We start from the raw sequence: 230,686 nt of genomic DNA, 5'->3' as shown, positions 1-230,686 counted from the left end.
CCTTACAATCGCGCCATGGTTCATAAAGCCCCCCGCCCTGTCCGGGTCACCGTCCACGACGTCGCGCGCGCCGCCGGCGTCGCCATCGGCACCGTCTCGCGTGTCGTCAACGGCGCACCCACCGTCACGGCCGAAGTGCGCCAGCGGGTCGAGGACGCCATCGCCCGGCTGGGATGGGAACCCAGCGCCGCCGCCCAGGCCATGCGGGGCGCGCCGACGCGCATGGTGGGCTTCATCTTTTCGGACATCCGCAATCCGCTGTACTCGTCGATGATCAAGGGCGCGGAAGACGTGCTCAGCGAGCACGGCTACATGCTGGTGGTCGCCAGCAGCGACGGCCAGCCGGCGCGCGAGATCGCGCTGATGCAGCTGTTCAAGCGGCGCCGTGCCGACGGCATGCTGTTCGCCGTGGAGGAAGAAAACAACCCGGACGTCCTGCGCTGCGTGGCCGCCACCGGCTATCCCATCGTGCTGCTGGAACGCGAGATGGCGGCGGCCCTGGGGGCGGTGGGCGCCGACCACTTGTCCGGCACCCGGCACGCGACTGCGCACCTGCTAGCGCTGGGCCACCGCCGCATCGCCCTGATCAGCGGCGGCCGCCACAACCGCGTGGGGCGGGACCGGCTGGCCGGACTGGTCCAGGCCCACGAGGCCGCGGGCGTGCCGCTGGATCCCGCGCTGCTGCGGCTGGACAGCTTCAGCCCGGACTACGGACAGCGCGAGGTGCAGCTATTGCTGGACCTGCCGCATCCGCCCACCGCCATCGTGGCGGCCGGCATGCACCTGCTGCAAGGGGTGCTCCAGGGCATACGCATGAAGGGGCTGCAGGTGCCGCGCGACGTATCGCTGGTGGCGTCCAACGACAGCCAGCTGGCGCAACTGGTCACGCCGCCCGTCGACGTCATCCGCTACGACGGCTACGCGCTGGGCCGGGAAGCCGCCCTGCTGCTGTTGCGCCGCATGCATGGCGAAGCGGTGCCGCCGGGCACGCGCATCGAAGTCCCCACCGAGTTCGTCCTGCGCGCCTCCAGCGCCCCCCCGGCCAACGTCGATGCGCACGGGCCGGCCCCGCGCCGGCGCCGCGACTGAGTCGGCGCGGTCAGGCCGCCGCGTGATGGCGCTGCTGCCGGTGCAACTGGCGCAGGACGTTCAGGAACAGTTCGGCCCGGTGGCTGAGCGGCCGCGAAGCCAGCGTCACCGCGCAGCCCGTATGGGAATAGCGCACGCCGCGCGCCGCCAGCCGCAGCCCGTACCGGCCCTGTAGCAGCTCGCCATAGTGCGTGGGAAGCAGGCCCTGGTAATACCCCGTGGCGACCAGCGCGCCGACGGCATCCAGTCCCCCCGCCTCCGGCCCTTGCTCGAAGCGGCCCGTCGCCAGCGCGCGCTCGACATAGGGATGGGAGCGATATACCAGCGGCAGCCGGGCCTGGTCGCGCTCCAGGGAGACGGTGCGGGAAACATAGACGCGATGGGTCTCGACGTAGAGCGGCAGGTAATTGAAATCGCGGTCTTCGCTGTACTTGCCGCGGATGGCGATATCGATCCGCTGCGTGTGCAGGGCCTGGTTCAGCTCCTTGAAGGACATCACCACGATTTCCGGCCGCACGTTGGGCGCCTGGCGATGCAGTTCGCCCAGCGCTTCCGGCAGGCGGCAATCGGGATGCGTCAGGGTGTGCTCGCCCAGCCCGATGGACAAGGGACCGGATAGCACGCCGTGCGCGGCATCGACTTCGGGCTGGATGCGGGCCAGGGCGCGCAACGCCGTGGTCGCCAGGTTCAGCGCCACCACGCCTTCGGCCGTCAGCCGGAACCCGCCCGGACCGCGCTCGCACAGACGCACGCCCAGGCGGGCCTCCACATCGCGGATGTGGCGGCTGATCGACGCCTTGGACATCAGCAGCCGGCGCTCGGCGGCGGCGAAGCCGCCGGCTTCGGCGACGTGGCAGAACACGCGCAGCGAGCGCAGATTGCGTTCATCGAAATCGAGCTTCAGCATGGGCGTCCTGGACCGCGGGAACCTGGGGAAAACCCGTGCGCGCGGCCACGGCACGGCGCGGGAAAACCCGGTGAAAAGTTTCGTTTTTCAAGACTAGGCACGCAAAAATATCATTTTTCGGGGCCTGGGATGGGTCCGTAAAGTAGCCGCCATGCAAACCGCCGTGCCGCCGTCCGCGGCCTTCATCCCCACCATGGCTACTTCTTCCCTTACCGTCCCGCCCAAGACCGGCCACAAGACGCTGCTGTACTCCGAGCTGGTCACCGAACTGGAAGGCCTGCGCGCCGACATCGCCGTGCTAGGCATGCCGTTCGGGTCGCCCTACACGCCGCAGGCCTTCAGCAACGACCAGACGCGCGCGCCGCAGGCCATCCGCGAGGTCACCGACCGCATGGTGCGCGCCCCCGAGCACTATGACTTCGACATCGACGGCCCGCTGCTGCAGGGGCGCTCCGACATCCGCTTCGTGGACTGTGGCGACGTCATGCCCGACATCCACGTGCCGGGCGAGCATTTCCGCCGCTGCGAGCAGGCGGTACGCCATATCCTGCGCGGCGGCGGCCTGCCCATCGTCCTGGGCGGCGACCACGCCATCACCAATCCGGTCCTGCGCGGCTACGAGGAACTGGGCAAGGAGATCACGCTGGTACACGTGGACGCGCACCTGGACTGGCGCGACGAGGTCAACGGCGTGCGCGACGGCCTGTCCAGCCCGATCCGGCGGGCCTCGGAACTTCCCTACGTGGGCAAGATCATCCAGATCGGATTGCGCGCGCAGGGCAGCGGCCGTCCCGCCGACTACGAAGCCGCCAAGGCCTATGGCACCGAGCTGGTCAGCGCCTACGAGCTGCACGATATCGGCATGGACGCCGTGCTCCAGCGCATACCCGATGGCGGCAACTACTACCTGTCCATCGATGCGGACGGCATGGATCCGACCATCATGCCCGCCGTCGACGGCCCTGCCCCGGGCGGCGTCACGTTTCCCCAGGCCCGCAAGCTGATACATGGCCTGGTCCGCAAGGGCCGCGTCGTCGGCATGGACATCGTCGAGATCCAGCCGGCCAAGGACACGTCCACGCGCCTGACCTGCGTGACCGCCGGGCGCCTGATCGTCAACCTGATCGGCAGCACCATCCGGGCCGGCTATTTCGACCGTTCCTGAGACCGCCGCTTTCCTCTCCACCCACCAAGCAAGCACGACGATGGCACACACACGCATACGCAAGTTCAACACCCGCGAAACCTATCCCGAGCAGAAGATCGACAACGATCTTTGCCAGGCCGTGGTCGCGCGCGGCACCACGGTCTTCCTGCGCGGCCAGATCGGCCAGAACCTGGACACATCCGAATGCGTGTGCATCGGCGACGTGGCGGGCCAGGCCGAGCAGGCCATGCGAAATATCGATATGCTGCTGAAGGAAGCCGGCAGCAAGCTGGATCACATCTGCAAGCTGACCATCTATATCTCCGACCCGCGCTATCGCGAAGCGGTCTACAACGTGGTCGGCAAGTGGCTCAAGGGCGTGTTCCCGGTCTCCACCGGGCTGGTGATCAGCGCCTTCGCCCGCACCGAGTATCTGGTCGAGATCGACGCCACCGCCGTCATTCCCGACTGAACATCAGAGGGGCGCCAGCCCCCGCCCAGGACCCTCAAGGGGAAGCCGAGGAGTCATACGCAACGCCGCGATATCCGCATGCGCCGGGATCGCGGCCACCGGACTTTGAACGGCAGTATTGACCAAGGACGTCGACATGCGACTCAAGCAATGGATACTCGGGGCTTTAACCGCAATCTCGTGTGCGCTGGCGCTCAGCGCGCACGCCGCCGATCTGCTGGACGACATCATGCAGCGCGGGTCCATCCGCGTGGCGGTCCCCACGGACTACCCGCCGTTCGGCTTCGTCGGACCCGACATGAAGCCGCAGGGGCTGGACGTGGACATGGCCGGTCTTATCGCCCGCAAGCTGGGCGTAAAGCTGGAGCTGGTGCCCGTCACGGCGCCGAACCGCGTGCCCTACCTGCAGACCGGCAAGACCGACCTGACGATTTCCTCGCTGGGCAAGACGGCCGAGCGGGCGCAGGTGATCGACTTCAGCATCGCCTATGCCCCCTTCTTCGACGCCATCTTCGGCGCCAAGGGCAATCCGGCCAAGACGTATGACGACCTGGCCGGCAAGACCATCGCCGTCACGCGCGGCTCCATGCAGGACCAGGAGCTGCAGCAATTGGCGCCCAAGGCGGTGGTGCATCGCTACGAAGACAACAACAGCACCATCGCCGCGTTCATGTCGGGGCAGGCCGAACTGTTCGCCAGCGGCACGCCGGTGGCGGCGGCGCTCACGCAGCGCAATCCCGGCCTGGACATGGCGCTGAAGGTGGTGCTGGCCAACTCCCCTTGCTATATCGGCGTGCGCAAGGACCAGCCCAAGCTGCTCGCCAAGGTCAACGACATCATCCGCGAGGCCAAGCGCGACGGCAAGCTGGACGACATGTCCAAGCGCTGGATGGGCGCGCCGGCGGGCGACCTGCCCGAATAAGCAAGGGTCGGACGCGCCATGGAGCGCGTCGGCCACCAACACCCGGAAGGCGCCCCCGCGCGTGCCTTCCGGCAAGGGGAACCGCGTGGAAAGCAACACCTCGGCGGCCAGCCTGCGCATGGCGCAATGGGTGGGCGCGCTATCGCCTGGGCACATACCGGCCGCCGTGCGCCAGGCGGCCGTATCCTGCATCCTGGATACCGTGGGCGTGGCCGTGGCGGGCAGCCTCACTCCGCCCGCCACGGCCGCGCTGTCGCTGTGCGCGGCAGCGTCGGGCGCCGGCAGCACTGTCCTGGCCGGGCTGGTCGGGCCGAAGACGGCAGGCCGCGCCCCATCCGGGACCGCGGTACCCGCCCACGCCGCGCCGCAACAGGCCGCCTTTGCCAATGCCGTGGCCGCGCACGCGCTGGACTTCGACGACAACTGCTACGCCGGCTTCGTGCATGGCTCCGCGGTCATCGTGCCCGCGCTGCTCGCCTGTGCCCAGGCGGTGGGCGCGAATGGCGCCCAGGCGGTCACCGCCCTGGTCGCCGGGGCCGAATGCGAATATGCGGTAGGCGCCGCCACCCGCGGCCTGCTCTACGACCAAGGCTGGTGGACGACTGGGGTGCTGGGCCCCATCGGCGCGGCCATGGCGGTCTGCAAGCTGCTGGACCTGGATGCGCCGCGCATCGCCCACGCGCTGGCGCTGGCCGTCGGCATGGCCGCGGGCACCAAGTCCTGTTTCGGCTCGGACGCCAAGCCCCTGATGGCGGGCAAGGCCTCGGAAGCCGGCGTGCAGGCGGCCTTGCTGGCGCAGGCCGGCGCGTGCGGGCCCGCCGACCCGTTCGGCCACGGCCACGGCTTCGCGGCCCGCTACAACCAGGGCGTGCTGGACATCGCCGCGCTGGAGATGGGATCCGACAGATGGTACTTGCTGGACCCCGGCCTGGACGTCAAGCGCATCCCGGTATGCCTGTCCTCGCATGCGGCCGTCGACGCCCTGCGCGCGCTGATCGTCCGGCACGGATTGCGCCCGGGCGACGTGGCCTCGGTGGTCTGCGACGTACCGCCCATCGTCGCCGCCAACCTGTGCCACGACATGCCGGACACGCCGGCGCAGGCCCGCTTCAGCATGCCTTTCGCCATCGCCATGACCTTGCTCGAACCGGAATGGGGCTTGGCGGCGCTGGCGCCGGGCCAGCTGGCGCGAACCGATCTGCGCGAGGCGATGCGCCGGGTACGCATGGAGACGGGACCGTCCTGGCACGATCCGTCGCGGCGCCGCGACGCGCCGGAGGGCGCCATCGTCCGCGTGGAATGCCACGATGGCACGGTGCTGCGGGGCGAGCGCGACAAGGCGATAGGCAGTCCCGGCGATCCCTTGTCCCCGGCACAGTCGGCCCGCAAGTTCCTGGACTGCACCGCCGACGTCATCGGCGAGGCGGCCGCCACCCGCTTGCTGGCGCAGCTGCGGGACCTGGATGGCCCCATGCCGGTACAAGCGCTTTTCGACACCCTGGCCGCGGCGTCCTCCGTGCCCGCGGCCGACACGCGGCCCGACGATACGCGGCCCGAATAAAGGAGTCTCGATGCTCGATTTCTCCGGCGTGCTCGCCGCCTGGCCCGTCTTTCTGGAAGGACTGGCCATCACCGCGCTGCTTACCGCGCTCTCCTGCACGCTGGGCACGCTGCTCGGCATCGCCTGCGCATGGTGCCGCGTGCAAGCCCCACGCGGCGCGCGCGTGGCCGTCGCCTGCTACGTGGAATTCTTCCGCAATACGCCCTTCATTGTGCAGATCTTTTTCATCTACTTCGGCCTGCCCGCGATCGGCCTGCGCTTCGCCAGTTTTCCCGCCGCGATCCTGGCCCTGACCGTCAACCTGGGCGCATACGCCTGCGAGATCATCCGGGCCGGCATCGAGGCCACGCCCCGCGGCCAGCACGAAGCCGCGCAGTGCCTGGGGCTGGGCCGCTGGCATACCTTCACGCGAGTGGTGCTGCCCCCCGCGCTATCGCGCGTGTGGCCCGCCCTTACCAGCCAGCTGGTCATCATCATGCTGGCGACCGCCGTCTGCAGCCTGATCTCCACCGCGGAGCTGTCCTATGTGACCAACCGCATCGCCGCCCAGACCTTCCGCCAGTTCGAGTCGTACATCGTGGTGACCCTGCTCTATCTGCTGCTGTCCATCTGCTTCCGGCGCCTGCTGCAATGGCTGGGACCGCGATTCCTGTTCGGCTGCGCGCCGGTGGGAGCCGGCCGATGATCGCGTTCTCCACCTGGGATATCCTGCGCAACCTGCTGTTCTCGCTGCCCTGGACGCTGGCCCTGTCGGCCATCGCCTTCGTCGGCGGCGGCCTGGCCGGCCTGCTGTTGCTGATGCTGCGCGTGGGCCGGCCGCGCCTGTTCGAACGGCCCGTCGCCGCCTACGTACAGGTTTTCCAGGGCACGCCCCTGCTGATGCAGCTGTTCCTGGTGTACTTCGGCCTGGCGCTGGCCGGCATCGAGACCTCGCCCATGACGGCGGCCGTCCTGTGCTTCACCCTGTACGCCAGCGCCTACCTTACCGAGACCTGGCGCGGCTGCGTGGAGGCCATTCCCAAGGGGCAATGGGAAGCCTCGGCCAGCCTGGCCCTGACTTTCGGCCAGCAGCTGCGCCACGTCATTTTCCCGCAGGCCCTGCGCCTGTCGGTGCCGCCCACCGTGGGGCTGGTGGTACAGATCATCAAGAACACCTCGCTGGCCTCGGTGGTCGGCTTCGTGGAGCTGACCCGTACCGGCCAGATGATCGCCAACGTGACCTTCCAGCCCTTCACGGTCTATGGGCTGGTTGCCCTGTTCTACTTCGCGCTGTGTTTCCCCTGCTCCCTGCTGGGCGCGTGGGTGGAGCGACGCATGCGCATCCAGCATTGAGGACCCAGCATGCAAGCATCCGACGAGTCCGTGCCCCTGGTCGACATCCGCGGCCTGCACAAGCGCTTCGGCGATAACGAAGTCCTGAAGGGCGTGGACCTGCAGGTCGCCCGCGGCGAAGTCATCTGCATCATCGGCAAGAGCGGTTCGGGCAAGAGCACGCTGCTGCGTTGTATCAACGGACTGGAGTCCTTCGACCAGGGCCGGATCGTGGTCGGCGGACAGCCGGTGCGGACGGCCGATGCGGCGGCCCTGCGCGATCTGCGCCAGAAGGTCGGGATGATCTTCCAGCAGTTCAATCTTTTTCCGTCCATGACGGCGGGCGAGAACATCATGCTGGCGCCCCGCCTGGTGCATCGACGGCCGCGCGAGGAATGCCAGGAGCGCGCGCGCCGGCTGCTGGCGCGCGTCGGGCTGGAAGGCAAGTTCGACGCCGCGCCCCATCAACTGTCCGGCGGCCAGCAGCAGCGCGTGGCCATCGCCCGCGCGCTGGCCATGGACCCGGAGGTCCTGCTGTGCGACGAGATGACGTCCGCCCTGGACCCCGAACTGGTCGGCGAAGTGCTGCAGGTGATCGAGCAGCTGGCCCGCGACGGCGCCACGCTGATCATCGTGACGCACGAGATGGCCTTCGCGCGCAAGGTCAGCGACCGCGTGATCTTCATGCACCACGGGCGCGTGCATGAAACGGGGACGCCGGAGGCGATCTTCGAGGCCCCGCGCACGGCGGAGCTGCGCAGCTTCCTGTCGTTCCCGGCCCCGGCCGGCTGAGCGCCGGCGGGCTCCCGGTCGGCAGGCCGGCTTCCCGGGCGGGAGACCGGCTTCCCGCGGCGGCACGCCGGCGAAAAATACGGCAAAATCGCGGTCCTCTACACAGGCTTGCCATGACCGCGCCGCGCCCCCCGCTACTCCCCCTATTGTCCGTCCTCGGTTCCGTCACCTTTCTGGGGCTGGGCACTTCCTGGGCCAAGCACACGCTTTTCCCCCTGGTCGGCGCCGAGGGCACGACGGCGCTGCGGGTGGGATTCTCGGCGCTGCTGCTGCTGGCATGCTGGCGTCCGTGGCGCCGCCGCCTGCATGCCGGCGATGCCAGCCGGATCGCCTGCTACGGCGCGGCGCTGGGCGTGATGAATCTTTGCTTTTATATGGCGCTGCGCACGATACCTTTCGGCGTCGCAGTGGCGATCGAGTTTTCCGGTCCCCTGATACTGGCTTTGCTCGGCTCGCGCCGCGCCCTGGACTTCGTCTGGGTCATGTTCGCGGTCGCGGGACTCGGCCTGCTGCTGCCCCAGGTACATGGCGTCAGCACGCTGGATCCGACGGGCCTGATGTACGCCCTGGCCGCGGCCGTGTTGTGGGCCACCTACATCGTGGCCGGAAAACGGCTGGGACATCTGCACGCCGGACATTCCGTTTCGCTGGGGCTGACCGTGGCCGCGCTGGTCGTGGTGCCCGTGGGCCTGGCGCATGCCGGCAGCGCGGCATTCTCGCCCACGGTTCTGCTGGTGGGCCTGGGGGTGGCGGCGCTTTCCAGCGCGATCCCGATCTCGCTGGAAATGGTCGCGCTCAAGCGCCTGCCCAGGCATGCCTTCGGGGTCATGCTCAGCATGGAGCCGGCGATGGCGGCCCTGATCGCCCTGGCGTTGCTGGACGAGCGCCTGACGACGACGCAGTGGCTGGCCATCGCGCTGATCATGGCGGCGTCCATGGGCAGCGCCTTCACGGCGCGACGCGGCCCCGTTACCACGGCGGTGTCATTGCAAGGGTGAACGCGGGACGGCGCCGGCCCGCCGGCCTGGCCGCCGCCGCGGCCCATCGCAGCCGGCCGCGGCCGGCTACGCCTGGCGCACCACCTCCACGTGCAGGGCGTCCATCAGGACCGAGATGAAATCCCCCGCGCGATAGCGGAACCGTATGCGCAGCGTGTCGCCGGCTTGCACGCTGACGGGCGTGCGCAGCGGGAATGACATATAGCGGTTGAGCCAGTCTATCGTCGAGTTTTTCTCCATCACCAGCGCCAGAATGTTCCGGGTGATGAAGCGCAGTGCATTGACCACGCCGCCGTGCTCGATCGCCACGGTGCCGTCCCAGGCAATATCGAGCGCATTGTCCAGCGTGTAGTCGAGCACGCTATACACGGCGGGGGCCGCCAGATCCAAGGTTCTTGGGGCGTTCCCGCCCAGTTCCTCCACCTGGATGATCGGCGCCTGGAAACCCTCGAAATCGTATTCCTTCTGCAAGGGCTGCACCGCCATCACCACCGCCGTCGGGACCAGCGTCGGCAAGGTGGGTCCGAAGCGCTTGCGGTAGCGTTGCTTGAACGACTCGACCATCTCGATCTGTTTTTCGCGCAGCATGGCGACATGCACCATCTCGCAGATCATGACGTCGACCGGCTCCGGAGGCAGATACTCGAAGGCGTCCGCATGGACGACCTCGACCTTGCCGCCATTGGCGTTCATGCCCAGGAAGCGCCTGGCCTCCGTGACCAGCTCGCGGTTGAATTCCACGCACCACACTTTGTCGGCCCGGGCGGCGGCGAACCAGGAAAGCACGCCGGTGCCACCGCCCAGCTCCAGGACCCTGGCCCCTGGCGCCACCACGTGTTCGATGGCGGCCTTGAAGTTCTTCATCCGGTTCGCATCCATCAGCATCACGTGATGGTATTGAAGGGGAATGAACTGCCCCAGATACTTGCTATGCTCGTCCTGCTCGGTAACCATCGACATCGCTATCCACGCCTTTCCAATCCAGGTTCCAGGAAGACCCGTTGCAGGGTTGGGCCCATTGCGGCCGCAACAAGGGAATTCGCGCGAACCGGCGTATCGGTTACACCGGGCCCCGAAAAAAACGCGGAAAACGGGCCGACCATAACAATCGCATCATGGCGCTGAATATCAAATACCGGCCGCTCAAGGCCTTCCTGCTCGCTGTCCAGACCCGGTCTTTCACGCACGCCGCGGCCCGGCTGGGCGTCACGCAGCCTTCCTTCACGGCGCTGATCGCGGACCTGGAAGCGGTGCTCGAGGTCAAGCTGTTCGAGCGCACCACGCGCCAGATCACCCTGACGGCGGCCGGCGCGGAATTCCGCGACCGCATCGAACGGCCCATCGCCGACCTGGAGGAAGCCTACCGCAGCATGCTGGACCTGGCGTCCATGCGGCGGGGCGCCGTGGTCATCGGCGCGCTGCCCTCCACGTCGCTCACGCTCGTGCCGCCGGCCCTGGGCGCGCTGCGCCGGTTGCATCCGCAGCTGCAGATCCGCGTGGTCGAGGCCCACAACGACGAGCTGATCGACATGCTGCGCATCAACCAGATCGAGTTCGCCCTGGCCACGCTGCTCAGCGAGGCCCCCGACCTGAAGTTCATGCCCCTGGTCGCCGATGCCTTCTTCGCCGTGTATCCCTCGCGCCATGAAGTGGGCGCGCTGCCCTCGCTGCATTGGGACGACCTGATCCCCTTCGACCTCGTCCTGCTCGCCCAGGGCTCCAGCGCGCGGCACCAGTTCGATCGCGCCGTGTTCGACGACAAGGCGACGGCGGGGCTGCGCTACGACGTCACGCACATGACCACGGCGGTGCGGCTGGTGGGGCAAGGCCTGGGCGTGGCGGTCTTGCCGCGGCTGGCATTGCCTTCGCTGGGCCTGGGCGCGCTGCGCAGCCGGCCCATCGAGGATGACAGCGCCCGGCGCACGATAGGCGTGCTGCACCGCCAGGACCGCCTGCTATCGCCCGCCGCCCAAGCCCTGATCGGGACGCTGCGCCAGGTCGCCACGGAGATCGAAAGCGCCCTGCCACCGCTGGACCCCGGTCACGCATAGGAACAGGCTAATAATCCCCGAAGAATATCTATTTGTGACTATTAAAGGGCGCAGGCACACTGCGGCCCAAGCAGTCCGGCGGCAGCCGTACCGCCTGCGCGCGGGCAAGCCCGCGCCACCATCACACATCGAATACGGCCCCCACAACGGCCAGGAGACCTTTCCATGTTTGGTATGAAGACTTGGCTCGCCGGTATCGCGGCGGGAACGATGATGCTGGGCGCCAGCGCCGCCGCGGCCGAATGGCCGGAGCGCCCCGTGGAACTGATCGTCGGCTTCGCCGCCGGCGGCGGCACCGATATCACCGCCCGCACGCTGGCCGTGTTCCTGGAGAAGGAATTGGGCGGATCGGTGGTGGTGGTCAACAAGCCCGGCGCGTCCGGCGCGCTGGGCCTGGGCCTGGTCGCCCGCGCCAAGCCGGATGGCTACACCCTGGGCATGACCAACATGCCGGGCCTGCTGACGCTGCCGATCGAGCGCAACGCCGGCTTTACCGGCGCCGACTTCACCTACCTGGCCACCCTGGTTCGCGACCCCAGCGCCTTCAGCGTGAAGGCCGACTCGCCCTATCAGTCGCTCAAGCAACTCATCGACGCCGCGCGCGCCAAGCCGGGCCGCCTGAGCTACGGCTCCACCGGCGTGGGCACCGACGACCACCTGGCCCTGGTAATGTTCGAGGCCGCCACCGGCACGGACCTGAACCACGTGCCCTTCAACGGCGCCGGCCCGCTGCGCAATGCGGTGCTGGGCGGCCACGCGGACGTGGGCGGGATGAACCTGGGCGAGGCCATGCCCTATAGCGGCAGCAAGCTGCGCATCCTGGCCCAGGCCAGCGACAAGCGATCCCCCCTGGCGCCGGACGTGCCCACGTTCAAGGAACAGGGCGTGGACCTGGTCTTCGCCTCCGAGCGCGGCGTGGTCGCGCCCAAGGGCCTGCCGCCCGAAGTGGAGCAAAAGCTGGCCAAGGCGCTGGAGCGCATCGCCAACAACCCCGAATTCCAGAAGACGATGCTGCAGCAATTCACCGAAATGGATTACCTGCCCGGCGACAAGTGGCAGGCGCGCCTGCAGGCGGCCGACACGCAGTTCCGCGCGATGTGGGCCAAGCAGAAGTGGGTCGACTGAACGCGGGAAGACGGCAGAACGAAAAAAGCCTCCATTCGGAGGCTTTTTTCATGGCTTGCCGCCCCGGCCTCAGCGCGGCGCGGCGGGCACCGCGGGCTTGCCCCAGTCCGCCCACACCTTGGCGATGGCCGCGTAGTCGTCGCGGCCATACCCGGCCGCCGCGGCGATCTCATAGATGGTGTGCGAGCCCTGGATGGCGAACAGCGGCACGCCCAGCGTCTGCGCCAGCTCCAGCGCCAGCACGGAGTCCTTGCGCGCCGCGTCCAGCGGCATGCCGCCTTCGTAATTGCCCTGCACGATGCGTTCGGCGTAGCGGTGCGTCAGCGGCCGATGCAGGCCCATCTGCGGGTCGGACAGCAAGCCCACCAGCTTCTCGCAGCTGACTCCGGACGCCGTGGCCAGCGAGCCGGCCTCGGCGACCACCACCATCACCGCGTGCGCCACCGCATTGTTGATGACCTTGGCGGCCGCGCCCGCGCCGGACTCGCCGAAATAGATCTGCTTGGGCGCGATGGCGTCCAGCACCGGCTGGCTATCGGCCACGGCCCGCGGGTCGCCGCCCATCAGCAGCATGGCCGTGCCGGCCTTCATCTGGCTCACGCCCGCCATCACGGAGGCATCGACGATGCGCAGGCCGAACTTGTCCAGCAGTTTCTTGCTGGCGTGGATGTCCTTGGGGTTGACGGTGCTGGTCTCCAGCACCACGGCGTGCCGGGGCAGGCGCGAAGCGATCTGGTCCAGCACGGCCAGCGAGATGGCGGGGCTGGGCAGCGACAGCACCACCACATCGACGTCGGCGAGATCGTCCGGGCCGCTTATGGGAATGGCCCGGAAACCGTCCTGGGCGCGCCGCACCAGCGCCTGGTCCAGATCGGCGACCTTGGTCGCGAATCCGGCCGCGGCGATGCGCTCGGCCACCAGGAAACCCATATTGCCCAGGCCGTAGACGGCGACTTTCGAGATATTCATGTGAAAAAACTCCAGACAGGCCTTACTTGGCCACGGGCAGGGGGTTGGCGTGCAGGCCGAAGTACATGCTCTTGACCTGCGCGTACAGCTTCAGGCCGTCGATGCCTTTCTCGCGGCCGATGCCGCTGTTCTTGAATCCGCCGAAGGGCGTACTGGTGACCGACTGCTTGTAGGTGTTGATCCACACCGAGCCCGCCTCCAGCGCCCGGCCGATACGCCAGGCTTTCTTGAAGCTCTCCGTCCAGATACCGCAGGCCAGGCCGAATACGGTCCCGTTGGCCTGCGCGATCAGGTCGGCTTCGTCCTTGAACGGCAGGGCCACCAGCACCGGGCCGAAGGCCTCTTCCTGGCAGCTGGCCGCATCCGGGCCCAGCCCGTCGATGATGGTGGGCAGGTAGAACGCGCCCTGGTCGTACTCGCCGCCCGTGGGCGCCGCGCCCCCGCACAGGATGCGCCCGCCTTCGGCGCGCGCCCGGTCCACGAAGCGCGCCACGCGGTCGCGATGGTGGAAGGAGGCCAGCGGGCCGACCTCCACGCCGGCCGCATCGGGCAAGGCTACCTTCAGCGTCCGGGTGCGTTCCACCACGGCTTGCAGCACCTCGTCGTACACGCTCGCCTCGATGAACAGGCGGGATCCCGCCACGCAGGACTGGCCGGAGGATCCGAAGATCCCCGCCACCACCGCCGCCACGGCGTGTTCGCGGTCGGCATCCGCGAAGACCACGTGCGGCGACTTGCCGCCCAGCTCGAGCGCCGCCGGGACCAGGCGTTCGCCGGCGACCTTGCCGATGTGCGACCCGGCGACCGTGCCGCCCGTGAAGGAAATCATCCGCACGCCGGGATGGGCGACCAGGGCCGCCCCGATATCGGCGCCACGGCCCTGCACGACCTGCAGCAGGTTCTCCGGCAAGCCGGCTTCGCGGGCGATGCGCGCCAGCTCCGGCGCCAGCAAGGGCGAATCCTCGGAAGGCTTCAGGATGACGGCATTGCCGGCGGCCAGCGCCGGCGCCACCTTGGTGGCGTCATTCATGATGGGCGAATTCCACGGCGTAATGGCGGCCACGACGCCGAAGGGCTCCAGCACCGTGAACGACACGTAATCGCCGCGCGGCGGCGTGACATCCGTTTCCAGCGTCTCGCAAACGCCCGCGTAGTAGCGGAACGTGCCGATGGCCGACTCGACCATGCCGCGGCATTCCGCGATGGGCTTGCCGTTGTCGCGCATCTGCAGCTGGGCCAGGCGCTCTTTTTCCGCGAGAATACCGTCGGCGATCGCATTGAGCACGAGCGCGCGGCGGTGCGGCAGCAGCGACTTCCAGCCGGATTCGTTGTAGGCCGTCCAGGCGCGGGCGACGGCGGCGTCGAGTTCGGCCAGTGTCGTTGCCTTGACCCGGCCGACCTCCTTGCCGTTCGCGGGGTCGATACTGATGATGTCCTGGGGTGCGGTTGGGGCGTCCATGCTGTTCCTCGTTGATCAACCGAAAAAGTCTAGGTACGGACCCCACCGAAGACAACAGGCGCGTTGTCGCCAATATTTATAATAGGATTATTGATAATGCCCGCCGCGCCGCCAGGTGGCCTGCGCGCGGCGCGCGCCAGCCCCATGAGCCCCAACAGCTTTTCCTCGCTGATTTTTGCCGAAACCCCTCTTGCCCCGCAGGTCGTCACCGTCATGGAAGCGATCGAAACGGACATCATCCGCGCGCGCATCCTGCCGCGCATGCGGCTGATCGAGGACCATCTCATGGAAGACTACGCGGCCAAGCGCCACGTGGTGCGCGCGGCGCTGGTGGAGCTGCAGCGCCTGGGCGTGGTGGTGAAGCCGCCGCACCTTGGCGCGCAGATCCGCCGCTTCGACCAGCGCGGGCTGGACGATCTTTACCACATGCGCCGCGTCCTGCACCACACGGCCATCGAGATGATGGAATTCCCGGTCCCGCCCGAGCGGCTGGCCGCCGTCGAAGCCGCATGCCAGGCGCACGCGCGCGCCGCGGCCTCGGGCGAGCTCATCGCCATCCATCGCAGCAATATGGTGTTCCACCGCGAGTTCTACGGCCTGTGCGACAACATCTATCTGGCCGAGTCCATACGCCTGCACGACTGGCTCAGCTTCCCCGTACGGGCCTACGGCGTCGCCGATGCCGGCGCGCTGGAACAAGCCTGCCGCGAACACCGCGCCATGGTCGACGCCGTCCGCGCCGGCAACCGCGCGGCGCTGGAAGCGCTGTCGGTGGCGCACATGGGCCGGGCCCGCGGCATCTACGAAGAAAAATTCCTGACGCGCTGATCCGTGTATGCCCATGCGCGCCGGGGCGGGAAGACAGAGCGGGTAACATGACGGCACGGGGCGGCAAGCGCCCCGCTGTTCCGTTTGCACATCCGGGGGCCTCTTGAAATTCCAGGCGGTGTTATTCGACTGCGATGGCGTGCTGGTCGACAGCGAGCGCATCTCCACGGGCGTCCTGCGCGACATGCTGCGGGAACTGGGGCTGTCCATGACCCACGACGAAGTGCTGCGCCGCTTCGTGGGCAGGACCATGAAAGACGAGCTGCCCTGGATCGCGCAGGCCTCGGGCCGCCCCATCGGCCCGGAGTGGCTGGCGGAATTCTGGCGCCGGCGCAACGACGCCCTGCGCAAGGACGTGCAGGCCATCCCCAACGTGCGCGAAGCGCTGCGCGTCCTGTACCAGCGCCTGGACGGCCGCATCGCCTGCGCGTCGGGCGCCGACCGCCACAAGCTGGAGTTGCAGCTGACCCGGACGGGACTGATGGAGTTCTTCCAGGGCAGGACCTTCAGCGGCTACGAGATGGCGCGTTCCAAGCCGAGTCCCGACGTGTATCTGGCGGCGGCCGCGGCGCTGGGCGTGGACCCGGCCGCGTGCATCGTCATCGAGGACAGCGTGACGGGCGTTACCGCCGGCGTGGCGGCGGGGGCAACGGTATTGGGCTACAGCCCCGGCGGGCCATCGCACAGTCCCGCCGACGCCCTGCTGGCCAGCGGCGCCACCGCCGTGTTCGCGGACATGGCGCGGCTTCCCAGCTTGCTGGGCCTGGATCGCTGAGACGCCATCCGGGCCGCCGCGGCGCGGCCAGCGCTGCCGTCGACGTCGCCAACGCCAACGCCAACGCCAACGCCAACGCCAACGCCAATGCATGCGTCGGGTCGCGGCCCTGCCGGTCCAGGCCGTACAATCCGCCTTTGCCCCCTCATCGCGCCCGTCGCCACCAGGCCGCGGGCGCGCGCATTTTCATGAATCCTCCCGCCTCCGCCCGCGCCTGCGGCATCGACTTCGGCACCTCCAATTCCGCCGTGGGCTGGTACCGCCCCGATGCGCCGTCCCTATTGCCGCTGGAAGACGGCCAGCCCACGATGCCGTCGGCCATCTTCTTCCACGAGGAAGACAGCACCATCCGCTACGGCCGCGCCGCGCTGGAGGACTACCTGGCGGGCTACGAGGGCCGCCTGATGCGGGCCATGAAGAACCTGCTCGGCAGCTCGCTGATCGATGGCCACACGGAGATCCGCGGGCGCGGCGTGCCGTTCCGCGTCCTGCTGACCCATTTCATCGCCCAGTTGAAGACGCGCGCGGAGCAAGCCGCTGGACGCACCTTCGACTCCGTGGTCATGGGCCGGCCGGCATTCTTCGTCGACGGCGACGAAGCCGCCGACCGCAGCGCCCAGGACACCCTGGGCGAGATCGCCACGGCGGTCGGATTCCGACATGTCGCCTTCCAGTACGAACCGCTGGCGGCCGCCTTCGACTATGAATCGCAGATCGGCCGGGAAGAACTGGTGCTGGTCATCGACATCGGCGGCGGTACGTCGGACTTCTCGCTGATCCGCCTGGGGCCGGCACGCGCCGGCCAGGGCGACCGCAAGCAGGACATCCTGGCCCACGGCGGCGTGCATATCGGCGGCGGCGATTTCGACCGGCACCTGAACCTGGCCGCTTTCATGCCGCTGCTGGGTCTGGGCAGCAAGCTGCGCAACGGCAAAGACGTACCTTCCACGCCGTACTCCAACCTGGCGTCCTGGCACACGATCAATTTCGCCTACACCAACAAGGCGCGGGAAACGCTCTCGTACATCCGCGCGAACGCCGCGGAACGCGACAAAATCGAGCTGCTCCTACGGCTGGTGGAACGGCGCGCCGGCCATTGGCTATCGCTGCAGGTCGAACAGGCCAAGATCGCCCTCTCGGATGCGCCGGCCACGCAGGCCAGCCTGGATCGCATCGCGCCCGGGCGGACCGTGGACATCAGCCGGCCGGACCTGGACCAGGCCACCGCCCCGCTGATCGACCGCATCGAGAACACCGTCGCTGCCCTGCTGCGCGACGCCGACGTCGACCGCGCGGCGATCGACACCATCTTCTTCACCGGCGGCTCCAGCCGCGTATCCTGCCTGCGCGAGCGCGTCGCGGCGCTGTTGCCCCAAGCCCGCGGCGTGGAAGGCGACCTGTTCGGCAGCATCGGCACGGGCCTCGCGCTGGACGCCGCACGCAAGTTCGGCTTTTGATCGGACGCCATGTCGCGGCGCACACGCAAACGATCCGCGACCCTCGCGCATTCGGCACGCCCTACATCCTTGGGATATATCGCTTCGATGTATGTCCTCGCACCCCGCGCGCACGGTGCCGCGGGGGCCTCAGCAAAGCTTGCTTCGGTTCCTGACAAACTGCTTTACTCTTCCGCCGCAGCACGCGCCTAGGCCGCCATCATCCTTTGCGAGGAGCCGCGATGAGCAGGGACGCCCTTCTGAAGCGCTTCACCCAGACGCTTCCTTATGCCAGCGAAATCTTCGGTGTCTACCAGCCCCTGCTGGGCTGGAAGGCGAAAAGCGCCCTCGATCGCTTGCACAAGGGCCTCTACGGCGAGCACGGCGCCCTGCTGGAAAAACTGCGGCCCAAGTTCAAGCCGCGATACATGCTGCGGATCAACCAGGACCACTTCCTGGAAGACATCAAGCCCTTCGTGACCGCCGACCGCGAGCCCACGCCGCGTCACGACACCATACTGATGCGCGAACTGGCCAAGCGCCTGCCGGCCGCGCAGGACTATGACCCCGCCATCTGGGACGAGCTGCTGGATCGCGGCAAGCTTGACGACATTCTGCAGAATCCCGTGCGCGACTGGTATGTCGAATGGTACGAGCAGAATTGGCACGCCATCCGCGACGTCTATCGGGGCGACGCCCAGCCGGCCATCGACTGGGTCAATGCCCAGGCAACGCGGGAGTCCGCCACCGCCGGCATCCTCGATTCGCTGCGTGCCGGAGGCCTGCATTCCGTCCTGCACGATCTTTTCTACGGCAAGCAGCCCCAGCTGCTGCAGGACCTGATGGCGCCGCTGGCCTACGAGGACCCCTTCGACATCATCGACCCCAAGAAGGAGCTGGACCGCGTCGGCCTTTCCCCCATAGGCATCGTCCACCTGTTCCGCCAGTACTTCTTCGAATTCGATACCTTCCTGGGATCGCCCGTCGGGCATATCTGGATCAGCCCGGGCTCCACCGTCGAACTGGTCGAAGTCAGCACCCGGCGGGTCTACACCGAGCGCGTCACCGAGGAATTCACCGAATCCATCCTTAAGACCGAAAGCGCCGCCACCGAGCAGGACGAGCTGTCCGAGGCGGTCAAGACCGACAACCGGTCCGAAACCAAGTTCGGCGCCAACGTCAAGGGCGAACAGAAATGGGTGTGGGGAACCACCAGCCAGAGCGCCAGCTTCGACATGTCGGCCACCCAGCAGACCGCGCGCGAGCAGGCCCACAAGCGCATGCGCCAGCAATCGGAAAAGCTGTCCACGGAAATCCGCAAGAACTACAAAAGCACCTTGCGGGTCATCACCGAGACCACGGACACCTCCAGCAAGCGCTATGTGCTGACCAATAGCGGCAAGGAGCTGGTCAACTACGAACTGCGCCGCAAGATGCGCCAGGTCGGCGTGCAGGTGCAGGATATCGGCACCTATCTTTGCTGGCAGACCTACGTCGACGAACCGGGCGCCCAGCTGGGGATCGCCGAACTCGTCCACATCGCCAAGAAGCCGGACACCGAACCGCAGCATCCGGAAGCGCTGGCGCGGCCGCAGCCCCTGCCGGTGGACGTCAGCATCGAGATTCCCTTCGTCCAGACCTCCGACGACCGGGGCGACATGGACGAGGCCTACCGCGACGGCCGGGAAGTGGATTCCGATTTCAACGAAGGAGACCGGGAAACCATCCAGGCGGATTTCCGCCAAGTGGTCTCGCCACCGCAACCCGGCTACTACCTGGACTCGAACATCGTGTTCGACAAGGGCGGCGCCGATGTCGAGCTTTCCGTGCGCGACCTGGTGCAGGCCGACCCCGCCAGCGCGGTCGCCATTACCGAAGTGTCCTTCGTCGTGCACTTGAACTATGTCAACTTCAAGGGCAACTCGCCCATCCGCATCGGCGCCAAGCTGAACTGGCTGCCGCGGCCCGCGCTGATCCAGCAGGTGGAAACCGACAACGCGCAGCGCGCCAAGGAGTTCACCGAACAGAAGGCGGAACTGAACCGCAAGGAATACCTGTCCGCCGCGCGCGACCGCATCAAGCTGGCCAGCAAGATATCCGCGCGCCGGTACGAGGACCTGCGCGAGGAAGAGCGCATCGTCGTCTACCGCGCCCTGATCCAGAAGATGCTGACCAAGGGCATCCCGATCAAGGACAATGCCACGCGCCACGCGGTCTCCGAACTGCTCGACTCCATCTTCGACGTGGACAAGATGCTGTACTTCGTCGCGCCGGAATGGTGGAAACCCCGTGCGCATTACGGCCAGTACCTGGCCGCCCAGCCCGGCGCGGCCAGCGGCCTGCCCAAGGTCCAGTCGGGCTTCCATATCCTGGGCAAGGTCAAGCCGCCATCGACCACCTTGAGCCGCGACAGCCTGGTCAGCTGGGGCGGCGCGCACTCCAGCCGCCAGGACAACTACTACATCACCGAGGACTCCGCGCCCGCCCGTCTCGGGGCGTCGCTGGGCTGGCTATTGCAATTGGACGGCGACGACCTGCGCAATGCCTTCCTGAATGCCCCCTGGGTAAAGGCCGTGATCCCGATCCGGCCGGGCAAGAACAAGGCCGCGCTGAACTGGCTCAAGCAGGTCGAAGGCATGAACGGCATCGGCCCCACCGACATGTATGTCGGCAGCGAGCCCGAGCTGCAAGGCAAGACGCTGATGGAGGCGCTGGAAATCCTGGCCGGGAAAGTCAGCGACAAACAGGCGGCCGCCAACCAGGTCGGCCAGTATCCCCCGGAAGAGACCCAGGACGACAACAAGGTCAGCGCCACGCCGGTGGACAAGGTCTTCGAGCATGGCTTCTATCCCTTGCAAGGCGGCTTCCGCGCCGTCCCCGGCAGCGCGGACCCGCAGCACCCCGACGGCGCCTTCGAAGTGTTCGACCAATGGCTGGAGATCGTGCCCACGGACCAGATCGTTGCCGTGGAGGTCAAATACAACCCCAAGACCGGACAGCAGGTGGACACCTAGAAGCCGCTGTGGAAGAGCGCATGGGATTGCAAGCGCGATACGAACCAGCTGTGCCCTTCCAGCCCCGGCTCGTAATCGCCGCCCAGGGCGAATCCACGCGGATTCACGAGCTTTTCCGTGGACAGGTAGACCAGCGCATTGTGGGACGGCAGCACCACCAGGGAACGTGAGTTGTCCGTCGAGTAGATCTCGTAGCCGTCCATCAGGCCCGCATGGGTCTGCTTGCCGTCCGGCATCGGTTTGCCGTTGAAGCCGGAGAACGCCACCCCCGGGCGGTGATATCCCCCGCCATGGCGCTTCAGGCGCTCTTTCAGCTCGCCATATATCCCGTCCACCGTGTCCGGCTCGGCGCTGTACAAGCGGATCCGCTTGTCCGAGTCGTCACCCTGCCAGGTCTTCAGGCGCTTCCAGAAGGTGTCATAGCCTTCCCGCTTGCTGACAGCGGCCTTGTCCTTCCCGCCCTTCTCGTCCAGCATCACGTCGAAGGCATAGACTTCCCTCAGCAGTTTATCCATGAAGGCGCTGCCCCGCCCGGCGTGCGACAGCAGCGCCTGCAGCACCGCGCCGCTGCGGCTGTATCCCGACACCGCCACCCGGGCCAGCTTGACCGGACTGGCCGCGGGCACCTTGCCCGTGACGCCCTCGTGGCAACGCCGGGCGATCTGCTCCAGCGCGTCCTGCAGTTCCGCGGGGTCGCCCAGGCTGGCAAAGGACAGGCTGCTGGAAACCGGCACCACCACCATCATGGCCCAGGGACATTTTTTGTCGGCGAAGCCGTCGGCGCCCGGCTTCGAGCCGCCCGGCCGCACGGCGCAGAAATGCTGCGTCACCGTCTGCTTTTCCTTGCACAGGTAGCGCGCGCCCAGCTCGAGGAAGTTCGGCACCGCCAGCGGGTCGATGCCGCCTTGCCAGTACGCGGGATATTCGTGGATGTTGCCGAATGGATGGAACAGTACATGGGCCTTGATGGACAGGTCGCCCGCCGTGTGGCCCGCCATCGCCGCCACCAGGGCAGGCGACACCCACGCCCAGAACAGGCGTGTGCGGTTCTTCTCTGTCGGGTTATCGATGCGTTCCAGGATGAAGAGCCGCCCGGGCGAGGCATCGTCCAGGTTCTCGCGCATCCGGTAATCGATCAAGCCGGCCGGCGTGGCGGCCGGCGGCGCCGTGGCGGGGACGAACACGCGCGCGCCGAACACGGGGAAGCGCCGCTTGTTCTGGTGGTAGAGCTTGAGCAGCTCGACCTTCTGGCTATCGACGAATACGGCCTTGTACGACTTGAGCAAGGCGTGCTCGTTCGTGATGTCCCTGATCTGCATGGCGGATCGCCCCCGGACGCATGAGCCCCGGCGCAAGAGCCGGAACCCGCCTCGATGCGCAGGTCCGCCTCCCGGCCGGACAGGTGGGCCACGGCTACCGCCGCGGTCGGGACAGTGTAATGGCGCCCTGCCGGTACCGCGCTATCATTGCCGCGATTCTTTGTGCGCGCTACGCCACCTGCAGGGCTTGCGCGAAGGCCGGCCCGCCGATGCCGGCTCCCGGCGCCCGTCTACCCGCCATACGAAGCCCATGCCCGACCTGAAACTGCTCGAAGACCTGATCGCGCTGGCGCGCACCGGCAGCTTCGTGCGCGCGGCGGAACTGCGGCACGTCACGCATCCCGCCTTCGGCCGCCGCATCCGTACCCTGGAAGCCTGGGCGGGCGTACCGCTGGTTCGCCGCGGCCAGCAACCCGCGACGCTCACACCGGAAGGCGAGGCTTTGCTGAAGACCGCCATACAGGTGGTGGAGCAAATGAGCGTGGCGCGCCACGGCATGCGCGGTTTCAGCGGCAATGGCGACGCGGTACTGCGCATCGCGACCGGCCGCAGCCTTGCGCGCACGCTGGTCGCGGACTGGGTGGCCCGGCTGCGGCACCGCGCCCCCAAAGTCCTGACGGGTCGGACGCAGGTGGAGATCTCGACCGGAAGAATGCAGGATGTCGTCGTCAGGCTGGAACAGAACAAGGTCGACATGTTGTGCTGCTACGAGCATCCGGCCATGTCGGCGTCGCTAAGCCCGCAACGGTATCGATACATCACGCTGGCGACCGACAAGCTGGTGCCGGTCACGCAGGTCGATACGCGCGGACAACCGCGCTATGCGCTGCGCGAAGGCGGCCGCCCCACGCCCTTGATCGCCTACGCCGGCGGCCTCGCGATGGCGCGCATCCTGGGAGATCGCCTGGACACCACGCCATATGCGCTGACGCCTTTCATGCGCAGCGATTCGCTGGACGCCACGCACGGCGCGGTGGCCAACGGATTGGGCGTGGCCTGGCTGCCCTGGTCGATGGTGATCGCCGATTGCCGGCGCGGCACGCTGGCCGCATTGGGCGGACGCAGCGACGAGGTCGCCTTCGAAATCCGCCTGTACCGGCCACGGGCGCGGATGACCGAACTGGCCGAAGCGGCCTGGGCCGCCACCGCCCGCCGCATATCCTGAACCCACGCGGCCCACGCACAAATGGCACGGCTGCGTGCCGTTTCGGCACGGGGCGCCGGCCGTTGCGCCCGACAATACGCCCTGAGACCAGAGAGACGGCCCAGCCGTCCAACCAGCCCCCAGGGAGAATCCATGAACACCGTTACGTACCGGCTGCGCAAAGGCTGCGCGGCCTTGTGTGCAGCCTTGTGCGCGGCCACCGCGCTTGCCGCCGCCTCCGCCGCGTCCGCCGCCGAATATCCCACGCGCACCATTTCGCTGGTCGTGGGTTATCCCGCCGGCGGCAGCGTCGACCTTACCGCGCGCCTGTTGGGCGAGGAACTGTCCAAGCGCCTGGGCCAGGCAGTCGTCATCGAGAACCTGGGAGGCGCCGGCGGCACCATAGGCGCGCAACGCGTGGCGCGTGCCGAACCCGACGGCTACACGCTGCTGCTGGGGGCCACCAACGAGATGGTCATCGCCGGCATGATCAGCACGGCCGTCAAGTACGACGGCGCCAAGGACTTCACCGCCGTGGGGTTGGTCGGCTCCCAGCCCATGGTGCTGGCGGCCAGCCCCGGCGCGGGAGTGAAAACCGCCGCGGAGTATCTGCGAAAAGTGCGTGGCGCGGCCCCCGGGACCTATAACTTCGGCTCGTCCGGCGTGGGCACCGCGCTGCACCTGGCAGGCGAGATGATCAACCAGGCCACGCAAACCCAGGTCGGCCATGTCCCGTATCGGGGCGTCGCGCCTATGGTCACCGACCTGATGAGCGGCCAGCTGGATTTCGGCATCCTGGTGCTGTCCTCCGCCTTGCCGCAAGTACGGGGCGGCAAGATCGTCGCCCTGGGCCTGACGGAAAACAAAGCCTCCGCCACCGCGCCGGAGATCGCGCCCCTGGCCGCCACGCCGGGCTTCGAAAGCGTCGACATCAACGTCTGGTTCGCGCTGTACGGTCCCCCCGGCCTGCCCCAAGCCGTGGTGGCCAGGCTGCGCACCGCGCTGGATGGGATCCTGGCGTCCGAGCAATTCCGCGTCAAGATGCGCGACGCGGGCGCCGAGATCGCCCAGCCGGGCGTGGATCTGGCGGCGTTCCAGGCGGCGGAAACCGGCAAGTACCGGGCGCTGGTCAAGGCCGCCAGGATCGAAGCCCAATAGTCACGCCTGTGCCCCACGATGGCCGCAACCCGCAACGGACGCTTCATGAACTTCGCACTATCCACGCCGGGCCTCGACGCAGAGCGCATCGGCAACACGGGTACGCCCGGTGTATGGCACTTCGATTCCGGGCTGCCCGGCCGCTGCCTGATGATTTCCGCGCTGGTGCACGGCAACGAGCTGTGCGGCGCATGGGCGCTCAAGGACCTGCTGGCGGCCGGGCTGCGTCCGCGCCGCGGCAGCCTGACCCTGGCGTTCTGCAATCTCGAAGCCTTCGACCGCTTCGATCCGGCCCGCTGCGATGCGGCCCGGTTCGTGGACGAAGACATGAACCGCGTCTGGACCGCCGCCCGGCTCGAGCATGCCCGGACTGCGGATAGCCGCCGTGCCGCGGCGTTGCGGCCATGGGTGGAACGCGCCGACTGGCTGCTGGACCTGCACTCCATGCACGAACCCGGCGCGCCACTGCTGCTGACCGGCCTGCTGGCTCGCAACATCGCCCTGGCCCGGGAACTGAAAGCCCCGGCCCATGTCATCGTCGACGCGGGCCACGAAGACGGCGTGCGCATGCGCGACTTCGGGCGCTTCGGCGACCCCTCGCGCGACGATGCCTGCGCGCTGCTGATCGAGTGCGGCTTCCATGGCGACCCGGCGTCCCATGGCGTGGCCCGCGACATGGCCGCGCGCATGCTGGCGGCGTCCGGCGTGGTCGACCGGGACGATATTCCCGCGCGATGGCGGCTGCCCGATCCCGCCGCGCAGCAGGTGCTCCAGGTCACCGACGCGGTGGTCGCGCCGTCCATGGACCTGCGGTTTTCCCAAGCCTGGAAAGGACTGGAAACCCTGGAAAAGGCCGGCACGGTGCTGGGGTGGGCGGACGGCCAGGCCATCGTCACGCCCTACGACCGCTGCACGCTGGTCATGCCCTCGCTTCGACAGCTCAAGCCCGGCGTCACGGTAATGCGCCTGGCGCGGGCGGTGCGGCCGGCCCCCGCCTGAGTGCTCTTTGGCGGGAGAGCGCCTGCCTTCACGCGGCCCCCGCCCGGGCCGCGCTCAGTGCTCGTCCTGGCCCGCGGTCCGGCGGCTCCGGGTGCGCCGCGCCATCAGGTTCAGGCCTTCGATCAGCGCGGAAAACGCCATTGCGGCGTAGATATAGCCCTTGGGCACATGGGCACCGAAGCCCTCCGCGATCAGCGTCATGCCTATCATCAGCAAGAATCCCAGCGCCAGCATGACGACGGTGGGATTGCGCTGGATGAAGCGGGCCAGCGGATCGGCGGCCACCAGCATGGTCAGCACCGCGACAATGACCGCGATGAACATGATGGGAATATGCTCCGTCATGCCCACTGCGGTGATGATGCTGTCGATCGAGAACACCAGGTCCAGCAAAAGGATCTGGCCGATGGCCGCGGCAAAGCCGATGGTGGCCGTCTTGCCCTCGAACAGGTCGCCGGCGGGATCCGGGTCGACGTGATGATGGATTTCCTTGGTTGCCTTCCAGACCAGGAACAGGCCGCCCGCGATCAGGATCAGGTCGCGCCAGGACACACCGCGCCCGAACAGCTCGAACAGGGGCTGCGTCAGCTGCACGATGAATGCCACCGTGCCGAGCAAGGCCAGCCGCAGGACCAGGGCCAGTCCGATACCGATGCGCCGGCCGCGCGCCTGCTGGGACGCCGGCAGCTTGTTCGTCAGGATGGAGATAAAGATCAGGTTGTCGATGCCGAGCACGACTTCCATCGCGATGAGTGTCGCCAGGGCGATCCAGGCGGCAGGTTGCTGGGCAAGCGATAACAGGTAATCCATACGCGCTCTCCGGCTCGTGCGGCGCCCGCGCGCCGTGGCGACCTATCATACAGAGATACCAAGTCTGGATTGCCGCGTGCCTGGTCCACTCGCCGACTGCCCTGGCTTACCTGCCGCCTCCATGGCCCGCTTGCCGCCTGCCCTGATGCGTTACCACCCCGGGCTCACTTGCCGCCCGTTACATCCAAGAAGGTGCCGGTGACGAAGGAGGCCTCCGCGCTTGCCAGCCACAGGATGGCGCGCGCGACTTCCTCCGGTTGGCCGCCCCGCCCCATGGGGATCGAATCCTTGACGCGATCCACCCGGCCCGGCTCGCCGCCGCTGGCATGCATCTCGGTGTAGATGTGTCCCGGCCGCACGCAGTTCACGCGTATTCCCTCGCGCGCCACTTCCTTGGCGAAGCCGGTCGTGAAGGTCTCCAGGGCGCCCTTCGATGCGGCGTAGTCCACGTATTCGTTGGGACTGCCCAGCCGCGCCGCCGCCGACGAGACATTGATCACCGCGCCGCCGCGCCCCTCGTGCCGATAGGACATCCGCTTCGCCGCCTGCTGCGCGCACAGGATGGGGCCGATCGCGTTGACCGCGAAAATACGCCGCATGCGGTCGAAGCCCAGGTCCTCCAGGCGGGACTGCCGCTCCAGTATCGCGGCGTTGTTCACCAGTACGTCGATGCGGCCGAACTGGCGGTCTATCGCGGCGAACAAGCCGGCAACCTGCGCCGGGTCCGCGCTATCCGCCCGCATGGCCAGCGCGCGGCGCCCGGCGGCTTCCACATCGGCCGCCACCTCGCGCGCCGCGGCTTCGTTGGAGACGAAGCTGATCGCCACGTCATAGCCTTGCGCGGCGGCAAGCCGCGCCGTCGCCGCGCCGACGCCGCGGCTTCCTCCAGTGACAAGAATCAGGGGAGCCTGGGCAGTCGTGTTCATGATGTGGACCTTGATCGTGGTTGAGCAATGCTTTAGCTTATCTATCCCTATCACGCCCGACAACGCAGATAATCTGGCATGTCGCGTTAGAAAAACTACTCGAACGATGAAAAGAGTCCTGCCCCCGCTGAATGCCTTGCGGGCCTTCGAAGCCGCTGGCCGGCTCGGCAGCTTCAAGGAAGCGGCCGCCGAGCTGCACGTGACGCACGGCGCCATCAGCCAGCACATACGCCTGCTGGAAGCGTGGCTGGGCTCGTCCCTGTTCGAGCGGCATAACCGCCGCGTGCAGCTGACGCCAGCCGCGGCCGCTTACCTGCAAAAGATCGGCCCCTTGTTCGAACAGCTCTCGCAGGCCACCGCGCGCTACGGCGTAACCGAAACAGACGCCCGCGTACTTTCCGTGAACGCGCCGGCCACATTCACCCTGCGATGGCTGGTACCCAGGCTGGCGCGATTCCGCGCGGACCATCCCGGCGTGGAAGTCAGGATAGAGACGTCCAACGGGCCGCTGGAAAGCCTGAAGGAAGACTACGACGTCGTCATCCGGGGCGGCCCGGACACGTTCTACGGCTATTCGATGCGGCCTTTCCTTACCGAGGAAAGACTGCCGGTCTGCAGTCCGGCGCTTTTGCGCCGCATGCCGCTGCGATCGCCGGAAGACCTGCGGCACCACACTTTGCTGCACACATCGAGCCTGCCGCGATTGTGGCCGGACTGGCTGGCGGGCGCGCAGATCGCCGCGCTGCGGCCAGCCGCCACGCTGACCTTCGACCACTTCTACCTGACCTTGCAGGCCGCCATCGACGGCATCGGCGTCGCCATGGGCCCCACCGCGCTGGTCGCCGACGATCTTGCCTGTGGCCGGCTCGTCACGCCCTTCCCGGGTCCGCGCCTGCCATCGCGCAGCTATTGCACCTATGTCGCCGACGAAAAATCCGGCGATGAACGCATCGCGCTATTCCGTTCATGGCTGGAGCGCCAGGGAAGCGGCTCCTGAGCGAACCCGGCCGCCGCCATTCCATGCGCATGGGTGAAAGGCGCCCGCCCCCCGCGCGCGTCATGTCCCGCAGCAGCGGGAATTCGATGACCAGGCGCGTATTCCCGTGCCCGGGGTTGCAGGGCTCAAGCGTCGCGCCGCGCCGCCAGCATCAGGCGATCCAGCGCATTGCCGAAGGCGCGGCGATCCGCCTGGCTGAGTGCCGCGGGCCCGCCGACGTCCACGCCGGCATTGCGCAGGTCTTCCATCATGTCCCGCATGGACAGGCGCTCGCGTATGGTGTCGGCCGTGTAGCGTTCGCCGCGCGGGCTGAGCGCCAAGGCGTGCTTGTCCAATACCTGCGCGGCCAGCGGAATATCGCCGGTGATGACCAGGTCTCCGGCTTGGACGTGCCGCACGATGTAGTCATCCGCCACATCGAAGCCGCGCGGCACCTGCACGGCGCGGATCAAGGGCGACGGTGGCGTGCGCAGCATCTGGTTGGCCACCAGCGTCAGGGATCGCTGCCATCGTTGCGCCGCGCGGTACAGGATTTCCTTGATGACGGCGGGACAGGCATCGGCGTCGACCCAGATATGCATGCCGTCAGCCTTTCAGCGCATTGGCCAGCAGATCGTTGATGACATCGTTGACACTGACCCCATCGGCCTCGGCCTTGGCGCGCAAGGCGTCGATCAAGGGCTGGCGCAGCTTGACCGGAAACGGCACGAGGCCGGCCGCCTGGTCCAGGCGGCGCTGCTCGCGGCGATCGGGCGCGGGCGCGGCGCCGGCATAGCGCCCGGGCGGCGTGGCCGCGTTGAGCTTGCCCATCAGCTTCAGGGCCTTGTTTTTCTCGAGATCGGTCTTTTTCATCGGATATCCGCGGAATGGTTATCCGGGCATTCTAGGCGACGCGGCGATACGGCGGCGCAGCGCGCCGCGGAAACGCTCGTCGACCAGCGCGCCGACGTTGCAGCGCGACCAGGGCGACACCTTGTCCGCATCGACGCTGAATACCCGTCCCGGCGCGAGCAGGATTTTTTCCGGCAGCAGTTCGCGGGCCAGGGCCACCGTGTCCTCGATACCCGGGAAGGCCGGCCACAGATACAACGAACTGGCCGGACGCGCGAAGACCCGGGCGCCCAGCTCATCCAGCACGTTCAAGGCTTGCGCCGTGGCGGCCTCCAGCCGGCGGCGCAGGCGGAACAGGTGGCGCTCGTAGTGGCCCTCGCGCAGCATGACATCGACCATGCGTTCGCAGTATTCCGAACTGCTGACGTGCACCAGGGCCTTCAGGTCGGCCAGGTCGCTCGCCAGCGCCGTATCGCAGGCGATGAAGCCCACACGCAGCGCGGCCGAGAACGACTTGGAGAAGCTGCCGATATACAGGGTGCCCGCCAGCTGGTCCAGCGCCGCCAGCCGCACGGCCGACGTAGGCTTGAAGTCCGCCAGCGGATCGTTCTCCACCACCAGCGTGCCATGGGCCTGGCATAGCTGCAGCACGCGATAGGCCTTGGCCGCGGAGATGTCGGAGCCGGTGGGGTTGTGGGCCAGCGACTGCGTGAAAAAAAGCCGCGGCTTCTCCCGCGCCAATAGATCTTCCAGCACCGCCAGGTCGGGCCCGTCGGGCAGGCGCGGCACGCCCAGCATGCGGGCGCCGGCCAGCTTCAGCTTGCCGAACAGCGGGTAATAGCCCGGGTCGTCCACCAGCACGGCCGCGCCCGGCGGCAGGAAATAGCGGATCACCAGGTCCATGGCTTCATTCGCGCCGTGGGTCAGTACCAGTTGGGATGCCGAGGCATTGACGCCGATATCGCCCAGCTTGCGCACCAGGCTTTCGCGCAGGGGTGCATAGCCGTAACGGCCGCCATAGCGGAACAGGCTGCCCAGCCCCGTGCGCACCACCTTCTGGTGATAGCGGTCCATGCGCATATCGGCCAGCCACTCCACCGGTGGGAAGCCGTCGCCGACCGCGACCGCGTCCGGCTGCGTCTTGAGCTGCTCGCGCATCAGCCACACGATGTCCATGGCCCGGCTCAACTGTCCCGACTCTTCTTCCACCGGCTTGCGCGCGTCCTGCCGGTCCACCACGTAGAAGCCGGAGCCCCGCCGCGGTTCGACCACACCCTGCGCCACCAGGATTTCAAAGGCGACCACGACGGTGTTCTTCGCGTAGCGATGCAGCTGCGCCACTTCGCGCAGCGAGGGCAGTTTGTCGCCGGCGCGGTACACGCCCTTGGCGATCTGCTGGCCGATCAGCCGCGCCAGGCCTTCCGCGATGGGCGCCCCGCGCGAGCCGCGCCCGTCGCGTCGCGCGGGAAGTCTCCTGCCGTCATCCATGACCGGGATCCACGATATTGCCTTGGGAAATTGGTGCAGTGCGATGGTACTGTTGGCCCAAACTGTACCTGTCAATAGCGGTACAGTTTACCTAGGATCGACCCGTTGATTCCAGAACGGAGCATTTCATCGTGGTCGATTCGCGCCTCTCCAATTTCCGCGCCCTTTCCCCAACCGAACGACTGCAGGCCATCGTCCGCGCCGTGGGCCTGGACGAACAGGAAAGGCTGGCCCTGGCCCGCCCCGGCGCGCTGGCGCTGGATCGCGCCGACGGCATGATCGAGAACGTCGTCGGCACCTTCGAGCTGCCGATGGGCGTGGCCGCCAACTTCCAGGTGAACGGCCGCGACGTGCTGGTGCCCATGGCCGTCGAAGAGCCCTCCGTGGTCGCCGCCGCCTCGTACATGGCCAAGCTGGCCCGGGAATGCGGCGGCTTCGAGACCTCCAGCAGCGCGCCGCTGATGCGCGCGCAGATACAGATCCTGGGCCTGACCGACCCGCAGGGCGCGCGCCTGGCCCTGCTGCGGCAGAAAGACCGCATCCTGGCGCTGGCCAACAGCCGCGACAAGGTACTGCTCGAACTGGGCGGCGGCTGCCGCGACATCGAAGTCCACATCTTCGCGGACACGCCGCGCGGACCGATGGCGGTGGTGCATCTCATTGTCGACGTGCGCGATGCCATGGGCGCCAACACCGTCAACACCATGGCAGAGGCCGTGGCGCCGCTGGTGGAGGAAATCGCGGGCGGCTCCGTACGCCTGCGCATCCTGTCCAACCTGGCCGACCTGCGGCTGGCCCGCGCGCGGGTGCGGCTGACGCCCGCGGTACTGGCCACGCGCGAACGCAGCGGCGAGGAGATCATCGAAGGCATCCTGGACGCCTGGGCATTCGCCGCGGTCGACCCCTATCGCGCCGCCACGCACAACAAAGGCATCATGAACGGCATCGACCCCGTCGTCGTCGCCACGGGCAACGACTGGCGCGCCATCGAAGCCGGGGCCCATGCCTATGCCGCCCGCACGGGACGCTATACCTCGCTGACGGCGTGGGAGAAGGACGCATCGGGCGCGCTGGTGGGGTCCATCGAAATGCCGATGGCACTGGGGCTGGTGGGCGGCGCCACGAAGACGCATCCGCTGGCCCGCGTGGCCCTGAAAATCCTGGGCGTGCGCTCGGCGCAGGAACTCGCCGAGATCGCGGTCGCCGTTGGCCTGGCGCAGAACCTGGGCGCCTTGCGGGCCCTGGCGACCGAAGGCATACAGCGGGGCCACATGGCCCTGCACGCGCGCAATATTGCCCTGACGGCGGGCGCGACCGGCGCGGAAGTGGATACCATCGCACGGCGCATGGCCGAGGAAAAAGACGTGCGCACGGACCGCGCCATCGCCTTGCTGAAGGCGCTGCGGGAGCAGGCGCCGGCCCACGAATCGACTTGAACGGCGGCCGGCGCATAAATTTTCCATAGCGGCCGCGATCGGAGGAGGAGACCATCATGAACATCAATTCCAGCCCATACGGGCACCGCGCCGTACCGCGGCGCGCACCCGCCGGGCAACTCGCCGAAGTATGGAGCGACACGGTGGACCTGCGCCACCTGGCCTGGTCCATCGCCATCGGCGTCGTCGTCAGCGTGGCGGCCTTCGTCGCGGCCGGCCGCGTGCTGCGCGGCCTGGCGTCCTCGGCGGAGCTGGGCCACGCTTACGCCATGCTGGCGGGGCTGGCGGGCAGCGTCATCGCGGGCGTGGTCTGCGCCCGGCTGTTCCGGCCCAAGCGCGAAGTCGTGGAGAACACCTCGCTGGCGGACGCCGCGTGGCGCGAAGAGGTCCTGGCCGACCTCGCCAACGAACCCGGCGGACTCGGCACGCTGGCCGACCTGCCGCCAGCGGCATTGCAGGAACTTCGCGAGCTGGGCCTGGACGAGCTGTTCGCGAGCCGCGCCGATGCGGGCAGCCCGCGGCCGGCGCGGCAGGTAAAGGAGGCGCTGGCATGAGCGATCCCATCCTGTTCGACCAGATCGTGGCCGCGGCCGCGATGGGCCTGGTGGGGGCAGTCGTCTTCGCCGCCATCGGGCTGATCTCCGGCACCGACGAAACAACCACCCTCGCCCCCCTGACCTTGCTGGTGGCCTTGCTGGGCGTGCCGCCCGCCGGCGTCTTTACCTTCTTCCTGGCGGGCGCGGTGGCCAAGCACATGACGCACGCCGTGCCGACGGCCCTGCTGGGCATCCCCGGCGACACCATGGCCACGCCCCTGCTGCAGGACGCCAATATGCTGCGCAAGCTGGGCGTACCCCATATCGCCTTGCGCAAGATGATCTCCGGGGCCATCATCGCCGCCTTCGTCGCCGTTCCCCTGGCGGTGCTGTTCGCGGTGCTGCTCGCTCCCTTCGGTCCGGCGATCACGCGCTCCGCGCCCTGGATATTCCTGGCCGCCGCGGTGCTCATCGCCTATTTTTCGGCGGGACGCTGGGCATCGGTCGCGCTGCTCGTCCCCTTCGTGATGGTCATCATCGCGCTGCAAAGCCTGACCGCCCGCTACGGCGTCAAACTCAGCATCAGCTATTTCCTGGGCATCGCCATCGGCCCGCTGATCGCCGACCTGTTCGCCGTCATGTCGCCGCAAGGCCGCAAGCGCATGGCGCGCGACAAGGTCCGCACGCTGTCGCTGGCGCCCGATGTCAAGGGCTGGTCCGGCTATTTTCCCAATCCCTTCAAGGTGCTGGACCGCGCCCAGACGCGCTGGACGCTGGCCACGGCGGCCGTCTCCAGCGCCACCTTCGTGTTCAGCCCGGTCGCGATGACGGTGGTCATGGGCGAAATGGTGGGCGCGCGCGTCCGGCACGCCTACCATCGGCTGACGACGGTGCTGAGCGCACGCAACGGCGTCACCGAGGCCACCTATATCGCCGAAGCCTTGATCCCGCTGATCGCCTTCGGCCTGCCCTTGAGTCCCGTCGCGGCGGGTCCGGCCGCGCCGCTGTTCAATGCGCCGCCGCGCTTCACGGTGGACAGCGCGACCGGGCAGACCAACAACCTGCATAACCTGATGAACCACTGGGAGTTCCTGGGATACGGCATGCTCGCCGTCGTCATCGCGTCGCTGGTGTCCTATCCCTTCGCCATGAACTACGCGCGCCGCGCGGCGCTGTTCGTGTCGCGCAAGGTCAGCCACGAGGCCATCATCGCCACCTTCGTCGGCCTGATCGTGGTGATCAGCGTCTGGGAAGGCCAGCTTCTGGGCCTGTTGGTCATCCTGACCATGGGCTTGCTGGGCGGCCTGCTCTCGCGCGCCTTTGCCTTCAACACCGGCGTTCAGTTCATGGGGTATTACACGGCGGTGCTGACAGTGCCGGCGCTGGTGAAGCTGATCGCATAGCACCGGGCGTGAGGGGCCGGCGCTGCGCTGCACGCGGATGCCGCGGGGCCAGGCCCCTCTCTTACCGCCGCGCCCGCGTCGCCCACCAGCACAGCAGCGATCCCGCGCACACCATGGCCGCGCCGTTCCAGTACCCCGCCGCCAGCGGCGCGGATAGCAGCACGGCGGCGAGCGCGGACGAGAAGATCGGAATGAAATAGGACGCCACGGCCAGCACGGCGATATTCCCATGCAGGATGCCGACGTTCCAGGCGGCATAGCCGAATCCCATGGCGGCGCCGGCCAGCACGACCTGCACCGCCACGCCCAGGTCCACATGCATGACCGCATCGCCGCTGCCCAGCACCTTGATCCAGAACGCCAGCGCGGTAAGCCCGAAGAACAGGGTCACCGCGCTCCTGCCCTTCGCCATCCTGGCCGTCACCGTGCAATACGCCGCCCAGATCACGGCGCCCGCGAAAGCCAGGCCATAGCTGAGAGGATTGCTCCGGATATTGGCCACCGTGCCCGCCAGCCCGGGACCTTGCGCCCCGCCCTGCGCCCACCACACGCCGGCAAAGGCCAGCACTACCCCGGGAACGATCAGCGCCGTGGCCCTATGGCGGTTGAAAACGACGGCGAACAGGATCGTCAGGCTGGGCCACAGGTAGTTGACCAGGCTGACCTCGATGGCCTGCCGGCTGTTCGCGGCATAACCCAGCGACAAGGCCAGGCACAACTCGTAGGCGACGAACAAGGCGCCGCCCAGGTACAGATATGCGCGCGGAAACCCGCGCGGCCGCGGAACGCCCACGGTAAGGCCCAGCAGGACGGTGCCCACCGTATAGATCATCGCGGCCCCCGCCGTGGGCCCCATGGCCTCGGCCACGCCCCGTATCAACGCGACGATGGTGCTCCATAGCACCACCGCCGTCAGCCCGATCAGCGTCGCCCGGGTACTCGTCATATCGCTGCGCAAGGGATTTCCATCAAGCTCCAGGCGGTCACCGCAACATCGCTACGCGCCGCGCAGCGTCACCATCAAATAGACGATCCGCCATCCCGCGCCGATCACCAGGATGAAGGCCGCCATCGCCTGAATGCCGAAGCCGATGCGACGCTTCTCCGGCGCGATCCGATAGCCGATGAAATAGACAATGCGGCCGACGATCCAGACGGCGCCCAGCACCGAAGCCCAGACTGGATTGCCGTAGATCGCGAAGAGCCATAACGCGGGCAGGAAGACCGGCATCCATTCCAGGGTATTGGAGTGGGCCCGGATGGTGCGCTCCAGGAGCGGATCGCCCGTCATCGCGGGCGGTAATATGCCGACCGCGATGCGCGTGCGCGCGACCGCGGCGGCCATGACGAAGAGAACAATACAAGCCACGACCGTGACCAATCCGACCGGCAAATACGCTTCCATGCGACCTCCGTCTCAGGCGACGCCTTCGGCCCGCCGCCGGAGCCGGGTGTCCTGTACCCAGGCCAGGCGTCGAGATTGGCGAGATGGAGAATGTAGCAGGGCTTGCGACCACGCAGCCGGCAGCCCGGATGAGCGCCGAGCCGGACGCGATCTTGTCGTGGCGATAGATCGCGCCGCGGCTGGGATCCGGACGAGAACAGGTCAATAGTCCCAGAACACCGGTACCCAGCGGAAAGCATCGCCCTCCACCGCCACCCGCCCCACGGACGGGAACGGCACGTGGGTGGCCAGCAGCAGTTCGCCCGTCGCGGCCACATCCCGCAGCAGGCGCACACGCACGCGCACCGACTCCTCGGGATCGTGCTCGAACCCGTTGTGCCAGTCCGGATGGTCGAAACCGACCGGAAACACGGCGTCGCCGGCGAAGGTCAGCCGGTCGCTGCCCGAGTGCAGGCAAACCACGCTGTGTCCGGGCGTATGACCGCCCGTGCGGCGCACCGTCACGCCGGGCGCCACCTCGTGCTGCTCGTCGAACATCCGCAACCGGCCTCGATAGTCGTTGAAGAAGCGTGTGGCGGCCGAGCGCAGAACCGGCGGCACCGCGGCGGGCATGGAGGTCCGCGAGAAATCCGGCGCCTTCCAGAATTCCACTTCTTTGGCCGCCACATGGATGCGCACGTCCGGACGCAAGCGCTCTTTCACGCCACCGACGAGCAGGCCGCCGACATGGTCCATATGCATGTGCGTGATCACAATATCGGTCAAGGATTCCAGGGCGATGCCGGCGGCCTCCAACCGGGAGGACAGCTGTCCTGCCCGCGGGAATCCGGGGAATTCCGAGCCGACGCCCGCGTCGACCAGGATGGTCTGCTCTCCGCTGCGCACCACCAGGACATTCAATGCCCAATCGAATCCTTCCGGCGGCAGGAACATGTCCTGCAACCAGGCCGCGCGGTCGGCCGGGTCGGCATTGATGGACATGGTCGTCGCCGGGAGCGGCAGCACGCCATCGCTGATCACGAGTACATCGATGTCGCCGATGCGCACCGCATAACGCGACGGAACCAGATCCATCGATGCGGGTCGGGCGGACGGCAGGGAGGTGTCAGGACTAAGCACAGTGGGATCTCCAGGAATGGCCGCGGAATGCGCGCCTCGTGCAGTCATCCTAGAGAGTCTCGGTGCCGGGAAGTAGACCCGTGCGTGCCCACACAGTGTTGCCCGGCAGGCACCAAACCGCGGCACGCGGCCGCGCGTCAGGCAGGCGTGAAGACGTCCGGCTTGTTCGCCAGGTACCAGGCCACCGATCGTGTCACCGGCAGCCGCCGGATCTCGTCCAGTTCGAAATATGCGGCTCCCGCGCCTTCCAGGACACGGAAGTCGCCCCATTCGACCGGGCGGCGCAACAGCATCAATGGGGCCTCCTGGCCATCGCTGCCGCGGCGTCGGCCGATCTCGATGAACTCCGCCGGTCGGGCGGCGATGCGCAATTCCTCTTCCAGCTCGCGCGACGCCGTGTGCCAGGGGTCAGGGTCCTGGGCCTCGACCGCGCCGCCCCAGAAGCTCCAGGCCAGCGGGCCTATCCTGGCCGCGCTATCGCGCATTTGCAGTAGCGTGCGACCCCGGCGGTCACGGACGAGAATGCTGACGTTGGTGATCATGGCGCTTCCCGGCGCGCGGGCATCGATCGCAGCAAGGATTCCGGCATTCCCCGGCACGGCCGCGACGGCAGGTCATCCCCACGCAACTCCATGTACAGGTGGATCGCGGCAAGCACGGCCGCGTGGACGGAGCCGGCGTCGTGCCGCGCCACCGTATCCGCGAGCGCGTGGCCTTGGTCCAGCCGCAGGGCCTCCAGCCGCCGCACGCCGCGCTGGTTCAGGCCGGCCCGGCGGTACAGCATGGGCCCCAACACCTGTTCCCGAAAGAAGCCCAGCATGCCGATCGCCTCGTAGAGCTCGCCCCGCCCCAGCTTCGTGATCGCATAGTGCAGCCAGATCCAGGCACGCGCTTCAAACCATTCGGATGACAGATTGGGCCACGCTACCGCGCCAGCCTGCATGCGTTGCTCGATCTCGCGCGGATTGCGGGCGAACAGCACCGCGCGTCGCTCGATCTGGCGATCCAGATCGGACGGCAGGACGAACTTCAAGTCCACGTGGATCAGCGGCTCGCCGTATAGGCAGATCAACAGGCGCGGTTCACCGACATGCTCGCCGGTAAAGGCGGAAATCAATCCTCCGATGGCTTCGGCGAAAGCCCTGCGGCCGGCCATGACTTCGGCGTAGTGGCCTTCTTCCACCACGATGGAGAAATCCAGGTCCGAATACTCGTCGAAGCCGCCGTGGATATAGGAGCCGCCGATCAACAGGGCATGAAGACGTTCGTCGCGCGCCACCGCCGCACGGACACGCTCGAGAAGCTCCAAGTGGGATGAGGGAAGGCTGTGGTTCATATGCTCCTCATGAAGAACATGCAGGATAGGCCAATTCGCGGCCGTTGACGGCTGCGCTGATTTCCATAATACTAGACAATAATTCCAGTATTGTGGAACAGCCGTGGACATCAACCAGATCATCGCGACGCGCGTCCGGGAGCTGAGAAGCGGACGCGCCTGGTCGCTGGATGCGCTCGCCGACCGCAGCGGCGTGAGCCGCTCCACCATCTCCTTGATCGAGCGAGGCGAAAGCAGCCCGACCGCGGTGGTCCTGGACAAACTGGCCACGGCGCTTCGTGTTCCTCTCGCGTCATTGTTCGAACGGCAATCCGCGGAAGACATTCCCTCGCCGATCGCCCGGGCCGACGAGCAGGCCGTCTGGACGGACCCCGCGTCCGGGTACGTCCGCCGCCACCTGTCGGCGGCCGTCCCCTGCCCCACCCAGCTGGTGGAGATCCAGTTCCCCGCTGGCCAGCGCGTCGCCTATGAAACGGCGCTGGGCGAGCCGGATGTCGTGCAGCAAGTCTGGATGATGCACGGCACGATGGAAGTCCGTAGCGGAGAGACAGCCTGGCGATTGGAAAAAGGCGACTGCCTGACGATGAAACTGGATAGACCGACGAGCTTCCATAACCCCGGCCGAGTCATGGCGCGCTATCTGGTCGCGCTGACGACGCTCGCGCACCAAGGAATCTGAGATGACCCATCAGGCAACAATCCGCGTGGTCCCGGCCGAAGAGGCCCCCAGGCTGGTGGACCCGCTGGCCGAGGTATTGATGGACTGCGTGGCGGGTGGCGCCTCGGTCAGCTTTATCGCGCCGCTCGATATGCCGCGCGCCATGCGATTCTGGACGAAGGTCGCCGACGACGTCGTCCAGGGCGATCGCATTCTGCTGGTCGCCGAATCGCAAGGTCGCGTCATGGGCACGGTGCAGATCGTCGTCGGGCAGCCCGAGAACCAGCCCCACAGGGCCGATGTGTCCAAGCTCCTGGTCCATCGCGACTTCCGGCGCCTGGGGGTCGCAAGCCAGCTGATGGCGGCGGTCGACACCGTCGCCGCTCGCGCGGGCAAGACCTTGCTCGTCCTGGACACGGAAACGGGCAGCGATGCCGAACGCCTGTATGTACGCGCGGGCTGGACGCGCGCGGGCGTCATTCCCGATTACGCCTTGAGGGCGTATGGCGGGCTGTCCGCCACGACTTACTTCTATAAGCGCCTATCGAACGACGAAGGCCGCCCCTGAAAGCGTTACGCGGCGCGACGCCAGACCCCGACAGCCACGGCGCCACGCGCCGGGGCAGCCGCGGCCGGTGGCATCACCGCGGCAGGTCGGCATCGCGGGTCTCGGGCAGGAACCACGGCAATACCAGCCCCACCAGGTACACGCAGCCGATCAGCAGGGCGCCGTGCGCCACCCCGCCGAAAGCCTGGATCATCCGGCCCGACAGGATGGGAAAAACCCAGGCGATCAGCCGCGCGGAATTGAAGACGAAGCTCACCGCCGTGGAGCGCACCGTGGCAGTGAACAGTTCGGACGGGTAGATCGCCAGCCAGGCGAACGCGCAGCCCAACGTGAAGAAGCCATTGACCGGCGCCACCAGGATCAAGCCCTGTACGCTGCCCACCCAGCCATAGGTGGCCAGCGTTGTCACGAAGCAGCCCACGAAGGTCAGGAACAGGAACAGCCGCCGCCCCACCGCATCGATGATGAAGCCCGATACCAGATAGGCCGCCGTGGCGCCCAAGGTGTAGGAAATCGATACGCGCGAGACCCACGCCTGCGGGTCGGCGACGTGGCCCGCGGCACCCAGGGCAGCTGTGTACGCAGGCAGCCAACTGGACACCGCCCACCAACCGACAATGGCCGCGATGGACAGTACCGTGGTAAGCGCGATGCGCCGCACGGCCTCGCGCTCGCTGAACAACTGCTTGAGCGTGAAGGGCCGCTTTTCATCGCCTTGTCGCGCGGGCGCCGGCTCTCTCCCTGCACCGGCGGCATCCTGGCCCGTGGCGCTCCATTGCCTGTTGCGGACGGCCTCTATCCATTGCTCGGACTCGTCCACACCGCGCCGCAGATACAGCACGAACAGCGCTGGCACCGCGCCCAGCACGAACATGGCGCGCCAGTTGTTCACGCCGAAGGGATCGTAGGATGTCATGGCGTACCAGATGAGCGCCGCCAGCAATGTGCCCCAGCCGAAACCCGATTGCAGGAAGCCCGCCCCCTTCGCGCGGGCCTCGCGCGGCCAGGTCTCCGCGACAAGCGCGATGCCCGTGCTCCACTCGCTGCCCATGGCAAGACCGGTGAGCAGCCGCAGCAGGCTGACCTGCCAGATGTCCTGCGCGAAAGCGGTCAGGCCCGTCAACAGCCCGTACAACAGCACGGACCACATCATCATGCGCTTGCGCCCGATATAGTCGGCGAGCGTCCCGCCCACCAGGCCACCGATGCCCCAGCCCAGCAAGGTGATGCCGATGACCAATCCGCCATACACGGGCAGCTCGGCCATCTGGTCCGGCCGCAGCAGGCCGTGCAGCAAGGCGGGCAATACGACCACCAGCGCCAGCGCCTCGTAGCCATCGAAGATCCACCCCAGGAAGGCGCCGTTCAGCGTGCGCCAATGCTTGGCGGTCAGGTTCGCGCGCCAGGACGGCGGTCTTGCCCAGAGTGCTTCTGCGGGTCTCATGCGGCTTTGTCTCCTTGTGCCGGCGGCCGTACGATCGGCGCCACCTGCGTGAAGATGCTAGCCCTGGGCCGAGCCCGCGAATGTCAATTTTTCGTGAACAAGTGGCGTCACCCTACAGAAAGCTTAATGCGGAGCCCTTTATCCGATATACGTGCGCGTGACGCGCTTGACGTTGGACAGTATCTCGTAGGCGATGGTCCCGGCCGCCTTGGCCACTTGCGCAACCGGCACCTGCCTGCCCCATAGCTCCACCGTGCTGCCGATGCCGGCTTGCGGATGGTCGGTCAGGTCGACGGTCAGCATATCCATCGAAACACGGCCGATGAGTTGCCCAGGCCGCCCGTCGATCGCAACCGGCGTCCCGTCCGGCGCGTTGCGCGGATAACCATCGGCATATCCCAGCGCGACAAGCCCGACGCGGGTCGGCCGCCGCGCGACGAACCGGGCGCCGTAGCCCACCGTTTCCCCCACCGCCACGTCGCGCACGGAGAACACCTGGCTGCTCAGCGTCATGACGGGCTCGAGGGCCAGCGCCGGCGGGTCCATGGGATCGACGCCATACAACATGATGCCCGCCCGCCCCCAATCGCGCCGCGCCCGCGGCCACGCGGCCAGCCCCGCGGAATTGCATACGCTGCGCGGCGCCTCCAGGCCCTGCGTGGCGGCGTCGAAAGCGCGGATCTGCGCGTCAGTCATGTCGCTGGCGGGCTCGTCCGCGCGCGCCAGGTGCGTCATCAGTGAAATACCGCCGACATTGCGGCAGGCGCGCAATCGCTGGTACGCCGCGCGCACGTCGTCGCCGATGAAGCCGGCGCGATGCATGCCGGAATCCACCTTCAGCCATGCATGAATCGTGGCCGCCTCGACCGTCTTCCGGCCCGCGCTACGCACGTTCGGCGCCGCGGCGATCCATTCGATCTGCTCGCGGCGATGTACCGCCAGCCAGATAGCGCGCGCCGCCGCCACCCTGGTTTCCTCGGCATCGAAAGCGCCTTCCAGCACCAGGATAGGCGCTTCGATCCCAGCCTGGCGCAGGGCAAGCGCTTCATCCAGGAAGGCCACCGCATAGCCATCGACATGGCCCGCAAGCCCTTGGGCGCACGCCACGGCCCCATGGCCATAGGCATCCGCCTTCAGCACCGCGAGCACCTGGCCGCCATGGCTGCGCCGCGCGGTGGCGTAGTTGCGGCGCAAGGCGCCGAGGTCTATGCGGGCGTGGGCAGGCCTGCTCATGCGCCGTACCGGGAAAATTCCAGGCCCTCCACGGATATTTCGGGCGCGCGCCCGCACACCTGGTCGGCGACGATACGGCCCGAGCCGCAGGCCATGGTCCATCCCAAGGTGCCGTGCCCGGTGTTCAGGTACAGATCCCGGTAGCGGCTGCGGCCCACGATAGGCGTGCCGTCGGGCGTCATGGGCCGCAGGCCGGTCCAGAAATCGGCCCGCTCCACATCGCCCGCGCCGGGATACAGGTCCTGCAAGACCATGGTCAAGGTCTCGCGGCGGCGCGGGTTCAAGCGCAGGTCGTAGCCCGACAGCTCGGCCATGCCTCCCACGCGGATACGCTGCCCCAACCGGGTGACGGCGATCTTGTAGCTTTCGTCCAGCAAGGTGGACACCGGCGCCGCCGACTCGTCGACGATCGGGACGGTCAGCGAGTATCCCTTGACCGGATACACCGGCAGATCCAGCCCCAGGGGCGCGGCCAGCCCACGGGACATGGAGCCCAGCGCCAGCACCGTACGATCGGCCGGCAGCAGCTGGCCGCCGACGCGCACACCTGCCACGCGGTCTCCTTCGACGGCCAGGGCCTCGGCTTGCGCCCCGTAGCGGAACGTCACGCCCAGCCCCGCCGCCCGTATGGCCAGCTCGCGCGTGAACAAATGGCAATCGCCGGTCTCGTCATTCGGGAGCCGCAGCCCCCCGGCCAGCTCGCAGCGTGCATGCGCCAGCGCCGGTTCGGCCTTGGCCAGTTCGGCGCCGCTCAACAGCTCGTACGGGATGCCCTGCTCCCGCAGTACGGCGATATCGCGCTGCGCCGCCTCGAATTGCGCGGCATCGCGAAAGAGCTGCAGCAGCCCAAGGCTGCGGCCTTCGTATTCGACACGGGTTTCCGCGCGCAATGCATGCAGGCAATGGCGGCTGTATTCGGCCAGGCGCAGCATGCGCTCCTTGTTGACCGCATACCGCCCGGCATTGCAATTGGCCAGCAGCGCGGCCAGCCAACGCAGTTGGAACAGGCTGCCGTCGCAGCGCAAGGCCAAGGGCGCATGCCGCTGGAACATCCACTTGATGGCCTTGGACGGAATGCCGGGCGCCGCCCACGGCGTGGAGTATCCGGGCGATATCTGCCCCGCATTGGCAAAGCTGGTTTCGAGCGCGACGCCAGGCTGCCGTTCCAGCACGGTAACGCGCGCGCCGTGGCGGGCCAGGTAATACGCCGTGGTGGTGCCGATCACACCGCCACCCAGAACGACCACGTGCATGGCCGCATCCCCTTTTTATATGGTCAAATCACTATTCTATTTGGGTCCTGCTAGTGTTTTTAACCATAGTTCCACGTCATTCCAGCGTAATCCGCTATACCGAGTCCGATTTCCTATCCAAGATAGAGAAAACATGCGCCCACTAGATCGCACCGACTACAAGATCCTGGACATCCTGCAGCGCGACGGGCGGATCGCCATCACGGAACTCGCCGCCAAGGTCAACCTGTCCGCGACGCCCTGCGCGGAACGTGTCCGCCGTCTGGAACGCGATGGCGTCATCACGGGATATCACGCGCACCTGAACCCGCAGGCGCTCGGGCGCGAGCTCCTGGTGTTCCTGGAAATCAAGCTATCGGCGAAGTCCGGAGACGTCTTCGACAAGGTGCGCGCGGAACTACTCAAGGTGCCGGAGGTCCTCGAATGCCACCTGGTGTCCGGCGAGTTCGACTATCTGGTCAAGGCACGCCTGACGGCGATGAGCGCGTATCGCCGTCTGCTGGGCGACCTGCTCAAGCGGCTGCCTGCTTCGGCGTCCTCGCACAGCTACGTCGTCATGGAGGAAGTCAAAGAGACGCTTGCGCTGGTGCTGCCCTGAGACGCTAGTTCTGCGCCACGCCCGCAGGCTTCGCCTCAGTTTCCGGCTTCGGGCAGCGCCGCCTGCGCACGCAACCACCGCACAACGGCCTGCACCGGCGCCGAGGCTGGCCGGTCCGCATACGTGGCCACATGATAGGTGTGCCCGTCCATCGCCGGCCCGAAGGGCTGCACGAGGTGGCCGGCTTTCAGCTCATCGGCGACCAATGCCAGGCTGACCAGCGCGACGCCATGGCCGGCGACGGCCGCCTGTATCGCATGACCTTCGTCGGAAAACCGCAGGTGCCCCGCCGACCGCGGTTCCTTTCGCCGGGCGGCCTTGAACCAAGCTCCCCAGGTCGGGTTGTGCGGGTGCCGCCGCTTCCAATCGAAGCGGATCAAGGGAACGCGAGCCAGATCCTCGGGCGATGCCACACCCAGGCGGGGATTGGCCACGGGCGCGAAGCGATCGGTGAATAGCGGCTCGCTGGCAAGACCGGGATACGGTCCGCTGCCGTATCGGATCGCGATGTCCACCGTGGTCGATCGCAGGTCGACCACGTCATCGCTGGCCAGCAACTGCAGGTCTATGCCGGGATGCCGGCGCCGGAAGTCCGCCATGCGCGGCACCAGCCATTTCACGGTAAAGGCGTTCGTCGCGGAGATCGTCACCTGCCTGCGCAGATGTTGCCGCGTCAACCGCGCCAGCGTGGCCTCGAACGCATCGAAGCCGTCGCGCAGTACCGGATAAAGCTGTGCGCCGGCATCGGTCAGCAAGACCTTGCGAATCCGGCGATCGAACAGCGCCAGCCCGGTTTGCGCCTCCAGCGCACGGATCTGGTGGCTGACGGCGGTCGGCGTCACGGCCAGCTCGTCGGCGGCGGCCTTGAAGCTGCCCAGGCGGGCCGCGGCTTCGAATGCGCGAAGCGCCGATAGCGGCAGGGATCGACGTTGCATGGCGAACGGCTCAGGCGGATGAATTTATCTCATCTTATAGCTGACAAACCAACCTTTGTCGCGCCGGCGCCCCGCACCTACATTGACGGAACGGACCGCTCTATATGTCCCCGATCCATCAACAATCACGAATGAAGGAAACTGCACCATGCTCGAACAAGTCATTACCCGGCCGGACAACTACGCTCCTTTCCTGCTTTCACAGGGCATCCGGTTCGGGAATCTGCTCTTTATTTCCGGCCAGGCGGGCGCGGGCGACGATGGCAAGATCGTCAGCGGCGGCTTCGCGGCGCAAGGCGAGCAGGCCTTCCTGAATTTACGCCGCGCGCTGGAGGCCGGCGGCTCCAGCTTGAAGGACGTAATCAAGGTCACGATCTTCGTCACCGACATGGGCCGCTTCCAGGACGTGGTGGCGCTGCGCCGCCGCTTCTTTTCGGCCCCCTACCCGGCCGACACGATCGCGGAGGTCAAGGCGCTATACGATCCCGCCGCCATGATAGAAATCGAGGCCATCGCGGCCGTAGGCCAGGCCGAGGGACGCTGACATGGACGCACTCGTCGATCGTCAGGCAAGCGACGCCCGAACCGCCCACGCCAGATTGTTCACACCGCTACGCGTGGGCAAGGCCGTGAGCCTGTCCAACCGGCTCGCGGTCGCGCCTATGACCCGGGTCAGCGCCACGGCGGACGGCCATGCCACGCCGCGAATGGCCGAGTACTACGAAGCCTACGCCGCCGGCGGCTTCGGATTGATTATCACCGAAGGCATCTATACGGACACGTCGTATGCGCAGGGCTACCTGTTCCAGCCGGGTCTGACCGACGACGCGCAAGGGGATGCTTGGCGCGCCGTGGTCGACCGCGTCCATGCGCGCGGCGGCCGCATCGTGGCGCAACTCATGCATGCGGGCGCGCTGTCGCAAGGCAATCGGTATCGCGCATCGACGAAGGGTCCATCGGCCGTGTTGCCCAAGGGACGGCAAATGACGTTCTATCGGGGTGATGGTCCGTACCGGATGCCGGAAGCCATGTCCGATGAAGACATCGCCGTAGCGATCGAGGGTTTCGCGCAAGCGGCACGCAGGGCGCGGGAAGCCGGATTCGACGGCGTGGAAATACACGCCGCCAACGGCTACCTGCTGGACCAGTTCCTGACCGCCTACACCAATCTGCGCCAGGACCGCTACGGTGGCAGCCTGGAACACCGCCTGCGCTTGACGGTGGAAGTCATACAGGCCGTCCGCCGGTCCACGGCCGATGACTTCATCGTGGGGGTGCGCTGTTCGCAAGGCAAGGTCAACGACTTCACCCACAAATGGGAAGGCGGCGAGGCGGATGCCGCCCAGGTCTTCCTCACACTGGGCGCGCTGCCCATCGATTACGTGCACACCACCGAATTCCAGGCCTGGCAGCCGGCTTTCGGCGACCAGGGCCCCAGCCTGGCGGCCCTGGCGCGACGGCACGTTCCGGTTCCGGTGTTGGCGAACGGTTCGCTACACGATCCGATGCAGGCCACCGGGATGCTGGCACGGGGAGAGGCGGACTTCATCTCGCTCGGTCGTGGCGCGCTCACGCATGCGGACTGGCCCGCGAAGTTGCGGGCGGGCGAAAGCCATGAAGCGTTCGACCCGGGCCTGCTGTCACCCATCGCCGACCTGGCCAATGCAGCCCGCCATCGCGACGAGCGGCGCCGCGCCGACAGCGTATCGGCAAGCCGCCCGGTGAACACCTGACGTAGTATCAATGTCGACGGGTTGGCGGTTCCCCAGCGGCTACACGGAACGCGACTGCGGCTGGACGGCAGCGGTGACAACGATCTCGACAAGAATATCCTTGGCGGCCAGTTCGCATTGAGCGGTGGCGCGGGTAGGCGCCGCGTTCGGCGCGGTCCAGGCATCCCAGACCTCGTTCATGCCGGCGAAATCGCGCTCCAGGTCCTTGATCCAGATCTGGGCGGTCAGCAGGCGGCTCTTGTCCGTCCCGGCTTCCGCCAGGAATTTTTCTATCTTGGCCAGCGTCTGGGCCGTCTGGCCGCGAATGTCCTGGCTGCGGTCGTCGGCGGTCTGGCCGCCCACGAACACCATATTGTTGTAGACCACTGCGCGCGAGCGGCGGGTGTCGGTGGCGATGCGTTTGATTTCCATGTCTGAGACTCTACAGGGCAGGTTGAGAAACTATTCTTCGAGATCCGCGAGTTCGCCCAGCGTGATGGGCTTGATGGGCGGCCGGATCCGGTAGTAGCCGACGTCCTGCGGACCGACCTTGCGTTCGTCCGCGATGACTTCGGTCACGGTCAAGCCGCAGAGGCGGCCTTGGCACGGCCCCATCCCGCACCGTCCGAAAGCCTTGGCCTGGTTCGGTCCCAGGCAGCCGACCTCCACGTACTCCCTGATCTTTCCGGCGGTGACTTCCTCGCAACGACAGACGACCACGTTCTCGTCCGCCGGAATACGGTGATCGTCGCGGGGGCGATACAAGGCGTCCAGGAAGGGGCGGATGCGGACATACTTGCGAAACTGGCCCAGCACTTCTGTCTCGCGGCGCCGCATGGCCTTGGGCTCCGGGTTCCGCAGGCGGCGCGCGATATCCAGCGCGGCCAGGCGTCCTTGCGCCGCCGATGCCTTCGCGCCCACGATGCCCCGGCTATCGCCCGCGATATAGATGCGCGTGTCGTCGATCTGGCCGTATGGATCCGTCCGCGGTATCCAGCAGAGCTGCCCTTCATCCCACCGATGCTGGGCGCGCAGCGACCAGCTCAGTTGCGTATTGGGGACCACCCCTTGATGAAGCAGGATCAAGGACGACGCAATGCGCCGCTGCCGGCCTTTATGCCGGAACGTAATGGCCTCGGCCCCGCCCTCGCCTTCGATGGAAAAGCCGCTTGCGCCGGTGTACGTTTCCACGCCGTGCGCGCGTATCGTCCTGAGCATCCTCGCGCCCTTGGCAAGGTCGCTCCAACCCTGCATGGCCCGCAAGAGATGCGGGGCTGCGCGCAGGTAATCCGCGGTGCCGGTCGTCTGGACCAGCGCCTTGATCTTTACCCCGGCGTCCAGATACTGCTGGGTAAGGAGCAGCAGCAGCGGCCCGCATCCCGCAATGACGACCGGCTCGGACGGGATCGCGCCCGACGCCTTATACAGTATCTGCGCCGCGCCCGCGCCCATGACGCCAGGCAAGGTCCATCCGGGTACCGGAAACGGGCGCTCCATCGCGCCAGTGGCCAGCACCACGGCGTGTCCGCGCACCGTTCCGCCGCGACCCTCGTGCAGATAGGAAATCGTCCTGTCCCGGTCTATGTTCCACACCGCGGCGCCCGCCCGATGGACCGCGCCGCAGGCGGCAAACGACTCGGCCAGCGCCGCGCCGGCGGCATAATCCGCGCCGAGAACCTTGCGCCGGCGCGCCGGGGCATCCTCGATGGCGCGGTAGATCTGCCCGCCCACGCGCCGCTGCTCGTCCAGGAGGACGACGCTCAAACCTGCAACCCGCGCCTCTATCGCCGCGGACAGTCCCGCCGGGCCTGCACCGATGACCACCACGTCAAACTGCTCGACATTCGAATCCATATCAACCCTTCCCGCCCGGTTCATCCAGCTCGGTCGCGCCTTCCTGGCGCCGGACCACCATCCCCTCGCGAACCGGGACGAGACACGATTGCCTGCCGGGCCGGCCGTCTATCTCCACCAGGCACTCGAAGCAGACGCCCATCATGCAATAGGGCGCCCGGGGCGCTCCGGAGACCGGGGTGGACCTGAATGCCCGGACACCGGACATCAGCAAGGCCGACGCAAGGCTGACGCCTTCCGGCACCGCCAGGGACGTGCCCTCGAATCGAATCCGGACCATCTTCGCGCCGGGGCTGGCTTCCGGCACGAACAGGGAAACGGCGGTCTCGTGGTCCTTAGTGAGCATTGCTGAACTTCCTATCGGGGTCGAGGAAGCGCTCCCCGGCGAACTGCTCCAAGCCATGCGGAGCCGGCTTGACGCCGGCAATCCATGGCGCGATTTCATACGCATGCGAACCCGCCAGCGACACACCGCTATGGCTCGTCGCGACGAATGCGCCCGGGAATTTCGCCGACTCCTGGTAGATCGGCGCGCCATCGGGTGTCATGACCCGAAGCGCGCCCCATGCGCGCACCAGCTTGACCGTGGATAGCAGCGGAAACGTCGTCACCGCGCGCCGTGCTATCCATTCGATGGCGGACACCGTCGTGCCGTCGTCCAGGCCCACGTCCTCTACCGAGAACCCCAGCTGGACGGTCCCTTCGGCCGTCTGGCGTGCCTTGTTCGTCGGATACGGCAGGAATTTCTTCAGCCGCTCCGTAATCAAGACCTGGCCACGGTTCGCCACGACGGGCGCATGCAGGCCCAACCGGGACGCAAGCGTGTCGTTGCTCAGGCCGGCGGCCAGCACGATCTTGTCCGCGGTCCACGTACGCCCGTCGGCCGAGCGGGCCTGGAAACCCGGAGACTTGCAGGTGGGACCGACCTCTCGCACATCGACACCATTGCAGATGCGCCCGCCGCGCAGCTTCAGGCCGGCGTGCAGGGCGTGCAAAAGCTTCAGGGGGTTCACATGGCCATCCAGGGGACACCAGCTTCCGCCCACGACCTTGGGACCGATGGCCGGCAAGCGGGCTTTCAGGTCCGCGTGATCCAGCATCTCGAACGGTGTGCGCCCGTCAACGTTGATTTCGGCCAGCATGGCCTGGCGTTCGATCATCTCTTTTTCGCTGAACCCGATCCAGAAGCCGCCGTTCTGCCGCAGGTCGACATCGACGCCGGTAAGCTGGGCCAACTCCCTGGCCAGCGGCCCCCAGTGATCGACCGCGTCACGGCTCCATTGGGCATAGCGCGGGAAGCCGGCGCCTTTGCTTTGCAGCCACACCAGGCCGAAGTTGCCGCGCGAGGCACGATGCGCAACATCGCCCTGGTCCAGCAAGGTCACCGCGCCACCGGTCTTGGCTATCCCGTACGCGATGGCGGCGCCGACCAGGCCGCCGCCTACGACGATGGTTTCATTCGAGGACATACGGCTTTGCTACTCGAGCGTGATGTGGTTGCGCCTGATCACTTCACCCCAGCGGGCGCTGTCGGCATCGAGCATTTGCTTGAAGTCGGCGATAGAGGCCGGCGCCACCGTCGCGCCCAGGCTTGCATGTTTCTTGATGACCGCGGGGTCGGCAAGCACCGCGTTTATCTCGCGATTCAGCTTTTCCACGATGTCCGGCGGCATATGCGCGGGGCCGACGACTCCGCCCCAGGTCTCCATCTCCAGCGCCGGGTAACCGGCCTCCCGGATCGTGGGCACATCGGGGAGCATGGGAGAACGCTGCGGTCCCGTAATGGCCAATGCACGGATACGACCCGCGCGCGCCTGCGGCTCCATGGACGTGAAGTTGCTGAACATCATCTGGATCTGTCCGGTCGACAGATCGAGCTCGGCCGCGGGCGCGCTCTTGTAAGGCACATGCGTCAGTTGCGCGCCGGACAGATTCGCGAACAAGGCGCCCAGGACGTGCAGGGCCGTGCCGGTTCCCGTGGAGCCGTAGAAGACTGCGTTGGGGTGCGCCTTGGCGTAGGCCACCAGCTCGGCGACGGTCTTCACCGGCAGCTTGGGGCTGACGCCCAGCAGATTCGGCTGCGTCCACTGCTTGGCGATGGGCGTGAAGTCCGTCGCGGGCTTGTAAGGCAGCGACGTCGCGGTCAACGCGGTGACGGTGTACGTCGCCAGGTTGGCGTTGCCGATGGTGTAGCCATCGGGCGCCGCCTTGGCGACGATGTCCAGCCCGATCGCACCCGAGGCGCCCGGCCGGTTTTCAACGATGACCGGCTGCCCCAATCGCTTGCCCAGCCCCTCGGCCAGCACCCGGGCCGTGCCGTCCGCCGCGCCGCCCGCGGCGGCATTGACGACGAACCGTATGGGCCGCTCGGGCCAGTCGGCCCGCGCCGCCGGCGCGGCAAAGACCATCCCCATTGAAACGGCGGCCATCCACGGCCGGCATGCGATGCTCCAGGACATCAGGATTCCCCTTGGAATTTATTGAGGCTCCATCCTAAGAAGTCATCGGCTGCGCATCCATGGACCCCAGGTGATCAACCCATACCTGGATGTTATGTGTCAGCCATGCGCCGCGGCCACCAGCCGGATAAGCTCGCGCGCCGGCGCGGACATCCGCGTATCGCTCATCGCCGTCGCATAGACGGTGTAGGCCATGGAGGGCCGCAGCGGCAGGGTCAGGCCGCCCCGCTCCCGGTGCTTGATGCCGGTCAGGCGATCGACGACGGCGACGCCCAGCCCCTCCAGGCAGAGATCGCTGATGGACTGGAAGAGCGATGCCTCCGCCATGGCGTCGACCCGCACATCGTTGGCCCTGAGCCAGGCGTCCAGGCGAGGACGGAAGGTACCCGTCGGCGCGATGAACGGCAGCCGGCCCAGCTCCTGCACGTCCACATGCTCGGCGCGCGGGTCCAGCCACGCGGGCGTCCCGATGCAAACGCAGTCCGCGGAAAACTCCGCGACGGTCTCCAGGCCGCCCAGCGAGAAGGTATCCCCGGTCAATCCGATATCCGCCTGCCGCGTCTTGACCTGACGCGCCACGTCGACATAAGAGCTGACCTGCAGGCTGATCAACACATCGGGAAACTTCCGCCGGAGCTGCGCGACCACCCTGGGCATGATCGAGTGGCCGATGGACGGAATGGCGCAGATGCTCAGCTGGCCCAGCTTCTGCTTGCGCAACTGGGCGGAGAAATCCACGATCTGTTCCAGGCCCAGGAAGGACTGCTGCACCTTCGCCATCAAGGCATGCGCTTCATCCGTGGGCTTGACCGTGCGCCCGCTCTTGGCGAACAGCGGGAAACCTATCGATTTCTGCAGGTCGGCGATGAGCCGGCTCATGGCCGGCTGCGATATCCCCAGCGCATCGGCCCCGGCGCTGATCCCGCCGTGCAACATGGCGGCCTGGAATGCCTCGATCATCCGGTAGGTGACATTCCGCTGGTTCATTTTTCCCTTGAAAGAATGATGGACGACGCCGGGCCGCCTCTCGCGCCGGAGTTCCTGCCATTTTCTCATTCCCCGGCCGACTGCCGCACCAGCCGCTCCGGAGAGCCGGAGCCCCTACCGCGCGCGAGCGTCGCGCTTTGCCGGTCTGGAGCGATGCCCCGCGCGGGCGGATGCGGATGCGGATGCGGATGCGGCGCGAGGGTATCGATGGACTTCGCAACTCGCACCCCGGAAAATACTAGCGACGCAACGGGCGCCTGGCCCGGTCGAACCGAGAATGAACGGAGATCGTCCATGAATGTGAATGACCGTCGCAGCCGCTTGCGGCAAATCCTGGCGGGCAAGGAATGCGTGCTGGCGAGCTCGGTGGCCGATCCCTTGTCGGCGCGTATCGGCGATGAGCTGGGCGTGCAGGTCGGCGTGCTGGGGGGCTCGGTGGCTTCCCTGGCCGTGCTGGGCGCGCCCGACCTGATCGTGCTGACGCTTTCCGAACTGGCCGAACAAACCCGGCGTATCGCCCGCGTCGCCAAGCTCAGCCTGCTGGTGGATGCCGACCACGGATACGGCAATGCCTTGAACGTGATGCGCACCGTGCAAGAGCTGCAGGATGCGGGCGCGAGCGGCATCTCGATCGAAGACACGCTGCTGCCCCGCGCGCACGGCGCTCCCGGTCCATTCCAGTTGATTACGCTGGAAGAAGGCGTGGACAAGATCCGCGCCGCGGTGTGGGCGCGCGGCGATTCGGGCATGGCGATTTTCGCGCGCACCAGCGCCTTGGCGCTCGAAGGCGTAGAAGGGACGATACGCCGCCTGCGGGCGTACGAACAAGCGGGCGCCGACGCTTTGTTCATCCCCTGGCTCAAGCAGCGCACCGATCTGGACCGGATCGCACAGGAGGTACGCCTGCCAATTATCCTGGCCGGTGGCGGCCCCGAGCTGCTGCAGGATAGGCAGTACCTGGCCGACCGCGGCGTGCGCATCGGGTTTTCAGGCCACAGGCCCTACGCCGATGCGGCGCAGGCGTTCTACGACGCCGTGCGGACCGAACGGCAACGCCTGGGGTGCACCGTGCCGGAGCGTGTCGCGCCCGGGGCCCTGATGGATCGCCTGAGCCAGGTCGAGGTATATGAGCGCTACATAGCGGACTACCTTGCGCCGGGGCGCTGAGCAGAGCCTTGCGGCGTCGGCTCAGGCGCCAAGCTCCTTGTAGATCGCCCGCTTCGCCTCGATGATGCGCGCCAGGAAGCGATCGCGCCAACGGCGGCGCTCCGGCAGGGCTTGCGCCGGCGCGAGCGAGCGCATCCTGGCGTCTATGCCGGACACCAGGTCCGGCCCCCATTCACGCGGATCGGCCTGCTCCTTCGCCAGTCGGTGATACATGGGACCGAGATTCGCGCAGTATTCCGCGAGGCCGTTCGCCGCATTCAGGTCGATGGTCGCGAACGGCCCCATGAAGCACCAGCGCAGGCCGAGGCCGTCGGCCATCGCCATGTCCACTTCCTCGGGCGTGCAAATGCCGTCCCCCACCAGCCGGAAGGCTTCCCCAAGCACCGCGCTTTGCAGGCGGTTCACGACAAAACCGTTGATCTCCCGCGTCAGCGTGATGGGGCTTTGGCCGAGCTCGCGCATCAGATCATGGACGAAGCGTATGGTTTCGGGCGCCGTGCCTGGCGCCGGAACCAGCTCCACCAGGGGTATCAGGTGAGGCGGATTGATCGGATGGGCCACCAGGCAGCGCTCGGCATTTCCGATGTCCCGGGTAAAGCTCGAGGCGGGAAGCCCGGATGTCGAACTTCCGACGATAGCGGTAGCGCCCAGAAGGGGCTCCATCTCTTTGTACAGCGCCTGCTTGATGGGCAGCCGCTCCGGCGCGCTTTCCTGGACATAGTCTGCTTGCGCCAGCGCATCGGCCAGATCGGTGGCTATGCGGCATCGCTTTGCGCAGGAAGCATCGACCGAGGCGACGAAAGCAAGGGCCGCCTTGGCGGCATCGGGCGAGCGATCGTAAATCGCCACGTCGTGCCCGGCTCGGGAAAAGACCAGTGCCCACGACGAGCCGACGACACCGCATCCTACGATCGCTAGATTCATTCCTCTTGACCCTGATTGTTTGCGTCTCCATCCGGGCAGACTCAGTTCATCGTGATGTGGCTGTCCTTGATCACCTTGGCCCACTTGGCAATTTCGCTGTCCACGAATTTCTTCAAGTCCTCGGAGGTACCGCCGCCCGGCTGCGCGCCTTGCTCCAGCAGCGCCTTCTTGACCTCCTCGCTCTGCAGCACCACGTCGGCATCCTGCTGGATCTTCCTGACGATGGCTGGGGGCGTCCCGGCCGGCGCGAACAGTGCGCTCCAGGTGTAAGCGCTAAAGCCCGGCAGGCCGCTTTCCGACACGGTGGGGGTGTTCGGCCAGGACGGGTCGCGTTGCTCGGTGCCGATCGCCAACAACTTCATTTTGCCGTTCTTGACCTGCGGTCCGGACGACAGCGCGGCGTCGAACATCACGTTGCACGTGCCGGAGATGGTGTCGATAATCGCCGGGCCGCTACCCTTGTAGGGAACGTGTGTCAGGTGGCTCAGGCCGGACATCGACTTGAACAGCTCACCCGCCAAATGCGAAGGCGAGCCGGGACCGATCGAACAATAGTTGGCCGTCTGCGGGTGCTGCCGGGCCCAGGCGATGAAGGACTTGACGTCGCCATAGGGCGCGTTGGCCGGCGCCACCATCAATAGCGGGATCGTCATCCCGCGCACGACGGGTGCGAAGTCCCTGACGGGATCGTAGGGCAGCTTATCGAACAGGCTGATGTTCACGGTGTGCGGGCCGCTGCCATTCATCAGCAGCGTATAGCCGTCGGGCTCCGAGCGCGCGGCTGCCTCGGTGCCGATGATGCCCGATGCACCGCCCCGGTTCTCCACGACCACTGCCTGGCCCCAGCGCTGGGTCAGGCCTTTGCCGAGCAGCCGGGTCAGGATGTCCGTGGAGCCGCCCGCGGGGTAGGGAACGATGATGCGCACGGGACGGTCGGGGTAGTCGCCGGGCCCACCGGCAATGGCCGATTGCGGGATCGCGGTCAGCATGCCGAGTACGCAGGCAGCAGTCATGGAGCTGACTTTCATGATGTCTCCTCTCTTTTTATGCGGGCCTTTCCGGCTCCGCCGCGCGCGGCCTTCAGGCTGCTGCGCGTTGGTCCCACAGCTCGGGCAGGACGTCCCTCACGCCATGTTCTTCGGTCGCCGAGATGGTCGTGCGCACGATGGATCGCAACTGCGCGGGGCCCCATGGCTTGCCACGGTGCATGGTGGCCCGGTTGTCCCACATCACCACGTCGCCCGGCTTCCAGCTGTGCGCATAGGTATGCGCGGGCTCGGTGGCATGCGCCATCAGGTAGGCCAGCAGTTCGGCGCCTTCCCGTTCGCCCATGCCTTCGATGCCGCCGGCATGCGATGCCAGGTACAGCGAGCGCCGGCCATTCACGGGATTGCACCAGGTCAGGCGGCGGCGCACCGGCGGCAGGCTCGCGTGCTCCTCCGGCGTCATCATGGTGGGATCGATCTGGTTGCGCGACGTGGCGTAGCTATGGATCGCCACCGCGTCGCGCAGCTGCGCCTGCTCGGACGGGCGCAGTCTTTCCCATGCCGCGCGGGTAGACGTGAATTCGGTTTCACCGCCCTGTTCCGGGATAACGCGCGCCGACAGGACCGATGCCACCGCCGGTACCTTCTTGAACGAGCTGTCCGTATGCCACAGCTGGTTGGCGCGCGCGATAAGCAGCGCCTTGTCGCTAGGCGGCACGATCTTGCCATCGGGGCCGATGTTGCTCATACGGGAATAGAAGGTGCCATGCCCGGCCGAGCCTACCTTGACCAGTTCCAACGGCCCGAACCCGCGAGAGAAAACGGCTTGGACGTCGTCGGTGATGGGTTGGTCGCGCCAGACCAGTACGGAGTATTCCTCGAAGGCGGCGCGTACCTGGGCGAAGGCGCCGGCGTCGGATGCCGCATCGATCAGGCCGATGCCGTGGATTTCGGCGCCAAAGTCCGGGTGCAGACGCTGGATGCGCATGGTGAGTCTCCTACGCGAGGGGAGGCGGACGCGGCTTGGGACGCGCTTTTTTTTTTGCCTCGCGATTACTCTATCACCGTGCCTGGAAACCGCGCCGGAAAGCCGTATCGACGCTGCATTTACATATATGTGAAATTCCGGAGCCTTTGGACCGGCGGGTGCCGGCGGGTCAGGCAGACGGCGCGGGACGGTCCGCGGGACCCGGGCCGCCCGCCTCCATTTGCGAGATGCCGGCCCGCAACGACGCCACCACGTCCGCTTCCTTTTCTTCCAGCCGTTCCACCGGGCCGGAGACCGCCAGCGCGAACAGCCGGCCGAAGCGGCGCTCGGGCAGCACCATGCAGATCCCGCCCGCGCCCGGCTCCAGGGTGTGCTTGTTGAATACGTAGCCGTCGCGGCGGCCCTGTTCGACATGCGCCATCAGCTCGCCCAGCGACACCTTCCTGGCTGGATCCGGCTCATGGAAGTTGATGCGCCGCACCAGCTGGGCGATTTCCTCATTGCTGCGAACGCCCAGCATGGCCCAGCCGCTGCCCGACCTCGCGATGGGGCGGATGGTGCCGATGGGAACCGCATACCAGATCGGCAGGCGCGAGGGAATCAGGTAGACGTACTGGACGTACAGGTCGCTTTGCGCGGCCAGCGTGACCGTTTCGCCGTAGGCTTCGGACAGCCGCTGCATCAGCCGCAACACCTGTTCGTTCTGCCCGAACAACGCCCGCTGCACCCACGTACCGAGCGACGCCATACGCATGGTCGGCATATAGGTGCGCGAAAAGCGGTCGTAGTCCAGATAGCCTAGCGTCACCAGGCTTTTCAGCAGCGCCGATGCGCTGGAGGCCGGATAGCCAAAGGCCCGCGTGAAGTCCTTCAGGGCCATGGGGCGCTGTTGGGTCTCGAAGGCCTCTAGTATCTCGAATACCCGCTGGGAGGTCTTGATGGGCTTGGTCGGCATGGCGCAGAAAGCTTAGCACCGACCGGATTTCCCTAGTTGGGCTGTATCCCCGCGTCCTCCGCGACCTTCTTCCACAAGGGAATTTCCTCGGCGATGCGTTCGGCGAAGGCCTTGGATGTGCTGCTTACGGGCGTGATGGACATGCCTTCCACCCGCTTGCGCACGTCGGCATCGTCCATGACCGTCTTCAGGGTGGCTTCCAGCTTCTGTACCACGGGCGCGGGCGTGCCGGCCGGCACGAAGATCCCGCTCCACAGCTCGACGTTCATATCGATGCCCAGTTCCTTCAGCGTCGGCGTGTCGGGCAGGAAAGCGATGCGGCGCGGCGAAGTCACCGCCAGCGGCAGCACGCGGCCGCCGGATATGCCTTGCATCGCGGGGCTGGAGTCGGCCAGGGTGATGGTCGCGTCGCCCGTGCTGACGGCCATCACGGATTCGTAGCTGCTCTTGTAGGGGATGTACTCGAATTGCGTACCCGTGCGCCGCTTGAACAGCTCGGTGATCAACTGGAATGAGGCCGAGCTCGCGCTGTAGTTGGACTTTCCGGGGTGGGCCTTGGCATAGGCGATCAATCCCGGCAAAGAGCGGGTCTCTTCATTGGACTTCTGCGTCACCAGCACCAGCGGAAAAGTCCCGACCAGCGACACGGGGGTCAGGTCCTTCTGGGGGTCGTAGGGGAGCTTCTTGTAAAGCGCCGGGTTGAAGGAGATCGGGCCGCTCGCGCCCATCAGCAGCGTGTAGCCGTCCGCCTTCGCCTTGGCGACGAAGTTCGCGCCGATGATCGAGCCGGCGCCCGGCTTGTTTTCCACGATGACCGGCTGCTTCAGCAACGCGGACATCTTCTCGCCCACCAGCCGGGCCAGCAGGTCGTTGGCCCCGCCGGCGCTATAGCCGACGATGATGGAAATCGGCTTGGAAGGATATGTATCGTCGGCGTGGGCAGACGGGGCGGCCAGCGCGGCGGCGGCCAGGAACAGCGCCCCCACCGAGCGCGCGCGGCAAAGCGACAAAATCATGGGAAGTCTCCAAAGTTCTATGCGTTGTTATCGCCGGCTTCTTCGGCCGTACTTATTTCGTATTACCCCTGCGCCCGGCGGCATGCCCCGGAACCCGGATCATGGCCGAGCGTTTCCCGCCTGCTCCCGCAGCTGGACGGCACGCGCCAGCTCCAGTCCCTTGACCAGGCGATAGACTGTCCGGCACGCCGTCACGTCCACGCCCAGGCGATCGCCTTCACGCACCACGTAGCCCGTCAATTCGTCGATCTCGGTGGCGGCGCCGCGTGCGATGTCCAGGGCCATGGATCCCGCGTGCCGGGTGATGGGGCGTTCGCCCGCGCGCGTCTGCTTGACCAGCTGCATGGGATCGAAAGCCAGCCGCCCGCCCAGCGCCGCCACCACATCGGTGCACTCGCGCGCCAGGTCGTCGATCAGGTCGCGCACCTGGGGGACGTCGTAGCGCGCGCGATTTACGCCCAGCAGCAAAGCGCCGACGGGATTCATCACCGCGTTGAAGACGAACTTGGACCACACCGCGTCCATGGGATCCTCGATGGCCTGCGATGGCATGCCCGCATCGCCCAGGAGCCTCGCCAGCCACGCGCAATCCTCCACGGTGCCACGCATCGGCCCGATCCACGTTGTGTTGCCGCGGATCAGATGCTCGACCTGCCCCGGCCCCAGGAAGCGGCCGGCATCCAGCGTCACGCCACGGGCCACCGGGAAATCGCTGCCATCCTGCAGCGTCTCGCTGTTGCCCATGCCGTTCTGCAGGGTGACCAGCAGAGGGGTACCCCGCAATACCGGCCGCAGCGCCGACCACGCCGCGGCGGTCTGGCCGGACTTGGTCAGGAAGATCACCGCATCGAAGGACTCGCCCGCGACCTCGTCCGCCGACATGGCCGCGCGCAGCCGCACCGTGCGGGGCTGGGGCCCCTCGACGCGCAGGCCGTTCGCCCGTATCGCTTCGACATGGGCCGCGTTGACGTCCAGCACCGTCACGTCGGCAAGCTGCTGGAGATGGGCGGCGAAGATGCCGCCCATGGCGCCGCAACCGACGATCAATATGCGCCGCATCGCCGCACCCTACAGCGCGGCGATGCGCACGTGCATCACCGCGGCCTGTCCCGCGTCGACCGCGGCCAGGCAGCGCGCCGTGGCCGCCTCCAGTTCGCCAGGCTCCGTCACGTATTCGCCATGCGCGCCGAAGGCGGCCGCCACCTGGTCGAAGCGCCGTTCGCCATGGCCCGCGAGCCTGGCCTGGAAGTCGCCCACGCCGGCCGCCTCGCCGTCCGGATACACGCGCAGCACCGCTTCCTTGACCGCTTGCCAGCCGCCGTTGTCCAGGACCACGGTGAAGATGGGCAGGCGATATTGTTGCGCGACCGCGTAGACCGAGGTCGGGGTGGAGAAATGGAATCCGCCATCGCCCACGATCTGCACCACGCGCGCATCCGGCCGTGCGAGCTTCACACCCAAGGCCATGCCGCCGCTGTATCCCAGGCCGCCGCCCGAGCATCCCAATAGCGACAGCGGGCGGCTGCGCGGGATCTGGCCCAGCACCGCCGGCGAATTGCGGATGGCTTCGTTGACGACCACATCGTCGCCGGATATCGCCTTGCCGACGACAGCGCATACATATTGCGCGGACAGCGCCCCCGGCGTGCCGGGCTGCGACGCGGCACGCGCCAGGCTGGCCTTGCGCTGTTCGTTCTCCGCAGTCCAGCCGGCGCGACGGCCTTGCGCCTGTTCGTCGAATTCCCTGGTGGCCAGCCTGTCCACGGCGGCCAGCACCTGCTCCAGGGCACGGGCGCAATCCGCCTGCAGGCGCCGGTGCGTGGCGAATCCCCACATCGGGAAGTCCCGCTTGACCGGGTCCACGTCGATGTGCGTCCACGCCGTGCGCGGGTTCTCGCTGGCAAACGCCGGCAGCCAGGGTACGTCCACGTCCAGCAGCATGCCGAAGTCCGCGCCGGCCAGGCCGGCCTTGGGGTCGAAGCCGCCGAAGCACGCCGCGTCGCGCGGCACGTTCATATACGTCGGCATGAACTCATAGACCCGCATGCCGACACGATCCGCCAGCCGGGTCAGCGCCGGCACGGCCGCCGGATTGCGGCCCAGGTAGGCAGTGACCGCGATGGGCGATCGCGCGGCGATAAGGTCGCGCGCGATCGCCTCGGCCTGCTCCGGATCGATACCGCCCAGCGTAACCGCGCCATAGCGATCGGCGGGATAGGCGGGCATTCCGGATGCCGGCCAGGATTCGGCCAGCGTCTCGCGCGGCAAGGTCATATAGACCGGGCCCGGGGGATCGCTTTGCATCACCGTATGCGCGCGGCGCAGCGCCTCCTTGGCGACCACGCCCGACGGCAGCGTGTATTCCCATTTGACATAGGGGCGCACCAGGCTGCCGATATCGAAGGGATCCTGGACGAAGTGCACATAGTTATCGCGCGAGGCGGGCAACTCGCCGCGCAGCGTATACGGCGCCTTGCCGGCCATCAGCATCACCGGCAAACGGCTGCGGAACATGTTGTGCATGCCCATGGCCGCGTTGGCCGTGCCGGCATCCACGTGCACCATCACCGCCTGCCCGCGGCCGGTCATCGCGGCGTAGCCCGCGGCCATGTGCATGGCCACATTCTCATGCGGGCAAAGCACGGTGGCGGGCGCCCGGCGTCCCTCGCGGCGCCAGCGCGCCAGTTCCTCGATCAGCGTCACGTGGTCGGTGCCCAGGTTCGAGAAGATGTACTCGACGCCGGTGTCGGCCAGGCCTTCGAGAAAATAGTGCGCCGTCGTGCGCTCCGTCTGCGCGCCGGATGCCGCGTGCTGCGTGTCCATATCGTCTCCCATGTCGTTGTTCCTTGCCTCGATGTGCCACCGTGAAGCGTCCGTCGCGATGGGGCTTGGCTTCACGCGCCGGTCTCGAAGTAGTAATGCTTGGTTTCCAGGAAATCGTTCAGCCCTTCCGCCCCGTGCAGGCGGCCATAGCCGCTGTCGGCGTGGCCGCCCGTCTCGGCCTCGGCGAAGAGCCGGTTGTGGGTATTGGCCCACACGGTGCCGAAGCGCAGCCGGGCGGCGACCCGTTCGCCGCGCAGGCCGTCGGCCGTCCATACGCTGGAGGCCAGGCTGTAGCGCGTCGCGTTGGCGCGGCGTATGGCGTCCTCCTCGTCCTTGAAGCGTTCGACGACCAGCAGCGGGCCGAACAATTCGCGCTGCACGTATTCCGAATCCAGATCCTCGACCGCCACCAGGCTGGGCGCCAGGAAGGCGCCCTTGGCCAGCTCGCCGCCGGGAGCCCGGCCATGCACGAGAACCTCCCCGACATCGGCGGCGCGATCCACCAGCCCGGCGATACGGTCGCGGTTGGCGATATCGATCAGGCTGCCCATCTGCGAGTTGGGATCGCTGCCCAGCCCTACCCTTACCGCGCGGTAGGCCTCGGCCAGCCGCCGGGTGAAGTCGGCATAGACGCTGTCCTGGACCAGGACGCGGCTGATGGCGGTGCATTGCTGGCCCGCCAGTATCAGGCTGCCCGCGGTGATGCCCTTGACCGTCGCATCCGAGGCGCCATCCGCGAAAACCAGCGCCGGCGCCTTGCCACCCAGCTCCAGCGACAGCCGCTTCAGCGTGCCGGCCGCGGCAGCGGCGATCTTCTTGCCGACGGCGGTGGAGCCGGTGAAGCTGACCACGTCCACCTCCGGCGACGCGCACAGCGCTTCCGATACGGCGGATCCGCTTTCGATGACGGAATTGACGATGCCGGCGGGAACGCGGCCGTCGACAGTCAGGCACTCCAGCGCCAGGTTGTGCGCGAGCGCCGTCTGGAAGGCGGGCTTGATGACGGTGGCGCAGCCCGCCGCCAGCGCCGGCGCCAGGGAACGCACCAGCAGGGTGATGGGAGCGTTCCAGGGCAGGATGATGGCGGCCACGCCGGCCGGCTCGCGCCGCAAGGATGCGTGGCATCCCGGCTCGACTTCGATGATGCGGCCGAACAGATTGCGCGCCAGGCCGGCGTAGTACTTCAGCTCCGAAACGCCGGCCAGGATCTCGCCCATGGCCTCGCGGCGCAGCTTGCCGTTCAGCGTGACGAGCCAATCGGCGATTTCTTCCTTGCGGGCGTCCAGCCGCACGGCGAAGTCCCACAGCACGTCGGCGCGCAACCGCGGCGATCTGCGCCACGAGGTCCGGTCGAACGCACGGCGCGCCGCATCGATGGCCGCGCGGGCTTCCTCGACGCCGCCATCGGCGTAGCGGGCGGCCGCTTCAGAGGTCGCGGGATTGTTCGAGAGGCCATGGCGCCCCTGTCCCGCGACGGATTCGAGCCATGCTCCGTCGATATAGTGTTTGGCTAGCTGCATGCGTATCGTCCTGGGCAGTCCGGTGGGTCCAATGTGGTCCATGCAACGCCCGCGACGCGACGTCGATGGGCGCATACATGCGCCGCGCCCGGGCGGCCCGGATCGGGCACATCGATGGCGTGGCGGGTCGATATGGATATTGCGTCCGAAGCGGCGGCGTATTCGCGACAGGCCGCTACGTGGGGTTCAAGCGCTGGCCGAGATGCGGCCGTCCATGCCGGCGACGTCCAAGCCTGCCGGCCAGGCCGCATGTCGCCGCGCTTTCCATGCCAGCGATGCGGGTGCGAAGCGGCGGACGAAGCGCTGTCCGGTATCGGCGCGCGGTATCGGCGCGCGGCATCCGCGCGCGGTCAAGCATGGCCATGTCTGTCTCCATATAGCTCGCCGCATGGCGCGGCTGCTATGCCGACCGCGGGGCGGGGCCCGGCGGAGTCGGCGTCGGGCGGATTGACCGCGTGCCGTCCTGGCCGCCGCGATCATCCGTCCTTGTTCGTGGTTCGTATTACGAGGAAATTATCCCGACGGAGCCATGCAGTCTGAAATGAATTTAAATTATCAACCATAACTCCGGGGATATACCTTTCCCTCCGGCTGGACAGCGTGCCCCAGGATCGCTTGCGCCCATGCATACCTGATTTGCCGGCGGTCGCATACCTGTTTCGGGCAAGGGCATATAGCATCCCCACGGCCGGACCAACCAAAAAAGTAAGGAGACACCGTGCGCATCGCACATGCTGTTGCCGTCGTCGGCCTGTGCCTGGGCTTGGGCTGGGCGCCGGGCGCTCGAGCGGGCGACTATCCTGACCGCCCCCTCCGGCTGGTGGTCCCATTTCCCGCGGGCGGCGCGACCGACTTGATGGCACGGGCGCTGGCGCGGGACCTGGGCGAAAAACTGGGGCAATCGGTGGTCGTGGAAAACCGTGGCGGCGCGGGCGGCGCGATAGGCGCGGAGACGGTGGCGAACGCGGCGCCCGACGGCTATACCCTGCTGTATTCCACGATGGGCGTGCTTACCATCAATCCTTCGCTCTATCCGAAGCTGCGGTATGACGCCCAGAAGAGCTTCGCGCCCATCTCGCTGACCAACCTGACGACCAACCTTCTGGTGGTCAATAACGACCTGCCGGTCAAATCGGCGGCGGATCTCGCCGAACTGGCGCGCAGCCGCCCCGGGGAACTTACCTTCAGTTCATCGGGTAATGGCACAACCAGCCACCTTGCCGGCGAGATGTTCAAATCGGCGGCGCTGGTCGATATCCGGCATATCCCTTACAAGGGCACATCGGGCGCGATCAATGACTTCCTGGCCGGACGCATCTCGATGATGTTCGATACTTCGTCCAACTTCATCGAGCTGGTCAAACAAGGAAAGATCAAGGCGCTGGGCGTCACCAGTGCGCAGCGGCTGCCTGTCCTGCCGGACGTACCGTCCATCTCCGAATCTCCCGGCTTCGCGGGTTACGAAGTCACGCTGTGGTCCGGCGTGCTGGCGCCCGCCGGCACCCCGCGCGCGGTTATCGACCGCCTGAACAAGGGTATCGGCGACGTCATGCTTGCCCCGCGCATGGTGAGTCTCATGGCGGAGTACGGAATACGCACGACCCACAGCACGCCGGAAGAATTCGCCGAACGCATCCGGTCCGATACGCGGAGATGGGCGCAAGTGATCCAGCGCGCCGGCGTCCACGCGGACTGAAAAAGTCCCGCGGCGTACGCCAGCGCGCCGATCCCTGCATTATTGGATCTTGATATCCGCCCGCTGTATCAGCTCGCCCCACTTCTTGATCTCACTGGCGACCTGCCTGGCGAACTGCTCGGGCGTGCCGCCGACGGGCTGCACACCCTGCTTGGCGAAGCGCTCGCGGACTTCCGGGTCTTGCAGCATGCGGCCCAGTTCCTGGTTCAATTTGGTCACGATAGGCTTGGGTGTCCCCGCCGGGGCCTGGATGCCGAACCATACCGTGACCTCGTATCCCCGCACGCCCGATTCGTCCACCGTGGGAATGTCCGGCAACATCGGCGAGCGCTTCAGGCCGGTGGTCGCCAGGGCGCGCAGCTTGCCCGCCTGGATCTGCGGATACACGTTCGGCACGTTATCGAACAGCATATCCGTATCCCCGCCCAGCAAGGCCGTCACCGCGGGCGCGCTGCCCTTGTAGGGGATATGGGTCATCTTGATGTCGGTCATCGAATCGAAGAGCGCCATCGACAAATGGTTGGACGAACCCGAACCCGTGGAGGCATAGTTGATCTTGCCCGGATGCTTGCGGGCATCGTCGATCACGTCCTGCACCGTCTTGTATTTCGAATCGGCGCGCACCACCAATGCGTTCTGCGTACTGCCCGCCCAGATCACCGGCGTGAAGTCCTTGACGGCGTCATAGGGCATCTTGTCCTGGTACAGGCCCGGCAGCGCGGAAAACGGCAACGGCGTCACGAGCAAGGTATAGCCGTCCGGGGCCGCGCGCGCGACGATCGTGTTGCCGATCAGGGTATTGCCGCCCGGCCGGTTGTCCACCACCACCGTCGTTTTCCACCGGGTGCCCAGGTACTCCGCCGCGGTGCGGCCCAGCGTATCGTTGAAGCCCCCCGGCGGATACGGCACCACGATGCGTATCTGCTTGTCAGGATAGGACTCGGCGGGATCGGCCGCATGCGCCGATAGCGACAACAGAAGGCAGACAGCACCGGCAATACCGTGCAGCAATTTCATCCTTGTCTCCTCGGGCCTTGGCGGCCTGTATTTTTTTCAGAATTTCACGACATATCCCGGACCATCGATGATGGGGTAGCGCTTGAAAATATCCTCGTCCACTTCCACGCCAAGGCCGGGGCCCGACGGCGGTTCGACACATCCGTCGGCGCCAATCTCGAAGATGGTGCCGAACATGTCGCGGAAGGGATTGAACGCGGACACGCAGGCTTCGAAGTAGCCGGCGTTCTCGGTCGCCGCCAGGAAATGCAGGCACGCGGCATGATTGAGCCCGGTCGCCGAACAATGCACGTGGACCGGAATGCGAAAGGCCGACGCCATCGCGCCGATGCGCATGCCCTCGGTCACGCCGCCCGTCTTGGACAGGTCGGGCTGCCAGACCTGGACCGCGCCGGCCTCCAGCATCTGGGCGAACTCGAAGCGCGTGTAGTGGTTTTCACCGGCGGCGATAGGCACCAGGGGCGTGATGGCGGCGGCCTGCCGGTAAGAGGCGAAATCGTTGCAGGCAAAGGGCTCTTCCAGCCAACCCGCCTGGATGTCGGCCAGCACCGGCATGACCCGCCGCGCTTGCGCGATGGTATACGCCGTGTTTGCATCCGTCAGGATATCGATGCCGTCGCCCAGCGCCTTGCGCACGTGGCGCACCCGCGCGATGTCGTTTTCCACACTGTCGCCGATGCGCAGCTTGATCGCGCGATAGCCCCGCTCCACATAGCCCTGCGCTTCCTCGGCCAGGGACTCCGGCGGCTGGTAGCCCAGCGCGATGCCACCCGCGTAGGCCGGAATGCGTTTCCGCGCGCCGCCCATGAGTTCGTACAAGGGCATCCCGGCCGCCTTGCCGCGTATGTCCCAAAGCGCCATGTCGATACCCGAATGCGCCAGCGCCGCGCCGGCGCCCAAGCCATGGCTGGACAGCTGCATGCGATGCACCCGCTGCCACACGCCCACGACGTCCGTGGCGTCCATCCCTTCCAGCAAAGGCGCGAGCGTGTTGTGGATCAGGCTGACGATGGCGCCGGGACTGCGGCCCGGATGGGATTCGCCATAGCCGGTTATGCCTTCCGTCGTTTCGACCCGGACCACGATGGCGTCGCGTTTGAGCGTGCTGCCTATGCCCATCACGACGGTCTTGCCCTCCGGCAATCGGTACGACAGCGGAACGGCGGTAATGCGCGCGATCTTCATGTCTCCTCCGTAGGTATATGCCGATGGCGCGCCGGACGGCCGGACCGGCCACCGCCGCGGGCACATCGTTCGGACGATACGGCCACGCCTGGTCCGCGCGTCCAGATTTTTTTCGACGACTGTATCACGCTGATCCGCCCGTGTCGCTACACTGCCCTCATGAGTCCTCATAGAGAACATTCAGGCGCAACGCGGCTGGTCTCCTACTACCGGAGCGGCGACGCCATGCAAAGCCGCGGTGTCAGCGGCATCGTGCTGTCGGGCGCCATCGACGTGCCCCCGCTCCCCGCACGCGTGCTTGCCGACTGGGAAAGGGAAACGTCGTCGCGCATGGTGCTCGATCCTGGCGACGTGGAAGCCATGCCACTGGCGCGAACACAAGTGCGCTGGCCGGACTACGCCCGCTGTGTGCGAGCCATGGCGGAATGGGCCGCCGCCTGCGGACTGCCCGGCGTGCTCGCCGCCAGCGAGATCGCGCTCATGGCGTGCCGCGGCGCCAGATACCATCACGACGCCGCGCAATATGGCGGCGCGGCCTTCTGCAATCTATTCCTGAGCGAAGACAAAGGCCTGGACCTGCATTTTCCGGGCGTCGGCCACCGGATTCCCCTGCGGCGTGGAACAGCGGTGATTTTCGACACCGCGCAGCCGCACGGTGTCATCCCGCGCCATCGGGACGGCTTCCATGAAGCCGACTTTCCGCCCGATCGGGACAACACGCAGGTATTCCTGACCTGGGAGCTCCCCATCGAAGACCCGGGTGTGCGGCAGGCGCTGCGGACCGGGTTCAACGTCGCGCCGTCGACCGCCTCGAAAATCGTCGAGGATCAAGTCCGCCTGAACGACGCGCCGGTTACGGTGTGTCCCAATACCGGACATTGGCGCCGGTTGGCTTAGCAGGCCGGCCGTTCCAAGATTCAGCGTGGTAGCGGTCGGCGACCGCCCGATGCCGGATACCGCGTCCGAATCCCGCAATCGCCATCTGGCTGGAACGCCGGGAGAACGTCACACCGCGATCGCCCGCATCAGCGCCTGCACGTCCTCCGGCCGGTCCGCGCGCCCGCTGAGCACCACCCGCCCGCGTTCCAGGGCATAGAACCGGTCGCACAGAGTCAGCGCACGCGAGACGTTCTGTTCGACCAGCAGGATGGACTGCCCGCCCGCCTTGATCTGCGCCATGACGTCGAACAAATCGTTGATGATCAGGGGCGCCAGGCCTTCCGTGGGTTCATCGATCAGGAGCAGGTCGGGCTGGCCCAGCAGCACGCGGGCGATGGCCAGCATCTGCTGCTCGCCTCCGGACAGGGTGGTGCCGGGCTGGGCCCGCCGCTCGGCCAGCCGCGGGAATCGCTCATAGATGCGAGCGAGCCGGGCGCGCGCTTCGGTGCGGCCCAGCCGGGCGCACTGCATGAAGCCCATGGCAAGGTTTTCCTCGGTGGTCAGGCCAGGAAAGATACGCCGGTCTTCGGGCACCAGGCCGATGCCGCGCCGGCAGATCCTGTCGGACGGCAGGCCGGCCAGCGAGGCGCCCCGGAACCGGATGTCGCCGCCGCTGGGCGCGGTCCAGCCCGCCACCGTCTTGACCGTCGTGGTCTTGCCCACGCCGTTGCGGCCGAACAGGCCCACCACTTCGCCCGGGCCCACCTCCAGCGTCAAGCCCTGCAGGACGTGGCTAAGCCCGTAATGCACATGTACGTCGCGCAGTTCAAGCATGCGCGGCCTCCCCGAAATAAGCGGCCTGGACCGCGGGATCGGCGCGGACGTCCGACGGCCGCCCTTCGGCCAGCTTGCGGCCCTGCGCCAGCACGATGACATGGTCGGAGACGTCCATGACCAGCCCGACGTCGTGCTCGACCAGCAGAATGGTCAGGTCGCCGGCCAGGCGCTTGATCAGCGCGGCGGTTTCCTGTGTGTCGCCATGGGACATGCCCTGGGTGGGTTCGTCCAGCAGCAGCAGCCTGGGTTTGCACGCCAGGGCTACCGCGATCTCCAGGCGCCGCTGCTCGCCGTGCGACAGCGCGCCGGCGGGATCGGCGGCCTTGGCTTGCAGCCCGAATTCCTCCAGCAGCTCCTCCACCCTGGCCTGCGCGGTGCGCGAGGCCGACAGCGGACGCAGCCCGTTCCACCCGCCGTCCAGCACCTGCGCGGCGAGCCGCAGATTCTCGGCCACCGGCAACTCGAAGAACAAATTGGTGATCTGGAACGAGCGCGCGAGCCCGGCGCGCAGCAGTGCATGAGGCGTCCAGGCGGTGACGTCGCGGCCGTCGAACGCCACGGTGCCGGCCGTCGGCCGCAAGGCGCCGCTGATGAGATTGAACAAGGTGCTCTTGCCCGCGCCATTGGGGCCGATCAGCGAAGTGATACCGCCGCGCGCGACTTGCAGCGATACGTCGTCCACCGCGCGCAGCGCGCCGAAACGCACGCTCAGGCGGTCGACCTGCAGGATGGGGCCGCCGGTGGCGGCCGTTCGGTCCGTCGTGCTCACTTGCGCCTCCGCAATGCCCCCACCAATCCGGCGGGAAAGAAGATGACCGCGATCATGAACAACAGGCCGATCACGATGAGGTGATGTTCGGTATAGGTGCCGATGATGGACTTCAGGCCAAAGAGGATGACGCTGCCGTACAGCGCGCCGATCAAGCTTCCTACCCCGCCCAGGACCACGGTAATGACGGCGTTGCCGGAGGTCTGGAAGTACAGCAGTTCCGGCGAGGCGAAACCGCGCAATACGGGGTACAGCGCTCCGGCCACGGCCGCCAGCACGGCGGCGATCACGAATGCCGCCAGCTTGTAGCGCCAGGGATCGAAGCCCAGGAACGAAAGGCGCTGAGGATTCGCGCGCAGCGCCTGCATGTTGCGGCCGAAGGGGGTATTCAGCAGGTAGCTCAGCACGCCGTACATGATCATGACGATGGCCAGGACGACGAGGAAGAAGCCCAGCGGATCCGACGCCGGAATGTCCCACGGGCCCATGCCGACGGCGACCACGGGCACGCCCATCAGGCCGTCGGAAGCACCCAGCGCCTGGATGTTGTAGACGGCCTTGGCCGCTATCTGGGCCAGGCCGAAAGTGATAAGGGCGAAATACACCCCACGCGCCCGGATGGCGATGACGCCGGCCACCAGGCCCGCCAGCGCGCCACTGGCCGCCACCACGCCCAGCATGGGCCAGAAGGAAAAGGCCGCATCGCGCAGCAGCAACCCGGCCAGATAGGCGCCGAAGCCGAAGAAGAGCGCCTGGCCCAGTGACAGCAGGCCGGCGATACCCAGCAGCAGATCGACCGCCATGGCCAGGCCGCCGAAGATCAGCGCTTCGGTCGCCAGCCGCAAATAGAAAACATTGTCCGTCAGCCAGCCCGCCAGGCCGCCGGCCAGGGCCAAGGCCACGAACGCCATGGCCAGCCCGGGACGCATGCGCGTACGCTGGTTGGCCGCGCGCGGCAACGCGATCGTATCAGCCATGGCCCAGCCTCCCGAACAGACCCTGCGGACGGAACATCAGTACGAGCACCATGATTCCGAACAACAGGGGATCCGACCACACCGGCGAGATATACAGGCTGGACAGCGCCTGGACCTGGGTCAGGAGCAAGCCGGCGATGATCGCCCCCTTGATGCTGCCCAGCCCGCCGACGATGACCACCGAAAACGCCATCAGGATGAAATCCTTGCCCATGGTCGGAAACACCGAATACACCGGCGCCAGCAGCACGCCCGCCAGCCCGGCGAGCGCGACGCCGAAAGCGAACGTGGCCGCATAGACGCGCAGCACCGGAATGCCCAGCGAGGCCGCCATGTGGCGGTCGTAGGCAGCGGCCCGCACCATGGCGCCCAGGCGGGTGCGGTAGACGACCCACCAGACAGCCCCCACGATCGCCACGCCCACCGCCATCAGGAACAGGCGGTAGGTCGGGAAGATCATGCCGAACAACTCGGTCGCGCCTGCGATGGGCGCATCCGGGCGCAGCGGGTTGGGGCCGTAGGCCAGCTTGAACAGGTCCTCCAGCACGATGGCCATGCCGAAGGTCAGCAGCAAGGTCAGGATATGGCGGTCCTTGTGGTGGAACACGCGCTGGATCAGCGCGCGCTCGGTCAGGTAGCCGATAGGCAGCATCACCAGCGGCACCAGCACCAGCGCGGCCCAGAAGTCCACGCCTATCGCCAGCAGCGACATGCCAAGGTAGGCGCCCAGCGCGTAGAACTCGCCGTGCGCCATATTGATGACATCGAGCAGGCCGAAGATGATGGTCAGTCCCAGCGCCATCAATATCACGGCCACGCCCAGCGACAGGCCGTTGACGACCTGCGGGGCGTAGACGAACTGCAGGCTTTCGAACAAGGCGTTCATGGCATCCCTTACGAATCGGGCCTACCAGCGCTTGCAAACGCTGGCATCGATGGCGTCCTTGCCGTCGACCTTGCTGACTATGGTGAAATCGCCGTTCTGGATGCGCACCACGTACATGTCCTGGATCGCCTGGTGATCCGCCGCCCGCATCGTCTTGCGGCCTTGCGGGGTATCCCATTCCAGCCCCTCCATGGCCTTGCGCACCTTGGCGGTGTCGGTGCTCTGCGCCTTCTCGACGGCGGCCTTGTAGAAGTACAGGACGCCGTAGGAATCCGCGCCATACAGATCGGGCAGGACCTTGTTCGCGCTCTTGAACTTCTCGACGAACTGCTTGTTCTCGGGCGTGTCGATCTCCGGCGAGTAGCCGACGCCGGTGACGAAGCCTTCCGCGTTTTTGCCGATGGCTTTGATGTTCTGCGCCGTGACCGCGCCGGAGACGCCGACCATCGTCAGGTTCTTGTTCATGCCGTATTCGCTCATCTGGCTGAACAGGCGCACGGTATCGTTGCCCGCCGTCGACGTATAGAAAACCTGCGGCCGGGCGGCGCGAATCTGGCCGAAATAGCTCGAATAGTCCTTGCTGTCGAGCGGCGCGAACAGGTCGCCCACCGGCTTGATGCCGCGCTGTTCGGCGGCGGCCTTGAACGCCGCTACCGTGCTGCGGCCCATTTCGTAGTCCGGCCCCAGCAGGAAGAGCGAGGCGCCCGGCTTCTCCTTGGCCAGCCAAGCGGCCAGCGCCACCGATTGCTGGCCCGCCTTCGCGTTCACCCGGAACACATTGGGCGAGCACTTATCGCCCGTGATGGCGTCGGAGAAGGACACGGTGGTGGCGATCAGCTTGTTGTTGCGCTCGGCCACCTGGCCCACCGCCAGCGTCGACCCGGAATTCACCGTGCCCGTCAGGAAATCGACCTTGCTTTGCTGGAACAGCTTCTCGGCTTTCTGCACGGCCACCTGGGGATTGGCCTCTTCGTCTTCGTACAGCAATTCCACCTTGCGGCCCAGGATGCCGCCGGCCGCGTTGATCTCGGCCAAGGCCAGGTCCAGCCCCATCTTTACCTGCGCGCCGATGGGCGCGTAGGTGCCGGACAGCGGGGTGACGACGCCCAGGCGTATCGGCTGCGAGTCTTGCGCCAGCGCGCCCTGGGTACCCAGGGCCAGCAGCATGGCCGCGGCCAGATGCACGGGAAGCTTGCGTTGCGTGGTATTCATGCGGTGTCTCCTTGTCGTTATACGCAGGCCGGCGGCCTGGCGGCACGCCGGTCGGTCCTGCGCTCTGTAGTAATGCCGCCCGTACGGGGCGGCGCGCCTCAACTGCCCTTGAAAACCGGCGCCCGCTTCCCGTGGAAAGCCTGCACGCCTTCGCGGAAATCGTCGGAGCTGCGCAGGCGGCTGTAGCAATGCCCCTCCAGCTCGATGGCCACCGACAGCGTGGAATCCTCCGTGTCGTTCAACAGTTTCTTGGCCGTGCGCTGCGCGAGCGGCGAGAAACCGACCAGTTCCTCGACCAGGCGGTCGGTGGCGGCTTCCAGCTCCGCGTCGGGCACGCACTCCGTGGCGATGCCCCAGTCATAGGCCTGCTTGCCCGGGATGCGGCGCGAACGCATGACGACGTCCTTGGTGCGCGTGATGCCGACCATCTTCTGCAGGCGGGCCGAGCCGCCGGACCCGGGGATCTGGCCCAGTTTCTGCTCAGGCAAGGCATAGAGCGTGGTTTCCGAAGCGATGCGGAAATCGCAAGCCAGCGAAATCTCGAAGCCCACGCCAAAGCAGTAGCCGCGATTGGCCGCGATCACCGGCTTGCTGCAGCGGGCCGGCGCGGCGATATTCCAGGCCAGCCTGGAAACATGCTCCGGCGAGGCGGCCAGGAATCCCTTGATATCCCCTCCGCTGGAGAAATTGTCACCCTCGGCGCGCAGCACGATGACGCGCACGGCGTCGTCTTCGTCCAGCGCTTCGAACACCAGGCGCAACTGGTCGCGCTGCGGCATCGAGATGATATTGAACGGCGGGCGCGCGAGCACGATGTCGGCGCGTTGCCGGGATTCGTCGATCTCGACACGGAAGCCGTCGAGATCGGCGAGCAGGTGATGGGCCGGATGCTTCAAGGTAGACACGGATACTCTCCTGGATGATAGTTTGCGGTCCGGTTCGGGGATCAGGAAGGATCCCGCTCGAACTCCCCGGCCACCAGACAGCGGCGCAGGATCTTGCCGACCGGCGATTTGGGAATGCCTTGCACAAAGACGTAGTCGCGCGGGCGCTTGAAATTGACCAGGTCGGACTGCCGGCAATGGTCGTCCAGCGCCTGGGCGTCGACCGGCTGGCGGCGCTTGACGAAGGCGACGACCCGTTGGCCCCAGCGCTCGTCGGGCAATCCCACCACGGCCACTTCGTCGACCGCGGGGTGCAGGGACAGAAGCGATTCGATCTCCACGGGCGATATGTTCTCTCCGCCTGAAATGATCATGTCGTCGACCCGGCCCGTCACGTACAGGTCGCCGTCGGGATCGATGTAGCCGGTGTCTCCCGTGAAGTACCAGCCGCCGCGCAGCGCCTTGGCGTCCGCATCCGGGCGATTCCAATAGCCCTCGAATGCCTCGTCGCCGGCCAGGTCGGCGATAATCTGGCCTTCTTCGCCCGGTTGCGCCAGGTCGTCCGGCCCGGATGCGCGCGACGGCGCCCCATCCAGCCGCACGACGCGGATCCGCGTATTGATGCCGGCACGGCCCGCGCAGCCGGGCTTGCGTGGCGCGTCCTGGTTGATCGCGCAGGTGTAGACCTCCGACGACCCGTAGTGATTGGCGAACAAGGTGGGCCGGAAAGCGGCGTCCAGCCGTTGGAGCAGCGCATCATGCATGGGCGCCCCGGCGAAGCCGATCTTCTTCACCGACGAAATATCCGTGCGTGCAAAGTCTTCGTGCCCCAGGATGTCGTGGTACAGCGTCGGCACCAGGTACAGCGTGGAAATGGCTTCGTCCTGGATGGCGCGCAGCACCGCCGCGGGGTCGTACTTGGGAATGCAGACGAACAGGCCGTCGACCAGCGCCATGGACAGCAGCGAACGCACCCCCATGGTGTGATAGAGCGGCATGACGCCCAGCGTGCGCTCGCCGGCCCGGTAGGTGTTCTGCGCGACGTGCGCCAGCGCGGCCGCGCGCTCGTGGCGGTGCCGCCGCGGGACGCCCTTGGGTTTGCCGGTGGTCCCCGAGGTGTACAGCATGAGCGATATATCCTCGGCGCTCGCCCGGGGCGCAAGCGTACCGGGGGCCGCGGCCCCGCCACGCAACCATTCGGCGAACGCCAGGCCCGGACGCTCGCCGCCGCCGGCATCGTCGCCCACCACGATGCCGGGCAGCGCGCGCGCGGCGGGCGATAGCCCGACCGCCTCTGCGCTTACGCCTTCGTAGGCGATCGCGCGGGCGCCCGAATCGCGCACGCAGTACTCGATCTCATCGCCCTTGGCGCGCCAGTTCAGCGGCGTCGCGATCACGCCCAGGAACTGGCAAGCCCAGTGCAGGGTGGCCATTTCCCAGCGATTGCGCAGCACCATCATCAGATGATCGCCGCGCCGCAGGCCCAGGCCAGCCAATCCGGCGGCGGCGGCGCGCACGTCTTCATACCATTCTCCGTAGCTGCGACGCACGGCGCCGTCGACGATTGCCGCGGCTGCCGGGCTGCGCTCGACGCTTTGCAGGAAGGTACGTCCCAAATCAAGCATCTGCTTCGTCTCCGCCAGGGTTCTTCTTGATAAGCCGTTCGCGCGCGGTCTCCAGCACCGCGTGGACAATATTGGTGTAGCCGGTGCACCGGCACAGATGTCCCGACAAGGTTTCCCTGACCTGCTGTTCGGTCGGGTCGGGCACGCGGGACAGGAAGTCCTTGCAAGTCATCAGGATCCCGGCGGTGCAGAATCCGCATTGCAGCGCGTGGTGGCGCTTGAAGGCCGCCTGCAGGTCGCTCATGCCGGTTTCGGCTTCCTGGTCCCGCGCCAGTCCTTCCACGGTGTCCACCCGCAGGCCTTCGGCCTGCACGGCCAGCATCATGCATGACCGCACGGCCACGCCCTCGACCTGCACGGTGCAGGCGCCGCACACGCCGTGTTCGCAGCCGACGTGGGTCCCCGTCGCGCCCAGTTCGTGGCGGATGAAATCCGCCAGCAGCGTGCGGTTGTCGCATGCACCCGTGCGTCGCTTGCCGTTCAGGGAGATGACGATGTATTCGCGCTGTCCCCGGTCCAGAACTTTCATCGGGTAGCCTCCTCGATCACCCGCCGCCCCAGGTTGCGCACCAGGTGGCGGCGATACACGGCGCTGGCATGCGGATCGTCCTGGGCGTCCAGCTGCCAGGCGAAATCGTTGATGGCCGCCGCCAGCTCGCCTGACGGCAGGCGCGGCAAGGTCAACACACGGGGTCGATCCGCCACCCCGCCAACGGCCAGGCGTATCTCGCGCTCGCTGGCCACCGCGGCGCAGGCGACGATGGCGAAATCCCCGTGCCTGCGGCTGACCTCGGCAAAGGCGTAGCGGGTCCCTGGGCGGTGCAGCGGGTAGTGCACGTCCTCCACCAGTTCGTCATGGCGGCGGGCGGTGGTCAGCATGCCTTGGAAGAAGGCTTCGGCCTCCAGCTCCCGGCGCCCCTTGCGCGACCGCAGCCCGACCTTGCCACCCAAGGCCGCCAGCGCCAGGGGCAACTCCGCGCTGGGATCGGCGTGCGCCACCGAGCCGCATACGGTGCCCCGGTTGCGGATCTGGAAATGCGAGATCTTGGGAAAAGCCAGCGCCAGCAAGGGCACTTCGTCGGCCAGCGTGGCGCGCCATTCGACGGATGCCTGCGTGGCCGATGCCCCGATCGCCAGGAAGCCGTTCCCGGGACGCGCGTAGGCCAGACTCTTCACGCGCGAAATATCGACCAGTACCCGGGGCTGCGCCAGCCGCATGTTCAACACGGCCATGAGTGATTGGCCTCCCGCCAGCACGCGGGCGTCTTCGCCGTACTCGTCCAGCAGGGCAAGCGCTTCGTCGACGGTATCGCAACGGCGGTAATCGAAGACGGGAGGTTTCATTTGGAGATCCCCAGCCAACGCAGCAGGCGCCGCCAGGCCGGCACGGACGCCGGCACCGACGCCGGCTGGCCGCCCGCCTGGCTGCCCAATTTCTCGAAGAGCTGCGCCAGCACGATCCTGGCGGCGCCTTCCAGCATGCGTCCTCCCACCGCGGCCACCTTGCCGCTGACCTCCGCCTGGTAGTCGTAGCGCAAGAGCGTGCCCGAGCCCTGGGGCTCGAGCTCCACGCTGCCGCTGCCGCGCGCCGTGCCCAAGGGGGAGATCCCCGAGCCGGACAGCCGCAGGCGATGCGGCGGCTCGAGCTCCGAAAGCGCGATCTCGGCCGCGTAGCGTGCCTTCACCAGACCCACGCCGACCGTCACGTCCGCGCGGTAGCGGTTCGGTCCGGCCGGCTGCAATTCATGGCAGCCGGGAATGACGCGGGCCAAGGCCTTGGGATCCAGAAACACGTCATAGACCGCTTCCGGCGGCGCCTGCAGTCGCACCTCGCCGCGCGCGGTCAGGCCGCGGGCCTTGCCTGCGGACGCGGCAGACGAAGCCGAAGAAGCCGAAGAAGCCGAAGAAGCGGCGTCCGCCGGCCCGGCCGACCGCCCAGGGATGCCGGCGGCAGGCTCGGGATCGGCCATGCCGATCAGGGCCATGACCCGCGACGAACTCAACGGCAGGTGGACGTCGGCCACGCCCAGCGCGTCGGCGACCGCATTGGCGATGCAGACCGGCGTGCTCATATTGTTGCCCTCGCCCAGCCCCTTGGCGCCCAGCGGCGTGAAAGGCGATGGCGTTTCCATGTGCACGATCACCGGCTCGGGCACCTCACAGGCGGTCGGCACCGTGTAGTCCGCCAGCGTGCCGGAAAGGAAGCTGCCATCGGCCCCGTAGACGAATTCTTCCATCAGCGCCGCGCCCAGGCCCTGCGCGAACGCCCCGCGGATCTGCCCGTCGGCCAGCGCCGGATTCAGGATGCGGCCGGCGTCATGGCAGGTCACGTAGCGGTCGATGCGCACCTGCCCGGTATCGCGGTCGACTTCGACCGCGCAGATATCGAACACGAAGCCGTAGGCGGCCGACGTATTGATGCGGTCATCCTCGGTGGGCGCGGTCAGCTGCTCCGGCGTCCAGAACACCGTCGCCCGCAGGCTGGGGTCTTCGCCCGGCGGGAGCAGCGCGGGCGCCCAGTGCGCGCCGCTGGACAGGCGGGCGAAGGGCAACGCCCTGTCGAAGGCCCCGTCCGGAAAGACCTTTCCGCCGGCGAACCGCACTTCCTGGGGCGCGCAGCCGAACTGACCGGCCGCGATACGCGCAAGCTTGTCACGCACCTGCACCGCGGCCAGATGCAGCGTACCGGCGACCGCGCCGGCGAAACGGCTGGAGTAGTTGCCCGCCGCCACCGACCAGGCATCCTTTTGGGTATCCAACTCGGCGTTGACGGTGATCTCCGACGGATCCAGGCCCAGCACGTCCGCCACGATCTGGGCGGCCACCGTGCGGTGCCCCTGCCCTTGCGGCGTCGAATCGATGATGGCGGTCACCCCGCCCAGCAGATCGATGGCCACCGTCGCGGCGGCCAGCGCGCCATTCTTCGGCCCGGCCTTGGCCCGCTGTTCGGGCGTCAAGGCCGTGGTGATATAGCCCATGTTGGAGATGGACGGCTCGACGATGGCCGCGTAGCCGATGCCATACAGGCGGCCTTCGCGGCGGGCCGCCTCGCGCCGGGCCCGCAATTCGTCCAGGCCGCCGTGCCCCGCCGCCAGCGCCAATGCCTTGGGATAGTCGCCGGAATCCAGCAGGGCGCCGGCAGTCGCGCGGTAGGGGAATGCGTCCGGCTGCACGAAGTTGCGGCGGTACACGTCCAGCGGATCCATGCCCAGCTCGACGGCGATGCGCTGGATCAGCCGCTCCAGCGCGAAGTAGACCTGCGGCCCGCCGAAGCCGCGCACCAGGCCGGCGGGCGTCTTGTTGGTCAGCACCACGCGGTTGCGCACGCTCAGGTTGGGAATATCGTAGGCGCCGGTCAGGCAACCATGCATGCGGTAGAAGGTGGCGGGCTCCGGCGCGCGCAGATAGCCGCCGACGTCGTCGAACTGGTCATAGTCCAGGGCCGTGATGCGGCCATCGGCCTCCACCGCGGCACGCAAGGTCGTCAGGCGGCCGGTCGCGGAGGTCGCGGCCACCAGGTGCTCAAGCCGGTCCTCCACCCACTTGACGGGCGCGCCGGCCTTGCGCGCGGCGAGGCACATCAACACGATGTACGGAAACACCGCCTGCTTGACGCCGTAGCTGCCGCCGGAATCGGGAGGCGTCTTCAGCCGCAGCCGCGCCGCGGGAACCTGCAGCGCCAGCGCCATGACGGCATGCAGCGAGAACGGCCCCTGGAAATTGGACAGGACTTCATAGCCGTCGTCGGCGGACACATGCTCGGCAGACACCACGAAGCATTCGATGGGCGTGCCCGAATTGCGCGGATAGCGCACCGTCAGTTGCACACAGTGGGGGGCCCGCGCGAAAGCGGCTTCCGGATCTCCGTAGCGGAAAACGCGGTCGCTGGGTATGTTGCTGCCCACCTTGGGATGCAGCACGGGCGCATCCTGTGCAATGGCGGCTTCTATCTCGACAACCGGATCGAGCGGGTCGTACTCGACCTGGATGTGCTCCAGGGCATCTTCGGCCAGCGCGCGGCTTTCGGCGACCGCCACGGCCACCGGCTCGCCCACATAGCGCACCGTGTCGACGGCCAGACACCAGTGTTCCATGGGTTGCTTGACGCCGACCACGAAGGGCCGTGTCCAGCGCCGGACGTCTTCGCCGACGAGTATGGCGTGCACGCCGGGCAGCGCCAGCGCGTTGGCGCCATCCACGCGAAGCAGGCGCGCATGGGCGTGCGGCGAGCGCAGCACGGCCGCGTACAGCGTGCCGGGTTTTGCGCCCAGATCGTCGGCATAGCGTCCTTTGCCTGTCAGCAGCGTGTCGTCCTCGATCCGCTGCCTGGCGTCGCCCACGTGCCGTGCGGCGCGTTGCTGGCCTGTGTCCAAGTCTCTTCCCATCAGACGCCGGTCGTTGCCGCCGCGCCCCTTGTAATGAATCGTGTGATGGGGGCAGCTTAGACAGGAGCGGGACCGGTTGTCTTACCGGGAAATCCGGCAACTTACCCTAGAGTCTGATTTTCATAGCTTTGGACGACCCGGCGGTAATCGATGGGCGCCGAGCCGATGTGCTGACGGAAGAAACGGGTGAAATGGCCGGGCGCCGAAAAACCCAGCCGGTAGGAAAGATCGGTCAGCGTGATGTCCTGCCGGCTCAGCGCCTGCAGCGCCGCCTCCATGCGCAACACATTGCTGTAGACGTTCGGCGTCAGGCTGGTGCTGCGCCGGAAGAGCTCGAAGAAATGCGCGCGCGACAGCCCGCTGCGGGTCGCCAGCGCCGCCATATCCACGGGCGCGCCGACGTTTTCACGCATATACGCCATGGCGCGCCGGATGCGCGGGTCGATGGCGCTGGTGCCGTGCTTATAAGGGATTCCCCGCAGATTGCGCCATTCCGAGAACGGGTCGATGACGGCGATCATCAGATCGAACAGGATCGCCTCCAGCCGCTGCGGCGGTATCTGGTCGGCGAAGTACATCTCCATGGCCAGGTCATCGGCCAGTTTGCGGATGCGGGGGGCGATCTCCACGCAAGGCCGCGGAAAGAACTGGGGATGGGCGGAAACCCAAAGCTGGCGCTGGATATCGGCCAGCCAGGAAGGCTCTATGTACAGCGCCAGGATGACGGTGCGGGGCGCCATGGGGCCGGGATGCTCGTAGGAGTGCAGCTCCCAGGCATTGACCAGCACCGCCGTATCGTCGGTCAAAGGGTTGAGACGATCCCGTACGGAAAAAAACGTGTCGGCCCCGCTGGCCTTGATCAACACATGGCAATGGTGATGCGCATGCGGGATCAGCGGCTTGTCCATGTCGAGCAGCGCGACCCGCCCGAACCGGCCGTGGAAGATTTTGATGGCCGTTGACAAATCGTTCTCCTCATCAGCACCCTGTCGCTTTCTCGTAGCTCTTCTGTGTTCCCATTATATGAAGGGTCGCCCCCCCGGCGGCGTCTTGTGCACCGCACCCATAATATGGCGGATCCAAAGTCCACTTGACTCAATTCGACCCCAGCAGCACCGATCTGCCGAAGTTCGCTGATTGTCTGGCGGCACATCAGCGAAATCAAAGGCTTAAGCAGGTTTTGCCATCCATTCCCGACCGGCATTCCATCGGAGCGCGAATTCGCGGACAGCCGCCTCCAGTCCAAGCTGCGGTCCACCCCACGCGGCCCCAGGCGCCGGAGGGGCGGTCTCAAGTTCAAGGTCGGTCGCGGTCCTCGTGACCTGCTCATCGCGCCCTTGTATGATTTGCATCCGCCCGTTTCTACCAGGCTCCACAGCGGCAGCCAGCTTGTACGATCCCGGCATAGACCCGGTGGAAGTCCCATACGAGGGGCGCACCCTGCCGGGCTACTTCCATCGAGCGGGCGATGGCGTGCGACCGCTCCTGATCATGCACACCGGGTTCGACGGTTCCGCGGAAGAAAAGCATTGGAGCGGTGCGCGCGCGGCGGTGGAACGCGGCTATCACGTGCTCTGCTTCGACGGCCCGGGCCAGTTCCAGGCGGCAATGGAGCGATCTCCGGTCGCGCGTTGGTCGATCACGCACGGCATGTGGTGCTTCGGCGCCTCGAGTCCAAGCGACTATCTGCGCAAGACGCTGGATTACACGCTGGCCGGCGGCATTGCGGAACGCATCCGCTGTCCGACGCTGGTCTGCGACGCCGAAGACGACGTGTTCTTCCAAGGCCAGGCACGATCGCTTTTCGACCACCTGCGATGCAAGAAAACCTTGCTGAGTTTCACGGCTTCAGAAGGCGCGGGTGCCCATTGCGAGGTCGGCGCGGCGCGCCTGGCGAATGCACGCATGTTCGATTGGCTGGACGAAACGCTAGGCTGGGAAGGCGAGCCATAGATGGCCTGGCATAAGCAAACTTGGGCGTACGCCTGTTGCACCCACCCGCGCCGCCCCGCGACCGCCCCCCGGAGGCTCCATGTTGACCCTGTATTCCTACCCCCACCTGTTTGGCGTCGCCGATAATAACCCATTCGGGCTGAAGGTTTACACCTTCATGCGGCTATGCGGAATGGCATTCAAGCATTGCCACATTCTGGATACGAAAAACGCGCCACGCGGTCAACTGCCTTATCTGACGGACGGCGAGCACAGCATCGGGGACAGCGATGAAATCATTGCGTACCTGACCGATAAATTCGGCCTGACACTCGACGCCGGGCTAACGGCTGAGGACCGCAGGACGGATCTCATGCTGCGGCGGACGCTCGATGACCTGTACTGGTCCATGAGCTATTCACGATGGCGCGATGACCGTTACTGGCCGGTCTTTCGGGATGCGATCATGTCGACGCACCCGGACATAAGCCTCGATGCGCTGGATGCCGCGCGCGAATACAACCGTCTCAGATATCACTACCAGGGTGTTGGCCGTTACGAACCCGGCCAGGTCTATGCCCGCGGCGTGGCCGACCTTCGGGCAGCTGCCGATGTGTTGGGTGATAAGCGCTTCGTTTTCGGGGATACCCCCAGCACGGCAGATGCCGCACTGTTCGGGTTCGTCGCCAATATCTATTTCTACGATATCGATACGCCGCTCAAGCGCTACGTGCTGTCGCGACCGGAGCTCGTCGGGCACTGCACGCGGATGCGCGAGCAGCTTGCATTGCGCCCGGCACCGGTGTGATCACGGTCGTCTTTCCGCATCAGGCGGCGGAGCATAGGGCCGACGCCCCTGCTCCACCACGTTCGCGGCGGCGGCCGCTTCCGCAAGCCGCATGCCGCGGGATCCGGTGGGCGCCCGGCCACTACGCGGCTTTCGGCTGCGGGACGGGATCTTCGCGAATGACCACCGTATCCGCGACGGGCACGATCTCGTCCGCGCCCATGCCGACGCGTCGCGCGTGCTCGCGCAGCGCCTCGGCGTCGGTCGCCTCGTAGATGCACACGGTGCCGAGGCGGCCGTCCGCCTCCCGCACCACGTAAGAGCGGATCCAGCGTACCTGCTGAGGCATCTCCTCGTTGCCCACGCGGGCGGATACGCCGGCGGCGATGCCAAGCTCGGCGGCATCTTTCCAGTTGCTTTGACGACGGATGACGAATGTTTCCATGATTGGACTCCAGGACGGTATGGGTGAAGGATGACGCCCGGGGGCGTCTAGTCCGGCACCGATACAGCGAGGGTCACCGGACGCCTGCAGGATGCGCCGGACGCCGCCATCCTGTCCTTTCCGCGCGCTGATCAAGGCCTTATCATTTGCTGCGGCCGTTCCGGCCGGCGGGAGGCCATCGCCATGGCAGCAGGCATCCACCGTTTCGCGGACTTCGAACTGGACAAGGATTGCCGGGCGCTTCGGCTCAGGGGCCGCGAGATAGCCCTCCAGCCCCGCGTCCTGGACCTGCTACTGTATCTGGTCGAGAACCGCGAACGCGTGGTAGGCAAGGAAGAGCTGCTGGAAACGCTGTGGCCCGGGATGGTCGTCACCGATAGTTCGCTGCAGCGGGCCGTCAGCCTGGCCCGCGCGGCCTTGCAGCAAGGCGGGCTCGGCGAAGCCATCCGCAATTACGCGCGGCACGGGTACCGCTTCCTGGTCGATGAACCGCCGCGCCCCGCTCCGGCAGCCGGGGCCGTTGCGGGCGAGCTTATGGAGGCGCACCGATGTTATGGCGCGTCGCGCTGGCAGGCCGCCATGGCGGCCTATGCGCGCGCCGATGCGGATTCCCCGCTGGATGCGGAATCGCTGGAGCATTGGGGAACCGCCGCGCAGTGCGCCGGGGATCTGGCCGCGGCGATGCTACCGCTGGAACGGGCCGCGGCAGCCTACGCCAGCCGCGGCGAACATGCGGCGGCCGCGCGGGCGACCATCAGTCTGGCGCGCGTCAAGATCGAGGCCCTGGACGTGTCGGTCACCCAGGGTTGCCTGCGCATGGCCGCGCGGCTGCTCAGCGCCGTACCGCACTGCGCGGAACACGGTTTCCTGGCTTGGATGACCGCCCGCCTGCACCTGTATCAAGGCAATCTTGCCGAGGCGGTGCGTTGCGCCAGCGAAGCGCGGGACATCGGCCGTGCGCTGGGCAATCCGGATATCGAATCCATGGGCCTGCTGATGTGGGGCATCGGCTTGCAGGCCACTGGCGATACGGCGGCCGGCATGGCATTGCAGGACGAGGCGGCGGCGATGGTGATGGCCGGAAACGTCTCGCCGCTGATGGGCGGCATCGTGTACTGCGGCTTCATCGCGAGTTGCTGCAATGGCGGCGATTGGCTGCGCGCGGCGCAATGGGGCGAGAGCTTCAGTGGCTGGTGCGCGCGCAGCAACATCGATACCTTCGCGGGCGCCTGCCTGATCCATCGGGCCGAGGTCTTCGCCATGTCGGGCAAGCTGGCGCTCGCCGAGGACGCCATCGTGCGCGCCGATCCGATCATACGCGTGGGAGCGCGCTGGGCGCTGGGCGACGCGCATCGCCTGATGGGCGACGTGTACCTGGCGCGCGGCGACGAGGATGCCGCGGAACGGAGCTATGCGCACGCCTACCAGCACGGGTGGGATCCCTATCCCGGCTACGCCCTGCTGCTGCAGCGGCGCGGGCGCGGCGACGAAGCGGTCCGGGGCCTGAAACGCGCGGCCGCGCTGACGAATTGGGTCGCAGGCGAACGCAGGAGCCGCTATCTGGCTTACGCGGCGCAAATCGCCAGCATGGGCGGGCAGGTCGATGAAGGCCGGGCCTTGCTGGATACGCTGGACGCCGGCGCGCGCACCTGGGAAGGCGGCGCCGTCGCCGGTCAGGTGGAGCGGGCGCGCGCCGAGCTGTCGTGGGCCTTGGGCCAACAGCACCAGGCCCTGACGCATTTCGCCGCGGCGGTCGACATCCTGCGCAGCAAGAACGCCGTCATGGAAGCGGCGCTGGCGGGCGTGCGGCTGGCCGACGCCATGGCGGAAGTCGGGGACCGCGCCACCGCGCTGATGGAATTGGCCGCGGCCGAAGCCGTGGTCGCCGACGCCGGCGCCACGGGATACCTGACCCAGTGCCAGGCGCTTCGGCGCCGCATCGCCGGGCCGCCGGGCGGGTAGCACGGGCGGCGCTGGGCCCCAGGTCCAGCCCCTTAGGGGCATACAAGCCTTTTCGAGGGACCGGAGCGGTACCACCGGACGGAGGCGCCAAGGCGCGGTTGCCTGACGGCCCGATTCACCTTGCTTGCGGCCCTGCCGGCGCTCGCATCGACCGGCCATTGACTTATGACCATACTTCTATATTATGACCGTAATTCAAAGACGCTCCTGGCTCTCTCGGCGCGAAGCCAGCCAGGAGTTTTTCGATAGCGAGGCTATGTCATGCAGGAAAAAACTGAAGCGACCAGCGGAGCCAAGACCGATACGCTTGCGTCGCTGGGCGTCGCCGCAGCGGCTGAGGCCATCCGTAGGGGCGAGATCTCTTCCGAGTCTTACACGAGCGCGTTGCTGCGGCGGGCTCGCGATCATGCCGATCTGAACTCGTTCATTACGATCGACGATGGGGCGGTGCTGGAAGCCGCCAGGAAAGCCGACGAAGCGGTCGCCTGCGGAACGGCTGCGCCGCTTCTTGGTGTGCCCGTTGCGATCAAAGACAGTTACCTTACGGAGGGACTACGTTCGACCATAGGCCTGTCCGCGCTGGCTAGCTTCGTGCCGGAGCACGACGCTGACGCGGTGCAGGCGATCAAAGACGGTGGCGGGATTGTTTTCGGCAAGAACAATCTTGTCGAAATGTCGTTTGGACTGACCGGTCACAACGAAGCCTACGGTCAAGCGAAGAACCCCCACGACACGAACCACGTCTCCGGCGGCTCTTCAGGAGGCGGCGGTGTCTCTGTTGCTGCCCGCCTTGTGCCGGCGGCGTTGGGGGGCGACACCATCGGCTCGATTCGTGTGCCGGCATCGCTGTGTGGCGTGGTCGGCTTCAAGCCCACCACTGGCCGTTGGCCCAGAAGTGGCGTGGCGCCCATCTCCCACACCCTCGATACCACCGGGGTATTTGCCCGGAATGTGGAAGACTGCATTCTGATGGACCGCGTCGTCACCCGAGACGAAACGCCTGACGGCAGTACCGATTCAGTCCTGAAAGGGGTCACGCTGGCCTACGCGCCGCGTCAGTTCCTGGAACTGGCGGCGCCCGACGTCGCGGCGCGATTCAAGGAAACCATTCGTCAACTGCGCGACGCCGGCGCGAATGTGGTGGAAGTCGATCTCGGACAGGATTTCTCCAGCCGCGCGCTAACCGCCACATGGAACATCTTTTTTCGTGAGACCAAGGCAGCGGTCGAGAAATTCATCCGCCAGAACAATGTTCCCGCTACGTTCGATACGATCGTGGATGGCCTGAAGCCGGGACTGAAAGATGTATGGACCCGGTTCGTGCTGCCTACCGGGCAAGGCTACATCTCCGACGAGGTCTATCGCCATGCGCTGTGGAACGAACGCGCAGAAATCAAGCGCCGGTATGCGGAGGCATTCTCGAGTACCGGCGCCACGGCACTGATTCTGCCCACCACCCCCTCCGTCGCACCGATGATCGGACAGGAAGACAAGATCGTGTTAGGTGGCCAGGAGATGAGCCAGCTGGTGCTCGCCAATAACACGATTCCCGCCAGCGCGGCGGGGCTTCCGAGTATCAGTCTTCCGATGGGGAAGTCTGATAAGGGGCTCCCGATCGGTCTCGAACTGGACGGCCCTTTCGGCCGGGATCGCGCGCTTCTGTATGTCGCTCGCCGGGTGGAAGCAGTGCTAGGCACGTTGTCAGGGCCTATCTGATCGCGGCAAAACAAACAACGTTCACACGTTCTGCGGCCTTGGCCGGCTGCGCTACCTGAAGGAATAGAAATGTCCAAGCCCGTTCATGAAACAAAGACGATCGCCGTGCAGCACGTCACCATTCGGTCCGATCATTCGTTCGCTGCCGTCAAGACCAAACTGGAGCGCTTGGTGAGTCGCATCGACGATGGAATCTTTACCTTGCTGCGCTACGGCGAAACAGGTCGTGCGCTGAAAGAGCTGGAAGCGCTGCCCACGCTATCCATCTTCGGATTCCGGGATCATGGGGCCTTGCTCGGAATCGCGGGTCCACGCCGTCACGCGATTCAATACGATATCGGCAGTCCGCTTACCGCGTCCAAAATGACGAGACACGACATCGCGGCGGCCCTCTATGCCCCGATTCGTGTCCTGCTTCGTGAAGACCAGGATGGCGCGGTGTCCTTTGAGTACGACCGCCCTGTATCGGTGTTTGGGCAGTTCAATATTCCGGAGATCGACGCGGTTGCCGTGCAACTGGACAAAGACCTTCGCGCCGTGCTGGAACAGGCTGTGTCGTGAACCGGCGTAGTGACATGTCATCCAACCAGGCGTGAAGAAGGATGTCCATCCGCTCTCGCAACAGCAGCGTGCTGCGGGGCTTCAAGGTTCTTCATGGAGCGTCCTTAGAACGGGATGGAAAACCAGGGTAGGGTGGCCTAGGTGTGAACATTCAATAGGTTGTATTCATGGTTCACCCGAACCGGGTTTGAGAAACTGGTAATCGCCAAACCACCAGAAAGCTCAAGGAGCCCGGCCGGATGAACACCCATAAGCATGCCCGATTGACCTTCGTACGTCGATTCGAAATGGTTGAGCAATTGCGCAATAAACAGTTGACGATCTCTCAAGCGGCTGGCGCCTACGGGGTGACGGCGCCGACTGTGCGCAAATGGCTAGGTCGGTTTCTGGCGCAGGGCCAGGACGGGCTTGCAGATGCCTCATCGCGCCCGGTGCGCTCGCCCAAGGCGATTGCGCCGGCCAAGGCAATGGCTATCGTCGAACTTCGCCGCAAGCGACTGACTCAGGCACGCATTGCCCAGGCGCTGGGCGTATCGGCCAGTACCGTCAGCCGCGTCCTGGCCCGTGCCGGTCTGTCCCGCCTGGCCGACCTGGAGCCGGCCGAGCCGGTGGTGCGCTACGAACATGAGGCGCCAGGCCAATTGCTACACATCGACATCAAGAAGCTCGGGCGCATCGTGCGGCCCAGCCACCGCGTTACAGGTAACCGGCGCGATGGCGTGGACGGTGCCGGCTGGGACTTCGTCTTCGTGGCCATCGATGACCACGCTCGCGTGGCCTTTACCGACATCCACCCCGACGAACGCGCCCCCAGTGCGGTCCAGTTCCTCAAGGACGCCGTGGCTTACTACAAGCGCTTAGGCGTGACCATCCAGCGGTTGCTTACCGATAATGGCTCGGCCTTCCGCAGCCGCGCCTTCGCCGCGCTATGCCGTGAAATGGGCATCAAGCATTGCTTCACCCGGCCCTACCGGCCACAGACCAATGGCAAGGCCGAACGATTCATCCAGTCAGCCCTGCGTGAATGGGCCTACGCCTACACCTACCAAAACTCACAACACCGAGCCGATGCCATGAAATCCTGGCTACACCACTACAACTGGCATCGCCCTCACCAAGGCATCGGCCGCGCTGTACCTATCTCCAGGCTTAATCTGGGCGGATACAACCTCTTGACAGTTCACACCTAGGCCTTGCCCGAAGTTCTGCGAACGATCGCCACGATGGTTTCATACAGTTCGTTCTTGGCCTGTGCTTCCGAAAGCTCTCCCAACGCAGCTGCCTGAGACAAGGCCTCGGCGGCGCCAAGCATGGCCCATAAACTCGCTGCAGGGATGCCGTCAACGGGCGCGAATGGCGTCAGGGCGATGCGACACTTTTCCATATAAGTCGCCTGACAGGACCGCTTGATTTTTTCCAGTTCCGGCGAACTTGCGAGCGCCGCAATGATGCCTGGTATTTCACGCCCCTGAACGAGCACGCAATCGACATACGAGGACGAAATGGCCGCCGCCCTGCCAGCCAGGGTAGGCTCGCTTGCCTCGAGCGTCATATCCATGATCGACGTCTGGCGGTTGTCGAATTCCTTGTACAGCGCGATCAGCAATGTATGAAGATTTGGGAAGTGGTCGTACACGACCGGTTTCGCAACCATGGATTGCTCGGCGAGTCGCCCCAGTGTCAGGGCCGCAGTTCCATCCTCCCTTACGATTTGCCAGGCAGTGGCAATGAGCTGGCGATAACGCTCTTCCCGCGTCATGCGTTTGCGTACCGCCTGACCGGGCCTTTTCTTTTTGTCTTTCGGACTTGACTTATCCATGTGCCAAGCATAACCTACAAACGGTATATACGAATCGTATATAGCGCTCTGGGAGGTGCCGGCGACCCTCCTGCGCCAACCATCGACAGGAGGATCTGCCATGCACGCACTTATCGTTGTTGCCCACCCCAATCCTCGCTCGCTCACCCTGAGCATCGCTCAATCCATCGCTGCGGGCGTGACCCGGGCCGACGGCGGCCACACCGCCGAAATCGCCGACCTTGCCGCCGAAGGTTTCGATCCGCGATTTACCACTGCCGACCATGCGGTCCATGATAGAGCCGGCCCGCCTCCCCCCGATGTACTCGCGGAGCAGGCCAGGCTTGACGACGCCGACGCGCTTGTACTGGTCTACCCCATCTATTGGTGGTCGATGCCCGCGCTGCTCAAGGGGTGGATCGACCGGGTGTTCTCCAATGGCTGGGCTTACGACTCCAGTCCCGACACCGGGCTGGTCAAGAAGTTGCACAGGCTGAACGTTCACCTTGTCGGGATAGGCGGCGCCGACAGGGGAACCTATATCCGGCACGGCTATTTCGACGCCATGAATACGCAGATCGCACACGGCATATTCGATTTCTGCGGCGCACACGTCGTCCAATCACATTTCATGCTTGAGGCACAAACAAAAGACGCCATGGACAATCACGCATTTGCACAGGCCATCGGCCGTCGCCTCTTTGATTCGTCCATTCCGGTCCAAGCCGATAAGGACAGCGACCTTGCGAGGTGCTAACGGAAGACCGCCGGTCCAGACGATATGACGCGCCAATCTCGTTTTAGCCTTTCGGGTACGCTTTCAATCTGGAAATCGACCCCGACGCCCAGGAGCGCTGCTCGTCTCGGCGTCATCCGTCATGAGCAAGCCGCGCCCGACTATCTGCATCGACCTCGCAACGATCGAACAGGCTTAACTGTTGGGCATCTTGCTGCACGATTGCCTCAGCGAACTCGGCGCGAGCACTGAATACCCCTATCTGCCGTTGTACTGGGAAGAAGCAGGCCGCAAGCCATACCTCTTCCTTATAGAGGGCAGCGTCGCGGGCTGTGCGGTGGCTGTTCGCTTATGAAAGTAAGCGTACGGGCGATGTGGCATTGACCAAGCGCATGAAAGAAATGGCAGCGCTCAAACGGCGCTACGGCTATGGGCGCATCCATGTTGTGCTGCGCCGTAAAGGCTGGCAGACAAATCACAAGCGGGTCTGGCGGCGTTATAGCCAAGCAGGCTTGAGGCCTTCGTAAGCGTCGCCGCAAGCGCATCGCGCCCGCAGAACGGGTAGTTCGTCCCGTTGCGACGGCGCCGAATCAGAGCGTGTCGATGGACTTCCTGGCTGACGGCCTGGCCTAACACGCGCCTCGGCTACGGCGCTGGTGCTGACCCATATGCATGGGCAAGCGTAGCGCGGCGGCGGCTGCATTACCGTATCGCCGCACCGGCGCACCACCGCCTTGCCGTGTGCGCGCCACGCGCCGGTCAGACCTGCGCCATGCCGCCGTCGACAAACAGTTCAACGCCATTGACGAAGCTGGATGCGTCGGAAGCCAGGAAGGCCACGGCCTTGCCGACTTCTTCCGGCTCGCCCAGCCGGCCCAGCGGTATCTGGGAGGCCAGGTAGTCGAATAGGCCCTGGCGTCCCTCATCGGGGACCAGACCACCCAGGCCCGGCGTGCGGATAGGGCCGGGGCTCACGACGTTGACGCGGATGCCACGGCCCTTCAGGTCCAGGACCCACGAGCGGACGAAGTTGCGCACCGCCGCCTTGCTGGCGCTGTAGACGCTGAAATTGGCGGTGCCCATGACGGAAGCAGTGGAAGAGGTCAGGATCACGGACGCCCCGTCGACCAGCAAAGGCAGCGCCTTCTGCACCGTAAAGAGCACGCCCCGCACGTTGGTGCCGAAGATCCGGTCGAAGTGTTCTTCGGTGATCGCGCCTAGCGGCATCATGTCGCCGCCGCCGGCGTTGGCGAACAGGATGTCGAGCCGGCCGGCGGCGTTGGCGATCTGCGCGTAGACGCATCCAGGTCGGAGAGGACGGATGCATCGGCGCGGATAGCGGTGGCGGCCGGGCCGATGGCCGCCACGGCGGCGTCCAGCTCGGGCTGGCGGCGACCGGTAATGAAAACGCGGGCGCCCTGCGCCGCCAGTTCCTGCGCCGCGGCCACGCCGATGCCCGTACTGCCGCCGGTCACCAAGGCGATCTTGCCGTTCAATTGCTTGCTCATGACTTGCTCCATTTCGAGGGGTGTGGGGCGCCGGACCCCGTTCGCTTTCGCGGCTGTAGCCGTCGTTCGCGACCGGCTCGTCGTCCAGGCCATGGCGTCACTTTAGGCGCGCCCAATTTATGGAACAATGGAGAACAATGAAATTACTATCCATTGTCATGGATAATCCATGAATCAACTTCTAGCCATACGTGCATTCGCGCGCGTCGTGGAAGCCGGCAGTTTTACGCGCGCCGCCGACTCGATCGACATGCCCAATGCCACCCTCAGCAAACTGATCCAGGATCTGGAAGCACATCTGGGCGTCAAGCTGCTGCAGCGGACCACCCGCCGAGTCACCGTCACGCCGGAAGGCCAGGACTATTACGCCAAGACCGCGCGTCTGATCCATGATCTCGAGGACATCGATGCCTCGTTCAACATCGCCCACGGCAAACCGCGCGGCCGCCTGCGCGTCGACGTGGGCGGGTCCACCGCCCGCGACGTACTGATTCCGCTGCTGCCTGATTTCATGGGCCGATTTCCAGAAATCCGCATCGACCTGGGTGTATCCGACCGGTCGGTGGATTTGGTCGGCGACAACGTCGACTGCGTCATCCGCGGCGGCCGGATGAACAGCGCATCCCTGGTGGCGCGCCCCGTGGGCGACGCCATGATGATCACCTGCGCGGCGCCGGCATACCTGAAACAGTACGGCGTGCCTGCCTATCCGGAAGAACTGAAAAACGGACACCGGGTGGTCAGCTACATCTCAACGCAGGACAACCGCGCCGTACCCCTGCGTTTCCTGCGCGATGGCGAAAAGACGGAAGTCAAAGTGGAGCACCACGTTGGCGTCAATGAGAGCAACGCCCACCTGGCCGCCTGCCTGGCGGGCCTGGGCATTATCCAGACGTTCACCTACGCCGCCGGCCCGGCGCTACGCGGCGGCGCCCTCGTGGAAATACTGAAAAAATGGCGCCCGCCCCCTTACCCCTTCCATGTCCTCTACCCCCAGAACCGCTACGTCGCGCGGCGCTTGCGGGTGTTCATCGAATGGCTGGTGGAAGTGTTTCCTGCCAGGCTTGCGGGATATTGAAGGTCCATAGACCTAGTCCAGTCCCAGCGCGCGCAGCCACGCATCTACTTGGCCATACGCGTCGCGCTGCCACTGCCCGGCGGTCCGGTTCTTATACCGAGCGTGATTTTGCTCCGTAGATAGTCCGCTACCCTCAGACCTCGTTTTCCGGGCGCAGCCAAATCGAGGTAAGTCCGGACCGGACCAGGACATATGATTCCTGTCGCCGGCTCTGCCGTATCCATAAAAATGCCGGGTCTTCGACGACGGTAATAGTTACGTTGAATCCAAACCCGAGTACCAAATTCCAAGTTGGATGAACTTGGACAACTTGCACGGTAAGGCGGCGCCACCCAGGCGGAATTTGTAACAGCCCCGGCCATCCCCCTTGAACCCGTGCCAACCGCCCCTATAATTAGCACTCGCCGCCGATGAGTGCTAACACCGCCCCCGGCCGGTCCCTAGAGACAACCCTACATCGTATCGAACTACAGGAGTTCTTCATGGCCCTGCGTCCTTTGAATGATCGCGTGATCGTCAAACGCCTGGACAACGAGCGCAAAACCGCCTCGGGCATCGTCATCCCCGACAGCGCGGCCGAAAAACCTGACCAGGGCGAAGTGATCGCCGTGGGCCCCGGCAAGCGCACGGAAGACGGCAAGGTTCTGCCGGTTGACCTGAAGGCCGGTGACAAGGTGCTCTTCGGTAAGTATTCCGGCCAGACCGTCAAGGTCGATGGCGAAGAGCTGCTCGTCATCCGCGAGGAAGAAATCCTCGCCGTGATCCAGTAATTCCCCGTATCCCGAATACCGAATTCATCGAATTCCCGTAAGGAACCACTATGGCTGCCAAGCAAGTCCTGTTCAGCGATGACGCCCGCGTCCGTATCGTCCGCGGCGTGAACGTCCTCGCCAACGCTGTGAAAACCACCCTGGGCCCCAAGGGCCGCAACGTCGTGCTGGAGCGCTCCTTCGGCGCCCCGACGGTGACCAAGGACGGCGTGTCCGTTGCCAAGGAAATCGAACTGAAGGACAAGTTCGAGAACATCGGCGCCCAGCTGGTCAAGGATGTCGCCTCCAAGACCTCCGACAACGCCGGTGACGGCACCACCACCGCCACCGTGCTGGCCCAGGCCATCGTCCAGGAAGGCCTGAAGTACGTGGCCGCCGGTTTCAACCCCATCGACCTGAAGCGCGGCATCGACAAGGCGGTCTCCGCCGCCGTCGAAGAGCTGAAGAAGCTGAGCAAGCCCGTCACGACCAGCAAGGAAATCGCCCAGGTCGGCTCGATCTCGGCCAACAGCGATTCCTCGATCGGCCAGATCATCGCCGACGCGATGGACAAGGTCGGCAAGGAAGGCGTCATCACCGTCGAAGACGGCAAGTCGCTGGAAAACGAACTGGACGTGGTCGAAGGCATGCAATTCGACCGCGGCTACCTGTCGCCCTACTTCATCAACAACCCCGACAAGCAAGTCGCGGCGCTGGACGACCCCTTCGTCCTGATCTACGACAAGAAGATCAGCAACATCCGTGACCTGCTGCCCGTGCTGGAGCAAGTCGCCAAGTCGAGCCGTCCGCTGCTGATCATCGCGGAAGACGTCGAAGGCGAAGCGCTGGCCACCCTGGTGGTGAACAACATCCGTGGCATCCTGAAGACCACCGCCGTCAAGGCGCCCGGCTTCGGCGACCGCCGCAAGGCCATGCTGGAAGACATCGCCATCCTGACGGGCGGCGTGGTCATCTCCGAAGAAACCGGCATGTCGCTGGAAAAGGCTTCGCTGCAGGACCTGGGCCAGGCCAAGCGCATCGAAGTGGGCAAGGAAAACACCACCATCATCGACGGCGCTGGCGACAGCAAGTCCATCGAAGCCCGCGTCAAGCAAATCCGCGTCCAGATCGAGGAAGCCACCTCGGACTACGACCGTGAAAAGCTGCAAGAGCGCGTGGCCAAGCTGGCCGGCGGTGTCGCGGTGATCCGCGTCGGTGCCGCGACCGAAGTCGAAATGAAGGAAAAGAAGGCTCGCGTCGAAGACGCCCTGCACGCCACGCGTGCCGCGGTGGAAGAAGGCGTGGTGGCCGGTGGCGGCGTGGCCCTGCTGCGTGCCAAGCAAGCCATCGCCCAGCTGAAGGGCGACACGCCTGACCAGAACGCCGGTATCAAGCTGATCCTGCGCGCCGTCGAAGAGCCGCTGCGCACGATCGTCGCCAACGCCGGCGAAGAGTCCAGCGTGGTCGTCAACGCCGTGCTGAACGGCAAGGGCAACTACGGCTACAACGCCGCGACCGGCGAGTACGCCGACCTGGTCGAGCAAGGCGTGCTGGATCCCACCAAGGTCACCCGCACCGCCCTGCAGAACGCCGCGTCCGTCGCCAGCCTGCTGCTGACGGCCGAGGCCGCCGTGGTCGAGCTGGTCGAAGACAAGCCCGCCGCGCCGGCTGGCATGCCCGGTGGCATGGGCGGCATGGGCGGCATGGACTTCTAAGCAAGTCCTGCCCAACGGGCCCGGCCAGTTCCGGGTCCGCGCCGCAAGAGAAAAAGGCCAGGTCCCCGGACCTGGCCTTTTTTTATTGCGTGCGGATCGTGGCGCCGCGGCGGCGCCCTATCGGCCGGGATTCACACGCTGGTACTCATTAGGGATCGCGGGGGCGCGCATGGCGGGCAGCAGGTCGCCGTAGGCCGAAGCCGCGGCGCCCGACGCGGACGTGCTGCTGTCCGTCAAGCCCAGGCGCGAGGGCACGGTGCGGATCAGCTCGCCAACACGGCGCAGGGCGCCCCGCAGGAAAGAGGAACCCTCCATGGCACCGCCCCGCGTGCCCGCGCGCCGCCGCTGGGCATCGCGGCGGCGCATAACGCTGGCCTGATAGACCGCGTCGGCGTCATACGTCTGCCGCACGCCGGATCTCTCCGCGCTGGACGGCCCGGCGTCCGAGGGATAGTGCGCCGGCTCGCGGTCGGACTTGATCTCGTTGTAGATGCCGTCCATCGCCGAGCGGCCGCTTATCCAGTTGTCCTCCATCCACGCCTCTGTATGGCCCAGGCGCCTGCCGAATACGTCCTGGGCGGCGGTCAGGTCGAAAAACGCGGTGTACAGGAATCGATGCCGCTCGTACATCCCGTGCCGCGCGCAACGCCGAGACAGGTCCGCGCGGTCGAACAGCCACACCAGTGCGCCGTCCTGCGTCGTGGTCAGGCCGGACTTACCGTTGCCTTCCGCCACGATCAGCGTCTCGCCCTGCTTGGCGCAGGAGGCGAGCGCCTGGAACAGCAGGTAGCCATACAGGGTGCCGCCAAGAGTCCGCAAGGTCTCGCGCACCTCGTTCATCCGCTCCGCCAATTGCTTGCTGACGCGGACCCGCAGCTTCGTCCTTCCGGGTACCGTCAGCGACGTGGTCCTGCCCTCCCAAAGAGGCAGGGCGTTCCGTGTTTCCGGGCCCCTGTCGCCGGCGAATGCCGGGCGAGCGGCGCCAGGCATGCCCGGCGAGGCGGCCGGCGATGCATCGGCCGCGGCAACGCGCATGTCGAGCACCGGCGCGAAGCGCAGCGGAACGTACCCGGGCGGAGGCGCACTTGGTTCAGGCGGCACGGACGGATCGGGAAGCACGTCCCGGAAGCCGGTGGCCGAGTTCTCTGTATGGTCCGCGGCAAGCTGCTGGCATAGCGCGATCAGGTAGCTTTCTACCTGGCGGTACTGGCTGGCATAGTGCGGGCTGCCCGGCTCCAAGGGCTGCAGGAGCGGATCCCAGACGCAGCGCCCGTTCTCCATATGGACCGTGGGCCTGGCCTGGCGGACCAGCGCATCCCAGTCGGCGGGCGGCGCGCCGCTGGCCGCATCGCAGGGCGGGACGATGAGATCCAGCACCGGAAAGACGCCAAGGCGCGTGCCGATCTCGGCCAGCCTGTTGAACAGCACGCGGCCGGAGGGCTCCTTGTCGATGAGACGGATACGTTCCATGAACTGATATCGAAAAGGCATATAGTCCTTGGCGACCAGGACGGTGCAAATGCCGTCGAGATCGTCCATGACATAGCCGTCATGCCCGGGGCCGACAGTCGGCGTCCCCGTCGTCAAGGGGATAGGCAGGTGGAGCAGTGAGCCGGAAGATGCCGCCGGCGATGTGGTTTGCATGCTGCGCTCCTGTAAAGCGGATGGGAGAAGGATGGCTGCGACACGGGCTAGAGGCCCGGGCCCCGCGACGGACTCCGGGCGGGAGCGCGCGTGTAGACGTTAGGCACGCCGGATCGTCCGGGCAGGCTGCGCGCCGGCGACGCCGCGCGGTCGCCAAAGGAGCGGGCAAACGCCCGGGCGGACTCCTGCAGCCAGTGCGCAATGCGGCTGTCCCGGCTGGCAGGAGCCTGCGCACCCGGACTGCGCGTAATGTCTTCCTGGCCCGCGGCCCAGCCTTGCTGCGGGGCTGGGGTCTCGACCTGCGCGGTGGGCTGGTCCGGAACCGGCATGCCCAGGGTCCGTGGCCGCTGCGGCGGCATCTCCGGCACGGTCCTGGCGGCCGGATCCGCCGGGGCGCGCATCGCGGCAGGCGTCCGGGGACGTTGGCGTGCATCGATCAACTCGGCCTCGAACTGCTTTTGCGCCTCCAGTACATCAGCCCCCTGCTGCAGTACGCCGACCTTGGCGGCCAGGCCGCATCGCGCGACCAACAGTTCCGCGAAGGCGCCGCTGGCCCGGGCCTCGCGATCGGTCAGGTCCTTGGACTGCGCCTGCCCGGCGAGCGCGGTCTTGTTGAAGCACCACACGGGCGTGTTGCCGCCCACCTTGTGCACGCCATCCTTGCCGCTGGCGCTGTGGTGGATCAGCAGCATCACGCGAGAGCGGCCGTATACCCAGAGATCCGTCAGCAGGCGCTTGCCCAGCACGGTCTCCTGGAGCTGCCGGAGAACGACAATCACGTCCTCCCGCACCGCCTGGCCACCATCCGTCAGCCAGGCGGGCATGAGCATATCGAGCGTGTCGAAATAGGTGGCCCCTCGTTTCCATTCCGGCAGATAGGAGGAATTGGCGTCGGTGCGCCAGACGGGAAACGCCGGGCAGAACCGGGATGCCGCGAAGGCCGGCGCGGTCTCGATGGCCAATTCGGCCATGAAAGCGGGTTCGACATCCTTGGATCGCAGCGGCGGAATACCTGGCCAGGCGCGCTCGGCCGCCAGATTGCGCAGTTGGGCCAGTTCCCAGATCAGGCTTTTATAAGCGTCTGGCTCCGGATGCGATGTCCCCAGGCCCTGCTCAGCCAGCTTGCAGTCCCAAAGGACCGCGCCGTCGACAGTCGCCGATACGCCAAGAGCGGGCACATGGGTACTGGCCACATCGAAATCGTCGCGCGGGCCGATCGCGATGCGCACGCCCTGGTTGGACAAGGCGCGGAGATCCGCCAATATGGCGCGTCCCGTGCCGGTGGTGGCGACCAGTTTGAAGATCTCGATCAGGCGTATCTGCCTGTCGCTCTGGCTGTATGCCTGCGCCAAATAGATATCGCCGATCTCGTCGAAATGGGCGCGGCCGTAATGCTGCGCATTGCGCGTATCCAGGCGCTGCGCCGCGCCGGGCAGCGCGCGGCTTTCCGTACGGGGTGACGGGGGAAGCGGGGTTGAAAGCGTGATGTGCATGGCTGCCTCTTCCTAGGCGCGATAGCCGCTGGCGCCATCGCGTGCGATGGGGGCGGCGTACACGGCCGGCTCGGGGCGTGCCGGCGACGGGCTGCGCGACGACGGTATAACGAGCTGGCCCAGCGAAGTCGCGAGCGCGCGCGCGTTGCGCAGCCAACGGCTGGGCCGGCTGAACTGGCCCGGGCGTGGCGGGCTGGCGTCTGCCGGCCCGGCGTCCGAATCGGCACTGCCGTGCGTACGGCTGGCCATGCCCGCGTCCAGGACGGGCGCCGCATCGTCCGGCACGACCAGCGCGCCGGCGAAAGCCGCGGGCGCGGGAAAGGCCGGCGAAGGCGCCGGCGACAACGGTACGGGCGACGAAGCGGCTGCCGGCGAGAGCGAAGGCGAAAGCGGAGGCGAGCCGTGGGCCGGCGCGGGCATCCGGTTCGCGCGCGGCGGCAAGGGCGGCGCGGGGATGGAGGCCTGTGCCGCCCCGCCTTGATCCCGCGAAACCGGCATGCTGCCGACAGCAGGGGTATCGGGTGGCTGCCGTATTGCCGGCGGCATCTCTTCCAGCTTGCCCGGGACGCGCTGCCGGCGGCTTTCCAGGAGCTCCCGTTCGAACAACTGTTGGGCCGCGGGCATGGTCGCTTCCGTACCCAGAAACCCCAGCTGGGTCTGCAACAGGGTGCGGGCCCGCAGCAGCTCCACCACCGCGCCGCTGGCTTGCCGCTCGATGCGCGTCAACGCGGGAGACGAGGCGCGCAGGCTCAGCGACGACGCATTGAAGCCCCAGAACCCCGTGCCGTCGCGGCGCCGCACGCCGTGATTGCCGTTGCGGCTGCAATGCACCACCAGCACCGCCGAGGCACGGCCATACACCTGCAGCTCGTGCAGCAGCCGCTGGCCCATGTCGGTGCGGCGAACGGTCTGGAGCACTTCGGTCAGGTCGTCCCGGACGTGGATGGCCTGCTCCGTCAGCCACGCCGGCATCAAGCCGTCCAGCCCGTCAAATGTCAGCGCGCCGGGCCACCGCGGCAAGCGCTGGGGATCGTACGAAGCGGCAGGCGTGTCGAACGGCGCACCGCCATGGGCAGGATCGACGGCCGGCGCGGCACGCACGGCGAGCTCCGCCATGAAGGCACGCTGGACATCGTCGGGCTCCGGCAGCGGCAGATCGGCGGCCAGGCGATGGATCGCGAAGTTGCGGACCACCGCGGCGTTGTGGATCAGGCACGTGTACGCGTCATGATCGCGGTTCCCTGCCAGCAAGGGGCCGGCGTAACGCAGCAATTCCCAGCGGATGCCGTCGTCCCAGGTTATGAGCGTCCGCCCCCCGCACCGGTCGGCGGCGTCGGGATCGACGGCGCCACCGACGCCCAGCGAGATCCGCTCGCCTTTTTGTGTGCAGGCCTTGATATCCGCCAGCAACATGCGCCCGGTGCCGGTGGCCGCCAAGAGATCGAACACCGCCTGGATTTCGGTGTACCGGGCCGCCCAGTCGAGGCTCAGCAGAACGGGCCCGATGGCATCGAAGTGGACAAGTTGATGGGCGTCGCGGAATTCGCGGCGGTATCGGGCGAGCTGCTCGCCCGTGGGAACGGAGGGATCAGCCGGAGCAACCGTCGGAAGAAAGCTCTGGGTATTGATGGAGAGATCCATGGACGCCTTCGTGATTGATCGAGATCGGACGCATGCCAAAAAGCGGCGTGATTGCGTACGAACCGGGCACGCGCTGTTCCCTGCCCGCCCTGCCATTCGGATCAAGTCACGCCCGGGCTGGGATAATCCCGAATATTTTTGGCGCCAATTTGGGATAGAATTTTCCGGCCTCCTCCCCGCCCCTCGCGCCGCGCCGGGCGGCTCCTTCCCCTTACGCGGATACGCCATGGCCGCCACTCCCGAGCAATTCCCCTTTATCTCGGTCGCAGGTAAACCCTATGAACGCGGCCTGCAATACGGCCGCGCGGCGGTGGACCGGGTGCGCAAGAGCGCCGCGATGTACGGCCAGACCCTGGTGTCGCTGGGCTACGACAGCGCGGCGCGCGGCCGGCTGATCGAGTCCTTCGCCAAGGAAATCGAAGCCTATGGCCCGCACTACATCGAGGAGATGCGCGGCATCGCCGACGGCGCCGGCGTGCCTCTGGAAGACATCGTCATGATCAACGCCCGCACGGAAGTGGTCGCCAAGGCGCGCGCCGAGAAAAAGAAAGCGGCCGAACTGGAGCCCGGCGACGGCTGCACCGGCGCGCTGGTGCTGCCGGAGCGGTCCGCCACGGGCAAGCTGTTGCACGGCCAGAACTGGGACTGGCGCGCGGAATGCGCCGAGACGTCCATCGTGCTGCGCATCCGCCAGGACGACGGGCCCGACATGCTTACCTTCGTCGAGGCCGGCGGGCTGGCGCGCAGCGGCCTGAACAGCAAGGGGATCTCCATCACCGCCAACTATCTGGAGTCGGATCGCGACTTCAAGCAATTGGGGGTGCCGCTGTCGCTCATCCGCCGCAAGGTGCTGGAGCAGCAGCATTTCGCGCTGGCCATCAAGGCGGTGGCGACGACGCCCAAGTCCTGCTCGAACAACATCATGCTGGGCATGGCGGAGGGCTTCGGCATCGACTTCGAATGCACGACGGACGAAGCCTTTCCGATCTACCCCGGCGCCGACGACCTGATCGTGCATGCCAATCACTGGGTCAGCGAGGTCGCGCTGTGCAAGCTGCGCGACACGGGGCGCGCCAGCACGCCGGAAAGCCAGTACCGCGACTGGCGCGTGCGCCGGCTGCTGAACCAGCGCAAGGCGCTGACGCGCGACGACCTGCGCACGGCGTTTTTCGACGACTTCGGCACGCCCTATTCGGTATGCCGCCCGCCACGTCCCGGCAGCCATGACAACTTGTCGGCTTCCGTGGCGATGGTCGTGATGGAACCCGCCGTGGGCGAGATGGACGTCGTTCCCCTGCCTGCACTGAACCGCGTCTATACCCGCTATAGCCTGACAGCCGAACCCACGGTGCACACCCACGGCCAGACAGCCGGGCGCTGAACGCGCAAGGAGCACGCATGAAAACGAACGACCGGATCCCGCGCCCCGACCTTGGCGTGCTCGTCGCTTCCCTGGCGCTGGCCCTGGCGGCCGCCACCGGCATCGCGCGCGCGGCCGACGCCACGCCCTTGCGCATCGCCATGACCGCCGATATCCGTTCCACCGAGCCGGGCGTGAACCGCGACGCCAACAGCGATATGGTGGTGATGCATATCGTCGAGGGGCTGGTCGCCTTCGGCGAACATGCCGAGATCAAGCCCTTGCTGGCCAAGTCCTACCGCATCGGCGAGGACGGCAAGACCTACACCTTTACCCTGCGCGACGGCGTCAGCTTCCAGAACGGCGCGCCGCTGACCGCGCAGGACGTCGTATGGAGCTGGGATTACTTCATGGATCCCAAGACCGCGTGGCGCTGCCACGGCGACTTCGACGGCAGCGGCGGCGCCAAGGTGATCGCCGTGGAGGCGCCCGACCCGCATACCGTGGTGTACCGCCTGGACCGGCCCTACGGCCTGTTCCTGGCATCGCTGGCGCGTCCGGATTGCGCCGGCAGCGGCGTGGTCCACCGCGATTCGCTCAACGCCGACGGCACGTGGAACAAGCCCATCGGCACCGGTCCGTTCATGCTGCGGGACTGGAAGCGCGGCCAGTACATCAGCCTGGTGAAGAACCCGCGCTACGCCAACCAGGAGGGCAAGCCGGACGGCTTCACCGGCTCCAAGCGGCCGCTGGTGGACGAAGTGCGCTTCATGATCGTGCCGGACGATGCGACCGCGAAGGCCGCCTTGCAGCGCGGCGACATCGACATCATCCAGGACCTGTCGTACAGCGACGTCAAGCCCATGCAGGAGGTGCGCGGCGTCAAGGTGGCATCGTCGCCGGTCATGAGCCTGACGGCCTTGCTGATGCAAACGCGCGATCCGCTGCTCTCCAGCGTCAAACTGCGGCAAGCCATCGTGCACGCCATCGACAACGCCCAACTGGTGGCGGCAGTGGGCGACGGGCTCATGCAGCCCAGTACGTCCATGGTGCCCTTGATCTCTTCCTATTACGACACGGCGCAGCAGCAGACCTGGAAGTACGACCCGGCGCTGTCCCGCAAGCTGGTGTCGGAATCGGGCTACAAGGGGCAGGAGATCGTCATCCTGGCCACCAAGCGCTACCCCGAGACCTATACATCCGCCGTGATCATCCAGGCGATGCTGCAGGCGGTGGGCATCAATACGCGGCTGGAGGTCATGGAATGGGCCTCGCAGCTGGACCGCTACAACAGCGGCAAATACCAGATGATGACCTTCCCGTATTCGGCGCGGCTGGACCCCAGCCTGAACTACGAGATGATGGCCGGCGACAAGAACAAACAGCCGCGCAAGGTATGGGATGACCCCAAGGCGCTGGCGCTGATCGAAGCCTCGTCAAGGACGACCGACATCGCGCGGCGCCAGGCGCATTTCGACGAGCTGCACCGGCTTTTCCTGGCCGATGCGCCCATGATGCCCCTGTTCAACGGACTGGATGTGGGGGCCTTTCGGGAGACGGTGAAGGGCTACACGCCCTGGGCCTTGAAGCGCGCGCGAGCCTGGGAAGTCGCGAAGACACCCTGACCGACCGGCATTACAGCGACAGCCCGAAGCCGCGGGCGTAGCGGACCGGGCCCACGCCGCCGCTGCCGTCCGGCATGGGGATGTCGACGGGCAGCCTGCCCGTGGCCGGGCTGGCGCCGACCATGACGTCCACCAGCAGGGGCAGCGATGGATAGCGCAAGCCCGATTCGTCGCCATCGCAGGAATAGGCGGCCAGGGTGGCGTCGGCGATGTCGTCGTAATCGACCGCGTCATAGGGTGCGCGCAGCGCCACGTGGATGACCGACTTGCCCTGCTCCTTGGCGTATTCCATCGCATTGCGAGCCTGTTGGGCCTGGTCCGGCGTGGCGGGCGGGATGCCGGTGAATTTTTTCACCGGCGGCGCCGCGTCGGCCATTGTGCCGATGACGACCACGTCGGCCTTGTCCATGGCTTGTTTGCGTGCCTCCCAGGACATCGCGCCCAATGCCGCGGCGCTTGTGGCCGCGTGGCCTTGCTGCACGAAGCGGCGGCGCATGGCCTCGGCCTGCTCTGCCCGGGGCGCCAGGATGAAGACCCGCTGCGCGGGCGCCTTCAAGGGCAAGACTTGCCCCTCGTTGTGCAACAGGGTGATGGACGCGCGGGCGATACGGGTTTCCACTTCCCGATGGGCCGGGCTGCCGATGACGGACAGGTCCGGCAGCGCGTCGCGTTCCCCGTTGGCGGTGATACGGTGGCGCAGCTTCATTTGCACGATGCGGCTGACCGAACGGTCGAGCTCGGCCCGATCGATCTTGCCGCTGTCGACGGCGGCCACGAGTTCGTCCATCAATCGGGAGAGCGCTTGCACCTGGGCGGGGGTGTGGATGTCCAGGGGCATCAGGACGATGTCCACGTCGGCCTGGAAGGCCTTGATGACGGCGTCGGCCGGCTCGAAATGTTCGCCGATGCCGCTCATGTAAAAGGCATCCGTGATCGAGACACCGCGATAGCCGAGTTCTTCGCGCAACAGGTCGTGCTGGATCCTGCGCGACAGCGTGGCCGGGACCATGATGGGTTCCCCGGTACGCGAGGCGATCTCGCTTGAATCGAGCGACGGATACGGGATGTGGGCGGTCATGATCATGTCCGGGGCGTGTCCGGACTCGATGGCATGCCGGTACGGCGCCAGGTCCGCGGCATAGGCGTCGGCCCGGGGTTTCTCCACCCTGGGCGAGCCATGATGCGCGCCGGAGACCGTGCCGCCATGGCCCGGGAAGTGCTTGAACGCGCTGATGACGCCGGCCTGGCGCGCGCCCTGAGCGGCCAGGCCGCTCAATAGCCCCACGGTGTCGGCGTCATCGCCATACGCATGGACGTTGACGACCGGGTTGCGCGGATCGCGGTTCGTATCCACCACCGGCGCAAAATTGACGTTGAATCCGACCGCGCGGATTTCGGTCGCCCGCACCCGCCCGGCCGCCACGGCCAGGCTGCTGTCACGGCTGCCCTGGAAGGCGGCGCCCAGCGCCATATTGCCGGGGAAGGCCGCCATGGTACGCGGCAGGTGCACCGCGTTGCCGCCCTGCGCATCGATGCCGATCAACATGCCGAGCGGGTTGTCCGGCGCCCTGGCCTGGCGGATCTGCCCGGTAAACCGGCGCGTTTGCTCCAGGTCCACGATGTTCCCGCCCAGCAGGACCACCCCGCCGATGGCGTTGTCGCGCAATGTCGCGGCAAGCGCGGGAGGCAGCGCCACCATGTCGTCGCGACACGTGGGTTCGCTGTCGGGACACCAATGGCGCAGCCCCATCATGATCTTCTGGCCGATCTTCTGGCGCGTGTCCATGCCGTCGACGATGCGGTCCGCCCGCCGCTGGACATCCGGATTGCCCAGGCAGGCGCAGAGTAGAGCAACAAACAGCAAAGCGATCGGCAGGCGCGGGCGCGGCATTCTTCAAACCTGTGTGTGGGGGGCCACGAAAAAAAACAGGCAGGAGAGTATGCCGCCGCGCCAGGCGGCAAGCGGCCGCAATCGTATTTAAGACAAAGCGACGCCGGCGAGACCCGGCGGGCGACCTCCCCCGCCGCCCGGGCCTGGGCCGGCGCGCTATTCGCTGACCTTCGCGCCCCAGGCGAAGGGCTTGCCTTCCCATACGGTGAAGCCGGTCAGGCGCTTGCTGACGCCCCAGGGCTGGTTGCCATTGGACAGCAGGATCAACGGCGCCTGCGCGAGCATCAGGGGATGCAGTTTGTCGAAGATGGCCTGGCGCCTGGCGGGATCGAGCTCGGAAAAACTTTCGTCGATCAGCGCCTGCGCCTGGGGATCGTCCCAGACCTTGCGCGGCTGCTTGTCCTTGTTGCCGGAGAACTGCTCATAACTCAAGGCGGGATCCAGGCGCGACGAATAGCTGAACGAGCTGATCTGGTAATTGCCCTTGTTGTAGCGGTCCAGCTGCGTGGCCCATTCCAGTACTTCGATCTGGGCATTGATGCCCACCGCCTGCATCATGGCCTGCGCCATGACGGCCACCTGGTAGCTGGGCACATGCGCCCGCTTGTTGGCGTAGATGACGATCTTCTCCCCCTTGTACCCGGCTTCCTTGAGCAGCTTCTGGGCCAGGGCGGGGTCGTAGCGGTAGGCCTGTTCCTGGACTTTGTCGTAGAAGGCGGAATCGCGCGACACCGCCGACGCGTTGGGCGTGCCCAGGCCTTCGGTGGCCGCCTGCACGATCTGCGGAATGTCCAGCGACGCGGCGATGGCCTGGCGCAGCTTGACGTTCTTCAGCAAGGGATCGCGGGTCTGGAACAGCAGCGTGTGCTTGGCCGAATCCGAGGCAACCTGTATGCGCACCTGCTTCTGCGACTTCAGCTCCGGGACATCGGTATAGGGAATCTGGCCCGCGTCGATGGCGCCGGACAGCAGGCCCGCCTTTACGGTGGACGCGTCGGGCACCACCAGGAACTTGACCTCGTCCACCAGCGGCTTCTTGTTGCCGAGATAGCCGTCGGCCTTGTCGCCCGGGGGCGAGACGTAGTCCTTGAACGCCTTGAGCACGATGTATTCGCCACGCTTCCATTCGCCGAACATGAACGGGCCGGTGCCCACCGGCTTGTCCCAGCTGCCGTCCGCCTTGACCGAGGCCTTGCTCAGGATGGCCGTCATGCCGCAGTCCGTACGAGCCAGGGTATCCAGGAACACGGCGGACTTCCGGTTGAGCTTCATCACGAAAGTCCTGCCGTCCGGCGCGGAGACTTCTTCCACCTTCAGGCCATTGCGGCCGTCGAACTCGCTGCGGCAGCGCCAGTCGGTGGCCGGATCCATGTAGCGCTGCCAGCTCCACATGACATCCGCGGAAGTCAGCGTGTCGCCGTTATGGAATCTGACGCCGTCGCGCAGGGTGAAGGTATAGGTCAGGCCGTCGGCGGATACATCGACGGATCTTGCCACCAGCGGTCCCACGGAGCCGTTGGCGCGATAACCGACCAGCCCCTCCACCATATTCAGCACTACGCCGTCCGTCGTGTCGTCGCGGTTGACGCCCGGATTGGTGGAACGGATATCGGCCGGCTCGGAAATGACGTAGGACGACGCCTGCGCCACCCCCGCGGCCGTCAGGAAAAGGGCGGCCAGGGCGACTTGCGCTGAGGGAAGGGATTTCACCGGGGACTCCTGGAAATGACAATATTGGCGCCAAATTTGTGCATTATGGGGAGCGGCCGGCGGACGCGTAACCCGGGATTTTCCCCAGGCATCGGCGCCGCGGGTAAGGAGCCGTGCCCGTCAGGGCATGGTCTGCATGACGTGTTCGCGGATGATCTTCTGCAGGCGCTTGACGTCGCGCGCCTGCAGCGCCGCGACGATGTCGAAGTGTTCGCGCACGGATTTCTCGATGCGGGCGCGCGTCATCCATTGCGTAGCCGGCGCGGCGACGGCGCGGCTGCGCATATCCTGGATCAGCGCCACCAGCTCGCGGTTGACGCACATGTCGTACAGCGTTTCGTGGAATTGCAGGTTGACTTCGTACTGCTGCAGCAGCGTGCCGGTCAGGACCAGCTGTTCGAAGCGTTCGGCCATGGCGCGCAGCTGGGCGACCTTGGCATCGGTGACCTGGGGCATCAGGTCGGCGGCAGCGCCCACTTCCAGCATGGCGCGGATATCGCGGATGTGGTTCTGGCGCCGCTCGTCGATGGCGTGGACGTGATAGCCCCGATTGGGCACATGCTCGATGACGCGCTTCTGCGTCAGGTGGTCCAGCGCCCGCCGCACGTCCAGGCGCTTGGCGCCATAGCGTTCCTGCAAGTCGATCTGCTTGAGCCAGGCGCCGGCGCCGAATACGCCGGACTGGATGTCCCGCGCCAGTTGGTCGGCCAGTGACGCCGGTGCGGTGGAGGCTGCCGTCTTCGGCATGATGGGATTCCGTGATTGAGGTCTGGCGGAATTTTATGAAATTTGCCCGGGGCTTCACAGGCGCGAGCAAGGGAAGGCGCCGGCACGCGGCCCGCGCGCACGGCACAGCCCGGTCCGCCGGGGATCACGCGGCCGCGGTCGCCGGCGGCGCATCGGCGAAGCGCCATTTCAGGCGCACGCCGCCGCTGTCGCTGGAGACCAGCATGGGAATGGCCGCCAGCAGGCGCCGCGTATAGTCCTGCGTGGGCGAGTCGAAGATGTGGTCGCGGCTGCCCTGCTCCACGATGGCGCCATCCTGCATGACGATCACGCGATCGGCGACCTGCTCCACCACGCCCAGGTCGTGGCTGATGAACAGGCAACTGAAGCCGTGCTTGCGCTGCAGGTCGGCGAACAGGTCCAGGACCTGGGCGCGCACCGTTACGTCCAGCGCGGAAACCGGTTCGTCGGCGATGACGAAGGATGGCCGGCGCACCAGGGCGCGGGCGATGGCGACCCGCTGGCGCTGGCCGCCGGACAGCTCATGCGGATAGCGCACGCCATATTCCCCCGACAGGCCCACTTCGTCCAGGGCCTCGCGCACGCGGCGGTCCTTGTCGGCGGCGGTCAGGCCGGGCACCAGGCGCAGCGCCTCGCCCACCAATTGCGCGATGGTCATGCGCGGGTCCAGCGACGAATACGGGTCCTGGAACACCATCTGGCAGTTCAGCCGGTAATCGTTCCAGCTGGCGTGGCCGCGCGCGACGGGCTGGCCGCGGAACAGGATCTGCCCTTCGGACGGCGCGACCAGTCCCGCGATGGCGCGCCCCAGCGTGGTCTTGCCGGAACCCGAACCGCCGACCACGGCCACGACCTCGCGCGGATGCACCGCCAGCGAGATGCCGTGCAGGGCGCGCTTGGCCGCGGTGCGCTTGAACAGGCGCTGGCGCCCGGCGTAATCCACCACCAGCTGGCGCACTTCCACCAGGGGCGGTTCGCGCGGCGGCAGGCGGGCCGGCATGCGGCGCGGCATGGCCTGCAGCAGCTTGCGGGTGTAGGGATGCCGCGGGCGGGCCAGCAGGTCCGCGGTGGCGCCGCTTTCGACGATTTCGCCTTGCGACATGACGATCACGCGTTCGGTGTAGCGCGCCACCATGGGCAGGTCGTGGCTGATCATGAGAACGGCGGTGCCATGCTCGCGCGTCAGGCCCACCATCAATTCCAGTACGTCGCGCTGCACCACGGCGTCCAGCGCGGTGGTGGGCTCGTCGGCCACCAGCAGCGCGGGCGCCAGCAGCATGACCGAGGCCAGCATCATGCGCTGCCGCATGCCGCCGGAAAACTCATGCGGCCATGCGCTGAGCGCGGCCTCCGGGTCGCGCAGGCCCACCCGCGCCAGCATGTCCAGGATGCGCCGGCGGCGCTCGGCGGCACCCAGGTCGCGGCGATGCAGGGCCAGGCCCTCTTCCAGCTGGCGGCCTATCGTCATGGAGGGGTTGAGCGAGGTCATGGGTTCCTGGAACACCATGCCGATGCGGGCGCCGCGCAGGCGCCGCAGCGCGGCCGGCGTGGCGCGCGCGATATCGGTTCCCTCTACCGCGATACGGCCGCCGACGCGCACCAGGGGCGGCGGCGTCAGGCCCAGGATGGCGCGGGCCGCCTGCGTCTTGCCGCTGCCCGATTCGCCGACGATGCCCACCATCTCGCCGGGCGCGATGTCGAAGGACACGTCGCGCACGATTTCGCGGCCGCCCTGCCCCACGGCCAGCGTCAGCCCTTGCACGCTGACCAGGGCTGGATTGCCGGCGCTCATTGCATGCCCCGCATGCGCGGATCCAGGCGGTCGCGCACCGCATCGCCCAGCAGGTTGATGCCGAGCAGCGTCAGCGCGATGCACAGCCCGGGCAGGATGGACAGATACGGGGCCTGCGACAGGAAGGGCCGCGCCGCCGACAGCATATTGCCCCAGGTCGGCGCTGGCGGCGGAACCCCCAGGCCCAGGAAGGACAAGGCGCTTTCCGCCAGTACGACCCAGCCGAACATCGACGTGGCCAGCACCGTCAATGGCGCCACGCAGTTGGGCAATACATGGCGCGCCATGGTGTAGAGCTCGGAATTGCCCAGCACCCGGGACGCCTCGATGAACTCCCGTTCGCGCAACGACAGCACGGTGCCGCGCACGATACGGGTAACCGAGGGCGTATAGGCCAGGCCCAGGGCCAGGATGATGCCGTACTTGTTCGCGCCCACCACGGCCAGCAGGCCCAGCGCCAGCAGCAGGCCGGGGAACGCCAGCAATGCATTGTTGAAAGCCATGACGATGCGGTCGGTCCACCCCCGCACGAAACCGGTAAGCAGCCCTACGCAGGTGCCCGCGGCCAGCGCGAAGGCCACCGTCAGCAGGCTGATCCACACGCTGGCCGAGGCCCCGGCCATCAGGCGCGACAGCTCGTCGCGGCCGAACTCGTCGGTGCCCAGCAGGAAGGCTCCGCCCGGCGCCCGCAGCCGCGCCAGGAAGTTGATCTTGAGGGGATCGTGGGGCGTCCATGCGACGCCGACGATGGCCGCGACGACGACGATGCCCACCAGAACGCCGCCCACCAGCGCATTGGCTGCCATGCGTTTTTTCATTCGACGGTCACCCTGGGATCGAAGAAGGGATAGCACAGGTCGACAATCAGATTGACGACCACGTAGATCGCCGCCACGAACAGCAGGCAGCCCTGGATCACCGGGTAATCCCGGCCGAAGATGGAATCCACCAGCAGCCGGCCCAGGCCGGGGATGGTAAAGACGGTTTCCACCACGGCGATACCACCCAGCAGATTGCCCAGCACCAGGCCGATCAGGGTCCAGGTCGGGCCGAAGGCATTCTTGAAGGCATGCCGCATCAGCACCGTGCGCTCGGACAGTCCCTTGGCGCGCGCGTGGGTGATGTAGTCGAGCCGCAGTACTTCGAGCGTACTGGCGCGCGCCATGCGCATGATGACGCCGATCTCGTGCAGGAACAGCGTCAGCACCGGCAGGACCAGGTAAAGCAAGCCCGCCTGCCAATCGCTGGAAATGGACACATAGCCGACCACCGGCAGCCACTGCAGCTTGACGCCGAACAGCAGCAGCAGGAGCAGTCCGCCCCAGAACGTCGGGATGGAAACCAGCAGCGTCGCGCCGCCGACCAGCATCACATCCGGCAGCGCATTCTGCTTCCAGGCGGCGATCATGCCGGCCGGCACCGCCACCAGGCTGGCGAACAGCACCGCGGCCAGCACGACCTGGGCGCTGACCAGGAAGCGTTCCCACACCAGTCCCAGGACGTGCTGCCCGGTCGTAATGGAGACGCCCAGGTCGCCATGCAGCATGTTGCGGAACCAGATGCCGAACTGGACCAGCCAGGGCTGATCCAAGCCCAGGCGGGCGCGCAGATCCGCCAGGCTGGCGGGGTCGGCCAGGTCCCCCAGCATCAGTTGCGCGGGATCGCCGGGTATCAGGCGGATCATCACGAATACCGCGACCGCCACGATCAGCAGCGTGGGCAAGGTCATCGCGATACGGGTCAGCGCGAAACGCAGCATGGTATCCGTCCTTGGCCATCAGGGCAGGCGCCGCCGCGGCCGGCGCGGCCCGGCGCCGCCGCGCACCGTCCGGCACGTCCGTCGCACGCGCGCGGCCTGGCGATCATCATGACTCGCCGCGGTCCCGCCGCAGCACCTTGGCGAAAAAGTCCTGGACCACGCCCACCACTTTCATGCCGTCGTGCGGCACGTTGTCGACCACATCCATTTCCACCGCCACGCCGGCGGCCTCGAAAGACCGCTTCAGCGCCGCCAGGCGCTCCGGCCGCGTGCGGCCGGCGTCGTTGCAGCCCGGCATGTAGTACTTGCCGCCGGGCTGGTGCGTGATTTCCCAGGTCTCCAGGTCGGCCTTGCCCACCACCATGTGCACGGCGACGCGCCGCAAGGCATCCAGGTCCAGCGCCTTGCCATAGCGGGCAGCCATGTCGCGCGTCCCCACCCACCAGTCCTTGTCGGCGTCCAGCAGCGTCACGGAGCCCGGGGCGCCGATGGAGACGGCGCGCAGGCGTTCCGGATGCAAAAGGGCGAAGCGGTTGACGAACTGCCCGCCGCCCGAATAACCGAACAGCATGAAGCGGCCGAAGTCGCAGCCGTATTTGTCCGCTACCTCGCCCACCATGTCGAGCAGCACGTCGTCGTAGCGGATCTCGCCTTCGCGCAGGTGCTTGAAGCCATCGCGGTTGCCATCGCCCAGCACGCCGGCGGGAAAGAGCGGGCACAGCACGATGCAGTCATTCCAGCGGGCGAACTCCGCGAAGGCATCGCGGTACTCGACGAAGGCGCGGCCCGTGCCGTGCACGATGACGACCAGTTGCATGGCCCGCCGCGCCTGGGCGATATGCGGGGGAACGTAGGTGCAATAGGAGAAGCGCGGATCGCGCCGCGAGGCGTAGACGATGCCGGGCCCCAGGTCATACAGGGCGCGCGCCAGGCTGGCGCTGTCGGTGGGAGAGGAGTCTTGGGGCATGAGGCGCTCGGGGGTGAAACATGCAATCTAAATTGGCGCCAATATTATTGACCACGGACGGAATGCGGCAAGGCGGGTATTCCCCTATCGGTGCCGACGGGACGACGGAGCGGGCGATTTGTAGGGCGGCGAGGCAGCTGGTAAGGTCTGCTGCGGTCCGCCCCGCGAGCCCCCGGGCACGGGAACAACGATTGCTGCGGCTCGCCCACGCGGACATCGCGCGGCGCACGGGGTTATCCAGGGCGCACACGGTTATCAATATTCAAGATGGCGGGTTCGCATATGTCCTATCTGTCACGTCTCCGGACCCGGCCGTCCGTACTGCTGCGGCTGCTGGTCGCATCCGGCAAGCAGTGGTCCGAGCACCGCGCGTCCAGCAAGGGCGCGGCGCTGGCGCTGTACACCATCTTTTCGCTGGCCCCCATGCTGATCCTGGTGATCGCGGTGGCGGGCGCCTTCTTCGGCGAACAGGCGGTGCGCTCGGAGCTGGTCGGCCAACTGCGCGACCTGATGGGCGACCGCGGCGCGGAAGTCATCCAGATCGTCCTGGCCAGCGCGCACGAGTCCGGCAGCGGGCTGGTGGCCACCGTGATGTCCATCGCCGTGCTGATATTCAGCGCGACCACCGCCTTCGCCGAACTCAAGGAAAGCCTGGACGAGTTGTGGGACGTGCGCGGCAAGCGCCGCAGCGGCGTGCATGGCATGGTGCGCAGCCGCCTGCTGTCCTTCGGGCTGGTGCTGGTGCTGGCCTTGTTCCTGCTGGTCTCGCTGACCGTGAACGCCGCCCTGAGCGCGGCGCACGATTACTACGGCGAGCTATGGACCAACTCCGCCTTCGCCATGTTCGCCGAGGTACTGTCCGGGGTGTTTTCCTTCGCGGTGGTGGCGGCGCTGTTCGCGGTGATCTACAAGCTGCTGCCCAATGCGGTGATCCCCTGGAAGCACGTGCTGCCCGGCGCGATCGTGACGGCGGCCCTGTTCCTCCTGGGCAAGTGGGGCATCGGCCTGTACCTGGGGCGCGGCGCCGTGGCGTCGGCCTACGGCGCGGCGGGATCGGTCGTGGCGCTGCTGCTGTGGATCTATTACTCGGCGCAGATATTCTTCTTCGGTGCGATCTTCACGCGCCAATACGCCTTGTACTTGAACGGCGCGCTACCCGGGGATACGGGCGAGCCCGAAGGCCCGGCTGCCGCCGAACGCGCACGCGCCGGCCAACCGGACCGGGAGCCGGGCGCGGCGGTCGGTGATGGCCACCGGAACGGCGAGTACGACAGCGAATACGGCTATGACCGCGACCACGGCAAGGAATCGAGCCAGGGGCCGCGCGCGAGCTAGCGCGACGACGGCCGCGCGATGCCAGCCGCGCCCGGGCCGGCGATCCGCACGATCGGGCGGCACGCCGGCGCCGGCCGGGTCCCGCCGCCCGCGCACGGCGGCGGTTTTCGCGCTAACCTGTGCGCCCCGCCACCGCTGGAGTCCGTCCGCCGATGGATACGGAAACGTCCGCCGCCCCCCGCCATTCAACGGTAGCCGCCGCGCTTTTCCATGTGCGCGATCCCCTGCGCCGCGTGGTCATCGGGCTGCGCCATCTGCGCTCGCCCTACCAGCGCTACCGGCATGCGCGGGCCCTGCACGGCGTACGGGTCGCGCTGGCGCTGCTGACCACCCTGGTACTGTCCCAGGGGCTGGACCTGCCGCATGGCGTATGGGCCAGCGTTTCCCTGTTGGCGGTGATCGGCGGCCTGCAGCACCACGGCAACATACGCAAGAAGGCGATGGAGCGCGGCCTGGGCACACTGCTGGGCGCGGTGGCCGGGTTGTTGCTGATCGTGCTGGACGAATGGGTGGGGTCGCGGCCGCTGACCTTCGGCGTCATGGCGCTGATCGCTGGCCTGTGCGCCTATCACGCCATCGGCCGCGGCGGCTACCTGGCGCTGCTGACCGCCATCACGATGATCATCGTGGGCGGCCAGGGCGACGATTCCGTGACCACCGGGCTGTGGCGCACGCTGCAGGTGTGTATCGGCATTGCCGTTGCGCTGGCGTTTTCGTTCGCGCTGCCCCTGAATGCCAGCTATTCGTGGCGCTACAACCTGGCGCTGAACCTGCGGCGCGCGCAACGCCTGATCCGCCGGCTGCAGCGCGAGACGCCACTGACGGCGGAAGCGCGCAGCGCCACCTTCGCCGATCTCAGCAAGCGGTCCATCGCCATCCGCGGCCTGATGCCGTCGGCCGCCAAGGAAATGAACGTCACCATGGCGCTGCTGGAAGACATCCAGCACCATCACCGCGCCATCGTGGCATCGTTGGAGATGATCTCCAGCGCCCGGCTGAACGCCACGCAGGAAGACCAGCTGGCGATGTCGCGCGCGTTCCGCGACAGCCAGGGCCAGGCCATGCGGCGGGCGCTGCTGACGATCGCGCGCGCCTTGCGGGCCGGCGATACCTCGGTGCTGGATACCCCGGTGCCGGATACCGAAGTGCCGCCCGCACCGACGGAACCGCCCTCTCCCGCCATGCAGGGCCCGGATTGGGTCATGCGGCAGACGACCACGCAGATCGGCCAATTGCGGCATGCGCTGGCCGCGTTGCCGCGGCAGCGCAACTACTGAGCCGCCTGGGCCTGGTCGCCCCGGCGGGCCGCCGGCATGGGCACGCGCAGGCGCTCGCTCCATGCGCTCATCTCGGCCCATAGCCCGGGCTCCAGCGGGATCCCCTGCACACGCCGCCGCGCGGCGGCCTCGCGTTCCGGGTCGCCCGGCATGCGCGGCTGGCCCGGCTGTTGCGCGAGCTCCCGCGCCATCTGTTCCACCGTCGCCGCCAGCGTCGGCCCGCCCGGAAAACGCGCGGGGTCGATGACGACGAAGAAGGCGCCCAGGCGGCGGGGCAGCTCCAATTTCTCGTACATCGGCGAGATATGCGGTCCGTAGGGATTGCCGTTCAGCGGTCCGCACAGCAGCTCGATCATCAGCGCCAGCGCGTAGCCCTTGTGGCCGTAATCCGGCCCGCCCAGCGGCCGCAGCGCGCGCGCCGCGCCGGCATCGCGGGCGTCGGCGCCGCGATCGTCCACGGCCACGCCGGCGGGCAGGGGCGTGCCCTCGCGCCGGGCGTTCATCACGCGATTCCACGGGATCGAGGTCGTGGCCATATCCAGGCAGACCGGCTCGCCGTCCGCGCGCGGAAAGGCGATGGAGATGGGATTGGTCCCCAGGAAAGGCGCGTGCCCGCCGAACGGCGCGGCGATTGAATCGGAATGGGTAAAGGCGATGCCCACCATGCCTTCCCGCGCCACGTCGCGCGTGTACAGGCCGATGGCGCCGCAGTGGGATGAATTGTGGACACCGACGGCGCCCACGCCGCATTCCGCGGCGATGTCCATGGCCGCGCGGTTGGCGCGATGCGACACGACGATGCCCAGCCCCTGGCCGCCGTCCACCTGCGCGGTGGCGACGCCCGAGCGGGAGACGGTCACGACGGGGCGGGCCAGGATGGATCCATGCGCCAGCCGGTTCAAATAGTGCGGCAGCCGCGCGATGCCGTGCGAATCGATGCCCCACAGACTGGTCTGCACCAGGCTGCGCGCGACGCGCGCCGCGTCTTCTTCCGGTACGTCATGCGCGCGCAGGCAGGCGGCGCCCCAATCGGCCAGCGCATCGGCGTCGCAATAGCGCATGGCGGGTTCTACCAATTCCATAGCGTTCCGTCGTGGGCAAGCCGGTTCACCGGCAGATAGGCGCGCTGGTAGGGGTACTTTCCGGCCAGGGCTTCGTCGATGTCCACGCCATGGCCGGGCACGTCGCCCGGCATCATCATGCCGTCCTCGAAGGAATAGGCATGCGGGAAGACAGCGTCGGTTTCTTCCGTATGGCGCATGTATTCCTGCACGCCGAAGTTGGGCACCGAGATATCGAAGTGCAGCGCGGCGCCCATGCACACGGGCGACAGGTCGGTGGCGCCATGGCAGCCGGTGCGCACCTGGTACAGCGCGGCCAGATCGGCGATGCGCCGCAAGTGCGTGATGCCGCCGGCGTGGACGACGGTGGCGCGGATATAGTCGATCAGCTGGTTCTGGATCAGGTCCTTGCAGTCCCACACCGTGTTGAAGATCTCGCCCACGGCCAGCGGGGTCACCGTATGCTGGCGGATCAGGCGAAAGGCCTCCTGGTTCTCCGCGGGAGTGGGATCCTCGATCCAGAACATGCGGTAGGGCTCCAGCGACTTGCCCAGGCGGGCGGCCTCGATGGGGGTCAGCCGATGGTGCACGTCATGCAGCAGGTGCACATCCCAGCCGACGGCCTCGCGTATCTTTTCGAACAGCCTGGGCGTGTGGTCCAGGTATTTCTCGGTGGACCAGTCATGCTCGGAAGGCAGCGTGGCATCGGCCGGCTCGTAGAACATGCGGCCCCGCCCCACGCCGTAGACGGATTGCAGGCCCGGCACGCCGCTCTGGGCGCGGATGGCCCGGTAGCCCATCTCGCGATAGCGCAGGACCTCGTCGGCGGTTTCCTCGATGTCGCGGCCGTTGGCATGGCCGTAGACCATGACCCCGGTGCGGCTCTTGCCGCCCAGCAATTGGTACAACGGCAGATTGGCGGCCTTGGCCTTGATGTCCCACAAGGCGGTATCGACGGCGGCGATGGCCGTCATGGTGACCGGCCCCTTGCGCCAATAGGCGCCGCGGTACAGGAACTGCCAGATATCCTCGATCTGGTGCGCGTCGCGGCCGATCAGGCAAGGAATGACGTGATCGGCCAGGTAGCTGGCGACGGCCAGTTCGCGGCCGTTCAGGGTGGCGTCGCCGATACCGGCCAGGCCTTCGTCCGTCTCGATCTTCAGGGTGACGAAGTTGCGGCCCGGGCTGCAGACGATGACGCGGGCGGATGTGATTTTCATGGGAGCGTCCTTCTCCTCGTGGCTACATCACGGCGCCCAATTGCCAGGGCACGAACTCGTTCTGGCCATAGCCGTGGGCCTCGCTCTTGGTGGTGCGGCCCGACGCGGTCTCCAGCATCAACTCGAAAATACGCTGCCCCATTTCCTGCACGGTGGCGCGGCCCTCGACGATGGCGCCGCAATCGATGTCGATGTCGTCTTCCTGGCGCTCCCACAGGGCCGTGTTGGTCGACAGCTTCAACGAGGGCGCCGGCGCGCAGCCATAGGCCGAGCCCCGCCCCGTGGTGAAACAGATCAGGTTGGCGCCGCCGGCGACCTGCCCCGTGGCCGAGACCGGGTCGTAGCCCGGCGTGTCCATGAAGACCAGGCCGCGCGCGGTAACCGGCTCGGCATATTCATAGACGTCGACCAGGTTGGTGGTGCCGCTCTTGGCGATGGCGCCCAGGGATTTTTCCAGGATGGTGGTCAGGCCGCCCGCCTTGTTGCCGGCCGAGGGGTTGTTGTCCATCTCGGCATGATTGCGGCGGCAATAGTCTTCCCACCAGCGCAGGCGCGCGACCAGCTTTTCCGCCACCGCCGGCGACACCGCGCGCCGCGTCAGCAGGTGCTCGCCCCCGTAGATTTCCGGCGTCTCGGAAAGAATCGCCGTGCCGCCATGGCGCACCAGCAGGTCGACCGCGGCACCCAGCGCGGGATTGGCGCTGATGCCGGAGTAGCCGTCGGAGCCGCCGCACTGCAGGCCCACGGTAATGTGGCTGGCGGGCACGGGCGTACGCGCGGCACGATTGGCCTCTTCCAGCATCCACTCGACCAGCTCGATGCCGCGCGCGACGGTCTTGCGCGTGCCACCGGTGTCCTGGATGTTGAAGGTCTGCAACTGGCGGCTTTGCTGCAGGCCTTCCTGCTCCATCAGGCCGCCGATCTGGTTGGTTTCGCAACCCAGGCCGACCAGCATCAGGCCGGCGAAGTTGGGGTGCCGCGCATAGCCGCCCAGCGTGCGGCGCAGGACTTTGAGCGGCTCGCCTTCGCTGCTGGTGGCACAGCCGGCACCGTGGGTCAGGGCCACCACGCCGTCCACATTGGGATAGGCTTCCAGCGCGCGGGGATTGATGTCGCGGCGGAAATGGTCCGCGATGGCGCGCGCGACCGTGGCCGAGCAGTTCACCGAGGTCAGCACGCCGATGTAGTTGCGCGTGGCCACCCGGCCGTCCGGGCGCACGATGCCCTGGAAGGTGGCCGGGGACGCGACATAGTCCGTGGGATGGGCATCGCGGCCGGCCGCATAGTCGCGCTGGAATTCGCTGAATTCCATATTGTGCGTGTGGACGTGCTGGCCGGCGGCGATGTCCTGCCGCGCCACGCCGATGATCTGGTTGTAGCGGCGCACGGGCGAGCCGGCCGGAATGTCTCGCACGGCGATCTTGTGGCCGGGCGGGATCAGGCCGACGACGGTGACGTCCTCCGCCGGCAGGCGGGTGCCGCCCAGCAGCTGCCGCCGCGCGATGACGACATTGTCGGCCGCATGGATGCGGATGACGGGATTATCGATGGCGCTCACTTGCTTCTCCCACCCGGCGCGGCCGGCTCAGCCGTCGATCAGTTCCGGATTCCAGGCATGGACGGCCTGACGCTGCTCGCCCAGCCCATCGACACCCAGGCGCATCTCGTCGCCGTCCTTCAGGTAGACGGGCGGCTTCATGCCCAGGCCCACGCCCGGCGGCGTGCCGGTACTGATGAGGTCGCCCGGGTACAGTGTCATGAAGCGGCTGACATAGCTGACTACCTGCGCCACATTGAAGATCATGGTGCGCGTGCTGCCGGTCTGCATGCGCTTGCCGTTGACGTCCAGCCACATCCCCAGGTTCTGCGGATCGGCGATTTCGTCGGTGGTGACCAGCCAGGGACCTACGGGCCCGAAGGTGTCGCAGCCCTTGCCCTTGTCCCAGGTGCCGCCGCGCTCGATCTGGTATTCGCGTTCGGACACATCGTTGACGATGCAGTACCCCGCCACATGCTTCAGCGCGTCCGCCTCGGAAACATAGCGGGCGCGCGCGCCGATCACCACGCCCAGCTCCACTTCCCAATCGCTCTTCACGGAACCCTGCGGCAGCACGACGGGATCGTTGCAGCCGATGACGCAGCTGGTCGGCTTCATGAAGATCACGGGCTCGGCCGGAATCGGCAGCCCCGACTCGGCCGCATGGTCCGCATAGTTCAGCCCGATGCAGATGAACTTGCCCATGCCGCGCCAGGGCGGCGCGATACGGCCGGGCTCCGCGACCACCGGCAGGCTGGCCGCATCCACCTTGGCCAACGGCGCCAGCCCCTGCGGCGTAAGCAGGTCCGCCGTAATGTCGGGCACCACGCCCGACAAATCGCGCACCTTGCCATCGCGGTCCAGGATCGCGGGTTTCTCGGCGCCCTTGGCACCGTAACGCATCAGCTTCATCGCATTTCCTCGTCTATGAATCCAGTAAGTCCATCGCCTACAACAGCTGCCCCCGATCCGGGACCCCCTTGAGGGAGAAGCGCGCAGCGCTTCGGGATAGCCTCTGCCTCCGCAAAAAACAGGTGCCCCCCATCCGGGACGCCGCGGATCCGGCTCCGCCGGTCCGCAGGCGTCGCCCCCCTTGAGGGGGGAAGCGCGCAGCGCTTCGGGGGGTGGGCTCTTCAATTAGACCATCCGCCGTCGATCACCTGCGTCGTGCCCGTGGTGAACGCCGACTCATCGCTTGCCAGATAGACCGCCAGCGCCGCGATTTCCTCGGCGCGACCCAGCCGGCCCATGGGTTGCCGCGCCACGAAGGACGCTTCGACTTCTTGCGGCGATAGCCCGTTCTGGCGGGCCTGCGCCGCGATGCGGTCGCGCAGCGACGGCGACTCCACGGTACCCGGGCAAATGGCGTTGCAGCGGATGCCTTTGCCGACGAAGTCCAGGGCGACGGATTTGGTCAGGCCCACCACGGCGGCCTTGGTGGTGCTGTAGACGAAACGGTTGGGGACGGCCTTGACGCTGCCCGCCACCGACGCCATGTTGATGATGGAGCCGCCGCCGCGGGCCAGCATGCCGGGCAGGAAGCCCTGGATCAGCCGCATCATGGCGCGCACGTTCAGCTCGAAGGCAAAGCTCAGGTCCTCGTCCTTCGCTTCCAGGATGCCGCCGGCATGCACATAGCCCGCGCCGTTGAACAGGATGTCGACGGCGCCCGCATCCGCCACCGCCCGGGCGACCGCCGCCGCATCGGTCACATCCAGTTCCACCACCGTGCAGTTGGGCAGTTCGGCCAGCGCGCTCAGGCCTGTGGGATTGATATCGGCGGCGATGACGCGCGCGCCCTCGCGCAGGAAGGCTTCCGCCGTTGCCCTGCCTATGCCCTGCCCCGCCGCCGTCACGAATGCCGACTTACCCGCCAAACGCTGGCCCATATTGCTACCGCCTCCGATCGAGAATCAGTTGCCCATGCCCACTGCACGCGGCAACCACAAGGTTATCTGGGGCACGTAGGTAATCGCGATCAGCGCCAGGAACAGCGGCACCAGCCACGGCAGGATCGCCATGGTGGTCCGCTCCACCGACAGCCGCGCCACGCGCGCCAGCACGAACAGCACCATGCCCAGGGGCGGGTGCAACAGGCCGATCATCAGGTTCAGGGTCATGATCAGGCCGAAATGGATGGGGTCGATGCCCAGCTTCAACACGATGGGCAGCAGGATGGGGACCAGGATGGTAATGGCCGCGATGGTGTCGATGAAGCAGCCCACCACCAGGATCAGCACATTGGCCAGCATCAGGAAGACCCACTTGCTTTGCGTCACGCTCAGGATGGCGTCGGTCAGCGCCTGCGCCGCCTGCGTGGTGGTCAGCAGCCAGGCGAATACCGAGGCCGCGGTCACGATGAACAGCACGGATGCGGTGGTCTCGATGGTGTCGAACGTGGCCTTGGCCAGCAGCCGCAGGGTCATGCTGCGGTAGCGCACCAGGCCCAGGAACAGGGCCCACACCACCGCGGCCACGGCCGCCTCGGTAGGCGTGAACCAGCCCAGCGTCATGCCGCCGATCAGGATCACCGGCGCCATCAGCGCCATGACGGCGGAGAAATTGAAGCGCCAGTCCAGCGCCAGCAGCACGACAAAGGCGATGATCGCCGCCCAGTTGGTCGATACCCCGTAGCGCGTCATCAGCCAGATCGAGAACGGGAACGCCAGCACGATGAGAACTTCCAGCGTGGCGCCGCCCAGCCGCTTGAGGTCGAAGCCCACGTCGCCGCCCCAGTTGTTCTTGCGGGCGTAGTAGGCCACGGTGAACATCATCATGATCGTCAGGACGGCGCCCGGCACCACGCCGGCCAGGAACAGGGACCCGATGGACACATTGGCCATCATCCCGTAGATCACGAAGGGCAGCGAGGGCGGAATGATGGGCCCCAGCGTCGCCGACGCGGCCGTGACGCCCACCGCGAATTCCGTCTTGTAGCCGTGGTCCTTCATCGCCTTGATTTCGATGGTGCCCAGGCCCGCGGCGTCGGCGATGGCCGTGCCGGACATGCCGGCAAATACCACGGACCCGACGATGTTCACATGGCCCAGCCCGCCGCGCATCCATCCCACCAGCGCCACGGCGAAGTTATAGATGCGCCCCGTGATGCCGGCGATGTTCATCAGGTTGCCGGCCAGGATGAAGAAAGGAACGGCCAGCAAAGGAAAGGACTCCACGCCGGCGATCATGCGCTGCGCCACCACCACGTCGGGCACGTCGCCCGAGACCAGCAGGTAGAGCAGCGAGGCGCCCGCCATGGAGACGGCCACGGGCATGCCGACGATCATCATCAGCAGGAATGCACAGATCAATATCCACATTGTCCAGCCCCTAGTCTTGTCCGGTCGTCAATCCAGTTTGTCGTAGGCCTCGGGCCGTTCCAGATTGGAATAGCCCTGCCGCCAGTTCACCACCGTGACCTGCACCGAACGCGCGGCCATCAGCACGAAGCCGAACAGCGCCAGCCAGTAGACATAGGACTTGTTCCATTCGATGGTCGTCATGGGTTCGTCGCCCACCAGCTGGATGTAGCGCCACACCAGCCAGGCGACATAAGCGAAGAACGCGGTGCGCACCAGGTCGATCAGCGTGGCCAGCACCCGGCCCGCGGCATGCGGCAGGAAGCGGTACAGCAGGTCGACCTGGATATGCCGGCAGGTGCGCACGCACATGGCGGCACCGATGAACACCACGCCGATCAGGCTGTAGGTGGCCAGTTCCTCGGTCCATGCGAAGGAGTCGTTCAGCACATAGCGCGTGAAGAACTGCAGGAAGACCAGCAGCGCCATGATCCAGAACAGGCCCAGGCAGAGCCAGTCCTCGAAGGTATGGCCCGACAGGTCCACCTGCTGGTGATCGGCTTCCTCGAAGCTGGAGACGATGGACTCCACGGACGACGCATGCTGCGTCGGCTCCGTGGACGGGACGCGAACGGGCGAAACGTGTGCATCGGTGGCCATGGGGCGTTCCTCCGTTACTTCACGGCCTGGATCTTTTCCCAGTCGGATTTTTCATAGCCGTATTGCTTGAAGGGGACTTTCTCCAGCACCGTCTCGCGGAAGTCCGCGACATTGACGGTATCCACGGTGATGCCCTTCTTCTTGAACTCCTCCACCAGTTCCTGCTCGCGGGCGATGATCTGCCTGGACGCGCGTTCGGCGGCCTGCTGGGCGACTTCGCTGAAGATCTTGCGGTCCTCCGGCGACAGCTTCTTCCACAACTGGCCGGAAATAATGGTGTTCAGGTGGTCGACGATATGGCCGGTCAGGGCGATGTACTTCTGCACTTCGTAGAACTTTTTCGCCTCGATGGTGGTCAGGGGGTTCTCCTGCGCTTCCACCGTGCCGTTCTGCAGGGCCAGGTAGACCTCCGCGAAGGCGATGGGCGAGGTATTGGCCCCGCAGGCGCGTGGCATGGCCAGATAGGCCGGCACGTCCGGCACGCGCATCTTCAGGCCCTGCATGTCCGAGCACTTCTGCACGCGGCGGTTGGACGTCGTCTGGCGGGTGCCGTAGTAGGTGGTGGCGACGATGTGGTTGCCGCTCTTTTTCTCGTAGCCGTCCGACAGTTCCCGGTAGATATCGCTCTTGGTATAGGCCAGCAGGTGCTGCGGGTCGCGGAAGGTATAGGGGTAATAGGTGACCCCGATGCGTGGGAAGGACTTGGCCGCGAAGCTGGAGCCGGAGATGATCATGTCGACGGTGCCCAGGGTCAGGCCCTGGTTGATGTCGTTTTCCTTGCCCAGTTGCGAAGCCGGATAGACATCGATGTGATAGCGGCCGTTGGTGCGCTTTTCGATTTCCTGGGCCGCCCATACGGATTCCGTATGGAAGGGCTCGGACGTCTCGTAGACGTGCGCCCACTTCAGCTTGGTCTGCGCCATCGCGCCCGCCGATACGGCGAACGCCAGGGCGGCGAACAGTAGTTTGACTGCCTGGCCTTGCTTCATGTCGTGTCTCCTCTCTCTTTTCAGGACATCGATGCGCTCTCCGGCGCCGCCTGTCGGGTCAATGGAACGTCATTCACATACGAGTTGCACCTTGGTACTGCGGGTCCGGTCGGCCGCCAGCTCGAAGGCCTCGACGGCCTGGTCCAGCGGCAATTGCGCGCTCATCAAGGGGCGGACATCCACCTTGCGGGCGCGCAGGTAGGCCACGGCCCAATCGAATTCGGGGCCCGCGCGGAACGCCCCGACATAGTCGAGCTCGCGGGCCATGATGCTGTTGGCGGGGAAATGCAGGCCTTCGCCGGGCAAGGTGCCCACCTGCACGATGCGGCCGCCACGCCGCGTCGCCGCCAGGCAGGTGGCCAGCGCCGCGGGGCTGCCCGCGGCCTCGATGGAAATATCGGCGATGTCGGCCAGCTCGCGGGCGTCCACGGCATCGCCGCGCACCGTGGCGTCCGCGCCCACGGTGCGCGCCATCTCCAGCGGACGGTCGGCAATATCGCAGACGACGATGCGGGCGGCGCCCGCCAGCCGGGCGGCGATCACCGTCATGCAGCCTATGGTGCCGCCGCCGGTAACGAGCACCGTGCGGCCCATCATTTCGCCGGCGCGGCGAACGCCGTGCAGGCCGATGGACAGCGGCTCCGCACAGGCGAGTTCGCCCAGCGAGATATCCTCGGGCACCGGCGTCAGCTGGCGCTCGCCCATCACGAAGCGCTCGCGGAACATGCCCTGCACGTGCGGATAGACGCTGGCACTGCCCAGGAAGCGCATATTGCTGCACAGGTTGTCGCGGCCCGCGCGGCAGTAATCGCAGCGCCCGCAAGGGTGCGAGGGGTTGATCGCCACCTTCATGCCGGGCGCCACGCGCGTGACGGCATCGCCCACGCGCGTCACGACGCCGGAGGCCTCATGGCCCGGGATGAGCGGCTCGCGGATGACGAAGGCGCCGACACGGCCATGCAGGAAGTAATGCAGGTCCGAGCCGCAGATGCCGGCCGCCCCGAGGCGCAGTTCGACCTCGTGCGCCGCCAGCGGCGCGGGTTCGTCGGCCTCCAGGCGCAGGTCGCGGGCGCCGTGTATGCGGCAGGCCAGGCTCATCGCGCGCCTCGGCCACGCATGGGTTTCGCTCCATCCATCGGCATGTGTTTTCCGCCGTTCATTGCTGTCTCCTCCGGGGCGGATCCGCTATGGCGGACTCCGGTCCATGGTCCTTGTGGCCACCCTGCGCCGGCCCGGCGACGCCGCGTCGGCCGGCGACCAGTGCGCGGTGAAACGGTCGTGCGACCGCGCCATGTGGTCGCGCATCGCGGCGCGCGCCGCCGATGGATCGCCGGCCTGGATCGCGTCGATGACGCGCTCGTGCTCCGCGATGGCGGCTTCCCAGCTTTCCGCGTTCTCGAAATGACTGCCCAACTGCACCGCCAGCGGGTTGTGGCGTTCGTCGTACAGCTCGCCCACCAGGCGCAACAGCACGGAGTTTTCCGTGGCCTCGGCGATGCGCACGTGGAACAGGCGGTCGCCGCGCGCCGGGATGTTGCCCGACGCGGCCTCTTCCCGCATGACCGCCACCGCCTCGCGCAGGCCACCGATACCGGCGGCCGTCATGACGCGCGCGGCCTGCGCCGCGAGTTCGCCTTCGATAAGCTGCCGCGCCAGGATGGTATCCAAGGGGCTTTCCGCCACCACGCTGCCCGCCGCGGCGTCCTCGCCACGCGCCCGCACGTAGATGCCGGAGCCCATGCGGACTTCCACCAGGCCTTCGACCTCCAGCGCGATCAGCGCCTCTCGCACCGACGGGCGCGACACGCCCATTTTCAGCGCCAGGTCGCGCTCGGGCGGCAAGCGGGTCCCGACGGGGAATTCCCCCCGTTCGATCAAGGCCCGCAACTGATCGGCGATCTGGCGATACAGGCGGCGCGGTTCGATGGCTTGAAACGGCATGAGGCGGACAGCGATACGGATCGGTCAAGTGGCCTTACCAATTGACTGCATACTGCGCGCCGCGACCACATGAAACAATTAGGGTTTCTGCTTATCATTGCGGCGGGCCGCGCCACGGCCCGCCGCGGTACCGTCCCGGATCGCGCGGCCTTGCCTGTCTGGCGGGCGCGCGGCTCCATCATCGCCTTTTCCAGTGGTCCATCCTATCCGCCATGACCCCTACACCGCAGCACTCGCCTTATAAGAGCACCGGCGGCTTCCGCCGCATTTTCAATGCGCTGCGCTATTCGATGCAGGGCTTCCGTGCCGCCATCCGCTATGAGGCGGCCTTCCGCCAGGAGCTGGTGCTGGCCATCCTGCTGATCCCGGCCGCCTTCTGGCTGGGGCGCTCGGTGCTGGAAGTCTTCATCCTGATCATGTCGGTGATCATGGTGCTGGTGACGGAACTGCTGAACTCCGCCGTGGAGGCGCTGGCCGATGCGCTCTCGGTGGAAATGCATCCCCTGCTGGGCCGCGCCAAGGACCTGGGCAGCGCGGCCGTGCTGCTGTGTTTGATTTTCACCGTGGCGATCTGGATCGCCGTGGCGGTGGGCCGCTTCCTGCTCTAGCGCGCGGCGGCGCCGCCCGACCATGGGATAGCTAGAAGGCGATGTTCAAGCCGCCCAATACGCCCTGGTTGTTCACGCGCGACGCGAACTGCCCGTTGTACGACAGGCTGATGGTGGCGTTGCGCGTGATATGCACGCCCACACCCAGGTCCACCACCGCCTGGTTGCGCGCGATGGGCACCCCGGAAATGTCGAAGGACGAACCGCCCTGGAACGACTCGGTGGCAACCGGCCGGACGTCGCCCACGGCATAGCGCCAGCCCACCATCGCCTTCAGCAGGTAGTCCGTGCCGTTGAAGGTGAAGTGCGTCGTGCCTCGCAGCCCCAGCGTGCTGAATCCCGTATCCATGTCCTGGCTGCGCACGCGCAGCGCATCGGCGCCGCCGCGCTCCGTGAAGCCCTGGGCATGCTGGTTCACGTACGCCAGGTTCAGGAAAGGCTCCACACTGGCACGCTCGCCCAGTCCCAGCTTGTAGCCCAGTTCACCGAACGCCTGCGCCGTGCCGGCGTGGTAGTTCGAGCTGAGCCGGTCGGAGAAGCCCGGCACCGCCAGGCTGCGATCGGCATCGATGTCATGCCAGGTATAGGTCGCGCCCGAACGAAAACCCAGGGCGCCCCACTGCGCGCCGCCATACACGCCCAGGTGGTAGTCGTCGCTCTCGGCGGAGGCATTCCCGCCGCTGACGCGATAGCTTCCATGGCTGTAGCCGGCCAGCACGCCCGCCCGCCAATTGCCGGCGACCGGCATGTCCACGCCAATGAAGAATCCGCCCAGGGACGTACCGAGGCGGCTGGCGTTGCCGTCGCCGTCCGTATGCCCCCAGTTGCCGTAGAAGCGCGCCCAGCCGGCGGGACGGCCCGGCGCCGCGCCGCATGCCGTGGCGCTGCCCGGGCCCGCGGTACCCGGCGCCGTCCCGCCGGCCCCTGCCTCCGCCGATTTGCCCGCCGCCCCCGCGGCGCAGGTGAAGGTGCCGGTCAAACGGTCGGTGACCGCGTCGCGCGTGAAACGGCTGCTCTCCAGCATCGCCGATTGCACGGACGCGTGGATTTCGCCCGACAACTGGTCCAGCGCCATGCGCGCCGCGTCGTCGCTCTGCTGGTTGACCACCGGCACGGCCGCGGCCGCGCCCGCCGGCAGGGAATCCAGGCCCGATGCGACCGCCGCCTGGTTGGGCGTGGTCGCCACGTCGCCGATCGCCCGCGTTTGCTTCACTTCCAGATAGGCATTGCCGGGGTCGTAGGTCCCCACCAGGTTCAGGAAGGGGCTCAAGCTGGTATCGCCCGTCACGTTGAAGGTGCCGGCCACCCCGCCGGCGGCGCTCAGTACCGTGTACCGCGTCCCGGCCACGAAGGGCGCCGGCGTGGTCTTGATGACATCGATCGAGGCGCCGTTCTGGATCGTTGCCGTGCCGGCGACGGCGATGCGGTCGGACGCCGCGGAGGTCGGGTCGACCTCCGCCTGATACACCGAGCCCGCTTCCTGCACATAGGGACCGTTGACGGTCAGGGTGCCGATGCTGTTGCCCGGTGCGATCACGCCCCCGCTCCGGACGGTCGTCGCCCCCACGGTGCCGCTGCCGCGCAACGTCCCGCCGCTATTGACGACGACCGCCGAAGTGCCGGCCGAGCCGTTGGCCACCAACAGCCCGCCGCCGTTGACGGCGAAGGGCGAATTGATCGCCGATCCACCAGCGGCCAGGTTCACCGTTCCGCCGGCGATCGTGACGGCCGAGCCGGCGATGGTGCCATCGATATTCAAGGTGCCGCCGGCATTCAGCGCGAACGGCGTGTTCGTGACCGACCCGGATGCCGCGATCGTCACCGTGCCGCCGTTGGCCGTGATCGTCGAATCCGCGACGGTGCCATCCACGGCCAGCGCACCGGGCGCATTCACCAGGAAAGAGGAATTCGCCACGGAACCGGCGACGGCCAGCGTGCCCTGCCCCACGGTCCACGGCATCGCCTGGGTCGACGTGCCGTTCAACGTCCAGGTGCTGCCGCCGGTCTTCTCGAAAAGGCCGAAGCCTTGATACTGCGCGCCCGCACCGATCGCGGACAGATCGAAGCTGGCGTCCGCGTTGCCCCCCAGCTTCAGGGTATCGGCCGCGCTGAAAGCGACGACATTGCCGTTGATGGTCGACCCGGCCTGCAATTCCAGGGAGTTGACGCCGCCGATGAAGCGGATCGCATCGGCACGGACACCCGCCGTGATAGTGCCCGCGTTGATGACCGTGGCATTGGTCCCGACGACGCCCGCGCCACCGTCCGGCGGGGCGAACTGCGGATCGCCCGAGGTGACGGACGCAGCCGCGCCGCCGGCAATCTTGCCCGTGGATGCGTTCATCAAGGTGCCGCCGTCCGATATCCAGACGCCTTCCCCGCCCGATCCGCCCTGGCCCGCGGACATGGCGCCGGACACGGCATTGCCGCCCGCACCGCCGGTCAGCGTACCCGCATTGCCGAGCGTACCGGTCCCGCCAAGCACCACGCCGACGCCACCGCCGCCACCGCCGCCGAACTGGCGGGCGGCACCGCCCGCGCCCCCCGTAATGGACGCCCCGGACTGCACGGTGACGTTCGCCGTGGAGAACAGACCCGCGCCTCCGCCGCCGCCGCCACCGCTGGAGTTGGGGCCTATGGGTACGCCGCCACCCACGCCCCCGGTGACCGAGCCCCCGCCGGTCACGACGACATCCTTCGACGTGGTTACGCCGACGCCCCCGCCGCCCCCGCCGCCGCCGTTGGCGGACGCCATCCCGCTGGCCGCGGGAGTGCCCGCCTGGCCGGCGATTGCACCCGTTACGACAGAGATATCGACCGCGCCTGCACTGCCCGTGGCGCCCGGAGGGAAAGCGACGGGATTATTGTTGAAGACCGACATGCCGCCGGTACCGCCGAATCCGGTCGTGATATTCGTGGCGCCCCCACCTCCGCCTCGCCTGGATGTGTCGCCAACCACGAACGGCGCATCGTGCCCGTTGGCCTGGCTTGCATCACCGTTCGTCCCTCCCGCGCCTCCGAAAGGGCGGCTTGACACGGTGAACGAACCGCCAGCGCCGCCATTCCCCGCGAATGAAGGGGCCGACACCGCCATCGCCAGCGCGGCCACGCAGGTCCGTACTCGATGAGGCGGCACGGCGCGGCGATTAAACGGTGCGGGAATTTCGACAGGCGACGCAAGAAAACCGGACTTCGCGAGACTGCTGGGCATTGCGGGTTCTCCACGTTGGAAACGCGATTCAGGGAAGCCGGGCGATGGCCGTCGGGGATATGGCTTCGTTGCCTTTATGCATGGCGCAGGGCCATCGGCGGCCGCCGCCAGCCGCCGATGACACGGGAGCGGCGGGGACGGACGCGCAGCGGATTATTGGTCCACTTTCCTATATTGACAAATAATTTCGTTTTGACACGTCAAACGTAAGACTATGTCACGGCAGAACGGTAAAAAAGCGCGCGGCGGCTCCGATGGCGCGTGGTCCGGCTCGTTCAATGACTTCGCCGCGAATGGCGGCGGAATCCCGCGGACCGCTGTGTGGTGGACGCCTGTGCCCGGCCGCGGCCCATCTCAAGCGGTAAACTGCGCGGTCATGTCCATGAGCCGGCACCGCATGCGCCATCGCCCCCCCGGGGCGCCCGGTGCACGTTCTTGCCTGCCACTTGGCGCACCCAGCCGCGACCACCGCGGCGCCGCGTAAAACTTCACTGACGATGAACTTCAAGGAAAAACTCGACGCCGCCTGGGGCGCCTCCGGATCGCTGCTGACCGTGGGACTGGATCCGGACGTGCAACGCCTGCCCCGCGAACTGGACGGCCAGCCCGACGCCATCTTCCGGTTCTGCCGCGATATCGTCGACGCCACCGCACCCTATGCCTGCAGCTTCAAGCCGCAGATCGCGTATTTCGCGGCGGCTCGCGCGGAGGACCAGCTGGAAGCGCTGTGCGAGCACATCCGCACGCGCCATCCGGAGCGGACCATCGTCCTGGATGCCAAGCGCGGCGACATCGGCTCGACGGCCGAACAGTACGCGCGCGAAGCCTTCGAACGCTACAACGCCGACTGCGTAACGGTCAGCCCCTATATGGGCCTGGACTCCATCGAGCCCTATCTGCGCTGGACGGACCGCGGCGTATTCATCCTGTGCCGCACCTCCAACCCCGGCGGTTCGGATCTGCAATTCCTGAAGACGGACAGCGGCGAGCCGGTCTACCTGCACATCGCGGGGCTGGTGGCGGATAAATGGAACAGCCAGGGCCAGTGCGGCCTGGTGGTGGGCGCGACCTATCCGGCCGAACTGGCGGCCGTGCGCAAGCGGGTGGGAGACGACGTGCCCCTTCTGATCCCCGGCATCGGGGCACAAGGGGGCGACGTGACGGCAACCGTGACCAATGCGCGCAATGCGGCCGGCACGGGCATGTTGATCAGTTCGTCGCGCGCCATCCTGTACGCGTCCAGCGGCAAGGATTGGCGCGACGCCGCCGGGCAGGCGGCGAAGGACATGCGCGACGCGATCAACGCGGTGCGCTAGGGGTCAGGCCAGGGTGGGAAGGGGTTCGCCGACCTTGGCGCCCAGGGTTTCGAGCAAGCCGTAGAGCGCGAACGCCACCGCCTGCTCCCTGATCTGGGCGCGGTCGCCGGTGAACACATGGGTGGCCGCGCGGGTCGTGATCCCGCTGCCGGCGCGCACGGCGAAGCCGAAACACACCATGCCGACGGGCTTGCCGGGCGTGCCGCCCTCCGGGCCGGCGATACCGGTGGTGGAGACCGCCACATGCGAGGCCAGGGATTCCAGCAGCACGCCGTTGGCCATTTCCTGCGCGACAGGTTCGCTGACCGCGCCATAGAGATTGAGCGTGTCGGGCGAGACTTGAAGGTCCACGACCTTGGCCTCGTTGCTGTACGTGACGAAGCCGCGGTCGAACCAGGCGCTGGAGCCGGCCACCGCGGTGATGGCGCCGGCCACCAGCCCGCCGGTGCAGGATTCGGCGGTGCCCATCATCCAGTTGCGGCGGCTCAGTTCCTTGCCCAGCGCGGCGGCAAGCGCGATTGTGTGGCTGTCGAACGTCGTCATTGAAAAGCTCCCAAACGCACTGCGATTGCCATGACCAGCAGCGTGTATCCCGCCGCCAGCAAGTCGTCCCACATCACCCCGATACCGTTCTTCATGCGCGCATCAAAGTAGCGAATCGGCGGCGGCTTGACGATGTCGAAAATCCGGAACAGGACGAAAGCGCAGACCTGCGCCAGCCATCCCGCGGGCACCAGCCACAACACCAGCCAGAAGGCGACCATCTCGTCCCACACCATACCGACGTGATCGGGCGCGTTTAGTTCCTGGCCGGCGCGGTGGCAAGCCCAGCATCCGTACACGAGCGCCAAAGCAAGTAACAGGCCCAGGACCGCATCGCCCAGCCAGTAGGCGGCGGGCTGCCACAACAGCCATGCCAGGACCGTGCCCCAGGTGCCGGACGCCGGCCGGATCAGGCCGGAGCCCAGGCCGAATGCCACGAAGCGGCTGGGACGCTGGCTGATCCAGGCGAAGGCGGGATACGCGACACGCGTGCGCGCCCGCATGGAAACGGATTCGGGATCCGGCGTGGTGTGATTCATGAGGAGCGGAAATGGTCGAAGCCGCGCGGAAGATCGGGCAAGGGGGAACCGTTCGCGTCCAGCACCGAGATTCCTGTCCCGGCTTCGATGGCGCCGACACGGGTGACGGCGATGCCGGTCTGGGCGCCGAGCGCGCGGATGGTGTCGGCGCGGTCGGCCGGCGCCGTAAAGCAAAGTTCATAGGCATCGCCGCCCGCCAGCACGGCGTGGCGCACGCGCGCCGCCGCCACGCCGGCCAAAGCCGCGGAGACGGGAAGATCGTCCAGGTACAGGCGGGCGCCGACGCCGCTGGCCCGCAGGATATGGCCAAGGTCCTGCAGCAGGCCGTCGGAGATATCGATGGCCGAGCGGGCGATGCCGGCCAGGGCCTGCCCCAGCGCGAAGCGCGGCTGCGGCCATTCCAGGGCGGTCCGCGTACGCGCCAGCAAGGCATCGTCGGCCGGCATCTGTCCGCTCAGCAGGCGATAGGCAATGTCGGCATCCCCCAGCGCGCCGGATATCCAGATATCGTCGCCCGGCCGCGCGCCGTCACGGCGCAAGGCGGCATCGGGACGAACCGCCCCGAACACCGTGACGCTGATGGCCAGCCCGCCGGGATTGCCGGTGGTGTCGCCGCCGATCAGCGGGCAGCCGGCCGTGTGCGCCATAGCATGGAAGCCTTCGGCGAAGGCCGCCAGCCACGGCTCGCGTACCTCCGGCAGGGCCAGGCCCAGCAGGCAGCCGATGGGCTTCGCGCCCATCGCCGCCAGGTCCGATACATTGACGGCCAGGGATTTGTGTCCCAGCGCGCGCGGATCCGCATCCGGGAAGAAGTGGCGGCCTTCGATCAGCAGGTCCGTACTGGTGGCCACCTGCATGCCGGCGGGTACGCTGAACAGCGCGCAGTCGTCGCCCACGCCCAGCATGCCTCGCGGCGCGGCGCGCTTGAAATACCGGTCTATCAGGTCGAATTCCGAAAGCACGCGCGTTCCTGGGATGTCGCCGCTGGGGCCGGCCGCCGCCGATCAGCGGCGGGGTGCCGCGGCGACTTCCTTGGCCCGCACCACCGCGGCCAGTTTGTCCAGTACGCCGTTGACGAACTTGAAGCCGTCCGTGCCGCCAAAGGACTTGGCCAGTTCGACGGCCTCGTTGATGGCGACCTTGTACGGCACTTCCAGGTGGTGCACCAGCTCGTAGCTGCCTATCAGCAGGATGCCATGCTCCACCGGCGACAGCTCGTTCAGCGGCCGGTCGATGTAGGGCGTGAACTTTTCGCGCAGCGCGGGGGCTTCCTGCAGCACGCCATGCAGCAGCGTCTTGAACCACTGCGCGTCGGCTTCGGAGAAGTCTTCGGCATCGCGCAGATGGGCGTCGATTTCGCCGGCATCCTGGGTGCCTTCGCCGCCGCGCAGCAGCCACGCATAGACGCCCTGCAGGGCAAACTCGCGGGCCCGGCGCCGCGCGCTGCGCGCGTTGGCGCGCACCTGGGCGGCTTGATCAGCGGCGGTCGTCATCGTCTTCTTCGTCGTAGTCTTCGTCATCCTCTTCTTCCTCGTCCTCGTCGTCGGACTCGGGTTCGAGGGCGGCGATCAGGTTGGCCATTTCCACCGCGACCTGGGCGCAATCGCGGCCCTTTACCGGGGCGCGCGCCTCGGCCTGTTCATCGGTGTCCACGGTGAGCACGCCGTTGGCGATGGGGATGCCGGTTTCCACCGAAATGCGCGTGATCGCGGCGGCCATCTCGTTGCTGACGATCTCGAAATGGTAGGTCTCGCCGCGGATGACCGCGCCCAGCGCGATCAGGGCGTCGAATTCATAGGTTTCCGCCATGCGGGCCAGCGTGACGCCGAGCTCCAGCGCGCCGGGCACGGTAACCAGCATGACGTCGCGCTCGTCGACACCCAGCTTGGCGAGCTCTTCAAGGCAGGCGTCCTGTTCGGCCTGGCCGATCTCCTCGTTGAAACGGGCGCGGACGATGCCGATGTGCAGCCCCTCGCCGTTCAAATCAGGGGATAAGGTGTAGGGATTCATCGATGACTGCCTTATAGGTTGCGGGCGGTTGAGTGCGAAGGACTGGCGCCGCGACGGGCCAGCATGGACGCCCGCGGGAAAAAGCCGGGGTTCCTAGCGTACCGGGGACGCCGGAGGGTCGCAATCGTAACCTGTAATGGAAAGGGCGAATCCCGCCATGCTGGGCATTTTGCGGGGACGCGCCAGCAGTTTCATCTGGCCGACGTTGAGATCCCGCAAAATCTGCGCGCCGATGCCGTAGGTGCGCAGCCCCATGCGGTCGCCGCGCGACTCGGTCCGGGCGGACTCCGGGCTGTCGTTCCAGCCGGCGATCTGGTCGGCCAGGTGCTCGCCGCCCGCCTGGCAATTCATCAGGACGACCACGCCGGCCGGCGCGGCGGCGATGGCCTCGAGCGCTTGCGCCACGCCCCAGCTATGCTGGCTGGCGCCGGTGTCCAGGACGTCCAGCACGGAGGCCGGCTCATGCACCCGCACCAGGGTTTCGCGCTGGGGATCGATGTCGCCGTGCACCAGCGCCAGGTGGATGGACTGGGTGGCGGTGTCTCGATACGCCACCGAGCGGAAGCGCCCCCAAGCCGTCTGCATGGCGCGCTCGCCCAGGCGCTGCACGATGGATTCGTGTTCGCTGCGGTACTGGATCAGGTCGGCGATAGTGCCGATCTTCAGGTTATGGGCCTGGGCGAAGGCGACCAGGTCCGGCAGGCGTGCCATGGTGCCGTCGGGCCGCAGGATTTCGCAGATGACGGCCGCCGGCGTCAGGCCGGCCATGGCGGTCAGGTCGCAGCCGGCCTCGGTATGGCCGGCACGCACCAGCACGCCGCCTGGCACCGCGCGCACCGGGAAGATATGGCCCGGCTGCACCAGATCCGACGGTTTGGCGTCGCGCGCCACCGCCGTGCGTATGGTGCGGGCGCGGTCGGCGGCGGAAATGCCGGTTTCCACGCCCTGCGCCGCTTCGATCGAGACCGTGAAATTGGTGCCGAACCGCGTGCCGTTGCGCGACGCCATCAGGGGCAGGTCCAGCTGGCGGCAGCGTTCCTCGGTCAGGGTCAGGCAGACCAGGCCGCGTCCGTGGGTCACCATGAAGTTGATGGCTTCCGGGGTGACGAATTCGGCGGCCATGACCAGGTCGCCTTCGTTTTCGCGGTCCTCTTCGTCGACCAGGATGACGATGCGGCCGGCGCGCAGCTCGGCGATGATTTCGGTCACCGAGGCGATGCCGAAGGATTCGGCGTCGGGAGCAAGAGCGACGGGGGTCGGCTGGGCGGACATCACGGCGGGAAGGTCAGGCGGAAAACCGCCATTTTAGCGCCCGCCGGCCGGGGCGGACGGTGTGCCGCGCCGGGAAGGCGGCGACCCGCCGGGCACATCCGGCCGGCGTGATCCCATCCAGCCCTGCCGGATGTGGATCCACGGCGTAGAAAGTCGGCGCCGAACCATCTAACGCAATAAAAGAATCCGACCATTGCATGCCGTTCGCGGCATCATGGCGGCAGATGACCGATTTATGACAAGTCATCATGCCCTGCCGTACGGCTGGGTAACATCGCCCGTCTCACTTGTTTTGCGGAACGTCATGTCGGAACAGGAACTGAAGCTGCACGTGCCCCATGCCTCCCGGGCGGCCGTCGAACGCGAACTCAAGCAAGCCGGCGCCGAGCGCGTCCCCTTGCATGCGATGTACTTCGACACCCCCGAGCGCGAGCTGGCCCGGGCCCGGATCGCCATCCGCCTGCGGCGCGAGGGCCGCAACTGGGTGCAGACACTGAAGACGCCCGGCGGAAATGCGATCACCCGCGTGGAGATGAACCACCCCCGTCCGGGTCCCATCCTGGATCTTTCCGTGTACGCCGGGACCGAAGTCCACGCCGCGCTGGCGGCGCTGAAAGGCGAACTGGGCCTGCGCTACGAGACGGACGTCACGCGTCTGGTGCGCAAGACCCGCACGCGGCAGGGCACGGTGGAAATCGCCTACGACGTGGGGGTGTTGCGGGCCGGAGACCTGGAACTGCCGATCCGCGAGGTCGAATTCGAACTGATGTCCGGGCGCCCCGGCGCGATATTCGCCACGGCCCGCACCTGGCTGTCCCGCTACGGGCTGGTGCTGGACCCGCGCAGCAAGTCCGAGCGTGGCGACGCCCTGGCGCAGCTCGCGCATACGCTTGCGCAGCCCGGCCTGGAAGAAGAACCCCGCAAGGCCGCCATCGCGCGTTTCTGGGGCCCGCGCTTCGCCAAGGCCGTGTCGCTCTATCCGGAAATGACGCCGCCGCAGGGCCTGGCGGCGGTGGCGGCGGAATGCCTGGACCAGATCATGCGCAATGCCGCCATGCTGTCCGAGGTCGATACCCTGGGAATCTATGGCGCGGGCCAGCCGGAGCACGTCCACCAGCTGCGGGTCGGCATACGGCGCCTGCGGTCGGCGTGGCGGCTGTTCCGCGGCTGGGCCGAGCTGCCGCCACGGGAAGCGGAAGCGGCGCTGCGCGGGTACTTTTCCGCCTTCGGCGCCAACCGCGACCAGGACGTCCTGCAGGAGTCCATCATCCCCGCGCTCGTGAAGGCGGGCATGCCGACCTTTCCGATACCGGAAGACGATACGCCGCCCGTGGCCGCGCAGGAGACCGCCGCCGGCAAGGCCTTCCAGGGCTGGCTGCTGGACATGCTGGAATGGACGCTGGACGTGCGTCCCGGACCGGAAGCGCAGGATGCGGAAAGCCGGGGGCGTGCCGCGTATGCGGAAGGGCAGCCAGGGGGCGGGTCCGGCCATGCCGCCGATGGCGACGGCAATGCCGGCGGCCACGGCAAGGCGAGCGGCAACGGGATTGCCAGGGCGGACAGGAGCAACCCGGGCGATGATGCCGGCGGCGGGGTTCGAAGCCTGCCGGGCCACGGGCAGGCAACGCACCAGGGCGCCAGCAGTGGAAACGGCGCGGCCAAGGACCAGGACCTGGCCAGGGGTGCCGAAGATGCTGCCGATGCCGGCGGCAGCCGCAACGGCGAAGGCGACGGCCGCGCAAAACACCGCGCCCAGCCCGCCGCGGCCATGCACCACGCCGCATCCCTGGCGGTGGAGATCTTCCATCCGACCATCATCCCCCTTACGCCGCGCACGCCGCGCGATCTCCGGACCTTGCTCGCCCGCCGCCTGCGCAAATGGCATAAGCAGGTACTGGCCGAGGGAGAGCGATTCGCCGCCCTCGATATCCCGTCGCGGCACGCGCTGCGCAAGCGCGCCAAGCGCCTGCGCTATGGACTGAGCTTCGCGGAGTCCTTGTTGCCCGCGCAAAAGATGCGCGACTATCGGCGCAAGCTGGCGGACGTGCAGGACGTATTGGGGGAGATGAACGACCTTTCCGTCGCCCACGACCTGTATCGGCAATGGAGCACCCGGCACCCGCAAGCCTGGTTCGCCCTGGGCTGGATCAGCGCCCGGCAGGAAAAACTGCTGGGCGAGGCGCAACGCGCCTTTACCAAGCTGGGTCACGCGAAACGGTTCTGGAAGTAACGGACCGGCGCGGCCGGCCGGGCAGGCCTTAGTTGGACATGCCCAGCAGCGCGGACGCGAATTCGTCGGCCACGAAGGGCTGCAGGTCTTCCAGGCCTTCGCCCACGCCGATCCAGTACACCGGCACGGGGCGCACGCCCTGGCTGCCGGCGGCGACCGCGGCCAGGGTCCCGCCCTTGGCGGTGCCGTCCAGCTTGGTCACCACCAGGCCCGTCAGATTGATCGCGGCGTCGAAGGCGCGGATTTGCGCCAGGGCGTTCTGGCCGGTATTGCCGTCGACGACCAAGAGCACTTCGTGCGGCGCGGCGGGATCCGCCTTGCCGATCACGCGGCGGATCTTCTTCAGTTCTTCCATCAGGTGCAGTTGCGTGGGCAACCGTCCGGCGGTGTCGACCATCACCACGCCGGCCCCACGGGCACGCCCCGCGTTGACCGCGTCGAACGCCACGGCGGCCGGATCGCCGCCTTCCTGTGCGATCACCGATACGTTGTTACGCGCGCCCCACTCCATCAACTGCTGCCGGGCGGCCGCGCGGAAGGTGTCGCCCGCGGCCAGCAACACGCTGGCACCCTGGCGCTGGAAGGTATTGGCGAGCTTGCCGATGGACGTGGTTTTGCCCGCGCCGTTCACGCCGGCGATCATCACCACCAGCGGCTTGGCGCGACCCAGCTCGAAGCGGCGCTCCAGCGGGCGCAAGTGGTCGGCCAGGATCTGGCGCAGCGCGTCGCGCACCCTGCCGGCATCCTCGATGCGTTCTTTCTTGACCCGGGCCCGCAACGCGGTCAACAGGGCCTCGGTCGCCTCGACGCCGGCATCGGCCATAATGAGCGCCGTTTCCAGTTCCTCGAACAGGTTTTCGTCGACCTTGACGCCGACAAACAGCCCGCCGATGCTCTGGCCGGTACGGGACAGGCCTTGCCGCAGGCGCTGCAACCAGGATTTTTTCGCGGCCGGTTCGGCCGTGGCGGAACCGGTGTCCGCCGTGGCGTCCGGAACGCCGGACGAGGCGGAAGCACCGCCCAGGTCCAGGGGAGCCTCTACCGTGGCCGAGGGCCAGCGCCCTTGCTCATCCGCGGGCGGCGGCGACGCGGGCGCGCGTTCGTCCGCGCGCGGCGCCAACGGTGGCGCGGGCGGAGCGGATGGGGACGCGTCGCGTGCGGCGGGCTCGGCAGCCGGGGTGGACGGGGCGGGCTCAGGCGCGGGAGCGGGGGATTTTTTCTTGAAGAAATTCAGCATGACGAACAAGTATATTCGCATCGTCGCGGGCCAATACCGGCGCACGCCCATCGCGGTCATCGACTCGCCCGGGCTGCGCCCCACGCCCGACCGCGTCAGGGAAACGCTCTTCAACTGGCTGCACTATTTCTGGGACGGCGATTTCTCCGGCAAGCAGGTGCTGGACCTGTTCGCTGGCAGCGGCGCGCTGGGTTTCGAGGCCGCCTCGCGCGGCGTCGCCCACGTGCAAATGGTGGAACGGGACAAGGCCGCGCTGGCCGCGCTGCGCACCTTGCGCGACAAGCTGGGCGCCGGACAGATACGCATCCATGCCGGCGACGCCATGGAAGTGCTACGCCGCATGGACGCATCGCGCTACGATCTGGTTATGCTGGACCCGCCTTTCGGCCAGGGATGGCTGGAACGGCTGTGGCCGCTGCTGCCGGGTGTGCTGAGCGAGGACGCCTTGGTCTATGTGGAAAGCGAAGAGGAATTGACCGCCCCGCCGGGGCCACAATTCGAAATATTGCGTAAGGATCGCGCCGGTGCTGTCCACTATGCGCTACTGCGGTTTGCTGCAATGCGGAAATAGATCAATAATCCCCGGTTCGGAGAGGTGACACACCTATAAATCAAGGGAGGGCGCATGATCATCGCTGTTTACCCCGGCACATTCGACCCGTTGACACGCGGTCACGAGGACTTGGTGCGGCGCGCCGCGGCGCTGTTCGACCAGGTGGTGGTCGGCGTGGCGCATAGCCGCAATAAAAAGCCCTTCTTCAACATCGACGAGCGCGTCGCCATCGCACGCGAAGTCCTCGGCCACTATCCCAACGTGCGCGTGGAAAGCTTCGGCGGCCTGCTGAAGGACTTCGTGCGCGAGCAGAACGGCCGCGTCATCGTGCGAGGCCTGCGCGCCGTGTCCGACTTCGAATACGAATTCCAGATGGCCGGCATGAACCGGCATCTGCTGCCCGATGTCGAGACCTTGTTCATGACGCCGTCCGATCAATACCAGTTCATTTCGGGCACCATCGTGCGCGAAATCGCGCAGCTGGGCGGCGACGTCAGCAAGTTCGTCTTTCCCTCGGTGGAACGCTGGCTGCAGGAAAAGGCCAAGGAACATCGCGAACAGAGCTGGCCGGGCTGAACACGCCGCCCGCTCCGCCGCGTCAACACGGCCCCCGGCGATATTCCGATACGCCGATATGGCCATAGCGTCCGCCGCCAAGGCGCCGGGCTCTTCGGCCCCGCCACGGACCTGCCGCTGCCCTTTCGGTGGCGGCATTACAATGCACCGGTTGGCGCGCGCCGCGCGCAGCCCGACCGGCGCCCGCCGCCGCTGTCCGCCATGGCCCTGAAGATCACCGAAGAATGCATCAACTGCGACGTTTGCGAGCCGCAGTGTCCCAACGAAGCGATTTCGATGGGCGAGGACTATTACGTCATCGACCCGGACAAATGCACGGAATGCGTGGGCCATTACGATGAGCCGCAGTGCAAGGTGGTGTGCCCGGTGGAATGCATCGAGATCCACCCCCAGTGGCAGGAAGGCCAGGAAGCCCTGATGGCGAAATACCGACGCCTGACGGGACACGCTTGAGCGCCACGCCCCGGCCACCGATGCAAGAGCCCCCCATACAGACCGACGCCGTTGCCCGCGCCCGGGACGCCGGCACGACCGGCCTCGCGGCGGAAGCGCTGGCGCCCGCCGGGCCTGCCGATACCGCGCATGCGCGCGATCGGCGCGCCACGCTGAGCCGCGATTTCTCCGTATCCGCCTTCGTCGCCGGACTGGTGGCCGTGGTCGTCAGTTTCGGTGGGACGGCGGTGTTGATGGTGCAGGCCGGCCATACCGTCGGCCTGGATGCGGCCCGCATCGGCTCCTGGCTGGGCTCGATCTGCCTGGCATTGGGCGTGGGCGGCGTCTGGCTCAGCCTGCGTACGCGGCTTCCCATTGTGCTGGCCTGGTCCACACCAGGCGCGGCGCTGTTGATCACCGCGCTGGCCGGCGTGCCCTTTCCCGAAGCGGTGGGCGCCTTCGTGGTGGCGGCGGCGCTGGCCCTGGGCTGCGGCCTGCTCGGCTGGGTCGATCCGATCGCGCGCCGCATTCCGCCGCAGATTGCCTCCGCCATGCTCGCCGGCGTGTTGCTGAATTTCGGCATCGGGGTGTTCGGCGCAATGGGACGGCAGGCCGCGCTGGTCCTGCCCATGGCGCTGGTGTACCTGGCCTGCAAGCGCTACGCGCCCCGCTACGCCATCCTAGCCGTGCTGGCCGTCGGCCTGGCGGCCGCCGCCGCGCAGGGACTGCTGAGCTTCGGGAGCGCGGACTGGCATCTGACGGAATTCATCTGGACGACGCCGGTCTTCACCTGGCGTGGCGTCGTCAGCCTGGCCCTTCCGCTGTTCGTAGTGGCGATGGCCTCGCAGAACCTGCCCGGGCTGGCGGTCCTGCAGGCCGCGGGCTACCGCGATGTACCGGCGTCGCGCGTCATTGCCGTCAGCGGCGGCGTGGGCCTGCTCGCGGCGCCCTTCGGGGCGCACAGCATCACGCTGGCGGCCATCATCGCGGCGATCTGCGCGGGCCGGGAAGCGCACCCCGATCCGGCCCGGCGCTACGTGGCGGCCGTAGTCTACGGCGCGGCGTACGTGGCGCTGAGCATCGCGGCGGGCGCGGTGGCGGTGTTCTTCCAGGCCTTGCCGCCCACGCTGATCGCGGCGCTGGCCGGCCTGGCGCTGCTGGCGCCCATCATGGGCGGCATGGCGGCCGCCATGCGCGAAGAACATGGACGGGAAGCCGCCCTGGTCACGCTCCTGGCGACGGCCTCGGGCATGAGCTTCTGGGGCGTGGGATCGGCATTCTGGGGGCTGGTGGCGGGCCTGGCCGCGCACGCCGCGATGAGCGTCGCGCGCCGCCCGGCCTGAGGCCATCGCCGGCTCAGGACGGCCAGCGCACCGGCCCCATGTCGGGGTGGACTTTCATCAGGCGGCAGGGAATGCCGGTGTAGTTCGACACCCAGGCCGCGGCGAGCTCGCCTTCGTCCACGACGTCCACGGTCTGGTCGCCCACCAGCACGGCGGTGCGCACGCTGTCGTCGTCCTCGATGACATCCAGCGGGATATCGATGCGCAACATGCCCGGCGCCCGCAGCACCAGGTAGCCGAAGCGCAGTTCCACGCCGATGCCGGCCAGCGCCGGGCAGGCCTCGCGGGTCATCCACTGGCCGCCCGAGTTGACCAGCAGCCAGCGGCGGTCGTAGTCGGCGCCACGCGGATCGTCCACGCCGCCGCAATGCGCGACGGGATGGTATTGGTTGCTCATTTTCCGGTTATCCCCTTCAACATTCTGCCCAGGTCCCTGAGGCGTTCCTGGCGCGATTCGTCATTCTGCTTGTTGCCGCCCAGGGCGCGCTCCAGGGCCCGCGTGACGGCATCCCCGGCCACCGCGCGCCATTCCACGCGATAACGCAGGGCGTCGTATGGGCCGGCGACGCGCACCGGCACCGCCAGGCCGCGCAACTCGCGCAGGTCCCCCGGGGGCGGATCGGCCAGCTTGACATTGGCCACGACGTCCAGCGTCCCCTTGGGCAGGTCGATGACGGCCGGCGATCCCTCGCTGACGCGCAACACGGGCGAGACGACATCCAGGCGCTTGATGGTGGCGACGCCCGCCGCCAGCGCCAGGTCGGCATCCATGCGGGTGAAGGTGGTCTCCCGCGCCGTATCGGCGGGCACGTCTTCCGGACCGCCCTTGCCGCCCAGTATGGCCTGCTTCAAGTCGCGCAATGCGCGCGCCACGTCGAAGCCCTTGATCGCGCCGTCGCGCACGCGCAGTTGGACCGTGCCGGCCAGGTTGTCGCGCAACGCAAGGGCCTGCCGGCCCCGCGTGGTCAGGTTGGCCGCGACACTGCCCACTCCGGTCACCGACGACCGCTTGGTCAGGTCCGCCAGCAGCGGGCCCATCGCCACGCCGTCCAGGGTGAAGCGCGTCGCCACGGCGTTGTCGTGTGCCGCGTCCAGGCTCAGCGTGCCGGCCAGCTTGCCGTTGTACAGCGTGGCCGCCAGCGGCGCGATGTCCAGCTTGCCTTGCGCCAGCTTCAGCGTCGCGGAAAGGTTTTGCATCGTGACGCCGCGAGCCACCAGGCGGCCCGCCTTGATCGTCCCTTGCGCCGTCGGCCCGACCAACGCGGACAGATCGATATCGCCGGGCTGCCCTGCCCCGCCCTGGACCGGCCGCGCGGCGGGTGGCGCCGCGCCAGGCGCGCCCGCGGTGCCGGCCGTGCCATTGGACGGCGCGGGCGATGCGGCAGCCCCCGCTGGCGCGCCGCCGGCGGGCGCCGCTTGAGCCGGTCCGGTGGCCGTCCCGGCGGGACCGGCGGCCGCGTTGTCGCCACCCGATGCGGCCGCGGGGCCGCGCGCCGGCTCGGAACCGGGGGGCAGCAGCTTGTCGATATCCAGCGTATCGGCGCTGATCGCGAAGCGCAGCGCCGGCTTGGCGCCCAGCTGCGTGGCATCCGCCGTCACGGCCAGCTTGCCGCCTTCCAGCTGCGCGTCCAGCACCAGGCCGGCGGTCCCGGCCGACCGGTCCGCCTGCAAGGAACCCGTATAAGGGATCCGCAGGATGCCGCCAGGCAGGCCCGGGGCGCTGATGGCGACTTCGCCCGTCATGGCGGACAGCGCGCCGGCCGGCTTGCGCAAGTCCAGCGTCATGGGCGTGGCGGCGCTGACGTTCCAGCCGCGGTCCCCTTGTTTGATTTCCGCCGCGACCTTGGCCTGGGCAATGGCAAGATTGCCGCTATTGCCGCCAATGCCGCTCAAGGAAAGCCGCGCGTCCACCGCATTGCCGCCGGCGACGCGCAGTCGGGCAGTGACCGGCTCGCCGGAGGCGGCATTGGCCGAAACATCCAGCGCGGGCGCATCGGCCGCAAATTCGAACGGCCCGCGCGGCAGCGTCCCCTTGGCGCGCAGTGCCAGCTTGGCCGCCTGGATGGCGCCGCTGCGCGGGTCGGCGCGCAGTGTCTCGGCCGCCAGGCTGGCATCGACGGCGGCCGTCCCGCCTTCGACGTCGTCCACATCGCCCTGGAAGACGAGTTCCAGCGCGCTGGCGTCCACGGCGCCGCTCTGGCCGTCGTAGGCCAGGTCGCCGCGTGCCGTCAGGTTCCTGGCGTGCGCGCCGGGCAGGTCGCCGGACGCCTTCAGGTCCAGCTTGCGCGCCTCGTAGCGCCGTGCCTGCGGATTCATCCGCACGACGGCCTTGCCCGCGATATCGGTATTGAAGCGCGGCGTGCTGCCTTCGATATGCGCGGACACGCTGGCATCGAAGGGCTCGTCGATGCGTACGCGTCCGGTGCTGGCGTTGAGCTGCGATATCGCCAGGGCACGGCCCGTGGCGTCGTCCTGCAGCTGGATCTCGCCATCCTTGATGTCCAGTCCGGCGATGTCGATGCGCGGCGCGGACGCCGGCCGGCCCGGTTCCTGCGGTTCCGCCGGCGTTGACGGTTCGGCCGAAGCCGGCTCGCCGCCCAGCAAATCCTGGAAGTTCAGCCGTCCTTGCTTGTCGCGGACCACGCGTGCCTTTACACCGCTGAAGCTTGCGTGGTCGACCACCACGTTGCGCGACAGCAGCGGCCAGATCGCCACCGACATGCGCGCCGTCTCCATGGCGGCGAAGGTCTCCTTGCTATCCGGTTCGGACAGCGAGACGCCCTGCAGGGTCAGTCCCAGGCGGGGAAACAGCGTGGCCTCGATGTCGCCATCGATGGTCAGCGTGCGGTGATAGCGCTCCTGGACCCAGGCCTGCAGGCGGTCCTTATAGGCGTTGGGGTCGAAGGTAAGCAGAAAGACGGCAAGTCCCGCGACCGCAAGCGCGAGCACCACCGCCACGCCTATCGATATGCGCTTGATCCACGTCTTCATGGGTGTTCAGCGAACGGGAACCGGGCTCCCGCTACGTCCTGTGCTGGCTGGTTCTACAAACGCCAATGGTAACAAAGGGCGGCCTCGCGAAGCAGCCTAGCGGCCCGGTCCGCCGCGGCGGACCGCCCATAGCCCGTCCAGGGCCAGCACCCGCATCTGCGCGGCGATTTCGGCGGCCGGCCGGTCGAACAGTTGCCGCAGCGGCGTCTCCACGCCGCGATCGAGCACCAGCAGGACCAGGCAGGGCGCCAGCACGCTGAGCACGCAACAGGTCAGCGCGGGCGTGCCGGGACGCAGGCCGGTGATCTCGCCGACGATGCCGGACAGCACCTGGAACTTGGGCATGGCTTCTTCACGCATCACCTGCGAAAGCAGGGGCGAGGGCGTCAGGATTTCCCGCGCCCACAGCCGGGTATGCCAGTTGCTTGCGTCGACGACCGCACTGACCAGGCCGTGCAGGAAAACGCCCAGTTTGTCCTCCGCAGGCAGCGGGCTGGCGGCGATCTCCCGTAGAAAGCCGACGCTCATCAGGCGTCTGTGCACTTCCCGCAGCAGTTCCAGGTATAGCCCGTCCCGGCTGCCGAAGTAGTAGTTCACCGCCGCGATATTGGTGCGCGCGCGCTGGCAGATGGCCTTGCTGGTCGTGTCCGCATAACCGCGCTCGGCGAACAGCTGTCCGGCCGCCTCGATGATATTGGCGCGCGTGGCTTCGCCATCCGCGCGGACGGGCGCTGCCGGCGGAAGGACGGCTGGAATTCTATGCGGCATGGGGTCGGAATCCGGAAACAGGGACGTGCATGATCGATAAAAGCGCGGTATGGTATATCTTAAATCAAAATTTGAGTTAGAAACGCTCCCGCTCGCCACTTTCCTCACGCCGTCTATCCGCGCCGACCATGAAGAAGATGATCGCCGTTCTTGCCGCCGTGGCCCTGGCCGCCATCGCCGCCGTGTTCTGGGTCCTGAACCGCCATCCGCAGGATCCCGATCGCCTGACGCTCTACGGCAACGTCGATATCCGCCAGATATCGCTGGCCTTCGACGGCAGCGACCGCATCGCCGAAATGAATGTCGAGGAAGGCGACCGCGTGCGGGCCGGGCAGATATTGGCGCGGCTGGATACGCGCACGCTGGCCCTGGAACTGGCGCAGGCCCGCGCCGAAGTCGGCGTGCGCGAACAGTCGCTGCTCCGGCTGCGCAACGGCACGCGGCCGGAGGAAGTCCAGCAGGCGCAGGCCCAGGTGGCGGCCGCGCAGGCCGATGCCGACCTGGCGGCACGGCAATTGAAGCGGCTGCAAGGCGTGGCCGGCGACACATCCGGCCGCGGCGTCAGCCGTGAAGATATGGATAGCGCGGCATCCCGGGTGCGCGTGGCGCAGGCCCAATTGGAGAACCGCAAACAAAGCCTGCGGCTGGCCAGGCTGGGCCCGCGCGAGGAAGACATCGCCGAGGCCGCGGCCTCGCTGCAAGCCGCGCGCGCGCAGGCCGACCTGCTGCAACACCGCCTGGACCTGGCGCAGCTGAAGGCGCCGCGCGACGCGGTGGTCCGCGCCCGGCTGCTGGAGCCCGGCGATATGGCATCGCCGCAGCGGCCCGTGTACACGCTGGCCATCTACGACCCCAAGTGGATACGCGCCTACGTCAACGAAACCGATCTGGGCCGCATCAAGCTGGGCATGGCCGCCCAGGTGCTTACCGACAGCTATCCGGGCCAGGCGATCGCCGGCAAGGTGGGCTATATCTCCTCCGTCGCGGAATTCACCCCCAAGAACGTGCAGACCGAAACCCTGCGTACCAGCCTGGTCTACGAGGTGCGCGTCCTCGTCCAGGATCCGGACGACCGCCTGCGACTGGGCATGCCTGCCACCGTGACCATCGACGTACGGGCCGACAGCGGGGGAGCCGCGCGGCCATGAACGATGCCGGCCTGGCCATCGATGCGCGGGACGTCCGCAAGCGCTTCGCCGTCAAGACGGCGCAGCGCGTCGTCCAGGCTTTGGACGGTGTCACGCTGCAGGCGCGGCGCGGCGCCGTGACGGCGCTGGTCGGGCCCGACGGCGCCGGCAAGACCACGTTCCTGCGCCTGACGGCCGGACTCATGCGCGCCGACGCCGGGCAGTTGCGGGTGCTGGACCTGGATGTCTCGCGCACCCCCCAGGCCGTGCAGGACCGCATCAGCTATATGCCGCAGCGCTTCGGCCTGTACGAGGACCTGAGCGTGCAGGAGAACCTGGACCTGTACGCCGACCTGCATGGCATACCGGCCGACGCGCGCCGCCGGCGCTACGCCCGCCTGCTGGAAATGACGGACCTGAAGCGCTTCACGGGCCGCCTGGCCGGCAAACTGTCCGGCGGCATGAAGCAGAAGCTGGGCCTGGCCTGCACCCTGGTGCGCTCGCCCGACCTGCTCCTGCTGGACGAACCGACGGTCGGCGTCGATCCGCTGTCGCGGCGCGAGCTGTGGGAAATCATCGACCAGATGGTGGCGGACGAGAACCTGACGGTCCTGGTGGCGACCGCCTACATGGACGAGGCGGAACGCTGCGCCAGCGTCCACGTGCTGCATGACGGCGGCCTGCTGGCCAGCGGCCCGCCGGCCGACATCGCGGCGCGCGCCGATGGCTTGTGCTTCGTCGTGCCGGCCGCCCAAGGCCAGGCGCCCCGCCAGCGGCAGGCCCGCCTGCTGGACCGCCGCGATGCCGTGATCGACGCCGTACCGCGCGGCGGCGAGGTGCGCTTCATCGTGCGGCCCGGCGTCGATGCCGGCGCCCTGGGCGAGGACGCGGCGCACGCCACGCCCGTGCCGGCGCGGCTGGAGGACGGTTTCATGGTGCTGCTGCACGCCCGCGTGGACGCCAACGACGACGCGCAAGCCGAAGCGGACCCGCTGCCGGACAACGATGGCCCGCGCGCTGTGGATCCGCAGGCCTCGCGGGACGATCCCGTCATCGAGGTACGCGACCTGGTGCGCAAGTTCGGCGATTTCACCGCCGTGGACCGCACGACCTTCAGCGTTGCCCGTGGCGAGATCTTCGGCCTGCTGGGCCCCAACGGCGCCGGCAAGACCACGACGTTCCGCATGCTGTGCGGGCTGTTGCCCGCCAGTGGCGGCGTGGCGCGCGTGGCCGGCATGGACATGCGCACGGCGCGGGCGCAGGCACGGGCCCGCATCGGCTATGTGTCGCAGGCCTTCGCGCTGTACGGCAATCTGTCGGCCATGGAGAACCTGCGGTTCTTCGGCGGTGCCTATGGCCTGCATGGCGCCCGCCTGCGCGAACGCATCGACGCCGTCACGGGCCAGTTCGCATTGCATCGGCACCTGGAACAGCCCGCCGGCCAGCTGGCCGGCGGCATCAAGCAGCGCCTGGCGATGGCGGTGGGACTGTTGCACGAGCCGGAAATCCTGTTCCTGGACGAACCCACCAGCGGCGCCGATCCGCTGGCGCGCCGCGCCTTCTGGCGCCGCATCACCGCGCTGGCAGAAACCGGCACGACCGTGGTCATCACCACCCACTTCATGGAAGAGGCCGAGTACTGCGACCGCATCGTGATCCAGGATGCGGGCAAGCTGCTGGCGCTGGGGACGCCGGAAGCGGTGCGGGTGCAGGCCGGCGCCACGCCCCAGCGCAAGATGACCATGGAGGACGCCTTCATCGGCATCGTCGAGCACGGACGCAACGGCGCGCCGCATCGATCCGTCGATGGCGATGCCACGGGCCGCGACAGCGGATCGTCGGGCGGTTGCATCGCTACAGCGGGCGGCACGGGCGCCGCCGGCCCCGCGGAGGCGCGGCCATGACCGTCCCATACGCGGCGGACTCCGCCTCCCGCAAAGGTTTCTGGCGCCGCGTCGCCTCTTTGACGCGCAAGGAAGTCCGGCAGCTGTTCCGCAACCGCGCCAACATGCTGATCGGCCTGGTGCTGCCCATCGCCCTGATCCTGATCTTCGGCTACGGGCTGTCGCTGGACGTGAAGAACGCCCGCGTGCTGGTGGTGATGGAAGATACCTCGCCGCAGGCGCACGACCTGGTCTCCAGTATCGCGCTATCCCCTTACCTGACCTGCGTGCCGGCCGCCTCCTATCGCGTCGCGGAGGACGCCATGATCGCGCGCGAGGCCGACGCGGTCCTGCGCATTCCCAGCGATTTCTCGCGGGGGCTGGCGGCGGGCAACGCGGCCGTGCAGACCCTGGTGCTGGGCAGCGATCCGACCCGCGCCCTGACCGTGGCCGGCTATCTGCAGGGTGCCGTGGCGCTGTGGACCCAGAAGCAGGCCGACCGCGGCGCCGCGGTGGCCGTGGCCGGCAACGGCGGCAGCGTCGTGGTGGTGGACCGCATGTGGTTCAACGCCGCCAACGACAGTACCTGGTACCTGGTCCCGGGCCTGATCGTCCTGATCATGACGCTGATCGGCACCTTCCTGACCGCGCTGGTCATGGCGCGCGAATGGGAGCGCGGCACGCTGGAAGCGCTGTTCGTCACGCCGGTGCGGCCGCTGGAAGTGCTGCTGGCCAAGATCATTCCTTATTTCTGCGTCGGGCTGATGGGGCTGGGGCTGTGCCTGCTGGCGGCGCTGTTCCTGTTCCGGGTACCGCTGCAGGGCTCCATGGCCGCCCTGCTTGCCGGCTCCATGCTTTACATGGTGGTCTCGCTGGGCATCGGGCTGTTGATATCCGCCGTGACGCGCAATCAGTTCCTGGCAAGCCAGCTGGCGATCCTGGCCAGCTTCATGCCGGCGACCATGCTGTCCGGTTTCGTCTTCGACTTGCGCAACGTACCGGCGGTGGTGAATGCCGTCGGCCATGCATTGCCCGCCACGTATTTCATGGAGCTGGTCAAAACCGTATTCCTGGCCGGCGACTACTGGCCACTGATCCTGAAGGACTGCGCCATTCTGGCCGGCTATGCCGTCGCCCTGCTCCTGCTGGTGGGGCGGCTGACCCGCAAGACGCTGGACCGCTGACCGACCGCGAGCGCCCGGACCCCGACATCATGCACACTCCCATCGTCTTCCTGCGCCATCTGGGTAATCTTTGCCGCAAGGAATTCCTGGCGGTACTGAAGGACCCGGCCAGCCGCGTGGTCCTGGTCGTACCCGTGATCCTGCAAAGCCTGCTGTTCGGCTACGCCGCCACCTTCGACCTGACCCACGTACCCTATGCCGTCCTGGACCAGAGCCGCGGCGCGGCTTCCACGGAGCTGCTGGCGCGGCTGGACGGCACCGGCGTGTTCGAGCGCGTCGCCACGCTGCGCTCGTCCAACGAAATCCCCGGCGTCATCGACGCCGGCGATGCGCTGCTGGTGCTGCACTTCGCCGACGATTTCGAACGGGTGCTGGCGACCGGCGGGACCGCGTCGCTGCAACTGATCCTGGACGGGCGCAATTCCACCACGGCCGGCACGGCCGCCGGCCAGATACGCGACATCGTGGCCGCCTACAACGCCAGCCGGCCGGGCGCCGCGCCGCCGCCGGTCAGCGTGCAGATGCGCGCCTGGTACAACCCGAACCTGGAGACCCGCTGGAGCATCATGCCCGGGCTGATCGCCACCCTGAGCATGCTGCAGACCATGACGCTGGCCGCGCTGTCGGTCGCGCGCGAACGCGAACAAGGCACGTTCGACCAGCTGCTGGTCACGCCGTACCGGCCCATCATGATCATGTTCGGCAAGGCCCTGCCGTCGATCTTCATCGGCCTGGTGCAGTCCGGGCTGGTGCTGCTGATCGCGCTCTTCTGGTTCGACATTCCCATGGCCGGCAGCCTGCTGCTTCTATCCCTGGGCGTGCTGATGTTTACCGTCGCCATCGTCGGCGTCGGCCTGTCGATCTCCGCGCTGTCGGCCACCATGCAGCAGGCGATGCTCTACAACTTCGTGCTGCTGATGCCGCTGGTGCTGCTGTCCGGCCTGACCACGCCGGTGCGCAACATGCCGGAGGGCTTCCAGGTCGCCACGTATGCCAATCCGCTGCGCTTCGCCGTGGATCTCGTGCGCAGCGTGTATCTGGAAGGGGCCGGCCTGGAGGCCGTCTGGCGCGACCTGCTGCCCTTTGCCGGCATCGCCGGCATCACCCTGCCCCTGGCCGCCTGGCTGTTCCGCCGTCGCCTTGCATGAGAGCCTTGCCATGATCGCTTCCTTCCTTACCCGGTCTTCACCGCCATGCCGGGCCGGCGCACTGGCCGCCGCGCTGGCCGCCGCGCTGCTCGCCGGCTGCGCGGCGGGACCCGACTACCAGGCGCCCGCCACGCCCGCGCCCGATTCCTGGCAGGACTGGCGCAGCGGCCAGCCTGCCGCCGACGCCGGCGCGACGCCGGCCACGGCACCCGCTCCGGCGCAGTGGTGGACCCTGTTCGACGATCCCGTGCTGGACCAGCTGCAGCAACGCGCCGCGCAAGCCAGCCCGGACCTGCGCACCGCCGCCCTGCGCTTCGCGCAAAGCCGCATGCGCCGCGTGACCGTCGCGGCGCAGCGCGGCCCCGCCGTGGACGCCACCGGCGCCGTGACGCGCCAGCGCCAGAGCGAGTATTCGGCCGGCACGCGGCTGGCCAACGCCGTCGCGCCCGACAACCGCGAGGAACTGGTCTCGGTGCTGAGCTCGCCCTTCACCCTGTACCAGGGCGGTTTCGACGCCTCCTGGGAGCTGGACCTGTGGGGCCGGGTGGGACGCGCCATCGAGTCGGCCGATGCCGAAGTGGACAACGCCGCCGCGCTCCTGGACGACGTGCGCCTTGCCGTGGCCAGCGAACTGGCGCGGGATTACTTCGAGCTGCGGTTGACGCAGCAGCAGCGTGCATTGCTGGACCAGGATGTGGCCGCGGCGCGCGACAGCCTGGATCTGTTGCAGGCGCGCGCCCGCGGCGGCTTGATCGACGAGCTCGATGTCAGCCGCCAACGCAGCCTGCTGGCGGACCTGGAAGCGCGCATTCCCACCTTGCAGGCCCAGGAGGCCGCCCTGGTCAACCAGATAGGCCTGCTGCTCGACGCGCGCCCCGGGGATCTGAACCGGACCCTGGCCGCGCCCGCATCCATGCCGTTGGCCGCCCTGCCGGGACGCCTGCCCGATCTCTCGCTGGGCCTGCCCTCGCAGGTAGCGCTGCGGCGCCCGGATATCCGCGCCGCGGAAGCCCGCCTGCACGCGGCCACGGCGGATATCGGCGTCGCGGTCGCCGACCTGTATCCCCGCATCACCCTGGGCGCCAGCTTCGGCTTCGAATCTTATGAGGACCGGCGCTTCGGCGAATGGAGCACGCGCACGTGGAGCGTGGGGCCATCGCTATCCCTGCCCATCTTCGACATGGGCCGCCGCCGCGCCACCGTGGTACTGCGCGAGCTGGCGCAGCAGGAAGCCGCCGTGGCCTACCAGCAGACGGTGTTGAAGGCGTGGCAGGAGATCGACGACGCCCTCACCGGCTATGACGCCGAACGCGGCCGCAATGCCCGCCTGCGCACCAAAGAGGCCGCCAGCCGCGAGGCCTACGACCTGGCCCGCGCCCGCTATAGCCGCGGACTGACGGACTTCCTGGTCGAGCTCGATGCCCAGCGAACCTGGCTGCAGGCGCGGCGTGACCTGGCCGACAGCAATCACCAGCTGTTCATGCGGCTGGTCGCGGTATACAAATCCGTGGGCGGCGGCGATGCGCCCTTGCAGCAGGCGGCGGCCCCGGCATCCCAGGCGGGCGCGGCGATGGCCTCAAATCCATCGGGGTTATAACAATATAAGAATTGGAAATAAGGTATCGTCCCGAGTAGCCATATATCAACCCGGGCGCAAACCGGCCAGCCAGAACGGAGCCGCCCGGCCGCCTCAGGCACCAGGGATGGGGACCACCGTTTTGCGCAGCACACTCGCTCAGGGCAATGTCGCCCGGCTTTCCGTCGCCCAGGCGCTGGCCGGGGCCAATACCACCGTCGTCTACGCCACCGCGGCCGTCATCGGCAACACCCTGGCGCCCGAGCAGTCCCTGGCGACCATGCCGATTTCCGTGTTCGTCGTCGGCATGGCGCTGTCCACGCTGCCGACCGGCGCCGTCGCGCAACGCTACGGGCGTCGCGCCAGCTTCCTGCTGGGCACGGCCTGCGGCGTACTGGTAGGCCTGCTTTCCGCGCTGGCCATCATGCTGGGCAGTTTCTGGCTATTCTGCTTCGCCATGCTGTTCGGCGGCGCCTACGCGGCGGTCGTGCTTACCTTCCGCTTCGCCGCCGCCGAATGCGTCGGGCCGCCCGACCGGGCGCGTGCCCTGTCGACGGTGATGGCCGCGGGCATCGTCGCGGGCGTGCTGGGCCCGCAGCTGGTCACGCACACCATGTATCTGTGGCCGCCGCATATGTTCGCGGTCACCTACCTGGCCCAGGCCCTGGTGGCCCTGGTCAGCGCCGGCATCCTGCTGGGCGTGAAGCTGCCCATCCCGACCGCCGCCGAAAAGGCCGCCGGCCGGCCCCTGGGCCTGATCGTCCGCCAGCCGGCCTTCATCGTGGCCGTCATCTGCGGCGTCATCAGCTATACGCTGATGAACTTCCTGATGACATCCGCGCCGCTGGCCATGCGGCTGTGCGGCCTGCCGCAGGAAGCCTCCAACCTGGGGCTGCAATGGCATGTGATCGCCATGTACGGGCCCAGCTTTTTCACCGGCCGCCTGATCACTCGCTTTGGCGCTGGCCGCGTGGTGATGGCCGGCTTGCTGCTGACCGCGGCGGCGGCCGCCGCCGGGCTGGCTGGCCTGACGGTGGGCCACTTCTGGACCTCGCTGATCCTGCTGGGCCTGGGCTGGAACTTCGGCTTCGTCGGCGCATCGGCGCTGGTGCTGGAATGCCATCGCCCCGAAGAACGCAACAAGGTCCAGGCCTTCAACGACTTCCTGGTGTTCGGCACCATGGTGCTGGGTTCGTTCTCGTCGGGCGGCGTGCTGGCGAATTATGGCTGGGACATGGTTTGCTGGATCGCCTTCCCGCCGCTGGTCATCGCCATGGTGGCGCTGGCCTCGCGGCGGCGTCTGGCCGGGCGGGACGTCGCGCGGGCGTAGGCGCACACGCGGGCCCCGCGGCGTTGCCGCGCGCGGGCGCCAGCGCGTGTGGCACGGCAGTGCTCAGCCCTTGTCGCGCCGCGCCGGCGGCGGCACGAAGTCGTCCGGGGCGCCCGGCGGGATGGGAGGGTTGTCCGCCAGGGACTGCTGGAAGGCCTGCACCATGCGCCGTATGGGGCCGCGCACCCAGCCCTGCGTCGTATTCACGTCGCTCTCTTCCTTGGGGTCCTGCACGATATTGAAGACGTATGGCGTCTCCAGATGATTCGCGCCGGCGTTGGGCTCGACTTCCCAGACGAAATGCATCTTCCAGTCCCGCCATTTGGCGGCGCGCAGCTCGGTCTTGATGTAATAGACGAAGCCTTCCCGGTTGGATTGCTCTTTATCGCCCAGCAGGAAGTCCAGTTGGTCGATGCCGTCCAGCACGCGGTCCGTGGGGACGGCGGCGCCGGCGATACGGGCCAGCGTGGGAAAAAGATCGACCACGTGGACGATTTCATTGGTGACCCGCCCGGCCGGCACGCGTCCCGGCCAGCGCACGATGAGCGGCACGCGCAGCGCGCCTTCCATGGCCGTGTGATAGGTGCCCGTCCACATCCCCGCGCTACCGCGCCAGGGCCGCCGGTACTCGGGACCGTTGTCGCTGGCGAAGATGAACACCGTATCGTCCTCGGTGCCCGTGGCGCGCACCTGGTCCAGGATCTGCCCCACGCGGGCATCCATCTCCACCAGCGAATCGGCGAAATCGCCCTTGCGCGTGCGCCCTTCGAAGTCGCGGTGCGGGATGGTGGGAAAGTGCAGCTGCGTCAGCGGCACGTACAGGAAATACGGCCGCCGGCCCGCATGGCGGCCGATGAAATCGCAGCTGCGCCGCGTCAGTTCCGCGTCGATGCGGCGGCGCATTTCCAGGTCATAGAGCTCGCGCTTTTCGGCGGGCTGTCCCTTGCGGCCCTCCATCACGTAGGGGGGCTCGACGACCTCCGGGTCGAAGCCTACCGCGTCCATGAACATGCTCTCGTTCGTCGTGCGCGGGATGCCGTACCACTCGTCGAATCCCTTGTCCTTGGGATACCGGCCTTCCTTGTCGCCCAGATGCCATTTGCCGTACATCGCCGTGGCATAGCCCGCATCGGACAGCACTTCGGCCACCGTGCGCTCCCAGGGCACGATGCCCTGCGGCAGGCCGGCGGGCACCGATTGCAAGGCGCCCGTGCGGACGGGATGGCGGCCCGTCATCAAGGCCGACCGCGTCGGCACGCAATCGCTTTCCACATTGAAGTTCAGGAAGCGCGTGCCCTGGGTGGCCAGTTCGTCGATGCGCGGCGTGGGCGCGCCGCGCAATGCGCCACCGCCATAACAGCCCAGTTCGCCCCAGCCAAGGTTGTCGGCCAGTATCAGGATGATGTTGGGCGCCTGCCGGCCCTGCGTGGTTTGCTTCACGTATGTCCTGCCTTGTGCTTCATGAATGATTCGCGGTGCGCATCATGGATTGGTGGTGCCGGCATTTTTCCGGGGCGATAGGAACCCCGGCGGCGCGTATCAATCCAGCCGCAATGAAAGCGTGGTGATCAAGTGCTGCCATTGGTCTATGGTGCGGCCCAGGAAGGCATCGAACTGCCCCGCCGGCATGGGACGCGCATCCAGGCCGCTTTCCGTCAGCTTTTTCACTATGTCGGGCTGGGCCAGGATTTTGGCCACTTCATCGGACAACCGTTGCACGATCTCCGGCGGCGTGCGCTTGGGCGCCACCAGGCCCACCCACTGCGTCAGCACGATGTCCTGATAACCCAGCTCGCGCAACGTCGGCACATCGGGCACTTCGGCCTTGCGCTTGTCCGATGTGACCGCCAGGATGCGCACGTTGCCGGTGCGATACTGGCCGATGACGGGCGCCAGGCCCAGCACGGCAGCCGGCACCTGGTTGCCCACCAGGTCCGTAATGGCCTGGCCGCCGCCCTTGTAGGGAACGTGCGTCAGCTGCACGCCAGCCTCGCGTGCCAGCCACTCGCCGGCGACCTGCTGCGACGTGCCAAGCCCCGAGGTACCGAAGGCGATGGCGCCCGGCTTCTCCTTGGCGGCGGCGATCAGGTCGGCCAGCGTCTTGTACGGGCTCCGCGCGGACGCCGCGACGACGATGGGCTGGTCGGCGATCATCGACACGCCCGTCAGGTCCCGCTTGAACTGCCATGGCATATCGCTGCGCACCGCGTTCAGGATGGTCGCCGTGTCAGAGGCGATGGCAAGCGTATAGCCGTCGGGACGCGACTGCACCGCTGCCTGCATGCCGATGGCGCCCGATGCGCCGGGGCGGTTTTCGACCACCACGCTTTGGTTCAAGGCCTTGCCCAGCTCGACCGCGACCAGCCGCGCCGCCGTGTCGTTGGTGCCGCCGGCCGCTTGCGGGACGATGATGCGGATGGGCTGGTCCGAGGGCCAGGCCGCCTGCGCGGCGCCCGGGGCCGCCAGCCACAGGGCCACGGACCCGGCCATCGCCGCGCCCAGGAATCTCCAACGCTGCGTCTTCAAAGCCATTCCCCTTGCTCATTTGCGCCCTGCAAGGCGCGTTTGGTCTGTGGAAAGCAGTCTATCGACGGTAGCGTGAAAGGACATAATCGAAAAAACCGATTTCGTGATACGGTTTGGTTATCACGGATCAAGCGTTTCCTGCACGGTGCTCCCATCGCAGCGCGCGGATTTTTGCCACGGCCCGCCAAGGGCCGGCTTTTCCACGGGATCAGCTCTATGTCGCCGCACTCCCCCATGGCGCTCTCGCACCTGAAATTCCGGCATCTGCTGCTGGTCGAATCGCTGATCGAGCAAGGCACCATCCACAAGGCAGCCCAACGGCTCAACATCAGCCAGCCGGCCGCCACCGCCATGCTCAACGACTTGGAAGGATTGGTCGGCATTCCTTTGTTCACGCGCAGCCGCCAGGGCGTGACGCCGACCGAACAGACCCACGCCCTGCTGGGGCGGATACGCACGATCCTGAATGAATTCGACGAACTGTCGTCCGTGATCGGCCGCGTGGCCTCGGGGCGATCGGCGCTGCTGCGGGTCGGCGTCGTGCCGCAGGCCTTCATCGCCTATCTGCCCAAGGCGATAGACCTGTTTCGCCAGGCGGGCGGCTGCGCCATCCGCACGCACGAAAGCACCGCGCGCCAACTCCTGGACATGCTGATCGCCGGCGAACTGGACTGCGTGATCGGCCGCCTGCCCAACGCCAGCAGCGCCCTGGCCCATGCGGCCAGCCAACTGTCCTTCGTCAATCTGTACCGGGAGGAGATCTGCATCGTCGTTGGCCCGCATAACCCGGCGGCCGGGCAGCGCGACATCGGCTACCAGGACCTGGCGCGCCGGGAGTGGGTCATGCAGCGTCCCGATTCGGCGGTTCGCGGCGCGCTGGCCGAGACCTTCCTGCGGCATGGCGTGCAGCCACCGGAACCGGTGGTCGAGACGTCGACCTACATCCAGAACCTGGCCATCGTGGCGCAATCGGATCTGTTCACCGTCGCCCCGCGCCGCGCGGCCGCCATGCACCAGGAACTCGGACTGGTGCGCATCCTGGACCTGCCGCTGGACGTCGTGCCCATGCAGGTTTGCCTGATACGGCGCCAGTCATCGAACCGGGATCCGGCGCTGGCGCTTTTCGAGCAGGCGTTCCTGGACAGCGTGCGGTCGGGCGATCAAGGCGCGCCGGTACCTTCGGATTCCACCAGTTCGTAGCTGGTACTGCGGCCGCCGGCCTCCGAGCGGCGCAGCAGGCCCAGGCGCACCAGCTCGCCGATATCCCGCAGCGCGGTGTCCGCGGAACATTTGGCCAGCGCCGCCCATTTGCCACTCGTCAGCTTGCCCTCGAAGCCATCGAGCAAGCGATTCAGGACCTTGACCTGGCGCTCGTTGAGCCTCGCACCCGGCGCCCGCTGCCAGAAGCGCGCCTTGCGCAGCACGGCGTCCACCGTGCCATGGGCCTGGTCCACCGCCGCGTTCAAGGTCTCCAGAAACCACTGCAGCCAAGCGGTCACATCCAGGCTGCCCTTCTGGGTACTTTCCAGGATGTCGTAGTAGGCCTTGCGGTCGCGCTGTATCCGCGCCGACAGGCTATAGAAGCGCCGCGGGCTGCCATCCGCGCGGGCCAGCAGCAGATCGCCGACGGCGCGGGCGATACGGCCGTTGCCATCATCGAAAGGGTGCAATGTCACGAACCATAGATGCCCCAGTCCGGCGCGTATCAGCGGCGGCTCCGCGGGGCTGGCGGTATTCATCCAAGCCAGGAAGCGCGTCATTTCCCGCGGCAGGCGCGCGGCCGGGGGCGCTTCATAATGCACTGTCTGCCGGTCTACCCGCCCCGATACGACCTGCATCGGGCCATGCGCGTCATCCCGCCACGCCCCGGTGCCGATCCTGCTCAGGCCGGAATAGCCGGTCGGGAAAAGCGCCGCGTGCCAGGCGAAGAGGCGATCCGCCGTAAGCGGCGCGGCGTGGTTGGCGGTGGCATCGAGCACCATCTCCACCACGCCTTCGACATGGCGATCCACGGGGGCGAAGGCGCCGATCTCCACCCCCAGGCGCCGCGCAATGGAAGAGCGCACCGAGGCGACGTTCAGGTGCTCGCCTTCGATCTCGCTGGTGTTGACCACGTCGTCAGTCAAGGCGGCCAGGCTGGCCCCATCGCGCAGGGTCGGGTCAATGTCCGCCATCCTGCCCAGCAGTACTCCCTGGGAACGGCTGACCTGGGCCATCGGCCCGGCCAGCGCGGCGAGGTCGTAGCGCCACGCCGGCCAGTCCGCCGCCTGCCAGACATAGGTGTAATCGCCGCTAGTCATGCGGTGATTATGGGGGATATTCGCCGCAGCGGCAAATTAATCGCCGCATGATATGCGGTGAATACGCGGCGTATTCGCCGCAGGCCGGGTCTGGAACAGCCGGGCGCCGGGAGCTCCATAGGGCGCCGTCCGCGACGGCGGGTTGCTGAAGAGAATTCCCGGCTCCCGCCCTTCGCCCGACCTGGCTCACCCCTTCACGAAGGCAGTCCGCGAGATGCTGTACTCGTAATAAGGCAAGCCCTCCAGCGCCCCGCGCGCCGCGCCGCCGGGGTCTTTCAGCAACTGGCTATCCATGCTCAGCGCCATCGTTTGGCGGTCCGCATCCCGGAACGGCTCCCACCGCGGGACCGTGGGGTTGCCGGGATTGCCCGTACGCGCGAAAGCCGCCCACGTCGCCATCATGCGGCGAGTCATCGGCTCGATGTCCGCGCCGTTGCCCACCTGGGCCTGCGCCGCCTTGGCCGTGCCGAAGATGAATGGCACCTCGCCGGTGTGCGGGGAATGGATGCGTCCGCCTTGTATGGGCGTCTGTCGAGTGAAGACATAGGCGTAGACCGGCGCCTTCCCCGCGGCGGCCTGCAACGAGGCCACCTTCAGCGTATTGCGCTTGAAGAGATAGTCGGTGGTGATCGTCATCAGGATTTCGCTCGCATCGTAGGCCGGGTACACCGAGCGGTAGGCCTCGATCAAGCCATCCACCCGGGCGGCATCGGCTTTCAGGAAACGCTGCAGCCTGCGCTGCACGTCCGCCATGCCCAGCGAGAAATTATCGGGATCGACCTGAAGGTAATAAGTGCTTTCCGTATTGGCGTTGCCGACCAGAAGCGGAATATGCGCCGACATGGCCGGCGCATCCGGATAGAAGGGGTCGCGCAGGAAATTCCGCCCATCGACCACGGGCCGGAATGGATCCGCCACGCTCTTCAACGCGGCAACCAGCTTATCCGTCGGCACCTGTTGCAAGGCCGCGCCGCTGACGGATTCCATGCCGAGCTTGCTGGCCAGTGCGTGTGCCTGGCGCGCTGCTTCGTCCGGGCTATCGATGCGCATACCGCCCGAGCAGCTCTGCACGATGGCCTTGTGGAACAAGCCCTTGGCGGCGGGCATGCCCATCAGCGCGACCACCTTGGCGGCACCGCCGGACTGCCCGAAGACCGTGACATTGCCCGCATCGCCACCGAAGGCCGCCGCGTTGTCCCGCACCCACCGCAGGGCCTGAAGCACATCCAGTACGCCGGCGCTGCCCGCATCGGCGAAACGCTCGTCCTTGTCCTCCAGCCACAGATAGCCGAAGGCGTTCAGGCGATGGTTTACCGTGACGACGACGACATCCTGGGCGCGCGCCAGATTGGTCCCGTCGAAACCCGGCGCCGTGCCGGCGCAGCTGGACCAGGATCCGCCATGAAGCCACACCATGACGGGCCGCCGCTTGCTGTCGTTCACGCCAGGCGTGAAGACGTTAAGAAACAGGCAGTCCTCGCTCGTCGGCTGGATGGCCGTGTACCAGGAATAGAAAGGGTCTTGTGTTTCCGCCGATTGCGGACAAGAGGCGCCCCATTGCGTGGCGTCCTGGGTGCCGGCCCATTTCTGCGGCGGCCGGGGCGGCATGAAGCGATGCGCGCCGCCGGTTGTGTCGCCGTAGCGCACGCCTTTGAAAACGTGGACGCCGTCGTCGATACGCCCGCGGAGTTTGCCGTTGGACGTCTCTACCACGGGATCGGCGGCGCGCGCGATGCGTGGGGTGAGCGATGCCAACATGGTGGCGCTTGCCGCCGCCGACGCGTGCTTCAGGAACGCGCGCCTGTCCAGCGCGCGGGGTGTTGCAGTCTCCATTGCCCAGCTCCTTTTCTCCGCTTGTTCCAACGGTCGCCGGTGCTTCCGGCGGACTGATGGTATTGCGAAGAGGAAGGGTTGTGCTGTCGGTTGGCTGAAAGATACCGGTGAGGACCGCGGCCGCCGCGTTCAGCACGAGGACGGCCGACCGCGCCTGGATGATGGGCGCCGCGGTAATGTCAGGCGAGCACGGGAATCAGAGGTTGATCACACGTTTAAACGTCGATCGGTCGGCAAAGGGCCATGAATGCTAGGTTTCGCGGGGAAATCGGGGTAAGCGGTTAGCGAACAACGCCCTATCGGGATAGCGCACAAGTGCTCAAGCTTGCGTCCGCAACGACTTTTGCGGACGCAACCATGACGATCGAACAGGTAGACTTTCTCCCGCTGCAACCCATACGGGTACGCTCCACTGGCAAGCGAGACTACGACCCGGTAGCCAAGCAGCGACTGATCCAGATGTGCGTAAGTTCGGGGGCATCGATCTCGAACATGGCGCTGAAGGCGGGAGTCAACGCCAATCAACTGCCCAAATGGATCGGCCAGAGCAGGCAGGCTCCCCAGGCTGGCAAGGATGCGTTGGTGCCATTCGTTGCGGTCCAAGCCTGCGCGGTAGTGGACGCGCCGAAGCCGGCGGCGCTGACAGCCGGGCGGCAGACGGTCTTGAGCGCCAGGCTTCCCGATGGCACGTTGATGGAGCTGCCTTGCGGCGTCGACGACGCCGAGCTGATCAAGGCGATTGTCGATGCGCTTTGGAGCCAGCGCTGATGTTTCGCTTCGACGTGGGCTTGAAGGTATACCTGCATCGCGAGGCGGTGGACTCCCGGCAATCCATCAACGGCCTGGCGGCGTTGGTCGAGCAGTCGCTGGGGCTGGACCCATTTGCGGCCGCCATGTATGTGTTTCGCAACCGTCGGGCCGACCGCATCAAGATCCTGCTCTGTGACCGTAACAGCTTCTGGCTGCTGTTCAAGCGGCTGGAGAAGGATCCGCTTCGTATGGCCGCGCGCAGCAGCGGTGGCGATATTGACCGTCGAACAGCTGCATTGGTTACTCGAAGGGATCGACATCGAGGCGGTGCAACGGCATCCGGAACGGGCGTATCATCGGGCGGCGTGAACGCCGCATCATCGCGGCGGTCTAACCCGCCATGCCAAACACCGTTACCATCACCGCCGGCGAATACGAAGCGCTCCAAGCGGCGTTGCGCGTGGTGACGGTCGAGCGCGATCTGCTGAAGGAGCAACTGAAGGCCTTCCAGCGCAAGCTGTTCGCGGCCAAGAGCGAAGCGCGCGGATCCGAACAGAAAGATCTCTTCTTCAACGAGGCCGAAGCACTGGCCCCAGGCGAGCAGGCACCGCCGGCCCAGGAAGAGGACGGCACGACGCAGGTCATGGTGGCTGGCCACGTGCGCAAGCAGCGTGGGCGCAAGCCTCTTGACCCCGGTCTGCCTCATGTTGAAGTCCGTCACGAGTTGCCAGCCTCTGAGCGGGTATGCCCGCATGACGGTCAGGCGCTTGTCGAGATCGGCGTGGAGATCAGCGAACAACTGGACATCGTGCCGCAGCAGATCCGCGTGCTGCAGCACCAGCGCGTGAAGTACGCCTACCCGTGCTGCGATGCCGGCATCAAGACCACTCCGGCGCCGGCGCGCGTCATCCCCAAGGGGTTGCTCACTGAATCGGCACTGGCGTGGTGCATTACAGCCAAATACCAGGACGGCCTGCCGCTGTACCGCCAGGCGGGTCTGCTCAATCGCTTCGGTGGCGATCTGTCGCGCGCCACGTTGGCGGCCAGCGTGGTGCGGGTTGGCAAAGCGGTGCAGCCGTTGATCAACCTGTTGCGAGACCATCTACTGGACGCCGACGTCCTCTACGGCGATGAAACGACCGTGCAGGTACTCAAGGAGGCTGGGCGAGCGGCACAAAGCAAAAGCTTCCTGTGGGCGCAGATGAACGGCTCGGAGCCACCCATACGCCTGTTCACATACAGCCCGACGCGCAGCACGGAACAGGCAGCGACGCTGTACGCCGGCAGCCGACTCAAGGCGGCCCTGATGACCGACGGGTATGCGCCGTATGACGCCGTTGCCGAGCGTTATGGTCTTGTGCATCTGGGCTGCTGGGCGCACGCACGACGATATCTGATCGAGGCCCACGAGGCATTGCCCGAGGCGCAGTGCGAGAGCCACCCCGCGACGGCGTGCATCGATAGGCAAGCTGTTTGCCGTCGAGCAACAAGCCAAGGATATGATGCCCGAGCAACGCCAGCGGCTACGCGCTGCGCAAAGCCGGCCGGTCCTCGCCGAGATCGAGACGCTGCTCACGCAGCATCTGCACAGCGTGTTGCCGCAGAGCCTGTTCGGCAAGGCCTTGCACTACCTGCACGGGCAATGGCCAAAGCTCATCCGCTACGTTGATAACGGCTCCTGGCCGATCTCGAACAATCCTTGCGAAAACGCGATCCGCCCGTTCGTTGTTGGCCGACGCGGCTGGCTGTTCTGCGACACCATGGCCGGCGCCCACGCCCCGGCCAACCTGTACTCGCTCGTGGAAACCGCAAAGGCCAACGGCATCGATCCTTACCAGTATCTCCGCGCCATGCTCAACGCGCTGCCGTACGCGCACACCGCCGACGACTATGCGAAGCTGTTGCCCTGGAACTCGCCCGCCGAGGAAACGCCTGCCTAACACGGGCAGGCCACGCACGCCAGGACGTTGCTCACTGAGCGCTTACGATGGACAGTGCAAGGCGGCGGGTCTGAGTCATATGCATGGTCTTCGCCATCAGTACGCGCAAAGCCGTTATGAGACGTTGACGGGGAGGCCGCCGCCAACGACAGGTGGACCATTAGTCACGGAGTTAAGTCCAACGCAGCGCATAGAAGACCGCCATGCTCGTCAGAACACCAGCCGTGAGTTGGGACACGAGCGCCTTCAAATCACTGCCATCTACCTCGGTAGCTAGGTCAGGCAGTATGAGCCCCCCTGGCCTACATACACAGCCGTCCACCGGCTTAATCTGCGGGCCCAACAAACGTATTCAGCACCGTTGCAATCCTCTTGCGTCGCTCAAGCAAGAAAGCCTTGTAGCTTTCCACTTCCAGCAGCGATGCCTCAACCGGGATGCACTGTGCTGAGAACGCTGGCTCGCCAAGCTGGTCCACCAGCGGAGGCAGGTAGACCGCCGGGGCCTTGTCGCTGATCGCGCGATTCGTCTTGCCGCCGATGAAGGCCAGATTGGCGATGTCATCGGCCTCGCGCGCAGTGAAGCTGGTCTTCAGTACGGCTTTGGGAAAGATGTGATGGAACTGCAAGCGATGCTGGGCGCCCGAATGATCCAGAGCAATGGTCAGATGGCTGCGCCAATCTTTCGCACCGGCAGCGCGGAAAGCCAGGAACATGGTCTTGAACAGCGCGCTGCGCTGGTTTCGGCCTTCCAGCTCCTCCGCGGTAATGTCCAGGCGGCCGAACTGCAAGCGCAATCGGTCGATCAGCTCGCTCACCGCGCCGCCCTGACGAATACTTGCCAAATCCTGATCCAGAATGGTTTCGCTGGAGCCTCGGGAGAAGCGGCCTTTGACATTGGCCATCAGCGCCCAATAGCGCAGTTGGCGGGCCTCATCGTTGCTCAGCGCATAGTTGCGGCTGTGTCCGAAATACGCGAGCACCACCAGCAAGAAGGGCGACGACAGCAGCGCCGGGCTATCGATGCCCAGATTGCTACGCAGGAAGTTGAGCGCGAATTCCATGCCCTCGCAGGCTTCTTTCCACGCCTTCTGCAGCTTCTCCACACTCAGGCTACCAACGATCTGGAAACGTGACTGACCGGTCGCAAACGCCATCAGGTTCTTCAGGTGCAAACCGAGATCGAGGTCAAAGCCCGTCTTGGCACAGGCCTTCTGAAAATCCTGGAACGTCTGCAGCGAGTGCCGCCACTTGGCGGTGATCTGCGCCAGGGCCAGGTCGGAACTGCGCAGCTTGGCTCCCAGTGAATTGACCCGGACGAAGATTTCCGTGACCTCATCATAGGAAAGCGTCCGTTCCAGTACATCCATCCGATAAACGTACTTTCGGATGCCACGTAGCCGGGCCAGGCGCTGGCTATACTTCTCGTAGCGAGGATCGTCAAAACCACTGATGCCCGCACGTTTGAGGAACGGCGCATCGTTGTCGGTCTTGAACACTTCCGACACTTTCACCCAATGCGACAACTGCTCCAGCTTCCTCGTGGCCACCACGAACGTCATCTTGTTGAAGCGTTTGAGCAGTTCGTCCTCGGTCGAGTCCGTCTCATCGCCAATCAGTTCGCTATCGTCGTCAACATCGTCCTCGTCGTCGCCGTTCTCTTCCACTTCGGTCACGACCGCCAACTGGTCGGGATGCTCCAAGTTGAACAGCAAGTCGATAGGCCGACGACGGCCGCGCACCGATACTGGCTCGCCGCGAATGACGGCAGAGAGCGATGTCAGACGCTGCTGACCATCCAGCAGGAGCCGCGCGCTCTGGTAAGGATTCGTGCTCTGGCTGACCGCGAAATCCTGCAGCGGCACAGCTTCATCCGTTTCCCAAAGCAGGATTGCGCCCGATGGGTAGCCGCGATACAGCGAATCCAGCAGATCGCGCACTCGCGTGGAGCGCCATACATACTGGCGCTGCATCTCTGGCAAGCGCAGTTCGCCCCGCTCGATCATTGATACCAGTTCTTCAACGCTTGCTTCGGCCTTAGACATGTTTTTTCCTTCGATCAGGTACCGAGCAGGAAGCGTTCACGGTGCCATCGCAAATACGGCAGGTGTTCACTGGCCAACCAGCGCAGCGTCATGCCTGGGCGAATGCCAAGTCCGTGCAGATCACTCGGAGACAGTTGAGCGCTGGTCAGCAGATGTCCAGTGTCGTCGAAGCTGATCAGAAAGCGGTCGAACAGCGCATCGAGATTGGCCACTAGCAGAAAGCCGTTAAAGGCATCCAGCCGCTCGGCATCGTCGGCGCATTCGGCCCAGGGCTTGGCGTGGCTGGCACGCAGCGCCTCGGTCGCGGAAACACCCGTCACAGCGCAGGTACCGCCCCAATAGCTCAGCAGGGCATTGCGATAGCGCTCCTGACCGACGCGTTGGCGCACCAGACGCTCGACCTCCGTGCCTCGATTCTCGGCAGGCAACTCAGCCACGGCTTGCGCAACGGCCGTGTGGTAATCCCGCACTGCCTGATTCGGCAAAGCCTGCGACAGGCTGGCTGCGCGGCGCAACAGGGCTGCCAGATCGGCCAGGGTAGGTACGCGAAATACGTCATCAGCTCCGGCCCAAAGCTGGAAGCCGCGCAGCAACTCCGGCAGCAGCGCGAGCGTGGTCGCTTGAAAGCGCACGTCAAAACCGTTGACCGATGCCGTCACCATCGTCTGGCTTCGATGGCGGGCCGACGCCAGTGTCACCGCATCGTCAGCAGATGACAGAACGTGCTCGAAGCCGTTGTCGTGGCCAGCTTTTTCGACCAATGCCCGCTGTAGTGGATTCACCGCGGTACTCATGTCAAAGACGCCTGTTCTGCACCCACCCGCTGACGAAGCAGAAGACCATCCTCGCTGTCGGATGAAAGCCTGAGCCGCTCAAAAGACTTGAAAGCGTCTGAGGGCTCAGTCGATGTGGTGACGATGTACTGGAAAGAATCACCTCCACTCGATGCGACATGCCCAAGCAGTGACCACAGTATGGCCTCACTCATTTCTGCCTCGCGAGGTGAGTCGTGCAGCAGGAATCCCGGATGAAAGCTATCCGCAGATGTGCTGTCGAGCAAGCAGGCGATATCCCCGGCGAGCATTTCCAGAACCTTGAAGGTTGTTGAGTGCATTGGCCCCATCTGAAATGGATGGTTGCGGTGCTTATCCTCATCGTTGAAAACGCCCCATTGGAAAGAGGGCAACGACTTGGCAACAGCCTGCATAGACTCACTAATCGCCCGGCGACGCCCCTTTACGGCCTCACGCTCCTTCTCGTGCTGTATTTGAAGTTGCTCGTGACGGTTCCGAGTCGACTCCAACTTTCGCTCTACTGTCACGATATCGCTTGATTGTGATCTTCCAGATGCAATGCTCTCGTAGTGTTCATAGTCCTCGATGGCATCACTGAGAAGCTGGTCGGCTGACAGGGATTGTGCGTGCCTCGTCATAAGCTCGGCTTCCCGTTGATCGATGGCTGCAACTTGTGCATTCATGGGCGCTGTCTCGGCCTCCAGCTCATCCCGTCGGCGACGCAGGGGCGCCAGTTCGCTTTCAAGCTCTCCTTTGGAGCGCTGATGCAGAGTGATCCGCTGCTTCCGATCGATCTGCGTCTGCTCGATCCGCTCCATCACATGGCTGCAATCCCTGAGCAATCGGTTTCCTGCGTCGCAGCGAGTGGGTAGCTGTTGTTGCAAAGACGATGCCTCTTCCTGCAACTCGGCTACCCGCTGCATGTCACCGGCCAGCATGGCTTCGTTCTGCTTGATCTCATTGGTCAGAAGGTCAATGCCAGCTTTCAGCGGCGCACGCTTTTCCACCCACGCCTGACGCTGTGCCGCAAGTTCTTGCCGCTCAGCATCGATGGCCGACAGCTCCTGTTGATAAACCTCATGACGCTGCTTGGCGATGCCGATCAGGTTTGGGTGCTCAAGCAAGCCGTCCTGCCGGAACGGAGTAGCGGTAGAGACATCGAAGCGGCGAGTCAGTTGGCGGCGCACATGTTTCAACAAACGCGCGGGCTCCTCGCGCAGTGCTTGCAACTTCGATTTCTGATCCTCCATCTCCCTGGCGGTGCTGTCCAGGTCGCGCAGTGTTGTCGCGTCATGCAACAGACCCAGCACGATTTGCATGAGTGCCGCTGGCGACCTTGCTGGCAGACTGAATCCAACACCATCGGCGCGCCACTGGTAATAGTTGTGGTAGCGCGCATTCTGGTCGCGGGAACACCAGGCCAGAATCTGGTGCCACTCGATGGATTGCTTCGAGGTTGGCAACTCCTGAACGGGCAGGATTTCGACCAGATGCTGGCGCAGCGCAGCCTGGTAGGCACTGAACTCGTTTTCGGCTTCATTGGCCGCCAGTTGACGCCAATCAGCAGATCGCGATGCTCGATAGTGTTTCTGATGCAGCCACGGCTTCAGGACCGTCCACACCTCGCCACCCACATGCACACGGGCGGCGACTGCGCCTTCTTTCAGCTCGCGACTGCTCAGCAGTTCGTCGCGTAAGGTCGAACCACCGGACCAAAGCGGATCATCCAGCACGAAGCGCAACAACTGGCAGAAGGCTGTTTTTCCGACGCCGTGACCGGAGCTATCCGCTCCAGGTGGCGACACGATCAGATTGAGCCCGCGCCGCAAGGGGATCTCGCGCAAGGGTCGCTGGGATGTCAGCGAATCCAGCAACCACAGTGTTTCGACCCAGAGGCGTGGCTTGGCATGGCCTGTCGTCGAAAGGGCGGCACCATTCATAAGCACTTATCCCCGTTTGCGCAGTTCGTCGGTCTGCGCATCCGATGCCGAATCTGCCATCACTTCTGCCAGAGCGGCCTCATGGTGGCGACGAGCCTCGATCAAGTAACGAGCCAGCGATTCGGTGCGATGATCGCCAATGATGTCGGCCAGCGCTTCCGGGTCGCGGATGGACAGCGGTGCCGTTGCGGCGACGCCCAACAGATCACGAAGCCAACCACAAATGTGCGTCCAACGCTCCGTGTTCACCGCCCCCAGCCAATCATGCAGTCTCTCGGCATGTGGCGTGTCTTCCGGCAATCGTGCCCCAAGAATGCGCCGCAGGCGATTGTCGTCACAGGGCCCGGCTTGCAGGAGTACGTCGCAGACCAACCCTGCCAGCCAATCCTCTGCTTCGGTAGCGGGTGTGCCGCCTTCTGCATAAATTGGAAGGGGGGCCGTACGACGTGCGGGTTTTGGTGAGGGAGTCGCGAGCGGTTGTTGGGTTTCCAATGCATCCCACGCTGCCAGCACTAGCCGCTGCGTTCGGTATTCGCCGAACTCCTTCAGTTCCTTGTTCTTGAGCACGCGGAAGGTTTCGCTGGGGTAGTCCTCGCCCATGACGTCGGCGGGGTCGAGGATGTAGCGGAGTTCGTCGCGGGTGAGGCCGTAGAGTTTGGCGTAGTAGGCATCGAGTTCGGCGCGCAGGGTGGCGCGGCGGTCGGGGTCGAAGGGGAAGGGTTCGCCGCCGTAGCCCAAGTCTTGTGCCCAGCCGGAGAGGTCGTGGGCGGTGTAGGTCAGCTCCAATACACGTGGGACGATGAAGGCGAGGTCGGCTTCAGTGTATCGGTCTATAGGCAATACTGGAAATTGCTTGAGATAGAAATAGTTCAGCGTTGTACCGCCAATCTTTTGTCGCGCAGCGAAGTCCAGTGCAAGACTAGATAGATTGGCGAGGAATGCCGCAGCTTGCGGCGCTTCTACTTGGTCGCCAAACAGAAACAGCGGGATTTTGTTCCCGATGCCTGCCAGCGGCACCACCGACGCAATCACCGTTCGTTCATCGGTTGCACGGCAAATATCCCGCCAGCCCATCAACCAATCCCGCTCCCATTGCCAGATCACACGGCCATCGCGGTCGCGTTTGCATAGGCGTTCTTCCACTTCGGTGCGGCTGATCCAATAGCGCGGGGTGACGGTGAAATCCGGGTCGGCCTTTTCGGGCAGCGTGACATCGCGGCTGTTGCCGTCCGCCGGGTAGGTGGCCCAGCGATGGTCGAATTGGTGGATAAGCTTGGCTTCGTACAGCGGCAAGTGTTCGGCGGCTGGCTCGTCCTTGAACAGGTGGCTGTCGTTAGACATGTGAAACATCGTCATGAACGAGATACCCCACGGGTTTTGCACGGGCTCCACCACTTTGGCTTGCTTGCCCTCGCCTGCGGTAACGGCATCGCGCATCAGCACCGGGGCGGCGCGGTAGAGCTTCTTGGTCAGCTCCGCGTCGCGCTCGCTGCGGAATACCGGGCAGGTGAGCGTGTTGGGGTTGATGAGACGGAATTCGTCGGGCGTGAGGGTGAAGCGGCGGCGTGGATCTGCCAGTTGGCTGACCTGGGTGGCGAAGTAGACGAATTCGGCCCGCTCGGCTGCGCCCAGGGTGAGCAGGCAGAACTTCATGCGGCTATCTACATCACGGAACAGTTTGTCTCGCTCTCGGTTTTCAAGATCAAACAGGCTAAGCAACCGCTGGTTCTGCGTGATGTGGCCGAAATACGCCTTGGTGCTGTCGTCGGTGGCAATGCCGGTGGGCACGATGAAGCCGGCGCGGCCACTGTCGGAATGGATTTGCAGGATGGTTTCGGCAAACAGCGCGTAGGTGTTCACGTCGCCCACGCCGGTCAGTGGATAGCGGCCGCCGTCGGTGCCTTTCACATGGACGAACACGCTGGCCGCTTCCGCCGTGCGGCGGGCGGTGACGAATTCGCGGTAGAGGCGTTTTTCGGCCTCGTCCTCATGCACCTCATGGGCCAGGTCGGGGTACAGGTGACGTGCCAGCATGCCTTCGCTGAGCCACTGGATGCGCTGGGCGCGTTCGGCCTTGTTGCGGGCCTCCGCCACGTCGCGATGGCGGGTGGCGAAGAACTCTTCCTCTTGCAGCTTGATGCGCTCCCAAGGCGGATTGCCCAGCACGCAGTCGAAGCCGCCTTGCGCGAACACCTGCGGAAAGGCCAGCGGCCAGTGGAACGCGCGGGCTTGTTCGCAAGCCGCGCCTGCGGCGGCGATGGGGGCGGCGTGCTCGGTCTGGGCGCGTTCCGGCGCGGTCAGTAGCGCATGCAGGGTGATGCTGGTGGGTACGGCTTCGGCCGTGTCTTCCGTCTTGGGCAGCAGGTAGGCGCCCACCAGCGCATCGGCGGCGTGGGCCAGTGGGCGGTGGGCGGAGTCCTCCAGAAAGTGGCGCCAGGCTTGTTCCTTGGCGGCCACCTGTTCGGGCGTGTCGGCGGGCAGGGTTTCGATGGCGCGCAGGGCTTCCAGGCCGCTGCGGTTGTCCACGCCCAGCAGCATCTGCTTGCCTTGCAGGTCTTTGGCGATCTGCTTGAGGCCGGCGGCATTGGCTTTGGCCAATTCCTTGCAGACGTCCTTGTCGTCGCCGCTCAAAGGCTTGAAGGCATCCTTGGCGATGCCTTGTTCCAGCACGGTCAGGTCGGTCAGGCCCAGCAGGGCGTCGCCCACTTGCAGGTGATGGTCGAGAAAGCCCAGCGGGCGGCCTTCCTCGTAGCCCTCCAGCCACAAGGCCATGCGCGCCAGTTCGATGGCCATGGGGTTGCGGTCCACGCCGTAGATGCAGTGGCCCACCACTTCGCGCAGGGCGTGGCGGTAGTCCTGCGGCTGGATGGCGCCTTCCTGCCCGCCTTCGAGGCTGCGCAACTGGGCCAGTTTTTCCGCCAGGCGGCGGGCAGCGGCCAGCAGGAAATGGCCGCTACCGCAGGCCGGGTCGATGACGCGGATGGCCAGCAGTGCCTCGGTGGGGTTGGCCGGACGGACCGCCAGGCGCTGTTCGATGACGGGATCGAGCGCGCTCTTGATCAGCTCCTGCACTAGGCTGTCGGGGGTGTAGTAGCTGCCCGTGAGCTTGCGGGCATTGCCGGCGGTACTGCCTTCCTCGGTGCGACCGACGAAGCCGAAGGTGCGTGCGGGCAGGTCGATGGCGGGCACCAGTTCCAGCAGGCTTTCATAGACGCTGCCGAGTTCTTCTGGCCCCATGTTGCGGTAGTCCACCGGGGTGAGGCTGCTGCCCTTGCCTTGCGCGACCACCGCCCAACGCAGGTGTTGCAGGGCGGCGAGCAGGTGGACGTTGTCCAGGCTGGCAATATCGAGATCGGGGCATTGCTCGGGGGCGAACAGGCCGCCCAGCGCGGGCAGCGCTAGGCGCGGCTCGCCTTGCGCCAGGCCGCGAAACACGATGCGGATGGCTTGCCACTGGTCGTCATGACGGGTGCGGGCACGACGCTTGAGGCAGAGTTCGCGCAGGCTGGCCAGGGCGTAGCCTTCGGCATAGGCGCGGCGGGCGGCCAGCGCATCCGGGCTGTCGTCCTGCGGGTGCAGCACGCCGCGCTCCTCGACCGTAAAGACGAAGATGAGGCGGTAGATCAGGCGCAGCAGTTGCTGAAAGTAAGCGTCCTTGCTGAGCGTGCCGTCGTGCAAGGCGGTGCGCAGGGCTTGGTTGGCGGAGTGTTGCAGGAAGCCTTGGCCGAAGGTCAGCAGGGCCTGCTCGACGCCGTTGCGCAGGCCGTCGCGCACGCGGGTGCCTTCCTGCTGGCCTTCGTTGCGCCATTGTTCCCAGATGCACACCGTAGCGCCCTGGCCGAGGCGGGATGCCCGGCTGGCGTGCAGTAGACGCCAGACGTTGGCGAATTCGGCATAACGCTGGCCACCAAGCAGGTCGGCCAGATCCACTTCGAGAAAGCTGGGACGGGTGAGCGAGGCGGCGTCGCGCAGCAGGCGCAATTGTTTGCCATTGCTGACGATGCCCCATTGCAGCGGTTCGCTGGCGTTGAGCAATTCCTGCATGGCCTGGAACGGGGCTTTCTTGCGGTTGCCGCCGCCCTGCACGGCAAAGCGCGCGTCGGCCTCGTCCAGCCCTAAGGTGTGCGGGGCTACCAGTACGGGCAGGTTGCCAGCCATCAGGCTGACCGGGTAACGCAGTTCACCCACTTTCTGTGCTGCCGTGGCTTGCAAGGTCGCGTAGCCAAACCCATCGCGCAGCAGTTCGTGGATGAAGGCCGTGGTAAGCTGCGCAGCATCGATGTCGGCGCGCCCAATCTGTGCGGCGAAGTGCTGCCATTGAGCGCAGGCGATCTGGAAGGCGCGGCTGTATTCATCCTTGAGCTTGACGCCCTTGGGGGTACCATAGTCGACTTCGCTCTGGGCGCTGGCGCGGCCCTGAGCGGCTTTTTCCAGTTGATCGGGCAGGAATACCCCCCCTTCGAGCTTGAGGGTGGGCAGGTTTAGCGTGGCCTGGGCCTTGCGGATGCGTTTCATGGTTGTTCTTCTCCAGGCCGAGGCTTATAGCGAGTCAGGCAGCAGCACGTACACGCCCATCACATCGACCGGCAGGCAGGGGCTGACGCTGTACTGGCCGACGTCACGGGTGGCTTCGCGCACGCGCTGGTGGTCGGCCAGCAGGGCATCAGCCCGCTCTTGGGCTACCGCTTGCAGTTGCTGCGGGTGCGAGGCGAGGAAGTCGAGCGCGGTGCGGATTTCGCGCTGTGCCGCCTCCGGCGGCAGGTTGCCGCTGGGCGTGCATTCGAGCAGGCGACTCACGCCATCGTCGGCCAGCCATTGAGGGGCGTTGCGGCCCTGTACAGCCAGGGCAACGGTTTCCTCGGCCATCATCTGGAAGGGTTCACGGCGGCGCACGTAGCTGAGCTGATGACGCAGGCGCAGCAGGTAAAGGGTGGTGACGACCGCCACGTCATTGGTAAGGGTAGCAGCGCAGCGGGCGGCGAGCGGACGTTCGCCGCCCAGTGCGTCTTCCAGCAGGTGCTGGGCCAGCAGACCAACCAGCGGGTGACTGCGGTGCAGTTCGCTGAAGTCGATGAGCTGGGGTTTGTCTATGCCCTCGTCGGCCAAGCGTTGGCGCAGGGCTTCGGGCAGGTGCTGCGGCAGGAAACGTGCGGTCTGTTTGCGGCCGACTTCCAACGGCGCCCCCAAGCGCACACAAGCACTTTGCAGGAAGCGCTGCACATCAGCCTGGGTGCCCAGAGCCTGCTGCTGTTTGTGCCATTCGGGCAGCACCTCGTCTGGCTTGATACGACGCTGAGCGAACACGGTGCGATTCGCCTTGGCTTTTTCCAGCGCGTCGCGCCATTGGGCTTGCAGAGGAGCGAGCAATTGCTCCGGCTCACCGAAGTCGAATGCAACCTGCGGCGATGCGGTGCGACTGTCGCTGCGTTTCATCAATGCCGCCTTGACCAGGGCCTGATTGATGCGGGCTTCGTCCTCGGGCATTGGAACCAGCACGCCGAGTTCCTTCTGGATGGCCTCGCCCTTCTTGAGGATGACGTTGAGCACGAAGCCATCCACCGGGTTGTCTTGCCCGTAGAGCATGGTGCAGCGCACTTCATCAGCCTGCTGACCGAAACGATCGACGCGGCCTTCGCGCTGTTCGTGGCGAGTGGGGTTCCAGGCCAGGTCGTAGTGGACGACGGCGGTGAACAGGTGTTGCAGGTTGATGCCTTCTGAGAGGCAGTCGGTAGCAACCAGGATGCGTTGCTCGGCATCCTCCAACTCATCCACGCGCTCGCGGCGTTCTTCGGGGGTGAGTTCGCCGGTGACGCCATCGACAGTGGCCTTGGGGAAAGCGGCCTTGAGGTGTTCGGTCACGTAATGGGCGGTGGCGATGTAGCGACAGAACACCACCGGGTGGTAGCCATCCTTCACCAGAAGGTCAGTATGCCGGATGAGCGCAGCCAGCTTTGGATCACCCGCCTTGCCGGAAAGACGTTGCGCGTCGGCGATCAGGGCTTGCAGGCGCGGCGCAGCGTCCTGCACCTGGGCAGGCGGCTCCAGATCACTGCCGGAGAGGTCATCAGCCTCGCCATCGTGCAGGCGCTCATCGCCGAGAAGCACCTCATCCGGCACAGTGCCTTCCAGCCGTGTGGTCAATGCCTTGACGGCGGCTGCGGGCGACGATGCCACGCAGCGCAACAGTGCCAGGGTGGCGTACCAGATCAGGCGCGCGCCGCCTTGCTGTTCTTGCTGCTCAACGGTTTCAGCCAGTTCGCGGCAGTAATCCTGCACGGCGTCGAAGAACGCGCCCCATTCGCCGCTGAGCTGGTAGGTGAGCTCGGTTTTCATGCGACGGGGAAAACCTCGTCCGTCATGGGTCTCGGCCTGCCATTCAACGATGTCCTTGCGACGGCGCTGGACGAAGTGGCGGGCCAGTTCCTGACGCAGCGGGTCAGAGGCCGTCATTCGGCCTTGCAAGGCCGCAAAGCGCGGATCGAGCAGCGACAGCAAATTGTAGAAGGCGGTTTCGTCACCGGAGTGAGGAGTGGCGGTCAGCAGGATCAGGTGTCGCTGCGCGTCACGAGCAAGGCGTTGCAGCAACTCGAAGCGCAATTGCTTGCCCGCGCCGCTGCTGGCGCAGGTGTGGGCCTCGTCAACGATGATGCATTCGGGGGCTGTGGCGAGAAACTGTTCGCGGTGGCGTTCGCTCTTGATGTAGTCCAGGCTGACGACCACCACGGGATGATGGTCGAACAGGCGCACACCATGCGGAAGATCACGTTCGATGCGGGAGGCCGAAGCCGAAGTCAACGCCACGGCCTGAAGGTTGAAGCGGGTTTCCAACTCACTTTGCCACTGCTCGACAAGGTGTGGCGGGCAGAGAATGGCTAGGCGGGCGATTTCGCCACGGTCCATCAGCTCGCGTGCGATCAGGCCGGCTTCGATGGTCTTGCCGATGCCAACGTCATCAGCGATCAGTAGGCGCACAGTGGACAGGCGCAGTGCCATCAGCAACGGCACAAGCTGGTAGCCGCGAGGCTCCACCGCAATATTGCCAAAGGAGCGGAACGGGCCCGCGCCGGCGCGCAGGGTCAGGCGCAAGGCATCGCGTAGCAACAGCGCAGCGGCATGGTTGCCGGCGTGTGCGGGATCGGGCCAGTCGAAGGTGGCAGGTTCGACGGGATGCAGTTCCAACTCGGGGATCAGGGCAATGCTTTCGTCATCGGCACCGCTCAATGGGCGCAGGCGCAGCCAGTCGCGGCGGGAGTCGCTTTGCACCACCCATTCGCGGCCCCGGGCGCGCACCAGGTTGCCTGGCAGAAAGTCGTGTTCGAGGATCGTCATACGCCTTTATTCCTTGGAACCGAACACATCGGCGTGCGCGGCGAATTGTTGTGACCAACGTGAAGCGTCCGAAAAATCGAGCACCTGCCAGCCTTTGTCCTTCAATACGCTGGTGGTCTGCTCATCCACCGCGGATAGAAACACCAGAGCACGAGATGCCTTGTACTGGGCCGCCGCAGTGGCTACGCCATTGTTGACGGACACGTTGACCGCATCAGGTTGCACGGCTCCTGCCTGGCGGAGCGCGGACAGCCAGGCGTCGAGTGGCGCGCCTGCCAAGGTCGTCGCTGCAACGGTGGCCGGGCTGCATTCCACAGGCTGTACCTGGGCATTGGCCAGCGCGACCAGCAGCTTGAGCGCATCCGCATTGCGGCGGTTGATGTGTTCGTGATCCGGCTGGTTGAAGTAGGACAGCAGGCACTGATAGCAGCCGGCTTCGCACTGATGATTGCCAAGTGCGTCGGTCTGTTCCAGCGACGGCAGATCGTCCAGCGTCCAAATGCCGCTCTGCGGTTTGCGATAGTGAATCAGTTGCAGGGCATTGCTGGCGACGAGTGCAAGGTCGTCGCGATTGTTTGCCAGGCGAGTGAGCACACCCGCACCGCCTTCCGCCGCTTCGTAGAACAGCAAGGCGCGGCGCTCGTCGGACTTCGGCAGTGGCTCGACCACCAGTTCGGATTCCTCGATCTGGAAAGTCATTTCGATGCCGCGCTTGAGCGCGGCCTGCAAAGTAGCCATGGCCTCCAGCGACAGGGCATGTACGGGAGCGAAGATCAGCAGATTGCGATGATCTTCCACAAAAGGAACGATGCGCTGGTTGGGCACCTTCTCCAGCAAAGCATCGTCGCCGCCCTGGTCGTCTTCCGCATCCGGTGCGTCCTGCTTGCTCCAGGTGCCCGTGATGGGGTTGATGTAGAAGCCCAGTTGCTCCTTGTCTTTGCGCCTGCGCCAGCCGCGATTGACGCGCCAGATTTGCGCAGCGGGCGCGTAGGTGAGCTCGCCTAGCACGTCCTCGCCTTGTTGGATCGTGGCCTTCTGCTGCTGGATACGGCCATCGGGGCCGGGTAGAAAGCGGTAGGTGGTTTGCAGCTCGAAGCCCTGACGCTGGCGCTCCTCGTCGTTGATGGAGATGCGCTCGGTGGCCACGGTCTCCACGGTTTCGATGCGATAGAGCTCGCGCACCCAATCGCGCTCGGTGAGCAAGGCGTCGCAGTTCTCGCAGCGATTGACCAGCGGCTGTTCGCCGCCCGGCTCGCCGAGATGACCGTAGCCGCATTGGCTGCACACCAACGAGGCAATGGTGGCCAACTGGCTGTTGCCGGAAATGTGGTCTGTATTGCCTACGTTGAGTTTGGCACGCACCACGCGGTACATGCGGCCCTGGTGATAAATGAGGCTGCGGGGGCCGAATTCGGACAGGGCCAGGAAGCGCGGCCGGCTGACCATGCTGCCTTCGTCATCCCTGCCATTGACGGCCTGGCCGCCACGGGCGGGAATCCAAGCCATCAGCGGCAGGCGCGGGAAGTTGTAGCCTGGCAAAAAGCCTTGGCTGGCCAAGTAGCGATAGGTATAGAAGTCATTGTTCTGGCCGTTGCCGGACTTGAGCAATACGGCGTACTGGCGCGCGGCGTCGCCGTAGCGGCGCTGGGCATTTTGGCGCTCAGTGTGCGAGGCGGTATGGCTCTTGACGATGCGATCAGCCATATCCATCTGTTGGCGGGTGGCATCGAACAGCACGCGCCAGCGCTCCAGCGCCCCAGAGAACGCTTGCGCCGCGTTGTCGATGACCTGGCGCACATAGTCAGGAGTGAACCAGGCGCTGCCTTCAAGCTCGCCAGCGAGCTGGTTGATGACCCGGTCGGCACTGGCCAAGGCCCGGTTCTGGACAGCCTGCGCCCGCAGTGCTTCGTGCAAGGGCTGTTTCAGTGGTTTACCGGGCTGGTCGAGATCTAGCATGGGCGCAATGCTGTCGTCCAGCGGCACCTGGGTACTGGCAAGCCAGACCGCTTGCAGGTGGCTGTCGATGAGATCACGGTTGCTCAGATCGAGGGTTGGCGCGCGCACGACGCCATGCACCATTTGCTCAGCATTGTGGAAGAACCACTGGTCATGCGGACTGAGCGCCGCGCAATAGGTGATGACCAGCGCCTGCTGACCCGAGCGACCGGCACGGCCGCTGCGCTGGGCGTAGTTGGCGGGGGTCGGCGGCACATTACGCAGGTACACGGTGTTGAGCGCGGAGATATCCACGCCCAGCTCCATCGTGGGGGAGCAGAACATCACCGGCAGCCGCTCCAACGGCGCTTCGTGGGCGGGGTTCTGCGCCCAATCCTGCCTGTCCTTTTCGGTGTAGCGGAAACGCTGCTCCAGCAGTTGCCGGCGTGGCGCATCCACCTGGGCCGTATGTTCCTGGGCCTCGAAGTCGAACAGCGGATGCGAGGGCTGACGCAGCAGGTCGGCAATGCCGAGATACAGGGTGCGGAAATACTGGTTGATTCGATTGCTATCAGTTTGCGGCTGATCGGCAATCAGGCACCAGTCCAGGGCAGCCGCGTTCAGGCGCCAGCCTGCGAACTGGGCGTCGATAGGTTGGCGCTGCACATAACCATAGTCCTTGGCGGACCCCAGCAGCGCTTCGATCAGCTTAGCCCACTCGACATCTTTCCACTGCGCGACCTCGCTGGCGCATGCGCTGTTGCGCCAGAAGGCGGCCGTCTTTATTTGCCGTAGCAGACGGGAGCGTGGACCACCTGTCACCAAGTCGGTACGCGGCTTGCCTTTGTATTCCGGGCGCTTACCGAGGATGAGATAGCGGCCGGTATCGAGTTTCTCGTCGGGAGCGAAGGCCCAACGTTCATTCAGGTAGGTGTGGGCGCTGGTGCGTGCCTTGTCCTGCTCAACCGGGTCGAGGTAACGACTTTCCAGGCACAGATGGCGGCGCAAGGCGTCGAACAGTAATTCGAACAGAACTGTCCGTTGCACTGCCGTCAATTTGGTCAAGGTGCTGTTTGCAGCAAAGATACTGGCGTCAGCGCAAAAGGCATCTAGGTCTCGATACCGAATCTGCAACAGGCCGAGTTGATCCAGATTCGGATTATTGAAACGCCAGCCACGCCGCAGATCACGCAGTAGCCGGTAGGCGATGATGAAGCGCAATGTGCGTTGCGCTTCTTGTCGGGCCAGTCCCATGAGCTTGGGGGTGCGCAGATACTCCACCAAGGTCGCTTCATCGACCCCTTGAAAGCCGAGGGCCTTGAATACGCTTTCGGCCAAGTGTTCTTCATCGAGTTGACCACCGCTTCCCTGTAGTGCACCAATCAAGCCGGCACGCAGCGTCAGCAGGAAAATGAAGTCGTTGAAATGTCCCGCCTGCAGAGCGGCATCCTGGCGGTTGTCGGTAAACCCAAGCAACTTGCGTGGGTCAGGCTGCCCTGGCGCAGGTTCGGAAAGTGCGAACAATTGCTGCAAGGCCGCCAGGGCAATCATGGTAGTGGCCGAAGAGCGGCCTTCGCCGGACAGGCTGGAGAGGCGGTTGGCATCCTTGCCGTGGGCTTCGTGTGTCGTGCCGCAGTTCAGGCAGAAGCGGAACTTTCCCGGAATGAACCAGAACTCCGTCCCCGAGCCCGTTTGCCCTTTGGCATCGACCGTGACCATATAGGGAACGGCATTCTTGTAGGCTGGCTTGATTTTGGGTTCGTTACGGCTGAGGTCGATCCAGGTTTCCGGCAGGTCTTCGAGCAGGCCGCCGTATTGCTGCCCGGGCACCAGAGGACACAGGAAGCCATAGCTGGCGTCGTCTTCTGCCGCGATATCGTCGATTTCACGTGAGCTGAAGCTGACCGGTTGCCGTGCGTGCCAGACAGGTAGGTACTCCTGGCCGCAATCGCGGCAGAAGTGCGTCGGGTAAAGCAGCACATTCTCTTGCTGCCGCCCCGGCGCGAAACGCTGAGCATCGAGCGTGACATGGCGCTTACCTCGCGCCTCCAGCGTGGTGAGTACTTTGCCGGGACCGCTGATGAACTGGTGCAGCTTGAACGCGAAAGGCGGCCTGCCCTGGGGCGTGCGCACATCATGGGCAGCCACTAGGAATCGCTGCAGGGCGGTGCGAGCGGCTTCAGGCTGGCAACCCGCGTCTTCGGCGAGACGGCGGCTGGCCTCTTCCAACATCATGGGTCTCGCCCGCCTAGGAGGCTCGTCGGCAGGTAGTTCGATACCCAGATTCAATTCCACCCAGATGGACAACGGATCATTGCGAAAGGCGTCGAAGTCAGCCCAGATATCCTGCTTTCGCGTAATGGCCGCCGGTAGTTCTGTGCGGATGGCGTTGACGTCCTTAAGCGGGTTGGTGACGCGCTCCAAGGTCTCGCCGATGACGTCATGCTCGCTGATCTGGGTGCCAAAAAGTTTGCTAGCCACATCGGCCACCACGCGGTTGCGATCGGCTTGGCTACCTGTGCTGGACATGGTGGCCGACGTGCCGATGCAGACCAGTTGCTCGGCTTTCAAGCGCTCTCGCAGGCGCCGCACTAGCAAGGCAACGTCCGCCCCTTGACGGCCACGATAGGTATGCAACTCATCCAGCACCAGGAACTCAAGTCCCTCGCAGTGTTTCACCACACGCCGATCCACTTCGTCGAAGCGCGTGAGAATGTACTCCAGCATCATGAAGTTAGTGAGCAGGATATCGGGCGGGTCATCCGCAATGGCGCTGCGTTCCGCCTTGCTTTCCTGGCCGGTGTAGCGCTTGACGGTGAAGGGACGAAGCTCTGGCGCATAGCCATGCAGAAACTTGTCGAGTTCTTCCAGCTGGCTGTTGGCCAGGGCATTCATCGGATAGATGACAATGGCCCTGGTACGTGTTTTGCCATCAGACTGCTTGGCCTTGAGAATGCGGTCGATGATCGGGATGAAAAAGGACAGGGACTTCCCCGACCCCGTTCCGGTCGTGACCACATAGCTTTGGCGTTCCTGGCCTTTGGCCAAGGCTTCCATCTGGTGCTTGTAAAGATGCAGGGGTTCTGGCGAACCTGCAGACTTCCCGACCTGGAAGATCTCTGCGCAGGCAGCGTGCAAGACTCCCTGCGCCGCCAGGTTCTGCACCGTGCCCTGGCGTTGGTAATTCGGGTTAATCTGCACCAGCGGCTCAGGCCAGTAGCGACCTTGCGCATATTGATGTTCGACCTCGGCTTGGATATCAGGCGCAGCGATGCGAACGAAACTGCGGGAAAAGCTGCCATATCGTTCGATGAGCTGGTCGCGGAATTGGAAAACGTTATCCATGGAGAGTCCTCACTGATCCATCTTGTGGCCAATCGCCAGAACCGCTGTACTACCGGAGGTGCCTGCTGTGATGCGCTTCCATTTCGCACCTCGCCCCTTGCCAGTCGATTCGATCAACCCCTCTGATTTCATCGCTCGCAGCACTAGTCGAACCATGTCCCGGCTCACGCCCGGGCAGCCTTCTTCGATTTCGGAAATCGAAAACGGCAGAGTGCGTCCCAGGACTTCCGCACGCACCCGGTCTCCTTTACTGCCACGGCCACGCTCAATGGTGCCGACACGCTCCTCGAACTCGCGATAGGCCCGTAGCAAAGCGCCCCAGAAGTAGTCGAGCCAGGGCTTAACGTCGTGCTGCCCCTGGTGCCATCCCTGCGAACTGGCTTCCAGCGTCTCGTAATAGCCTTCCTTGGTGTCCTCGAAGATGCGTTCCAAGCTGATGTAGCGGCCCACGGCATAGTCGGAGTGATAGAGCAGCAGCAAGGTCAACAAGCGGGACATGCGACCATTACCGTCTGGGAACGGGTGAATGCACAGGAAGTCGAGCATCGCCAGCGGTGCCAGCACCAGCGGGTCGGCCAGATGCAGATCCAGCGCGGTGGCGTAGCGCCCGGTCAGATCGCCCATGGCCATGGGCGTGAGGTGCGCAGCGACTGGCTGGAAGCGCAGACGCGAAGTGCCATCCGGGTGACGTTCGATGATGTCGTTATTGGTAGCCTTCCAGCGCCCGCCCGCCTGCGGCATATAGCGGTACAGCTGGGTGTGGAGTTGCAGCACTACGCCCTCGCTGAAGGACATGTGCGCGGCCGATTCGTGGATCAGCGCCAGGGCGTCACGGTAGCCAGCGATCTCCTGTTCGGAGCGGCTCTTTGGTGTTGCGTTGCGGATGACCAGAGACTTCAGCCGCGAAGGCGCTACGACAACACCTTCCAGCCGGTTAGACGACTCAGTGGACTCCACCACCGCGATCTGGCGCAGGCCCTTGAGGGCTTCGGGCGACTGTGCGGCGTAGAGTTGCTGCTTACCCTGGTACTCGCCCAGTGTGCGCAACGTGGCGGCCTGAGTGCCATCGAAGCGAAGCGCGGCAAGGTACTCGGGTGTGAGCGAGTGCATGGAAATGTAAGCCCAGGCTGTCTAAATGGGGTAATCATAGTCTTTAAATGGGGTATTGTCTCTATAAATACCTCATTAAAGGCGTTTGATTACCCCATTTCCTGAACGTAGGCGCGGTCGCAAGGGGCCGGCATGGCCGGCCAGGAAGGAAATGCCTAAAAAGGGCAATAATTTCACAATTACCCTATTTGCTCCATTGTTTACCCCATTCCCAGGCCCAACTCAGGGCAAAGGCAAACGGCAAGGGAACGGCACTCAAGGGACAACGGCCCTATCCTGAAAAGGAAAAGGCCGCCCTGTCCATTGGTTCTGCAACACCCAGCTAACTCCTCTCTATGCCGTGCCGCTGCCCTCCGCCGCCCCCAGATAGTCAGCCCAGTCCTGCAACAGCGTCCTTCTCTGATCCAGCAGCAGCGCCTTGTTGTACGTCGCCCGTACCTTGTTGCTTTCCACGTGGGCAAGCTGCCGCTCAATCGCATCAGGCCGGTACCCGCTCTCATTGGCCCAGGTCGAAAAGGTCGTCCGCCAGCAATGCGGCGTCGTGCCCCGGCCCAGGTTCATGTCGCGCATCGCATAGGTCAGCCGGTTGGGCGTAGTAAAGCCCTTGCCGCTCCGGTGTGGAAACAGATAGCGGCCACCGCCCGTGATGCACTGCAAATCCTTCAGTACAGCAATGGCCTGAACGGACAACGGACTGACATGGTCACGCCGCGCCTTCATCTTCGCCGCAGGCCGACGCCACAGTGCATCCTCAAAGTCGAACTCGTCCCACTCGGCATCCGCCGCTTCCCCTGGACGGCAGGCGGTCAGCGCAATCAGCCGCAGGCACAGCGAGGTTTCCGGATAGCCCCGGTAGCCGCGCAACTCCTGATAGAACTTCTGAATTTGCTCTCGCGTCATCGCCGCTTTGCTCTCGCTGAATGGCACGCGCAGCAGCCCACGCAGGCTGGGAATTGGATTGGCCTCTACCAGGCCACGCACCACCGCAAACTCGAAGATGGCTGAAAGATCGCCTTTGACATGGATTGCCGCCCACGCGCCATGGGCCTTGCATTCCTCCAGCAGCGGGCGAATCTGCTTCACGCCAATGTCGCTCATCGGCATCCCATCGAACTTGGGCGACAGGTACTTCCTGACGCGGGATTCTTTCGTGCGGTAGGAGCTGAGCGCAAAGACTGGCTTGATCTCGGCCAGGTACGCCTGCGCCACCTTGGCGAACGAGCTTTCCTTTGCGCGCTTGCGTTCCTCCAGCGCTTCGAGGTTGCGCTGCTTGACCTGCTGCCGCTCATGGGCAGGATGGATGCCTTGCTTGACCAATGCGCGCGCAATCTCGCGGGCCGCGCGCGCCTCCGCAAGGCTTACTTGAGGAAAGCCGCCGATAGCAAAGAGGTTCTCCTTGCCTTGCAGGCGGTACTTCCACCGCCAGAGCTTGCCGCCGGTGGGCTTGACCAGCAGGAACAAGCCCCCGCCGTCTGAAAGTTTCCAGTCTCGATCAGTCGATTTGGCCGACCTGACCTTGAGGTCGGTGAGTAGATTCTCGGGCATCGTTGGACTCCACTGCGGGGAGATGTACCCCCACGGTTGAAGACGAGTACCCCCAACGCTACCCCCGAATTTTTCAGACCTCGATGAACAATAGGAACGCTCCGCAGACCGTATTGTTTACGCAACCCATTGATTTCAAAATGGGTCAACCTGTCCACCAAGCGCTACTGAGCGCCACCGAGATCCAGCAAAAATCCTCAGACGTTGAACAGGAAATTCATCACATCCCCATCCTGCACCACGTATTCCTTTCCTTCCGCCCGCATCTTCCCGGCTTCCTTCGCGCCCTGCTCCCCTTTGTACGCCACAAAATCGTCGTAGGAGATGGTCTGCGCGCGAATGAACCCGCGCTCGAAGTCCGTATGGATCACGCCCGCCGCCTGCGGCGCGCTGGCGCCGATGGGAACGGTCCAGGCGCGTACTTCCTTCACGCCCGCGGTGAAATACGTCTGCAAGCCCAGCAGCTTGAACGCAGCCCGGATCAACCGGTTCAAGCCCGGTTCGTCCATGCCCATATCGGCCAGGAAAGCCGAGCGGTCCTCTTCCGGCAGGTCGACGATTTCCGATTCGATGGCCGCGCAGATGGCGACCACGGGCGCGTTGCGCGATTTGGCGAATTCGGTCAGGCGGTCCAGCAGCGGATTATCGGTGAAGCCGTCGTCGTTGACGTTGCCCACATACATGGCCGGCTTGGAGGTGATGAAGCACAGCGGCGCGATCAGCGCGCGTTCTTCCTCGCCCAGATCCAGGCCACGCACAGGCTTGGCTTCGTTAAGCTGCGCGATGCACTTTTCCAGGATGGCCACCAGGCGCTGCGCGTCCTTGTCGCCGGAGCGGGCCGTCTTGTTATGGCGATGCAGGGCCTTCTCGGCGGTCTGCAGATCGGCCAGCGCCAGTTCCGTTTCGATGACTTCGATGTCGGCGATGGGATCGACCTTGCCCGCCACGTGGATCACGTTGGGGTTCTCGAAGCAGCGCACCACGTTGACGATGGCGTCGGTTTCGCGGATGTGCGACAGGAACTGGTTGCCCAGTCCTTCGCCCTGGCTGGCGCCGGCCACCAGGCCGGCGATATCGACGAACTCGACCGTGGCGGGCACGATGCGTTCGGGCCCGACGATCTCCGCCAGCTTCTGCAGCCGCGGATCCGGCACTTCGACCACGCCCACGTTCGGTTCGATGGTGCAGAAGGGGTAGTTTTCCGCCGGGATGCCAGCCTTGGTCAGGGCGTTGAAGAGAGTCGATTTACCGACGTTCGGCAGGCCGACGATGCCGCATTTCAGAGCCATGGAGAACCTATAAAAGTATCGGGGCGCCGCGCACGCGCGCCAGCGCGGCGGAGCTGCCCGATGCGGGCCGGAAAGCCCGGCCGCGATCATGTGGACTGGCGCGCGGGAAACAAGCCGCCCGGGTTGCCCGCAAAACCGCCGGTGATCGCCGCGCTCCGCCCGCCAGGAAATAGGCGATTTTAACCGGTTGCCGGGCCCGGCCATGGCGCATGGGCGCCCTGTCGGCTGCCGCGCCCCAGGTCGCGGCGCCGGAAGGCGTAGCGCCCCCGCAGCACGACGCACAGGCCGTGACCATCCGGCGACGAACGACGGCGCTGCCGAGCTGCCACGCCGGCGCCCGGCCGGCGCCTACTGCCGGCGCCCGTCAGGACGCGGCGGCCCGGCGGCCCCCACCAGGCGCCCTACCAGTTCGTCTCCCGCTCCGGCGTCGACGAAATCCGGTGGATCGACAGGTCCGCCCCATTGAATTCCGCCTCCGCGCTGACCCGCAGCCCAACGGTGGCGCGTATCGCGCCATAGACGATGAATCCCCCCACCAGCGCCACCACGATGCCGAACAGCGTACCGGCAAGCTGCGCCACGAAGGAAACGCCCCCCAGGCCGCCCAGGTCCCGCAGCCCGAAGATTCCCGCCGCCACCCCGCCCCAGGCGCCGCACAAGCCGTGCAGCGGCCACACGCCCAGCACGTCGTCGATGCGCCACTTGTTCTGCACCAGGGTGAACATGTAGACGAAGAGCACGCCGGCCACGGCGCCGGTCGCCAGCGCCCCGACAGGATGCATCAGGTCCGAGCCCGCGCACACCGCCACCAGCCCGGCCAGCGGACCGTTGTAGGTAAAGCCGGGGTCGTTCCGCCCCACCAGCCAGGCGGACAGCGTGCCGCCCGCCATGGCCATCAGGGAGTTCATCGCCACCAGCCCGCTGATCTTGTCCAGCGTCTGCGCGCTCATGACGTTGAAGCCGAACCACCCCACCGTCAGCACCCAGGCACCCAGCGCCAGGAAGGGGATGTTGGACGGCGGATGCGCGGCGATGCGGCCGTCCTTGTAGCGCCCGCGGCGCGCGCCCAGGAGCAGCACGGCGACCAGCGCCACCCAGCCGCCGAAGGCGTGCACCACCACCGATCCGGCGAAGTCGTGGAAGGGCGCGCCCGTTACCTGCGCCAGCCACTGCTGCAGGCCGAAATGGCCATTCCAGACGATGCCCTCCAGGAAGGGATAGACGAGGCCCACCAAAAGCACGGTGGCGGCCAGTTGGGGATTGAAGCGAGAGCGCTCCGCGATGCCCCCGGAAATGATGGCGGGGATGGCCGCTGCAAAGGTCAGCAGGAAAAAGAAGCGCACCAGCTCATGCCCGTTCTTCGCGGCCAGCGCCTCTGCGCCCGTGAAGAACTGGACGCCATAGGCGATCTGGTAGCCGACGAAAAAGTAGGCGATGGTCGATACCGCGAAATCCACCAGGATCTTGACCAGGGCATTCACCTGGTTCTTCTTGCGCACCGTTCCCAGCTCCAGGAACGCAAAGCCCGCATGCATGGCGAGCACCATGATCGCGCCGATCAAGATGAACAAGGCATCGGCGGCTGATTTCAACGTATCCATGGCGTATACCGGCGCGACTGCCGGGCTTGTGCGCCCGCGCGTCGCGCTCTGTCTGTCTCCGTATAAAAGCGCCCCGCACGATACACGAAAACGTCTTACACGAAGCCGAGCACGCGGCGCCCCGCGGCGAGAAAACAACGCAGGCGGGATCCGCTCTACACTGCCCGCCATGTCGCCTTCCGTTTCTTCCTCCCGTATCGCCGTGATCGGCGGCGGCCCCGCTGGGCTGGCCGCGGCCGAAGTCCTTGCCGCCGCCGGCCTGGGCGTGGACCTGTTCGACGCGATGCCCTCGCTGGGGCGCAAATTCCTGATGGCCGGCAGGGGCGGACTGAACCTGACCCATAACGAGCTGCTGGACGCTTTCCTGGCCCGCTACGGCTCGCGGCAAGGCGAGCTCGCGCCACTGGTGCGGGCGTTCGATCCGCGGGCGCTGCGCGACTGGGCGGCGGGCCTGGGCGTGGAGACCTTTGTCGGCAGCTCCGGGCGGGTCTTTCCCCGCGAAATGAAAGCCGCGCCGCTACTGCGCGCCTGGGTGCACCGGCTGCGGGAGAGCGGCGTCGTGACGCATGCGCGCCATCGCTGGCTGGGCTGGGACGACACGGGCCGGCTGCGCTTTGCCACCCCCGCGGGGGAACAGCACCATACGGCGCCCGCCGCGATCCTGGCCCTGGGCGGCGGCAGTTGGGCCAGGCTGGGCTCGGATGCGGCCTGGGTGCCGGTGCTCCAGGACCGGGGCGTCTCCATCGCGCCGCTCAAGCCCTCCAACTGCGGTTTCGACATCGCGTGGTCGCCGTTCTTCCGCGACAAGTTCGCGGGCCAGCCGGTCAAGAATGTCGTGGCGAGCTGCCTGGCCGCCGACGGAACGGCGCTGCGCCGCCGCGGCGAGTTCGTCATCAGCGAGCACGGCGTGGAAGGCAGCCTGGTCTACGCGTTGTCCACGCCGCTGCGCGATCGGCTCGAACGCGACGGCAGCGCGACATTGACACTGGATTTGTTGCCCGACCACAGCGCCGAGCGCGTGCTGGCAGATGTCTCGCACCCCCGCGGCGCGCGTTCGCTATCCTCGCACCTGCAAAGCCGCGTCGGCATTGCCGGCGTCAAGGCGGCATTGCTGCGCGAGGTACTGTCCAAGGAAGCGATGCTGGATCCCGGCCGCCTGGCACACGCCATCAAGGCCCTACCTTTGACGCTGCGCGCCACGCGGCCCATGGACGAAGCCATCAGCACCGCCGGCGGCGTGTCCTTCGACGCGATGGACGGCAATTTCATGCTGAAACGCCTGCCGGGCGTCTTTTGCGCCGGGGAGATGCTGGATTGGGAGGCGCCGACCGGCGGCTATCTGTTGACGGCCTGCATCGCCAGCGGGCGGGCAACGGCGCAGGGCTTGTTACGCTGGCAGGGCGCGCCGGGATCAGCCGAGGATGCGCGCTAGAGCCGGTGCGCTATGGCCGGATGTCGGCCGCGGCCGATGCTCGCCGTGGCAGGATGTTGGCCAGGGCCCAGGCCACTATGGCAGATTGAACGACAGGGTCTGCTGCAAGCTAAGGCCGGATGACCGCCGTCCCGTTGATCGTGATGCCCGGCCCCATCGGCGCGACCGGATATGCCGGCACGACAACCGGTTCGACATACTTCGGCGGCTTGCACTTGCGCTCTTCCTTGTACTCGCCGTTCTTCTTCCACTTGCGCTTGACCTCGCAGTCGCCGTCCCGGTATTTCTCCTTGTAGTTGCGGCCGTCGGCAATGACATAGCCTTCGCCCGACTCATTCCTATCGTGGTCGGCGCGGGCGGCGGCCCAAGGCAGCAGGGCCGAGGCGATCAGGCTGGTGGCGATCAGTTTCTTCATGGCGTGCGCGTGTGAATCAGTGGCTGGTGCCGCATGGTAAGAGCCCATCCATGCGCGGCCATGTCGCGACGTTACAGACCCCGACGGGCCATTGCGGTGCGGCGGGCACCCGCACGCGCCGTGACAAAACGTCGCATTGATGAGGCCGGGCACCGCAGACGCGTCGGCATATCGCGCGATTGCCGCCGCGCATTTCCACGGCCTAAGACACAACTTCCGGCGCCCACTTCATGAACGCCAGCACCAGCAGCACCGGCCCCGCGTTGAACATGGCGTGCATCAATACGGACGCCCCGATCCCGCGCCGAGTCCGCATCCAGCTCAATACCAGCCCGGTCAGCCATTGCGGCAAGACCAGCAGCGGCATCAGCCACGGCGGCGTATGGTTCAGGTAGAAATTGCCCAGGTGCATGGCGGCGAACACCAGCGCCGCCGCGTGCAGCACCCATGGGAAGTAGCGCACATAGCGGCGCCGCCAGTCCCAGTTCCACTCCCGCCGCGCGGCGCGGGCGCGCATTCCCGTCCATGCCACGACCGCCAGCACCAAGACCAGCAGCGTGCCGGTCCAGGCATTGGGCCCGCGCACCAGCGGCCAGATCATCAGCGGTACGACCCACAAGGCCTGCACGGGCCGGCGCAAGCCATAGCGGAACAGCATTTCCTCCACGATCGGCGCCCAGACGATGGCGGTAAACCACGGAATAGCGCCCATTTCCAGCTTGTGGTGCGCGCCGCCCAGCGTGGCGACGGCGACCGCCAAGGGCCCCAGGGCGAACAGGTTGATGCCCCAAAGCAGGGATACCCAGGCAAGCAGGCGGCGCAAGGGCACGGGCGGCTGCCAATCGGCACGCTGGCCGCCGCCACGCCGCCTCGGCGGCGCATGACGCAGGGAGGGACGCCGCAGGAAGCGCCAGAAGTCGGCGATATCGTCGCGCAGGCGCGGCACGGCGCGGCCCGGGGTTGCACGCATGTTCAGGCCTCGTTGGCGCGATGCAGTTGTTGGGTCGCGCGGGTGAAGTCGCCATCCAGCAGCATGGGCACGACGGCGCGGCAGCGGTCGATGACCGCCTCGATACCGGTCATTTCTTCCCGTCGGGGTTGATGCAGCACGAAGTCGGCCACCTGCTGCGCCAGCCCCAGGGTGCGCGGATGGCCGATGCCTATGCGCAGCCGCCAGAAGGCCGGGCCGCCCAGCGCGGCCTGGATGTCGCGCAAGCCGTTGTGGCCCGCATGGCCGCCGCCCTGCTTCAGCTTGACCTGCCCCGGCAACAGGTCCAGCTCGTCATGCAGCACCAGGATCTGCTCCGGCGTGAATTTGTAGAAGCGCGCCAGCGCGCCCACCGACTGCCCGGACCGGTTCATATAGGTCATCGGCTTGAGCAGCACGATGTTCTCGCCGCCATGGCGGGCCTTCGCGACAAAGCCGTTGAAGCCTTTTTCCATCGCGAAACTGGCACGCAGGTCGTCGGCGATATGGTCGGCCAGCCAGAAACCCGCATTGTGGCGGGTGGTTTCGTATTCCGGGCCGGGATTGCCCAGGCCGACGATCAAGCGGATGGGGACGGACATGGCTAGGATGGGGTCGCGAAACGGGAGTCAGGCGCAGCGCGATCAAGGAACACGCGCTCCGCAAATGAAAAACCCTGCGTATGGTAGTCCACACGCAGGGTTAGGCGTACATCGTGGCAGCCGGGCCGGCACGGTTGGGTCCATACCGACCCGCACCCGAGCCGGCCGCGCCTAGCCGGCCGCGCCTGAGCGGGCCGCGCCCAGGCCAGCCGCGCTATCAGGCCGCGGGAGCGGCCTCGCCCTCGCCGGCTTCACCGGCGTCGCCACCGGCCCCGCCCTTGACCAGCGCGGACGCCAGCACCGGGTTGGTGTCGCCGCCGTGCGCCAGGTAGGTGACGCCCTTGGGCAGTTGGATGTCGGCCAGGTGCAGCGAAGCGCCGCCGATCAGCTTGGACAGGTCGACTTCGATGAACTGGGGCAGGTCACCCGGCAGGCAGGCGACTTCGATTTCATTCAGCACGTGCGTGATGATGGCGCTGCTCAGCTTCACGGCCGGCGAAACTTCCGCGTTGATGAAGTGCAGCGGCACCTTGGTATGCAGCACCTTGCTCGAATCCACACGCTGGAAATCGACGTGCAGCACTTGCGGCTTGTAGGCGTGCCATTGAACGGCGCGCAGCAGCACCTGTTCGCCCTTGCCGCCTTCGATCTGCATATCGAGGATGGAGGAGTGGAACTCTTCCTTGCGCAGGGCGTGGTAGATCTCGTTGTGATCGAGTTCGATGTTCAGGGGCTGGCTGCCCGCACCGTAAACGATGGCGGGAACCCGGCCCGCGCGGCGCAGGCGGCGGCTCGCACTCGAACCCTGGACGCTACGCGCAGTGGCGTTGAATTTCATGGATAACTCCAAACGATGGGACACAGGGGCGTCCCGGTAAAAAAACACGGCCGCACCATGCGGACCGTGGTTTCGCATCCCCGCCGCGACCAGCGGGAAGGCAAAGAAGAAAACGCGGTCAGTCAGCGAACAGCGAGCTGACGGATTCCGCGTTCGAAATACGCAATATGGTTTCGCCCAGCAGGCCCGCGCAGGACAGCTGGCGGATCTTGCTGACCGACCGCGCCTGCTCGGACAGCGGGATGGTGTCGGTCACGACCAGTTCGTCCAGCTCCGAGGCCTGGATGCGGTCCACCGCGCCGCCCGACAGTACCGGGTGGGTGCAATAGGCATAGACCGCGCCCGCGCCGCGCTCCTTCAGGGCTTGCGCGGCCTTGCACAGCGTGCCGGCGGTATCCACCATGTCATCCATGATGATGCAGGTGCGGCCGTCGACTTCGCCGATGATGTTCATGACTTCCGACACGTTGGCGCGCGGACGCCGCTTGTCGATGATGGCCAGGTCCGCTTCCAGCTGCTTGGCCAGCGCGCGCGCCCGCACCACCCCGCCGATGTCCGGGGACACGACGACCAGGTTGGCGAAGTTGCGGCGCCAGATGTCGCCCAGCAGGATCGGACCGGCGTAGATGTTGTCCACCGGGATGTCGAAAAAACCCTGGATCTGGTCGGCGTGCAGGTCCATGGTCAGCACGCGGTCCACGCCCGCGACCTGCAGCATGTTGGCCACGACCTTGGCCGAAATGGCCACGCGCGCGGAGCGCGGACGGCGATCCTGGCGCGCATAGCCGAAATACGGAATGGCGGCGGTAATCCGGCCCGCGGAGGCGCGGCGCAGCGCGTCCACCATGACCATGATTTCCATCAGGTTGTCGTTCGTCGGCGCACAGGTGGGCTGCAGCACGAAAACATCCTTGCCGCGGACGTTCTCGTTGATTTCCACCATGACCTCGCCGTCGGAAAAACGGCCGACGGTCATCTTGCCCAGCGACATGTCCAGATGATTGGCCACATCGACGGCCAGGCGCGTATTGGCCGTGCCGGTGAAAATCATGAAACTTTCTTTAGTCATGATGCAGACGCTAAGGTCGTTTCGAACCCGAAACAAAAAAGCTGCTGAACCTGGGCCGGCAAGGGGGGCGTGTTCAACAGCTTTTTCTATAGATAGTTGGGGCTGGGGAGGAAGGATTCGAACCTTCGCATGCCGGAATCAAAATCCGGTGCCTTAACCAACTTGGCGACTCCCCACTAGCTTGCAATCCAGTGCCGCAACGGATGCTCGATCAACCCAGGACTCGCCTGCACCAACCGGAACCGCACGGGCGGTTCTTGCACTGCCTGCGACGTATCCGCCATTTTACTGGCGACGCGCATTGTAGCGGCTATTTCCTGCTCCGCCAAAACCGCCGCCTGCATGTCAGGGAATTCGGCGAACAAACACGCGCCTGAACCTGACATACGCGCAACGATTTCACGACCCTGGCTTCTCAACCACTGCGCGGCCCGGGAGACTTCCGGGAAACGCTGGTAGACGACAGGCTCCATGTCGTTCCGGCCATATAGCGCGCCGGAATCGGTCGAAGCGAGAAAGTCCGCTATTGTGATACAGGGCGTATCCCTTGTCAAATCGGGGGCGCCGTACACCACCGGGGTGGGCACGCTGGCGTCCGGCTGGGCGACCAGGTAGCCGCGCTGCGGCAGCGGAACGGCGGTCAGGATCTCGCCTATGCCCTCCGCGAAGGCGGACTGGCCGAAAATGAAAACCGGCACGTCCGCGCCCAGCGGCAAGGCCAGGCGCATCAGCTCGGCGCGCGACAGGCCCGTGTTCCACAAGCGATTGAGCGCGATCAGCGTGCTGGCGGCGTCGCTGGAGCCGCCTCCCAGCCCGCCGCCCATGGGTATGCGTTTTTCCAGGCCGATCGACACGCCCTGCCGCGTGCCGGTGGCCGCCTGCAGGGCGCGTGCGGCGCGCACCGTCAGGTCGCTATCGGCGGGGACGCCCGGCAAGGGCTGCACACGCTCGATCCGGCCATCGCCACGCGACTCGAAATGCAGGGTGTCGGCCAGCCCGATAAAGCGAAAGACCGTTTGCAGCAGGTGATAGCCGTCCGCGCGGCGGCCGACGATGTGCAGGAACAGATTGAGCTTGGCGGGCGCCGGGACGTCGTACAGATTCAAGGTTCGGCAGGGCAGGATCAGGAGGGATTGACGACCAGGCGCAGCAGGATGCGGCGGTCCGGCTCGCGGCGCTCGAGCACGAGCAGCTGCGGGCCAAGGTCATCATAGCGGGACAGCCGGGCCTGCCATCCGCCCTGGTCGAAGGAAACCGGACGTTGCGAGGGATCGCGCTCCACGTGGTTGGCCGGCGGTTCCGTCGGCAAGCGGCCCCGCAGCCAATCGCGCAGGCCCGATACCGGGATGCTGCTGCCCAGGGCGTCTGCGACGAGTTCGTCGGGATTGCGTGCCTGCAGGCGCGTGCCGTCGGATTTATTGAGCACCGCCATGCCGGGCCGGCCTTCCACCCGGGCCTGGGTGGATCCCAGCGGGTTGGTCAGGTCCAGGATGTAGCGCCGGCCGTCGTCCAGCCAGGAAAAGCCGCCCTGCAGCGCATCCTGCTTGCCGTCGTCCTGCGTGACGGTCAACGCGAAACGGCCCACCCGCGAAAACTCGCCCGCGCCGCCATTGCCGGCGATGCGTCCCGGTGTCACGCAGGCGGCCAGGACCAGGCATAGCGCCGCCGCCAGGACGGCGCGCCACCGCGACAGCGTCACAGGCGGACCCCCAGGCGCTTGATGGTATCGCGCAGGGTCTTGTTGTTGGGATCCTTGCGCGCGGCGGCGGCGAAGATGGCGCGGGCCTCGTCCTTGCGGCCCTGCATCCACAGGACTTCGCCCAGGTGCGTGCCGATTTCCGGCTCGGGGCGGCGCGAATAGGCGCGCTGCAGGAACGTCAGCGCGGCGTTGTTGTCGCCCATGCGGTACTTGACCCACCCCATGCTGTCCATGATGTAGGGATCGTCCGGCGCCAGGTCCAGCGCCTGGGTGATCAGCTCCAGGGCTTCCGGCAGGCGCACATTGTGGTCGGCCAGCGTATAGCCCAGGGCGTTGTAGGCATGGGCATGATCGGGATCCAGGGCGATCACCTGGCGCAGCAGGCGCTCCAGGTCGGCGATCTTGTCCTGGCGTTCGTACAGCATGGCCAGTTCGTATTTGATCTCCACCGTGTCGGGCAGGGCCTTGTCGGCGCCCGACAGCAGCGCCACCGCCTGGTCCGTGCGGTTGGCGTCGCGCAGGATCTGCGCCTTGGTCAGCACGCCCAGCACGCGTTCTTCTTCGTCCTGGGGCTGGGCCTGGTCGACCATCTTGAGCGCGGCGTCGATATTGCCTTGCTTGGCGCGCAGGGTGGCCTGGCGCATGCGGGCCTGATAGCGCATCGCGGGGTCGTCGATCTTGCCGAGTTCCGCGATGGCGTCGTTGTAGCGCCCCTGGTCCTCCGCAATGCGGGCCAGCAGGATGCGGGCATCGGCCGCGGCGGCGGGGGCGTCCGACGTGCCCGGCACCAGGGCGCGTTGGCGCTGGTTCTGCACGTCCAGGTACTGCTCCAGGAAGCCGCGCGCATCGTCCAGGCGGCCCGCCTTGTAGGCGAGCTGGGCCTGCATGAACATCAGGTCGAAGTCTTCGGGCGACCGGCGCGACATGGCCCGCAACTCGGCCAATGCGCCGTCATAGTCGCCCATATCGGACAGCTGGCTGGCCAGCATCAGGCGCAGCCGGCGAGCGTCCGGGTGCTTGGCGATGAAGGCACGCGCCTCCGCGACGGCCTGCTTGGGATCGACCTTGACGCCGTATTCCAGGATGCGCTGCGCGGCGGCTTCCGATTTGGGATCGGCCCGCAAGGCGGCCTGCGCTTCCTGCAATGCGCGAGCGTAGTCCCCGCCGGCCTGCGCGACATCGGCCAGGGCCAGATGCGCGGCGGGCAATTTGCGCACCGAGGGACTGAGCGCCTGATCCAGGATGGACAGCGCCGTTTTGCGATCGTTGATGCGGCCCAGGACGGCCAGCGATTGCGCGATGGCCGCCGTTTTGTCCGGCGCGGCGTCGATGCGCTTGCGCAGGGCCTCGGCCAGCCCGGCGGTCTGGCCATTAGCCGCGGCCAGGGCCAGCTCGGTGGCGCTGGCTTCCGTATCGGACGGGGCCAGGCGGGACCAGACGCGCGCGGCATCCAGCGCGCCCTTGAGGTTGCCGCCGGCCAGATAGAATTCCAGCGCGCGGCGCGCCACACGCGGGTCGGCGACATCCTTGGCCAGGCCCAGCATGGTGGAAGCGGCCGTGCCGTACATCCCCCGCTGCGCGGCGATTTCCGACGCCAGGATCCGATACAGGATGCTGGGGGTCAGGCGCACGTAAGGCAGCTGGCCTTCACGCAGGCGGATGACATCGGTTTCCTGACGGGGCGCCCGTTGTACGTTCGGCGCGATGGTGTCGGCGGTATGCCTTTCGGCGGCCTGCCCAGGCGCGGCCTGCACTCCCGCCAGCACCAGCATCAGCGCGGCGAACCCGTATTTGATATGCATATGCGACGACTTCACGCGTCCCGTCCGATAAATGGCACAATCTGTACACGCAACTGTTCATCTTACACTGGCTGATGCCTGAACTGCCTGAAGTCGAGACCACTCGACGGGGAATCGCGACGGTCATGACGGGCCGGCCTCTGGTCCAGCTTGTCGTCAGAGAACCGCGCCTGCGCTGGCCCGTTCCGGCCGACCTTCCCGCGACGCTTTCCGGCCGCACCGTCCTGGAATGCGGGCGCCGCGGCAAATACCTGCTGCTGCGCTTCGACCACGGCACGCAAATCGTGCACCTGGGCATGTCGGGCTCGCTGCGCCGGGTGCCGGAAGGCGAAGCGCCGCGGCGCCATGACCACGTTGAATGGATATTCGAGCACGCGACGCTGCGCCTGCACGACCCGCGCCGTTTTGGTGCGGTGCTTTGGCATCCGGCCGGCGCGGGTCCCGTCGAATTCCACCCGCTTTTGGCGCGGCTGGGCATCGAACCTTTCGACGAGCGTTTCGGCGGACAATGGCTGTACGACCATTTCCGCGGCCGCGCCGCGCCGGTCAAGCAACTGCTGCTGGCGGGCGAGGCCGTCGTGGGCGTGGGCAACATCTACGCATCCGAAAGCCTGTTTCGCGCCGGCATTCATCCGCGCACGCCGGGACGCCGGCTATCGCCCGCGCGCTGCGACCGCCTGGCGCTGGCCATCCGCCGGACGCTGGAGGACGCCCTGGCCTCTGGCGGCAGCACGCTGCGCGACTACGTCGGCGCCGGGGGCGAACCGGGCAGTTATTTCACCATCCATGCGGCCGTGTACGAGCGCGCCGGCCAGCCCTGCCGGACCTGCGGGACGGCGATCCGCCGCATCGTCCAGGGCCAGCGCGCCACCTACTATTGCGTGAAGTGCCAACGGGCGTAGGCCGGACATCGCGATCCGGGCGAAAGGGGGGCGACAGCCATGCCAGGACCGTGCAAAGGCGCGCCCCATACGCCGGCGTCGGTCCGCGCGCTTTCCATCGCTGGGTGCCGCCCTTGAAGTCCGGGCCGCCGGGCAGTATCAGCGTTGCGCGTAGGAATCGACGATCAGGGCACGCAGCCACTGGTTGCCGCCGTCCCGCTGGAAGCGCCGGTGCCAATAAAGATTGCTCTGCAAGGCGGGCACGCGCAGCGGTGGTGTCAGCAGCCGCAGGTTGAAGCGCTCGGCGGCGCTGTCGGCCAGCTTGCGCGGCACGGTGGCCAGCAGATCCGTCGTGCTGACGATGTAGGGCACGGCGGCGAAATGCGGCACGCTGAAATGGGATGCCAGCATCAGGCCCGCCTTTTCCAGCGCCTGGTTCACCTGGCCGTAGGGCGCGGCGTGCGACACCACCAGATGACGCTCGGCACGGAAAGCCTTCAGGCCCATGCCTTCGTGCGCGGTCGGATGCCCGCGGCGGAACAGCGTGGCATAGCCTTGGCGGAAGAGCATCCGCTGCAGCAGGCCGCCGCCCAGCCCCTGGAAGGCGCCCAGCGCCATATCCACGTGGCCGGCATCCAATTCGCGCTGCAATTCCGCCCCCTGCAGGCGCACCGATTCAATGCGCACGGCGGGCGCCTCGCGCGCAAGACGGTCCATCAGCCCGGGCATGAAGTGGATTTCTCCGACATCCGTCATCGCGACCCGGAAACGCCGCGTGCTGCTGGCCGGATCGAAGCCCGGCGAGGCTTCCAGCGCGTGCGCCAGCATTCCCAGGGACTCGGCCACCGCACCGGCCAGGTGCTGGGCGTAAGGCGTAGGCAGCATGCCTTGCGGCGTACGCACGAACAGCTCGTCATCCAGGGTGGCGCGCAGCCGGCGCAAGGCATTGCTGGCCGCGGGCTGGCTAAGGCCCATGCGGCGCGCGACGGCCGACAGGTTGCGGTCTTCCATCAGATACTGGAATACGACCAGCAGATTCAGATCGAGGGAGCGCAGATCGGGCATGGGAAGAATCGCCGGGATGGGCAGCGCGGCCGCCCCGCGAACCGGAGCGCGGCGCTATTCATAAACGTGATGGCCTACATTCTCTCATTCATCTAGCGTAGGCACGCCGCCTCGGTAAAAATCGCATTGGGGCCCGCCGCCACGGCCCGCCCTACAGAACACGGAGACACCCCATGACCTCTCTGCCCGCCGCCGCCGACCGCCAACCGCGCTATATGAGCGGATTCGGCAATGCGTTCGCCACCGAGGCGCTGCCCGGCGCCCTGCCCGTGGGCCGTAATTCGCCGACGCGCTGTCCTTATGGCCTGTACGCCGAACAGCTATCCGGTACGGCGTTCACCGCGCCGCGCGCGGAAAACCGCCATAGCTGGCTTTACCGCATCCGGCCCGCCGCGCAGCTTGGCCGTTTCGAAGCCTGCGCGCAGGCCGGCGGCTGGGCCAGCCGCTTCAATGCGCTGCGGGTCTCGCCCAATCGCTTGCGCTGGGGCGCGCGGCCGCTGCCGCAGGATCCCACCGATTTCATCGACGGGATCGCGACCGTGGGCGGCAATGGCGGCCCGGACGAGGATAGCGGCGTCGGCATCCACGTATATACCGCCAATGCGCCGATGCGCGGCCGCTATTTCTACGATGCCGACGGCGAATTGCTGATCGTGCCGCAGCAGGGCCGCCTGCAGGTGGACACGGAGCTGGGCCGCCTGGAAATCGCGCCCCTGGAAATCGCCGTCATTCCACGCGGCATACGATTTCGCGTCACGCTGCCCGATGGCGCCGCGCGCGGCTATCTGCTGGAGAACTTCGGCGCGCCCATGCGTTTGCCGGAGCTGGGTCCCATCGGCTCCAACTGCCTGGCCAATGTGCGGGATTTCGAAACGCCGGTCGCATGGTACGAAGACATCGAAGGCGACTTCGAACTGGTCGCCAAGTTCGAAGGCGGCTTCTGGCGCGCGCCGATCGGGCATTCGCCGCTGGACGTCGTGGCATGGCACGGCAATCATGCGCCATACAAATACGACCTGCGGCGCTTCAACGCCATCGGCTCCATCAGCTTCGACCACCCCGATCCGTCCATCTTCACCGTGCTGACTTCTCCTTCGGACACACCGGGCACGGCGAATATGGACTTCGCCATTTTCCCGCCTCGCATCCTGGCCATGGAGAACACCTTCCGCCCGCCATGGTTCCATCGCAACGTGGCCAGTGAGTTCATGGGCTTGATACAGGGTGTCTACGACGCCAAGGCGGAAGGCTTCGTACCGGGGGGCGCCAGCCTGCACAATCGCATGAGCGGACACGGACCCGACGCCGACACTTTCGAGAAAGCCTCCAACGCCGATACGTCCACGCCGCACTACATCCGCGACACCATGGCTTTCATGTTCGAGACCCGCCGCGTCATCCGCCCCACCGAGGCCGCGCTGGGATGGCCCGAGCTGCAATCCGACTACGACGCCTGCTGGCAAGGGCTGCGCAAGCATTTCGATGCGAACGGGCGGGCGGGCGGCTGAAGCGCCGGCGGCGGGTACCGGCCGGCCGTGCCGCCGATGGAACGCGCCGCACGGCCGCAGGACCAAAGCCCGCCGCGCCCGCGCGCATTGCACGGCGCGGAGAAAAAAGACATCGCCCAAGAACGCTACCTGGGAATCCCCACCCTGGATTCCCACACCTGGATACCGACACCATGACCGATTTGAATGAAACCCACGATCCCTCGCTGCGCGCCTGGCTGGATAGCGCCAACGACGAGACGCTCGGTTTCCCGATACAGAACCTGCCTTACTGCGTGTTTCGCCGCGCCGGCTCGCAGGAAGCCTGGCGTCCCGGTGCCGGCATAGGCGACCGCATCCTGGACCTGGCGGCGCTGGCACGTGCCCGGCCCTTCACCGGCGACGCCGCCCGCGCCCTGGCCGCCTGCCAAGGCTCGGACCTGAATGCGCTGATGGCCCTGGATGCGGGCTGCCGGTCGGCCCTGCGCCTGTCCCTGTCGCGGGCGCTGCGCGCCGGGTCGCCGCTGCGGCAAGACCTTGCCCCCCTGCTCGTCGCGCAGTCGGAGGCGGAGTTCTCCGTGCCGGCGCGCATCGGCGACTACACGGACTTCTATATTTCCCTGCACCACGCCACCTCGGTGGGCCGGCAATTCCGCCCCGACAACCCGCTGCTGCCCAACTACAAATGGGTCCCCATCGGCTACCACGGGCGGGCCTCCAGCATCGGCGTGGCGCAGCACTTCCACCGCCCCGTCGGCCAGACCCGTCCCGCCCAGGAAGGCGGCGTGCCGGGCTTCGGTCCCTGCGCGCGGCTCGATTACGAGGTCGAGCTGGGCGTGTTCATCGGCACCGGCAATCCGTTGGGCCGCCGCGTCGCGCTGGACGACGCCGACGCCCACATCTTCGGCCTGACGATATTGAACGACTGGTCGGCGCGTGACCTGCAGGCCTGGGAATACCAGCCCCTGGGGCCCTTCCTGTCGAAGAACTTCGCCAGCACCATATCGCCCTGGATCGTCACGCTGGAAGCGTTGGCGCCGTTCCGCGCGCCCTTCGGCCGCGGCGATGGCGAGCCGCAGCCGCTGCCTTACCTGTCCTCGACGCGGAATAGCGCGGCCGGCGCCCTGGACGTGCAATTGCGGGCCACGCTGACGACCGCGCAATCCCGGGCGCAGGGCGCCCCCGCCGCCACACTGTCGCGCAGCAATCTGCGGGACGCCTATTGGAGCGTCGCGCAGCTGGTCGCCCATCACACGGTCAACGGCTGCAATCTGCAGCCTGGCGATCTGCTGGGCACCGGCACGCTGTCCGGTCCGCAACCCGACCAGGCCGGTTCGCTGCTGGAACTGACGCAGGGCGGCAAGACGCCCGTCACCCTGCCCTGGGGAGAAACGCGCCTGTTCCTGCAGGACGGCGACGAAGTCGCGCTGGAAGCGGAGTGCGTCAAGCCGGGCTATCCGCGGATCTCGCTAGGCGCGGCCGTGGGACGGGTATTGCCGGCGCTGGATTAGGACGGGGAAAGGGACGCCGGCGAAGAGGCCCCTCAGGCCGGCATACCCGGCGCCGGCTGCGTACCGGGCACGGATTTCGAGGGACGGCGAAAAGTCACCGGCCTGTACGCGGGCCGCCGCCGCGGCAAGCTTGTACTCACATACCGACAAAGTTGTCATACGTCATATGACGTACTGCTCAGCGTTCCTGTGCGCGCCGCAGGCGCTCGCGGCTATTGCTCAGGTGCGTACGCATGGCGGCACGGGCGGAATCCGGGTCCTGCCGGCGTATGGCTTCGTAGATGTCTTCGTGCTCGCGATTCACACGCGCCAGGTAGGGCTCGCGCTCTTCATCGCCCAGCTTGGCGGAATTGATCCGCGTGCGCGGGATGATGGCGGCCCCCAGGTGCGACAGCAGGTCGGCGAAATACTTGTTGTCCGTGGCCTGCGAAATCAGCAGATGGAAGCGGAAATCCGGCGTCACCGTATCGCCGCCCGGTTCCAGCGCCGCCCGGAACTGATCCAGGGCTTCGCGCATGTGGGCCAATTGCTCCTCCGTGCGCCGCAAGGCCGCAAGCCCGGCAGCCTCCGTCTCCAGGCAGATGCGCAGCTCCAGGATGACCAGGATGTCGCGCACCGTGGCGATATCCGCGGGATCGACCCGGAAATCATTGCCGGTGCTGGGCTTGAGCGCGTACGTGCCGACGCCATGATGGGTTTCCACCAGGCCGGAGGCCTGCAGGCGCGACAAGGCTTCGCGCACCACGGTCCGGCTGACGCCGAAGGCCCGCATGATCTCGGATTCGGTAGGCAGCTTGGCCCCGGGAGGGATTTCGCCGCCGCGGATACGCGTGGACAGGTTCTCCACCAGCTCCTGCGCCAGGCTGCGAGGGCGGCGGCGCGCGGGAAGTTCGGCAGGCATGGAGGTCGTCGTCATAGGGATTTTCCTGGTCGCCCGCCCCGCTTGACGGGCGTTTGGCGGCGTCATTATACTGGCCGCGCGTTGTACGATGACTTATAAGCTACTCGATTGAACACCCAAACCGACGCGGTGTAAATACCGGCGTCGCGCGCCACACGGAGACAACGTGAGCCATCCGGCTACTCCTGCCCCCACGCAGACGCCCCGCGTCGCCACCCTGCTGCTGACCGGCGCGGCTGGCGGCCTGGGCAAGGTACTGCGCGAACGCCTGAAACCCTATGCCCACACCCTGCGCCTGTCCGACATCGCGGACCTGGGCGCCGCGGCGGCAGGCGAAGAGATCGTCCTGGGCAACCTGGCCGATCCGCAGGCCGTGGACCGGATGGTCCGCGGCGTGGACGCCATCGTGCACATGGGCGGCGTGTCCGTCGAACGTCCCTTCGACGAGATCCTGCCCGCCAACATCCAGGGCGTGTACAACCTGTACGAAGCGGCGCGCGTGCACGGCGTCAAGCGGGTGATCTTCGCCAGCTCCAACCATGTGATCGGGTTCTACCGCCAGGGCGAGGTCATCGACGCCGACGTTCCCGTGCGGCCCGACGGCTACTACGGGATCAGCAAGGCTTTCGGCGAGAACCTGTCGCGCTTCTACTTCGACCGCTACGGGATCGAGACCGTGTGCCTGCGCATCGGTTCCTCCTTCCCGGAAGCGAAAGACCGCCGCATGCTCGTGACCTGGCTGAGCTACGACGACCTGACCCACTTGATCGCGCAATCGCTGTTCACGCCCGGCGTGGGGCATACCATTGTGTACGGCGCCTCGGCCAACCGCGACAGCTGGTGGGACAACTCGCGCGCGGCGCACCTGGGCTTCCAGCCCAAGGACTCATCCGAACAATTCCGCGCCCGCGTGGAGGCGCAGCCGCCCCTGCCCCCGGACGATCCCGCCGGGCACTACCAGGGCGGGGCATTCGTCAAGGCCGGCCCTTTCTGAGGCCGCTTCGCCAGGACCCGCGGCGCAGGAGGGATAAGAACCCACAACCGTTTTTCCCAACCACAAGAAAACGCCTTACGCCGCGCCGGTTGTCCGGCCCATGCCCGAGCAGTGTTTTGCCCTGGGGCGGTCCGGCGGCACACAGGGCCTGACCGACAGGCCCGCCGCGGGTCGCGCCACAAGCGCGGCGGACGGCATCACACGGAGGTAGACAATGACGCTGCACCTCACGCCGCAAGGTACCCGCGCGGCCGGCTTCCTTTCCCGCGCCGCGCGCTCGGCCTGCGCCCGCGGCACCGTGGCCCTGGCCGCGCTGCTGGCCCTGCCGCTGGCCGCGCAGGCGGCGGAATTCCGCTCCGCCGACATCCATCCCGACGACTATCCGACCGTCCTGGCCGTGCGCTACATGGCCGACCTGGTCAAGGAACGCTCCAACGGCAAATTGACGATACGGATATTCTCCGGCGGCAAACTGGGCTCGGAGAACGATTCCATCGAACAGGTGAAACTGGGCGCGCTGACCATGGCCCGCGTCAGCAGCGCCGCCATGCACAACATCTGCCCCGATACCCGGGTGCCTTCGCTGCCTTTCCTGTTCCGCTCGACCGACCATCTGCACAAGGTGCTCGATAGCGAGCTGGGCGCACAACTGCTAAAGGCCTGCGAAGGCGCGGGCTTCGTCGGCCTGGCGTGGTATGACAGCGGGTCGCGCTCGATGTACACCCGCAACAAGCCCATCAAGACCCTGGCGGACGCCAAGGGCCTGAAGATCCGCGTGCAGCAATCCGACCTGTCCGTGGCCATGGTCGAAGCCATGGGGGCCAACGCCACGCCCATGGCCATGGGCGAGGTCTATACCTCCCTCAAGACCGGGCTGGTGGACGCGGCGGAAAACAACTTCCCCAGCTACGAAAGCGCGCACCACTACGAAGTGGCCAAGTACTACTCCCTGACCGAACACAGCATGACGCCGGAGATCCTGATTTTTTCCAAGCGGCAGTGGGACAAGCTGTCGCCGGAAGACCAGAAGATCCTGCGCGACGCCGCCCGGGAGTCCGTGCCCTATATGCGCAAGCTGTGGGCGGAACGCGAGGCCAAGTCGCGCGCCATCGTCGAGAAAGGCGGCGCGGAGATCATCGAAGTGGACAAGGCCTCCTTCCAGGCGGCGATGAAGCCCGTGTACGACCGCTTCGTCACCACCCCGGAGATGAAGAACCTGGTTCAACGCATCCAAGCGGTGCAGTGAGGACGCCATGCTGGCGAGTTCCCAGGAACAGGCGGTGCCGGCGGCGGGCCGCGCCGGCGGCGCGCGGCTGCTCGATGCCTATACCCGCTGCTGCAGGACGCTGGCGCGGCTGTGCATGTGGGTCAGCGTGGCCGGGCTGGTCTGCCTGATCGCCGCGGTCGGCTTCCAGATCTTCGGCCGCCATGTGCTGAACCGCACGCCCACGTGGGCGGAAAGCATCGCGATGCTGCTGGTGCTGTACGTCACCATGCTGGGCGCCGCGGTGGGCGTGCGCGACGCCGGCCACATCGGCTTCGAGTCGCTGCTGGAGGCCCTGCCCCCGGCCGGCAAGCGCCGCATGGAGATCTTCATCCATGCACTGGTCTGCCTGTTCGGCGGGATGATGGCGTGGAACTGCGCCATCCTGGCCGGCTCCGTGGCGGACTACATGATGCCGAACCTGGGCATTTCAGAAGGCTGGAAGTACCTGCCGGCCACCTTGTCGGGTGGACTGATCGCCCTGTTCTCCATCGAGCACATCGTGGCGCTGCTGCGCAATCAGGAGGTCATCCCGGCATGGCGCTGACTCTGCTTTCCGTCTCCTTCCTGGGCTTCCTGGTGATCGGGGTGCCCGTGGCCTTCGCCATCGGACTGGCGTCCATCTCGGCCATTCTGTATGAGGACCTGCCCGTCGCGGTCGCCTTCCAGCAGATGACGTCGGGAATGAATGCGTTTTCCTTCCTGGCGATTCCCTTCTTTATCTTCACCGGCGAGCTGATGCTGTACGGCGGTATCGCCGACCGCATCGTCAACTTCGCGCGTTCGCTGGTCGGCCATGTGCGCGGCGGGCTGGGCATGTCCAATGTGGTGGCCTGCACGCTGTTCGGCGGCGTATCGGGCTCGCCCGTGGCCGACGTGTCGGCCATGGGTTCGGTGATGATCCCCATGATGAAGCGCGAGGGCTATCACGCCGACTACGCCGTCAACGTCACCACGCACGCGGCGCTGGTGGGCGCGCTGATGCCCACCAGCCACAACATCATCATCTATACACTGGCGGCGGGCGGCAAAGTGTCGATCGCGGCGCTGATCGCGGCCGGCCTGCTGCCGGCGCTGATCCTGACGGTATGCAACCTGGCCGCCGCGTACTTCGTGGCGCGCCATCGCGGCTACGCGGCCGGCGCCTTCCCCGGCTGGAGCATCGTCCTGCGCTCGCTGCTGGCCGCCCTGCCCGGACTCTTCGTGGTGGTGGTCATCATCGCCGGCATCCTCAGCGGCGTCTTCACCGCCACGGAGTCCGCGGCGGTGGCGGTCATCTACGCGCTGGCCCTGACGGTGCTGGTCTACCGGACGCTGACCTGGACGCAATTCGTGCGCGCCGCGGCCAAGGCGGTCAAGACGACCGGCGTGGTGCTGCTGCTGATCGGCATCTCCGCCACTTTCGGCTACCTGATCAGCTTTTATGGCGTGGCGGAGAAAACCGGCGATCTGCTGGCGTCCATATCGACCAGTCCCTGGGCCATCTTCCTGATGGTCAATATCGTGCTGTTCCTGCTGGGCACCTTCCTGGACATGGCCGCGACGATATTGATCTGCACGCCCATCTTCCTGCCGATCTGCATGCAGTACGGCATGGGCCCGGTGCAGTTCGGGATGGTGATGCTGCTGAATTGCGCGCTGGGCTTGAACACCCCGCCGGTGGGCACCACGCAGTTCGTGGGCTGCGCCATCGGCGAGGTCTCCGTGGGCGCGGTCATGCGCACCATCTGGCCGTTCTACGGCACGCTGCTGGCGGCGCTGGCGCTGGTCACCTATGTGCCCGCCTTCTCGCTATGGCTGCCAGGTGTCCTGCTGGGTCACGGATAGGCGCGCGCCCGCCGCACGATCAGCGGGTAGAACAGCAGGCTGGCCACGCACCACATTATGCAGGCCGACCAGATGGTCTGGCTGAAGAAGTGCGCGCCTTGCATCACGCGCACCACGGCGAACAGCAAGCCCGCGCCCACGCCGATGGCCAGGCCGATCCAGCGCCAGGCGGCGCGGCCCATGGCCCAGCCCGCGAAGTAGAGCGACAGCATGGCATAGCCGGCACCCGCATGATTGCTGGGCAAGGCGCCACCCGCCTCGCGCCGGCTGGTGGCCCAGAAATGGTCCGGATAGCCCGCATAGCCGCCGAACATGCTCAGGTTATAGGGCCGCGGCAGCGCGGTGTAGTGCTTCAGCTCCAGAATGATCACCTGCCCCAACGCGCAGGTCAGCGCGATGGCCCAGAACGCGCCGCGCCAGCGGCGCAGCGGTGGAAACCAATGGCTGGCGATGGCCGCGGCCAGGGCCGCGATGGCGACGCCCACCGGCAGCACGAGCACAACGCGATGGCCCAGGACCTCCAGCAGGCGCGACATGCGCCAGGGGAAGCCGTTGGCGGCCGCGTCGAAGAACAGGCGCGATATCGCCAGGTCCAGCCCGGACAGATTGACGGCTTCGGCCAGCAGCGCCAGCAACAGCGTCACGCCCAGGACGTGGGTCAACAGGTAGGTTTCAACGCGTATCGCGCCGGCGGAAGACGCCGAGACATTGGAATGCATGGACAGCCCAGGAAACGGGATCCCGGCACACTACGCACCGCCGCATCGAATAATTGTCAAATCGCGCGCGCCGGCGCGGCCGTGGGCGCCGGCAGCTCGCCATCGCGGCCGGCCTCCGCGCCCGCGAAACGCAGGGTGAAACAGGTGCCGTGCCGGGCCGCATCCACCCAGGATTCCACGCTCAGGCTCCAGCCCTGCATATCGCAGACCCGCTTGGCGATGGCCAGGCCCAGGCCCCGTTCCAGCGCCTGGGCGGCCTCGGCTTCGTCGCCGCCCTGGCCCTGGGTGTCCCGGCGCCGCACGCTGTAATAGCGCTCGAAGACGAACGGCAGGTCGTCCGCCGGAATGCCCTTGCCGTTGTCGCGGACTTCCAGTCCGTCCTCGATGACGCTGACCGTCAACGTGGCGGGCGCCGCATGTTCCACGGCATTGCGGATCAGATTGCGCAGCACGGTCAGCAGGGCATAGCGATCGAGCAGACGCACCGTGCCGGAGGGCACGTGGGCGTCCAGGCCCAGGCCAGCCTGTTCCGCATAAGGCTCCAGCCCCTGCCAGGCCGCCGCCAGGCACTCCGACAAGTCCACCGGTTCAGGCGCGCGCGGCTTGTCGCGCGCCATAGCGCGGGCGCTTTCCAGCGCGGCGGCCACGCTGTCGACGTTCTTCACGATGCGGTTCAGCCGCGTGCGCTGGTCGGCGTTGATGGAAGACGCCAGCAGCATGAGTTCGCCGTCGCTGCGGATGGCCGCCAGCGGCGTGCGCACCTCGTGGCTCAGATTGGCGGCGAATTCGCGTTCGCGCGCAAGGGAACGGTCGACCTGGTTCTGCACGCGATTGAAGGCTTCCACCAGCCGGCCGGCCTCGTCGTTGCGCTCCACCGCCAGGTCCGGCGATCCGGGCGCCCAGGTGGACAGGCGGTCCGTCAAGGTCAGCATGGGGCCCACCGCCAGGTAGGCAACCTTGCGCGCCACGCCATAGGCGGCGACGATGCAGATCACCCCCAGGCCCAGCACGATCAGGCCGAAGTCGAACACGCGGTCCTCGTTGTCGGTGGCGTCGTACAGCACGAAGACCCGGCGGCCACCCGTCATTTCCGCCACCACGACATGCCAGGTTTCAGGGCCCGGCTCAAGCAGGTGCAGGCCGTCATCCAGGCCTTGCATCGCCGGCGGCATCGAAGGATTGGGCTCGCCGGGCAGTTGTATCCAGGCCCGCATCGACCCGCCCAGTTCGCGCGCGCCCCGCAGGGGCAGCATATCCTGCCCGTTTTCCACCCGCTGTATCAGCCGGTCGGTTTCGGTGGTCAGGATGTCGTTGACCAGGTCGTCTTCCATCTGGTCGAACGTCAGGTAGGCCAGGACCACCAGCACCGACACGAAAATCGACACGGTGCCGGTCAGTGCCCACACCACCCGTTGGGTCAGCGTACCGCCTGTTCTCATGCCGTGCCTTCCGGCGTGTCCACCAGCCGCCAGCCCGTGCCATGCACGGTTTCGATGCCGTCGAAGCCCGCGTCGGCCAACGCCTTGCGCAGCAGGTGCACCTGGCTGCGCAAGGCGTCCGAGGAAGGCGGCTCGCTGCCCCACAGCAGGCTTTCGAGCTCCGTGCGGGGCACCACGCGGCCGGGGTCGCGCAGCAGGGCATCCAGGATCATGCAGGATTTGCGCGTCAGGTGCACCGGCCGCCCTGCCACCGTCACGGCGCGCGTCCGGCTGTCATAGCTCAACGGCCCCCACCGGCGTACAGGGGTGCCGACCGCGCCATTGGCGCGCTGGATCAAGGCATGCAGGCGGGCTTCCACTTCCGCCAGGGCGAACGGCTTGGTCAGGTAGTCGTCCGCGCCATGGGAAAACCCCGCCAGCTTGTCGTCCAGCTCGTCGCGGGCCGTGAGCATCAGCACGGGCACGGACAGCATGTGTTCCGTGCGCAAGGTGCGCAGCACGCCGTAGCCGTCCAGGCCCGGCAGGCCGACGTCCAGGATGACCGCGTCGAAATGCTGGGATGTCAGCAGCGCGAGCGCCGCGCGGCCGTCGTAGGCCGCATCCGGGACGAAGCCTCGCGCTTCCAGGAAACTGTACAGATTCCCCGCGATGGTGGCGTCGTCCTCGACGATGAGTACGCGATAGTGCGCGGCGGACACAGGCGCGGTCGGCATGGAAATCCGGTCCCGGCCGGCCTAGGGACGCACGACCTTGCCCGGGTTCATGATGCCGGCCGGGTCCAGGGCGTTCTTGATACGGCGCATGAGCGTCAATTCCAGCGCCTCTTTGTAGCGGGGCAGCTCGTCTATCTTGAGCTGGCCTACGCCATGCTCCGCGCTGATGGAGCCGCCATGCGCGTGCACGCTATCGTGCACCACGCCGTAGATCTGCGGCTGCAGGGCCAGCAGCGCGGCTTCTTCCTGGCCTTCGGCCCGCGTGACGTTGTAATGCAGGTTGCCGTCGCCCAGGTGACCGAAGATCACGTGCCCGACGCCGGGAAAGCGCGCCTGCAGCAGCGCATTGGTGGTACGCACGAAATCGGCGATGCGCGAAATCGGCAGCGACACATCGTGCTTGATGGACTTGCCCAGTTCGGCTTCGGCCAGGGGGATGCTTTCGCGCAAGTGCCACAGCGCGCGGCTTTGCGTGATGTTTTCCGCGATGGCGGCGTCGGTGGCCAGCCCGGCCTCGATGGCCTCGCCCAGGACGGTCTCGAAGCGCTCGCGTGCGTGGGCTTCGCTTTCGCTGTCCGAGAGCTCCAGCAGGGCGAACCACGGCGACTGCGCCGATTCGCCGCCGAACGGCAGCCGCTGCTGCGGGAACAGCCGCACCACCGCCTGCAGGCAGTTGCCGGCCATCAATTCGAAACCGGTCAAGGCGGCGCCGAAGCCCTTGCGCGCGCTGCCCAGCAGCCGCACGCCGGATTCGACATCGGGCACCGCCAGCAGCGCCGTGCAGCGGGCCACCGGCAGGGGGAACAGTTTCAGCGTGGCGGCGGTGATGATGCCCAGGGTGCCTTCGCTGCCGATGTACAGGTCGCGCAGGTCGTAGCCGGTGTTGTCCTTGCGCAAACCGCGCAGGCCGTGCCAGATCTCGCCCTCGGGGGTGACGACTTCCAGGCCCAGCGTCAGGTCCCGGGTGTTGCCGTAGCGCAGCACCTGCGTGCCGCCGGCGTTGGTGGCCAGGTTGCCGCCGATGGTGCAGCTGCCTTCGGCCGCCAGGCTCAGCGGGAACAGCCGGCCGGCGGCCTCGGCGGCCTGTTGCACGGCCTGCAGCACGCAGCCGGCCTCTACCGTGATGGTGTCGTTGTCGGTGTCGATGGCGCGCACGCGATTCAGCCGGGCCAGCGACAGCACGACGGCCTTGCCGTCGTCGGCCGGCGTCGCGCCGCCGCACAGGCCGGTGTTGCCCCCTTGGGGCACCAGCGGTACGCCGTGGCTCGCGCAAAGGCGCACCACCGCTGCAACCGACTCCGCCGTATCCGGGCGCACCACCGCCAAGGCCCGCCCCCGATACCGGCCGCGCCAGTCCAGGGTGTAGGAATCGGTATCGCCGCCCGTCAGTACGTGATCGGCGCCCAGCAGGGATTGGAGTTCGGCAAGGAAAGTCATCGGCCACCCGTAATGGATAGACGCCCGATACGCGGCCGGGCGGAGTGCATATTGTAGGGGACGCGATAGGGCCGCATTTTCCGTCCCGTGCCGGGCCCGGGAGGACCCCGCCACCGCCTGTCGGCAACACCCGGTCAGGATTGTCGAGTTCCGACACATCCCCCGCGCGCGCCGCCGTGCCACAATCGCAGACGGTAAGCGCCGCCGCCCTTCCCGCCGGGCTACGCCCTGCTGCCCTGGCGGCGCCGCGCCTACAGGCGCCACCCCGATTCCGGCCATCGCCGCGTCCGCCATACGCCCTAGTGCCCGGCATTAGGCCATGCGCGCTACTGCGGTCCGGCCCTGCTTATCAGGGATAATCGCGCTTCCGTGTTTACCGAATCACTCGACCACAAAGGAACCACCGTGGGTAATGCGTCGTCTTTCCCGGCCTCCATCTTCAAGGCGTACGACATACGCGGCACCGTGCCCGACCTGCTCAATGCGCGCTTCGCCCGTGAACTGGGGCTGGCCCTGGCGGCGCTGGCGCGCGAAAAGAACATCCCGGAACTCGTGATCGGCCGCGACGGCCGCCTCAGCAGCGAAGAGTTGGCGCTGGCGCTGCAGGAAGGGCTGAACGCGGGCGGCGTCAGCACGCTGGACATCGGCCAGGTGCCCACGCCGCTGGTGTACTTCGGCGCCTATACCGAGAAAACCGGTTCGGGCGTCGCCGTCACGGGCAGCCATAACCCCCCCAAGTACAACGGCTTCAAGATGATGATGGGCGGCGCCGCGCTGTACGGCGCCGACATCCAGAACCTGCATCGCGCCATGGAAGCGGCCGGCGGCCAGGCGCCGGCGGGCGTCACGCCGGGACGCCGCCGCACCATGGACCTGGTGGACACCTATATCGAGCGCATCATCGGCGACGTGAAGCTGGCGCGCCCGATGAAGATCGCCATCGATTGCGGCAACGGCGTGGCCGGCGCCATCGCGCCCCGGTTATTCCGCGCGATGGGCTGCGACGTCACGGAATTGTTCTGCGACGTGGACGGCAACTTCCCCAATCACCACCCCGATCCGGCGGACCCCCACAACCTGGAAGACCTGATCCATTGCCTGAAGACCACGGACTGCGAACTGGGCCTGGCCTTCGACGGCGACGGCGACCGCCTGGGCGTGGTGACGAAATCCGGCGAGATCATCTGGCCCGACCGCCAGCTGATCCTGTATGCCCGCGACGTGCTGACCCGCGTGCCGGGCGGCATGATCATCTACGACGTGAAATGCAGCCGCCACGTCGGCCTGGCCGTCGAGCAGGCCGGCGGCCGGCCGCTGATGTGGCAGACCGGCCATTCCCTGGTCAAGGCCAAGCTGGCCGAAACGGGCGCGCCGCTGGCGGGCGAAATGAGCGGCCACACCTTCTTCAAGGAACGCTGGTACGGTTTCGACGACGGCCTGTACACGGGCGCGCGCCTGCTGGAAATCGTTTCGCGCGACGCCAACCCCTCCGCCGTGCTGGAAGCCCTGCCCAAGGCCCTGTCCACCCCCGAACTGAAGCTGGAAATGCAGGAAGGCGAGCCCTTCGCCCTGATCAAGGACCTGCAGCAGAAAGGCAAGTTCGACGGAGCGGTGCAGGTCGTCACCATCGACGGCGTGCGTGCCGAATACCCCGACGGCTTCGGCCTGGCCCGGCCGTCGAATACGACGCCGGTGGTGGTCCTGCGCTTCGAGGCCGACAACGAAGCCGCGCTGGCCCGCATCCAGGACGACTTCCGCAAGCAATTGCTGGCGCTGAAGCCGGACGCCAAGCTGCCGTTCTGAACGCGCGGGCGAAGGGGGAAAGCCCCCCTGCGCTGAAAAAAACACCCCCGAAGGCGGATTTCGATCCGGCTTCGGGGGTATTTTTCATGGCATCGGGGATAACGCGCCCCGCGCCGACCGGTCATCGCAGGAACTGCGTGTACCAGGGCATGGCCACTTCCAGGCCTTCGATGATGTCGTGCATGGGCGCATAGCCCAGCTGGTCGTTGGCCTTGGCGATGTCCGCCTGCGAGTGGCGCACGTCGCCCGCACGGAAGTCGCCGTAGACCGGCGCCTTGTCATACTGCACGCCATGCTTGGCGAGCAGGCGCGACAAGTGCTTGAACAGGTCGTTCAGGCTGGTGCGGGCGTTGCACGCCACGTTGTAGACCTGGTGCGCTCCGGGCTGCTGCGCCAGCGCGGCCAGCAGATTGGCCTGCACGGCGTTTTCGATGAAGCAGAAGTCGCGGCTGGTTTCGCCGTCGCCATTGATGACGACCTCTTCGCCGCGGATCATGGCGCCTATCCACTTGGGAATGACCGCCGCATACGCGCCATTGGGATCCTGCCGCTTGCCGAACACATTGAAGTAGCGCAGCCCGATGGCGCCGAAACCATAGCTGCGCGCGAAGACATCGGCGTACAGCTCGTTCACATACTTCGTCACCGCATACGGCGACAAGGGGTTGCCGATCGCCGACTCCACCTTGGGCAGGGCCGGATGGTCCCCGTAGGTGGAGCTGGAAGCCGCATACACGAAACCGTGGACGCGGGCGTCGCGCGCCGCCACCAGCATGTTCAGGAAGCCGTCCACGTTGACGGAGTTCGTGGCGATGGGGTCCTGGAGCGAACGCGGCACCGATCCCAGCGCGGCCTGATGCAACACGAAGTCGACGCCCGTGGTCGCCTTCCGGCAGGTTTCCAGGTCGCGGATATCGCCCTCTATGAAGGTGAAGCGCCCCCATTGTTCGGCCGATACCAGCTCCATGACTTCGTCCAGATTGTGCTGGTATCCCGTGGAGAGATTGTCCAGGCCCACCACCACCTGGTCGAGTTTCAGCAGCGTTTCCACGAGATTCGAGCCGATGAAGCCGGCGCAGCCCGTGACCAGCCAGGTCCGGGGCGCCTTGCGCAGGTCTTCGGTGATTTGTTGATAGCGGTGCGTCATGCTTTGCCCTTTTTCAAACGTGGATCACAGGCGCAGATCGGATTCATCGGGTTGCAGCACGTACTTCAGGTCGTACAGCACGTGCTGCGGCTTGCCGTAGGCGCGTATGCGCGCGGCGCCCAGTTCGCCGAACTGCCGGTGCGCTACCGCAAGAACGATGCCGTCATAGTGGCCGTCCGCGGGCGTGGCAACGGGTTGGATGCCGTATTCGGCCATGGCCTCGGCCGGGTCCACCCACGGATCGTGGACGTCGACCTCCACCCCGTATTCGCGCAGCTCGCGCACGATATCCACCACGCGCGTGTTGCGCAGGTCGGGGCAGTTCTCCTTGAAGGCCAGGCCCATGACCAGGACGCGCGCGCCTTGTACGTGGATGCGGCGCTTGGTCATGGCCTTGACCAGCTGCGAAACGACATAGCCGCCCATGGCGTCGTTCAGCCGCCGGCCCGCCAGGATGATCTCGGGGTGGTAGCCCAGGCTTTGGGCCTTGTGCGTCAGGTAATAGGGATCGACGCCGATACAGTGGCCGCCCACCAGGCCCGGACGGAACGGCAGGAAATTCCATTTCGTCCCGGCCGCCTGCAGCACGGCCTCGGTATCGATGCCCATTTTGTTGAAGATCAGCGCCAGCTCGTTGATCAAGGCGATGTTGACGTCGCGCTGCGTGTTCTCGATCACTTTGGCCGCCTCGGCCACGCGGATGGAAGCCGCCTTGTGGGTGCCGGCGGCGACGATTTCGCCGTACAAGGCGTCCACCAGGTCCGCGACTTCAGGCGTCGAACCGGCAGTGACCTTTTTGATGGTACTGACGCGGTGGGTCTTGTCGCCGGGGTTGATGCGCTCCGGGCTATAGCCCGCGTAGAAGTCCCGATTGAACACCAGGCCGGAAACCCGCTCCAGCACGGGCACGCATTCTTCCTCCGTGGCGCCGGGATAAACCGTGGACTCGTAGATAACGATATCGCCACGCTTCAACACCCGGCCTATGGTTTCGCTGGCCTTGCGCAAGGGCGTCAGGTCCGGCTGCTTGTAGGCGTCGATCGGCGTGGGGACGGTGACGATGTAGACGTTCGCCTGGGCCAGGCGCGCGGCATCCGCGGTGAATTCCAGGTGCGTGGCCGCCGCGAGCTCGGCATGTTCCACCTCCAGCGTGTGGTCCTGGCCGCGCTGCAATTCGTCGATGCGATGCGTATTGATGTCGAAGCCCAGCACGGGGCGCTTCTTGCCGAACTCCACGGCCAGTGGAAGGCCGACGTAACCCAGCCCCACGATGGCCAACTTGACATCCCGAATACGCAACATGAGGAATTCCTACCCTATCGATGCGCCGATTTTAGTGGAAGGGGGAGCGAACCCCCGGCGCCGACGGGGACGAGTATGCGGACCGCGTCTTGCCGCGATGCGCGGCGCGGCTGCCAGATGGGCAAGCGCCATCGCCCGGCGGGCAAAAATGGATAAAAAAAAGCCCGAGATCTGACGATCTCGGGCTAAATCCACCAAAGGAGGAGGGTGGAGGAGACAACCGTGGCATGTCGCAGAGGGTTAACCCTGGAGTACCCTCCCAGGTACCCTGTCCGCTGCCGGGGTTTTCACCGCGCCGACTGCGTTTCGACATCCGATGGACAAATCATAGCCAAACTTTTTGTGCGATGCAAGAAGAAAATTTCGCAGAATTCAACGGCGCGAAAACTGTTGCTTTTGTGCATCGCATTAATCTGGCGGGGCGAAACCGCTTGCCCACGGCCTGACGCCAGTCTGACAGCAAGCATTGTGCCATACCAGGGCGCGAACGCAAAAATCTCCACCGGGGTTAACCCTGGGCGCGGGAACTGCCCGGCGAAAGGCCGGCTTCCCCCGCCGGCAGGGCTAGATCCAATAGGCGGTTCCGGTCATGACCCGCGACAGCGCGCGCATGGCGCCGCGTACGGGCAAGGACAAGGGCGCGGCCCCGGCGCGCTCGGCGCTGACGCGATGATTGATTTCATCCTGCTTCATCTGGTCCACCACCAGGCGCGAGCGCTGGTCCTGTTCAGGCAGCCGCTTCAGGTGGCTGTCCAGGTGCGCCTCGACCTGCCGTTCCGTTTCCGCCATGAAGCCCAGGTTGCGGCGCACGCCCGTGCGGCTGGCCAGCAGTCCCAGCCCGAAGGAGCCGGCATACCAGAGCGGATTGAGCAGGCTGGGGCGGCTGCGCAACTCCGCCAGGCGGCGCTCGCACCAGGCCAGGTGGTCCACCTCTTCGGCAGCGGCCTCATGGAACATCCGCCGGGCGGACGCATCGGCGCAGCCCAGCGCCTGTCCCCGGTAGAGAGCCTGGGCGCAGATTTCGCCTACATGGTTGACGCGCATGAGCCCCGCGGCGTGCCGGCGCTCCGCGGGGGTCAGCGTTTCCGCGGCCTCGGCGCCCGCCGGATAGGGGCGGCCGGCGCTGGAGGCCCCGGCGAGCACGCGCAAGGCACGGTCGGCCTCGCCCAGGAGAGTGTCCAGGGGGCTCTTGCGGCGGACCAGGGACGGGGACACGGGGGACGACTGCGGGATGGACGGCATCGATGCTGACTCCTATAGGGGCCGGCGGCGGCGAAGCGGACCTCCGGCTCGAACGGACACATTGTAGGGAACAGCAAGGAGCGCGCCTTTCGCCGCGCGGGAACCGGCTATGATCCCCGTTTGAGTGAAGAGTTTTCAGGGTATCGACATGGAATGCACGATCGATTGGGGCGGCCCTTCGGGCATGTTGTTCGTGGCTACCTCGGGTAGCGGTCATGTTGCCGTCATGGATGGCGCCGTGGATGGCGGCGGCCATGACCTGGCGTTTCGGCCGATGGAAATGGTCTTGGCGGGCACCGGCGGCTGCACCGCCTATGACGTGGTGCTCATCCTGAAGCGCGGCCGCCACGCGGTCACCGGCTGCAACGTGAAGCTGCAGGCCGACCGGGCCGAGACCGACCCCAAGGTGTTCACCCGCATCCATTTCGCCTTTACCGTCACCGGGCACAAGCTGCCGCGCGCGGCGGTCGAGCGCGCGGTGCAGCTGTCGCACGAAAAATACTGCTCGGCCTCGGCCATGCTGGCCAAGACCGCGGAGCTGACGTTTTCCGTGGACGTGGTCGAAACCGGCGCCCCCGGCACCGACGCGAACTGAGCCCGGCAATCCCCATGCGTCAATACGAAGATTTCATGCGCCATGTGTTCGAACATGGCGTCACAAAAACCGATCGCACCGGTACCGGCACGCGATCGGTGTTCGGCTACCAGATGCGCTTCGACCTGTCGCAAGGTTTTCCGCTGGTGACCACCAAGAAGCTGCACACCAAGAGTATTTTCATCGAGCTGCTGTGGTTCCTGCGCGGCGACAGCAATGTCCGCTGGCTGCAGGAGCGCGGGGTGACCATCTGGGACGAATGGGCCGATGCCGATGGCAATCTGGGTCCGGTCTATGGCGCCCAATGGCGCTCCTGGCCGACCCCCGACGGCCGCCATATCGACCAGATCTCCCAGCTGCTGGAGCAGATCCGCCGCAATCCGGATTCACGCCGGCTCATCGTCTCGGCCTGGAACGTGGCGGACATCCCGCGGATGGCCCTGCCACCCTGCCACGCGCTGATCCAGTTCTACGTCGCGGACGGCAAGCTGTCCTGCCAGCTGTACCAGCGCAGCGCGGACATCTTCCTGGGTGTGCCGTTCAACATCGCCAGCTATGCGCTGCTGACGCACCTGGTGGCGCAGCAGTGCGACCTGGACGTCGGCGACTTCATCTGGACGGGCGGCGATTGCCATATCTATAGCAATCACTTCGAGCAGGTCCGGCTGCAGCTTTCGCGGGAACCCTATCCCTACCCCACGCTGCGCATCAAGCGCAAGCCGGCATCCCTCTTCGAATACGAATACGAAGACCTGGAGGTCGTGGACTACCAGAGCCATCCTCATATCAAGGGGGCGGTGGCCGTATGACGCGAATGACGCTGGTCGTGGCCTATGCCCGCAACCGGGTCATCGGGCGCGACAACGGCCTGCCTTGGAAGCTGCCGGGGGACCTGGCGCATTTCAAGCGGACGACGCTGGGCCACCCCATCGTCATGGGCCGCAAGACCTGGGAATCGCTGGGACGCCCGCTCCCGGGCCGTACCAACATCGTGATCAGCCGCCAGGCCGGGTACACCGCCGAAGGCGCGGTCGTGGTGCGGGATATCGACGCCGCGCTGGCCGCGGCAGCCGGATCGGACGAGGTCTTCATCATCGGCGGGGCGCAAATCTATGGCGCCGCGCTGGATCGCGCGGAGCGCATCGTGGCCACGGAAATCAAGGCGGACGTGGACGGCGATGCCTGGTTCCCGCTGCTGCCCGGTTTCCGCTGGCGGGAAGTATCCCGCGAGCCGCAAGCCGCCGAAAACGGCTACGAGTACGACTTCGTGGTGTACGAGCGGGTTCCCGGCGCGGACTGAGCCCGCCCGCGTCCAGGGATGGCCGGCTCGGCCTCGCATGCAATGGCGCTGCGGGCCGCCAGGGCGGCGCCCCCCCTACTTGGGCGCCGGTCTCATGCCAGGCGGCCGCGGCTCTGGAAGCATCGCACTACTTCCAGCCATAGCGCATCGTGCGCCAGGGCCGCCGGCCGCGGGCGATCGAGATCGCAGACGATGCCGCGCAGATCTTCACGCTCCGCGGGAGACAGTCGCTTCAGGCCCGTGGCAAAGAACCCGGACCGGTCCATGGACGCCGCCGATAGCCCCGTCGAATCCGGATGGTCCAGGGGACGGAAGCGCTGTTCCAAGGCCCACAGCCGCGTCAGCAGGCCCTCGGCCGGCGATTCCGCCTGTGCGGCGTAGCCATCGGCGGAGAAGTCCCCCGACGACGTCCGGAAGCCATCCCGCACGGTGCGGAGAAGCTCGGTGGCCGCCCGCGCGGCGGGCTCTTCCTGCACGGCGCTGCGCAGACACGCAACCAGATAAGGAGCCTGGGCAGGCTTCGCCACCTGCCTTTCCCGGGCCGATAGGCCATACACGCCTTCCCGTGTCGACAGGACCAGGCCCAGGGCATGGACGGACGGGCCCGGCATCGTGGCCAGTGCATCGCGGAATGCGGAGCGCAACAGGCGCGCGGGATCTTGTGGAATCTGCAGTTTGGTCCGGGCGATCTCCCCGCCGGCGGACCGGCATCGCGCCTGGCAGCGCTCGAAGGCGCGCATCAGCCGGGCGCGGCTTTCGCTGAAAGCGCGCAAGGCATCTGTCCGGCCGGGCGCCACGTTGGCGCCGCGGTCGCCGGGATGACCCGCGCCGGGCGTGATGCCCGGTGCGACGGTCTCGATGAAGCGTGAAGCCTGCTTCACCAATCTGGCATACGCCTCCCGCACGCGTTGCTCGTCTTCCTTGTAGGACTGGAACACGGAGAAGAACACGCGGCGCGCGCCACGGGCAATGGCGCGCCATGCGCGCATGGGGAGCGGCATGGGCGGCTGCCCGCGCGCGCCGCGCGAAAACCGTTCGTCCCATTCCCAGGACGGCGCCGCGTCCAAGGACGAGACGCCGGCCCATTCCGGAAAGCGCTTGCGGCACTGGTCCGCCACCAGGACACACAGTATCTTGCACTGGCGGCCCAGCGCCGCCTGGTCGCCAGCGTCCCCGCCATGGGCCGCCACGGTTTCCCGCAATGCCCGCATCCCGGCCCCAGCGTCCGCCACGCCCAGCCGCAGCTTCCCGGCCACGGCGCGGATGTCCGTATCCGGCAGGTCGTCCAGCAGGGCATCCAATCTCAACCGCACCGTGTCGTCGGAGGGATGCCGCACCGTGACGCCTTGCATGGAAGCCGGATCCGTGCCGGCCTTGGCCACGGGGAATATCGTGCGCAGGGCCACGGCCACGTTGCGCGCGTAATCCGCGGGCGGCACCTCGGTGCGAGCAATGCTCGCGAGGTCGTTGGCCGCCATGCCTTGCGCGCGCAAGAGCTCGGCGGTCCGTATGCGCAGGAAGTGCACCAGCAGATACTGGAAACGCGCCGTCGCCAGCGCTTCCAGGTCCCTGATCGCGTTCATCGACAGGGTGCCGTCCGCGCCGGGGTTCTCCGTGGCCCCGCGCAAGACCTGGCACACGCCCTCGAAACCCAGAGGCTTGCCGACGCGATCGCACAGGTCCGAGGCCGCCCACGCATTGCGCAGGGCGCGCAGGCCCACCGCGTCTACCGTCGCGTCCATGCGATTGGAGAACATGCCCGCCCGGGCGGGCGCCGTCATCTCGTCTTCGATCGACAGCCGCCTGTGCAAAGCCATCAGGGCCAGCGGCGGCAGGCGACGAAGAACGCGATCGGCCATGGGTTCGAGCCCATCGACGAGCGCGGTCGAACTGCCCGGACCGCCCTGGTCGTCGTTCAGATAGGCCAGCAGCATCCAGGCGCGGGTGGCCTCGCGCGCGGCGGCCAGCGTGGCGTCCGGCACATGGCGCGATCCGGTGACCGGTGCGTCGGCGGCCGGTGCCGCCGGGGGCGATGCGCCGGTAGGCGAGGTGCGCGGGGATTGCGCCTCGCCGGCCAGCATGGCGACCAGCCGGCTCAACGCCGTTTCGCCACGCGACGCCTGCTGTTCGGCGTAGCGGGCAAGGTACTGCGTGGATAGCGGCCCTGGCCTGCCTAGCGCATGCGCGGCGATCTGATGCGCGCATTCCTCGGTCAAGGGTGGAAGGGGGCGGCAGATGGGGGCGCCCGTGGCGTCGGGGACGGACGTGCGGGACGCCGGCGGCCGGCGCGGATGCAGGGTTATCCGTGCCGTGAGTTTGCGCGTGCCGGCGGCATGGGCGTCCTCGCGCGCGGTGGACTGCCGGGCTGTGGCATCCGGAACGCGCCTGCGCGCCGGCGCGGCACGCGGCGCGCCGGGCCGGGCGGCCACCAGATCGCAGCCGGCGCCCGATAGCGAAGGCGGCCGCTTCACGCTGGCGTGAAGCGATGCGCCGGCAGCGCGCGCCGTGGCGTCCGCGACAAAGCGCAAGGCCATGCCGATGCCGTCCGAGTAATCCGCCGCCGAGGCGAACGCCGTCGTTGTGGCGCCAGCGTCGATTCCCCGCCCGCCTGGATGACCGCCGTCCAGTCCTCCGGGGAGGCCGCCGGCCCACGCGGATGCCGCGCCCACCGTCACCGCACTCTCCTTTTCATGCCGCGTCGCTCCTCGCCGCCTTCTGCCCGTAACGCGTGACGGCTTTCCATAGCTCGTCCTGCGCCAGCCATGAGGGCGGGCGGCGATCCAGGTCGAGCGTGGCGACTCGCACCTGGTCGCGCAAGAGAGCCGTTGCGCGCCGCATGCCGGACTCGACGAAGCGATCCAGCGGAAGCCCGGTGCTGGCGCGCGCGGGCTCACCCAGGGATTGCCGCTCCATGGGAAGGAAGCGCTGCGCCAATGCGGTAATGTCGTCCAGCATGCGCAAATCGGCTTCCGTGGGCGTGCCGTCGGGCCCGCCAGCCGCGTCCGCGTGGCGATGCGCCAGCACGTCCAGGACCTCGACGGCGGCCCGCGTGGCCGACTCTTGCTTCAGCGTGGATTGCAAGGCGAACACCAGCGCGTGGGCCTGGGCCATGCCGAGCGGCGGTTGCCATGGCTGCTGTACCCGCTTGAACAAGCGCCCGACGAGGGACTGCGCGGGGCGGGGCCCGGCCTGATAGGTGTCGTGCATCATCTCCTGCAGTCCATACAGGCCGTTCAGCCAGTCCGGATCGAACAAAGTCCGGCCCAGGACGTCGACACGCTGGCCCGCCATGCCGCCCAGCGCGTCGAAGAATGCGGATTCGAGCAGGTGCACCGTGTTCCCCGGCAAGCCCGCTTGGGCGCGGAGCGACTTGCCCTTGGGCGACTGGCACAAGGCGTCGTACCGGCTGGCAGCCTTCATCAGGCGCGCGCCGCTCTCGTTGAATACGCGCAAGCTGCCGGCGGACCACGGCGCGGGACTATCCGCGGACCTTGCCAGGCGCGCTGTTTCGGCATTCCGCCTTGCCGCCTTCAGCGCCGATTTCAGGTCCAGTCCGGTATTGGCCTCTACGTTGGCAAGGAAGCTGGAGGCAGCCTTCACGACATCGGCGTATGCGTTGCGGAGCCGTTGGCCATCGCTTCCATCGCCGGGAAGAACGGTAAGGGACAGGCGCTGCAGGCCGCGAAGGACGGCACGCCGGAGACCCGCGATGCCGCCAGCCGAAGGCCGGGACGCACGGTGCGACAACCGCGTATCCCAATCCCACTCCCGCAGGGCCTTCAAGGCCGGAACGGCCATCGCGTCGTATTCGGCGGGCGGCAGCCTGTCCGCCAGCACCTCGCACAGGATGGTGAACTGCCTGCCCAGCGCCGCGCGTTCGGCCGGCCGCGCGGCCTGGCCTTGCACCAGCCGTCGCATATGCCGCGCCTCGGGCAGCAGATTGCGCGCCGCCGCCAGGATTTCCTGGCTGGAAAGCATGTCCACGGCGGCGGCCAGGCGCTGGCGCGCCTGGGCATCGGAGGGATATCGCGCCGTCCAGCCATCCGGCGACGACATGCCGGGCGGCAAGGTTTGATGGAGTGTGCCGGCGACGCTCGCCGCGTATTGCCCTTGCGGCAGGACAGTGGTGGCAAGGTGCACCAGTTCATTGATGGGTATGCCTTTTTCCCGCAGCATGTGGCCGGCGCGCACGCGCAACTGCCGCATCATCAGGTATTGGCAGCGTTCGATCGTCAGGCGCCCAATGTCCTGGGCGACGGCCAGCAGGGCGACCTCGTCATGGGATGCATCCGGCTTGGAAGCCGCCACGGCACCGCGCAATACCGCGCCTACCTCCTGCGGGGACAGCGGCGCCTGGACCAGCTCGCACACCTGTGATGCCGCCCACGCGCTGCGTGCCGCCGACATGCCCACGCTATTGAACAAGGTATTCGCTTGCGCCGACGCGAGGGACGATTGCGGCCCCGCGCTTAGCGCGGCATCCACCGTCAGGCGCCGGTACACGGCCCATAGCGCCTCGGGCACCAACGTATCCAGCACGGCATCGACGTGCCGGTTCAAACGGCCGATGAACAGCGCCGTATCGTCGCCGGGCGGCGCACCGGTCCGCGGCACTTCGCTGGGCGGCACTCCGCCATGCGGGGCTACGCCGTCCCGGACGCGGCCTTCGTCGCGCAGGCAGTCGGCCAGCAGCCATGCCTCGGTCGCCTGCCTTGCAAGATCGGTCTCCGGCGGCGCGGCGCCATCGTCCGCGGACGGTGCCGGAAGGCTCAACCGGTTCGCCAGCATCGCCAGGTCCGCACGGCCGCACTGCATCTGCTGCATGGCCAGCTCGCCGAGATAGGCCGACGCACGGCTGCTGGCCATTCCCCGCATCTGCCCGGCCACGTCGGCGGCCAGTGCGGCGGAACAGGAAGGCAGCGAAGGTTTGGCACCAGGCCGCGACGCATCGGTGCGGGCCGCCCGTGCCTCCTGGCCATCGGCGGGCCGCCCGCGCAGATAAATCCTGGCCGTCGTTCGCTTCCTGATGCCGGCCTCTTCGGTCAACGCGCGCGCCATGGAGCCGCTCGCGCCGTCGGCACGCGAGGAATCGGTCCTGGGTGCGTTCAAGCGCGTCATCGCGGCGCCCACTGCCTTGGCGGCCGCGGATCGCAGTTTGCTTTTGCGATGGACGGCCGGCGCCGGGATGCGATCGCCATCATGCGCCAGGGCGCTGCTGGCCCGGGCCATGGCGTCCACGGTAAAGCGCAAGGCGATGCCCGAGCCGGAACGGAGCACCGCGGCCCCCGCGCCCTGACTGGCCGGCGGCGCCGATGCGGGCATGGACGAGGCCTGGCCGTCGGCCAGCGTGCCGGCCTCGTGATCGGCACGGCCGATCTCGCACGCCAGATGTGAAGCGGAAATCAGGGCGGCCGCCCAGCCGCCCGAGGAGGAGGTAATGGTTTCAGGCATAGCGATCCTTTGCTTGCGGCAGAGCCGCGCTCCATGCCCAATACGCAACAGGCATAAGACCAATCCTGAGTACGCACTGCCTGAATGCCCATTCCGGCCAAGCCACGGAACATCCGGCACGAAAATTTTCTTTTCCGCCACGGTGGCTTTACGGGCTTGCAGGCCGCTTTCCTAGACCCCTGCAAGAGACTTGGCCATGAAAGCAATTCGCAAGATTCGCTTCCTGGGGACGATCAAGAATGAAAGGAAAACGAAAGGCGCCGCCTGCGGCCGGCGCGTTTCGCCCCGCGGACCCGTACCGCTCGACCTGCTCCATGCCAGGCCAGCGTTGAACGGCATGCGGGATTCCCCTGGCGCGGTGCTCGCCGGCGCTTCGCGCATGCCGCCCGCGGCATCATCCTGTCAGCCGCGATACGCGATCGGACGCGGCGCCCGCACCATGGATCTCCTGCCGCAGGAATCGCCATAGCCGCTCGTCATCCGAATACGCCACGTTCAGCCGGATCCACGGCAGATCGCGCTGCGCCGCGTCGAAGTACGAGCCCGGCGCCAGCCAGATGCCGTCGCGCAAGGCGCGCTCGGCCATCGCGTTGGCGCCCGCGAGCCCGCCAGCTTCCGGCAGGCGCGCCCACAGGAACAAGCCCGCGCGGGGCTCCGCGTGCAGCGGCATGCCGGTCTCCGCCAGCCGGCGCGCCACTTTGGCATGCGCCAGCGCCAGGCGCTCGCGCAGGCCGGCGACGTGCGCACGGTAGCGCCCCTCGTGCAAGGCTTCGTGCACGACGCGCTCCATGATCTCGGGCGAGGTCAGCCCCACCGCCATCTTGGTGCGCGCCATATCGCGCACCACATCGGGATGGGCGATGGCATAGCCCACGCGCACCGAAGGACTGATGACCTTGGAATAGCCGCTCAGGTAGACCACGCGACGCAAGCCGTCCAGCGCGCCCAGCACGGGCGCGACGCCGGGCGCCAGTTCGCGCGAGATATCGTCCTCGATGATCCAGCAATCCTGCTGTTCGGCGATGCGCAGTACCTGGTAGGCATTGGCCATGGCAAGGCTGGTGCCGGTGGGGTTCTGCAGGACAGTATTGATGATCATGGCGCGCGGACGATGGGCCTGCACTGCCTGTTCCAGCTCGGCGATGTCCATTCCTTCCGGCGTGCGGCGCACCGCGACGGCGTGCAGGCCGGCGAGCCGCACCAGCGCCAGCAGATTGGCGTAGCAGGGCTGCTCCACGATGACGGTGTCCCCGGGCCGCAACAGGGTGCGTATCGCGATGTCCAGCCCATGCGTGACACCCTGCGTCAGCAGCACCTGGCCGATATCCACCGGCATGCCCAGGGAGGCGGCCTGCGCGGCCACCGTCTCGCGCAAGGGCACGTAGCCATAGGGGTGCCCGTAGCCGGCGATGCGCCCGCCCGGCACGCGCGCGACATGCCGCAGGCCCAGATGCAGGCCGCCTTCGTTCAGCCATTCGCCGGGCAGCCAGCCGCAGCCGGATTTGACCGGAATCGAGTGGTCGGCGAACACGTCGGACAGCAGCCATTCGGCGCCGGGCGTGGGTGGCTCCCAGGGGCGCGGGGTCGGCGCGGACACGCCTGCCGCCACCCGCGGCGCCACGCGGTAGCCCGACCCCGGCCGCGCCAGCAGCCACCCCTGGGAGACGAGCCTGGCGTAGGCGCTGGCCACGGTAAACGTGCTGATTTCGTAGGCGCGCGCGAATTCGCGCACCGACGGCAAGGCCATGCCGGGAGCGAGCACGCGCGACTCGATGGCCCGCACGACGGCGTCGGCCACCTGTTGCACCAGGGTGGGCGCGGCGCTGCGATCGCGCAGCGGACGGAAATCCAGGGCGGGAAATTCGCTCATCGGGTGCCTGTACAGTTGTCCAGAATTCACCTGTACGGTTGGCTATTTTTGCACGGATTGTGTATTTGCAGGGACGCCACCGCCGCCGAGAATGCCTGCTGTATCCCCGCCGCCGGGTTACGCGGGCAGCCGCCCGCGCATCGCATGGACCAGCACAGTGACCGGCGTCGGCCCTTTTTTCCTCCGGAGCCTCCATGAACGCGCCGCATACCCCTACCGATCTGTCCCATCTCTGGATGCCCTTCACCGCGAACCGCCAGTTCAAGGCCAATCCGCGCATGCTGGCGGCCGCCAAGGGCATGTACTACACCTCCGTGGACGGCCGCCAGATCCTGGACGGCACCTCGGGCCTGTGGTGCGTGAATGCCGGCCATTGCCGCGACGAGATCACCCAGGCGATCGCCCGGCAGGCAGGCGTCATGGACTACGCGCCCGGCTTCCAGCTGGGCCACCCGCTGGCGTTCCAGGCGGCCAGCGCCGTGGCGGGCCTGATGCCGGAGGGGCTGGACCGCATTTTCTTCACGAACTCGGGCTCGGAGTCCGTCGATACCGCGCTGAAGATCGCCCTGGCCTACCACCGGGCACGCGGCGAGGGGCAGCGCACCCGCCTGATCGGCCGCGAGCGCGGCTACCACGGCGTAGGCTTCGGCGGGATCTCGGTGGGCGGTATCTCGCCCAACCGCAAGACCTTCTCGGGCGCCCTGCTGCCCGCCGTGGACCACCTGCCCCATACGCACAACCTGGAACACAACGCCTTTTCCAAGGGCCAGCCGGCCTGGGGCGCGCACCTGGCCGACGAACTGGAACGCATCCTGGCGCTGCACGACCCGTCGACGGTGGCGGCCGTGATCGTGGAGCCGATGGCCGGCTCCACCGGCGTGCTGGTGCCGCCCAAGGGATATCTGGAGCGGCTGCGCGAGATCACCAGCAAGCACGGCATTCTGTTGATTTTCGACGAGGTGATCACCGGCTACGGCCGCCTGGGCTCGGCCACGGCCAGCGAGTTTTTCGGCGTCACGCCCGACCTCATCACCATGGCCAAGGGCATCAGCAATGCCGTGGTGCCCTGCGGCGCGGTGGCGGTCCGGCGCGCGGTGCACGACGCGATCGTGGAAAGCGGCCCGGCGGGCATCGAGTTCTTCCACGGCTATACGTACTCCGCCCACCCGCTGGCCTGCGCCGCGGTACTGGCCACCCTGGACATCTACCGCCGCGAGAACCTTTTCGCGCGCGCCCGCGAGCTGTCCCCGGCATTCGAGCGGGCCGCGCACGGCCTGAAGGGGGCCAAGCACGTGATCGACGTGCGCAACATAGGCCTGGTGGCGGGGATCGAGCTGGCGCCCCGTTCCGGCGCCCCCGGCGCGCGCGCCGGCGAGGTTTTCCAACGCTGCTTCGATACCGGCCTGCTGGTACGCTACACGGGCGACATCCTGGCGATATCGCCCCCGCTCATCATCGAGGAAAAACAAATCGATGAAATCTTCCAGACCATCGGCTCGGTGCTGAAGGAAATCGACTGACCATGACGACCATACATCACTACATCAACGGCCGGTCCTACGAAGGACGCAGCGGCCGCAACGGCGACGTTTTCAATCCCGCCCGCGGCGAGATCGCGGCGCATGTGCCGCTTGCCAGCGCCGAGGACGTGGACCTGGCGGTGGCGGCCGCCCGCGAGGCTTTCCCCGCCTGGTCCGAAACGGCGCCGCTGAAGCGCGCGCGCATCCTGTTCAACTTCAAGGCGCTGCTGGACAAGCACCAGGACGAGCTCGCCGAGCTGATCACGCGCGAGCACGGCAAAGTATTCTCGGACGCCAAGGGCGAGGTCACGCGCGGCATCGAGGTGGTCGAGTTCGCCTGCGGCATTCCGCATTTGCTGAAAGGCCAATACACGGAGCAGATCGGCGGCGGCATCGACAACTGGAGCATGCGGCAGCCGCTGGGCGTGGTGGCCGGCATCACGCCGTTCAATTTCCCGATGATGGTCCCGGCCTGGATGTTCCCGGTGGCCATCGCCTGCGGCAATACTTTCGTGCTGAAGCCGTCCGAACGCGATCCGTCCGCCTCGGTGCGCCTGGCGGAGCTGCTGACGGAAGCGGGCTTGCCGCCAGGGGTCTTTAACGTGGTGCACGGCGACAAGCAAGCCGTGGACGCGCTGATCGCGCATCCCGACGTGCAGGCGCTATCCTTCGTGGGTTCGACCCCCATCGCGCAATACATCTACGCGCAAGGCACGGCGCGCGGCAAGCGCGTGCAGGCATTGGGCGGCGCCAAGAACCATCTGGTGGTGATGCCCGACGCGGACATGGACCAGGTAACGGACGCGCTGATGGGCGCGGCCTACGGGTCCGCCGGCGAACGCTGCATGGCGATTTCCGTGGCGGTGGCGGTGGGCAGCGTGGCCGACACGCTGGTCGAACGGCTGGCACCGCGCGTACGTGCGCTAAAGGTGCTGGACGGCATGAATCCGCAGGCCGAGATGGGGCCGCTGGTGACTTCCCAGCATCGGAAGAAGGTACTCGGCTATATCGAAGACGGCGTGGCCGCGGGCGCCAAGATCGTGGTCGACGGACGCGAGCTGTCGGTGCCTGGCAACGAGAAAGGCTTCTTCCTGGGCGGGACGCTGTTCGATCACGTCAAGCCGACGATGAATATCTATCGCGAAGAAATCTTCGGGCCGGTGCTGTGCGTGGTGCGCGTTCCCGACTTCGCCTCCGCGGTCAAACTGATCAACGAACACGAGTTCGCCAACGGCGTATCCTGCTTCACCTCGGACGGCGGCGTGGCACGCGCCTTCGCGCGCCAGATCCAGGTCGGGATGGTGGGCATCAACGTGCCCATTCCGGTCCCCATGGCCTGGCATTCGTTCGGAGGATGGAAGCGCTCGCTGTTCGGCGATCATCATGCCTATGGCGAGGAAGGGGTGCGGTTCTATACGCGCTACAAGAGCGTGATGCAGCGTTGGCCGGACAGCATCGCCAAAGGCGCCGAATTCACGATGCCGGTGGCGAAGTAGGTCCGAGGCGCGGGGGGCGGTCTGTCGGCGGGCGGGGGGGCTTGCTGATGGACGGTTCAGGTGGCTGGTGCGGTTTTTTTGGCTGCTGTCGGGCGTTGGCTTGCTTATGCCGTCCGTCGGGGGAGATGCCTGTCGTGTCCGGCCCGCTCGGGCGGTCCAGGGCCTTCGCCCTGGACTTCCGCTTCGTCTTCCTCCTTCGGCGGCCGAAGGGGCGGTGGTGTTCTTGTGGCTTTTTTGCCCGGCCGTCCTACGTACGGAAGCCCTCGCGCGCCCTCGGACGGGCCGGCCCCGACAGGCATCTCCCCCGCCGGACTCACGGGGTGCCTTAGAGCCGGTCGCTGGGGCGGTCTTTGTTCTTGGCCCTTCGTGGGTCGCGTGTTCGGGGTAAGAAAGAGCTTCTGTTGCCCGTCGTTTTAGGGCCGCCCTGCGCGGCCCTAAAACGCCTACGCGGTCAGGGCATGCGGTGGTTGCCGGTAACGCCACGGTCGCAGGTAATGCGACGGTTGTCGTAATGGACGGTTGCTGGTGATGCGGCGGTTGCTGGCGATGCGGCGGTTGCTGGTGATGCCACGGTTGTTGGTAATGCAACGGTTGCAGCAAATGCCACGGTTGCTGGTAATGCGTAGGCCGGGGAATCAAAGTGGAATCTCGGCCCGCGCAGGGTGGGGGAGACAAAGCGGTGTGGCGGGCCGCCCGCCGGCCCGCCACACCGTAGCACCGTGCCTTGCCACGGGCATTGGGGATGGCCCGGCCGCGATTCGATAGGAAACGGTGCGTGCAATCGCGCTAGCGGCGCGTGGCACCTACGCCAGCATCCGCGGCATGCCACGGTGCCTACGGGGGAGTGTCAGGAATTTTGTGCTTGAGGCCTAACATGTCGAAAACGGAGCATGTATGGCAACCCGAAAGAAGAATCCCCCTAAAGAGCTGCCGGCGATTCCTGCCGAGTTGGTCGAGCAATTGGTCAAAGGGCCGATGACGGCCGAGGCGGTGCAGGACCTGTCGATGGCGTTCAAGAAGGCGTTGATCGAGCGGGCACTGGGCGCGGAGCTGGGTCATCACCTGGGTTACGCACCGGGCCAACGGTCTGAAACGGCAACGAACCGACGCAATGGCACGAGCTCGAAGACCGTGCTGACCGACGACGGGGCCATCTCGGTAGATGTGCCGCGCGATCGCGACGGCAGCTTCGCCCCGATCCTGATTCCCAAGCATGAGCGGCGCTTCACGGGGTTCGATGACAAGATCATCGCGATGTACGCGCGCGGCATGACAGTGCGCGAGATACAGGCGTTTCTTCTGGAGCAGTACGGCACTGAGGTATCGCCAGAGTTCATCAGCTCGGTGACCGATGCGGTGGTCGAGGAGGTTACAGCCTGGCAAACCCGCCCGCTGGAGACGATGTACCCGGTGGTGTTCTTCGATGCGCTGCGGGTGAAGATCCGCGAGGACGGCGTGGTCAGAAACAAGGCCGTGTATCTGGCCCTGGCCATCCTGGCCGACGGCACACGCGACGTGTTGGGCTTATGGATCGAGCAGACCGAAGGCGCCAAATTCTGGATGAAGGTCTTCAACGAGCTCAAGACTCGTGGCACGCAGGACATCCTGATTGCAGTCACCGACGGCCTGAAGGGCATGGAGCAGGCCTTAAACGCCGTATTCCCTGCCACGACGTTGCAGACCTGCATCGTGCATTTGATGCGCTCAAGCCTGGACTATGCCAGCTGGAAGGAGCGCCGTGCCGTGGCTGCTGCGCTCAGGCCCATCTACAGTGCGCCAACGGTGGAGGCCGCGCAAGCCGAGCTGGCACGCTTCGAACAGGGCCTGTGGGGACAGCGCTACGCGCCGATCGCGCAGGCTTGGCGCAGCGCCTGGGACCGCGTGATCCCGTTTTTTACCTTCCCGCCGGCGATCCGCAAGATCATCTATACCACCAACGCCATCGAGAGCATCAACGCCCAGCTGCGCCGGGCGGTCAAAACGCGCGGGCACTTCCCCTCCGACGAGGCGGCCACCAAGCTGCTGTGGCTGGTGCTACGTAATATCACCGGCACCTGGGGCAGTTCCACTCACGAGTGGAAGGCAGCCATGAACCAGTTTGCGATCATCTACGCAGAGCGCTTCACCAATCCATATCGCTGAAATATCATCACTGGGCTGGGGCTCTTATAGACCGGCCTTTAATGCCTCAAGCACAAAAATACTGACACACCCGCCTACGGTGTGGCGGGCCGGCTGGCGGCCCGCCACACCGACTTGTTTCTCCCCCCAATCTGCGCAGGCAACGCTTCCACTCCGGGCGCAGAACCATCGCAGGCGTGCACCCGCCGCAAGCCACCGCCGCGTAGCCGGTTCGGAGCCGCGCAGGGCGGCTCCGAACCGGCGGGCACCCGAAGATTCTTCTTATCAAGCGACAAACGCCCCACGAAGTGCCAAGCACACATACCGTCCCAGCGACCGACTCTAAGGCACCCCGTGAGTCCGGCGGGGGAGATGCCTGTCGGGGCCGGCCCGTCCGAGGGCGCGCGAGGGCTTCCGTACGTAGGACGGCCGGGCAAAAAAGGCGCAAGAAAAACACCGCCACTTCGGCCGCCGAAGGAGGAAGGCGAAGCGGCAGTCCAGGGCGAAGGCCCTGGACCGCCCGAGCGGGCCGGACACGACAGGCATCTCCACCGACGGACGGCATAAGCAAGCCAACGACGGACGGCATGAGCAAGCCAACGACGGACCACACGAGCAACACACCGACAGACGGCATGAGCAGCGAACACCCCAACCAACACCAGCCGACTAAAACGACATTGGCAACGCGCCCACCGGCATCGGCAAGATGCCCGTCGGATCACAGGCCCGGGACAGTTACTGCGCCGGGCCTGCCTGCAGCCCGTCAGGCATATGCTTCGATAGGCAAGCAGGAGCACACCAGGTTGCGATCGCCGTAGGCGTTGTCGACCCGTGCCACAGGCGGCCAGTACTTGCCGTCCTTCAGGGACTCCAGCGGATACGCCGCCTCGCGGCGCGTGTAGTCGTGGTGCCACTCGTCGGCCATCAACATCGCCGCCGTATGCGGCGCATTGCGCAGCACGTTGTCGTCACGATCCCGCTCGCCGCGTTCGATCAGTGCGATCTCCTGGCGTATCGCGATCATCGCATCGATGAAGCGGTCCAGTTCGCCCAGGCTTTCGGATTCCGTCGGCTCGACCATCAGGGTGCCCGCCACCGGGAAACTCATCGTCGGGGCATGGAAGCCGTAATCGATCAGGCGCTTGGCGATATCCTCGGCGGACACGCCGCTGCTGTCCTTCAGCGGCCGCACGTCCAGGATGCACTCGTGCGCCACCCGACCATTGCGGCCGCAGTACAGCACCGGGTAATGGTCGCGCAGCCGATGCGCGATGTAGTTGGCGTTCAGGATGGCCACTTCCGTGGCGCGCAGCAGCCCTTCGGCGCCCATCAGGGCAATGTACACGTAGGGGATCGGCAGGATCCCCGCCGAGCCGAATGGCGCGGCCGACACAGGTCCCACCTTCGTCCCTTCGGGCAGCTTGCCGCTTGCGTCCACCACACCGGGCAGATACGGCGCCAGGTGGCCGCGCACGGCGACCGGGCCCACGCCGGGGCCGCCGCCGCCATGCGGGATGCAGAAGGTCTTGTGCAGATTCAGGTGCGACACGTCGGAGCCGAACTTGCCCGGCTTCGCCAGCCCCACCATCGCGTTCATGTTGGCGCCATCCATGTACACCTGGCCGCCGGCCTCGTGCACGATGTCGCAGATCTCCGTGACCGCTTCCTCGAACACGCCGTGCGTCGACGGATAGGTGATCATCAAGGCGGCCAGGCGGTCGCCCACCTGCGCCACCTTGGCGCGCAGATCGGGGACATCCACGTTGCCGTTGCCATCGGACGCCACCACCACCACCTGCATGCCGGCCAGTTGCGCCGACGCCGGATTGGTGCCATGCGCGGACGACGGGATCAGGCAGACATTGCGCTGGTGCTGGCCGTTGGCCTGGTGATAGGCGCGGATCGCCAGCAGGCCGGCGTACTCGCCCTGCGCGCCGGAATTGGGCTGCAGGCTGATCGCGTCGTAGCCCGTGATCTCGCACAGCGCCGCCGACAGCTTTTCGATCAGGCCGCGGTAGCCTTCCGTCTGCGTGGCCGGCGCGAAGGGATGGATATGCGCGAACTCCGGCCACGTGATGGGGATCATCTCGGCCGTGGCGTTCAGCTTCATGGTGCACGAACCCAGCGGGATCATGCTGCGGTCCAGGGCCAGGTCCTTGTCCGCCAGCTTGCGCAAATAGCGCAGCATGTCGGTTTCGGACTGCACGCTGGAGAAAATGGGGTGCGCCAGGATTTCGCCCTGGCGCGCCACCGAAGCCGGAATGCCGCCGGCCGCGCGCTTGTCCAGCGCGTCGATATCCAGGCGGGCGGCCGGCTTGCCCAGCCCGCGGGCGAAGACGCCGGCCAGTTGCGCCAGGTCGGCGTCCGTCACCGTCTCGTCCAGCGACACCGCGACGTGCTCGCCGTCCACCGGGCGCAGATTGATGCGCGCCGCGTCGGCGGCGGCCAGTACCGCGGGCGTGGCGCCGCCGGTACGGACCAGCAGCGTATCGAAGAAGCTATCGTTGGCGACCTGGGCACCCAGCTCGCCCAGGGCCGCGCGCAGGATCGCCGTGGCGCGCTGCACCCGCTGCGCGATGCGGCGGATACCGGCGGGGCCGTGCCAGACGGCGTACATGCCGGCCATCACGGCCAGCAGCACCTGCGCCGTGCAGATGTTGGACGTGGCCTTCTCGCGGCGGATGTGCTGCTCGCGCGTCTGCAGGGCCAGGCGCAGCGCGTTGCCGCCCTGCGCGTCCTTGGACACGCCGACCAGGCGGCCGGGCATGTTGCGCTTGTAGGCGTCCTTGCAGGCCATGAAGCCGGCATGCGGGCCACCGAAGCCGAAGGGAACGCCGAAGCGCTGCGCCGAACCCACGGCGATGTCGGCGCCCCAGGTTCCCGGCGGGGCCAGCAGGGCCAGCGCCAGCAGGTCGGTCGCGCAGGCCACGACCGCGCCCTGGGCATGGGCCGCTTCGGCCAGCGCGCGATAGTCCGCCACCGCGCCCAGGCTGTGCGGATATTGCAGCAGCACGCCGAAGCACTCCGGCAGGCCGGCGGACTCGTCGCCGACGACGATCTCGATATCCAGGCCTTCGGCACGCGTGCGCACGACCTCGATCGTCTGCGGATGGCAGTGCCGCGAAACGAAGAACACATTGCTGCGCGAACTGGCGCCACGGCGCGCCAGCGTCATGGCTTCGGCCGCCGCCGTGCCTTCATCCAGCAGCGAGGCATTGGCGATGTCCAGGCCCGTCAGGTCCGCCACCATGGTCTGGTAGTTGAGCAGCGCCTCCAGCCGCCCCTGCGAGATCTCGGGCTGGTATGGCGTGTAGGCCGTGTACCAGGCCGGGTTCTCCAGGATGTTGCGCAGGATGACGTTGGGCGTATGCGTGCCGTAGTAACCCTGGCCGATGTAGCTGCGGTAGACCTGGTTGCCACTGGCGATGTCGCGCAATTCGGCAAGCACGTCCGGTTCGCTGCGCGCGGGCGGCAGCGCCAGCGGCGCGTTGGTGCGGATGCGCGGCGGCACCACCTGGCCGATCAGCTCGTCCAGGCTGGATACGCCCAGCACACGCAGCATGGCTGCCTGGTCGGCGTCCGAGGGGCCAATATGGCGGGGAATGAAATCGGTATGCGTGTCGAGGGGGCGCGACATGGTTTCTCTTGAAAAGTGGCCTTACAGGGCTTCGTAGCCGGCAGCGTCCAGCAGCTTGTCCAGATCGGAGGGGTTGTCGGGCTTGATCTTGAAAATCCAGGCGGTATAGGCCGAGCCGTTGATCTGCGCGGGGTCGGCTTCCAGCGCGTCGTTGAAGGCCACGACTTCGCCGGCCACCGGTGCATAGATGTCCGATGCGGCCTTGACCGATTCCACCACGCCGGCGGTATCGCCCGCGGCCAGCTTGGCGCCGACCTTGACGTCGCCGACGAAAACGAGATCGCCCAGTTGTTCCTGGGCCTGGTCGGTGATGCCGACGACGAAAACGTCGCCCTCGGCTTTCACCCATTCATGCGATTCGGTGTACTTGCGATCGGTAGGCAGGCTCATGGATGCAGCTCCTAAGAATTCAAAACCGTATGGAAGGATGGGTAGAGAAGGAATGCGCGCCCCGCCCATGCGCGGCGGGCGCCGGCACGGGCCTCGCCAGTTTACGGTTGTTCGACCGCTTTGCCGTGACGGACGAAGGGCAATTTGCACACGGTGGCGGGCACCCACTTGCCGCGGATATCGACTTCCACGGTATCGCCGGGGTTCACGCCCAGCGGCATGCGGGCGAAGGCGATGGACACGCCCAGCGTGGGCGACATCGTGCCGCTGGTGATTTCCCCATCCCCATGGGCCGTGCGCACCGCCATATGGGCGCGCATGACACCGCGTTCGTTCAGTTTCAGGCCCAGGAAGGCGGCGGGCGTCGCGTATTGTTCGATGGCGGCGCGGCCGATAAAGGCGCGCGCGGGATCCTTCAGCGAAACGGTCCAGCTGAGACCGGCCTGGGCGGGCTGGGTGAC

The 230,686-nt window shown here is 66.6% G+C and carries 191 protein-coding genes, 1 tRNA gene and 3 pseudogenes (1 of these 195 running past the window's edge); 77 read left to right on the top strand and 118 right to left on the bottom strand.

Annotation, left to right across the window (positions count from 1 at the left end; all coding sequences use genetic code 11):
* Positions 1 to 15 precede the first annotated feature (15 nt).
* On the top strand, positions 16 to 1,089 hold the full coding sequence (locus BAU06_RS03465) for a LacI family DNA-binding transcriptional regulator (protein ID WP_066344337.1): 1,074 nt from the start codon (positions 16 to 18) through the stop codon (positions 1,087 to 1,089).
* A gap of 10 nt (positions 1,090 to 1,099) precedes the next feature.
* Here the strand turns inward: BAU06_RS03465 and BAU06_RS03460 are convergent, their stop codons facing one another.
* Complete coding sequence (locus BAU06_RS03460) at positions 1,100 to 1,996, bottom strand: LysR family transcriptional regulator (RefSeq protein ID WP_066344336.1); 897 nt, start codon at positions 1,994 to 1,996, stop codon at positions 1,100 to 1,102.
* Positions 1,997 to 2,147: 151 nt separating this feature from the next.
* Here BAU06_RS03460 and BAU06_RS03455 point away from each other — a divergent pair, with 151 nt between their 5' ends.
* The 8 genes from BAU06_RS03455 (at position 2,148) to BAU06_RS03420 (ending at position 9,199) form a co-directional block, all read left to right on the top strand.
* Positions 2,148 to 3,161, top strand: a complete 1,014-nt coding sequence (locus BAU06_RS03455) for an agmatinase (protein ID WP_231933987.1) — start codon at positions 2,148 to 2,150, stop codon at positions 3,159 to 3,161.
* A gap of 40 nt (positions 3,162 to 3,201) precedes the next feature.
* The gene (locus BAU06_RS03450) at positions 3,202 to 3,615 is read left to right on the top strand and encodes a RidA family protein (protein WP_066344335.1); all 414 of its coding nucleotides are present in this window, start codon (positions 3,202 to 3,204) and stop codon (positions 3,613 to 3,615) included.
* 136 nt (positions 3,616 to 3,751) lie between these two features.
* A complete protein-coding gene (locus tag BAU06_RS03445; RefSeq protein ID WP_066357849.1) occupies positions 3,752 to 4,537 on the top strand; it encodes a transporter substrate-binding domain-containing protein in 786 nt (261 codons plus the stop codon).
* Between the two features lie 85 nt (positions 4,538 to 4,622).
* On the top strand, positions 4,623 to 6,098 hold the full coding sequence (locus BAU06_RS03440) for an MmgE/PrpD family protein (RefSeq protein ID WP_197509418.1): 1,476 nt from the start codon (positions 4,623 to 4,625) through the stop codon (positions 6,096 to 6,098).
* A 10-nt stretch (positions 6,099 to 6,108) separates the two neighbouring features.
* Positions 6,109 to 6,783, top strand: coding sequence for an amino acid ABC transporter permease (locus BAU06_RS03435; protein WP_066344333.1), 675 nt, complete (start codon positions 6,109 to 6,111; stop codon positions 6,781 to 6,783).
* A complete protein-coding gene (locus BAU06_RS03430; RefSeq protein WP_066344330.1) occupies positions 6,780 to 7,430 on the top strand; it encodes an amino acid ABC transporter permease in 651 nt (216 codons plus the stop codon). Before BAU06_RS03435 ends, BAU06_RS03430 begins: the two co-directional genes overlap by 4 nt.
* A 9-nt stretch (positions 7,431 to 7,439) precedes the next feature.
* Complete coding sequence (locus tag BAU06_RS03425) at positions 7,440 to 8,201, top strand: amino acid ABC transporter ATP-binding protein (protein ID WP_066344328.1); 762 nt, start codon at positions 7,440 to 7,442, stop codon at positions 8,199 to 8,201.
* Between the two features lie 113 nt (positions 8,202 to 8,314).
* On the top strand, positions 8,315 to 9,199 hold the full coding sequence (locus tag BAU06_RS03420; protein ID WP_066344326.1) for an EamA family transporter: 885 nt from the start codon (positions 8,315 to 8,317) through the stop codon (positions 9,197 to 9,199).
* A gap of 66 nt (positions 9,200 to 9,265) precedes the next feature.
* On the opposite strand, the gene BAU06_RS03415 is transcribed toward BAU06_RS03420, so the two are convergent.
* The gene (locus BAU06_RS03415) at positions 9,266 to 10,153 is read right to left on the bottom strand and encodes a methyltransferase domain-containing protein (RefSeq protein WP_066357843.1); all 888 of its coding nucleotides are present in this window, start codon (positions 10,151 to 10,153) and stop codon (positions 9,266 to 9,268) included.
* 161 nt (positions 10,154 to 10,314) lie between these two features.
* On the opposite strand from BAU06_RS03415, the gene BAU06_RS03410 reads away from it, so the two are divergent.
* A complete protein-coding gene (locus BAU06_RS03410; RefSeq protein ID WP_066344324.1) occupies positions 10,315 to 11,250 on the top strand; it encodes a LysR family transcriptional regulator in 936 nt (311 codons plus the stop codon).
* A 165-nt stretch (positions 11,251 to 11,415) separates the two neighbouring features.
* Positions 11,416 to 12,375, top strand: a complete 960-nt coding sequence (locus tag BAU06_RS03405) for a tripartite tricarboxylate transporter substrate binding protein (protein ID WP_066344322.1) — start codon at positions 11,416 to 11,418, stop codon at positions 12,373 to 12,375.
* Between the two features lie 69 nt (positions 12,376 to 12,444).
* Here the strand turns inward: BAU06_RS03405 and BAU06_RS03400 are convergent, their stop codons facing one another.
* Together BAU06_RS03400 and BAU06_RS03395 are read right to left on the bottom strand one after the other, a co-directional pair.
* A complete protein-coding gene (locus BAU06_RS03400) occupies positions 12,445 to 13,344 on the bottom strand; it encodes an NAD(P)-dependent oxidoreductase (protein ID WP_066344321.1) in 900 nt (299 codons plus the stop codon).
* Positions 13,345 to 13,366: 22 nt separating this feature from the next.
* Positions 13,367 to 14,803 (bottom strand): aldehyde dehydrogenase, encoded by a 1,437-nt coding sequence (locus BAU06_RS03395; RefSeq protein WP_066344319.1) that lies wholly within the window; start codon positions 14,801 to 14,803, stop codon positions 13,367 to 13,369.
* Between the two features lie 96 nt (positions 14,804 to 14,899).
* Here BAU06_RS03395 and BAU06_RS03390 point away from each other — a divergent pair, with 96 nt between their 5' ends.
* The 4 genes from BAU06_RS03390 to BAU06_RS03375 all read left to right on the top strand — a co-directional run bounded on the left by BAU06_RS03390 (position 14,900) and on the right by BAU06_RS03375 (position 20,856).
* Positions 14,900 to 15,631: a GntR family transcriptional regulator gene (locus tag BAU06_RS03390; RefSeq protein ID WP_082993504.1), complete on the top strand. Its 732-nt coding sequence runs from the start codon at positions 14,900 to 14,902 to the stop codon at positions 15,629 to 15,631.
* A 103-nt stretch (positions 15,632 to 15,734) separates the two neighbouring features.
* On the top strand, positions 15,735 to 16,406 hold the full coding sequence (locus tag BAU06_RS03385; RefSeq protein ID WP_066344316.1) for an HAD family hydrolase: 672 nt from the start codon (positions 15,735 to 15,737) through the stop codon (positions 16,404 to 16,406).
* Positions 16,407 to 16,594: 188 nt separating this feature from the next.
* On the top strand, positions 16,595 to 17,863 hold the full coding sequence (locus BAU06_RS03380; protein ID WP_066344314.1) for an Hsp70 family protein: 1,269 nt from the start codon (positions 16,595 to 16,597) through the stop codon (positions 17,861 to 17,863).
* A 221-nt stretch (positions 17,864 to 18,084) separates the two neighbouring features.
* Positions 18,085 to 20,856: a hypothetical protein gene (locus BAU06_RS03375; RefSeq protein WP_066344312.1), complete on the top strand. Its 2,772-nt coding sequence runs from the start codon at positions 18,085 to 18,087 to the stop codon at positions 20,854 to 20,856.
* Here the strand turns inward: BAU06_RS03375 and BAU06_RS03370 are convergent.
* Positions 20,853 to 22,175 carry a hypothetical protein gene (locus BAU06_RS03370; RefSeq protein ID WP_066344310.1) on the bottom strand — a complete coding sequence of 441 codons (1,323 nt, stop codon included), beginning with the start codon at positions 22,173 to 22,175 and terminating at the stop codon, positions 20,853 to 20,855. The two genes, BAU06_RS03375 and BAU06_RS03370, sit on opposite strands and share 4 nt — an antisense overlap.
* A 250-nt stretch (positions 22,176 to 22,425) precedes the next feature.
* Between BAU06_RS03370 and BAU06_RS03365 the strand changes: the two genes are divergently transcribed.
* The 3 genes from BAU06_RS03365 to BAU06_RS03355 all read left to right on the top strand — a co-directional run bounded on the left by BAU06_RS03365 (position 22,426) and on the right by BAU06_RS03355 (position 25,476).
* Positions 22,426 to 23,340, top strand: a complete 915-nt coding sequence (locus BAU06_RS03365; protein ID WP_066344308.1) for a LysR family transcriptional regulator — start codon at positions 22,426 to 22,428, stop codon at positions 23,338 to 23,340.
* A gap of 132 nt (positions 23,341 to 23,472) precedes the next feature.
* Positions 23,473 to 24,477 carry a Bug family tripartite tricarboxylate transporter substrate binding protein gene (locus BAU06_RS03360; RefSeq protein WP_066344305.1) on the top strand — a complete coding sequence of 335 codons (1,005 nt, stop codon included), beginning with the start codon at positions 23,473 to 23,475 and terminating at the stop codon, positions 24,475 to 24,477.
* Between the two features lie 45 nt (positions 24,478 to 24,522).
* Entirely contained in the window at positions 24,523 to 25,476 is a 954-nt protein-coding gene (locus BAU06_RS03355) for a M14 family metallopeptidase (protein WP_066357834.1), read from the top strand.
* A gap of 54 nt (positions 25,477 to 25,530) precedes the next feature.
* On the opposite strand, the gene BAU06_RS03350 is transcribed toward BAU06_RS03355, so the two are convergent.
* Both BAU06_RS03350 and BAU06_RS03345 read right to left on the bottom strand, forming a co-directional pair.
* A complete protein-coding gene (locus BAU06_RS03350) occupies positions 25,531 to 26,286 on the bottom strand; it encodes a TerC family protein (RefSeq protein ID WP_066344302.1) in 756 nt (251 codons plus the stop codon).
* Positions 26,287 to 26,450: 164 nt separating this feature from the next.
* On the bottom strand, positions 26,451 to 27,212 hold the full coding sequence (locus tag BAU06_RS03345) for a glucose 1-dehydrogenase (protein WP_066344298.1): 762 nt from the start codon (positions 27,210 to 27,212) through the stop codon (positions 26,451 to 26,453).
* A gap of 106 nt (positions 27,213 to 27,318) precedes the next feature.
* Between BAU06_RS03345 and gcvA the strand changes: the two genes are divergently transcribed.
* Positions 27,319 to 28,209: a transcriptional regulator GcvA gene (gcvA, locus tag BAU06_RS03340; RefSeq protein ID WP_066344296.1), complete on the top strand. Its 891-nt coding sequence runs from the start codon at positions 27,319 to 27,321 to the stop codon at positions 28,207 to 28,209.
* Positions 28,210 to 28,334: 125 nt separating this feature from the next.
* On the opposite strand, the gene BAU06_RS03335 is transcribed toward gcvA, so the two are convergent.
* From BAU06_RS03335 to BAU06_RS03325, 3 genes are read right to left on the bottom strand one after another with little or no spacing between them, the layout of a single operon-like run.
* Positions 28,335 to 28,790 carry a YaiI/YqxD family protein gene (locus tag BAU06_RS03335; RefSeq protein WP_066344291.1) on the bottom strand — a complete coding sequence of 152 codons (456 nt, stop codon included), beginning with the start codon at positions 28,788 to 28,790 and terminating at the stop codon, positions 28,335 to 28,337.
* A gap of 4 nt (positions 28,791 to 28,794) precedes the next feature.
* Positions 28,795 to 29,061 (bottom strand): hypothetical protein, encoded by a 267-nt coding sequence (locus BAU06_RS03330; protein ID WP_066344289.1) that lies wholly within the window; start codon positions 29,059 to 29,061, stop codon positions 28,795 to 28,797.
* 18 nt (positions 29,062 to 29,079) lie between these two features.
* Positions 29,080 to 30,528, bottom strand: a complete 1,449-nt coding sequence (locus BAU06_RS03325; RefSeq protein ID WP_066344287.1) for an aminotransferase-like domain-containing protein — start codon at positions 30,526 to 30,528, stop codon at positions 29,080 to 29,082.
* Positions 30,529 to 30,656: 128 nt separating this feature from the next.
* Between BAU06_RS03325 and BAU06_RS03320 the strand changes: the two genes are divergently transcribed.
* The 3 genes from BAU06_RS03320 to BAU06_RS03310 are packed head-to-tail and all read left to right on the top strand — an operon-like array spanning position 30,657 to position 33,903.
* On the top strand, positions 30,657 to 31,964 hold the full coding sequence (locus tag BAU06_RS03320; RefSeq protein WP_066344285.1) for a hydroxymethylglutaryl-CoA reductase, degradative: 1,308 nt from the start codon (positions 30,657 to 30,659) through the stop codon (positions 31,962 to 31,964).
* A gap of 56 nt (positions 31,965 to 32,020) precedes the next feature.
* Positions 32,021 to 32,518: a hypothetical protein gene (locus BAU06_RS03315; protein ID WP_066344283.1), complete on the top strand. Its 498-nt coding sequence runs from the start codon at positions 32,021 to 32,023 to the stop codon at positions 32,516 to 32,518.
* Positions 32,515 to 33,903: a tripartite tricarboxylate transporter permease gene (locus BAU06_RS03310; protein WP_066344281.1), complete on the top strand. Its 1,389-nt coding sequence runs from the start codon at positions 32,515 to 32,517 to the stop codon at positions 33,901 to 33,903. The genes BAU06_RS03315 and BAU06_RS03310 overlap by 4 nt, the downstream gene beginning before the upstream one ends.
* Positions 33,904 to 33,964: 61 nt before the next feature.
* Here BAU06_RS03310 and yddG read toward each other — a convergent pair whose 3' ends face one another.
* From yddG to BAU06_RS03285, 5 genes are all read right to left on the bottom strand, one after another.
* On the bottom strand, positions 33,965 to 34,849 hold the full coding sequence (gene yddG / locus BAU06_RS03305; RefSeq protein WP_066357825.1) for an aromatic amino acid DMT transporter YddG: 885 nt from the start codon (positions 34,847 to 34,849) through the stop codon (positions 33,965 to 33,967).
* A gap of 51 nt (positions 34,850 to 34,900) precedes the next feature.
* The gene (locus BAU06_RS03300) at positions 34,901 to 35,308 is read right to left on the bottom strand and encodes an MAPEG family protein (RefSeq protein ID WP_066344279.1); all 408 of its coding nucleotides are present in this window, start codon (positions 35,306 to 35,308) and stop codon (positions 34,901 to 34,903) included.
* 201 nt (positions 35,309 to 35,509) lie between these two features.
* Positions 35,510 to 36,382 carry an MBL fold metallo-hydrolase gene (locus BAU06_RS03295; protein WP_231933986.1) on the bottom strand — a complete coding sequence of 291 codons (873 nt, stop codon included), beginning with the start codon at positions 36,380 to 36,382 and terminating at the stop codon, positions 35,510 to 35,512.
* Between the two features lie 182 nt (positions 36,383 to 36,564).
* On the bottom strand, positions 36,565 to 36,969 hold the full coding sequence (locus BAU06_RS03290) for an NUDIX domain-containing protein (protein WP_082993502.1): 405 nt from the start codon (positions 36,967 to 36,969) through the stop codon (positions 36,565 to 36,567).
* Positions 36,966 to 37,763: a nucleotidyltransferase domain-containing protein gene (locus BAU06_RS03285; RefSeq protein ID WP_066344272.1), complete on the bottom strand. Its 798-nt coding sequence runs from the start codon at positions 37,761 to 37,763 to the stop codon at positions 36,966 to 36,968. The genes BAU06_RS03290 and BAU06_RS03285 overlap by 4 nt, the downstream gene beginning before the upstream one ends.
* A 103-nt stretch (positions 37,764 to 37,866) precedes the next feature.
* Here BAU06_RS03285 and BAU06_RS03280 point away from each other — a divergent pair, with 103 nt between their 5' ends.
* Together BAU06_RS03280 and BAU06_RS03275 are read left to right on the top strand one after the other, a co-directional pair.
* Positions 37,867 to 38,442: a helix-turn-helix domain-containing protein gene (locus BAU06_RS03280; protein ID WP_066344267.1), complete on the top strand. Its 576-nt coding sequence runs from the start codon at positions 37,867 to 37,869 to the stop codon at positions 38,440 to 38,442.
* Position 38,443: 1 nt separating this feature from the next.
* On the top strand, positions 38,444 to 38,989 hold the full coding sequence (locus BAU06_RS03275; protein ID WP_066344266.1) for a GNAT family N-acetyltransferase: 546 nt from the start codon (positions 38,444 to 38,446) through the stop codon (positions 38,987 to 38,989).
* 73 nt (positions 38,990 to 39,062) lie between these two features.
* On the opposite strand, the gene BAU06_RS03270 is transcribed toward BAU06_RS03275, so the two are convergent.
* The 3 genes from BAU06_RS03270 to BAU06_RS03260 form a co-directional block, all read right to left on the bottom strand.
* Positions 39,063 to 40,433 (bottom strand): MFS transporter, encoded by a 1,371-nt coding sequence (locus tag BAU06_RS03270; protein WP_066344261.1) that lies wholly within the window; start codon positions 40,431 to 40,433, stop codon positions 39,063 to 39,065.
* 138 nt (positions 40,434 to 40,571) lie between these two features.
* Entirely contained in the window at positions 40,572 to 41,666 is a 1,095-nt protein-coding gene (gene alr, locus BAU06_RS03265; RefSeq protein ID WP_066344258.1) for an alanine racemase, read from the bottom strand.
* The gene (locus BAU06_RS03260; protein ID WP_066344254.1) at positions 41,663 to 42,919 is read right to left on the bottom strand and encodes a D-amino acid dehydrogenase; all 1,257 of its coding nucleotides are present in this window, start codon (positions 42,917 to 42,919) and stop codon (positions 41,663 to 41,665) included. Before BAU06_RS03260 ends, alr begins: the two co-directional genes overlap by 4 nt.
* Before the next feature lie 133 nt (positions 42,920 to 43,052).
* On the opposite strand from BAU06_RS03260, the gene BAU06_RS03255 reads away from it, so the two are divergent.
* Entirely contained in the window at positions 43,053 to 43,517 is a 465-nt protein-coding gene (locus BAU06_RS03255) for a winged helix-turn-helix transcriptional regulator (protein WP_066344249.1), read from the top strand.
* 35 nt (positions 43,518 to 43,552) lie between these two features.
* On the opposite strand, the gene BAU06_RS03250 is transcribed toward BAU06_RS03255, so the two are convergent.
* Complete coding sequence (locus BAU06_RS03250; RefSeq protein WP_066344248.1) at positions 43,553 to 44,452, bottom strand: LysR substrate-binding domain-containing protein; 900 nt, start codon at positions 44,450 to 44,452, stop codon at positions 43,553 to 43,555.
* A 148-nt stretch (positions 44,453 to 44,600) separates the two neighbouring features.
* Between BAU06_RS03250 and BAU06_RS03245 the strand changes: the two genes are divergently transcribed.
* Both BAU06_RS03245 and BAU06_RS03240 read left to right on the top strand, forming a co-directional pair.
* Complete coding sequence (locus tag BAU06_RS03245) at positions 44,601 to 44,996, top strand: RidA family protein (RefSeq protein ID WP_066344246.1); 396 nt, start codon at positions 44,601 to 44,603, stop codon at positions 44,994 to 44,996.
* 1 nt (position 44,997) lies between these two features.
* Positions 44,998 to 46,185 carry an oxidoreductase gene (locus BAU06_RS03240; RefSeq protein ID WP_066344240.1) on the top strand — a complete coding sequence of 396 codons (1,188 nt, stop codon included), beginning with the start codon at positions 44,998 to 45,000 and terminating at the stop codon, positions 46,183 to 46,185.
* 39 nt (positions 46,186 to 46,224) lie between these two features.
* On the opposite strand, the gene BAU06_RS03235 is transcribed toward BAU06_RS03240, so the two are convergent.
* The 6 genes from BAU06_RS03235 to BAU06_RS03210 all read right to left on the bottom strand — a co-directional run bounded on the left by BAU06_RS03235 (position 46,225) and on the right by BAU06_RS03210 (position 51,464).
* A complete protein-coding gene (locus BAU06_RS03235; protein WP_066344238.1) occupies positions 46,225 to 46,596 on the bottom strand; it encodes a RidA family protein in 372 nt (123 codons plus the stop codon).
* A 30-nt stretch (positions 46,597 to 46,626) separates the two neighbouring features.
* Entirely contained in the window at positions 46,627 to 48,018 is a 1,392-nt protein-coding gene (locus BAU06_RS03230) for an NAD(P)/FAD-dependent oxidoreductase (RefSeq protein ID WP_066344237.1), read from the bottom strand.
* A 1-nt stretch (position 48,019) separates the two neighbouring features.
* Positions 48,020 to 48,364, bottom strand: a complete 345-nt coding sequence (locus BAU06_RS03225) for a (2Fe-2S)-binding protein (RefSeq protein WP_066344233.1) — start codon at positions 48,362 to 48,364, stop codon at positions 48,020 to 48,022.
* Complete coding sequence (locus BAU06_RS03220; protein WP_066344231.1) at positions 48,354 to 49,487, bottom strand: NAD(P)/FAD-dependent oxidoreductase; 1,134 nt, start codon at positions 49,485 to 49,487, stop codon at positions 48,354 to 48,356. The genes BAU06_RS03225 and BAU06_RS03220 overlap by 11 nt, the downstream gene beginning before the upstream one ends.
* A 9-nt stretch (positions 49,488 to 49,496) precedes the next feature.
* Positions 49,497 to 50,477 carry a Bug family tripartite tricarboxylate transporter substrate binding protein gene (locus BAU06_RS03215; RefSeq protein ID WP_066344226.1) on the bottom strand — a complete coding sequence of 327 codons (981 nt, stop codon included), beginning with the start codon at positions 50,475 to 50,477 and terminating at the stop codon, positions 49,497 to 49,499.
* Between the two features lie 99 nt (positions 50,478 to 50,576).
* Positions 50,577 to 51,464, bottom strand: a complete 888-nt coding sequence (locus tag BAU06_RS03210; RefSeq protein ID WP_066344225.1) for a LysR family transcriptional regulator — start codon at positions 51,462 to 51,464, stop codon at positions 50,577 to 50,579.
* 294 nt (positions 51,465 to 51,758) lie between these two features.
* On the opposite strand from BAU06_RS03210, the gene BAU06_RS03205 reads away from it, so the two are divergent.
* Positions 51,759 to 52,631: an isocitrate lyase/PEP mutase family protein gene (locus BAU06_RS03205; protein ID WP_066344221.1), complete on the top strand. Its 873-nt coding sequence runs from the start codon at positions 51,759 to 51,761 to the stop codon at positions 52,629 to 52,631.
* A gap of 21 nt (positions 52,632 to 52,652) precedes the next feature.
* On the opposite strand, the gene BAU06_RS03200 is transcribed toward BAU06_RS03205, so the two are convergent.
* The 8 genes from BAU06_RS03200 to BAU06_RS03165 all read right to left on the bottom strand — a co-directional run bounded on the left by BAU06_RS03200 (position 52,653) and on the right by BAU06_RS03165 (position 61,843).
* Positions 52,653 to 53,555 (bottom strand): 3-hydroxyacyl-CoA dehydrogenase, encoded by a 903-nt coding sequence (locus BAU06_RS03200; RefSeq protein WP_066344219.1) that lies wholly within the window; start codon positions 53,553 to 53,555, stop codon positions 52,653 to 52,655.
* Positions 53,556 to 53,596: 41 nt separating this feature from the next.
* A complete protein-coding gene (locus BAU06_RS03195; protein ID WP_066344215.1) occupies positions 53,597 to 54,583 on the bottom strand; it encodes a Bug family tripartite tricarboxylate transporter substrate binding protein in 987 nt (328 codons plus the stop codon).
* Positions 54,584 to 54,635: 52 nt separating this feature from the next.
* Entirely contained in the window at positions 54,636 to 55,529 is an 894-nt protein-coding gene (locus BAU06_RS03190; protein ID WP_066344213.1) for a TauD/TfdA dioxygenase family protein, read from the bottom strand.
* 169 nt (positions 55,530 to 55,698) lie between these two features.
* Entirely contained in the window at positions 55,699 to 56,484 is a 786-nt protein-coding gene (locus BAU06_RS03185) for an IclR family transcriptional regulator (RefSeq protein ID WP_066344212.1), read from the bottom strand.
* A 32-nt stretch (positions 56,485 to 56,516) separates the two neighbouring features.
* Positions 56,517 to 57,500, bottom strand: a complete 984-nt coding sequence (locus BAU06_RS03180) for a Bug family tripartite tricarboxylate transporter substrate binding protein (protein ID WP_066344205.1) — start codon at positions 57,498 to 57,500, stop codon at positions 56,517 to 56,519.
* A 99-nt stretch (positions 57,501 to 57,599) separates the two neighbouring features.
* The gene (locus tag BAU06_RS03175) at positions 57,600 to 58,559 is read right to left on the bottom strand and encodes a ketopantoate reductase family protein (protein WP_066344202.1); all 960 of its coding nucleotides are present in this window, start codon (positions 58,557 to 58,559) and stop codon (positions 57,600 to 57,602) included.
* A gap of 9 nt (positions 58,560 to 58,568) precedes the next feature.
* A complete protein-coding gene (locus BAU06_RS03170; protein WP_231933985.1) occupies positions 58,569 to 60,335 on the bottom strand; it encodes a thiamine pyrophosphate-requiring protein in 1,767 nt (588 codons plus the stop codon).
* A gap of 59 nt (positions 60,336 to 60,394) precedes the next feature.
* The gene (locus BAU06_RS03165; RefSeq protein WP_066344197.1) at positions 60,395 to 61,843 is read right to left on the bottom strand and encodes an aldehyde dehydrogenase family protein; all 1,449 of its coding nucleotides are present in this window, start codon (positions 61,841 to 61,843) and stop codon (positions 60,395 to 60,397) included.
* 718 nt (positions 61,844 to 62,561) lie between these two features.
* Between BAU06_RS03165 and BAU06_RS03160 the strand changes: the two genes are divergently transcribed.
* Complete coding sequence (locus BAU06_RS03160; protein ID WP_082993501.1) at positions 62,562 to 63,539, top strand: Bug family tripartite tricarboxylate transporter substrate binding protein; 978 nt, start codon at positions 62,562 to 62,564, stop codon at positions 63,537 to 63,539.
* A 39-nt stretch (positions 63,540 to 63,578) separates the two neighbouring features.
* Here BAU06_RS03160 and BAU06_RS03155 read toward each other — a convergent pair whose 3' ends face one another.
* Entirely contained in the window at positions 63,579 to 64,556 is a 978-nt protein-coding gene (locus BAU06_RS03155) for a Bug family tripartite tricarboxylate transporter substrate binding protein (RefSeq protein WP_066344195.1), read from the bottom strand.
* Between the two features lie 36 nt (positions 64,557 to 64,592).
* Positions 64,593 to 65,741, bottom strand: a complete 1,149-nt coding sequence (locus tag BAU06_RS03150) for a mandelate racemase/muconate lactonizing enzyme family protein (RefSeq protein WP_066344193.1) — start codon at positions 65,739 to 65,741, stop codon at positions 64,593 to 64,595.
* A 225-nt stretch (positions 65,742 to 65,966) separates the two neighbouring features.
* Here BAU06_RS03150 and BAU06_RS03145 point away from each other — a divergent pair, with 225 nt between their 5' ends.
* On the top strand, positions 65,967 to 66,638 hold the full coding sequence (locus BAU06_RS03145; RefSeq protein WP_335617491.1) for a hypothetical protein: 672 nt from the start codon (positions 65,967 to 65,969) through the stop codon (positions 66,636 to 66,638).
* A gap of 108 nt (positions 66,639 to 66,746) precedes the next feature.
* Here the strand turns inward: BAU06_RS03145 and BAU06_RS03140 are convergent, their stop codons facing one another.
* From BAU06_RS03140 to BAU06_RS03090, 11 genes are all read right to left on the bottom strand, one after another.
* Positions 66,747 to 67,454 (bottom strand): ABC transporter ATP-binding protein, encoded by a 708-nt coding sequence (locus tag BAU06_RS03140; RefSeq protein ID WP_066344185.1) that lies wholly within the window; start codon positions 67,452 to 67,454, stop codon positions 66,747 to 66,749.
* Positions 67,447 to 68,226, bottom strand: coding sequence for an ABC transporter ATP-binding protein (locus BAU06_RS03135; RefSeq protein WP_066344183.1), 780 nt, complete (start codon positions 68,224 to 68,226; stop codon positions 67,447 to 67,449). Before BAU06_RS03135 ends, BAU06_RS03140 begins: the two co-directional genes overlap by 8 nt.
* Positions 68,223 to 69,203, bottom strand: a complete 981-nt coding sequence (locus tag BAU06_RS03130; RefSeq protein WP_231933984.1) for a branched-chain amino acid ABC transporter permease — start codon at positions 69,201 to 69,203, stop codon at positions 68,223 to 68,225. Before BAU06_RS03130 ends, BAU06_RS03135 begins: the two co-directional genes overlap by 4 nt.
* The gene (locus tag BAU06_RS03125) at positions 69,196 to 70,089 is read right to left on the bottom strand and encodes a branched-chain amino acid ABC transporter permease (RefSeq protein ID WP_066344179.1); all 894 of its coding nucleotides are present in this window, start codon (positions 70,087 to 70,089) and stop codon (positions 69,196 to 69,198) included. The genes BAU06_RS03130 and BAU06_RS03125 overlap by 8 nt, the downstream gene beginning before the upstream one ends.
* Before the next feature lie 21 nt (positions 70,090 to 70,110).
* Positions 70,111 to 71,301 carry an ABC transporter substrate-binding protein gene (locus BAU06_RS03120; protein WP_082987944.1) on the bottom strand — a complete coding sequence of 397 codons (1,191 nt, stop codon included), beginning with the start codon at positions 71,299 to 71,301 and terminating at the stop codon, positions 70,111 to 70,113.
* Positions 71,302 to 71,399: 98 nt separating this feature from the next.
* Positions 71,400 to 72,206 (bottom strand): enoyl-CoA hydratase/isomerase family protein, encoded by an 807-nt coding sequence (locus tag BAU06_RS03115; protein WP_066344178.1) that lies wholly within the window; start codon positions 72,204 to 72,206, stop codon positions 71,400 to 71,402.
* Positions 72,207 to 72,247: 41 nt separating this feature from the next.
* A complete protein-coding gene (locus BAU06_RS03110) occupies positions 72,248 to 73,810 on the bottom strand; it encodes an AMP-binding protein (RefSeq protein WP_066344176.1) in 1,563 nt (520 codons plus the stop codon).
* Positions 73,803 to 74,339, bottom strand: coding sequence for a (2Fe-2S)-binding protein (locus BAU06_RS03105; protein ID WP_066344175.1), 537 nt, complete (start codon positions 74,337 to 74,339; stop codon positions 73,803 to 73,805). The genes BAU06_RS03110 and BAU06_RS03105 overlap by 8 nt, the downstream gene beginning before the upstream one ends.
* Positions 74,336 to 75,154 (bottom strand): FAD binding domain-containing protein, encoded by an 819-nt coding sequence (locus BAU06_RS03100; protein WP_066344174.1) that lies wholly within the window; start codon positions 75,152 to 75,154, stop codon positions 74,336 to 74,338. Before BAU06_RS03100 ends, BAU06_RS03105 begins: the two co-directional genes overlap by 4 nt.
* Positions 75,151 to 78,195, bottom strand: a complete 3,045-nt coding sequence (locus BAU06_RS03095) for a xanthine dehydrogenase family protein molybdopterin-binding subunit (protein WP_066344173.1) — start codon at positions 78,193 to 78,195, stop codon at positions 75,151 to 75,153. The genes BAU06_RS03100 and BAU06_RS03095 overlap by 4 nt, the downstream gene beginning before the upstream one ends.
* A 101-nt stretch (positions 78,196 to 78,296) precedes the next feature.
* Entirely contained in the window at positions 78,297 to 79,160 is an 864-nt protein-coding gene (locus BAU06_RS03090) for an AraC family transcriptional regulator (RefSeq protein ID WP_066344169.1), read from the bottom strand.
* Positions 79,161 to 79,584: 424 nt separating this feature from the next.
* Here BAU06_RS03090 and BAU06_RS03085 point away from each other — a divergent pair, with 424 nt between their 5' ends.
* Positions 79,585 to 80,148 carry an alpha/beta hydrolase family protein gene (locus BAU06_RS03085; protein WP_066344168.1) on the top strand — a complete coding sequence of 188 codons (564 nt, stop codon included), beginning with the start codon at positions 79,585 to 79,587 and terminating at the stop codon, positions 80,146 to 80,148.
* Positions 80,149 to 80,227: 79 nt separating this feature from the next.
* The gene (locus tag BAU06_RS03080; RefSeq protein ID WP_066344167.1) at positions 80,228 to 80,935 is read left to right on the top strand and encodes a glutathione S-transferase C-terminal domain-containing protein; all 708 of its coding nucleotides are present in this window, start codon (positions 80,228 to 80,230) and stop codon (positions 80,933 to 80,935) included.
* 121 nt (positions 80,936 to 81,056) lie between these two features.
* Here the strand turns inward: BAU06_RS03080 and BAU06_RS03075 are convergent, their stop codons facing one another.
* Positions 81,057 to 81,359 carry a DUF4242 domain-containing protein gene (locus tag BAU06_RS03075; RefSeq protein WP_066344165.1) on the bottom strand — a complete coding sequence of 101 codons (303 nt, stop codon included), beginning with the start codon at positions 81,357 to 81,359 and terminating at the stop codon, positions 81,057 to 81,059.
* 183 nt (positions 81,360 to 81,542) lie between these two features.
* On the opposite strand from BAU06_RS03075, the gene BAU06_RS03070 reads away from it, so the two are divergent.
* The 4 genes from BAU06_RS03070 to BAU06_RS03055 all read left to right on the top strand — a co-directional run bounded on the left by BAU06_RS03070 (position 81,543) and on the right by BAU06_RS03055 (position 86,788).
* A complete protein-coding gene (locus BAU06_RS03070; RefSeq protein WP_066344163.1) occupies positions 81,543 to 83,321 on the top strand; it encodes a winged helix-turn-helix domain-containing protein in 1,779 nt (592 codons plus the stop codon).
* A gap of 261 nt (positions 83,322 to 83,582) precedes the next feature.
* Positions 83,583 to 85,037, top strand: a complete 1,455-nt coding sequence (locus BAU06_RS03065; protein ID WP_066344160.1) for an amidase family protein — start codon at positions 83,583 to 83,585, stop codon at positions 85,035 to 85,037.
* 69 nt (positions 85,038 to 85,106) lie between these two features.
* A complete protein-coding gene (locus BAU06_RS03060; protein WP_066344158.1) occupies positions 85,107 to 85,598 on the top strand; it encodes a DUF302 domain-containing protein in 492 nt (163 codons plus the stop codon).
* Between the two features lie 239 nt (positions 85,599 to 85,837).
* Complete coding sequence (locus BAU06_RS03055) at positions 85,838 to 86,788, top strand: IS481 family transposase (protein WP_066343782.1); 951 nt, start codon at positions 85,838 to 85,840, stop codon at positions 86,786 to 86,788.
* On the opposite strand, the gene BAU06_RS03050 is transcribed toward BAU06_RS03055, so the two are convergent.
* Positions 86,785 to 87,417 carry a TetR/AcrR family transcriptional regulator gene (locus tag BAU06_RS03050; RefSeq protein ID WP_066344156.1) on the bottom strand — a complete coding sequence of 211 codons (633 nt, stop codon included), beginning with the start codon at positions 87,415 to 87,417 and terminating at the stop codon, positions 86,785 to 86,787. The two genes, BAU06_RS03055 and BAU06_RS03050, sit on opposite strands and share 4 nt — an antisense overlap.
* A gap of 100 nt (positions 87,418 to 87,517) precedes the next feature.
* On the opposite strand from BAU06_RS03050, the gene BAU06_RS03045 reads away from it, so the two are divergent.
* Both BAU06_RS03045 and BAU06_RS26455 read left to right on the top strand, forming a co-directional pair.
* On the top strand, positions 87,518 to 88,153 hold the full coding sequence (locus BAU06_RS03045) for an NAD(P)H-dependent oxidoreductase (protein ID WP_066344154.1): 636 nt from the start codon (positions 87,518 to 87,520) through the stop codon (positions 88,151 to 88,153).
* A gap of 371 nt (positions 88,154 to 88,524) precedes the next feature.
* Complete coding sequence (locus tag BAU06_RS26455) at positions 88,525 to 88,659, top strand: IS3 family transposase (RefSeq protein ID WP_197509508.1); 135 nt, start codon at positions 88,525 to 88,527, stop codon at positions 88,657 to 88,659.
* 232 nt (positions 88,660 to 88,891) lie between these two features.
* Here the strand turns inward: BAU06_RS26455 and BAU06_RS03040 are convergent.
* Positions 88,892 to 89,640: pseudogene (locus BAU06_RS03040) on the bottom strand (SDR family oxidoreductase).
* A gap of 169 nt (positions 89,641 to 89,809) precedes the next feature.
* On the opposite strand from BAU06_RS03040, the gene BAU06_RS03035 reads away from it, so the two are divergent.
* The 3 genes from BAU06_RS03035 (at position 89,810) to groL (ending at position 93,182) form a co-directional block, all read left to right on the top strand.
* Positions 89,810 to 90,718: a LysR family transcriptional regulator gene (locus BAU06_RS03035; RefSeq protein ID WP_066344153.1), complete on the top strand. Its 909-nt coding sequence runs from the start codon at positions 89,810 to 89,812 to the stop codon at positions 90,716 to 90,718.
* Positions 90,719 to 91,200: 482 nt separating this feature from the next.
* Complete coding sequence (gene groES / locus BAU06_RS03030; RefSeq protein ID WP_066344152.1) at positions 91,201 to 91,488, top strand: co-chaperone GroES; 288 nt, start codon at positions 91,201 to 91,203, stop codon at positions 91,486 to 91,488.
* A 50-nt stretch (positions 91,489 to 91,538) separates the two neighbouring features.
* Positions 91,539 to 93,182, top strand: coding sequence for a chaperonin GroEL (gene groL, locus BAU06_RS03025; protein ID WP_066344151.1), 1,644 nt, complete (start codon positions 91,539 to 91,541; stop codon positions 93,180 to 93,182).
* A 117-nt stretch (positions 93,183 to 93,299) separates the two neighbouring features.
* On the opposite strand, the gene BAU06_RS03020 is transcribed toward groL, so the two are convergent.
* Genes BAU06_RS03020 through BAU06_RS03010 form a run of 3 tightly spaced genes read right to left on the bottom strand, consistent with a single transcriptional unit; the run spans position 93,300 to position 97,960 of the window.
* Positions 93,300 to 94,826 (bottom strand): hypothetical protein, encoded by a 1,527-nt coding sequence (locus BAU06_RS03020; RefSeq protein ID WP_156770134.1) that lies wholly within the window; start codon positions 94,824 to 94,826, stop codon positions 93,300 to 93,302.
* A 47-nt stretch (positions 94,827 to 94,873) separates the two neighbouring features.
* Positions 94,874 to 96,319: a hypothetical protein gene (locus BAU06_RS03015; RefSeq protein WP_066344149.1), complete on the bottom strand. Its 1,446-nt coding sequence runs from the start codon at positions 96,317 to 96,319 to the stop codon at positions 94,874 to 94,876.
* Positions 96,320 to 96,331: 12 nt separating this feature from the next.
* Positions 96,332 to 97,960: a hypothetical protein gene (locus BAU06_RS03010; protein ID WP_066344146.1), complete on the bottom strand. Its 1,629-nt coding sequence runs from the start codon at positions 97,958 to 97,960 to the stop codon at positions 96,332 to 96,334.
* Between the two features lie 226 nt (positions 97,961 to 98,186).
* Here BAU06_RS03010 and BAU06_RS03005 point away from each other — a divergent pair, with 226 nt between their 5' ends.
* Both BAU06_RS03005 and BAU06_RS03000 read left to right on the top strand, forming a co-directional pair.
* Positions 98,187 to 99,341, top strand: coding sequence for a C45 family autoproteolytic acyltransferase/hydolase (locus BAU06_RS03005; protein WP_066344144.1), 1,155 nt, complete (start codon positions 98,187 to 98,189; stop codon positions 99,339 to 99,341).
* A 17-nt stretch (positions 99,342 to 99,358) separates the two neighbouring features.
* Positions 99,359 to 100,945, top strand: coding sequence for an ABC transporter substrate-binding protein (locus BAU06_RS03000; protein WP_066344143.1), 1,587 nt, complete (start codon positions 99,359 to 99,361; stop codon positions 100,943 to 100,945).
* A 10-nt stretch (positions 100,946 to 100,955) separates the two neighbouring features.
* Here BAU06_RS03000 and BAU06_RS02995 read toward each other — a convergent pair whose 3' ends face one another.
* The 7 genes from BAU06_RS02995 to BAU06_RS02965 form a co-directional block, all read right to left on the bottom strand.
* A complete protein-coding gene (locus tag BAU06_RS02995) occupies positions 100,956 to 102,836 on the bottom strand; it encodes a glycoside hydrolase family 3 protein (RefSeq protein ID WP_156770133.1) in 1,881 nt (626 codons plus the stop codon).
* Between the two features lie 156 nt (positions 102,837 to 102,992).
* A complete protein-coding gene (locus tag BAU06_RS02990) occupies positions 102,993 to 104,546 on the bottom strand; it encodes an ABC transporter substrate-binding protein (protein ID WP_066344142.1) in 1,554 nt (517 codons plus the stop codon).
* Positions 104,547 to 104,666: 120 nt separating this feature from the next.
* Positions 104,667 to 105,293: a GntR family transcriptional regulator gene (locus tag BAU06_RS02985; protein ID WP_066344139.1), complete on the bottom strand. Its 627-nt coding sequence runs from the start codon at positions 105,291 to 105,293 to the stop codon at positions 104,667 to 104,669.
* 124 nt (positions 105,294 to 105,417) lie between these two features.
* Positions 105,418 to 107,085: an ABC transporter ATP-binding protein gene (locus BAU06_RS02980; RefSeq protein ID WP_066344138.1), complete on the bottom strand. Its 1,668-nt coding sequence runs from the start codon at positions 107,083 to 107,085 to the stop codon at positions 105,418 to 105,420.
* Entirely contained in the window at positions 107,082 to 107,903 is an 822-nt protein-coding gene (locus tag BAU06_RS02975; RefSeq protein ID WP_066344136.1) for an ABC transporter permease, read from the bottom strand. The genes BAU06_RS02980 and BAU06_RS02975 overlap by 4 nt, the downstream gene beginning before the upstream one ends.
* Positions 107,900 to 108,844, bottom strand: coding sequence for an ABC transporter permease (locus BAU06_RS02970; RefSeq protein ID WP_066344134.1), 945 nt, complete (start codon positions 108,842 to 108,844; stop codon positions 107,900 to 107,902). The genes BAU06_RS02975 and BAU06_RS02970 overlap by 4 nt, the downstream gene beginning before the upstream one ends.
* Positions 108,845 to 108,950: 106 nt before the next feature.
* Positions 108,951 to 109,811 (bottom strand): alpha/beta hydrolase family protein, encoded by an 861-nt coding sequence (locus BAU06_RS02965; RefSeq protein WP_066344132.1) that lies wholly within the window; start codon positions 109,809 to 109,811, stop codon positions 108,951 to 108,953.
* A 282-nt stretch (positions 109,812 to 110,093) separates the two neighbouring features.
* On the opposite strand from BAU06_RS02965, the gene BAU06_RS02960 reads away from it, so the two are divergent.
* Both BAU06_RS02960 and BAU06_RS02955 read left to right on the top strand, forming a co-directional pair.
* Complete coding sequence (locus BAU06_RS02960) at positions 110,094 to 111,146, top strand: YihY/virulence factor BrkB family protein (protein ID WP_082993836.1); 1,053 nt, start codon at positions 110,094 to 110,096, stop codon at positions 111,144 to 111,146.
* Between the two features lie 152 nt (positions 111,147 to 111,298).
* Complete coding sequence (locus tag BAU06_RS02955; RefSeq protein ID WP_082993500.1) at positions 111,299 to 112,423, top strand: FUSC family protein; 1,125 nt, start codon at positions 111,299 to 111,301, stop codon at positions 112,421 to 112,423.
* Here BAU06_RS02955 and BAU06_RS02950 read toward each other — a convergent pair.
* The 10 genes from BAU06_RS02950 to BAU06_RS02905 form a co-directional block, all read right to left on the bottom strand.
* Complete coding sequence (locus BAU06_RS02950; RefSeq protein WP_231933982.1) at positions 112,417 to 113,505, bottom strand: Ldh family oxidoreductase; 1,089 nt, start codon at positions 113,503 to 113,505, stop codon at positions 112,417 to 112,419. The genes BAU06_RS02955 and BAU06_RS02950 overlap by 7 nt on opposite strands.
* On the bottom strand, positions 113,493 to 114,704 hold the full coding sequence (gene manD / locus BAU06_RS02945; protein WP_066344131.1) for a D-mannonate dehydratase ManD: 1,212 nt from the start codon (positions 114,702 to 114,704) through the stop codon (positions 113,493 to 113,495). Before manD ends, BAU06_RS02950 begins: the two co-directional genes overlap by 13 nt.
* Before the next feature lie 22 nt (positions 114,705 to 114,726).
* Entirely contained in the window at positions 114,727 to 116,262 is a 1,536-nt protein-coding gene (locus BAU06_RS02940) for a UxaA family hydrolase (protein ID WP_066344129.1), read from the bottom strand.
* 27 nt (positions 116,263 to 116,289) lie between these two features.
* The gene (locus tag BAU06_RS02935) at positions 116,290 to 117,153 is read right to left on the bottom strand and encodes a fumarylacetoacetate hydrolase family protein (protein WP_066344125.1); all 864 of its coding nucleotides are present in this window, start codon (positions 117,151 to 117,153) and stop codon (positions 116,290 to 116,292) included.
* A 221-nt stretch (positions 117,154 to 117,374) separates the two neighbouring features.
* Positions 117,375 to 118,130, bottom strand: a complete 756-nt coding sequence (locus BAU06_RS02930) for an SDR family oxidoreductase (protein WP_066344123.1) — start codon at positions 118,128 to 118,130, stop codon at positions 117,375 to 117,377.
* Between the two features lie 24 nt (positions 118,131 to 118,154).
* Positions 118,155 to 119,561: a TRAP transporter large permease gene (locus BAU06_RS02925; RefSeq protein ID WP_066344121.1), complete on the bottom strand. Its 1,407-nt coding sequence runs from the start codon at positions 119,559 to 119,561 to the stop codon at positions 118,155 to 118,157.
* Between the two features lie 27 nt (positions 119,562 to 119,588).
* The gene (locus BAU06_RS02920) at positions 119,589 to 120,200 is read right to left on the bottom strand and encodes a TRAP transporter small permease (RefSeq protein WP_082993499.1); all 612 of its coding nucleotides are present in this window, start codon (positions 120,198 to 120,200) and stop codon (positions 119,589 to 119,591) included.
* A gap of 14 nt (positions 120,201 to 120,214) precedes the next feature.
* Entirely contained in the window at positions 120,215 to 121,189 is a 975-nt protein-coding gene (locus BAU06_RS02915) for a sialic acid TRAP transporter substrate-binding protein SiaP (RefSeq protein ID WP_066344120.1), read from the bottom strand.
* Positions 121,190 to 121,258: 69 nt separating this feature from the next.
* A complete protein-coding gene (locus BAU06_RS02910; protein ID WP_066344118.1) occupies positions 121,259 to 122,287 on the bottom strand; it encodes an L-idonate 5-dehydrogenase in 1,029 nt (342 codons plus the stop codon).
* An 87-nt stretch (positions 122,288 to 122,374) separates the two neighbouring features.
* Positions 122,375 to 123,130, bottom strand: a complete 756-nt coding sequence (locus BAU06_RS02905) for a FadR/GntR family transcriptional regulator (RefSeq protein ID WP_066344116.1) — start codon at positions 123,128 to 123,130, stop codon at positions 122,375 to 122,377.
* A 212-nt stretch (positions 123,131 to 123,342) separates the two neighbouring features.
* Between BAU06_RS02905 and BAU06_RS02900 the strand changes: the two genes are divergently transcribed.
* Positions 123,343 to 123,738: a diacylglycerol kinase gene (locus tag BAU06_RS02900; protein ID WP_066344113.1), complete on the top strand. Its 396-nt coding sequence runs from the start codon at positions 123,343 to 123,345 to the stop codon at positions 123,736 to 123,738.
* Positions 123,739 to 123,769: 31 nt separating this feature from the next.
* Here BAU06_RS02900 and BAU06_RS02895 read toward each other — a convergent pair whose 3' ends face one another.
* The gene (locus BAU06_RS02895; protein WP_066344111.1) at positions 123,770 to 126,493 is read right to left on the bottom strand and encodes an autotransporter outer membrane beta-barrel domain-containing protein; all 2,724 of its coding nucleotides are present in this window, start codon (positions 126,491 to 126,493) and stop codon (positions 123,770 to 123,772) included.
* Between the two features lie 953 nt (positions 126,494 to 127,446).
* Between BAU06_RS02895 and pyrF the strand changes: the two genes are divergently transcribed.
* A complete protein-coding gene (pyrF, locus tag BAU06_RS02890) occupies positions 127,447 to 128,265 on the top strand; it encodes an orotidine-5'-phosphate decarboxylase (RefSeq protein ID WP_066344104.1) in 819 nt (272 codons plus the stop codon).
* Between the two features lie 3 nt (positions 128,266 to 128,268).
* Here pyrF and BAU06_RS02885 read toward each other — a convergent pair whose 3' ends face one another.
* The 6 genes from BAU06_RS02885 to ribBA form a co-directional block, all read right to left on the bottom strand.
* The gene (locus BAU06_RS02885; RefSeq protein ID WP_066344103.1) at positions 128,269 to 128,808 is read right to left on the bottom strand and encodes a CinA family protein; all 540 of its coding nucleotides are present in this window, start codon (positions 128,806 to 128,808) and stop codon (positions 128,269 to 128,271) included.
* On the bottom strand, positions 128,805 to 129,347 hold the full coding sequence (locus BAU06_RS02880) for a phosphatidylglycerophosphatase A family protein (protein ID WP_415834896.1): 543 nt from the start codon (positions 129,345 to 129,347) through the stop codon (positions 128,805 to 128,807). Before BAU06_RS02880 ends, BAU06_RS02885 begins: the two co-directional genes overlap by 4 nt.
* The gene (gene thiL / locus BAU06_RS02875; RefSeq protein WP_066344101.1) at positions 129,344 to 130,309 is read right to left on the bottom strand and encodes a thiamine-phosphate kinase; all 966 of its coding nucleotides are present in this window, start codon (positions 130,307 to 130,309) and stop codon (positions 129,344 to 129,346) included. Before thiL ends, BAU06_RS02880 begins: the two co-directional genes overlap by 4 nt.
* Before the next feature lie 42 nt (positions 130,310 to 130,351).
* Positions 130,352 to 130,840, bottom strand: a complete 489-nt coding sequence (gene nusB / locus BAU06_RS02870) for a transcription antitermination factor NusB (RefSeq protein ID WP_066344098.1) — start codon at positions 130,838 to 130,840, stop codon at positions 130,352 to 130,354.
* On the bottom strand, positions 130,824 to 131,357 hold the full coding sequence (gene ribH / locus BAU06_RS02865; protein WP_066344096.1) for a 6,7-dimethyl-8-ribityllumazine synthase: 534 nt from the start codon (positions 131,355 to 131,357) through the stop codon (positions 130,824 to 130,826). The genes nusB and ribH overlap by 17 nt, the downstream gene beginning before the upstream one ends.
* Before the next feature lie 93 nt (positions 131,358 to 131,450).
* Positions 131,451 to 132,629, bottom strand: a complete 1,179-nt coding sequence (gene ribBA, locus BAU06_RS02860; RefSeq protein ID WP_066344093.1) for a bifunctional 3,4-dihydroxy-2-butanone-4-phosphate synthase/GTP cyclohydrolase II — start codon at positions 132,627 to 132,629, stop codon at positions 131,451 to 131,453.
* A 304-nt stretch (positions 132,630 to 132,933) separates the two neighbouring features.
* Between ribBA and BAU06_RS02855 the strand changes: the two genes are divergently transcribed.
* The gene (locus BAU06_RS02855; RefSeq protein ID WP_066344091.1) at positions 132,934 to 134,859 is read left to right on the top strand and encodes a CYTH and CHAD domain-containing protein; all 1,926 of its coding nucleotides are present in this window, start codon (positions 132,934 to 132,936) and stop codon (positions 134,857 to 134,859) included.
* 28 nt (positions 134,860 to 134,887) lie between these two features.
* On the opposite strand, the gene ftsY is transcribed toward BAU06_RS02855, so the two are convergent.
* Positions 134,888 to 136,117: a signal recognition particle-docking protein FtsY gene (gene ftsY, locus BAU06_RS02850; RefSeq protein WP_415834895.1), complete on the bottom strand. Its 1,230-nt coding sequence runs from the start codon at positions 136,115 to 136,117 to the stop codon at positions 134,888 to 134,890.
* Between ftsY and rsmD the strand changes: the two genes are divergently transcribed.
* The 4 genes from rsmD to BAU06_RS02830 all read left to right on the top strand — a co-directional run bounded on the left by rsmD (position 136,095) and on the right by BAU06_RS02830 (position 139,000).
* A complete protein-coding gene (gene rsmD / locus BAU06_RS02845) occupies positions 136,095 to 136,667 on the top strand; it encodes a 16S rRNA (guanine(966)-N(2))-methyltransferase RsmD (RefSeq protein WP_066344087.1) in 573 nt (190 codons plus the stop codon). The genes ftsY and rsmD overlap by 23 nt on opposite strands.
* A 54-nt stretch (positions 136,668 to 136,721) precedes the next feature.
* Positions 136,722 to 137,225 carry a pantetheine-phosphate adenylyltransferase gene (gene coaD / locus BAU06_RS02840; protein WP_066344086.1) on the top strand — a complete coding sequence of 168 codons (504 nt, stop codon included), beginning with the start codon at positions 136,722 to 136,724 and terminating at the stop codon, positions 137,223 to 137,225.
* 201 nt (positions 137,226 to 137,426) lie between these two features.
* Positions 137,427 to 137,678, top strand: a complete 252-nt coding sequence (locus tag BAU06_RS02835) for a YfhL family 4Fe-4S dicluster ferredoxin (protein ID WP_066344084.1) — start codon at positions 137,427 to 137,429, stop codon at positions 137,676 to 137,678.
* A 20-nt stretch (positions 137,679 to 137,698) separates the two neighbouring features.
* Positions 137,699 to 139,000, top strand: a complete 1,302-nt coding sequence (locus BAU06_RS02830) for a benzoate/H(+) symporter BenE family transporter (RefSeq protein ID WP_082993497.1) — start codon at positions 137,699 to 137,701, stop codon at positions 138,998 to 139,000.
* A 13-nt stretch (positions 139,001 to 139,013) separates the two neighbouring features.
* Here BAU06_RS02830 and BAU06_RS02825 read toward each other — a convergent pair whose 3' ends face one another.
* The 3 genes from BAU06_RS02825 to BAU06_RS02815 all read right to left on the bottom strand — a co-directional run bounded on the left by BAU06_RS02825 (position 139,014) and on the right by BAU06_RS02815 (position 142,759).
* Positions 139,014 to 139,397, bottom strand: a complete 384-nt coding sequence (locus tag BAU06_RS02825) for an MOSC N-terminal beta barrel domain-containing protein (protein WP_066344082.1) — start codon at positions 139,395 to 139,397, stop codon at positions 139,014 to 139,016.
* Positions 139,394 to 141,991: an AsmA family protein gene (locus tag BAU06_RS02820; protein WP_066344079.1), complete on the bottom strand. Its 2,598-nt coding sequence runs from the start codon at positions 141,989 to 141,991 to the stop codon at positions 139,394 to 139,396. Before BAU06_RS02820 ends, BAU06_RS02825 begins: the two co-directional genes overlap by 4 nt.
* A gap of 96 nt (positions 141,992 to 142,087) precedes the next feature.
* Positions 142,088 to 142,759 carry a TetR/AcrR family transcriptional regulator gene (locus tag BAU06_RS02815; RefSeq protein ID WP_066344076.1) on the bottom strand — a complete coding sequence of 224 codons (672 nt, stop codon included), beginning with the start codon at positions 142,757 to 142,759 and terminating at the stop codon, positions 142,088 to 142,090.
* Between the two features lie 128 nt (positions 142,760 to 142,887).
* On the opposite strand from BAU06_RS02815, the gene BAU06_RS02810 reads away from it, so the two are divergent.
* The 6 genes from BAU06_RS02810 (at position 142,888) to BAU06_RS02785 (ending at position 151,007) form a co-directional block, all read left to right on the top strand.
* Positions 142,888 to 143,907 carry an HlyD family secretion protein gene (locus BAU06_RS02810; protein ID WP_066344074.1) on the top strand — a complete coding sequence of 340 codons (1,020 nt, stop codon included), beginning with the start codon at positions 142,888 to 142,890 and terminating at the stop codon, positions 143,905 to 143,907.
* The gene (locus tag BAU06_RS02805) at positions 143,904 to 145,790 is read left to right on the top strand and encodes an ATP-binding cassette domain-containing protein (RefSeq protein ID WP_082993496.1); all 1,887 of its coding nucleotides are present in this window, start codon (positions 143,904 to 143,906) and stop codon (positions 145,788 to 145,790) included. The genes BAU06_RS02810 and BAU06_RS02805 overlap by 4 nt, the downstream gene beginning before the upstream one ends.
* Positions 145,787 to 146,953 (top strand): ABC transporter permease, encoded by a 1,167-nt coding sequence (locus BAU06_RS02800; RefSeq protein WP_066357769.1) that lies wholly within the window; start codon positions 145,787 to 145,789, stop codon positions 146,951 to 146,953. Before BAU06_RS02805 ends, BAU06_RS02800 begins: the two co-directional genes overlap by 4 nt.
* A gap of 29 nt (positions 146,954 to 146,982) precedes the next feature.
* Positions 146,983 to 148,101 carry an ABC transporter permease gene (locus BAU06_RS02795; protein ID WP_066344073.1) on the top strand — a complete coding sequence of 373 codons (1,119 nt, stop codon included), beginning with the start codon at positions 146,983 to 146,985 and terminating at the stop codon, positions 148,099 to 148,101.
* 10 nt (positions 148,102 to 148,111) lie between these two features.
* Positions 148,112 to 149,698: an efflux transporter outer membrane subunit gene (locus BAU06_RS02790; protein ID WP_066344070.1), complete on the top strand. Its 1,587-nt coding sequence runs from the start codon at positions 148,112 to 148,114 to the stop codon at positions 149,696 to 149,698.
* A gap of 106 nt (positions 149,699 to 149,804) precedes the next feature.
* Positions 149,805 to 151,007, top strand: a complete 1,203-nt coding sequence (locus BAU06_RS02785) for an MFS transporter (RefSeq protein ID WP_066344068.1) — start codon at positions 149,805 to 149,807, stop codon at positions 151,005 to 151,007.
* A gap of 63 nt (positions 151,008 to 151,070) precedes the next feature.
* Here BAU06_RS02785 and BAU06_RS02780 read toward each other — a convergent pair whose 3' ends face one another.
* Positions 151,071 to 152,447 carry an arylsulfatase gene (locus BAU06_RS02780; protein ID WP_066344063.1) on the bottom strand — a complete coding sequence of 459 codons (1,377 nt, stop codon included), beginning with the start codon at positions 152,445 to 152,447 and terminating at the stop codon, positions 151,071 to 151,073.
* A 99-nt stretch (positions 152,448 to 152,546) separates the two neighbouring features.
* Positions 152,547 to 153,539, bottom strand: a complete 993-nt coding sequence (locus BAU06_RS02775; protein WP_231933981.1) for a Bug family tripartite tricarboxylate transporter substrate binding protein — start codon at positions 153,537 to 153,539, stop codon at positions 152,547 to 152,549.
* Positions 153,540 to 153,749: 210 nt separating this feature from the next.
* Here BAU06_RS02775 and BAU06_RS02770 point away from each other — a divergent pair, with 210 nt between their 5' ends.
* The gene (locus BAU06_RS02770) at positions 153,750 to 154,733 is read left to right on the top strand and encodes a LysR family transcriptional regulator (RefSeq protein WP_066344062.1); all 984 of its coding nucleotides are present in this window, start codon (positions 153,750 to 153,752) and stop codon (positions 154,731 to 154,733) included.
* On the opposite strand, the gene BAU06_RS02765 is transcribed toward BAU06_RS02770, so the two are convergent.
* The gene (locus BAU06_RS02765) at positions 154,694 to 155,833 is read right to left on the bottom strand and encodes a Fic family protein (protein WP_066344061.1); all 1,140 of its coding nucleotides are present in this window, start codon (positions 155,831 to 155,833) and stop codon (positions 154,694 to 154,696) included. The two genes, BAU06_RS02770 and BAU06_RS02765, sit on opposite strands and share 40 nt — an antisense overlap.
* 186 nt (positions 155,834 to 156,019) lie before the next feature.
* Positions 156,020 to 157,666 carry a carboxylesterase/lipase family protein gene (locus BAU06_RS02760; RefSeq protein WP_066344060.1) on the bottom strand — a complete coding sequence of 549 codons (1,647 nt, stop codon included), beginning with the start codon at positions 157,664 to 157,666 and terminating at the stop codon, positions 156,020 to 156,022.
* Between the two features lie 357 nt (positions 157,667 to 158,023).
* On the opposite strand from BAU06_RS02760, the gene tnpA reads away from it, so the two are divergent.
* The 3 genes and pseudogenes from tnpA (at position 158,024) to tnpC (ending at position 160,356) form a co-directional block, all read left to right on the top strand.
* Positions 158,024 to 158,434, top strand: coding sequence for an IS66-like element accessory protein TnpA (tnpA, locus tag BAU06_RS02755; RefSeq protein WP_066357765.1), 411 nt, complete (start codon positions 158,024 to 158,026; stop codon positions 158,432 to 158,434).
* Positions 158,434 to 158,883, top strand: a complete 450-nt coding sequence (tnpB, locus tag BAU06_RS25955) for an IS66 family insertion sequence element accessory protein TnpB (protein WP_082993495.1) — start codon at positions 158,434 to 158,436, stop codon at positions 158,881 to 158,883. The genes tnpA and tnpB overlap by 1 nt, the downstream gene beginning before the upstream one ends.
* Positions 158,817 to 160,356, top strand: a pseudogene (gene tnpC, locus BAU06_RS02750) (IS66 family transposase). Before tnpB ends, tnpC begins: the two are co-directional and overlap by 67 nt.
* Positions 160,357 to 160,682: 326 nt before the next feature.
* On the opposite strand, the gene BAU06_RS02745 reads toward tnpC, so the two are convergent.
* From BAU06_RS02745 to BAU06_RS02700, 10 genes are all read right to left on the bottom strand, one after another.
* Positions 160,683 to 162,398, bottom strand: a complete 1,716-nt coding sequence (locus BAU06_RS02745; RefSeq protein ID WP_066344056.1) for a DUF262 domain-containing protein — start codon at positions 162,396 to 162,398, stop codon at positions 160,683 to 160,685.
* A 14-nt stretch (positions 162,399 to 162,412) separates the two neighbouring features.
* Positions 162,413 to 163,192 (bottom strand): HNH endonuclease, encoded by a 780-nt coding sequence (locus BAU06_RS02740; RefSeq protein ID WP_082993494.1) that lies wholly within the window; start codon positions 163,190 to 163,192, stop codon positions 162,413 to 162,415.
* Complete coding sequence (locus BAU06_RS02735; RefSeq protein ID WP_066344055.1) at positions 163,189 to 165,132, bottom strand: chromosome partitioning protein ParA; 1,944 nt, start codon at positions 165,130 to 165,132, stop codon at positions 163,189 to 163,191. The genes BAU06_RS02740 and BAU06_RS02735 overlap by 4 nt, the downstream gene beginning before the upstream one ends.
* Before the next feature lie 6 nt (positions 165,133 to 165,138).
* Positions 165,139 to 169,647, bottom strand: a complete 4,509-nt coding sequence (locus BAU06_RS02730; protein WP_066344054.1) for an Eco57I restriction-modification methylase domain-containing protein — start codon at positions 169,645 to 169,647, stop codon at positions 165,139 to 165,141.
* Positions 169,648 to 169,671: 24 nt separating this feature from the next.
* Positions 169,672 to 172,461: a helicase-related protein gene (locus tag BAU06_RS02725; RefSeq protein ID WP_066344049.1), complete on the bottom strand. Its 2,790-nt coding sequence runs from the start codon at positions 172,459 to 172,461 to the stop codon at positions 169,672 to 169,674.
* Between the two features lie 6 nt (positions 172,462 to 172,467).
* Positions 172,468 to 177,741, bottom strand: coding sequence for a DEAD/DEAH box helicase (locus BAU06_RS02720; RefSeq protein WP_066344045.1), 5,274 nt, complete (start codon positions 177,739 to 177,741; stop codon positions 172,468 to 172,470).
* Between the two features lie 9 nt (positions 177,742 to 177,750).
* A complete protein-coding gene (locus tag BAU06_RS02715; RefSeq protein ID WP_066344043.1) occupies positions 177,751 to 178,851 on the bottom strand; it encodes a Fic family protein in 1,101 nt (366 codons plus the stop codon).
* A gap of 333 nt (positions 178,852 to 179,184) precedes the next feature.
* Positions 179,185 to 180,396: a tyrosine-type recombinase/integrase gene (locus tag BAU06_RS02710; RefSeq protein WP_066344040.1), complete on the bottom strand. Its 1,212-nt coding sequence runs from the start codon at positions 180,394 to 180,396 to the stop codon at positions 179,185 to 179,187.
* Between the two features lie 197 nt (positions 180,397 to 180,593).
* Positions 180,594 to 181,685, bottom strand: a complete 1,092-nt coding sequence (ychF, locus tag BAU06_RS02705) for a redox-regulated ATPase YchF (protein ID WP_066344036.1) — start codon at positions 181,683 to 181,685, stop codon at positions 180,594 to 180,596.
* 401 nt (positions 181,686 to 182,086) lie between these two features.
* Positions 182,087 to 183,286, bottom strand: a complete 1,200-nt coding sequence (locus BAU06_RS02700; protein WP_066344031.1) for an ammonium transporter — start codon at positions 183,284 to 183,286, stop codon at positions 182,087 to 182,089.
* Positions 183,287 to 183,455: 169 nt separating this feature from the next.
* On the opposite strand from BAU06_RS02700, the gene BAU06_RS02695 reads away from it, so the two are divergent.
* Positions 183,456 to 184,718: a TIGR03862 family flavoprotein gene (locus tag BAU06_RS02695; protein ID WP_066344030.1), complete on the top strand. Its 1,263-nt coding sequence runs from the start codon at positions 183,456 to 183,458 to the stop codon at positions 184,716 to 184,718.
* 109 nt (positions 184,719 to 184,827) lie between these two features.
* Here the strand turns inward: BAU06_RS02695 and BAU06_RS02690 are convergent, their stop codons facing one another.
* From BAU06_RS02690 to BAU06_RS02650, 9 genes and pseudogenes are all read right to left on the bottom strand, one after another.
* Entirely contained in the window at positions 184,828 to 185,133 is a 306-nt protein-coding gene (locus tag BAU06_RS02690) for a hypothetical protein (protein WP_082993492.1), read from the bottom strand.
* A gap of 202 nt (positions 185,134 to 185,335) precedes the next feature.
* A complete protein-coding gene (locus BAU06_RS02685) occupies positions 185,336 to 186,103 on the bottom strand; it encodes a CPBP family intramembrane glutamic endopeptidase (protein WP_066344026.1) in 768 nt (255 codons plus the stop codon).
* A gap of 2 nt (positions 186,104 to 186,105) precedes the next feature.
* On the bottom strand, positions 186,106 to 186,702 hold the full coding sequence (pth, locus tag BAU06_RS02680) for an aminoacyl-tRNA hydrolase (RefSeq protein WP_066344023.1): 597 nt from the start codon (positions 186,700 to 186,702) through the stop codon (positions 186,106 to 186,108).
* 217 nt (positions 186,703 to 186,919) lie between these two features.
* Entirely contained in the window at positions 186,920 to 187,540 is a 621-nt protein-coding gene (locus BAU06_RS02675; RefSeq protein ID WP_066344021.1) for a 50S ribosomal protein L25/general stress protein Ctc, read from the bottom strand.
* Between the two features lie 118 nt (positions 187,541 to 187,658).
* Positions 187,659 to 188,609: a ribose-phosphate pyrophosphokinase gene (locus tag BAU06_RS02670; RefSeq protein ID WP_066344019.1), complete on the bottom strand. Its 951-nt coding sequence runs from the start codon at positions 188,607 to 188,609 to the stop codon at positions 187,659 to 187,661.
* A 102-nt stretch (positions 188,610 to 188,711) separates the two neighbouring features.
* Positions 188,712 to 188,785: transfer RNA gene (locus BAU06_RS02665), tRNA-Gln, on the bottom strand.
* A complete protein-coding gene (ispE, locus tag BAU06_RS02660) occupies positions 188,786 to 189,715 on the bottom strand; it encodes a 4-(cytidine 5'-diphospho)-2-C-methyl-D-erythritol kinase (protein ID WP_066344017.1) in 930 nt (309 codons plus the stop codon).
* A 17-nt stretch (positions 189,716 to 189,732) separates the two neighbouring features.
* Entirely contained in the window at positions 189,733 to 190,308 is a 576-nt protein-coding gene (gene lolB / locus BAU06_RS02655) for a lipoprotein insertase outer membrane protein LolB (protein WP_066344014.1), read from the bottom strand.
* Positions 190,305 to 192,186: pseudogene (locus tag BAU06_RS02650) on the bottom strand (tetratricopeptide repeat protein). Before BAU06_RS02650 ends, lolB begins: the two are co-directional and overlap by 4 nt.
* Here BAU06_RS02650 and mutM point away from each other — a divergent pair.
* Positions 192,185 to 193,012, top strand: coding sequence for a bifunctional DNA-formamidopyrimidine glycosylase/DNA-(apurinic or apyrimidinic site) lyase (mutM, locus tag BAU06_RS02645; protein ID WP_066357761.1), 828 nt, complete (start codon positions 192,185 to 192,187; stop codon positions 193,010 to 193,012). The pseudogene BAU06_RS02650 and the gene mutM overlap by 2 nt on opposite strands.
* Before the next feature lie 138 nt (positions 193,013 to 193,150).
* On the opposite strand, the gene BAU06_RS02640 is transcribed toward mutM, so the two are convergent.
* Positions 193,151 to 194,056, bottom strand: coding sequence for a LysR family transcriptional regulator (locus tag BAU06_RS02640; RefSeq protein ID WP_066344013.1), 906 nt, complete (start codon positions 194,054 to 194,056; stop codon positions 193,151 to 193,153).
* A gap of 173 nt (positions 194,057 to 194,229) precedes the next feature.
* On the opposite strand from BAU06_RS02640, the gene hmgA reads away from it, so the two are divergent.
* Both hmgA and fahA read left to right on the top strand, forming a co-directional pair.
* A complete protein-coding gene (gene hmgA, locus BAU06_RS02635; protein ID WP_066344011.1) occupies positions 194,230 to 195,564 on the top strand; it encodes a homogentisate 1,2-dioxygenase in 1,335 nt (444 codons plus the stop codon).
* Positions 195,565 to 195,737: 173 nt separating this feature from the next.
* On the top strand, positions 195,738 to 197,054 hold the full coding sequence (fahA, locus tag BAU06_RS02630; protein WP_066344009.1) for a fumarylacetoacetase: 1,317 nt from the start codon (positions 195,738 to 195,740) through the stop codon (positions 197,052 to 197,054).
* Between the two features lie 178 nt (positions 197,055 to 197,232).
* Here fahA and BAU06_RS02625 read toward each other — a convergent pair whose 3' ends face one another.
* The gene (locus tag BAU06_RS02625) at positions 197,233 to 197,970 is read right to left on the bottom strand and encodes a FadR/GntR family transcriptional regulator (RefSeq protein WP_082987935.1); all 738 of its coding nucleotides are present in this window, start codon (positions 197,968 to 197,970) and stop codon (positions 197,233 to 197,235) included.
* 151 nt (positions 197,971 to 198,121) lie between these two features.
* Here BAU06_RS02625 and BAU06_RS02620 point away from each other — a divergent pair, with 151 nt between their 5' ends.
* From BAU06_RS02620 to BAU06_RS02605, 4 genes are all read left to right on the top strand, one after another.
* A complete protein-coding gene (locus tag BAU06_RS02620) occupies positions 198,122 to 198,949 on the top strand; it encodes an NAD-dependent epimerase/dehydratase family protein (RefSeq protein WP_066344006.1) in 828 nt (275 codons plus the stop codon).
* Positions 198,950 to 199,163: 214 nt separating this feature from the next.
* Positions 199,164 to 200,195: a TRAP transporter substrate-binding protein gene (locus BAU06_RS02615; protein WP_082993490.1), complete on the top strand. Its 1,032-nt coding sequence runs from the start codon at positions 199,164 to 199,166 to the stop codon at positions 200,193 to 200,195.
* Between the two features lie 7 nt (positions 200,196 to 200,202).
* Positions 200,203 to 200,760: a TRAP transporter small permease gene (locus BAU06_RS02610; RefSeq protein WP_082993489.1), complete on the top strand. Its 558-nt coding sequence runs from the start codon at positions 200,203 to 200,205 to the stop codon at positions 200,758 to 200,760.
* Entirely contained in the window at positions 200,751 to 202,040 is a 1,290-nt protein-coding gene (locus BAU06_RS02605) for a TRAP transporter large permease (protein ID WP_066344005.1), read from the top strand. The genes BAU06_RS02610 and BAU06_RS02605 overlap by 10 nt, the downstream gene beginning before the upstream one ends.
* On the opposite strand, the gene BAU06_RS02600 is transcribed toward BAU06_RS02605, so the two are convergent.
* From BAU06_RS02600 to BAU06_RS02585, 4 genes are read right to left on the bottom strand one after another with little or no spacing between them, the layout of a single operon-like run.
* On the bottom strand, positions 202,031 to 202,759 hold the full coding sequence (locus BAU06_RS02600; protein WP_066344004.1) for a phosphatase PAP2 family protein: 729 nt from the start codon (positions 202,757 to 202,759) through the stop codon (positions 202,031 to 202,033). The two genes, BAU06_RS02605 and BAU06_RS02600, sit on opposite strands and share 10 nt — an antisense overlap.
* Before the next feature lie 56 nt (positions 202,760 to 202,815).
* On the bottom strand, positions 202,816 to 204,198 hold the full coding sequence (locus tag BAU06_RS02595; RefSeq protein ID WP_066344003.1) for a sensor histidine kinase: 1,383 nt from the start codon (positions 204,196 to 204,198) through the stop codon (positions 202,816 to 202,818).
* On the bottom strand, positions 204,195 to 204,911 hold the full coding sequence (locus BAU06_RS02590; protein ID WP_066344000.1) for a response regulator transcription factor: 717 nt from the start codon (positions 204,909 to 204,911) through the stop codon (positions 204,195 to 204,197). The genes BAU06_RS02595 and BAU06_RS02590 overlap by 4 nt, the downstream gene beginning before the upstream one ends.
* A 21-nt stretch (positions 204,912 to 204,932) precedes the next feature.
* Positions 204,933 to 206,348, bottom strand: a complete 1,416-nt coding sequence (locus BAU06_RS02585; RefSeq protein ID WP_066343995.1) for an FAD-binding oxidoreductase — start codon at positions 206,346 to 206,348, stop codon at positions 204,933 to 204,935.
* A gap of 405 nt (positions 206,349 to 206,753) precedes the next feature.
* Between BAU06_RS02585 and BAU06_RS02580 the strand changes: the two genes are divergently transcribed.
* Positions 206,754 to 208,151, top strand: coding sequence for a phosphomannomutase/phosphoglucomutase (locus BAU06_RS02580; protein WP_066343994.1), 1,398 nt, complete (start codon positions 206,754 to 206,756; stop codon positions 208,149 to 208,151).
* A 121-nt stretch (positions 208,152 to 208,272) separates the two neighbouring features.
* Here BAU06_RS02580 and BAU06_RS02575 read toward each other — a convergent pair whose 3' ends face one another.
* From BAU06_RS02575 to coq7, 3 genes are all read right to left on the bottom strand, one after another.
* Positions 208,273 to 209,298 carry an SDR family oxidoreductase gene (locus tag BAU06_RS02575; RefSeq protein ID WP_066343993.1) on the bottom strand — a complete coding sequence of 342 codons (1,026 nt, stop codon included), beginning with the start codon at positions 209,296 to 209,298 and terminating at the stop codon, positions 208,273 to 208,275.
* A 24-nt stretch (positions 209,299 to 209,322) separates the two neighbouring features.
* Entirely contained in the window at positions 209,323 to 210,600 is a 1,278-nt protein-coding gene (tviB, locus tag BAU06_RS02570) for a Vi polysaccharide biosynthesis UDP-N-acetylglucosamine C-6 dehydrogenase TviB (protein ID WP_156770132.1), read from the bottom strand.
* A 564-nt stretch (positions 210,601 to 211,164) separates the two neighbouring features.
* Positions 211,165 to 211,842: a 2-polyprenyl-3-methyl-6-methoxy-1,4-benzoquinone monooxygenase gene (coq7, locus tag BAU06_RS02565; protein WP_066343991.1), complete on the bottom strand. Its 678-nt coding sequence runs from the start codon at positions 211,840 to 211,842 to the stop codon at positions 211,165 to 211,167.
* Between the two features lie 148 nt (positions 211,843 to 211,990).
* On the opposite strand from coq7, the gene BAU06_RS02560 reads away from it, so the two are divergent.
* The 3 genes from BAU06_RS02560 to BAU06_RS02550 are packed head-to-tail and all read left to right on the top strand — an operon-like array spanning position 211,991 to position 213,737.
* Positions 211,991 to 212,437, top strand: a complete 447-nt coding sequence (locus BAU06_RS02560) for an OsmC family protein (RefSeq protein WP_066343989.1) — start codon at positions 211,991 to 211,993, stop codon at positions 212,435 to 212,437.
* Positions 212,438 to 212,451: 14 nt separating this feature from the next.
* Entirely contained in the window at positions 212,452 to 213,246 is a 795-nt protein-coding gene (locus BAU06_RS02555) for a thymidylate synthase (protein WP_066343983.1), read from the top strand.
* On the top strand, positions 213,243 to 213,737 hold the full coding sequence (locus tag BAU06_RS02550) for a dihydrofolate reductase (RefSeq protein WP_066343982.1): 495 nt from the start codon (positions 213,243 to 213,245) through the stop codon (positions 213,735 to 213,737). The genes BAU06_RS02555 and BAU06_RS02550 overlap by 4 nt, the downstream gene beginning before the upstream one ends.
* Positions 213,738 to 213,829: 92 nt before the next feature.
* Here BAU06_RS02550 and BAU06_RS02545 read toward each other — a convergent pair whose 3' ends face one another.
* The 3 genes from BAU06_RS02545 to BAU06_RS02535 form a co-directional block, all read right to left on the bottom strand.
* Positions 213,830 to 216,271, bottom strand: coding sequence for a hypothetical protein (locus BAU06_RS02545; RefSeq protein WP_156770131.1), 2,442 nt, complete (start codon positions 216,269 to 216,271; stop codon positions 213,830 to 213,832).
* A 154-nt stretch (positions 216,272 to 216,425) separates the two neighbouring features.
* On the bottom strand, positions 216,426 to 219,188 hold the full coding sequence (locus tag BAU06_RS02540) for a hypothetical protein (RefSeq protein ID WP_066343980.1): 2,763 nt from the start codon (positions 219,186 to 219,188) through the stop codon (positions 216,426 to 216,428).
* A gap of 394 nt (positions 219,189 to 219,582) precedes the next feature.
* Positions 219,583 to 221,058, bottom strand: a complete 1,476-nt coding sequence (locus BAU06_RS02535) for an aminotransferase-like domain-containing protein (protein ID WP_066343978.1) — start codon at positions 221,056 to 221,058, stop codon at positions 219,583 to 219,585.
* 194 nt (positions 221,059 to 221,252) lie between these two features.
* On the opposite strand from BAU06_RS02535, the gene aptA reads away from it, so the two are divergent.
* From aptA to BAU06_RS02520, 3 genes are all read left to right on the top strand, one after another.
* The gene (gene aptA, locus BAU06_RS02530) at positions 221,253 to 222,578 is read left to right on the top strand and encodes an omega-aminotransferase AptA (protein WP_066343977.1); all 1,326 of its coding nucleotides are present in this window, start codon (positions 221,253 to 221,255) and stop codon (positions 222,576 to 222,578) included.
* A gap of 2 nt (positions 222,579 to 222,580) precedes the next feature.
* A complete protein-coding gene (locus tag BAU06_RS02525; protein WP_066343976.1) occupies positions 222,581 to 224,074 on the top strand; it encodes a CoA-acylating methylmalonate-semialdehyde dehydrogenase in 1,494 nt (497 codons plus the stop codon).
* An 894-nt stretch (positions 224,075 to 224,968) separates the two neighbouring features.
* Positions 224,969 to 226,216, top strand: a complete 1,248-nt coding sequence (locus tag BAU06_RS02520) for an IS256 family transposase (RefSeq protein ID WP_066342657.1) — start codon at positions 224,969 to 224,971, stop codon at positions 226,214 to 226,216.
* 745 nt (positions 226,217 to 226,961) lie between these two features.
* On the opposite strand, the gene gcvP is transcribed toward BAU06_RS02520, so the two are convergent.
* From gcvP to gcvT, 3 genes are all read right to left on the bottom strand, one after another.
* A complete protein-coding gene (gene gcvP / locus BAU06_RS02515) occupies positions 226,962 to 229,835 on the bottom strand; it encodes an aminomethyl-transferring glycine dehydrogenase (protein ID WP_066343974.1) in 2,874 nt (957 codons plus the stop codon).
* A 21-nt stretch (positions 229,836 to 229,856) separates the two neighbouring features.
* Positions 229,857 to 230,225 carry a glycine cleavage system protein GcvH gene (gene gcvH, locus BAU06_RS02510; RefSeq protein WP_066343972.1) on the bottom strand — a complete coding sequence of 123 codons (369 nt, stop codon included), beginning with the start codon at positions 230,223 to 230,225 and terminating at the stop codon, positions 229,857 to 229,859.
* 101 nt (positions 230,226 to 230,326) lie between these two features.
* Positions 230,327 to 230,686, bottom strand: partial view of a glycine cleavage system aminomethyltransferase GcvT gene (gene gcvT, locus BAU06_RS02505; protein ID WP_066343970.1) — the 3' end only. 744 nt of this gene lie beyond the right edge of the window; only the last 360 of its 1,104 coding nucleotides appear in the window; its start codon lies off the right edge, out of view — the gene reads right to left on this strand; the stop codon is at positions 230,327 to 230,329.

The organism is Bordetella bronchialis (assembly GCF_001676705.1).
Taxonomy (GTDB): Bacteria; Pseudomonadota; Gammaproteobacteria; order Burkholderiales; family Burkholderiaceae_B; genus Bordetella_C; species Bordetella_C bronchialis.
The sequence above is the reverse complement of the archived record's forward strand: the minus strand, read 5'-3'. Positions and strand labels throughout refer to the sequence as shown.

Coding starts and splice junctions, on each gene's coding strand:
- BAU06_RS03060 (WP_066344158.1), top strand. CDS start 85,107: ATGTCCAAGCCCGTTCATGAAACAAAGACGATCGCCGTGCAGCACGTC.
- gcvA (WP_066344296.1), top strand. CDS start 27,319: ATGAAAAGAGTCCTGCCCCCGCTGAATGCCTTGCGGGCCTTCGAAGCC.
- ychF (WP_066344036.1), bottom strand. CDS start 181,685: ATGGCTCTGAAATGCGGCATCGTCGGCCTGCCGAACGTCGGTAAATCG.
- tnpA (WP_066357765.1), top strand. CDS start 158,024: ATGACGATCGAACAGGTAGACTTTCTCCCGCTGCAACCCATACGGGTA.
- tviB (WP_156770132.1), bottom strand. CDS start 210,600: ATGTTGCGTATTCGGGATGTCAAGTTGGCCATCGTGGGGCTGGGTTAC.
- BAU06_RS03055 (WP_066343782.1), top strand. CDS start 85,838: ATGAACACCCATAAGCATGCCCGATTGACCTTCGTACGTCGATTCGAA.
- BAU06_RS03365 (WP_066344308.1), top strand. CDS start 22,426: ATGCCCGACCTGAAACTGCTCGAAGACCTGATCGCGCTGGCGCGCACC.
- BAU06_RS03245 (WP_066344246.1), top strand. CDS start 44,601: ATGCTCGAACAAGTCATTACCCGGCCGGACAACTACGCTCCTTTCCTG.
- BAU06_RS02800 (WP_066357769.1), top strand. CDS start 145,787: ATGACCGTCCCATACGCGGCGGACTCCGCCTCCCGCAAAGGTTTCTGG.
- BAU06_RS02670 (WP_066344019.1), bottom strand. CDS start 188,609: ATGACTAAAGAAAGTTTCATGATTTTCACCGGCACGGCCAATACGCGC.
- BAU06_RS02695 (WP_066344030.1), top strand. CDS start 183,456: ATGTCGCCTTCCGTTTCTTCCTCCCGTATCGCCGTGATCGGCGGCGGC.
- BAU06_RS03375 (WP_066344312.1), top strand. CDS start 18,085: ATGAGCAGGGACGCCCTTCTGAAGCGCTTCACCCAGACGCTTCCTTAT.
- BAU06_RS03045 (WP_066344154.1), top strand. CDS start 87,518: ATGCACGCACTTATCGTTGTTGCCCACCCCAATCCTCGCTCGCTCACC.
- BAU06_RS03140 (WP_066344185.1), bottom strand. CDS start 67,454: ATGCTTGAACTGCGCGACGTACATGTGCATTACGGGCTTAGCCACGTC.
- BAU06_RS02560 (WP_066343989.1), top strand. CDS start 211,991: ATGGAATGCACGATCGATTGGGGCGGCCCTTCGGGCATGTTGTTCGTG.
- BAU06_RS03315 (WP_066344283.1), top strand. CDS start 32,021: ATGAACATCAATTCCAGCCCATACGGGCACCGCGCCGTACCGCGGCGC.
- BAU06_RS02605 (WP_066344005.1), top strand. CDS start 200,751: ATGGCGCTGACTCTGCTTTCCGTCTCCTTCCTGGGCTTCCTGGTGATC.
- BAU06_RS03330 (WP_066344289.1), bottom strand. CDS start 29,061: ATGAAAAAGACCGATCTCGAGAAAAACAAGGCCCTGAAGCTGATGGGC.
- hmgA (WP_066344011.1), top strand. CDS start 194,230: ATGACCTCTCTGCCCGCCGCCGCCGACCGCCAACCGCGCTATATGAGC.
- BAU06_RS02980 (WP_066344138.1), bottom strand. CDS start 107,085: ATGAGCGCCGGCAATCCAGCCCTGGTCAGCGTGCAAGGGCTGACGCTG.
- BAU06_RS02955 (WP_082993500.1), top strand. CDS start 111,299: ATGGATACGGAAACGTCCGCCGCCCCCCGCCATTCAACGGTAGCCGCC.
- BAU06_RS02595 (WP_066344003.1), bottom strand. CDS start 204,198: ATGAGAACAGGCGGTACGCTGACCCAACGGGTGGTGTGGGCACTGACC.
- BAU06_RS03430 (WP_066344330.1), top strand. CDS start 6,780: ATGATCGCGTTCTCCACCTGGGATATCCTGCGCAACCTGCTGTTCTCG.
- BAU06_RS02985 (WP_066344139.1), bottom strand. CDS start 105,293: ATGCCGAAGACGGCAGCCTCCACCGCACCGGCGTCACTGGCCGACCAA.
- BAU06_RS02740 (WP_082993494.1), bottom strand. CDS start 163,192: ATGAGTACCGCGGTGAATCCACTACAGCGGGCATTGGTCGAAAAAGCT.
- BAU06_RS03065 (WP_066344160.1), top strand. CDS start 83,583: ATGCAGGAAAAAACTGAAGCGACCAGCGGAGCCAAGACCGATACGCTT.
- BAU06_RS03080 (WP_066344167.1), top strand. CDS start 80,228: ATGTTGACCCTGTATTCCTACCCCCACCTGTTTGGCGTCGCCGATAAT.
- BAU06_RS02830 (WP_082993497.1), top strand. CDS start 137,699: ATGCAAGAGCCCCCCATACAGACCGACGCCGTTGCCCGCGCCCGGGAC.
- aptA (WP_066343977.1), top strand. CDS start 221,253: ATGAACGCGCCGCATACCCCTACCGATCTGTCCCATCTCTGGATGCCC.
- BAU06_RS03405 (WP_066344322.1), top strand. CDS start 11,416: ATGTTTGGTATGAAGACTTGGCTCGCCGGTATCGCGGCGGGAACGATG.
- BAU06_RS03010 (WP_066344146.1), bottom strand. CDS start 97,960: ATGGATCTCTCCATCAATACCCAGAGCTTTCTTCCGACGGTTGCTCCG.
- BAU06_RS26455 (WP_197509508.1), top strand. CDS start 88,525: ATGAAAGAAATGGCAGCGCTCAAACGGCGCTACGGCTATGGGCGCATC.
- BAU06_RS03120 (WP_082987944.1), bottom strand. CDS start 71,301: ATGAATACCACGCAACGCAAGCTTCCCGTGCATCTGGCCGCGGCCATG.
- BAU06_RS03110 (WP_066344176.1), bottom strand. CDS start 73,810: ATGCTTGATTTGGGACGTACCTTCCTGCAAAGCGTCGAGCGCAGCCCG.
- coq7 (WP_066343991.1), bottom strand. CDS start 211,842: ATGCCGTCCATCCCGCAGTCGTCCCCCGTGTCCCCGTCCCTGGTCCGC.
- BAU06_RS03295 (WP_231933986.1), bottom strand. CDS start 36,382: ATGGATCTGGTTCCGTCGCGTTATGCGGTGCGCATCGGCGACATCGAT.
- BAU06_RS03015 (WP_066344149.1), bottom strand. CDS start 96,319: ATGCACATCACGCTTTCAACCCCGCTTCCCCCGTCACCCCGTACGGAA.
- BAU06_RS03420 (WP_066344326.1), top strand. CDS start 8,315: ATGACCGCGCCGCGCCCCCCGCTACTCCCCCTATTGTCCGTCCTCGGT.
- BAU06_RS03210 (WP_066344225.1), bottom strand. CDS start 51,464: ATGAACCAGCGGAATGTCACCTACCGGATGATCGAGGCATTCCAGGCC.
- BAU06_RS03290 (WP_082993502.1), bottom strand. CDS start 36,969: ATGATCACCAACGTCAGCATTCTCGTCCGTGACCGCCGGGGTCGCACG.
- BAU06_RS03240 (WP_066344240.1), top strand. CDS start 44,998: ATGGACGCACTCGTCGATCGTCAGGCAAGCGACGCCCGAACCGCCCAC.
- BAU06_RS03175 (WP_066344202.1), bottom strand. CDS start 58,559: ATGCGGCGCATATTGATCGTCGGTTGCGGCGCCATGGGCGGCATCTTC.
- BAU06_RS02715 (WP_066344043.1), bottom strand. CDS start 178,851: ATGCACTCGCTCACACCCGAGTACCTTGCCGCGCTTCGCTTCGATGGC.
- BAU06_RS03035 (WP_066344153.1), top strand. CDS start 89,810: ATGAATCAACTTCTAGCCATACGTGCATTCGCGCGCGTCGTGGAAGCC.
- yddG (WP_066357825.1), bottom strand. CDS start 34,849: ATGACGAGTACCCGGGCGACGCTGATCGGGCTGACGGCGGTGGTGCTA.
- BAU06_RS03460 (WP_066344336.1), bottom strand. CDS start 1,996: ATGCTGAAGCTCGATTTCGATGAACGCAATCTGCGCTCGCTGCGCGTG.
- BAU06_RS03260 (WP_066344254.1), bottom strand. CDS start 42,919: ATGCACGTGGTCGTTCTGGGTGGCGGTGTGATCGGCACCACCACGGCG.
- BAU06_RS03100 (WP_066344174.1), bottom strand. CDS start 75,154: ATGAAACCTCCCGTCTTCGATTACCGCCGTTGCGATACCGTCGACGAA.
- pth (WP_066344023.1), bottom strand. CDS start 186,702: ATGTCCGTCCCCATCCGCTTGATCGTCGGCCTGGGCAATCCCGGCCCG.
- BAU06_RS03250 (WP_066344248.1), bottom strand. CDS start 44,452: ATGCAACGTCGATCCCTGCCGCTATCGGCGCTTCGCGCATTCGAAGCC.
- alr (WP_066344258.1), bottom strand. CDS start 41,666: ATGAGCAGGCCTGCCCACGCCCGCATAGACCTCGGCGCCTTGCGCCGC.
- BAU06_RS02795 (WP_066344073.1), top strand. CDS start 146,983: ATGCACACTCCCATCGTCTTCCTGCGCCATCTGGGTAATCTTTGCCGC.
- manD (WP_066344131.1), bottom strand. CDS start 114,704: ATGAAAATCACATCCGCCCGCGTCATCGTCTGCAGCCCGGGCCGCAAC.
- BAU06_RS02825 (WP_066344082.1), bottom strand. CDS start 139,397: ATGAGCAACCAATACCATCCCGTCGCGCATTGCGGCGGCGTGGACGAT.
- BAU06_RS02545 (WP_156770131.1), bottom strand. CDS start 216,271: ATGGCCTTGCGCTTTGTCGCGGACGCCACGGCGCGCGCTGCCGGCGCA.
- BAU06_RS02550 (WP_066343982.1), top strand. CDS start 213,243: ATGACGCGAATGACGCTGGTCGTGGCCTATGCCCGCAACCGGGTCATC.
- BAU06_RS02625 (WP_082987935.1), bottom strand. CDS start 197,970: ATGACGACGACCTCCATGCCTGCCGAACTTCCCGCGCGCCGCCGCCCT.
- BAU06_RS03195 (WP_066344215.1), bottom strand. CDS start 54,583: ATGAAAGTCAGCTCCATGACTGCTGCCTGCGTACTCGGCATGCTGACC.
- BAU06_RS03380 (WP_066344314.1), top strand. CDS start 16,595: ATGAATCCTCCCGCCTCCGCCCGCGCCTGCGGCATCGACTTCGGCACC.
- BAU06_RS03415 (WP_066357843.1), bottom strand. CDS start 10,153: ATGGTTACCGAGCAGGACGAGCATAGCAAGTATCTGGGGCAGTTCATT.
- BAU06_RS02525 (WP_066343976.1), top strand. CDS start 222,581: ATGACGACCATACATCACTACATCAACGGCCGGTCCTACGAAGGACGC.
- BAU06_RS03150 (WP_066344193.1), bottom strand. CDS start 65,741: ATGAAGATCGCGCGCATTACCGCCGTTCCGCTGTCGTACCGATTGCCG.
- BAU06_RS03325 (WP_066344287.1), bottom strand. CDS start 30,528: ATGGATGACGGCAGGAGACTTCCCGCGCGACGCGACGGGCGCGGCTCG.
- BAU06_RS03410 (WP_066344324.1), top strand. CDS start 10,315: ATGGCGCTGAATATCAAATACCGGCCGCTCAAGGCCTTCCTGCTCGCT.
- BAU06_RS03095 (WP_066344173.1), bottom strand. CDS start 78,195: ATGGGAAGAGACTTGGACACAGGCCAGCAACGCGCCGCACGGCACGTG.
- gcvH (WP_066343972.1), bottom strand. CDS start 230,225: ATGAGCCTGCCTACCGATCGCAAGTACACCGAATCGCATGAATGGGTG.
- BAU06_RS03345 (WP_066344298.1), bottom strand. CDS start 27,212: ATGAACACGACTGCCCAGGCTCCCCTGATTCTTGTCACTGGAGGAAGC.
- BAU06_RS03455 (WP_231933987.1), top strand. CDS start 2,148: ATGCAAACCGCCGTGCCGCCGTCCGCGGCCTTCATCCCCACCATGGCT.
- BAU06_RS02765 (WP_066344061.1), bottom strand. CDS start 155,833: ATGACTAGCGGCGATTACACCTATGTCTGGCAGGCGGCGGACTGGCCG.
- BAU06_RS03360 (WP_066344305.1), top strand. CDS start 23,473: ATGAACACCGTTACGTACCGGCTGCGCAAAGGCTGCGCGGCCTTGTGT.
- BAU06_RS03370 (WP_066344310.1), bottom strand. CDS start 22,175: ATGCAGATCAGGGACATCACGAACGAGCACGCCTTGCTCAAGTCGTAC.
- BAU06_RS03125 (WP_066344179.1), bottom strand. CDS start 70,089: ATGAACGCCTTGTTCGAAAGCCTGCAGTTCGTCTACGCCCCGCAGGTC.
- BAU06_RS02760 (WP_066344060.1), bottom strand. CDS start 157,666: ATGGAGACTGCAACACCCCGCGCGCTGGACAGGCGCGCGTTCCTGAAG.
- BAU06_RS03105 (WP_066344175.1), bottom strand. CDS start 74,339: ATGAAAGTTCTGGACCGGGGACAGCGCGAATACATCGTCATCTCCCTG.
- BAU06_RS02960 (WP_082993836.1), top strand. CDS start 110,094: ATGTCCTATCTGTCACGTCTCCGGACCCGGCCGTCCGTACTGCTGCGG.
- BAU06_RS02900 (WP_066344113.1), top strand. CDS start 123,343: ATGACCCCTACACCGCAGCACTCGCCTTATAAGAGCACCGGCGGCTTC.
- BAU06_RS03220 (WP_066344231.1), bottom strand. CDS start 49,487: ATGTCCTCGAATGAAACCATCGTCGTAGGCGGCGGCCTGGTCGGCGCC.
- BAU06_RS02730 (WP_066344054.1), bottom strand. CDS start 169,647: ATGAAACGCATCCGCAAGGCCCAGGCCACGCTAAACCTGCCCACCCTC.
- BAU06_RS02610 (WP_082993489.1), top strand. CDS start 200,203: ATGCTGGCGAGTTCCCAGGAACAGGCGGTGCCGGCGGCGGGCCGCGCC.
- BAU06_RS02950 (WP_231933982.1), bottom strand. CDS start 113,505: ATGGAATTGGTAGAACCCGCCATGCGCTATTGCGACGCCGATGCGCTG.
- BAU06_RS02935 (WP_066344125.1), bottom strand. CDS start 117,153: ATGAAGCTGATGCGTTACGGTGCCAAGGGCGCCGAGAAACCCGCGATC.
- BAU06_RS02820 (WP_066344079.1), bottom strand. CDS start 141,991: ATGAAGACGTGGATCAAGCGCATATCGATAGGCGTGGCGGTGGTGCTC.
- BAU06_RS03310 (WP_066344281.1), top strand. CDS start 32,515: ATGAGCGATCCCATCCTGTTCGACCAGATCGTGGCCGCGGCCGCGATG.
- BAU06_RS03255 (WP_066344249.1), top strand. CDS start 43,053: ATGCGCCCACTAGATCGCACCGACTACAAGATCCTGGACATCCTGCAG.
- BAU06_RS03300 (WP_066344279.1), bottom strand. CDS start 35,308: ATGGAAGCGTATTTGCCGGTCGGATTGGTCACGGTCGTGGCTTGTATT.
- BAU06_RS02725 (WP_066344049.1), bottom strand. CDS start 172,461: ATGACGATCCTCGAACACGACTTTCTGCCAGGCAACCTGGTGCGCGCC.
- gcvP (WP_066343974.1), bottom strand. CDS start 229,835: ATGTCGCGCCCCCTCGACACGCATACCGATTTCATTCCCCGCCATATT.
- BAU06_RS03170 (WP_231933985.1), bottom strand. CDS start 60,335: ATGGGAGACGATATGGACACGCAGCACGCGGCATCCGGCGCGCAGACG.
- BAU06_RS02975 (WP_066344136.1), bottom strand. CDS start 107,903: ATGAAAAAACGCATGGCAGCCAATGCGCTGGTGGGCGGCGTTCTGGTG.
- BAU06_RS02835 (WP_066344084.1), top strand. CDS start 137,427: ATGGCCCTGAAGATCACCGAAGAATGCATCAACTGCGACGTTTGCGAG.
- BAU06_RS03270 (WP_066344261.1), bottom strand. CDS start 40,433: ATGAGACCCGCAGAAGCACTCTGGGCAAGACCGCCGTCCTGGCGCGCG.
- BAU06_RS02970 (WP_066344134.1), bottom strand. CDS start 108,844: ATGCTGCGTTTCGCGCTGACCCGTATCGCGATGACCTTGCCCACGCTG.
- BAU06_RS03435 (WP_066344333.1), top strand. CDS start 6,109: ATGCTCGATTTCTCCGGCGTGCTCGCCGCCTGGCCCGTCTTTCTGGAA.
- BAU06_RS02535 (WP_066343978.1), bottom strand. CDS start 221,058: ATGAGCGAATTTCCCGCCCTGGATTTCCGTCCGCTGCGCGATCGCAGC.
- BAU06_RS03070 (WP_066344163.1), top strand. CDS start 81,543: ATGGCAGCAGGCATCCACCGTTTCGCGGACTTCGAACTGGACAAGGAT.
- BAU06_RS03200 (WP_066344219.1), bottom strand. CDS start 53,555: ATGAATCTAGCGATCGTAGGATGCGGTGTCGTCGGCTCGTCGTGGGCA.
- BAU06_RS03180 (WP_066344205.1), bottom strand. CDS start 57,500: ATGATTTTGTCGCTTTGCCGCGCGCGCTCGGTGGGGGCGCTGTTCCTG.
- BAU06_RS02855 (WP_066344091.1), top strand. CDS start 132,934: ATGTCGGAACAGGAACTGAAGCTGCACGTGCCCCATGCCTCCCGGGCG.
- BAU06_RS02790 (WP_066344070.1), top strand. CDS start 148,112: ATGATCGCTTCCTTCCTTACCCGGTCTTCACCGCCATGCCGGGCCGGC.
- BAU06_RS02810 (WP_066344074.1), top strand. CDS start 142,888: ATGAAGAAGATGATCGCCGTTCTTGCCGCCGTGGCCCTGGCCGCCATC.
- nusB (WP_066344098.1), bottom strand. CDS start 130,840: ATGACGACCGCCGCTGATCAAGCCGCCCAGGTGCGCGCCAACGCGCGC.
- BAU06_RS03450 (WP_066344335.1), top strand. CDS start 3,202: ATGGCACACACACGCATACGCAAGTTCAACACCCGCGAAACCTATCCC.
- pyrF (WP_066344104.1), top strand. CDS start 127,447: ATGAACTTCAAGGAAAAACTCGACGCCGCCTGGGGCGCCTCCGGATCG.
- BAU06_RS02910 (WP_066344118.1), bottom strand. CDS start 122,287: ATGAGCCTGGCCTGCCGCATACACGGCGCCCGCGACCTGCGCCTGGAG.
- BAU06_RS02590 (WP_066344000.1), bottom strand. CDS start 204,911: ATGCCGACCGCGCCTGTGTCCGCCGCGCACTATCGCGTACTCATCGTC.
- BAU06_RS02675 (WP_066344021.1), bottom strand. CDS start 187,540: ATGAAATTCAACGCCACTGCGCGTAGCGTCCAGGGTTCGAGTGCGAGC.
- BAU06_RS02770 (WP_066344062.1), top strand. CDS start 153,750: ATGTCGCCGCACTCCCCCATGGCGCTCTCGCACCTGAAATTCCGGCAT.
- BAU06_RS03155 (WP_066344195.1), bottom strand. CDS start 64,556: ATGAAATTGCTGCACGGTATTGCCGGTGCTGTCTGCCTTCTGTTGTCG.
- BAU06_RS02920 (WP_082993499.1), bottom strand. CDS start 120,200: ATGGCCACCGATGCACACGTTTCGCCCGTTCGCGTCCCGTCCACGGAG.
- BAU06_RS02895 (WP_066344111.1), bottom strand. CDS start 126,493: ATGGCGTCCGCCAACGGCGGCGGCGGGGGCGGCGGGGGCGTCGGCGTA.
- BAU06_RS02690 (WP_082993492.1), bottom strand. CDS start 185,133: ATGAAGAAACTGATCGCCACCAGCCTGATCGCCTCGGCCCTGCTGCCT.
- BAU06_RS03005 (WP_066344144.1), top strand. CDS start 98,187: ATGGCCGCCACTCCCGAGCAATTCCCCTTTATCTCGGTCGCAGGTAAA.
- BAU06_RS03130 (WP_231933984.1), bottom strand. CDS start 69,203: ATGGCTGATACGATCGCGTTGCCGCGCGCGGCCAACCAGCGTACGCGC.
- BAU06_RS02745 (WP_066344056.1), bottom strand. CDS start 162,398: ATGTCTAAGGCCGAAGCAAGCGTTGAAGAACTGGTATCAATGATCGAG.
- BAU06_RS02785 (WP_066344068.1), top strand. CDS start 149,805: ATGGGGACCACCGTTTTGCGCAGCACACTCGCTCAGGGCAATGTCGCC.
- BAU06_RS03000 (WP_066344143.1), top strand. CDS start 99,359: ATGAAAACGAACGACCGGATCCCGCGCCCCGACCTTGGCGTGCTCGTC.
- BAU06_RS02615 (WP_082993490.1), top strand. CDS start 199,164: ATGACGCTGCACCTCACGCCGCAAGGTACCCGCGCGGCCGGCTTCCTT.
- BAU06_RS02520 (WP_066342657.1), top strand. CDS start 224,969: ATGGCAACCCGAAAGAAGAATCCCCCTAAAGAGCTGCCGGCGATTCCT.
- BAU06_RS03350 (WP_066344302.1), bottom strand. CDS start 26,286: ATGGATTACCTGTTATCGCTTGCCCAGCAACCTGCCGCCTGGATCGCC.
- BAU06_RS02965 (WP_066344132.1), bottom strand. CDS start 109,811: ATGCCCCAAGACTCCTCTCCCACCGACAGCGCCAGCCTGGCGCGCGCC.
- BAU06_RS02915 (WP_066344120.1), bottom strand. CDS start 121,189: ATGAAGCAAGGCCAGGCAGTCAAACTACTGTTCGCCGCCCTGGCGTTC.
- BAU06_RS02905 (WP_066344116.1), bottom strand. CDS start 123,130: ATGCCGTTTCAAGCCATCGAACCGCGCCGCCTGTATCGCCAGATCGCC.
- BAU06_RS03205 (WP_066344221.1), top strand. CDS start 51,759: ATGAATGTGAATGACCGTCGCAGCCGCTTGCGGCAAATCCTGGCGGGC.
- ribBA (WP_066344093.1), bottom strand. CDS start 132,629: ATGTCCGCCCAGCCGACCCCCGTCGCTCTTGCTCCCGACGCCGAATCC.
- BAU06_RS02600 (WP_066344004.1), bottom strand. CDS start 202,759: ATGCATTCCAATGTCTCGGCGTCTTCCGCCGGCGCGATACGCGTTGAA.
- BAU06_RS02575 (WP_066343993.1), bottom strand. CDS start 209,298: ATGACGCACCGCTATCAACAAATCACCGAAGACCTGCGCAAGGCGCCC.
- BAU06_RS03425 (WP_066344328.1), top strand. CDS start 7,440: ATGCAAGCATCCGACGAGTCCGTGCCCCTGGTCGACATCCGCGGCCTG.
- BAU06_RS02925 (WP_066344121.1), bottom strand. CDS start 119,561: ATGTGGATATTGATCTGTGCATTCCTGCTGATGATGATCGTCGGCATG.
- mutM (WP_066357761.1), top strand. CDS start 192,185: ATGCCTGAACTGCCTGAAGTCGAGACCACTCGACGGGGAATCGCGACG.
- BAU06_RS02720 (WP_066344045.1), bottom strand. CDS start 177,741: ATGGATAACGTTTTCCAATTCCGCGACCAGCTCATCGAACGATATGGC.
- BAU06_RS02930 (WP_066344123.1), bottom strand. CDS start 118,130: ATGGGCCAGCGTTTGGCGGGTAAGTCGGCATTCGTGACGGCGGCGGGG.
- BAU06_RS03020 (WP_156770134.1), bottom strand. CDS start 94,826: ATGCAAACCACATCGCCGGCGGCATCTTCCGGCTCACTGCTCCACCTG.
- BAU06_RS03050 (WP_066344156.1), bottom strand. CDS start 87,417: ATGGATAAGTCAAGTCCGAAAGACAAAAAGAAAAGGCCCGGTCAGGCG.
- BAU06_RS03275 (WP_066344266.1), top strand. CDS start 38,444: ATGACCCATCAGGCAACAATCCGCGTGGTCCCGGCCGAAGAGGCCCCC.
- BAU06_RS03390 (WP_082993504.1), top strand. CDS start 14,900: ATGCCCGCCGCGCCGCCAGGTGGCCTGCGCGCGGCGCGCGCCAGCCCC.
- groES (WP_066344152.1), top strand. CDS start 91,201: ATGGCCCTGCGTCCTTTGAATGATCGCGTGATCGTCAAACGCCTGGAC.
- ribH (WP_066344096.1), bottom strand. CDS start 131,357: ATGAATCCCTACACCTTATCCCCTGATTTGAACGGCGAGGGGCTGCAC.
- BAU06_RS03190 (WP_066344213.1), bottom strand. CDS start 55,529: ATGCGCATCCAGCGTCTGCACCCGGACTTTGGCGCCGAAATCCACGGC.
- BAU06_RS02685 (WP_066344026.1), bottom strand. CDS start 186,103: ATGCGTGCAACCCCGGGCCGCGCCGTGCCGCGCCTGCGCGACGATATC.
- BAU06_RS02710 (WP_066344040.1), bottom strand. CDS start 180,396: ATGCCCGAGAATCTACTCACCGACCTCAAGGTCAGGTCGGCCAAATCG.
- BAU06_RS03225 (WP_066344233.1), bottom strand. CDS start 48,364: ATGCTCACTAAGGACCACGAGACCGCCGTTTCCCTGTTCGTGCCGGAA.
- BAU06_RS03355 (WP_066357834.1), top strand. CDS start 24,523: ATGAACTTCGCACTATCCACGCCGGGCCTCGACGCAGAGCGCATCGGC.
- BAU06_RS03335 (WP_066344291.1), bottom strand. CDS start 28,790: ATGCATATCTGGGTCGACGCCGATGCCTGTCCCGCCGTCATCAAGGAA.
- tnpB (WP_082993495.1), top strand. CDS start 158,434: ATGTTTCGCTTCGACGTGGGCTTGAAGGTATACCTGCATCGCGAGGCG.
- rsmD (WP_066344087.1), top strand. CDS start 136,095: ATGACGAACAAGTATATTCGCATCGTCGCGGGCCAATACCGGCGCACG.
- BAU06_RS03465 (WP_066344337.1), top strand. CDS start 16: ATGGTTCATAAAGCCCCCCGCCCTGTCCGGGTCACCGTCCACGACGTC.
- BAU06_RS03230 (WP_066344237.1), bottom strand. CDS start 48,018: ATGGATTCGAATGTCGAGCAGTTTGACGTGGTGGTCATCGGTGCAGGC.
- BAU06_RS03445 (WP_066357849.1), top strand. CDS start 3,752: ATGCGACTCAAGCAATGGATACTCGGGGCTTTAACCGCAATCTCGTGT.
- groL (WP_066344151.1), top strand. CDS start 91,539: ATGGCTGCCAAGCAAGTCCTGTTCAGCGATGACGCCCGCGTCCGTATC.
- BAU06_RS03165 (WP_066344197.1), bottom strand. CDS start 61,843: ATGCAGCTAGCCAAACACTATATCGACGGAGCATGGCTCGAATCCGTC.
- BAU06_RS03400 (WP_066344321.1), bottom strand. CDS start 13,344: ATGAATATCTCGAAAGTCGCCGTCTACGGCCTGGGCAATATGGGTTTC.
- BAU06_RS02700 (WP_066344031.1), bottom strand. CDS start 183,286: ATGGATACGTTGAAATCAGCCGCCGATGCCTTGTTCATCTTGATCGGC.
- BAU06_RS02540 (WP_066343980.1), bottom strand. CDS start 219,188: ATGCCTGAAACCATTACCTCCTCCTCGGGCGGCTGGGCGGCCGCCCTG.
- BAU06_RS02555 (WP_066343983.1), top strand. CDS start 212,452: ATGCGTCAATACGAAGATTTCATGCGCCATGTGTTCGAACATGGCGTC.
- BAU06_RS03145 (WP_335617491.1), top strand. CDS start 65,967: ATGCAAAGCCGCGGTGTCAGCGGCATCGTGCTGTCGGGCGCCATCGAC.
- BAU06_RS03185 (WP_066344212.1), bottom strand. CDS start 56,484: ATGCCGACCAAGCCCATCAAGACCTCCCAGCGGGTATTCGAGATACTA.
- BAU06_RS02735 (WP_066344055.1), bottom strand. CDS start 165,132: ATGAATGGTGCCGCCCTTTCGACGACAGGCCATGCCAAGCCACGCCTC.
- BAU06_RS02885 (WP_066344103.1), bottom strand. CDS start 128,808: ATGACGACGTTCGACAGCCACACAATCGCGCTTGCCGCCGCGCTGGGC.
- BAU06_RS03285 (WP_066344272.1), bottom strand. CDS start 37,763: ATGAACCACAGCCTTCCCTCATCCCACTTGGAGCTTCTCGAGCGTGTC.
- BAU06_RS02585 (WP_066343995.1), bottom strand. CDS start 206,348: ATGACTTTCCTTGCCGAACTCCAATCCCTGCTGGGCGCCGATCACGTA.
- BAU06_RS02640 (WP_066344013.1), bottom strand. CDS start 194,056: ATGCCCGATCTGCGCTCCCTCGATCTGAATCTGCTGGTCGTATTCCAG.
- BAU06_RS02815 (WP_066344076.1), bottom strand. CDS start 142,759: ATGCCGCATAGAATTCCAGCCGTCCTTCCGCCGGCAGCGCCCGTCCGC.
- BAU06_RS03075 (WP_066344165.1), bottom strand. CDS start 81,359: ATGGAAACATTCGTCATCCGTCGTCAAAGCAACTGGAAAGATGCCGCC.
- ftsY (WP_415834895.1), bottom strand. CDS start 136,117: ATGCGAATATACTTGTTCGTCATGCTGAATTTCTTCAAGAAAAAATCC.
- BAU06_RS02805 (WP_082993496.1), top strand. CDS start 143,904: ATGAACGATGCCGGCCTGGCCATCGATGCGCGGGACGTCCGCAAGCGC.
- BAU06_RS03215 (WP_066344226.1), bottom strand. CDS start 50,477: ATGTCCTGGAGCATCGCATGCCGGCCGTGGATGGCCGCCGTTTCAATG.
- coaD (WP_066344086.1), top strand. CDS start 136,722: ATGATCATCGCTGTTTACCCCGGCACATTCGACCCGTTGACACGCGGT.
- BAU06_RS02880 (WP_415834896.1), bottom strand. CDS start 129,347: ATGAATCACACCACGCCGGATCCCGAATCCGTTTCCATGCGGGCGCGC.
- fahA (WP_066344009.1), top strand. CDS start 195,738: ATGACCGATTTGAATGAAACCCACGATCCCTCGCTGCGCGCCTGGCTG.
- BAU06_RS02775 (WP_231933981.1), bottom strand. CDS start 153,539: ATGGCTTTGAAGACGCAGCGTTGGAGATTCCTGGGCGCGGCGATGGCC.
- BAU06_RS02995 (WP_156770133.1), bottom strand. CDS start 102,836: ATGCCGCGCCCGCGCCTGCCGATCGCTTTGCTGTTTGTTGCTCTACTC.
- BAU06_RS03235 (WP_066344238.1), bottom strand. CDS start 46,596: ATGGAAATCAAACGCATCGCCACCGACACCCGCCGCTCGCGCGCAGTG.
- BAU06_RS03395 (WP_066344319.1), bottom strand. CDS start 14,803: ATGGACGCCCCAACCGCACCCCAGGACATCATCAGTATCGACCCCGCG.